The sequence below is a fragment of the Pseudomonas sp. S2_A10 genome (assembly GCF_054668465.1).
Genome location: NZ_CP162773.1, coordinates 4786140 through 5016825 on the forward strand (window position 1 = coordinate 4786140; position 230686 = coordinate 5016825).

Genomic DNA, 230686 nt, shown 5'->3' on the forward strand with positions numbered 1-230686 from the left:
TGTTGATGACGGGAATATTGTCGAGTTGCGGCGCGCTGTTCCAGATCTGTGCTGGCAGGCCGTGTTCGTTGATCAATGACGATTTCATGAGTGCGACGTCCTTGTGGTATCTCGCCCTCAGTCGTGAACAGCCAACGCTGATCGCGGCCCGTGAAGGCAAATGAATAGCAACGGTGCAGTGCTCCAACCCTTGGATTACTGCGAGGCAGAGTATTGCTCAAGACAGCCGATTCGTCGCGTCACAGATCAATCTGATCCGTATTTTTTTATTCCAGCTGTGCCAGATTGCGCAGAAAGTCACCGAATCCGCCCTTGGCCCGACTGTCGAGACGGGCGCTGGTGTGCACTTGCGGGCGATGACTCCAGGCGATATTCGCACCGCTGCGCTCCAGCGCACGCACCAGTTGCACGTCCTCGTCACAGGTCAGCGGTTTGAAACCGCCGGCCAGGCGATAAGCCTCGGCGCTGACACCGAGATTGGCGCCGTGAATGTGCCGATGGCCATCGCGGGCCTGATAATGGCGGTGATAGCGAATCTGCGCCGCTTCATCGATCGATTCGTGCCAGTGCTCGACGGTCACCGTGCCGCACACTGCGTCCGCCTCCAGTCCCAGTTGCGCCGCCAGCCAGTCATCGGCGACGCGGCTGTCGGCGTCGGTGCAGGCGATCCAGCGGGCACCGCGCTCGAGCAACAGGCGCGCACCGGCGGCTCGGGCTTCGCCGACGTTGCGTGCGTCGATCTGCAGGCTCAGCACCGGATAAGCGCTGACGATCTGCGCCGAGGCGTCGCTGCAACTGTCGAGCACCACCAGGATTTCCACCGGCTCGCCGGCCAGTTGCCCATGCTGGCTGGCCCGCAGGGCGGCGCGCAGGCATTCATCGAGCAGCGCTTCTTCGTTGTGTGCAGGAATCACGATACCGATCAACGCAAGCCCTCCAGTGCCGCCACCGAGCGTGGCTCGCGGCTCCACAGTTCGAGAATGAAATCCGCTTCCTGATGCAGCACCAGACGCGGCAAAGCCAATTGATCGTGGATCTGATCGTGGACCTGACGTGCATTCAACGGGCAGCCCTCGATCGGCGGGCGCCAGTGGCAGGCCAGCAATTGTCCGTCGGCCGTCAGTGACTCACTGATCCGGCGGATCATTTCTGTCAGATCTTTTTCGTCGAGGTAGTAGCCGATTTCGCTGAATACAATCAGGTCGAATTTTTCCTCCGGCCAGTCAGCCGGGAGGCGGCCCTGACGGACTTCGGCATGCTCGAACACGCTCAAGCGCGTACGCGCCAGCTTCACTGCCGCGCTCGCCGTGTCGCAGCACAACAGGCGGTCGCAGCGCGGAGCCAGTTCTGCACTCAGTTCGCCGTTGGCGCAACCCGGTTCGAACACCGACCTGTAGCGCGGACGCGGCAGGGCGGCGAGGGTGATCGCGCGTTTGCGCTGCTCGTACCAGCGCTGGCGGAACGCCCATGGATCGTCGTTGCCAGCGAACAGGCCGTCGAAATAGCGGTCATCGACGCTCACAGGAACACCACTTCAAAAGGTTGCAGCAAACGATCAAGCACATAGGGAGCGAGCACCGGCCCGAGCCCGACGTCGCGGTCGCCTTCCAGCTGGCTGGCGAACGCGTGGGCCGCGTGGCGTTTGCGCGCGATGTGCGTGGGTGACAGAAGAATCTTGCGCGCGCGTTCCCATGGCACCGAGGCGTCTTCCGGGGTTGCCCAGTGCCAGGTCCAGACCGGAAGTTCATGGCAGGTCGCACCGACGCGTCGCGCCGCCTCGACACTGGCGCGGCCGACGGCCTCATGATCGCTGTGGCCGTCCTGGCGCCAGGTAGTGAAAACCACGTCACTGGCATGCAGATACCCGGCGATGAATTCGCTCAACCCGGTTTCCTGAGCCGCCACTTGGGTGTCGGTAAACCCGCCGCGCAGCCATTTCAGGCTGTGCATCGGCAAGCCGAGGCGGCGCAGAGCTTCGGCGGATTCCTGCGGTCGCACCACGCTCAAGCGTTCGACCGTCCAGCGTTGCGAGCCGGGGTGACTGGCGCTGCCATCGGTAACCGAGATCAATTGCAACGGCCGTCCGGCTGCCGCCAGCAACTGCATGATGCCGCCGCAACCGAGCACTTCGTCATCCGGATGCGGCGCGATGATCACCGCCCGCGAACCCAGCGGTACCAGGTCAAGAACGTCGATGGCGGGCAGTTCGGCCAGACGCCGCGAACCCTGCCATTGCTGCAGTGAAGTGCCCTGGCCGACGATCGGGTTGTCCTTCATAACGCCCAGACCTCGCAGGATTGACCGGCAATCCGCTGGCCCAGCGCAGCAAGGTCGCGCTCGGCGTGACTCTGGCGCAGAAACACCGGCAAGTCGGCACTCAGTCGCGCAAAATGCCGATCCTGACAAAACGGCCCGGCACCCAGCGCCCGCCCGACTTCACGCATGACCTGTTCGGCAGACTGTTCGACCACCGCGCGGGCGCGACGGGCCAGCAGTTCAGCGTCAGCCTCAGGCTGCGCATCGATTTGCAACGCGCTGAAGCGCAACACGTCGGCCGCTGCTTGCAGTGCTGTGTCAGTCGCACCGAGATGGGCGAGGGCGTGCGGTTCATCGCGTTGCGCGCAATGCTGACGCAGCCCTTCGGCAATCCGCCGTGAAGCGCCGTACCAGCAAGCCGCGATACCGATCCCGCCCTGCCAGAACCCCGGCCGTTGCAGGTAATCACCGGGGTTGCCAATGGCCTGCGCTTCGGCGTTTTCAAACAGCACTTCGACGCTGCCGGTGGCCGCCATGCCCACCGCTTGCCAGCCTTGATCGGTGATGGTCACGCCAGGTTGATCGAGTGCGACTGCAACCAATTGCTGCTGATCATCAGCGTCCCACGCAGTGAGCAAGGCGTGGCTGAGCACCGCAGCGCCAGAGCACCAGGCCTTGCGCCCGTTCAGCATCACCATATGCCCGGACGGCGTGACTTTCACCCGTGCCTGCGGCGGTTCGGCGGCCCACATGCCCCACGTGCTGCCCGGGGTTGGCGTACCGCCCAATTGCTCGATGATCGCCAGAGCGTCGGTATGGCCTTCATAGAGTTTGCACAGCCCAAGATCGTGTCCGCCCACCTCCGATAGACGCTGGAAGCGCTCCAGCGTGTGACCGCTGCCGGGCAACGGCAAGCGGTCGAGGCCGGCCTCGACCATTGCTCGCAGGCAACGGCCGAGGGCATTGGTGTCGGCGTAATCTGGCGGACGGCGGGCCAGATAATGTTGAAAGTCCATATCAATCTTCTTCGTCACGTTGCAGTTCGAACAACAGCAACGAACGCCCGGTCACCGAATACTCGTGGCCGAATTCGAAGCGTTCCTGGCCGCGAATCGACGGCTGATTGGTATCGATCATGCACGTCCAGAAGCCACCATCCGGTACTTCCGGCAGGGTGAAGTTGACGATGTCATGGTGTGCGTTGACCACCAGCAGCAGCGTCGCGTCGGCGCCTTTGCGACGGATGCCGGTTTCCTGCGCGCGACCGTCGAGCAGCATGCCGAGGCAGCGATTGTGCGCATCGTGCCAGTGCTCGGTGGTCATCTCGGTAGCGTCCGGAGCCAGCCAGGTTACGTCCTTGACGCCGATGTCCTCGTTGTACTCGCCGACCAGGAAGCGTCCGCGACGCAGGATCGGATAAGTCAGGCGCAGCTTGATCAGGCGTTTCACGAACTTGAGCAGGGCCTTGCCGTCCTCGCTCAGGTCCCAGTTGACCCAGCCAATCTCGCTGTCCTGGCAATAGGCATTGTTGTTGCCGTCCTGGGTGCGGGCGAACTCGTCACCGGCGACGATCATCGGCGTACCTTGGGCCAGCAGCAGAGTGGCAAAGAAATTGCGCATCTGCCGGTGGCGCAGAGCGTTGATTTCCGGATCGTCGGTCGGGCCTTCGACGCCGTGGTTCCACGACAGGTTGTTGTTGCTGCCGTCCTGATTGTTTTCGTCGTTGGCTTCGTTGTGCTTGTCGTTGTACGAGACCAGATCGTTGAGAGTGAAACCGTCGTGGGCGGTGATGAAGTTCACCGACGAATACGGCCGGCGCCCGCGCTGGTTGAACATCTCGCCGGAAGCGGTCATGCGGCTGGCGAAATCGGCAAGCTGAGCGTCGTCACCTTTCCAGAACGCACGCACGGTGTCGCGGAACTTGTCGTTCCACTCAACCCAGCCCGGCGGAAAGTTGCCGACCTGATAACCGCCGGGACCGCAGTCCCACGGCTCAGCGATCATTTTCACCTGACGCAGCACCGGGTCCTGACGGCAGGCGACGAGGAAGCTGTGGCGCTCGTCAAAACCATCGTGATAACGGCCAAGAATGGTTGCCAGGTCGAAACGGAAACCGTCGACGTGCATCTCACTGGCCCAGTAGCGCAGGGAGTCAGTGACCATTTGCAGCACGCATGGGTGGCTCAGGTCCAGCGTATTACCGGTGCCGGAGTCGTTGATGTAGTAGCGCTTGTCATCGGGCATCAAGCGGTAATAGGAGGCGTTGTCGATACCGCGCATCGACAGAGTCGGACCTTGCTCGTTGCCTTCGGCGGTGTGGTTGTAGACCACGTCGAGAATGACTTCGAGATTGGCATCGTGCAGGTGCGCGACCATTTCCTTGAATTCGGCAATCTTGCCGCTGGCCAGATAACGCGGGTCCGGGGCGAAGAACGCGATGCTGTTATAGCCCCAATAGTTGGTCATGCCCTTTTGCAGCAGATGCTGATCGTTGACGAAGGCGTGAATCGGCAGCAGTTCGACAGACGAAACACCGAGCTTGCGAATGTGCTCAAGCACGTCGTCGACCATCAAGCCGCCAAAGGTGCCGCGCAGGTTTTCCGGCACCGAAGGATGACGCATGCTGATGCCGCGCACGTGGGTTTCGTAAATGATGGTCTTGTCCCACGGCACGCTGACACGATGGTCGTTGCCCCAGGTGTGGGCCGGGTCGATAACCTTGCACTTGGGCACGAACGGCGCACTGTCACGCTCGTCGAAACTCAGGTCAGCGTCGGGGTGGCCGATGGTGTAGCCAAACAGCGCTTCCGACCATTTCAGCTCGCCGACCAATTGTTTGGCGTAAGGGTCGATCAGCAGTTTGTTGTGGTTGAAACGATGACCATTGGCCGGGTCATAAGGACCATAAACGCGGTAGCCGTAGATCAAGCCAGGATGCGCATCCGGCAGGTAGCCGTGGTAGATCTCATCGGTGTATTCCGGCAGCTCGATGCGTTCGAGTTCGACTTCGCCGGCATCGTCGAAAATGCACAGCTCAACCTTAGTGGCGTTGGCGGAAAACAGAGCAAAGTTCACCCCCAGACCATCCCAGGTCGCACCGAGCGGGAAGGGCAGGCCTTCACGGATTCTCGACGGCTCGGCGTGCGCAGCGGGTTCGGCTTTCTTTGGACGGGTCATGATTGCTCCTGCAAAAAAACGGGACAGTTCAGGCAATGAGATTTCCTTGTGGGAGCGAGCCTGCTCGCGAAAGCGTCGGTACATTCGACGTTTTCACCAACTGACCTAGCGCTTTCGCGAGCAGGCTCGCTCCCACAGGGTGGTGTGTTTTGCCCCAAGAAGGGCTTTCTTCGGGGCGCAAGAACCCCTTGTGGCGAGCACGCTCGCCACACAGTCATTCAGTTCAAAAATGGATCGGGTCAGTTCGCCGGAGGCTTCTTCGCGGCTCGCGGCTTTTTCTCGGCAGCCTTTTCGCCCGGCGGGACTACTTTGGCCGTGGCCGCAGTCTTGGCTTTCGCCGCTGGTTTGGCTTTGGCGGCTGCCGGTGTCTTGCCGTCGGTGCTTTTCGCTGTTGCCGCTGTAGTCTTGCCAGCCACTTTGCTGCCAGCCGCTTTTGGTGGCTTCTTGGGTGCCAGCGCTTCGGCCTCGGCCAGCTTGCGCGCCATTTCCCAATGACGTTCTTCGTGGCCTTCAGGTTTCCCTTCCGACTCCCAGATCTGATAGGCGAATTCGCGAATGCGTTTATCGTCGGTGCTCATCGCAATGCTCCTGAACTGAACTCATGCTTGTGTTAAGTGTTGGATAAAGAGATTGACCGGGACATCCCCCAGCGCTTCGCTGACATTCAGCTCCCTGTTTTGTGTGACTACGCTGCTTGCAAAAAGTCCCTTCAGGTTTGCATCCGAAGCGGCAGACGGTAAAACCACCCGCGTATCGCCCCAGCGCAGCGCATCGACCTGCGGGATGGCACTGTTTTCCAGCAACGTTGCGCAACGCACCGGCACTACGACAATGGCCCGCACGCCTTCGTGTTCACGCGCGAATGCCAAGACGTTGTGCGCCTGACTGCCCAGTACTTCCAATGGCTGGTAATCGCCACGGCGGAACAGCTCGCCGTGTTCCTTGCGCAGGTTCAACACCTCACTGATCAGCGCCTGTTTGATGCGCCCGTCACGCCAGTCCTTAAGCAGCTCGGTACCCGGCACGGATGCCTGCAACGCTTGCTCGCGTGCGGCGTAATCCACCGGGCGGCGGTTGTCCGGGTCGACCAGACTGAAGTCCCAGTACTCGTTGCCTTGGTACAGATCCGGCACGCCCGGCACGGTCATGCGCAGCAAGGTTTGCGCCAGCCCGTTGAGCGCGCCGGCAGCGGCGATGCTGTTGACGGTCTTGCTCAGCGCGGCACGCAGCAACTCGCCTTCTTCACCGGTCAGCAGCTTCTCCGTGAAAGCCTGGGCCGCGTTTTCATAGACTTCATTCGGCGCGCTCCAGCTGCTTTGCAGCTTGGCTTCGCGCAGGGCTTTCTGTTGCCACTGCCAGATGCGCTTGGCGTAATCGGCGAAACCGGCCTTGTCGTCGTCCTGCAGGTCCAGCGGCCAACTGCCGAGCAATGCCTGATAGAGGATCAGTTCGTCGCCAGCGGAAGGCGCGTCATCTTCGATGCGCACGGGGCGGGCGAGGGCGCGCCACAGTTCGACCTGATCGGCGTACCAATGGCTGCGCTCGCTGAGTACGGCCAACCGGGCGCGGGTGTCTTCGCCGCGCTTATGGTCATGGGTGGCAGTCGCGAGCAGGTTGTCAGGAAACTCGGCCATGCGCTGTTGATTGACTTCGTGGAATTCGCTGACCGGCGCGCTGAATTGCTCGGTGTTGTAACCGACATCATTGCGCGACAGCAGCACCGCCGAGCGATACAGCGCAGTATCTTCCACAGCTTTGGCAGCTGCCGGCGAAGTCAGTTGCTGGAACCGCACGCAGGCATGCTTGAGGATCTTGCGCGAGCGCCCGCGCGGCTTGCGTCGCCATGGCGTGCCGCCGAGCCAGCTGGCAACCGAGTCGAGCACGGGCCAGTCAGCTTCGCTGAGGGTCTGCCGCGCACCGTCCATGGCGTGCTGGAAAATCGCCTCGTCCTGTTCCGAGCGGCCCAAGGCGCTGATGTAGGTGCGGTAAACCGGGAAGTGCACGATCAACGCATGCAGCACGCGGCGAATCGCGCCCAGGGTCAGGTCGCGGGTCATCAAGTCATCCCGCGCGACTTGATGCAGCGCCTGCGCGACACTTTCGAAGTCGCTGGCCAGCGAACCGTTGAGAATCTGCTGACGGGCCAGTTGCGCTTCTTCCATGAACGCTGCCGGGCGCTCGGTGCGGCGCTGCCAGAGTTCGCCGAGGACATGTTCGCCGTCCGGGTCGTGTTGCAGCAGCGACAGCTGATTCATGAACTCGTAACCGGTGGTGCCGTCGACGCTCCAGTCGCGGCGCAGGGTTTCGCCCTCGCCGAGGATCTTTTCGACGTAGATGGGCAGATGACGTCCCGGTGCCAAGTGATCCAGACGCCGACGCAATTTGCGGCAGTAGCCACGCGGGTCGGCAAGGCCGTCGATGTGGTCGATGCGCAGGCCGTCGACCAGACCTTCTTCAACCAATTGGAAGATCTTGCCGTGGGTTGCTTCGAACACTGCCGGGCGCTCCACGCGCAGACCGCCAAGCTCGTTGATGTCGAAGAAGCGCCGCCAGTTGATGTCGTCCGCCGCCGTGCGCCAACTGGCCAGGCGATAGCTTTGCCGTTCCAGCAGTTCGTGAAGCTTGTGAAAGCCTTCCTCGGTGGTGGAATCGTACTGTGCGAGGTTGCCTTCGATATTCGCCAGAACACGCGGATCGCTCGCCAGCTCGCGCAACTCTTGCTTGAGCGGCATCGCCAGCGAATGTGCGTCGGTCTGATAGCTGAGTGTGCTGAAGCGATCTGCCAGAGACTTCAGCGTGTCGTCGGACTTGAGCAGCTCGCCATAGTTGTTCGGGCAGATCGGGAAGTGGTGGTCGTAATGCTCGACGTAAAAAGTGCCGGCCTGCGCGTTGAACTTGAGCTTGAGTGTGCCTTCCTGCAACGCCACGCCGTAGTCACTGCCAAGAAACGGCAGCAGCAATTGGCCTTCCATCAACGGGTCCGGCGAGTGCCACTGAATGTCGAAGAATTCGCCATACGGACTCAGGCGTCCCCATTCCAGCAGGTCGAGCCACCACGGGTTGTCATTGCCGCCCACGGCCATGTGGTTGGAAACGATGTCGAGAATCAGCCCCATGTTGTGTTCACGCAGGGTGCTGACCAGTTGGCGCAATGCCGGCTCGCCGCCCAGTTCCGGATTGACTTGGGTCGGGTCGACCACGTCGTAGCCATGCATGGAACCGGCGCGCGCCGCCAGCAATGGCGAGGCGTAGATATGGCTGATGCCGAGTCGGGCAAAGTAGGGCACCAGTGGCACCGCTTGTTCGAGGGTAAAACCTTTATGAAATTGCAGGCGCAACGTGGCGCGCAGTGGCTGGATTTGCTGTTGATTCATTGGTCACGCTCAGAGGCTTGAAGGCGCGCGCAGGCCAGCAGTTCCAGGCGGCGGGCGGCATCGGGGCCGTCCAGCAACGCTTCGCTGGGACCGGGCAAACGTCGCGACCAGTTCGGATGTGAATCGGTGGTGCCAGGCAGATTCGGCTGTTCATCGATACCCAGGGCATCTTCCAGCGGCAGCAGCACCAGCGGCGCGCGGGTGTGGCCGAGGAAACGCACACTGGCATCGACCACTTGATCGGCTTCGTGGGACTCTTCGCGGAAGTTCTGTGGATCCTGACGCAGCGCATCGCGCAGGCCTTCGCGTTCACGCTCGCGATGCCGGCGCCAGTCGATTTCGCCGTTGGCATCGACCAGACCGAGGCGTGCATTCCAGTCGATATCGCGGCCATGCCACCAGCCATTGAGTGTCGGCAGGTCATGGGTGCTGGTGGTGGCCAAGGCATCATCCGGCCAGTCGAGAATCGGTTTGAAGCGGGTATTGTCCTGTTCGAACAACAGCACGCGCATGCCGAGAATCGAGCGCGCGGCGAGTTTTTCCCGCAGGCCTTCCGGCACGGTGCCGAGGTCTTCGCCGAGTACGATGGCTTGATGCCGATGCGACTCGAGGGCCAGCAGGCGCAGCATGTCGTCGAACGGGTAATACAGATAGGCGCCATCGGCCGGGGCGGCGCCGTTGGGAATCACCCACAGGCGTTGCAGGCCCATGACATGGTCGATGCGCAGGCCTCCGGCGTGGGCGAAGTTGGCGCGCAGCATCTCGATGAAGGCACGGAAACCGTTGCGGATCAGCCCTTCCGGCGAGAACGCGGAAATCCCCCAACCCTGGCCGCTGCGATTGAGAATGTCCGGCGGAGCGCCTACGGTCAGCGAGGCGAGCAATTCATCCTGAAAACTCCAGGCCTGACTGCCGGCACCGTCAGCACCGACGGCGAGGTCGGCGATCAGGCCAATGCCCATGCCGGCGCTGCGCGCGGCAGATTGCACGCGCTCGAGGCAACGATGGATCAGCCATTGGCAGAAGGCGAAATAACCGATGCGCTCGGCATATTCTTCGGCAAAAGCGCCCAGCGCCGCGCCGCGCGGGTCGTGCCAGTGCTCCGGCCATTCGCGCCAGTCGAGGCTTTCGCCACGGGCGGCGCGCATTTCCTGAATGGCTTCGAAGCGACAATGATTCTCCAGCGCTTCGCCACCGGCATGACGGAAACTGGCGAAGTCGGCGTGCAGCGGATGCTCGCCAGCGACGAAACCATCATATAAGGCTTGCAGCAGTTTCTGCTTGGCTTGGGCGGCGGCAGGCCAGTCGATCAGCTTGAGATTTTCCAACTGGTCGAACTGCGCGGCCAGGCCACTGGCATCGATTGCGTCACGCAATGCGCGCTCGCCGAGAATGCTGCCCGGCGCTGCGTACAGTGAATTGAGAAACAAGCGGCTGGACGGCGAATAAGGGCTGTAGCGGCCATTGTCTGAGCTGAACATCGCGTGCATCGGACTGATCGCCAGCGCATCGGCGCCGCGTTCACCCGCTACACGAACCAATTCCTCCAGCGCCTGGGTGTCGCCAAAACCACCGTCACCCGGACGGCGCAGCGAATACAGCTGGGCGCTCAGACCCCAGGCGCGCGGGATCGGACTATCGACCGCATCGCCAACGCTGAAACAACGCTCAGGCGCCACAGCGAGAGTGAAATACTGATCGCCGATGTGCACTTGCTGGTAACCGACCGGAATCAAGCCGGGCAACATGGCTTCGTTGTCCAGCTTGAGGTTCATCTGCGAGCCGTCTTCAAGATGAATCTCGCAGGGCGTCTCCGGTGTGAAGTAGCGACTCAGGTCGAGGGCAACGCCAACGTCGCAGGTCAGCAGGGGCGGCAGATGGCGGTCTTGCTGGACTTCTTGCAGTTGCAACAGGCTGGCATCGATTTCTTGCGCGGTGCTGGCGGGGTGGCCGAGTCCGATCAGGACATTGCGCAACACAGCGGGAGCGACTTTTTGCTGACGCCCGTTGGCGTCGATCCAGTCGACGGCAAGGCCGGCTCGACTGGCGAGTATTTCCAGTTGCGCATCGCTCATAGGCGCTCTCCATCCAGGGGGTGCAAAAGGGGTGCGGCCGTGAGGCTGACGAGCGCGGTGTACGCCGGCAGTTGGTTCGGGTCCGACAGTTCGATCGCGGCTGGCTGTTGAAACAGCCACTCGGTATCGGTCTGTGCAGGGTTGACCACTGGCGTGTCACTGAGGTTCAGGTCAATTCGCAGCTCACTGCCGTTGCCCAGCCGCCAGCGCGCGCTGACCGCTCCATAGCCGAGCATTTGCGCGCCCAGAGCCTGGGTCCCGGAGAGATGGGGAATGATGTACTGATGGCGCAACTTCAGCAGTTGCCGGTAGAGCTCATGGGTCTGCTGTTGCAATGGCGTGCCGCTGCCGGACAGTCGGGGCTGCGAAGCGTGGAAGGTGTCCTGGGCATTCGGATCGGGGATCTGCTCGCGCTTGTGCGGATCGGTGAAGGCACTGAATGCGGCGAACTCGTTGCGCCGACCTTCACGCACCAGTTCCGCCAGTTCACCGTGGTGGCTGGTGAAAAACAGGAACGGTTGCTCGGCGGCAAACTCGTCGCCCATGAACATCAGCGGAATCATCGGCGACAGCAGCAACAACACCGTCGCCGCCTGCACCGCACGCGGATCGGCAAGCTGATGCAGACGTTCGCCAAACGCGCGGTTGCCGATCTGGTCATGGTTCTGCAGGAACAACACGAAAGCGGTGGAGGGCAGATGTTCGCTCGGCTCGCCGCGAGGTTCGCCATGGCGAGTGATGTGGCCCTGGAATACGAAGCCCTGACTCAGGCAGCGCACCAGTTGCTCGGTGGGCTGCGCGGCATAGTCAGCGTAATAGGCGTCGGTTTCGCCTGTCAGCAGCACGTGCAACGCGTTATGACCGTCATCGTTCCATTGCGCGTCGTAATCGTTTTCCAGCAGGCTCGACTGGTTCAGCTCGTTTTCGACGGTCAGCCAGACGTGCCGGGTCGGGTCGATCTGCTGGCGAATGCGCCGGGCCAGATCGCTGAGGAAATCCGGGTCTTCAATCGCGTGCACCGCATCCAGACGCAGGCCGTCGAAACGGTATTCGAGCAGCCACATCAGTGCATTCTCAATGAAGAACTCGCGCACTTCCGGGCGGCGGAAATCGATCGCCGCGCCCCAAGGCGTGTGCTTGTCCTCGCGGAAAAAGCCCTTGGCGTAACGATGCAGATAGTTGCCGTCGGGGCCGAAGTGGTTGTAGACGACGTCGAGAATCACCGCCAGGCCATGGCCGTGGGCGCTGTCGATCAGGTGTTTGAGTTGTTCCGGTGTGCCGTAGGAGGCTTGAGGCGCGTAGGGCAGCACCCCGTCGTAGCCCCAGTTGCGATCACCGGGAAATTGCGCCAGCGGCATCAGTTCGATCGCGGTAATGCCCAGCGCCACCAAGCGCGCCAGATGCTGTTCGACTTCGGCAAATCCACCGAGCGCACCGACGTGCAACTCATAAATTACCGCTTCACTCCACGGCCGACCATTCCAGGTCGTGTGCCGCCATTGATAGGCATGGGGGTCGACCACCACGCTGTGGCGGTCAAGGTCACCATCCTGCGCTCTGGAGGCCGGGTCCGGCACCTCCAGTTCGCCATCGATGCAGTAACGGTAGCGACTGCCCGCCGGGCAATTGGCCTTGATTACAAACCAACCGTCGCCCTGGGGCAGCATGGGCAACGATTTTCCATCTTCCAGTTCCACACTGACGTAGAACGCGTCAGGCGCCCACAACGCAAATTGCGTGTGCTCGGCATCCAGCATGATCGCGCCGTGGGGCCAGGTTTCTTGGGTCCTTGACGGCATTTTCTGCAACTCCCTGGTTATTTGTGGCTGGCTTTACCCAACGCCTTGGCGACCAGTTGTTCGTAAAGTTCGGCGTACGGTTCAACCGCTTTGCTCCAGTTGAACGGTGCAGCCATGGCACGGCAGCGCATGGCGTTGAGCAGTTCCGGAAAGGCGAAAACCTTGAACGCGCGGCTCAGGGCTTCCTTGTAGCTATCAACGGTGGACTCATCGAAGAGGAAACCGGTGACGCCGTTTTCAATGGTGTCGGCCAGGCCGCCGGTGTTGCGCGCGACCGGCAGCGAGCCGAAACGCTGGGCGTACATCTGGCTCAGGCCGCAAGGCTCGTAGCGCGACGGCATCAAGAGGAAATCGCTGCCGGCGAACATGCGTCGGGCATCGGTTTCGTTGAAGCCGATCCGCACGCCGATCTGGCCTGGGAAACGCAGGGCCAGTTCACGCATGGCTTGCTCTTCTTCCGGCTCGCCGCGACCGATGATCGCGATCTGACCACCGTTCTGCACGATGAACTCGGACACCGCTTCGGTGAGGTCCAGACCTTTCTGATAGACCAGGCGCGATACCACGGCGAACAGCGGGCCGGTGGAGTCATTCAGGCCGAACAGCTCACGGACATGGGCGGCGTTGACCGCTTTGCCTTCCCAGTCGCCGATGGCGAACGGGGCAAACAGGTGCGGGTCGGTCGCCGAATCCCAGCTCTCGTCGATGCCGTTCGGGATACCGCTGAGCAGGCCTTGCTGGGTCTTGGCGGCAAGGAAACCGTCGAGGCCGCAGCCGAAGTCCGGGGTGGTGATTTCTTGCGCATACGTCGCGCTGACGGTGGTGATGTGGCTCGAATAGGCCATGCCGGCCTTGAGGAACGACATCTTGCCGTAGAACTCCATGCCTTCCTGTTGCAGGGCATGGGTGGGAATCCCCAGCTCCGGGCAGGAACCGAGGCTCGTCACGCCCTGGTAGGCAAGGTTGTGAATGGTGAACAGCGTTGGCGTGCGCTGCCCGCGCCAGTGCATGTAAGCGGGCGCGAGGCCAGCCGGCCAGTCATGGGCGTGCACCAGATCCGGGCGCCAGTGGATTTGCGCAAGGTTGGCGGCGATGTCGGCAGCAGCCAGGCCGAGACGGGCGAAGCGGATATGGTTGTCCGGCCAGTCGCGACCGTTGTTGGCGCCGTAAGGGCCACCCTCACGCTCGTAGAGTTCAGGGCAGATCAACACGTAGATCACCAGACCATCGGGCATGTCCATACGACCGATCTTGCAAGGTGGCAGCGCGGCGTGGCCACCCAGCTCGCCGATGATGTGAATCGGGTTTTCGCTGTGCACCACTTGCGGATACCCGGGAATCAACACCCGCACGTCATGCAGGTGGGCCATCGCCCGGGGCAGGGCGGCGGAGACATCACCGAGGCCACCGGTCTTGACCAGATCGGCGATCTCAGAGGTCACGAACAACACTTTTTTCTTGTTGGGATTCTGGCTTGCTACCGGAGCAAGCGTCTTTGTGCCGGGTACGTTGATCTGTCGGCTGCCGGGAACACTGATGGTGCTCGATTCTCCAAGCGACTGGTGAGCACGCTCTCCCTGAATATCCAATGCCGCACTGATCATATGTATCTCCCGTGTGTGATCTGATTCTTGTCTCGAACAAGCTGTTTCGTGGCCAAGTCCTGTGGCCGGGCGCAAAGGCGCCACGCATCGGTGAGCAAATGCTGACCCAACACGCGCAAGCAGAATGGGTGGTGAGGCCGTTGCAAGGATTACACCAGTCGCTTTCGCCCAGTTGTTCTGATGACCTGTGGCGTGAAGCAAAAGTTTCGACTTTTTTTCGTCGGTATGACCGAGTGGTTTGGCCACTGAAAAATCAGTCTAGGCCAGATCCTAGAGCGGGTTAGGGCAAATGGGTAAATTGTTCGACAATCGGTTGTGTCGGGATGTTAGCGAGGGTTCAGGAGGGAAAACGCTCCGACGAAGGGCATGTTTTTTGGACGGAGTGGGCCAAAACAGTGACTGGGTAGTCACGGTTTTGTGCTAGGGGATGGGCGAGTTGCACCGTTGTGGTGCGAGCGTATTGCAGAGTGGTATCTGAGATGACCTCTTCGCGAGCAGGCTCGCTCCCACATTGGACCGCGTACAACCTGTGGGAGCGAGCCTGCTCGCGAAGAGGGCGGTTGAAGCAACTCAACTTTAAAGTGATGGGCTCAGTTCAACAGACGCACCGGCTCCCCAGCTGCCCAACCCTGAATATCCTCGATCATCTGCCGGAAGAACTGTTCGTAATTCTGCCGGCTGACATAGCCCACATGCGGCGTGGCGAGGACATTGTCCAGCGTGCGAAACGGGTGCAGGGCCGGCAACGGCTCTTGCTCGAATACGTCCAGCGCTGCCCCGGCAATGCGCCGTTTCTGTAGCGCCTTGATCAATGCGGTTTCATCGACGATCGGCCCGCGTGCGGTGTTGACCAGCAATGCGGTCGGTTTCATCCAGTCCAGCGCCTGGGCATCAACCAGACCGCGACTGCGTTCGCTGAGCACCAGATGCACGGACAGCACGTCGGCCTGCTCGAACAGTTGCTGCTTGCTGACGTACGTCACGCCGGCCTGTTCAGCGCGTTCGGCGGTGAGGTTTTCGCTCCAGGCGATCACCCGCATGCCGAACACCTGACCGAATTGCGCGACGCGCTGGCCGATGCTGCCCAAACCCAGGATTCCCAGGGTCTTGCCATGCAGATCGCCGCCGAGGCCCTGCTGCCACTGGCCGGCCCGCAGGGCATTGGCTTCCTTCACCAGATCACGGGTGGCCGCCATGATCAGCGCCCAGGTGAGTTCCGGCGCGGCGTGTTTGTAGCTATCGGTGCCGCAGACCTTGATGCCCAGCGCTGCTGCGGCCGACATGTCCAGCGCGGCATTGCGCATGCCGCCGGTGGCCAGCAACTTCAGATTGGGCAAGCGCCCGAGCAAATCGGCGTCGAAGCGCGTGCGTTCGCGCATGACGCAGATCACCTCGTACTTGCCAAGGCGCTCGGCCAGTGTGGCGTTGTCGGCCGGGTAATCATGCACAAATGTCACTTCACCGATGCTCTCCAGCACGGACCAGTCGACCACGTCGCGGGCCACGTCTTGCCAGTCATCGATCACTGCAATCTGCACCGTCATCGGCTTGCCTCATCAAGGAGCGGAAGGAGTCTTGCCCAGCCAGCCGAGCAGCGCCTGATGGAATTTCTCCGGTTCTTCCATTTGCGGCGCATGACCCATGCCCGGGAATTCAATCAGCGTCGACTGCGGAATCAGCTTGGCGACCTGTTTGCCAAGCACCTCGTAATGACCGATTTTGGCTTTCACTTCCGGCGGCGCGAGGTCCTTGCCGATGGCGGTGGTGTCGGAGGTGCCGATCAGCAACAGGGTCGGCATCTTCAGGTCTTTGAACTCGTAGTACACCGGCTGCGTGAAGATCATGTCGTAGATCAGCGCCGAGTTCCACGCGACCTGGGTCTTGCCCGGACCTTTGCTCAGACCAGCGAGCATGTCGACCCAACGATCGAATTCCGGCTTCCAGCGGCCGTCGTAATAGGTGGTGCGCTCATAGTCGCGAATGCCCTTGGCCGTGACCTTCAATTCACGCTGATACCACTGATCGACTGTGCGATACGGAACGCCGAGGGCTTTCCAGTCTTCCAGACCGATCGGGTTGACCATTGCCAGTTGATCAACCTGCTCAGGGAACAGCAGCGCATAACGGGTGGCGAGCATGCCGCCGGTGGAGTGGCCGAGCACAGTGGCTTTCTGAATGCCCAAAGCCTTGAGCAATTGCTGGGTGTTGGTGGCCAGTTGCTGGAAGCTGTACTGATAATGCTCAGGTTTGCTGGATGTACAGAAACCGATCTGATCCGGCGCAATCACGCGGTAGCCGGCGTCGCTCAGGGCTTTGATCGAACTGTCCCAGGTCGCTGCGCAGAAATTCTTGCCGTGCATCAGCACCACGGTGCGGCCGTTGGCCTTGCCATTGGCGGCGACGTCCATGTAGCCCATTTGCAGCTTCTGGCCTTGGGATTCGAAGGCGAAATGTTTAAGCGTGTAGGGGTATTGGAAACCTTGCAACTCCGGGCCATAGGCAGGCCCTTCGGCGGGGGCGGTTTCAGTGGCCGCGTGCGCCATTAATGGCAGGGCAGCGCTGAGGACGAGGCCGGGCAGCCAGCGGGAAAGCGTGACGGACATAAGCACAAACTCCTTGAAAATTGGCCGACTCTGGAAGGTCGGGATTACGCCGACGTTAAACAAAGGCAATCACACTGAGGGTTGGTTCAACCTAGCCAGCCAAGTGTCAGCAAGGCCAGCACGCCATAGCGCGCGCCTTTGGCCAGCGTCACGATCAACAGAAAGCGCCCGAGCGGTTCGCGCATGACGCCTGCTATCAAGGTCAGCGGATCGCCGATCACCGGCAGCCAACTGAGCAGCAGCGACCAATGCCCATAGCGCTCATAGTGCTTGCGTGCCTTGGCCATATGCCCATGGCTGACCGGAAACCAGCGTCGATCCTGAAACCGCTCGATGCCACGGCCCAGCCACCAGTTGACCAGCGAGCCGAGTACGTTGCCCAGCGTCGCCACTGCGAGCAAACCCCACAGCCAGTAACGCTCGCTGACGATCAAACCGACCAGCAGCGCCTCTGATTGCAATGGCAACAATGTCGCCGCACCGAACGCAGCAAAGAACAGGCCGAAGTAAGCCGCACCCATCAACGGGCCGGGTAGTCCGCCACCACCACGTCGGCGCCGTCCTTCTTCAGACCGATCACTTGGTACGCATCGCTCATGCCGTCCATTTCCATACCCGGCGAGCCGATCGGCATGCCTGGCGCTGCCACACCCAGCAGATCGTCGCGCTTGCTCAACGCAAGCACCTGATCGGCCGGCACATGACCTTCAACGAATTTGCCATTGATGATCGCCGTGTGGCAGGACGCCAGACGCGGTGGTACGCCGTGCTGCTGTTTAAAGCTGCTCATGTCGCTTTCGACGTGATCTTCGACTTTGAAGCCATTGGCTTCGAGATGGCTGATCCACTTTTTGCAGCAGCCGCAATTGGCATCGCGGTGCACTTCGATCGGGATCAGTTCGGCGGCTTGCGCCAGGGAGGAGATGAACAGGGTGCTCAGGGCGATCAGACGCAGTTGGCTTCGCATGGGAATGGGCTCTCGACTCGGTGAAGGTCAGCAAGAGCGCATTTTGACCGGTTTTTCCATCCCGGCATCAACTGAGTGTTTCCAGTTGCTACAAAACACCCGGACCAGTGTAGGAGTGAGCCTGCTCGCGATTGCGGTTGACCAGCCGCAGATACAGTGACTGAAAAATCGCTTTCGCGAGCAGGCTCGCTCCCACAGGGGATTGGCTTAAAGGCCAAAATCCCCGTGGTCGCGGTTGGCTTAACTGACCTTGAACCGCCCCATGATCGCGCTCACGCGGCTGTTGGCTTCGAGCAATTGGCGGGTATTGAGCTCGCTGGCCTGGCCGCTCTGCACCAGTTCATCGACCATGTGGCGAATCTGCACCATGCTGCGGTTGATCTCTTCGGTCACTGCGCTTTGCTGTTCGGCGGCGGTGGCGATCTGCGTGCTGAGGCTGTTGATGTGGCTGACCGAACCGGCCATTTCGTCCAGCCCCGAGTTGACTCGGGCGGTGGCGTCAGCAGCGGACTGGCAACTGGCCTGGGTGTTTTCCATGGCGCTGACCGAGGAACTCACGCCTTGAGTCAGACGGGTCAACATTTCGTTGATTTCCGAGGTGCTGGCCTGAGTGCGGGCGGCGAGGGCGCGGACTTCATCCGCCACCACCGCAAAGCCGCGACCCTGTTCACCGGCCCGGGCCGCTTCAATCGCGGCGTTGAGGGCGAGCAGATTGGTCTGGCCGGCAATCGCGCCGATGACGCCGAGGATTTCGGTGATGCGCTGGGCGTCCTGCTGCATGTTTTCAACTTTGTGTGTAGCGCTGGCCACTTCGTCGATCAGCGCGACCACGCTGTTGGTCGCTTCACCCACCACGACGCGCGAGCGGTCTGCGTTCTCATTGGCACGCTGGGTGAATGCAGCGGTTTCAGCGGCGTTTTGCGCGACGCTTTCAGCAGTCGAGCTCATTTCGTTGATGGCGGTGACGGTCTGATCGGTTTCCGAAGCGTGACGCAGCAGAATCTGGCCGGTATGTGCCGAGGTGCGCTGCAGGTTGTCGAGGCTGGAAGCCATGGCGCCGGTGGCCTGGGTGACTTCGCCGATCATGTTCTGCAGATAGGCGATGAAGGTGTTGACCGAGTGACCGATGGCGCCCAGTTCGTCTTCGGCGCGAATGGTGATTCGGCGGGTCAGATCGGCGTCTCCGCTGGACAGCGAGTCAATGTTGGCCTTCAGCGCTTTCATGCGCAGCACCAGCTTACGAATCGCGTAAACCTGCAACAGCACCAGCAGGATCACCAGCGGAATCTGGATCAGGCTGAGGCTATGGAGCACGTCATCGCGCTGGGCAGTGAGCATCTTGGTCGGCAGGGCGGTGGCGAGGAACCACGGTGTGCCCTCGATAGGGCGCATGAAGAAGGTGGCATCTTCACCGTTGTTATCGAACTCGACGCGTTGCGCTGTATCGCGATTCTGCAGGCCGGTCTTGATCTGATTGACGAAGGTCGAGCTGGCCGCCAGTTCGCTGATGTTTTTCAGCACGATCGGGCCGCTGATGCGCGAGCTGTTGCTGATGATCTTGCCGTCCGCCTCGACGATGAGCATTTCGGCGTTGAGGTCCTTTTCCTTGCGCGCCACCAAATCGTTGAAGAAGCCCAGGGTCACGTCGATGGTCGAAACGCCCCAGGCGCTGCCGTTCTTGTAGATCGCCATGGCGCAGTTGGTGCGCGGCTCGGCGCTGGCGTCGTCCTTATAGGCAGCGGCCCACGCGCACTGGCCGCGCGGAGTGGCCATGCCGCCCTTGTGCCAGCTCTGGTCGTAATAGTTGGGCGCCGCATCGCTGTTCCAGAACGTGTTGACCTTGAGTTGGCCAGAGGCGTCACGGTGCCAGAAAGTGCTGAATTTGTTGCGCCCGGCTTCACGCTGGCCCGGTAACGGCCAGATGCCGCCGCCGAAGACTTTCAGCTCGCCATACTGATCCACCAGCCCTGGCAACACCGTGTCGATGGCGGCGCTGTCGAGCAGCGGGATGGTCTGGGTGATGCTGCGTTGCTGCGCCTGGACCTTGTTCAGTTCGCCCTGAATCTGCACGGCGACTTCGGCGATGCGGTTGAGCACGACCTTCTCTTCGGTATCGCGCAGGGTCGGTGCCACCAGTTGGCTGATGCCGACCACGGTCAGCACGGACAACAGCAGGATGAACAGAATCAGAAACAGCGTGTAGCGAGCCTGAATAGTGCGCAGTGCGGGCATGGAACTGATCCTTGAGCGGCTTTTTTGTTGGAGGGCAGAAATAAAACAGGGCGGGTATCACAGCGTATCGTCGTTGCGGGCGGAAGCTTTAGGTGCTTGCGCGCCGAAACCACGCTGGGCGATGACCGGTTGGTATCGGGATGGGTACAAACCCCCGGATCGCCACGTTTGTTACATCAAGATGACGGCTCTGAACCAATGTTTACGGGATGCAGGCTTGTGTCACGAATGTACGAGATTTGTAAAAAAGCGCACAAAAGACTTGGTGCGATCAGGCGCATCGGCCGATACTCGCGCCCATTCAATTGGTTGGAACAAGGACATTTCATGCTCATCGCACAAGGAATCCTCGCATGACGATCGGCTATACCGGCGCCTGGGAAAGCAAGGCAGGCGTAATGGTCCGTGATACCGGCGCGAAAAAGCAGGTTTCGCAGAGCGTCAAAGTGCAGCAGATGCTGACGCTGGTCGGCAACGATCCGAATGCGCTGAATGTGGCGGAGATGGATAAGCAGGGTTTGCGCAAGCAGATCAAGGGCTTCGACCCGGCCAACGTTTCCGTCAAGCAGTTGGGCAACCTCAGCGAATTCCTGCGCGGGCGCGGCCTGATTTCCGAGATCACCTCGATCACTTTGCTCAATGCCGGCGACAAATTCGACCGCTTCGGCGTGCAGAAAGACCCGGAGGCCAAGTTCAACGCGCTGGAATATTTCGCCACTCAGCTCGATGCCATCCAGACCAACAGTCTCAATGGCAATTACTACGGCAAGAGCCTGATCCCCGAATTCAAGAAAGCCATTTACGTCCTGCAGAATCTCAAGACCTATGGCGAAGGCAATGCGGCAGTTCCGTCCGACAAAGGCCTGAAGGCAAAGGCGTAACGTCTGCTGATAATGCCCGCTCATCCGTGAGCGGGCTCATGCTGTTTACACCGCAGGCGCGGCTCGCCCAGTGATGTGACGTTGTGCCTGGTCATGCAACTGCTGCATGTAAGGACAATGCAATGTCAGCCGGCGCGTGCGGTAGCCCCGATGAAACAACGCCAGCCATCCCCCCCGATTATCCTGTGCAGGCGCCAGGCCGGTGAAAGCAAAACCGATGGCATTCAGACTGTGCAGATCCACGGCAAACTGTCGTGACAGCTGTAGACGAATCGAAACCAGCCAATGCCCGGGCAGTGATCGCAACTGGTCGAGCAGTTCCGGATTGAGTTTTTCCAGCCACATTTCATGGCGGCTGCCGTGCTGCTGGACCTGAACCGAAGCTCCGCGCCAGCGTCCTGCATCAGCCCCGACGCCGAACACAGCGCTCAGACGCACCATCAAGGGGCGGCAACTGGCTGGCCATGCCTGTTCTGGCAATGGTCGTTGATAGCCATCGATAGCACGTACACCCAACACGATCGACTCGGGTTTTTTACAACCAAAGGGTGAGCGGACATAGTCCGGCAACAATCCAGTGTTGTGAAAACCCAGGCTGATAGCCATGCGTTGGGTGTAAGGGTGATGGGTGACCTGTTTGATCGAGACGCTACGACAACCCAACGCCTGCGCATGAGTCAGCAGTTGTCCGCCCAGCCGCGTGGCAATGTTCTTTCCACGGGTATCGGGATGTACGACGCTCAAGGCCAGTTCGGCATCGTGCGAGCTTTCGCTTTGCCGATACAAAGTGGCATGACCAAGAATCCGCTCACCCTCCACTGCAACCAGTGAATGCCAGCGTTTGTCGGCGTGGTTCTGATTGATCAGGCAGGGCATGTAAACGTCGGTTTGCACGTAATGATCACCGTAGACCTCGCGAAACAGCTGGCTGACGGCCTTGGCATCGGTGTCACGGTAATTGCGCAGAATCAACGACTCCATCACGCACCTCCCTCTCGTCCGGGCCATAGCAGCGCAAGTCGACTATCCGCAGGCTTTTCCCTGCGCGAGGATGGCGCGCCAAATCCTCGAACCGGCAACTCTGGATGCGCAGCTCCAATAACCGCTCAGCCCGCAGTTGCGCGATCGGCGGGTACAGTTCGATCAAGCGGGCCTCAAGTTTCTCGTCGATGAGCGCCGATCGTTCGATGACTGCGTATTTCAACGTCAACACATCTGCGCTTTTGGCTTGTTCGATCAGCAATTGCCAATCGTCGCTGCCAGTGATGCTCCGTACGCTTTCGCTGATTTCATCGGTCATCAGCGACAGAATGCCGACCCGCACCCGCTGGCTATTGCCGCTGCGTCCTCTCAGGGCGAATTTGCGTCGTGCAGTGCCCGGCGGTTCGCGCCAGCACGCAAGATCTCCGACGGGATAGCGGATCAGCGGCATCAAGCGGCGATGCAGATTGGTCAATACGAGCAGACCGGTTTGATTGCAGGCCTCGATCGTTGCGCCGCTGTGCTGATCGACAATCTCCAACAGGACGTGGCCGTCGGGTGTGCGATGTTCTCCTTCGACGCAGTCAGGATGACTGGCGCCAATAAATCCGCCGTCGACACTGGCATAGCCGATCGAGGCAATGCGCGCGTTGGGCAGCACTTGCTCAAGGAGCTGGCGTTGTGAGGCAAACAGGCTCTCCCCGCCGTAAAGCACGCTATCAACCAGGGGCAACGTAAGGCCGCGTTGTTTGAGCCAACTGGCGAAGGTCAGTAATTGCGCGGGCACGCCAGCCAGTACATTGATTCGATGTTGTTCGATGGCATCGGCCAACTTCGGCGGATCGACCTCACCGGTAAACGGAAACTCGCTGACAGCTGTTTGAACATGGGCGAGTGAGTCATGAATAAACACAAAACTGGCGTAGAGGTCGCCAGCGAAGAACAGATTGGCGACACGGTCCCCGGGGCTGAATTGCTCGCTCAGACTGCGGCCGAAATCTTCCACCGTGCGCTGCCATTCCGTGCGGGCATACACGGACAGCCTGCCACCGCCGGTTGATCCACCGGTCTTGAACACCAGGGCGTGCCCAATGGGGGCCGTCAGGACCGGCCATTGCGCGAGATCCGCGCTGTCTTTCCAGAAGTCTGCAGGATCAAGCAGTGGCAGTTCGCACGGTGAACTTATCGCCTCGGGGATGTTGGCGAGACTGTTCTTGTAGTAGGGCGAATGCTTTCGGGCGAAACCCGTTAATTCGCTAATCGAGTCGGTTGTTTTCACGGTGTGTTCTTCTTGATTCGAATGAGCCAGCTCACGGCAAGCGTCAGCGGCGGGAGTCAATGACCAGCGGCGTCTTGCCGCTGTATTTGTTTCGAGCGAAGTGTTCGGGCGAGCATTGCTCGATCTGCAGCACCAGCAATCCGCTGTCGATGATGGTCGTCAGGGTCAGGTAATCGGCGAGACGTGTTTCAACGGTGGCGGCTGTAAGTTCGCAATGCAGTTGCATGCGCTCGACGCCCTCGGCGCTGTGGTCCAGATGCAACTGAAACGGCACTTGCAGCCGTGACGCCAATTCGCTCAGGGAGATAAAGTCAGTGCCGATACGCAACAACTTGCCGTGGCGTTGCAACAGCTCGAAGCGTGGCGACGTCAGCCCGCAGGCGCAGACGCCCGGGAGCCAGCGTCCGCTGTCGCCAATCTCATAACGCTGCACGCGCTGACCACCCTCGCGGGCGAGCGAGGTCACCACCAGCCGGCCCACCTGATCGTCGATCACCGGCACATCCTCATCGAACGCGACAATCTCCAACTGCTGGATTTCGCTCATCAGATGGAAAACGCCATCCGCCGAATCCTCGCAGGCATGCCCAAGCGGACCGGCGTCGACGCTGCCGTAAATCGCCGAGCGAATGGTCGAGACGCCACAACTGCGCAGCAATTCACGGTTCTGATCGCTCAGGTGCTCGCCACCGAGAAAGACCTTTTCGACTCCGGCATAAGCACGCAGACGCTCCTGTTCATTGAGGAACAGACGATGCAGGGTGCCGGGCATACCGACCAGCACGTTGACCCGTTGGTCGATGATCAATTGGGCAATCTCCCGATAATCGTCATCAGCAGGGGCGGCCATGGGCAGGTGCGTCACCTCGAGCAATTCCAGCGCTTTGCTGAAACTGAGAAAACCGCCGTACAGCCCGCCACAGAAGAACAGGTTCATGACTCGGTCTTGTGCTGGATCCAGACCGGCAGCGAACAGGCCATCAGCGGTCGCGCGCATCTGCCGATCAAAGTCGCGATAGCTGTAGCCGGCCAGAGCAGGGGTGCCGCTGCTGCCTCCAGAGCGGAAATACAACTGCGCCTGATCGTTGATGGGTTGGGCGACGAAGGCTTCTTTGTCCATGATCGCTGCGCACGGCGTCGCCGCTGATGGTGCTGGATCGAGACTGGCCTGATTCGGCAGTTGCGTGGCTGCAAGACTCACCGATACCCGTCGACTCAAACGTTGCAGCGCATAGACGCCATCATGGGGTTCGCCCTCGTACCCGTCGTGAATGTTGCCGATCGGTGCGATCCGCGTGACTCCGGCAGCGATCAACGCATGGGTAAGCTCGACAATTTGCGGTTGTGCGCATACCAGCGCACAGCTTTGCAGGACGTTGCGCCACGGCAATAAGGTGGCGGGCAGCAGCGCCTGCGGCAGCGGGTGCAGCAATACGCTGCGAAACAGCGGTGAAGGTGCGAGTTGCCGATCATGGCTCCAGATCACCCGCCAGCCTGGGCCATTCCACACTTGCCCGGTGTGACCGGCAAAACTCTGACCGAGGCGGGCCATCTGCGTGTGCGTGGTAATTTGCGCAGCTTCCTGGCGTGTCGGCACCAGTGCCGGCCACTGTGCGGCGCGTCGTTGCAGGGCCTGCGCCAGGCGTTCACCGATATCGCGCAAGACTTGCGTGTCGTCGCTGTCCACCAACAGCCATTGCGGGCTGGAGCACGCCTGCTGATCCAGTCGGCAAACTTCGTCGGCGACGGCATCAAGCGCCTCTGGCGTAGCCGATGCAGGAGTGAGATAGACGAAGCTGATGCGATGCCCCCAGTCGATCCAGCGACAACCCGGCGCGAGCTGTTGCCGAATGGCTTGCAAGGCCGCTTCGCCACCCCACGCCGCAACGCCATTGGCAGATTTGCATAATTGGCCGATCTGCTCGGTGTTCGCTGGAACCACCGCCACGTGGCCGGCCAGTTGTCCGCTCGCATCGCAGTTCACCAACGCCCGCAACAGTCGCGCCGTCAGGCCTTGATCGCTGCGGCTGGGGCGCAACCAGTTGACGTTGCCGGCGAGCAGACTTTCCACCACCGCGCAAAAGGCCAGCAGCGGCGCGTTGGCCGGGGTGATGTGCACCACCAGCCCGAGCGGGCGCCAGGCTTCGAAGCGCGGCAGGCGATAATCGATACGGCGCAGGGAGTCGGCAGCGACGCCGAGTTCGCGCTGGCGTTTGATCGTCAAGGCTTCAGGTTGGCAGAAATCGATCAAGGCCTGCCGTTGTTCGCTGTCGAGGGGCAGGTTCGTGCGCGAGTCACGCAGCAGCTGGGCAAAAACAGTTATCGCCGTGATGACCGTGCTGCTGTCTAGCGACGTCGCCAAACGCTGGGGCAACTTGTGTTGCAGGTCTTGCAGCGCTTGGTCGAGGCTGTAAATGTCGTGCAGTTGTCCATTTATCAAATACATTTCAGTGACTTCCCAGTAATTCGGCGGCGGCCATCGCGCAGCTTCTGCCGGCCGTGGTGCCGGCGCGGCCGTGCAGTTCGAACCAGTCGCTGGTCAATCCACAGCCGCAACTTGCGCCCGGGTGCAGCGTGGCAAGGTCGCTCATCACCACGGCATGCGCCGGGCTGGATGAGATGTAAGGCGAGACGAAGCCGAGCAGGCCTTGTTGGCCATAGGGCAGCAGGGAAAAATCCGCCGGATCGCGAATCAGCACCCGCGAATACACCGGCACATGAAAGCGGTGACGGGCGCATTCGATGTAAGGCACCGCATGCTCGACAGCGCCGTAACCGTCGCGGCAGCGGGCGGGTTCGATGCCCAATTGCCGATGGATATGGGCATAAAACTGTTGTTTAGGAATTTCCTGCGCAGCCAGGGTTTTCCAGCCGCCGCCAAAAAAGGCCAGCGAACCGGCGGGCAATTGCACATCCTGCACAGCGGTAGCCTGCATGCGTTGCAGGGTCTGCCAGAGAAACGCCGGGAAGCCGAAAATCCGTACCGGCAAACCCTCTTCAGCGAATGACTGCAATGCGGCGATGACACCGAATACGTCGAACTGATGGCCGCTACCGGTGTTGCGCAAGGCGTAAACCACGCGATTGACCGGGGCAAACCGACAGAGAAACTGGTCGGTAAACGAAGTGCCGAGGGTAATGTGACCCTCGGGTTCGTAGCTCAGCAGCAGGTAATTGCACGGCGTATCCGGAGTGTCCCAAGCGTAATGGCGAAAGATCTGCGCAACCATGAACTGCGCCCGCGCCAGGCTGCGTTCGTCGTAACGCATCCGGCTTTTCTGCCCGCTGGTGCCCGACGAGGTCAGTTCCAGGGCGTTTGTCCCCGTGCTGCTGAGCAGCAAGTGTTGCTTGAAGAAACTGGCAAAGATCGGCGGCAGACGTGACCAGTCATCAAGACAGTCGAGGTCTTGCGGTGCCAGCCCATGGGCGTTGAGCCAATGGGCGTAACCCGGGGTGTGGCCGCAGTGAAAGCGGCTGATTTCAGTCATCGCCCGATCAAACAGACCGGGCGCGGCTGAATCCGCGCAATAGGGTTGCTTCAACGCGCACAGCGCGTCGGCATAGGGTAGGTGAGTCATCAGTGTTCCTTACTGAGGCGAGGCCACATCAGCTGTGGTGGTTTGCAGGAGCCGGTAAACCATGGGCAGGCACATCAGCCCGCCGAATGCGGCCCAGAGGGCGAAGTATTCAAGACGGTCGCCGCCACCGATGGCCGCAATCAGCGAACCGCCAAGGCCCATGACGGCGATCGAGATCATGCCGGTCAGCGCCGACACCAGACCTTTGCTGTCGTCGCTGGCAAACAGCGCCAGGCGATACACCGCCGCGTTGCTCATGCCCAGCCCGACGGCGTACAGCGACAGACTCGCCACCACCGGACCAAGCCCCGCGCCGAAAAATGCGCACGCGGCCAGAAACAGAAGGCCCAGACAGAACGGCCAGAGCGCCAGTTGAATCAATTGCGTCAGCGAATGAGTCTGCAGCAAGCGGTCGAGAATCAGATTGCCGGCAATCACCGCTGAGAAAACCGGAATCTGCCACAGGCCATATTCCAGCGGCGGCAGTTCCAGCACCCGCACCAGCAGCAACGGTGCCAGGCCTATCCATGTGATCAGGGGCAGACTCATCAGGCCCAGCGCCAGACTGGCGCAGAGGAAGCGCGGATTACCCAGCAGCGCGCCATAGCGCCGTGAAGTGCAACGCCAGGAGAAGGGCACACGGGGTGTTCGATGACCATCGCGGCGCTCGACGCCTACGGTTTCCGGCATCCACAGCAACAGACCGAGCCAGACCAGCGCTGCCGTGAATCCCAGCAGCAGAAAGATTTCCCGCCAGCTCAGCCATTCCAGCAACAGGATCCCCAGTAGCGGGCCGAGCAGCGGCGATAACAACGCAACATTGCCGAGCAACGCCATCAGCCTGACGGCGTCCGCTTCACAGAACACCTCCTGTAGCGCCGGATAGCTGACTGCGACGACAAACCCCAGACCCATGCCTTGCAACAGCCGCAACAGGTTGAACGCCCCAATACTGTCGGTGAAAAAAGCCGCCGCGCACGACAATCCGAACAGCGCGCTGCCCGATAACAACAGTGGTCGTCGGCCGTATTGATCGGACAAAGGGCCGAGCAACCATTGCAGGCACACGCCACCCAACAGATACAGGTTGAAGGCATGGGGAACATGCCGTACGTCCGCGTCGAGGTCGGTGGTGACATCCAGCATCGCTGGCATGATCACATCGCTGGCCATGTAAGTGAGCAGTTCGAAAGCGGTCAGCGCCAGACAGAAACCCGCAACCTGTCTGGGGCCGATATTGATAAGTGTTCTCTGCATGAACATCCCTGTTTTATGAGTGGTAGGAAGTTCGCAGAGCCTAGGCGCAGGCGCACAGCCGACCTAGCCGTTTGCTGCGTCAGCAGATTTCAAAAACTTACGGCATGTTTAAAGGATTGGCGCGGCGTGAAACCTGTTTACCTGGCTGCCATTGCGGCGCAAACAACGATGCCCGCGTCAGTGCGGGCATTGTTTGCGCTGGATCAGGGAGGGCGGGCATGTCTCAGGGTTGGGTGCCCATGCAGCCAAAAAACCTCAGGGGCGGTAACATGAGCACCCGTTTGCCCCGGCGCATCCCCCTCATCCGGGAAACGCTCGGCGCGCAACCGGCTACATTTCAATGTTTCAGGAAACCGCAATGACCCAGAAGCAACGCTTGATTTATTCGATTCTGATCGCTCTGTCGGTACTGGCGATCATGCTGGGCCTGTCCTGGCTGCAGAATGCCGGCATGATCACCGAGAAGACTTTCCAGTATGTGGCAATTGGCGTGGCGGTCGTGGTGGTCATCATCAACGGCGTGATGCGCCGCAAGGTCAAGCCCTGAAGGCGAGCCTCATTCGTGGTTGAGGACCGCTGCAGCCTGCGGGTGCAGGCTGTAACTCTTGTCGGCGTTGAAGGTGATCACGCCTTCGGCGCACAAGCGTTTAAGCACTTCTCGCACGCTGAGAAACGACAGCGGCACGTCCAGATCGAGCAACTGGCTATGCACGCCACGTACGCCAAGGCGACGATTGCTCTGTGCCGCCACGAGCAGCGCGTCGATGACTTTCAGGCGAATCAGGCTGGTGCGCAGGCCGAAGCTCTTCAGTAGCACGCGAATACGCTCATTGCCCGGACGCTCGCCGCGCTGGGTGAAATTGCCGGTGTGCGAACCCATGGAAACGCCCTGTGGCGTCTGGCTACCGTCCGTTGGTAGTTGCGAGTTGTACATGCGATTACTCCTTTTCAGAGCCAGATCGGGAAAGGTTTTGTTGCGCTCTCTAAACAAGACGTTTCAGCACGACAAATCATGAAAGAAAAGATGTAGAAATTTCGTCGCTAATTCGTCTCAGCCTTGTGATGACGGCATTGCCTCAATGGGCTACCCGCTAAATTTTTTCCCTCAGGTTCGTTTCTTCGACAGGCTCATTGCGCGTGGACGCAGGGGCAATCGACCTTTCGATCAGGAGCGAGCGTGATTATTTCCAGGCAACTTACCGGGCTGGCCCTCGCCAGCACCTTGTTCGGGCTGAGCCTGTCGGCCCATGCGCTGAGTCCATCGGCACAGACCAGCGCTGACATTCGCCGCACCAGTTTCGGCGTGCCGCACATTCGCGCCGACAACGAACGCGGTCTGGGTTTCGGCATCGGTTACGCCTACGCCCAGGACAATCTGTGCCTGCTGGCTAACGAGATCGTTACGGTCAATGGTCAGCGCTCCCAATATTTCGGCCCGGAGCAGTTGACTGTTGAACAACGGCAAAACCGCGTCAGTGATGTGTTCTTCACCTGGCTCAATACCCCTGAAGCGGTCGAAACCTTCTGGCAGGCGCAACCGACGCAGGTCCGCGACCTGGTCGAGGGATATGCCGCCGGTTACAACCGCTATCTGGCTGAACGCCGTCAGCAAGGGTTGCCGCAGCAATGCCAAGGCGAGTGGGTACGTGATATCAGTGCCGAGGATCTGGTCAAACTGACGCGGCGCCTGCTGGTTGAAGGCGGGGTGGGGCAGTTCGCCGAAGCCGTTGCTGGCGCGACACCGCCGCAAGCGACCGCGCAGGTGAAGCACGACACCGTGGCGTTCCAGTTGGCCGACGCGCGCCAGCAACGTTTCGCCCTGGATCGCGGCAGCAACGCCGTGGCGGTCGGCAGCGAGCGCTCGTTCAATGGCCGTGGCATGTTGCTGGCCAACCCGCATTTCCCATGGGTCGGGGGGATGCGCTTTTATCAGATGCACCTGACCATCCCCGGCAAGCTTGATGTGATGGGCGCCGCTTTGCCGGGATTGCCGATGATCAATATCGGTTTCAACCAGCATCTGGCCTGGACCCACACCGTCGATTCGTCGAAACACTTCACCTTGTATCGCCTGCAACTCGATCCAAAGGATCCGACTCGATATTTGCTCGATGGCAAGTCGCTGCCACTGAACAAACAGACGGTTACCGTGCAGGTCAAGCAGGCTGACGGACAGGTCGTAGCGGTTGCGCGCGACATCTACAGCTCGCAGTTCGGCCCGATCGTGCAATGGCCGGGCAAGCTCGACTGGGACAGGCAATATGCCTACAGCTTGCGCGATGCCAACCTCGACAACGACCGCGTGCTCGAACAGTGGTATGCGATGAACCAGGCCAGCAATCTCAAGGATCTGCAAGACGCGGTGCACAAGATCCAGGGCATTCCGTGGGTCAACACCCTGGCAGTGGATGACAAGGGCCAGACGCTGTACATGAACCTTTCGGTGGTACCGAACGTAAGCGCGGAAAAACTGGCCAAGTGCAGCGACCCACGCCTCGGTCTGCGCATGATCGTGCTGGACGGTTCCAACAGCGGCTGTGCCTGGGATGTCGATCCGCACGCGGCGCAGAAGGGCATCTTCGCTTCCAGCCAGTTGCCGCAATTGCTGCGCAGGGATTTCGTTCAGCACTCCAATGATTCGGCATGGCTGGCCAACCCGGCTCAACCGCTCACCGGCTATTCACCGCTGATCAGTCAGGAAGGACAACCGCTGGGCCTGCGCTCACGATTCGCGCTTGATCGTTTGGCTGAACTGAGCAAGAAAGGCCCGCTGGCAGTCAAGGATCTGCAGCACATGGTCATGGACGATCAGGTCTATCTGGCCGCGCAGGTCATGCCCGATCTGCGGAAGTTCTGCGGCGCCGATCTGGGCAGCGATGCAGCGACACTCAAGTCTGCGTGCGCCAGCCTCAAAGCCTGGGACGGCCGCGCCAATCTGGATTCCGGGCTCGGTCTGGTGCATTTTCAGAACATCATGCAGGCGCTGCTTGAATCAGCGGATATCTGGCGTGTTGCATTCAATCCGGCAGATGCGCAACACACTCCTCGCGGCCTGGCAGTCGAACAACCTGCCGTCGCCAAAGCACTGCGTGAAGCGATGCTCGCGTCGGTTGAGCGGGTCGCAAAAATGGGCCTGAAACCCGACACGCGCTGGGGTGATGTCCAGGTGGTCAGCAGCGGCGGGCAGCAAACGCCGATTCATGGCGGGCCGGGGACGCTGGGCATCTACAACGCGATGCAAAGCGTGCCCCGCGAAGACGGCAAACTTGAAGTGGTCAGCGGCACCAGCTATCTGCAAGTTGTGAGCTTCGATGAAAAAGGCCCGCACGCCCAAGGGCTGCTGGCGTTCTCGTTATCCAGTGATCCGATGTCGAAATACTCGCGGGATCAGACTGCTGCATTTTCGAAGAAACAGTGGAGTGTTCTGCCGTTCACCGAACAGCAGATCCAGGCGGATCCGCAATATCAGGTGCAGACGATCAAGCAGGATCAGGCAGGGAAGGTGGCAGCGCAGTAAAACAGTCACAGCTCGAAACAAACGAAGGCCGCCTCCCGCAAGGGACGCGGCCTTCAGCTTTTCGGCGGGCGTTGCGGCATCGAATTGATTACCGGGTTGCCTTCCTTGTTGCGCGTCAAATAGACCGGCAGTACTTTCGGCAGGCTGTTGGCGAGGTGGTTCATCTCTTTGATGTTGTAGACGCCGCCCACGCGGATCGCGCCGGTACTGGTGTCGGCCAGCATCAACGGCTTGTCGAGGTAACGGTTGATCAGCGGCAGGGCGTCGTGCAGCGCGAGGTTGTCGAGCACCAAACGGCCGCTGCGCCAGGCCAGCGAAGTATCGCCAGGGTAGGTCTGACTGATTTGCGGCGCGTAATCGCCATGCCGGTAGCGCGCCTGCATCGAGGGACTGAGGCGCAGACCGTCGCCAGGCAAGTCGCGATTGCTGCTGACCAGCACCGAACCTTCGATCAGATTGACCCGCACCTGATCTTCGTACATCCACACATTGAACCGCGTACCGGTCACGCGGATCTTGCCGTCGCCGGCGCGAACCACGAACGGATGAGACGCGTCATGGCTGACATTAAAAAACGCCTCGCCCTTGTTCAGGGTGACGCGACGTTCATGTTTGTAATTGCTGAAGCTCAGGTCGGTGTGCAGGTTGAGTTCGAGCTGGCTGCCGTCACTCAGGGTGATCTGACGCACACTGTCGGTGGCGGCGTAATGCTGATAACTGTTGGGCACCCAGCCCAGACTCCAGCCGCTGTAAGCCGCGATTGGCAAGGTGAGGGCGCAGGCGCCAGCAATGACCGCGAACTTGCGCCACGAACGCGAAGGCTTGCGCTGCGCGGCGAGTGCCTCGGGCTCGGTTCGAGGCAGATCTCCGGCGACTTCCCAGATTTCTTGCATGGCTTCGTATTCGAAGGCATGCAAAGGATGTGCAGCGTGCCAGGTCTCAAATGCGCGACGCTCCTCGTCCGTGCAGTCAGCGGCGTGCAGACGCATGCACCAGTGCGCGGCGGCATCGGTGATCGCATCGTATTCGGCTTCCGAGAGAGTGTCTTGGGTCATTGACTCGTCCTGATTTCGCTCATTCTAACCTCGCCGGCAGGCTGCCGAGAACATCCGTCATGGCATTTACCCATCAACGTGGAACTTATTTTTCCCTGTGGCGCCCAAAAAAACAGGAAGCAACTGCCTACTATCCATAAATGGAGTGAAAAAATGATCAAAAAGACATTCGCAGCCCTGATCGCCACTGCTGGTTTGCTCGGTGCCGGTGCCGCTCTGGCGGACAAGCCGGGCGCAGGCTGGATCACCATCGAAAAAGCCATCGAGGTCGCCAAGACCAAAGCCGGCTATGTCGAAGTCTATGAGATCGGCGCCGACAATGACGGCTACTGGGAAGGCGAAGGGCGCAAGGCTGACGGCATTGTCTACGAGTTCCGTATCGACGGCGCCTCGGGCAATGTACTGCGCGATCAGAAGGATTAACGCACCGTCTCACTCGTTGATTCTTGGCATGAGCAATGCGCTGGCGTTACGCCGGCGCATTTTTTTGTCTTCACGCCAGCGCTTGCGAGGATCCCGCCTGATCTGCAACCGGCGCCGATAGCGGTATGGGCGCGGGAAGCGGGTCGAGCTGGCGCCCCAGTTCGCTGATGAGCAGGGCGATCGAGTCGGCGTTGGCGAGCATCACGTCGACCCGCGCATCTGCTGAAACAGGACTGCGAAACGCTCGGCGCGCGTCTGCAAGGTTTGTGGTTTTGGTAAGGCTGAGGACTTTCAGGTAATCCGCGGCATGCGTCGGCATTTTGTCCAGATCGGTCCAGACGTGGTTATCGGATTTCACCGCAAAAAGGTGCGAGAGATTGCCGTAGCGCGACAATAACCTGCGATAACGTTCAAGCGAGTCCTTGGCCGCTTGCCCCTCTGCCGTCGTCGTGTCGATAAGGTCGAGATAAGGCCCCATGGCCTGGATCGTCACCAGATCTTCGCTGTCGCAAACCAGATGCGAGAGTTCATGGATAATCGTTACCGCGCGTGCGTGTGAATCAACATTGAATCGAGGAGGCAGATGGGCGGTGTATTTGTCCATTCTGGGATTGAAAAAAACCTCGGTGAGATGAATTATTTTTTGTTTGTCCTGTTTGAAAACGAAGGCAACGGTATTGGCGCTGCCAGGCCCATTCAGACCAGTAAAGAAGCGCTCGGTGTAGAGCAAATCATCTTTTGGGTTCGTCAGTTCCTGGCAGACAGGAATGATCACTTTCTCGAGTTTTGTGAGCAGCAAGGGCGTTACCTCTTGCACCTCGAAGAACTCCTTCAAAACCCTCTCCAGCCGTGTGCCCGCAGGGTGGCTGCGCTGTGTAACGTAGTTATGCAGGCAGTTGACTGCGTATTCTCTTGCACGGTTTACGGCTTGCTGTATCACGAACGCCCTGGCCGGATAGCGACGGTGGATCTGGGCCATGCCTCTGGCCTGGATATACATTTCTATTGAGCGGTTTTCCTCGACTTCATGTTGAGCAGGGTCACGACGTTTTGATCGGCAGCGATGAACCGGCTGGCTGGCGCTTGCAACAACCAGACGGGCATTTTTCTCTTCGAGTGCCGGCCCCTGACTGCCGTCTTTTTTGCGCAAATACCAGTGTTTTTTCGAGCTGGACTGCCGGATACACCTTGCCGGCAATGGCGGCGTATTTCTGCGTCGTTGACGAATCCCCATAGACCAGCTTATTGGCATCAAGCTTGAGGGATTCCAGCGCCGTACTGCTTTCAAAGGGCTGCAAATCAATCCGAGCGGGCGTGACGGGCGACACCTTTGCCCAGCCAGAGGCGACTTGCACCGTTGTGGCTGTACCCGCAGGTGCTTGCGCCTCTGCGGCGAATTCGGAGCCGGCCGTTTCTGCCTCGCTTTCCCATGACAGACGTCCCAGGCTGAAGAGGGTAATCGCCCCTGCGATGAAGCTTTTCAGGGCATTTGCCCAGTGGTGATCCTGAAGGCCTTCGGCGGACGCCTTGAAGTCCTGGTAGCTTCGCCACAGAAAAAAACCGGACGCGAGTTTGCCCGGTAGCAAATGTGGCACCAGGCGCACGCCGTGACTGAAGAGAAACTTCACCGCTTCCCAATCCGCTTGGCCATTGATCTGTGGCTGGCTGCGCAACAGTTGCGGCAGAAGGCTCAGAGTGTCCTGGTGAAACCGCTCGAGCACGTTGCCATTGATGGGCGCGCCATGAAGAGTGATTTCACTGTCTTTGCCGATCGTTGTTTTCAACAGACTCTTGAATATCGCCTGCTGAGCTTCAGGCAGACGCCGGATAATCAAATCCTGGAAGTGCCCGGGGGTATTCAGTGCTTCGATCAACTGCGCTTCGTTTTCGAATTCGCGAAACACATACCTGGAGTAAGGCGCATAGAGGACCCGGGGGCCTGTTTGCCCTGCGCCCGGACTGAAGACATACAAACCGAGTGTGTCGACGCAATCAGCGCCTGGGGTCTTGATCAGCGATAGGGGACAAGCGATGGCATGAGCGCCCTCGACCGCAGCGCGCGCTATCGCGTCCGGCATGTCGAGGACCTGGCAAATATAGTCATAGCCGGTATCCGAGAGCTGTTGCTGCAATTTCATCGAGTGGGCGTGTTGCATCAGTTGCCAGGGCAACTGGCGCAAGAATCGTTCTTTGCTGGTGCGAGCAGACGGGCTGTCGGCTGACAGCGCTTCGGTGACTTTCGCGGTGTAGGTGGTAGCAACATCAAGAGATTGCAGTAATTGCCGTACCGCGGCCTGGGCAAACTCTTTTGGTAAGGCTGTGGCCGTTGTCGAGGCGACTTTGAAACCGCTGCCCTGCACGACGTTGTAGTGATGCAAGGCAAATTCCAGCAAGTTGCAGGCAGGGCCGGCCAATATCAGATTGGGGGTGATCCGGATGTCCTGTGGCTTGAGCCCGTTGCCTGGAAAGCGGGCATCGAGCAGGGTTTTGAGGGTCTGCTCGATATGAGTGGCCAGCGCCGGGACCTCATCGAGGAAATCCTTGCCATCGATGAACGCATGCCGCAGTTCATCCAGCAGCGCGAGTTGCGTGCGTTGCTCCGTCGCCGAGGCCATTCGCAACCAGTCCGGGTAATCCAGATGACGCGAAAGGGTTCTTGCAAGATCGATCGCGCGTCGCAGGTTGGTATCGATGACAGCATTTTTCATTTCATCAAGGAAGCTCGCCAATGTCTTTGGCTCCTTGATGCAAACTCGCAGCAGTTCACATTCAGCGAGGAACTGTTCAATGGCAGATTGCATGCGGTCTCGGGAGACACTGCCATTAATCAATTGAAACTCGCCCAGTGTGTATTGCTGGTCCAGTCTGGGTTGCGCCTTTGGCAGATTTTCCAGCAGCGTGTGGCTCTGATTGTTGTCGTCCAGTCGTTGTTGCAATTGCTTTTGCGCATTGGCGATGTCGTCAAACAGCTCCAGGCCCAGGGCCGGTGTCCAGAGGATGGCGCGCCCGGAATGTTTCACGTCCATGCCGCCGCGCTCGGTCAGCAGCACACAGTGAGCGAGCGGCAGCGCAGCGTTGGGCTCGGTTCCGATGAGGGTCAGTGACCAGGCATCGGGGCGAAAACCATTGAGTGACTGGCGGTCCCTGCGTGTCGGGTGCCTGGAATCGAACACGGTGTCGACGATCTTTCGTTCCGCCTCCAGCCATGACCCGCTGAGGCTGCGCAGGTACGCCTCACCACGCAGGCCGTCTTCGAATGCCTGGGCCAGTTTCCACAGAATGCCTTCCAAAAAGACGCGCTGTTCTGCGCCGTGCGCGGTCGGCTGGTCTTTGAAGTGGCTGGTCAGATTATCCAGCGTCCGTCCCAGAAGTGTCGCCTGCTGCGCAGCCTTGTCTGCCTGCACGAGTGACGATGGCGGTGTACTGGTAAACAACGGCCGGGTACTCCAGCGCTGATTGACGTCGAGCTTGAGCAGCCGTTCATGAATCATTGAGCGGATATCCAACGCCTTGTCGAAGAGCGCATGGATGTCAGTGGTGCGCTCGCTCTGACGAAAACGCTGCAGAACGAATTCAACGTTCTGACGTTGCTTGGTGATGATGGCCTCGAACAGCGTGGTCATGATCTCACCGCCAATGTTTTCCCCGGATACCTGCGCGTTAGCGAAGCCAAGGTAACGATTGCGCTCTTGCAGATTCATCAGCCCGTAGAGTTCGTCTTCGTGTCCGGCAGCCCGCATTTTCGCGGTCAGTGTCTGTTTGAGATCCGCGTAGTCGGCGAGTACCTGCAGGCCCTGGCTGGGCGTATAGAGATAAGCCTTGTCGTGATTGATCATCAGCGAACCGGCCAGCTCGACACAGGCTGTTTCTTCGCTCAGGCACACGGTTTCGAACGTTGGCCGCCGTACCGCAACGGTTGGCTCACGTACCAGGCTGTGCAGGGCGTAGAACTCGCTGGCGGTGAGGATCTGCGTTTCGCGCTTGATCATCAGATCCGCGCGCGCCTGATCCTGCACCGTCTGGCTGAAGAAAGTACGTCTGGGCGAGCCTTCGAATGAGGCGCCGTTCCAAAACACCTCAAGCTGTCGAAACAACAGCATGGTCAGTTTTCCCGATGCCGACTTGATCGCATTGGTCCAGGCCGACTGATCGTCTTCGCGTACCGAACGGGCGGGATGGGTAAACTCTACGAGCTGACCGTGGGGCCAGCCCTGACGGTGAAAGTGCACCAACAGCGCCTCAGTCAGCGACAGCGAGTCGACCCACTGTTTCCCATCCGAAGAAGTCACCGAATAGAAACCGACCCGGGTAAGCGATTGTTGCACCGCGCCAAAATGCGCTTCGAGCAGTTCGTCGAGAATCTTTTCCAGCAGCGTTGCAAGGGATGGCAGGCGTTTAAGCTCGTCCAGCAGGTCACGGGCGCACCTCTCCAGAGAGTCGCCGATTGCCAATTGCTGGTCCTCGAACACATCACCTTCGATGGTTTCGCAAGTCAGAGTGATACCCCGTTTTTCCACCAGTTCCTTGCGCAATGAAACCGAGAGGAAAGCCAGCAGATCATCGTTTTCCCTGGCGTTGTCGAGGCGTTTCTGCAGGGCATCAGTCAGGGCTTGCCGGTCTGCGAATTTTTTCAGGCCATCGTAGGGCGTATAGAGGAACACGCCGTTGTCATCCGGCCCTGCGCTGAGTATGAAGCTGCCTGCCAGCGGCACGGCCAGTTGCTTGTCGGCGTTGAGCAGGATGCGTTCGGCCAGCATTGGCGGGGTTTGCTTGTTGCGCAGTGATTGCGTAGCGAGTTGCGCATGTGCAAGCCAGTCGAAGTCTTTGCTGTTGAGACCGTGTGCCGGACCGAGGTCAGCGTGCAGGCCGGGTGAATCGAATATCACTGGAAACAACAGCGGGGCAGTCGGGGTGGACATCATTGCAACTCTGAACAGGGCGCCATTGGGCTGGAACTCAACAGTAAATGCGCAGAGTGGAGCACTTGCGGTAGACAGTTACCGCACGTGCCGAGATCAAAATGTGCATCAGGGCGCGCCAACCGATGGCAATGAATCGAAGGGTTGACAGCTGGCAGCTCGGACAGGGTTAATCGGTGGGCAAAATCGACCGTACGCTGTTGTTCCCTCCAATAATCATTCTGGAGCTTCAGATGTCTGCGCCACACGATCATGGCTCGTCCACAGTGTCCCTCGAAGCACTGACGCAATTGCTTGAAACGATTTTTCTGCGCCACGGCACCTCCAGCGAAGTCGCACGGGTACTCGCCGTCAACTGCGCCAACGCCGAACGCGACGGCGCTCACAGTCATGGCGTGTTTCGCATCCCCGGTTATGTCTCGACGCTGAAAAGCGGCTGGGTCAATGGCCATGCCGTGCCACAGGTTGAAGATGTCGCGCCGGGGTTTGTCCGGGTTGACGCTGGCAACGGTTTTGCCCAGCCAGCGTTGGCAGCGGCCCGACCACTGCTGATCGAGAAGGCGCGTCATGCCGGCATCGCGGTGCTGGCGATTCGCAACTCGCATCATTTCGCCGCTTTGTGGCCGGATGTCGAGCCCTTCGCCGACGAAGGTCTGGTGGCGCTGAGCGTGGTCAACAGCATGACCTGCGTGGTGCCCCATGGCGCTGATCGGCCATTGTTCGGTACCAATCCGATTGCGTTCGCCGCGCCAAGGGCCAACGCCGCGCCGATTGTGTTCGATCTTGCCACCAGCGCCATCGCTCATGGCGATGTGCAAATCGCAGCGCGCAAGGGTGAAAAACTCCCGGCCGGCATGGGCGTCGACAGCCTCGGCCAGCCGACCCAGGACCCCAAGGCGATTCTGGAAGGTGGAGCGCTGTTGCCGTTTGGCGGGCACAAAGGCTCGGCGCTGTCGATGATGGTCGAGTTGCTGGCGGCGGCATTGACCGGCGGCAATTTTTCATTCGAGTTTGACTGGTCCAACCATCCCGGCGCGAAAACCCCGTGGACAGGTCAGCTGTTGATTGTGATCGACCCGAGCAAAGCGGCGGGGCAGAGCTTTGCCCAGCGCAGTGAGGAGCTGGTGCGGCAGATGCACGGGGTCGGGCTCAAGCGTTTGCCGGGGGATCGCCGGCATTTGCAGCGCAGTCGATCAATGGCGCAAGGGATTGCGCTGGATGAGCAAACGTTGGGGCAGTTGCGGGAGTTGGCGGGGGAGTGAGTCTTTTGTTGTTCTGACGATTGCAGTGACAAGGTCAAAAGCCCCTCACCCTAGCCCTCTCCCGGGGGGAGAGGGGACTGACCGCGTGGTTTGGGCGAGGTACGCCGACTTGGGATATCGAGGTGAATTCAGTAATGGAAAAGCAAAGCGGTGGGCATAAAAAAAGCGAACCGGAAGGCTCGCTTTTTTTGTAGCGCTGGAACTCAGCGACGGCCGAGCAGCAGGCCCACCACCAGGCCGAAACCGGCGGAGATCGCCACGGTTTGCCAAGGGTGACCACCGATGTAGTTTTCGGTGGCTTCGACGGCGGGTTTGGTGCGATCGCGCACGCTGGACACCGAATCCAGTGCCAGCTGCAGTTTCTGGGCGATTTGTGCACGCAGCGTTTCTGCTTCTTCGCCGACCAGTGAAGCGCTGCTCTTGAGCAGTTTGTCCGATTCTTCGATCAGAGCCTGAAGCTCGCTGAAAGCTTGATCCTTGATTTGCTCTTCGGCAGCTTGCGAGGCGGTTTTACGGGCCATTGGGTGACTCCTTGCAGGTGAATGGACAGTGACCAATGGAGTGTAGCGGCAGGCGAAAAGTTGCATGTCATTCGTGGAGAAGGGAAAAACCTGCACCGGAGATTTCCATCGAGCGTGTAAGATGTCGCCATTTTACGCAGCAGGATAAATCCCCATGAGTTTCAATCTGGCCGACAAATCCCTCGCAGAGCGCGCAGCGCTGGAAGATGAGAAATCCCGTCTGTTCGAACTCTGGCAGAACAATCTGGGCAAAGCCAAAGGCGAAGCCGCGCGCTTGTTTGGGGAGCGCTCCAAGCGCAAGGGCAAATGGGCCGAGTGGGTCCGCGCCGAGCTGGACGGCATGTCGCCGCCGGAATTCGCCAACATGGTGCGCAGCGAAGTCAATCGCCTGATGGCGGCGAACAAATAATCCGCTTCACGCCTGGCTGAACGTGGCGGCAATCGCCTCGCGAACCTTGACCAGCACCGGATCGATCTGCGTGCTGGTGCGCCAGCCCAGTTCCACCGGATAGCGCGGTAAAGCCAGAGGGCAGGGCAGCAACGCCAGCCCGCTCAGCGTCGCGATGCTTGCGGCGGCATGGGCCGGGATGGTCGCCACCGCCTGACTGCCCTTGAGCAGGAAGGGCAGCGCGGCGAAATGCGTGGTCGACGCGCAGACTCGCCGGCTCAAGCCCACTGCCGCCAATCCCTCATCGGTGATACCGATAAAGCCCCCCGACGACACCAGAATGTGCTCGCGTTCAACGAACTCCTGCAACGCGATCTGCTGTTGGCCTGGCGCGAGACTGGCCGGGTCGACCAGACACGCATAGCCGCCTTCCCCCAACACCTGACGACTGAGCAGGCGCTCGGAAAATCCGCCGGCAGTGATCGCCAGGTCGATGCTGCGTTCCATCAGCGCGCGGGCAACGATCTGGCTGTGGGTCTGGCGAAATATCAACCGCAGCTTCGGCGCATGGCGGGCGATTTCCTCGATCAAGCGGCGCCCGTAAGCAATTTCAAAATCATCTGACAGACCGATCGCCACCGAACGTCCTTCGTATTGATTGGCCGCCGGATCAAGCATTGCCAGACTTTGCCGGCATTTGTTGAGCGCATCGCTGATCACCGGTTTCAGCTGATTGGCTTGCAGGGTCGGCGCCAGTCCGCGCCCGGTGCGCACGAACAACTGATCGCCATACACCTCACGCAAGCGGCGCAATGCCGCGCTGACTGCCGATTGCGTTACGCCCAGGCGCAGGGCGGCGCGACTGGCACTGGATTCATCGTGCAGTGCTTCGAAGACTTTCAGCAGGTTGAGGTCAATGTCGGCGATATTCATTTGGCTCATATCATTCAGCAGTCGGCAGGGCTTTATTCATGATCGCGTGACGCCGGAGAATCGGCAACACCTGAACCTGAAGGAGTAAACACGATGGCCAAATCCATAGTGGCGGCGTTGCAGATCGGTGCATTGCCCGGCGGCAAAGGCGAAACCCTTGAACAGATCCTTGCTTGGGAAGACGCAATCCGCGAATCCGGCGCCGCGTTGGTGGTGATGCCGGAAGCCTTGCTCGGTGGCTACCCGAAAGGCGAGGGCTTCGGCACCCAATTGGGCTACCGACTGCCCGAGGGGCGTGAGGCGTTCGCGCGGTATTTTGCCAACGCCATCGATGTGCCCGGCGCCGAAACCGACGCGCTGGCCGGATTGTCAGCGCGTACCGGGGCCAATCTGGTGATCGGCGTGATCGAGCGCGCTGGCAGCACGTTGTATTGCACGGTGCTGTATTTCGACCCGCAGGCCGGGCTGCTCGGCAAACACCGCAAGCTGATGCCCACCGGCACCGAGCGACTGATCTGGGGCAAGGGTGATGGCTCGACGCTGCCGGTGTTCGACACCCAGGTCGGCAAGCTTGGCGCGGTGGTCTGCTGGGAAAACATGATGCCGCTGCTGCGCACGGCGATGTATGCCAAAGGCGTTGAGGTCTGGTGCGCGCCGACCGTGGACGAGCGCGAGATGTGGCAGGTCAGCATGTGCCACATCGCCCACGAAGGCCGCTGCTTTGTGGTCAGCGCCTGTCAGGTGCAGGCCTCGCCGAATGATTTGGGTGTGGAGATTGCCAATTGGCCGGGTGATCGGCCGTTGATCGCCGGTGGCAGCGTGATTGTCGGGCCGATGGGCGATGTGCTGGCGGGGCCGTTGCACGGGGAAGCGGGCTTGCTTACGGCGCAAATCGACACCGATGAACTGATCCGCGCGCGGTACGACTACGATGTGGTCGGCCACTACGCGCGGCCGGATGTCTTCGAGTTGACCGTTGATGAGCGTGCGAAGCCGGGGGTGCGGTTCCACTGCTGACCTTGAAACTTGCAGAGAACCTGTGGGAGCGAGCCTGCTCGCGAAGACGTAGGCAGCATGAGCGTCGTAGTCGCCTGAAACACTGCCTTCGCGAGCAGGCTCGCTCCCACAGGGGTTGTGTGTTGTTCTGCCGATTGAGACCGCTGACTACCAGGTCGCCGCACTCGCTTTAGGCAGGCTCAACTTGCCGCTGTCGGTAAAGCGCATCGTGCCGAACAACCCGCCCGCCAGTTTGCCGCGCAGCACGTAGGGCAGGTTATCGAGGCTTTGCGTCTGGCTCAGGCCCAACGTCTGGCGCAGCACCGAGAACGCCGAGACGCTGACCGGCACCGTGACAATGGCTTCAGAGAAACGCGGGATCGAGCCGCTCTGATCGCTCACACCCGAAGCCAGCGAATGACCATTGACCTCCAGATCCAGCGCGATGCCGTTGTAATCGATCGCCGTTTCATTGGGGTTCTGTACGCGCAGCTTGATCGCGAAGCGTACTTCCAGTTCCTGGCTGGGTAACGGTTCGAGGCCGACCACGTTGATGTTCACCGGATCGCGGTTGGGAAACAGCGCGCAGGCGCTGAGCGACAACAGCACAAGCGACAGGATGACGGCGTGGACGCGGCGCATAAAAATCTCTCGACAAAAAAAGGGCTGAACCGTCGCCGGTGCAGCCCTTTTTTTCGAGGCGTGACGTCAGCGGTTCAACTGTGCGACAGCCGCCGCTTGGCCGGGTTCACCTTTGGCGGCGACGTCGGGGTTTTCCATGACCTGCAGAATCGACGCTTCCGGGTCGAAATCATCTTCTTCCAGCTCGATGAATTCTTCCGGCAGGAAGATGTTCAGCACGATAGCGCACAACGCACCGACAGTGATTGGCGATTCGAAGATGTTGCGCAGCGCTTGCGGCAGTTCGCGCAGGATTTCCGGCACCGCCGCGATGCCCAGGCCCATGCCCAGCGAGATCGCCACGATCAGCATGTTGCGTCGATGCAGGCCGGCCTCGGCGAGGATCTTGATCCCGGCCACGGCGACGGTGCCGAACATCACCAGCTCAGCGCCGCCCAGCACCGGTTTCGGCATCAGTTGCAGCACCGCGCCGATCATCGGGAACAAACCGAGCAACACCAGCAGCCCGGCGATGAAAAACGCCACGTAGCGGCTGGCCACGCCGGTCAACTGGATCACGCCGTTGTTTTGCGCGAAGGTCACCATCGGCATGCTGTTGAACACTGCCGCCATGGCCGAGTTGAGACCATCGGCGAGCAGGCCGGATTTGATCCGGCGGATGTACAGCGGGCCTTTCACCGGTTGCCGGGAGATCATCGAGTTGGCGGTCAGGTCACCGGCCGCTTCCAGCGGCGACACGAGGAAAATCACCGCCACCGGCACGAACGCCACCCAATCGAAGTTGAAACCGTACTTGAACGGCACCGGCACGCTGACCAGCGGCACTTCGGGCATCGAAGCGAAATCCACCGTGCCCATCAGCCATGCCACCACGTAGCCGAGCGTCAGGCCGATGACGATCGCGCCCAGCCGCAGAAACGGCACGTCGACTCGGTTCAGCACAACGATGGTGCCGATCACCAGCGCCGCCAGAAACACATGGCTGGCCGCGCCAAGATCTGTTGCACCGAAGCCGCCAGCGATGTCGGTCATCGCCACTTTGATCAGCGACAGGCCCATCAGCGTGATGATCGTGCCGGTCACCACCGGCGTGATCAGCATGCGCAGTTTGCCGATGAACTGGCTGAGCACCACTTCAATGAACGCAGCGAAGAAGCACACGCCGAAGATCGTCGAGAGGATTTCGTCAGTGCCACCGCCGCGCGCCTTGACCATGAATCCGGCGCTGAGAATCACGCTGATAAAGGAAAAACTGGTGCCTTGCAGACACAGCAGACCCGACCCCACCGGGCCGAAGCGCTTGGCCTGGACAAAGGTGCCAAGGCCGGAGACGAACAGCGCCATGCTGATCAGGTAGGGGATTTCACTGTGCAGACCGAGGGCGCCGCCCATGATCAGGGTCGGGGTGATGATGCCGACGAAACTCGCCAGCACGTGCTGCAACGCGGCGAACACCGTGGCGGTCAGGTGCGGACGGTCGTTGAGGCCGTAGATCAGGTCGTTGTTGCGCGGGGTTTTGTCAGAGGCGGTCATGGTGATGTGCGCGCCGCAAGGCGGGGCCGGGTCAGAAAATGGGTGCGCAGAATGCCGGAAGAGGGCGGCGAGGGCAACGAGCAATAACTGCCTGAAAGGTCGGGTTTTACTGCCTATGTGGGAGCGAGCCTGCTCGCGAAAGCGGTGGCTCAGTCTGCATCTCGGTGACTGACGAGCCGCCTTCGCGAGCAGGCTCGCTCCCACAATGATCGTCCACGCCCGTTAATCAGCAATGGCCAATCGCCCGTGGCATACTCCCGCGCATGACTTTCGACTCTCCCCTCAGTGCCTGGCAATACGCGGTCGACCACAAGGGTTTCATCCAGGATGACGCCCAGGAACACGCAGTCTGGGCCTTGCAAAAATGCCATGAAGCCTTGCACGCCGGTGAGCCTTCGATCCGAGGCGTGTACCTGTGGGGGCCGGTCGGGCGCGGCAAGACCTGGCTGATGGATCAGTTCTATCAGACTCTGCGGGTGCCGGCGCGGCGTCAGCACTTTCATCACTTCATGGGCTGGGTACATCAGCGTTCGTTTCAACTCAGTGGCATCGCCGATCCGTTGCGCGCTTTGGCCAAAGAGCTGGCCGGCGAAGTGCGGGTGCTGTGTTTCGATGAACTGTTCGTCAATGACATCGGCGACGCGATCATTCTCGGCCGGCTGTTTCAGGTGATGTTCGAGGAAGGCGTAGTGGTGGTCTGCACGTCCAACCTGCCGCCTGATGACCTGTACGCGGACGGCTTCAATCGCGACCGTTTCACGCCGGCGATTGCGGCGATCAAGGCACACATGACAGTGGTGGCGGTGAATGGCGCCGAGGATCATCGCTTGCATCCCGGAGCGATTGAGCAGCGCTATTTTGTCAATGAAGCCGATTCACCGAGCGCACTGGGTGCCGTGTTCAAGTCGCTGGCTGCAGATGAGACTGTCAGCGATGAGCCAGTCGCCGTGGGCCATCGCACGCTCAACGTCGTGCAAGCCAGCGAATCGGTGCTGTGGTGCCGCTACAGCGGTCTGTGCGAACAACCTTTCGCCGCCATGGACTTCATTGCCCTGTGTGATCGCTACCGGGCTATTCTGTTGAGCGAAGTGCCGAACCTCAGCGCACAAAAACGCGAAGGGCGCATTGCGCGGGGCACCGAAGATGGCGCTGAACGCGTGGTCGCCGGTGACCGGGAATTGCCGCAGTTATCGGTGCATGACGACGGCGTTCGCCGCTTTATCGCGCTGGTCGACGAATGCTACGACCGCAAGGTGCCGCTGTACGTCGAGGCAAGCGTGCCGATGGACGCGCTATACACCGAGGGCTACCTGGAATTCCCGTTCCGCCGCACCCTCAGCCGTTTGCAGGAGATGCAATTGCAGCGCTTCGCTGAAGCCTGAAAGAAGAGGGCGCCGACATGAGTCAACCGCTGTCCCATCATTTGCTGACCATGGCCTATCAGAATGCCTGGGCCAATCACCGCCTGGCAAAGGCCTGGAGCCAGCTCGACACCACTGAACTGGCGGCGCCACGGGTGAGCTTCTTCCCCAGCATCCGCCTCACGCTCAATCACATCCTCACCTGCGACTGGTTCTACGTCGACGCGCTGGAGCGGGAATTGCGCGGTGACGAGCCACACCCTGATTGCTATGTTTTCTTCAATGCAGACGAGCCGTTTACCGAGGCTGCGGCGCTGCGTGCAGAACAGGCCCGCGTTGATCGCCGCCTGATCGCTTATTGCGAGCAACTGCGCGATGCCGACCTGTCGAGAATCGTCACCATCGCCCGTGACATGCCGCAACATGACAGCCGCCTGCGCATGCTCTCGCACCTGTTCGAGCACCAGCTCCATCATCGTGGCCAGGTGCACGCCATGCTCAGCGGCACGACGGTCAAGCCACCCCAACTGGATGAATTTTTCTGTGTCGGCGAAAGCGCATTGCGTGCCGAAGACTTCGCCGAACTGGGCTGGACCGAAGAGCTGATCTGGGGCCACTGACCACGAAAGATCGCAGCGTCGTTGCACTCGTCAACTCCTACACATATCGGACCGTAGGAGCTGACGAGTGCAACGAGGCTGCGATCTTTTGATCTTCAGCTTTTCAAGTTGCCCTCTCCGGCGCACCCAAGCTAAGGTCCCCCCCAGGCCTTTCAGCTAGCACCTTGCGCGCCGGGGCTTTTTGCTTATCGGGGATGGAAATGGATTCCGCAGAAATACTCGTACTTCAGGCCAGCTACAGCAACCCGGTGCACGCCGAAGCCATCGGCATCGTGCTCAACCACTACGCCGAAGATCCCATGGGCGGCGGTCATCCGATCGCGCCCGAACTGCTGCAACGCCTGCCCGAAGAGCTCGCCCGCCGCCCGCATGCCTTCAGCGTGCTGGCCTTCGTCGGCGGCGAACCGGCCGGGCTGGTCAACTGCTTTGAAGGCTTCTCTACTTTCGCCTGTAAACCGCTGGTCAACGTTCACGACGTCGCCGTGGTCGGCAAATTTCGCGGCCTGGGGCTCAGTCAGAAAATGCTGCAGAGGGTAGAAGAGATCGCCCGTCAGCGCGGCTGCTGCAAGATCACCCTGGAAGTGCTGGAAGGCAATGCGGTGGCGCAGGGTTCATATCGCAAATTCGGCTTTGCACCGGGGATGTTCAATCCAGATCACGGGCGGATGCTGTTCTGGATAAAGGATTTACAGGCCTGAAGGCTCCTCACCGCCAATCACCAACATAAAAAAAGGCGCCCCGATCAGGGCGCCTGAACTGTCATCTTCCGGGCCAGAGCGGAGCCACGGAAGGTCCATCGGTTGCTCGGTAAAGCTCAGTCGCGATAGGACTCGGTCACCTGCGCCGTCTGGTCAGCAGGGACGCGAATTTCTTTCGCACTGGCGTCGGCCTTCTGCTCGCTTTGCGCGTGCTGGACCGGGAAATTGTCGTAGTAATAACGCATGCGTTCGGCACCGCCTTCAGCGAAGGCGCTGGTGGAGCCGAGGGCGAGCAGGGTGGTGAGAATGAAGGTAGTGGTTTTCATGGTGCCTCCTACTGAACAAGTGGGAGTCGGTTCGTCCGTGAAGCAGACCGCGAAAGAAGTCTGCGTCGCGGCCATTAACAATGGGTTAACGCTGGTTCAGCGCAAATATTGCGGCGTATTACAGAAACACTGCGGCCGATGGGCACAAAAAAGGGCCTTCTCGGCCCTTTGTCGTTTTACTTCTGCGCGACTTCCGCCGGAGCAGGGTGTTTGGGCTTCATCAAACTGAAGTCAATCAACGCGCGCCTCGGCGCCTGGTACGGGTCGCCAATCAACAGCTTGCGCGGTACAAAGCTGTCGCTGACCAGGCTTTTGCTGCGATCCAGTTCATCGGAACTCAACCCGGCCAGATCCGCCCAGGTGTGAATGAGTTGCGAGCTGCTGTACGGGCGGCTGAGGTCGCCGGCGAAGTTCCAGTCGTGATTTTCCTTCCACTTCGGCGAGGCCCAGGCCATAAACGGGATGGTGTACATCGGCGCGGTCGGTTTGTTTTCGTTGCGCCCCAGCGTGCCGTGACCGGCGGAGTCGAAGACATCTTCACCGTGGTCGGAGAGGTACAGCAGGAAGCCATTCGGGTCGGTCTTGGCGTAGTCCTTGATCAGGCTTGAGACCACGAAGTCGTTGTACAGCACGGCGTTGTCATAGCTGTTGTAGGTCGGTACCTGATCGTCACGCACGCCAGCCGGAACGCCCTGGCGATCCTTGAACTTGTCGAACGTCGGCGGATATCGGTACTGGTAGCTCATGTGCGTGCCGAGCAGATGCACGACGATCAGCTTGCGCGGCGCCGCATCGGCCAGCGCCTTGTTGAACGGCTCGATGACGTCGCCATCGTACTGCGCCGAGTTCTGGTTGCGGTTGTTGTTCAGGTACACCTGCTCGTCGGCCTGTTCGGAGAAGGTCGTGAGCATGGTGTTGCGCTTGGTCATGGTCTGCTGGTTGGTGATCCAGAACGTCTTGTAACCGGCCTGTTTCATCACGCTGACCAGCGATGGCGTCGACAGGTACAGGTCGGGGTTCTGCTCGTCGGCGAAGGTCAGCACTTGCTGCAGCGCTTCGATGGTGTACGGGCGCGGGGTGATGACGTTGTCGAAGATCGCCAGTTGATCCTTGAGTTTGTCCAGTTCCGGCGTGGTGTTGCGCGGATAACCGTAGAGGCTCATGCGCTGGCGGTTGGTCGATTCACCGATGACCAGCACCAGCGTCGCCGGCTGACCGGCCGAGGCGTCCTTGAGGTTTTTCAGCGGCGCGATCTTGCTGGTGCTGTCGAGCATGCCTTGCATGTCCTCGAGCGTTTCCAGATAGCGGTGATACGCCACAGCCATCTGCCACGGCACGGCAGGCTCGATGCGGGTTTCGAATTTCTCGAAGCCTTCGGCGAAATTGCCCATGCGCATGGTTTGTTTGATCAGCGGGTAGCCGGCGACGGCGATCACGATTGCGGTGGCTGCAACCAGTGCGCGACCACGGGGCATGTACACCGGGCGCAGGCGCGTCCACAGAAAGTAGGCGAACGCGGTATGGGCGAGGAACGCCGGGATCATCCACCAGGCGAAATACTGCGTCATGTACTCGCCGGCTTCCGACATGTTCGACTCGAACATGATGAAGATGACGCTCTGCGAGAATTCCTGCTGATAAATGAAGAAGTAACCCAGGCTGGCCATCGAGCAAGCCCACAGCACCACACCGATGATTGCCGCAAGCAGACGCGTCTGTTTGGGGAACAGCAGCATCGGCGCCAGCCACAGCGCGCTCATCACGAATGCCTGACGAAATCCCGTGAAACCAGACGTGCCGGTCAGCTGGATCAGCAGTTGAGTGATGCCCGAGAAGTACCAGAAGAAGACGAACAACCAGATGAATCCGGCCCAGTCGAAACCGGTCGCAGTCGTTTTGCTGCGTTTGAACAATGCCATTCAGCGCTCCAGCTCAATCATCAGACCCACGCCGGAAACGCTTCCATGACACCGACGAACAGAGGCCGTACACGCAGGCACGGCCAGAATGGGGCGAAGTATCCCCAAGGGCTTGTGAAAGATTTGTTAAGCGCCGCTGTTGGTGTGTATCAAGCGGTCAGAGGTGCAACGTGTCGGGAACGACGAGGGCCGTTCCCGAAGCAGGCGGGGATCAGGCGTGGGGTGCGCGCTGCACAACCGGACGCGGTTGCGGCTGCGAGCCCTGGGTCAATGCGCGCAATTGCGCCAATTCGTGCTTCAACTGGTCGCGCTCGTCTTTCAACTGGCGCAATTCATCGCGACGGATCGTAACGTAGAGGGTTTGTGGCGGCATTGCTGTATGTACTGTGCCCATTGCTCACCTCGCAAATGGCGTGCATCAACTGTAAGTCACTCCTCGTTTTGAGGCGCTTGACTTACTATCGGCGCCAATTTTGATTTCTTTTGCCCTGGAAGGGAACTTTTTTATTTTTCATGGTCGGTGTGTCTTCGGCAGGATTCGGGGCGTTATCACTCTGGATCGGGCACAATGCCCGGAAACTTCATCGCAACGCTCTGGACTAACCTCCATCAGTCGCGTTGGGCTATAACCAATGACACACATTTATTTGTAGTAAGGAGCATCAGCACATGCAACTCGGGATTATTGGACTGGGCCGCATGGGCGGCAATATTGCGCGACGTCTGATGCTCAACGGGCACACCACCGTTGTTTACGACCGCAATACCGCTTTCATCGATAACCTGGTCGCCGAGGGCTCCACCGGCGTCGCCGACTTGCCAGCACTGGTTGCCGGCCTCGACAAGCCGCGTGCTGTCTGGGTCATGCTGCCGGCTGGCGCGCCGACCGAAGACACCATCAACACCCTGAGCGAACTGCTCGAACCCGGCGATACCATCATCGACGGCGGCAACACCAACTATAAGGACGACATTCGCCGGGCCAAAACGCTGAACGACAAGGGCCTGCACTATATCGACGTCGGCACCTCCGGCGGCGTCTGGGGCCTGGAACGCGGTTATTGCATGATGATCGGTGGCGATGCCGAAACCGTGCAGCGTCTCGATCCGCTGTTCGCCGCACTGGCGCCGGGCATGGGCGACATTCCGCGCACCAAGGACCGCAAGTCAGATGACCACCGCGCCGAGCATGGCTATATCCACGCCGGTCCCGCCGGCGCCGGGCACTTCGTGAAGATGATTCACAACGGCATCGAGTACGGCATGATGGCCGCGTTCGCCGAGGGCTTCGATATTCTCAAGACCAAATCCAGTGAACGTTTGCCGGAAGATCAGCGATTTGATCTGAACGTGGCCGATATCGCTGAAGTCTGGCGTCGTGGCAGCGTGGTGTCGTCGTGGTTGCTGGACCTGACTGCCGATGCGCTGGCCAGCGATCCGAAGCTCGACGGCTTCTCCGGCTCCGTGGCTGACAGCGGCGAAGGCCAATGGACCATCGAAGCGGCCATGGAGCAAGCGGTGCCGGTACCGGTGCTGTCCAACTCGCTGTTCTCCCGTTACCGCTCGCGCGGGCAGGGCACCTTTGGTGACAAGATCCTGTCGGCACAACGCTTCGGCTTCGGCGGCCACGTGGAGACCGCGAAAAAATGACCCGTACGATCCGCAGAAAATCCAAGGCAGAACCCGCACCACCGACCACGCTGTTCCTGTTCGGTGCCCACGGCGACCTGGTCAAGCGCCTGCTCATGCCGGCGCTGTACAACCTCAGTCGCGACGGTCTGCTCGACGAAAACCTGCGGATCGTCGGCGTTGATCACAACGCCATTACCGATGAAGCCTTTGCGCAGAAGCTCGAAGACTTCATCCGTACCGAAGTGGCGGCGAAGGTCGGCAAGGGCGATCAGATGCTTGATCCGGTCTTGTGGGCCAAGCTCGCCAAAGGCATCAGCTACGTCCAGGGCGATTTCCTGGACGACAGCACCTATTCAGCCCTGGCGGCGAAAATCGCCGACAGCGGCACCGGCAATGCGGTGTTCTACCTGGCCACCGCGCCACGTTTTTTCAGTGAAGTGGTGCGCCGCCTCGGCAGCGCCGGTTTGCTGGAAGAAACCCCCGAAGCGTTCAGAAGAGTGGTGATCGAGAAGCCGTTCGGCTCCGATCTGCACACCGCCGAAGCCTTGAACGCGTGCCTGCTCAAGGTCATGAGCGAGAAGCAGATCTACCGCATCGACCATTACCTGGGCAAGGAAACCGTGCAGAACATTCTGGTCAGCCGGTTCTCCAACAGCCTGTTCGAAGCGTTCTGGAACAATCATTACATCGACCACGTGCAGATCACCGCGGCGGAAACCGTCGGTGTGGAAACCCGTGGCAGCTTTTACGAACACACCGGCGCATTGCGTGACATGGTGCCCAATCACCTGTTCCAGCTGTTGGCCATGGTGGCCATGGAACCGCCGGCTGCTTTCGGCGCTGACGCGGTGCGTGGAGAGAAGGCCAAAGTGGTCGGGGCGATTCGTCCCTGGTCGACAGAGGAGGCCCGGGCCAACTCGGTGCGCGGCCAGTACAGCGCCGGCGAGCGCGATGGCCAGCCATTGAAGGGTTATCGCGAAGAAGCCAACGTGTCGCCCGACAGCACCACGGAAACCTACGTAGCGCTCAAGGTGATGATCGATAACTGGCGCTGGGTCGGCGTGCCGTTCTATCTGCGCACCGGCAAGCGCATGAGCGTGCGCGACACCGAGATCGTCATCTGCTTCAAACCGGCGCCTTATGCGCAGTTCCGCGACACCGAAGTCGACGAGTTGCAGCCAACTTACCTGCGTATCCAGATCCAGCCAAACGAAGGCATGTGGTTCGACCTGCTGGCCAAGCGCCCGGGGCCGGCGCTGAACATGGCCAATATCGAACTGGGTTTTGCGTATAAGGATTTCTTCGAGATGCAGCCTTCCACCGGCTACGAAACCTTGATCTACGACTGCCTGACCGGCGACCAGACGCTGTTCCAGCGTGCCGACAACATCGAGAACGGTTGGCGAGCCGTGCAGCCTTTCCTTGATGCCTGGCAGCAGGACGCCAGCGTCGAGACCTACGCGGCCGGCGAAGATGGCCCGCAAGCAGCGGAAGATCTCCTGACTCGCGATGGTCGCGTCTGGCACGGCCTGGGATGAGTGATTTGCCGAAACAACCCATACGTTTTCTGCTCAGCGACATGGACGGCACGCTGTTGCTGCCGGATCACACGCTGAACCAACGCACCATCGAAGCCGTGCGCTCGCTGCGCGAGGCCGGCGTGCTGTTCAGCCTCGCCAGCGGCCGTCCGCCGAAAGCCATGTTGCAGCAGATCGAGGCGCTAGGCGTTGATCTGCCGACAGCGGCGTTCAATGGCGGCACCATCGTCAAACCGGACGGCACTTTGTTGGCCGCGCATTATTTGCCGGCGACCACAGCGCTGATCGCACTGGCACTGTTTGCCGATCAACCGGAGGTGGAAATCTGGGTGTTCAGCGGCGGCGACTGGCTGCTCAAGGACCCGCACGGGCCGATGGTGCCGCGTGAACAGAGTGGCCTCGGCTATCCGCCGGTGGTGGTCGAGAGTTTTGAACCGTATCTGGAGCGCATCGACAAGATCGTCGCTACCAGCAGCAACACTGAGTTGCTGATTGAGCTGGAGGCGCAGCTCCTGCCCAAGGTCAACGGTATGGCGCAAGTGTCGCGCTCGCAGCCGGTGTATCTCGACGTTACGGCGCTTGAGGCCAACAAAGGCACGGCATTGACGACCATCGCCGAATACCTCGGCGTGCCGCTGGAGCAAACCGCTGTCATCGGCGACGGCGGCAACGACCCGGCGATGTTCAAATGCGCTGGCTTGTCGATTGCCATGGGCCAGGCGGAAGAGGCGGTGAAGCACCAGGCTGATGTCGTTACAGCGCCAAACACTGAAGACGGCGTGGTCCTGGTGATCGAGAAATACATCCTCCCGCACTGACCCAACACCAAAACCAATGTGGGAGCGAGCCTGCTCGCGAAGGCGGTGTGTCATTCAACAGATTCGTTGCCTGACACGACCTCTTCGCGAGCAGGCTCGCTCCCACAGGTTTTCGCGGCGGGTGCAAACCCCGGTAACCCAAAGGTTTATTCAGTGTTGCTTAGAGCCAATAGCTCACCGCATACCAGCCCAGCAGTCCCATCACCACGGTATACGGCACCGCCATCCACACCATGCGCCCGTACGACAACCGCACCAGCGGTGCAATCGCCGAGGTCAGCAGGAACAGAAACGCTGCCTGACCATTCGGTGTCGCCACACTCGGCAGGTTGGTGCCGGTGTTGATCGCAATCGCCAGCGTTTCGAAGTGCTCGCGAGTCATGTGCCCGGCCAGAAAAGCCTGTTTCACCTCAGTGATGTAAATGGTCGCAACGAATACGTTGTCGCTGATCGCCGAGAGCAAGCCGTTGGCGATGAACAACATGCCCGGCTGTTGATCCATCGGCAGCGCCAACACCCACTCGATCAGTGGGACGAACAGATGCTGATCGTGAATGACCGCCACCACGGCAAAAAACACCACCAGCAGCGCGGTAAACGGCATGGCGTCCTTGAACGCGCTGCCCAGGCGATGCTCGTCGGTGATCCCGGTAAACGCGGTGATCAATACGATCACCATCAATCCGATCAGGCCGACTTCAGCCAGGTGAAACGCCAGGCAACCAATCAGAATCAGTGCCGCCGCACCTTGCACCAGCAGCGCCGCCGTCTGACGAGGCGTGCGTTTGGCGTTGTCCTCGGCAGCGTAGTTGGCCAACACGGCGCGGACGTTGTCCGGCAGCAGCGTGCCGTATCCGAACCAGCGCAGCTTCTCCAGCAGCACGCAAGTAACCAGACCCGCCACCAGTACCGGCAGCGACACCGGGGCTACCTTGGTGAAGAACTCACCGAAATGCCAGCCCATCTCATGACCGATCAACAGGTTCTGCGGCTCACCGACCAAGGTGCAAACCCCACCGAGCGCTGTTCCCACTGCGCCATGCATCAACAGGCTGCGCAGGAATGCGCGGAATTGATTCAAGTCGTCATGGTGTCGCGACGGTAAATGCTGATCGTCAGCGAATTCGCTGTCCTTGCGTGGATCATTGCCCGACGCGACGCGGTGATACACCGAGTAGAAGCCGACAGCCGCACTGATGATCACCGCCGTCACGGTCAGCGCATCAAGAAATGCCGAAAGAAATGCCGACAAGAAGCAGAACATCAGCGCCAGAATTGCTTTCGAGCGCACGCCCAACAGCAGGCGCGAGAAGAGAAACAGCAGCAGATCTTTCATGAAGTAGATGCCAGCGACCATGAACATCAGCAGCAGGATCACCGGAAAGTTGTGTAGCAACTCATCGTAAAGCGCTTGCGGCGTGGTCATCTTCAACAGCAACGCTTCAATCAACAGCAGGCCGCCGGGCATCAACGGATAACACTTGAGGGCCATGGCCAGGGTGAAGATGAATTCGATCACCAGCAACCAGCCTGCGGCGACCGGGCCGATGGTGAACAGCACCACGGCGTTGAGAATGAGAAAACCGACGATGGTCGCCTTGTACCAGCGTGGCGATTGCCCGAGGAAGTTGTGCGCGAACGCCTGGGCGATTGAACCGGACATCGGCTGCTCCTTTTATTTAGAAGCGCGAAAGTTGCCGGATGTTTCAGGGAAGATCAAGTCGCCGATAACCTCGATCCTCATGTCGGCTGTTGAATGCTCTATGGATTCAGATAACGCGCAACCATTGCCCGGTAGTTGCCATCCAGCGAATAGCCACCTACCACAATCGCCCCGTCAGTATGTACGGTCAGTGAATTGGCGGTATCGAGACTTCGCCCCAGTCGCGTGCGCAACCAGCCATGGCCCTCACCGAACGCTGGATCAAGGCTGCCATCGAGTTGATAGCGCGCCACCATGAAGTCAGCTTCGACTCCGCCGATGGTCGCGCCCACGGCGACGATGCGGCCGTCGCTCATTTGCTGGGCGGCGTTCCATTGGCATCCGCTGGGGCCGATGTCCAACACCTGTGGCTGGCCATGATGACAGTGCAGGTCCGGTCGACCGTTGGCGTGCAGGACAAACGTCAAACAGCGGATTGGATCGCGGCTGCTGCCGAAGCAATAAAGCCTGTCGTCGGACTCAATAATCTGGCTGACCTGAGCGCTGTTGCCGTGAGCCTTGAAGGCCATGAAGCCATCGACGGCGAAGCGCTCGTCCAGGCTGCCATCGGGCCGATACACCGCCAGCAGGCCTTGCTGAGGAAAGTCGATGGAACCTGCGACGACGATGCGCCCATCCTCCTTCAACAACAGCGTGCTCAGCCAGGTATTGAGCAGCAGGTGGCGGACCACTACAAATCCGCGTCCGTTGAATGATTCGTCGAGAAATCCATCGGGTTGCAGGCGGATCAATATGCCGGCGTGGTCGGCAAGGCTGAAATGATGGTTGGCGATCAGCAGAATACGGCCGTCTTCCTGCACCACAAAGTCACAGGCTTCGACGCCCGGCACGCCCGGCGGCAACCAGTTGTCGCGGGTGCCCATGGACAGCTCGCCGGGCAGCCGCACCACCTGGAAACCGTCATCGCCGAAGAATCGGTCTGGCTGGCCGTTGGCATCGAACAGGGCGAGGGCGGGCAGGGTGCGTTGGGTGTCTTCATAATGCAGGCCGGCCAGCAGAATCTTGCCGTCGGCTAACACCTGAACCTTGCCGGCCTTGGCTTCGAAACCCTCGACGAAACTGCCGATCACGCTGCCCTGAAAGCCGAACGACAAATCCGCCGACCCATCGGCCAGCAGCCGCGCCAGGCCGAACCGACTTCCCTTGGCCGTACCGACCTTGGCGGCCACCAGAATCCGGCCCTGTGCATCAAGCTCGACATGTTGGGTCTGGCTGGACAAACTGCCGGCAAAGTACACCTGCGCAACACCGCCAATGGCGAATGTCGGGTCGAGCGAACCGGGGGCGGTCCATGCAGTAGGCAGCGCGTAAGGGCTCAGGGTGGACATGCACGCGTCTCCTTGTGCCTGAGCCGATACCCGGTAGTTGGGAGGCTGACTGCACGAGCGAAACATTCAATCCCTGAACCGCGAGAAGTACAACTGGACGAATAAACAGACGACGGTCGCACTGTGCCAGAACAGTGTCTTGTTGAACCAGTCGCAAGCGAGCCAAGTACTTTGGATGAAACTGCGCTGCAAGTACGTTGCTTATTTGACTACGCATACAACAAGGGCGGATGACTTTAACGTCATCCGCCCTTGTTCGGTTATCAATGTGGCATCGACCACGATTGCAACTTGTGGCCGTCTTCGCTCAGCTCGGCGCGGGCCTGCTGCAGCAGTTGTTCGAGTTGCGCCGGGTCAGAGTAGGCGCTGCTCGGGATCTGTTTGCGACCGATGTGGGAGTTGGTGCGGTCGACGACGGTCAGGCTCAGTTCGCCATTGCCGTCTTGTGGCGCCCAGGCCACGCATTGAAAAGGCTTGAACGCGTGGTTGGCAATCAAAAGAGCTTCGTTGATACGCAGCGGGGCAGTCATGGGGTCTTCTCTCTATTGGCGCCCAATCAAATGATGTGCCGTCGGTTGGGCTTACCGTGCGGCTGGTTACTTGTACTGATGCACGCAACCGGGGGGCGGGTCACAAGTGAAACAAAGAAATTTCAGATTCTTTACATAACGTAAGTTCGTTTCGTTAAACCTGCACATGTCCGAACACCGCGCTGAATTCACCCCTCACTCCAGCCCTCTCCCCGAGGAGAGGGAGCCGAGTTGTGGGCTTTTCAAACTGGAGTTCGGCTCGGTCTTTCAGATCGGCTGACCTCGCGTATACCTCACCCTAGCCCTCTCCCTCGGGAGAGGGCTAGGGTGAGGGGCCGCTCTTGGATTCACCGCAAATAGTCGATAGCTAACTAACAACCAACTTTCTTATAACTCTTTTAATACCCAGCCTATAAGCAATCGGTACAAGCCTCCGTCAAAATCTTGCTAGTGTTACAACCGGGTCTGCCAAATGACTGTTTTTACGATCATTTATCAAATTTGGCGCCAAGGAACAGTCATGAGCGAAGCGCCTGCATCGAGACGTTTACTGGTGGTCGATCCCTGCGACGACTGTTATCGCCTGTTGCCCGGATTGCGCGCTGTGGGTTGGGATGTCGACAGTTGTAATCTGGAAAACGCCGCATCCCGGGCCTGCGATGTCGGCCTGCTGCGTTTGCAGCCCTACCACCTGGAACGACCCGAAGCCGTCAAAGAGCTGATCAGCCGCAGCGGCACCGAGTGGATCGCCGTGCTCAATCAGGAAGTCCTGCGCTTGCAGAACGTCGGTGACTTCGTCTGTGAATGGTTTTTCGATTTCCACACCTTGCCCTTCGACGTTTCCCGCGTACAGGTCACCCTCGGCCGCGCCTTCGGCATGGCACGCCTGCGCGGGCAGGGTACGATTCATGTCGATCAGCCGGAGCACGAACTGCTCGGCGACAGCAAACCGATCCGCGAACTGCGCAAACTCCTTAGCAAACTGGCCCCGACCGAATCGCCCGTGCTGATTCGCGGCGAAAGCGGCACCGGCAAGGAACTCGTCGCGCGCACCTTGCACCGCCAATCCCAGCGCCACAACAAACCGTTTGTAGCTATCAACTGCGGGGCGATTCCCGAGCATTTGATTCAGTCCGAATTGTTTGGCCACGAAAAAGGCGCGTTCACCGGCGCACACCAGCGCAAGGTCGGACGCATCGAAGCGGCCAATGGCGGCACGTTGTTCCTCGACGAAATCGGCGACCTGCCGCTGGAATTGCAGGCCAACCTCCTGCGCTTTCTGCAGGAAAAGCATATTGAACGGGTAGGGGGCAGTCAGCCGATACCGGTGGATGTGCGCGTGCTGGCCGCAACCCACGTTGACCTGGAAGCAGCAATCGAGAAGAAGCGCTTTCGTGAAGACCTTTATTACAGGCTCAACGTCCTGCAAGTGGTCACAGCGCCGTTGCGTGAACGTCATGGCGATCTGTCGATGCTGGCCAACCACTTTTCGCACTTCTACAGCCATGAGACCGGGCGTCGGCCAAGAAGCTTCAGCGAAGACGCGCTGATTGCCATGGGCAAGCACGACTGGCCGGGCAATGTGCGCGAGCTGGCTAACCGGGTCAGGCGTGGGTTGGTGTTGGCGGAGGGCCGCCAGATCGAGGCGCGGGATTTAGGGTTGATCAGTCAGCATTCCATCGCCACACCGATGGGCACGCTGGAAGACTACAAGACCCGGGCGGAACGGCAGGCGTTGTGTGATGTGTTGAATCGGCACAGTGATAATTTGAGTGTGGCCGCGAAAGTTTTAGGGGTTTCGCGGCCTACGTTTTATCGGTTGTTGCATAAGCATCAGATTAGATAGTTGCAATCTATGAAGTTGAGCCCGAACAAATTTTGCAGCCTTCAGGAGGTTTACCTACAGAAAAATGACTATGCCTACCTTAAATAGTTGCGCTCAGAAGTCCCGATCATATTGATTTTAATCTTAAATTTTTCACATGAATAGGACTCCCATATTCTGACGCATTAAAAAACAGTAACAGGCTTCCTGGGGTCGAAGACTTCGCTACGTTAAATCGAACTACTCTTGATTGCCATAACTCAGATGCAGCGGTCAGTTCGCCGAAAACTAGCGTACCATTCTGATATAAGCTTAAAAGGACAGGGTTTGAGTTTCGGTAGTCGCAACTAAACTCAAGAACAGTGTCGGTATTTATCTCCTGATAGTTCTTAACAATAGTCACGCCGTTGTGGGTTGGATTCGAAGCATGGGGGATCGACTCAATATAATATTCGCAGTCAGAAAGCGATATCTTCGCTAAATCGTAGTACGAGGTTCTTGTCCAATGATTCCAGTCATAACCTTCAAACGTAGTCAAATCATCCAACCCAGCCTTGACCCCATAATTCCTCACCCGACATGCAACCGCCTCACCCTCAACCGCCCCAGAATGCAATCCCACCTCCAATATAACAGCCAACGTCGAATCCGCCTTACACCCGCGCAACCACTCCACCTCAGCCAAATAATCAAGCCCCCCTCCCTGATCATGCGCCGCCCCGACAAACTGCTCCTTGACGCGCTCTCCACCACTCGTGAACGTCTCCACATACCTTAACCAGATCGGTAATCCCGCCTGCTGAAATGGCCAAGCCTCACACAAAACCTTCGTGTCATCGTTGAGCATTCCAACTTCCAGCACCTCACCATCAAAACCCTCAAGTTTCGGCATCGGCATGCTCGATTGCAGCAACTCGCCAATCAACAACGTCACGCTCTGCACAGGCGTCGGCTGGCCATTGACGATCAAGTTGTATTTCAATTCCACACTGCGCTGCAGATTTGCCCCGGTGATAGAAGAATCGATATCGAATTGCACTTTCGACTGTCCCGCCACCGGCTTGTGCTGGGGAGGCACTGAGCCGGCGCCGGGTCTGCCGGCGATTTCCAGTTGCACTTCGTGATTGGCGCCAAACGTCGAAGTGTCAAACACCACGGTAAATCCGCTTTGATGCAGATTCGGGTTCAGCCTGTAATCGGGCGCCTGCACAACCGTTGGCGGTTTCAACTGACTGGCTTCGCCGGTGACCGCGATCACAATGTCATTGGAGGGGCGCGCAGGTGCGCCGGCGCGCAGCAACTGAAAGCCGACCTTGGCCGAACCGTTGATGATCGCTGTGATCTTGTCGTTCGGGATCGGGAAATCGTGATGGCCGGGCACGCTGTCAACGGTTTTTTCCAGCGGGCCGACGATCACGGGCTGTCCTCCAGACGTCGTGCCGGACCAGGTCAGGACGACCTTGTCACCAGCCTGGTAGTCGGGGCCTGTGAAGTAAACCCGGGCAGCGGCGTCGCTCGTGCCCAGTACCTTCAGGTCGATGGTGGTGACGTTCTGGCCGTTGACCCAGATCGTCGGCGCCGGCAAGCGATTGTTCAGATCCACCGAGACGTAAGTGATTTTCGCCCACCGCGCCTTCGGATCCGGCAGATTACCCACCCGGTCGACGACCTGATAGCTCACTTCGATATTGTTGCCGTTGCCCTGCGCCCTGATGACGTCCTCGGTGAAGGTAGCGAAGATCGGATGGTTGACCGGATCGTCGATCTGCTCTCTGGTGACCGGGTAGTACGTCACCACCTGATCACCCCAACGGCACCGAATGGTGTCGAAGATGGCGATGTTCTCATAGGGTACGATGTTCATGCGGATTCCCCGCCGGGCCAAATCCTCATTCACGCCATTGGACGGATCCGGACTAAGCGTATAGATCAGGCCGGAGTTGCCTTCTTCGCTGTCGCTATCGGTGCCACCTGGTTGTGTGAGTTGGACCCACACACGCCGTACCGGCTCGGAGCTGACCGGGTCCTGACCCAAGCGCTGTACGGTGTAAACGATCAGTGCTTCGCCATTGGTGACTTGACCCTTGGGGACTTTGAATTCGAGCCGCTTATTCAAGTTGCTTTCATCGACCGGAATTGTCCCAACTTCGACGCCATCAAAATACATTTTACAGTTGTCATACATCGCCATCCCTACCCACGGATCTACGATGATCAGCAAATCATTTTCGACGGTCTCGAGCGAAATGCCACCGTCGTAGCCCCCATCCTTCAAAACGGCCTGTTTCAAAACAAAGGGTGGATTCAGAGCGAGAATGCGGTTTTCATCCGGCGTCTGGTTCATGTCGATGCTCCGTTACGGCCTGTTGCAAGGTGCGAGGCGCTGGAGTCATGTAAGCGGATTCAGCGGTAGGGCGCACCTGTCAGATCTGACAGGTGCGGACGTATTTCCGATAAGTGGTCGCGAGTTGCACCAGCAGCGAAAAGCCGACAGATCAAAGGATCGCAGCCTTCGGCAGCGCCTACACGAACTGTAGGCGCTGCCGAAGGCTGCGATCTTTTGCTTTTAGAAGTAATACGGGAATTTCAGGCTGAACGAGAAGTCCGGCGCATCATCGGTCATGCCGATCGACAAGTTCGGCACGATCGTCAGGTTGTCGGTGGCCGCAATGGTCATGCCGACGTTGAAGTAACCGGCGTTGGCATCACTGGACACCACCGATTCCCAATCGCCGCCGTCCTGTTTCAGCTTGCTTTTGCGTTGCACCAGGTCGGAGACCGAGAACGACATACTCATCTTCTCGTTGAGCGCGAAGGCGATACCGGCGCCGATCTGGAAGCTGTCGCCAATCTTAACCTTGCCCGGGTTTTTCTGATTGACCGTAGAGCTGATGTCGTCGAACGACTCCTCGAGGTTGTGGGTGTAGGAGAGGCTGCCGAACAGCACCGCCGGGTCAAACGTCTTGACCAGCGAGATACCCGGCGTAATCGACCAGACGCCGTTGCCGGTGGGCAGGGTGTCGGGGACGAACAGGTTGGAGTTGGCGTCGGTCTGGCGCAGTTTGATGCCGAACGGGTCTTTGCCGGTCGGCGCCTTGACGCGCAAGGTGACCACGGCGTCCGGCGTGTTGACCGATTCGTCGAGGAACTTGTAGGCGATACCGAAGTTGACGTCGCCAATGGTTGGATCCTTGGTGACGGTTTCTTCTGTTGTTACGCCAGCCGCGCCCTCGTTGCCGCCGCCGGATTGATACGTCGACTCGCGATAGATCACCGGCACGTTCAGGTCGAACTGCCAGCGGTTATCGAAGTTGTAGCGGCCGGTGAGGTCCAGGGTCCAGGTGTCGGCCTTGATCCGGTCGAGGTTGATGTTGCCGAGGAAAATCGAATCCAGCGCAAGGAAACCGTTGAGGATCAACTGGCGGGTGTCGTAGCGCGAATAGGTCAGGCCGGTTTCCACGCTGAACTTGCCGCCGCCGAAGAAACCGCTGGCTTCGTCATACAGGTTGGAAACGCTCTGCGCCGGTTGTGAATCATCGGCCAGCGATTGGCCATAGGAAGCGCCACTGCCCCCGGCGGCGCCTCCCGATGCAGCGGCCGCACCGGTGCCTGTGGCGGCTCCGGCGGCGACGCGATTGCCTTTCATGTCGGACGGCGATTTCGCCAGTCGTTTTGGCGGTGGGGCCGCGGGTGTTTCTTCTACCTGGCGGACCCGTTGTTCAAGTACCGCCAGCGCTTGTTGTTGTTGTTCGTATCGTTGTCTCAGTTCCAGAAGTTCCCGTTTCAGGGCTTCTACATCGGCGTCGGGTGCTGCTTGCAGCATTGCCGCCGGGAGAAGGGTACTCAAACACACTGCGGCACGCAGTGATACTGATCGATACATGAATAAGCCGTCCCTTTAAGCCCAATGATCGAGACTCAGCGTAGTTCAATATCCGATATTGCGTAGGGCCCCGAGTTGGGTCAGGTTGCAATCCAGTGCACCGGCGCTTCTGCCGTTATTGTTCAGTACGACGTTGAGTTGCGTAAGGTTGTTGACCACGTTGGCGCTGCCCAGCAATCGGGTGTTCTGCAGCAGCCCGCCCTGGGCGACTTGTTGCAGTGCCGTGCCTTGATTGCCGCTGGCCTGAATGGCCATTTGCACGCCACCGCCATTGGCTGAAACCGCGACACTGCCGGCGCCGTTGCTGCCAGTAATGGTTTGTCCGGCGATAAGGGCCTGGCCTTGCGATGGCACCAGTGCCGGCGCCTGACTGGCTTCGCTGACGTTGATCGCGACGTTGTTGTTGGCGGTGTTGCCATCGCCGGCGGCGCGTACGCTTTGCGTCACACCCTGGCTGCTGTTGAGGCCGGCGCCACCGATTACGCTGCCGGTGCCTGCGGTGAGGGCGCCGCCGTTGCCCGACTCCTTGATGGTCGAGACGTAGAATTCCGGTTTGACGGTTGCGGCCTGGATCTGCATCGAGGTCGCGGCCCCGATCAAGTCGCCGCTGGCGTTGCGCCAGGTGCTGCTCATGACAATGCCGAAGCTGATGATCCGCCCCGGCATGACGTAACGACCGCGCAGCTCGGCGAGCTCCTGGTCCTTGATTTCGATGGGTTTGAATCCGGCATGGGCTAAACCTGACGCACTCGCTGCCAGGCAGGCGGCGGCCAGCCAGTATGAGCTTTTCATCTGCTGCTCCCGGGACATCCAGTCCCATTCTCTAACTCGGCGATTAAAAGAAGTCGCTCTGAATGAACCCGAAATCCATCAATTCCGCATCTTTGACCGGGTTGAAACTGTCCAGCGAGTTCTTCGCCGTCAGCGGCACCGGAGGGCTGCGCAAGGCGTTGGCCTTGTCGTAACCGGGGCCGACGATGGCAAAGACAATGCCGTTCCAACCTTTGACAAAGTCGTCGTGCTTGTAGCGCTTGTGGCCGAGAACCGGGTCACCGATGTAGACCCAATCCTTGTCCGAACGCTGCAGGACGACGAAATGCTTGTAACCACGAATGTCCATCAGAACCACCACCGGAATGGTCACCGCTTCGAGTTTCTCGGGCGGGATCCGGTAACCACGGGCACGCATGCCGATGCTTTCTACGTAGCGCTTCATGTCGAGCATGGAGAAACCCTGGGTTCGCACCAGGTCCTGGTCAGCGTTGACCAGCATGCCTTTGATGATGTGCTCCTCATCGACGTCGAGCCAATAGGCCTGGCGCAGGACCGTCGCCAGTGCAGCAGCGCCGCAGCTGAAGTCGGTTTTCTGTTCGACGATGTCGGCAAACTTGCGCTCACGAATGCTTTGCACATCCTTGTAGACCAGCACGCCACCCGGCAGGGCAGCGACGGGCATCTGGGCCGCCTGAGTCAGGCCGCACAGACAAAGCAGAGCGAGGAGGGCAGGAGTCCGCATGATCGAATACGCCTTGTGGAACCGAGGAAAAGCCCCGTTGCCGGGGCTTTCGTTTCGATCGCGATTACATGCAGGCTTTGCAACCTGCGGCGATGGACAGCGAGTTGCTTTGTTGGTTGCCCACACCCGCCGAGACGTTGGCTCCGCCGTTGCCGGAGAAGTTGTTCATCGAGTTGGTCATGTTGGCGTTGTTGACGACAGGGGTTTTCCAGCCATCTTTGGTCAACACTTGTTGGGTGGTGACGCCAGCGAGGCCAAAAGTACCCACGGCTTCGAACTTGGCTTTCTGATCATCGTTGCCACCATGGCCGCCGCCACGGTTACCCCAACCACCATGGTCGTTGTCGTCTTCGATGGTCGCAGTGCCTTTGGCTTTGAACACGCCAGCGGCTGCATAAGTACCGGTAAGGGTGTCGGTTTTGTAAGCCTGCACGCCTTTGTTTTCCACGACCAGGCCAGTCGAGGACTGGTTGGCAGAGGCGGCAGCCTGCGCTACACGACCACCGGAAACGGCGATGGCGAGGTTGTTTTTCTGTTGGTTGAAGTTGCCGGCGGTCACGTTGATGCCGATGTTGCCGGAACCGTTGTTACCAGTATTGGTGAGGTTGGCGTTGTTGAAGGTGGAAGAGTTTTTCACATAGTTGTTGTTGTTCACCTGAGTCGCGCTCGAGGCGGCAACAGCATTGCCGAAGATGAAGCTTTCGTCAGCGGTGGCCAGTGCAGCAGCGTTGTCCTGCTGGTTGCCGTCGCCGCCCGCCACGTTGGCACCCATGTTGCCGTTGGAGCCGTTGAGCGAGTCGCTGGCATTGGCGTTGTTCAGGGTGCCCTGGTTTTTCACCACGTTGCCGTCGCTGTTTTGTGCGTCGAGTACAGCGGCGCCGGCGCCTGCGGTGATCTGCAGCAGTTGTTCAAGATTCGGACCTTGTGGCTGGCCGTGACCATTGCCGTGCCCGTTACCATGACCGTCGTTGTCACCACGGCCGCCAGCCTGTGCTGCCATTGCCATCACTGCTGCGAGTGCGAAAACCAGTGGTTTGAGAGCCATTGTAGGTTTCATGGTTGTTTCTCCGTCGTGCTTATTAGTTGGTTAAGTGTTGGGACTTTTCTAATTGCACTGCTTTTTGTTTGGGTCAGTCTGCGACCCGGATGCTCAGGGTGTTAGCCATGCGGTTCCCCACCCCGGCACTCTGGTTCACCTGGATTACCCCGCGGCTGCCGGTGAAGGCCTGATCACTTGTCGTGACCTGGCGACTGCCGATTGAGGTACCAGTTGCTCCTGAGCTCGGTAAAAACGCCACGTTCTGTTGTGAAAGGGCGCTGTCGTCAACGCTCTGCGGGCCGGCACTGATGCTGACGCGCGTGACGTTGGCCATTTGGTTGTTGGCACCGGCGCCCTGGTTCACGCCGAGGATGCCGTTGCCATTGCTGAAAGAGTTGCCGCCGATGTTGGCGCTCGCGTCGATGGCGCGGCTGGCGGGCGTGTCGATGGTCTGCCTGACGCTGGTAGTGGCATGGGCTTCGGTGCCGATGGCAATCGCCTTGGTGTTGGCTTGTTGCATCTGGTCACCGGCAGCCTGGTTGACATTGAAGTTGCCGCGATACTGAGCGCCGGAATCCTGAATGTTTGCCTTGTTGACTGAAGCCGAATCGGCCATGGCGCTGGTGCAGCCGAGCAGGGCGAGAAGCAGCAGGGTGCGATTCATGTCATTGGCCTCCGGCCATACGAGTCAGAGGCGCCAGCCCGGTGCTCATCGCCCGGTTGACGGTATTGGAGATCGAGGCGCCAGAACCACCGCCGCTGCCAGTGCGCATACCGGGCAGGCCGTTCTGATTGGTCAGGGTGTTCATGCCGGGCAGGTTGGAGCTTGGCGTGGTCATGTTGCCGCGAATCGATGAGCCGCTGGCGACACTGGCGAAATCACCGTCAGTGAGTTCGGTACTGCTGAGGGTCTGGTTGATCCGCGCCGAAGGGTTGGCGTTGACCGTGGTCGGATAGGGGTCTTTGCCGCCATTGCGCCCAATCGCGATGGGTTGAACGTCGCGGTTAAGGACGATCACGCCGTTGCCTTCAGCCTGGGCGCTGACGCTGATCAAAGCGCTGGCGGCTGATCCGATCAGCAGGAGGCAGGTCAGGCCTTTATTGAATTTCCCCACGGCTGCAATTCCTTCTTCAGTGGGCTGGGTTATTCAGCGTTGTGAAGGAGAGAGCGAAAGCTGTGCCGGTTTTGAATTATCTTTTTATTTCAACGGCTTACATGCTTTGGGAAGTTCCCTGTTGCGGGCACTGTTTCAGCGCTGAGACACAGGGCGGATCGCTTGAGGGGCAATGGGCGCCGGAAAGCTCTGGAACAGGGGTTTGCGCCGAGGTGTTTCATCGGCGTAACAGATCACGTGACGCAAGGATGAATGACGCTTGGGCGGGGCTTTTGCGCGGTCGGGAGTGTTTCAAAAACGGACAGTTTTGCGTTAAAAGCCGCCGGGCGGCTTATCTGGACAGCAAACGCTCGACCGCCGCAAAGGCTTGTGTCTGGCGTTCGGCCCAATTGCCTTCGATGATTTGTATCGGCTGTTGATGCTGGATTAGCCAGGCGCGGGTGGCTTCGTAGAACGCCAAGCGATCCGCAAGATCCGGTTGGCAGCGCTGGCCGTCTTCGGTCCAGTCGATCTGTTGTGGGGACAACAGCAGGTGCAGGTCGTAATGGCGCGCCAGTAACTCGGTTTCCAGCCAGTCCGGGCAGGCGCCAAACAAAGTCTGGCTCCAGAGGATGTTGCTGAGCAGGTGGGTGTCGAGAATCAGCAGTGGGGGCTGTTTCGCGCGCGCCTGATCTTCCCATTGCAACTGGCCCCGGGCGATATCAGGGATATCCGAAAGGCAAGTGTCGCGTGGGTTGTCTTCGATGAACCGACGAACATATTCATCAACGCGCACGCCGCCGAAACGCTGCTCCAACCCTGCCGCCAGCCAACTCTTGCCGGTGGATTCCGGGCCGGTCAGAACGACGACTTTCATGCGCGCAACGCCGGATCGGCACGCCATTCCCGCCAGCCTTGCACCGCGAGCAAGGTAAACAGCGCGTAGAGCGCGGCGGTCAGGTACAGGCCTTTGTAGATGAACAAGCCGACAAAGATCACATCGAGGACGAACCACAGCGGCCAGCATTGCAGACGTTTTTGCGCCATCCACAGTTGCGCGACCAGACTGAAACCGGTGAGCGCGGCATCGAGCCACGGCTGTGCGGCGTCGGTCCAGTGCGCCATCGCCGCGCCCAGCAACACACTGCCGATCGCCCCAACGCCGAGGCCGAGCACCATTGAGCGTGGATCGAGGCGGGTAACCTGGCGACCGTCATGCATCGTCCCGGCGCGGGTCCACTGCCACCAGCCGTAGATCTGCAGCGCGGCGTAGATCACTTGCAGCAACATGTCCGAATACAGCTTCACCTCAAAGAAGACCCAGCTGTAGAGCAACACCATGACCAGCCCGATCGGCCAGCACCACGGATTCTGCTTGACCGTCAGCCACACGGCGATGACACCGAGGGCAGCGGCAAACAGTTCAAGCCCGGACATGAGTGATCCTTGGGGGAGTTGAGAAGGGGGCGGATTGTACTGCATTAGTCAGGTCAAAAGCCCCTCACCCTAACCCTCTCCCGGAGGGGAGAGGGGAACTGATCGCGTTGTTTGGTCGAGGTACGCCGACCTGGAATAACGCGTCGAACGCAGATCATGAAAAGCCCAGTGATCTGCGATCAAAAGCCCCTCACCCTAACCCTCTCCCGGAGGGAGAGGGAACTGATCGCGCTGTTTGGTCGAGGTACGCCGACCTGGAATAACGCGTCGAACGCAGAACATGAAACGCCCAGTGATCTGCGATCAAAAGCCCCTCACTCTGACCCTCTCCCGGAGGGAGAGGGAACTGACCGCGTTGTTTGGTCGAGGTACGCTGACCTGGAATAACGCGTCGAACGCAGAACATGAAACGCCCAGTGATCTGCGATCAAAAGCCCGACCCTAACCCTCTCCCGGAGGGGAGAGGGAACTGATCGCGTTGTTTGGTCGAGGTACGCCGACCTGGAATAACGCGTCGAACGCAGAACATGAAACGCCCAGTGATCTGCGATCAAAAGCCCGACCCTAACCCTCTCCCGGAGGGGAGAGGGAACTGATCGCGTTGTTTGGTCGAGGTACGCCGACCTGGAATAACGCGTCGAACGCAGATCATGAAAAGCGCAGTGATCTGCGATTAAAAGCCCGACCCTAACCCTCTCCCGGAGGGAGAGGGAACTGATCGCGTTGTTTGGTCGAGGTACGCCGACCTGGAATAACGCGTCGAACGCAGATCATGAAACGCCCAGTGATCTGCGACCAAAAGTCCCTCACCCTAACCCTCTCCCGGAGGGGAGAGGGAACTGAGCGCGTTGTTTGGTCGAGGTACGCCGACCTGGAATAACGCGTCGAACGCAGATCATGAAACGCCCAGTGATCTGCGATCAAAAGCCCCTCACTGTAGAGACCTCTCCCGGAGGGAGAGGGAACTGATCGCGTTGTTTGGTCGAGGTACGCCGACCTGGAATAACGCGTCGAACGCAGATCATGAAAAGCCCAGTGATCTGCGATCAAAAGCCCCTCACCCTAACCCTCTCCCGGAGGGGAGAGGGAACTGATCGCGTTGTTTGGTCGAGGTACGCCGACCTGGAATAACGCGTCGAACGCAGATCATGAAAAGCCCAGTGATCTGCGATCAAAAGCCCCTCACCCTAACCCTCTCCCGGAGGGGAGAGGGAACAGACCGCGTTGTTTTGGTCGAGGTACGCCGACCTTGAATAACGCGGCGAACGCAGATCATGAAAAGCGCAGTGATCTGCGATCAAAAGCCCTTCACCCTAACCCTCTCCCGGAGGGAGAGGGAACTGACCGCGTTGTTTGGTCGAGGTACGCCGACCTGGAATATCGCGTCGAACGCAGATCATGAAAAGCCCAGTGATCTGCGATCAAAAGCCCCTCACCCTAACCCTCTCCCGGAGGGGAGAGGGAACTGAGCGCGTTGTTTGGTCGAGGTACGCCGACCTGGAATATCGCGTCGAACGCAGATCATGAAAAGCGCAGTGATCTGCTCCCTCTCCTCGGGGAGAGGGCTGGGGTGAGGGGTGGGCTCACCTCGGTGACCGGTCAGACCCGGAACTGGCGCAGCAACCCGTTGAGCTGTTCGCTCAGTTGCCCAAGCCGCAGGCTGGCTGCACTGGACTGCTCAGCCGCCAACGCGGTGCTATGGGAAAGCCCGGCCGCCTGGGTGACGTTCTGGTTGATGTCCTCAACCACCTGCGCCTGTTGCAGCGTAGCGCTGGCAATCGACGCATTGAGACCGTTGAGATTACGTAACGCCTGGCCAATCGCATTAAGGCTCGCTCCGGCCAGTCCCGCCTGTTCAATGGTCAGTTGCGAGGCCTTGCTGCTGTCGCCGATCACCTTCACCGCAGCCTCCGAGTGATTCTGCAAACGCTCGATCATCGACTGAATCTCCGCCGTCGATTTCTGCGTACGCTGGGCCAGCAAGCGCACCTCATCGGCGACTACGGCGAACCCGCGACCCTGTTCACCCGCACGCGCCGCTTCAATCGCCGCGTTCAAGGCCAGCAGATTGGTCTGCTCGGCAATCGAACGAATCACTTCCAGTACGCTGCCAATCTGCGTGCTCTCCGCTGCCAGGGTGCGGATCACTTCCACCGCCTGATCGATCGTGCCCGAGAGCTTGTCGATCTGTTGCAGGCTGCCGTCAATATTGATCTGCCCCTGTTGCGCCTGCGCTTCGGCATCGCGCATTTCTGCGGCGGCGTGTTCGGCGTTTTTCGCCACGTCCTGCACGCCGTAGGTAACTTCATTGATCGCCGTGGCTACCAGTTCCATCTGCTGCGACTGCTGCTGGCTGCGCTGCTGCGCCTGCGAGGCATCGTTACCCAGCTCGCTGGAAGACTGGCCCAAAGCGCTGGCCGAGACCTGCAGATCACCAATCACTCGGCGCAGCTTGGCCGTGAAGGCATTGAAATGATGGGCCAGTTCGGTGACTTCATCCTTGCCATGGGTATCGAGGCTGCGGGTCAGGTCGCTTTCGCCACTGGCGATGTTGGCCATCGCATTCACGGTTTCCTGCAATGGACGGACGATGCTGCGTGCGATCAGAATCACCAGCAGCGCCATGATCAGCGCAATCGCCAGGCCGATGGCCGACGCCTTGATCATCTGCCCCTGGAATTCGGCTTGCACATCGTCGACGTACACGCCGGAGCCGATCACCCAGCCCCACGGCTCAAAAAGCTTTACATAAGAGGTCTTGGCAACGGGATCAGTCGCTCCCGGCTTCGGCCAGCGATAATTGACCATGCCCGCGCCTTTGGCCTTGGCGATGGCGACCATTTCGTTGAACACCGCAAAGCCGTCCGGGTCGCGGATCGCCGAAAGGTTCTGGCCTTCGAGTTTGGGGTTGGTCGGGTGCATGACCATCACGGGCGTGAGGTCGTTGATCCAGAAGTAGTCGCTCTGGTCGTAGCGCAGGCCACGGATCGCGGTCAGTGCCTGCTTTTGCGCGGCATCCCTGGTCAGGGTGCCAGCGGTCTCAAGACCTTGGTAATAGGTGAGCAGGCCACTGGCGGTCTGCACCACGTGCTGGGTTTTCTGCGCCTTGGCGTGGTAGAGGTCGTCATGGATCTGCTTGAGCATCAGCACGCCCAAGGTCAGCAACATGACCACCGCCACGATCAAGATGAGCCACAAGCGTCGGCTGATCGACACACTGCGCAAGCTGTTCATAACGCTGTCACTCCGGATTCTTGTTCTTGTAATAAACGATCGCCAGCATCCAGCCACCGCTGTGGGCTCGCGATTGCGCGACTTGAGCCGCCTAACGCGGGGAGCGCTATTAAGGCTTGTCTGTTAGGATTTCGGCCCCGCGCGCGAAAACCTGAATCCGGTTTTGATATTTCACGGAATTTTTACCGTTTCGTGTGGATCCTGTGCGCGCGCAATCGCTACAGCTTTTACCGGCTACGCTGGACGCAGTGAACGAAAAAATACTATCGGGGCATGCCCGCGTGCATCGCTCTTTGGGGGATTGATGGATCTTTGGACCGCCTTGCAGGCACTGATTCTAGGAGTTGTAGAAGGGCTGACGGAGTTTTTGCCCATTTCGAGTACCGGACACCAGATCATCGTCGCCGACTTGCTGAACTTCGGCGGCGAGCGGGCCATGGCGTTCAACATCATCATTCAGCTCGGCGCGATCCTCGCGGTGGTCTGGGAGTTTCGGCGCAAGATCCTCGACGTGGTGATCGGCCTGCCGACCCAGCCGAGCGCACGACGTTTCACCGCCAACCTGCTGATCGCCTTCCTGCCGGCCGTAGTGCTCGGCGTAATTTTTGCCGATCTGATCCACGAATACCTGTTCAACCCGATTACCGTCGCGGCGGCGCTGGTCATCGGCGGGATCATCATGTTGTGGGCCGAACAGCGCCAGCATGAAGTCCACGCCGAAACCGTCGACGAGATTCGCTGGACCGACGCGCTGAAAATCGGCTTCGCGCAATGCCTGGCGATGATTCCCGGCACCTCGCGTTCCGGCTCGACAATTATTGGCGGGTTGCTGTTCGGCCTGTCGCGCAAGACGGCCACCGAGTTCTCGTTCTTCCTCGCCATGCCAACCATGGTCGGTGCGGCGGTGTATTCCGGTTACAAATACCGCGACCTGTTCGTACCGGCGGATTTCCCGGTGTTCGCCATTGGTTTTGTCACGGCGTTCATCTTCGCCATGATCGCTGTGCGCGGCCTGCTCAAGTTCATCGGTAGCCACAGCTACGCAGCTTTTGCCTGGTACCGGATTGCGTTCGGCCTGTTCATTCTGGCCACCTGGCAGTTCGGCTGGGTGGACTGGTCGGCGGCCAAGGCATGAACGATTCCCGCACGCGCCGCCCTGAGGGGCGACCTTCAGGCGGGCGCGTTCAGCACTTGAAATTGAAGCTTGTGGTGCTGCTGATCGTCTGCGCGCTGCCGCTGTTCGGCTCGCTGTCGATGTGGCTCAGCGGCATCTCGCGGGTGCCGCTGGCGGCGTACGGGATTGTCAGTGTGCTGGCGTTCTTTCTGTACTGGGCCGACAAACGCAAAGCCCGCGCCGATGCCTGGCGCACGCCGGAAAACATCCTGCATGCGGTTGAACTGGCGGGTGGCTGGCCGGGCGCTTTGATCGCGCAGCAGGTGTTTCGGCACAAAACGCGCAAGGTATCGTTTCAGATTCTGTTCTGGGCGATCGTGTTGTTGCATCAGGTGTTCTGGATTGACCAGATTTTCCTCGGATCGAACCTGCTGTCGCTGATCTAACGTGCACCGAAAATCCCCTGTGGGAGGGAGCCTGCTCGCGAACGCAATCTCATCCTCGCTGACAAACCGCCTTCGCGAGCAGGCTCGCTCCCACAGGATTTGCGTGCTTACAAAAGCAGGCCGATTTGGGTTTTCTTAGGCAACTTGCTCACCACCAGTTGATGCGATCGCTGCAACAGTCCCCGCAATTCCTCGGCACCCAGCGGGTAGGGCGGGTGCATGATGATCCACTGCGCCCGCGCCAGATACGGCGCCGGATGAATCCCCGGGCGGTCGCAATGGCCGAGAAACAGATCCTTGTCGACCTTGAACGCCAGCGAATCTCCTCGCAGCCCCTGCAAGGCAAACATCTTGTTGCCGGCAATCGAGAACACCCGCACGCCGCCCCATTTGTAATCTTCCCGCGCGCCGGGCAGAGCCAGACAAAACTCGGCGACCTCGGCTTCGCTCATTCTTCCTTGTTTCATAGAAATCTGTCCCCGCATGCATTGAACGATTCGACCAAGTGATCGATCCATGCGCGCACCGCTGGCATTACCCCGCGCCTGTGCGGGTACACCGCTTGCAGCCAGCCGCCAGGCAATGACCATTGCGGCAGCACTTGCACCAGTGTGCCGTTACGCAATTCGGTTTCGCAGAACATCATCGGCAGCACGGTAAAGCCCTGACCGGCGAGCACGCAGGCCTTGCGCACCACGAAGTCATCAATGCCCAGCCGCGCTTCCATGCTCAGATCGACGCTCTTGCCTTGCTGATCGAGCAGACGCACATGAACCATGCGGTCGGCTTCCAGCGCGCCGAGTACCGGCAGGTTTTTCAGGTCCTGCGGATGAGTGATCGTCTTGCCTTGCATGAACGCCGGGCTGGCGATCACCACCGCCTGGGCCTGACGCAAGCGGCGGGTGACCAGCAAAGGATCTTCATCACCGTGATCGCGCACACGCAACGCTACATCGATGCCTTCGGTGACCAGATCGACCCGGCGGTTGAGCAGGACGACCTCCAACTGCACCTGAGGAAACTTGCCGAGGAAATCGCTGATCACCGTCGGCAGCATTTCATGGGCAAGACCGGTCGGGCACGATACCCGCAAGCGCCCGCGAGGCTCGCTAGACATGCTCGCCACGGCCTCGTCAGCCATTTCCGCTTCCAGCAGCATCGCCTGACAGTGGCGCAAATAGCGTTCGCCCACGGCAGTGAGGCTCAGTTGGCGAGTGGTGCGTTGCAGCAGACGTGCACCGAGGCGCTCTTCCAACTCGGCAATTCTTCTCGAAAGCCGTGACTTGGGAATACCAAGCAAGCGCCCGGCGGCGGCAAATCCGCCGGCTTCGACCACTTTGGCGAAATAGTAGAGATCGTTGAGGTCCTGCATGCGCGTTTCCAGTCGTTCTATCAATGGGACGAACTATCGCATTGTCGGCGACTAATCAGCTATTGGTTTGTTGCGTAGGATTGTCTCCATTCCGTCGCCGCCGGCGATTCTTTCAGGAGAACCCACATGAAACTGTTGCACATCGATTCGAGCATTCTCGGCGACAACTCGGCTTCCCGTCAGTTGAGCCGTCAAGTCGTCGACGCCTGGCAAGCCGCCGAGCCGAGCGCCGTGGTTACCTATCGCGACCTGGCCGCAGATGCGATCAGCCACTTCTCGTCGACCACGCTGGTTGCCGCCGGCACCACCGCCGAACTGCGCGACGCTGCGCAACAGCACGAAGCCGAGCTGAGCGCTTCGACCCTGGCCGAATTCATCGCCGCCGACGCCGTGGTGATTGCCGCGCCGATGTACAACTTCACCGTTCCGACCCAGCTCAAAGCGTGGATCGACCGCGTCGCCGTGGCCGGTCAGACGTTCCGCTACACCGAAGCCGGCCCTGAAGGCCTGTGCGGCGGCAAGAAAGTGGTAATCGTGTCGACCTCTGGCGGCATCCATGCCGGTCAGGCCAGCGGCATCGCTCACGAAGAGTATCTGAAGCTGGTACTGGGCTTCCTCGGCATCACCGATATCGAGATCGTCCGTGCTGAAGGTCTGGCCTATGGCGAAGAAGTGCGCAACAACGCCATGAGCGCTGCGCAGGCAAAGATCAGCGAGCAACTGTTCGCCGCCGCGTAAGGCTTGCGTAAAGAACAGCGTCTGTTCAGGCAATCCCCAAAAAACTCTGTATTCTGATTCCGCAAGGGCTGATTACGGAGTTTTTTGTTTCTGGCTGTTACATAATCTGGCCCGGGTTATGCAGTTTCAGCACATCCGACGATGTGGTCCGACAGGGTGGGGCATTCATGAGGCATCTTTGTGCAATGTTGCTGATTTGCCTGCTGGGCAGCCTGAATTCAGTGCAGGCCGCGCCGGGGCGGCACCCTGTCTGGAGCGTCGGTTATCACGAGATGACCTTTCTCGACCCGCTCGATCTGCAACCGATGCGCGCCATCGCTTTTTACCCGTCCAGTGACCGTGAGCATATGAGTTTGCTTGAGGGCTATTCGGTCGAGGCTGGAGAAGACACCAAAGTTGCCATCGGCCGCTTTCCCATGTTGATGCTCTCCCATGGTAATACCGGCACGCCGCTGGCCTTGCATGATCTGGCCACTTCGCTGGCGCGCAAGGGGTTTGTCGTGGTGGCGGTGATTCATCCCGGCGACAACTGGCGCGACCATAGCCGACTTGGCACTTTGAGCAATCTCTACGGGCGGCCAATCCAGATTTCCCAAGCGATCACCGCGACGCTCGGCGACAACATGCTGGCGCCGTTCGTCAATGCTGATCAGGTTGGTGTGATCGGTTATTCGGCTGGAGGCGAGACCGCGTTGATTCTTTCCGGGGCGCAACCGGATCTGGATCGTCTGCGCCGCTATTGCCAGGAACGTCCGGACGATCACGACGCCTGTAACACCCAGGGCGAGCTGATTGTCGATCGCGATGACCTGCAGCCAGTGGCCGATCCACGGGTTCACGCGTTATTGCTGATGGCACCGCTGAGCCTGAAGTTCGGCCGCCACACCCTTGCCGATGTGCACGTACCGGTGCTGCTCTACAGCGGCGACGGCGACAAACTGGTGGCCTTCGATAAAAACGCCGCCGCCCTGGCGCGCAAACTGCCCACCGCGCCGGACTTCAAATTGCTGGCCGGAGCAGGGCACTTCGTGTTCATGGCGCCGTGCACCGAAGAGCAGATCCTCTCCATGCCGGCGTTGTGTACCGATGCCGACGGGGTGGATCGCGAAGATATTCACCGCAACCTGATCTCCGAGGCCGGACGGTTTTTTGCCCAGGCACTGGGTAAATCGAGCAGGGCGGGGATGCAGACGGCGGATCAATAACTTCATCGCCGCCACCAATTCCTGTAGGAGCTGACGAGTGCAACGAGGCTGCGATCTCTTGATCTTCAAAGCAAAATCAAAAGATCGCAGCCTCGTTGCACTCGTCAGCTCCTACAAGGGGATCGGTGCTTCATGAGGTCGCGCGGCGCTTGAGCAACAAGGTCAGGCCCAGCCCGGTCACCGACAACAACGCCGCGCTGAAGAAAATCCACGAATAGCCCAGATTCAACGCCACCGCGCCCATCAACGGTCCCGCGATCGCCAGTGCCAGATCGAAGAACACTGCATAAGCCCCCAACCCTGAACCACGGCTGGAACTCGGCACCTGTTTGATCGCTTCAACGCCCAGCGCCGGGTATACCAGAGACAGCCCAAACCCCGCCAGCCCTGCGCCAATCAACGCATACGCAGTGGAGGGCGCCAGCCACAACAGCACCAGCCCGACAGTTTCAACCGACATGCAAACGATGGCCGAGGCAAACCCGCCAAACCGGGCGATGGCCGAGATGAACAACAGCCGCGACAGGATGAAACACACGCCAAACACGGTCAGGCAGTAAGCCGCGCCGGTCCAGCCTCGATTGAGGTAATAAAGGGTGATGAAAGTCGTCAGTGTGCCGTAGCCGATCGAGGCCAGCGTCAGGCTGGTGCCGTAAGGTGCAATCTTGCCGAACACGGCCCAGAACGAAAGGCGCTCGCCACGAATCACCGGCACCGAAGGTTTGTTGCGGATCAACCACAGCGCACCTGCCGCCAACGCCGACAGCGCGATGCCAAGGCTGACAAAGCCATATTCAGCGACCATCACCACGCCCAGTGGCGCACCAATGGCAATCGCGCCGTAAGAAGCGATGCCGTTCCAGCCGATGGATTTTGCCGTGTGCTCGACACCGACCTGGCCCATGCACCAACTGATGGTGCCGACACCGATCAGGCCTTGGGCAATGCCAAGCAGCAGGCGCCCGGCAATCAGAATCAACAGGCTGGTCAGCGGAAAACTTTGCAGCAAGGTCGACAGCAACGTCAGCGCGCCGCTGAGGACAATCCCCCACAAGCCATAAATGATCGCCCGCTTGGTGCCCAGGGTATCCGACATGCGCCCGGCCATCGGCCGGCTGAGCAGTGTGGCGAGGTATTGCGAGCCGATCACCAGGCCGGCAATGATCGCGCTGAAACCCAGTTGCTCATGGACGTAACCTGGCAATACCGCAATCGGTAACCCGATGCAGAGAAAGGCAATGAAGGTGTAGAAAACGATGGAGACGATCTGCAGGGTGATCGCCAGGGAGCTTTGCGGTGGCAGTGGCTGCGCAGACATGAGCACTCGTTCGCGGGCGGCGGTGGGAGAGTTGCCGACATCATGGCGCGGGGCTGGGATAAAAGAAAGCAGGCTAACTACTTTCCCTTGGGATTGATGGGGCTGCTGACGGCCCCTTCGCGAGCAGGCTCGCTCCCACATTTGAAATGCATTCCCCTGTGGGAGCGAGCCTGCTCGCGGATATCTGCGCACCCACAATTCCCAAACGCCGAATGCAAAAAGCCCCGTCACAGGGACAGGGCTTTTAACTTGTCGCTTGAAACTAAAAGCTGCTCTTAGAAAACGACGCCCTGGCTACGCAGGTAGTCGTCATAAGTGCCGCTGAAGTCGGTCACGCCGTTCGGGCTCAGCTCGATGATGCGCGTGGCCAGGGAGGATACAAACTCACGGTCGTGGCTGACGAAAATCAGCGTGCCCGGGTAGTTTTCCAGCGCCAGGTTCAGTGCTTCGATCGATTCCATGTCCAAGTGGTTGGTCGGTTCGTCCATGATCAGCACGTTGGGCTTTTGCAGGATCAGCTTGCCGAACAGCATGCGACCTTGCTCACCACCGGAGATGACCTTGACCGACTTGAGGATCTCGTCGTTGGAGAACAGCATCCGGCCCAAAGTACCGCGAATCATCTGCTCGCCCTGGGTCCACTGACCCATCCAGTCGAACAGGGTGACGTCGTCTTCGAAGTCGTGAGCGTGGTCCTGAGCGTAGTAGCCCAGTTCAGCGGCGTCAGTCCATTTCACGCTACCGGCATCCGGGGTCAGTTCGTTGACCAGGGTGCGCAGCAGGGTGGTCTTGCCGATACCGTTCGGGCCGATGATCGCAACGCGCTCGCCGGCTTCAACCTGGAAGCTGAAGTCCTTGAACAATGGCTTGCCATCGAAACCCTTGGCCATTTTCTCGACCATGACCGCCTGACGGTGCAGCTTCTTGTTCTGCTCGAAACGAATGAACGGGCTGACGCGGCTGGAAGGCTTGACCTCGGCCAGCTGGATCTTGTCGATCGCCTTGGCGCGGGAGGTGGCCTGCTTGGCTTTCGAGGCGTTGGCCGAGAAGCGGCTGACGAACGATTGCAGCTCGGAGATCTGCGCTTTCTTCTTGGCGTTGTCCGACAGCAGTTGCTCGCGGGACTGGGTCGCCACGGTCATGTATTCGTCGTAGTTGCCCGGGAACAGGCGCAGCTCGCCGTAATCCAGGTCAGCCATGTGCGTGCACACGCTGTTCAGGAAGTGACGGTCGTGGGAGATGATGATCATCAGGCTGTTACGCTGGGTGAGGATGTTTTCCAGCCAGCGAATGGTGTTGATGTCCAGGTGGTTGGTCGGTTCGTCGAGCAACAGCACTTCCGGATCGGAAAACAGTGCCTGCGCCAGCAACACGCGCAGTTTCCAGCCTGGCGAGACTTCGCTCATCGGGCCGAAATGCTGTTCCAGCGGAATGCCCAGACCCAGCAACAATTCGCCGGCACGGGATTCGGCGGTGTAGCCGTCCATCTCGGCGAACTCGGTTTCCAGCTCGGCGACGGCCATGCCGTCTTCTTCGGACATTTCAGCCAGCGAGTAGATGCGATCGCGCTCGGCCTTGACCTTCCACAGCTCTTCGTGACCCATGATCACGGTGTCGATCACGGTGAATTCTTCGTAGGCGAACTGATCCTGGCGCAGCTTACCCAGACGCACGTTCGGCTCAAGCATGACCTGACCGCCGGACGGATCGAGATCGCCGCCGAGGATTTTCATGAAGGTCGACTTGCCGCAACCGTTGGCACCGATCAGGCCGTAGCGATTGCCTGCGCCGAATTTGACCGAAACGTTTTCGAACAGCGGCTTGGCGCCAAACTGCATCGTGATGTTAGCTGTGGAGATCAATTACCTTACCTATCAATGGGTTAGAGCTGGTCTGTGGTGCCTGGTACAAACCTGAGTACCAATCTGGAGCTTTTCCAGCGCCCCCAGTCTGTGCTTGAGTTGAGCCAACGCGCATAAGCCGTCCGCAACTGGGGCCGTTGAAGGCAAGCTGCTGAGCGACGAGTACGGGGTTCTTGTTGGACATTGGCGCGCATTGTCGCATAACTCAGACGGCAGTTATATGGCAGGCAAACGGGCGTACGCATCGGCTCGTCCGAGCAGTCCCCGATATCCGCTGATCAAAATCTCGAAAACCCGAATGAACTCACTCGGCCATTTTCACTTCGGAAAGTGGAGCAGCAGCCATTTTCGTTCAAACGAGTGAGGACCAAGCCATGCGAGCAATGACCTATCACGGCGCCCATGACGTGCGCGTCGAAACCGTACCGGACCCGAAACTTGAAGCCGCCGACGACATCATCCTGCGCGTCACCGCTACCGCCATCTGCGGGTCGGACCTGCACCTGTACCGAGGCAAAATACCCACCGTCGAGCACGGCGATATATTCGGTCATGAGTTCATGGGCATCGTCGAAGAAACCGGCCCAGCCGTCACGGCGGTGCAGCGGGGCGACCGTGTGGTGATTCCGTTCGTGATCGCCTGTGGCGATTGCTTCTTCTGCCAGCAAGAGCTTTACGCCGCTTGCGAAACCACCAATGAAGGCCCTGGCGCAGCGCTGAACAAGAAAATGATTCCGCCGCCAGCAGCGCTGTTCGGCTACAGCCGTCTGTATGGCGGGATTCCCGGTGGCCAGGCGGAACTGGTGCGCGTGCCGAAAGCCAATACCGGCCCGTTCAAGGTGCCGGGCACGCTGTCGGACGAAAAAGTGCTGTTTCTCTCTGACATCCTGCCGACTGCCTGGCAAGCGGTGATCAACGCCGGGGTCAAACAGGGTTCGAGTCTGGCGATCTACGGCGCCGGGCCGGTCGGTTTGCTCACCGCAGCCTGCGCGAGAATGCTCGGTGCTGAGCTGATTTTCATGGTCGACCATCACCAGTACCGCCTCGATTATGCCCAGCGCACCTACGGCGTGATTCCGATCAACTTCGATGAAGACGATGACCCGGCCGACACTATTACCAGCCAGACTCCCGGCCATCGCGGCGTCGATGCCGTGATCGATGCCGTCGGCCTTGAAGCCAAGGGCAGCACCACCGAAACGGTCATGGCTACACTCAAGCTTGAAGGCAGCAGCGGCAAGGCTTTGCGCCAGTGCATCGCCGCCGTCCGCCGTGGCGGTGTGGTCAGCGTTCCGGGGGTGTATGCAGGATTTATCCATGGCTTCATGTTCGGCGACGCTTTTGACAAGGGCCTGACCTTCAAAATGGGCCAGACTCACGTGCAGCGTTTTCTGCCGGAGCTGCTTGGCTACATCGAAACCGGCAAGTTGCAGCCTGAAGCGATCATCACCCACAGGCTGTCTCTGGAGCAGGCGGCCGAGGGTTACAAGATCTTCAATAAGAAGCAGGAAGAATGCCGCAAGGTGATTCTGACCCCGGGTGGCAGCGATGTTCCGCTGGCGCAACTGGATGAAACCACGCCGTTCGTACCGGCCACCTGAAACCGAGGAATTTTCATGGCGCTACCGTCATCTTCGTTCGCCGCCCCCGTGCGCGCATGGTTCGTCAGCCTGACGCGTACGGGCTGGGGAGGGCGGATTTTCTGGCTCACCCTGGTCGGTGTAACCGTGTTGCTGTTGATCAGTGGCTACACCGGTTTGGTCAGTACGGGCCGCGACACCTTGCGCCTCGCCACACTTGGCGGACTGTCGGGTTTTGCCGCTACGGCAGTCGGTGCGTTATTGGCCCTGGCGCTGCGGGCGATTACTTCGCGAACCCAGGACACCATGCTCGGTTTCGCGGCGGGGATGATGCTGGCAGCCAGTTCCTTTTCACTGATCCTGCCGGGCATTGCGGCGGCGAAGGAGGCGGTGAGCAGTCCCATGCTCGCCGCTGCCGTCGTTGTGGCCGGCATGGCTTTAGGCGTGGCGTTGATGGTCGGTCTCGACCGCTTCGTCCCCCACGAACATGAAAAAAGCGGCCGGCGCGGGCCTGAAGCCAAGCGCTTCAATCGGGTCTGGCTGTTCGTGCTGGCGATCACTCTGCACAACCTGCCGGAAGGCATGGCGATCGGCGTCAGCTTCGCCACCGGCGACATGAAAATCGGCTTGCCGCTGACCACTGCGATCGCCATTCAGGACATTCCCGAAGGTCTGGCTGTGGCGTTGGCGCTACGGGTGACCGGCATTTCCGCAGGGCGTGCAGCGTTGATTGCCGCCGCTTCAGGATTGATGGAACCGTTGGGCGCGATCATCGGTTTGGGCATCACCAATAGTTTTGCGTTGGGTTTTCCGGTGGCGATGGGCCTGGCGGCGGGCGCGATGATCTTTGTGGTGTCGCATGAAGTGATTCCGGAAACTCACCGCAACGGCCACGAGACGCCTGCCACGCTCGGGCTGATGCTTGGGTTCGGCGTGATGATGTTTCTCGATACCGCTTTGGGTTAAAAAACCGACGTGCACCACTGAGCGTATCGTCTCGCACAAAAAGGGAATTTTTTTCAGCGCCAATCACTCTTTCGTTTATAGGCAATGCCAATAACGCAGGGGAATGAGTCATGTCGCTGATCGAAATCCCGACCAGGAAGTCTTCGGGTAAAACATCCACGCCGGCGGATACCGAGCGCCGGCTCTATGACCGATTGCTGGCGGAAGACTCCACGGTTGATCGTGCGGCACTGGACTTCCTGCGCCGGCAGCTGAGCAAGGCGGCTGCGCTGTCTGACGATTTGCCGGCCAGCGCCGAAGAGCTGCTGCAATGGTCGGAAACCCGCTGCGCCAGCGTGGCGGCCGAGTACGCCGATTACCTCGAACAACGTCAGCAGGGCGCGCCGCGCCGCTATTTCCGCAACAAATCCCACGCGTTGTATTTCATCTTGCATGTGGCACCGACCAAAGAGGTCGATGGCGCCTGGTTGGCCGGGCTGTTGCCGCAGTGGCAGGACCCGCGATTTGACGATTTGCTCGATACCTATCTGGAAGAGCTGGGCGAGGGCGTGCCACGGCAGAATCATGTGGTGATCTATCGCAAGCTGCTCGCCGAGCATGAATGCTCTGATCTGAGCGGTCTTGCCGACGAGTATTTTCTGCAAGGCGCGGTGCAGCTGGCACTGGGACGTTTCGGCGGGCAGTTTCTGCCAGAAGTCATCGGCTTCAACCTCGGCTATGAACAACTGCCTCTGCATCTGCTGATCAGTGCTTATGAATTGGCAGAGCTGGGTATCGATCCGCACTATTTCCGCCTGCACGTGACCATCGACAACGCCAGCACCGGCCATGCGCGCAAGGCTGTGCAATCAATGCTCGAGTTGTTGCCACTTGGCGATGAACGCGATGAGTTCTACCGGCGCATGGCTGTCGGTTATCGCCTCAATGATGTCGGCAAAGGCACAACCGCGGTGATCACAGAGTTCGATCTGGACCACGAAGTCATCGCCATGCTTGAGCGTAAAGCTGTCTTTGGCCGGCACATGCATTCCGACTACTGCCGCATCGAAAACCGCACCATCAATCAGTGGCTGGCCACGCCGGGACAGATGGGCGAGTTTCTTTCGGCGCTGGAGCGCAAAAGCTGGATCAAACGCGGTGAGGCGGTGGAAGAAAGTCGTTTCTGGCGTTTGATCGACGGCAGCGATGCGGCGATGTTCGGCGTGTTCAATGGCTATGAGAAACAGCTGTTGCGCGACTGGATCACTCAGGATTGCCCGGCCTCCCGGCCTCGGCCTTACGTACGCCGCGAAGCTGCCGTCGAAGAAACCTTTGACGATGACACCGATCTGCTCAACCTGGAAGCGGCACTGGCCGACAAGCCTGCCGCCGAACAGATGTCATTGTTGATGCCATGGCTGCAACCCCAGCGACACTGGCGTCCGGCCGGACTTTTCGCGACGCGTCGCTTCATGCAACTGCGCGCCCGCTTGCGTTGAAACAAGGAGGCTTCATGTCGGCACAAGAAACATCGGACAGAGCGCTGTTCGAGTTGGGCAAGCGCCTGCTCGACAGCGGTTATCACTTCATTACCCCAACGCCCTTGACCCACGAACGTTTTCTGCAGCGCTTTGCCACGCCGTTGGCGAAAGATCTGCGTGATGTGTTTGGCTGGTCGATGCCGTTTCCTTCTGAGCTGTTTCGCGCAGAAGAACTGGCCACGCTGGAGCAGGCCGGCGTAGTCGAACGCGATGGCGCGGTGCGGCGCAGTCGTGTGCGCTGGTCGACGCTGAATGACCGGTTATTCGCCCACTCGGCGTTTCCGACCACCGCGAGCGATGCGGTGTTCTTTGGCCCGGACACTTATCGTTTTGCTCAGGCCATAGAAGCGCAGTTGCAGCAGCGCTTTTCGCCGATCAGGCGCGCAGTAGACATCGGCTGCGGCAGCGGCGCCGGGGCGGTACTCATCGCCAAAGCAAGGCCGGATGCCCAAGTGCTGGCGGTGGATATCAATCCGCAGGCGTTGCGCATGAGTGCCGTCAACGCTGAGCTGGCCGGGGCCAACAACGTGTCGGTGTACCACAGCGATCTGCTCGCCAGTGTCGAAGGTCAGTTCGACTTGATCATCGCCAACCCGCCGTATATGAACGACCAGCAACAGCGCGCCTATCGCCACGGCGGCGGGGCGCTGGGCGAAGGCTTGTCGGTGCGTATCGTGCGTGAAGCGTTGCCACGTCTGGAAGTCGGCGGCACGTTACTTGTGTATACCGGCGTAGCGATTGTTGCCGGGCAGGACCCGTTCCGCGAGGCCGTGGCGCCTCTGCTCAAGGGCGAACGTTTTGGCTGGACTTATCGTGAACTCGATCCGGACGTGTTCAGCGAGGAACTGCTCAAGCCTGAATATGAGCGCGCAGAGCGCATCGCCGTGGTCGCACTGACGGTAACCCGCGAGCAGTGACCGATGGTTGGGCCACTGCTCGCGCGGTGGCCTTCAGCGATTTCTGATGCGCGAGATCGTCAGCAGACAAACTCCTACCAGCATCGCGGCCCCAGCCACCAAAAGCGGCGACGGGCGAATCGGCTGTCGCGAGATACGCTCGATGCGCCCGGCGAGGGAGGCGCGCACCGGCGCAAGGGGTTCCGCCAGATAAGGCGCTTCTTCGATCTCCAGGCGTAAGCCGTCCGGCATCACCAGCGTCAGCCCTTCAATCGTACCGGCAATTCTGCCCGGATAAACCGGCTCACCGGTCGGGTCGAGCTGGTCGTAGAAAAACATTTGCCCTTCAAGCCAGCCGACGGCGGTCTGCAATTCAGGCCCCAGGTAATACCTTCCATCGAGAAAAAAGCCAGAGAATTGCGGCGCGCGCTCGACGCTTTCAATGCGATAGCGCTGACCTGGTTTCATACCGGTTTGTGGGGCGATCATGGGGGTTCCTCCGTTATTGGTAAGCGATAGAGGAGCGCGTGCCAAGCGTGGTTCCATCCAAATGAGCAACGGGCGTTTGTATGGATTCAAGTGTGCTGGAGCTTTACACGCAAACGCGCAAGACAGTTTTTCACAGTTGAGGGTTCACTATCGGTTACGAACTGTGGCTAAAATGCCACCCTTTCACCGAGCGCCCGGAAACGGCGCGGGCCATGGACGCGCCCTGTGCATCAAGACCGCTGCATAAGACGCTGGGCCTCAGGTCGCCACGCGCGCAGTTTGTTCACTTTTGACGTGTGACCCTTTTCCGTGAAACTCATCATTGCCGCTGTTTATGTCATCTCCATTGCTTACGTTCACTTGCGTGGACGCGTGCGCCACAAGCTGGGGCGGCAACTGAGTGACCACTCGACGTTCCTCGCGCCGATCAACTGCTTCCTTTATCTGTTTTCGAAGATTCCCAACAAGCCGTACCTGAATCCGGCGGATTTCCCGGATCTGAGCCCGTTGCAGGCGCACTGGCAAGAGATTCGCGAGGAAGGCCAGAATCTGCTGCGTGCCGGCGAGATCAAGCGCTCGAATCAGTATGACGATGTCGGCTTCAACTCTTTCTTCAAGACTGGCTGGAAGCGCTTCTACCTCAAGTGGTACGGCGACAGCCATCCATCGGCGATGAAGCTGTGCCCGCGCACCACTGAATTGGTGCAGAGCATCGGCTCAATCAAGGCGGCGATGTTTGCCGAGCTGCCACCGGGCTCGAAGCTGGTGCGCCACCGCGATCCGTACGCCGGTTCCTATCGTTATCACCTGGGTCTGGATACGCCGAATGATCCCGGCTGCTACATCAACGTCGACGGTGAGAACTATCACTGGCGCGATGGCGAAGCGGTGATGTTCGACGAGACGTTTATTCATTACGCCGAAAACACCACGGATCAGAACCGGATCATTCTGTTCTGTGACATTGAGCGGCCGTTGAAGTACCGCTGGGCGGCGGCGTTCAACCGCTGGTTCAGCCGCACCGTGATGTCAGCGGCAGGCGCGCCGAATGATGCGGGGGACAAGACCGGTGGTATCAACCGCTTGTTTACCAAGATCTACAAGATCCGTTTGCGCGGCAAAGAGCTGAAGAAGCGCAACCGTACGCGGTATTACCTGGAGAAGTGGGCGATTTTTGCGGCGTTGTTGGCGATCTTTATTCTGATCTGAGACTTGCGGTGTCAGTACCGGCCTCTTCGCGAGCAGGCTCGCTCCCACATTTTGAAATGCGTTTCCCTGTGGGAGCGAGCCTGCTCGCGAAGGCAGCTTCACTTCCAACATACCTCTAGCTGGCCCAACGCTTACTCTCCAGACGCCTTCCGAGTCTTCTTCGCCGGCGCCGCCTTACTGGTTGATTTGGCCTTGGGCTTGGCCGGTGCCTTGCCACCGAGGCTGCGTTTGAGCAGCTCGGTCAAGTCGATAACATCGGCAGTCTTGCGTTCTTCCTCGCCAGTGGTGGTCTCGACGTCCTCGATCTTGCCTTCGTGGGCTTTTTTCTCGACCAGCGCCATGATCTTGTCTTCGAACTCGTCCTTGTAGTCCTCAGGCGACCACTCCGAGGTCATGTCTTCAACCAGACGTTTGGCCATGTCCAGCTCACCCTTGGCCAATTGCGGCTTGGTCACTTCACTGCCCAGCGCCAGTTCATCAAGACTGCGCACTTCCTGCGGCCAGCGCAGTTTCACCAGAACCAGCGCCGACTCCAGCGGCATCAACGCGGCCAGGTATTGACGGGTATGCAGGACAACGCGGGCGAGGGCGACCTTGTTGGTTTTGCTCAGGGTTTCGCGCAGCAACGCGTAGACCTTGCCGCCGCGCTTGTCTGGCGCCAGGTAATAGGGCGTATCGATGTTCTGCAGCGGAATCTGCTCGGCGTCGACGAAAGAGAAAATGTCGATGGTCTGTGTCGAGACGGGGTGCGCCGAGCGGATTTCTTCCTCGCTGAGCACCACGTAGCGGCCCTTTTCGTAGGCCACGCCTTTGACGATGTTTTCTTTGGTGACTTCCTTGCCGGTGACCTTGTTGATGCGTTTGTAGCCCACCGGGTCCATGCTGCGGCTGTCGAGCCAGTCGAAGTCCACGCCTTGGGACGACGTCGCTGAAACCAGCGCCACGGGGATGTGTACCAGTCCAAAACTGATTGCGCCTTTCCAGATTGCCCGAGCCATGACCAGTCCTCCGAGTGATGATCAGGTGACCCGTGGCGCGGCGAGAAAGTTTCCAGTGATTGCGCGGCTTCCAACGGTATGGTCAAGCCGTGTTACATGTTGTTTAAGGCGCGAGGGTTAACAAATGCGAACCCACGGCGTAGCGTGGGCTCCAAGGCTCTAGTCCACGCACATCGAGAGGTATTCCCATGAACCGGTTTCTGATTGGCATCGCCGTCCTCGCCTTAGGTGGTGGCCTGGTTCATGCCGATGTCGTGCTCGCACAAAGCCCCACCGGGAACAGCAACAATCCCTACAACAGCCCGATCCGCCGGGCCAATCCCAACAGCATGCAGGGCACCCAGCCCAGCGCTCCGCCGCTTCGCGGGCCGAACACCGTTCCCGTGCCACGTCAGCCGACCGTTGAAAATCGCGGCATCGGCAATGGTCAACCGATTCGTTCGGTGCCGAGCAATCCGCCAACCTTCATTCCCAACCCGCCCTCACGGGGCACCGGCAGCAACCGTTGAACGGCAGGACTGATGTTCTGTCAGCCTTTCACACGAACAAAAGGAATCGTGCATGTTGCGTAAAACCCTACTAGCCAGCTGCTGCGCCGCCGCGCTGATCAGTGTTCCGGCGTTCGCCGCCGCGCCCAAAGAGCTGAAAAGCGAGCAGGGCATTCTTGAAGTCACCACCATTGCCCAAGGCCTGGAACATCCCTGGGCACTGGCGTTTCTGCCTGATCAGAAGGGCATGCTGGTGACCGAACGTCCGGGTCATCTGCGCGTTGTGAGCAAGGACGGCAAACTGTCGGAGCCGATCAGTGGCGTGCCGCAAGTCTGGGCGAAAGGGCAGGGCGGTTTGCTTGATGTGGCGCTGTCGCCAGACTTCAAGCAGGACCGCATGGTCTATCTGTCGTATGCCGAAGGCGGTGGTGAGGGCGGCAAGGCTGGTACGGCGGTAGGGCGCGGACGGCTTTCCGATGACCTGAAGACGCTGAAGGACTTCAATGTGATCTTCCGTCAGGAACCGAAGCTGTCGGTGAGCAACCACTTCGGTTCACGGCTGGTGTTCGATCGCGACGGGTATCTGTTCATCACCCTCGGCGAAAACAACGATCGGCCGACTGCGCAGGACCTCGACAAGTTGCAAGGCAAAGTCGTACGCATCTTCCCGGATGGCAAGGTGCCGGACGATAACCCTTTTGTTGGCCAATCCGGTGTCAGGCCTGAAATCTGGTCCTACGGCCTGCGCAACCCGCAAGGCGCGGCGCTCAATCCGTGGACCGGCACGCTGTGGGAGAACGAGCACGGGCCACGTGGCGGCGACGAAGTGAACATCATCGAACGTGGCAAGAACTACGGCTGGCCGTTGGCGACCCATGGCATCAACTACTCGATGCAACCGATTCCTGAGGCGAAGGGCAAAACTGCTGAAGGCACCGTGGCGCCGCATCATGTCTGGGAAAAATCCCCCGGGGTTACCGGCATGGCCTTCTATGACGCGGATCGCTTCACGCCGTGGCAGCACAACGCGTTTATCGGCGCACTGGTGACCCAGGAGCTGATTCGCCTGCAGTTCGATGGCGACAAGGTGGTCCATGAGGAGCGTTTGCTGGGTGAATTGAATCAGCGCATCCGCGATGTGCGCCAAGGGCCGGATGGGTATCTGTATGTGCTGACGGATGAAGAGAATGGCTCGCTTTACAGGCTGGGGCTGAAATAATTGCGTGCGGTGAATGATCCGACGCCTTCGCGAGCAGGCTCGCTCCCACATTGAAATGCAGTCTCCCTGTGGGAGCGAGCCTGCTCGCGAAGAGGCCCGCGCATCTTGCGCAGACTTCGGGCAGTCCCGCATTTGGCCGAACCGCCGCCCCGTTGCCTTGTTATAGTTCGGGGCTTATTTCCCAGCCCGGTAAAGGATCACTGCCATGACTCAATACTCCGCCTTCAGCGTCGAACTGGCCGACAACATCGCCCATGTGCAGATCAATCGCCCGGAAAAGATCAACGCGATGAACGCGGCGTTCTGGAGCGAGATTGTCGAGATATTCCAATGGATCGACGATACCGACGAAGTCCGCGTGGTAGTCCTCAGCGGTAACGGCAAGCATTTTTCATCGGGCATCGACCTGATGATGCTTGCCGGTGTCGCCAATGAACTGGGCAAGGACGTGGGCCGCAATGCGCGCCTGCTGCGGCGCAAGATCCTCAATCTGCAAGCCTCGTTCAACGCCGTCGACAATTGCCGCAAACCGGTGCTTGCTGCCATTCAGGGCTATTGCCTGGGCGGGGCGATCGATCTGATCGCCGCCTGTGACATGCGCTATGCCGCCGAAGATGCGCAGTTCTCGATCAAGGAAATCGATATCGGCATGGCCGCCGATGTCGGCACGTTGCAACGGTTGCCGCGAATCATCGGAGACGGCATGCTGCGTGAACTGGCTTACACCGGTCGCACCTTTGGCGCCGAGGAAGCACGCAGCATGGGCCTGGTCAATCGCGTCTACGGCGATAAGGACACTCTGCTCGAAGGCGTGTTCGGCATCGCCCGTGACATCGCTGCGAAGTCGCCGATCGCCGTGACCGGTACCAAGGAAATGATCAGCTACATGCGCGACCATCGCATCGACGATGGTCTTGAATACGTTGCCACCTGGAACGCCGCCATGTTGCAATCCACCGATCTGCGCGTGGCCATGGCCGCCCACATGAGCAAACAGAAACCCGAATTTCTGGATTGAGTTAACCATGATCTCTCGCTGGACCACTGCAGTACTCGACACCGATCAACCCGGCGGCTGGGCCGTAGCGCGCAGCCCCGAAGGCTTCCTGTTCGATGACAACGGCGCACTGTTCCCGCGCGAGTGGCTCAAGCGCCAGGACCTTTCAGTCCTCGCTGAGCACGGGATTGGTCATCTCGACGGCGAACCGGTCTATCTGCTTGAGTTGCACAGCGTCAGCGATGTGCCCGGTTGCGGCTGGAAGGGGCTGCGAGCGTTCATGCTCGAAGGCGATCACACGCTGTACAAAGTGCTCGGTTATGCCGCTCAGATCGGCACTTGGGCACGAGAGCATCGCTTCTGCGGCAACTGCGGCCAGCCAATGACGCAAGTCCCGCGCGAACGAGCGATGTATTGCCAGCCGTGCGATCTGCGCAGTTATCCGCGCATTTCACCAAGCATGATCGTGCTGATCACCCGTGGCGACGAAATCCTTCTGGCGCGCTCGCCGCGTTTCGTCACCGGGGTTTACAGCACGCTGGCCGGCTTCGCCGAGCCGGGGGAATCGGCCGAGGATTGCCTGATTCGCGAAGTGCGTGAAGAAGTGCAGATCGAAGTGAAGAACATCCAGTACATCGGCAGCCAGTGCTGGCCGTTCCCGCATTCGATGATGCTCGGCTTCCATGCCGAATATGCCGGTGGCGAAATTGTCTGTCAGGAAGACGAGATCGAGGACGCCCAGTGGTTCAACGTGCATGACTTGCCGCCGTTGCCGGCGTCGCGTTCGATTGCCCGTTACCTGATCGACGTCTACGTCGCGCGGCGCTTAGGCCACGCTGAACCAGTGCTGCCAGGCTAGGCGCACAGTCAGGCCAAGCACTACGGTGATGAACACTGGACGAATGAATTTGGCGCCGCCGCTGATCGCGGTGCGCGCGCCAAAGAAAGCCCCTACCATCACCGACAGGCCCATGCACAGGCCAATGATCCAGTCGACCTGTCCGGAGAAGATGAACACCGACAGCGCCGCGATGTTGCTGACAAAGTTCATGCTGCGCGCCACGCCGCTGGCCTTGACCAGGTCGATCGGGTACAGCAGCAGACTACTCACGGTCCAGAACGCGCCCGTGCCGGGGCCGGCCACGCCATCGTAGAAGCCGAGGCTGAAGCCTTGGGTCGATTGCCATTTCTTTTTGATCGGCGCGTCGCTGTCCAGCGGCGCTTTCGGCGTGCCGCCAAACAGCAAATACAGGCCACAGGCGAAAACGATCACCGGCAGCATCTTGTTCAGCCACTCGGCCGGGAGGTAATGCGCAACCACCGCGCCAGTGAGCGCACCGACCAGTGTGCCGACAATGGCGTGGGTCCACTGACGTGGGTGGAACAGTTTGCGTTTGTAGAAGGTGAAGCTGGCGGTCGCCGAACCGAAGGTCGAGCTCAGCTTGTTGGTGCCCAGCACCAGATGCGGCGGCAGGCCCGCCGTCAGCAGCGCCGGCGTGGTCAACAGACCGCCACCGCCAGCGATGGCATCGATGAAACCGGCAAGGAAAGCAACAGCAGCCAGAATGGCCAGGGTGGTGAGGTCAACGCTGAGTTCGAAAGGCATGGAGTCGGCTTATTCGGCAAGGCGCAGAACGTGGGCTGCGGGGAGGGCGGTTATGTTACCTGTATCGAACTGTTGCGGCGAGCCAGAGCATGCCGTCGTCAATTACAGTCTGGAATACATTCCTGTGTAGGAGCTGCCGAAGGCTGCGATCTTCTCGGGCGCGGAGCGCCCCGGCTGCTGCGCGTGGGAACGATCAAATCAAGATCAAAAGATCGCAGCCTTCGGCAGCTCCTACACAGGGGTGGGTTGGCTTTAGAGACCGAGTTCGCTCAGCCCCGGATGATCATCCGGCCGGCGGCCCAGCGGCCAGTGGAATTTGCGCTCGCTTTCCTTGATCGGCATGTCATTGATGCAGGCATAGCGCTGGAACATCAGGCCGTTGTCATCGAACTCCCAGTTCTCGTTGCCGTACGAGCGGAACCAGTTGCCGGAATCGTCGTGCCATTCATAGGCATAACGCACCGCGATACGCGTATCGGAGTAGGCCCAGAGTTCTTTGATCAAGCGATAATCCAGTTCCTTCGCCCATTTGCGCGTCAGAAACGCCTTGGCCTCTTCGCGGTTGTTGGCAAACTCGGCGCGATTGCGCCATTTGGTGTCGAGGGTATAGGCGAGCGAAACCTTTTCCGGATCGCGGCTGTTCCAGCCATCCTCGGCCAGACGCACCTTCTCGATGGCTGACGCATGGTTGAACGGGGGCAATGGCGGACGTACCTGGGCTGCAGTCGACATGTTCAATCTCCTGATTCATTTAATGTTTGAACAACAAGTCCGGCTTGCTAAGAGTTACAGGCCCAATAACTTTCGCGCCATGCATTGCGCATTATCGGCGGCACTGTGATCACCCATCACAAGCGCTATGGTAATGGCGCCTTCAATCAGGATCAGCAACTGTCTGGCCAATAGTTGCGGATCCTCGGCACCATATTCGGTACATAGCTCGCACACGTAGTCGAGCAGCTTCTGTTTGTGTTCTTTGGCCACCAGCCGCACTGGATCCTGTGGATCACCGGTTTCGCCGCTGGTGTTGATGAAGGCGCAGCCGCGAAAGCCTTCCGAGTCGAACCAGCCCTTGAGCACGGTAAACAGGTTGAGCAGACGATCGGCCGGAGTCTTGGCCTGGTCGACAGCACTTGTGAACCAGTGCATCCAGCGAACATCGCGTCGCTGAAGGGCCGCGACAACGAGTGCGTCCTTGTCGGCAAAGTAACGGTAGATGCTTTTTCTGGAGACGCCGGCGGTCTTCACCAGAAGATCCATGCTGGTGGCAGCGATGCCACTTTTGTAGATCAACTTTTCGGTGACATCCAGAATGATGTCGCGTGTGTCATTGCTGATTGATTCGTTCATGTGGCGAACAGTAGAACGACTGTTCTCCTTGGTCAAGCGAATTTCTTCAGCGTGTGTGAAAACGCTTTCGCGAGCAGGCTCGCTCCCACAGGGGAATGCATTTTAACGGTGGGAGCGAGCCTGCTCGCGAAGGGGCCATTACTGACACTGACAAGACCCGGCGCAGACGATGGTGTAAGCTCTCAAACTCTTCGGAATCGAACCTTGCGAGCCTTATGCCGTTGCTTTTCAAACGTTCTCTGCTGCCCAAACTGCGCAGCTTCGCGCTGACCGCCGAGGCGGTGAGCATTCTGTCCAGTGCTGCCGAATTCCGACGCTGCCTGCTCGAGCAAATCGCCGCAGCGACCCAGCGCATCTACATCGTTGCGCTGTATCTGCAGCAGGACGAAGCCGGTCAGGAAATCCTCGATGCCCTGCACGCAGCCAAGCTCAAGCGTCCCGAGCTGGAAATCGCCGTGGTGGTTGACTGGTTACGTGCCCAGCGCGGCCTGATCGGCGCGGGCAAGCAGCCGGGCAACGCCGCCTGGTATCAGGACATGACCCGCACGCATCAGAGCGAAGTGCCGATCTACGGCGTGCCGGTGCAGACCCGCGAGCTGTTCGGCGTGCTGCACCTCAAAGGCTTCGTGATCGACGACAAGGTGGTCTACAGCGGCGCGAGCCTGAACAACGTCTACCTGCACAAACTCGACAAGTACCGCTTCGACCGCTACCACGTGCTGCACAGTCGCGAGCTCGCGGATTCGATGCATCATCTGGTCAAGCACGGACTGATCGAATCGAAAGCCGTGCATCGCCTCGACCTGCCGAACCTGCCGACTACCCGCAGCCTGCGCAACGACATCGGCGACCTGCGCAGCCGTCTCAAGTACGCGACTTACGACACCGGGGCCGGCAGCACAAGTAAAGAAGGGCTGTCGGTCACGCCACTGCTCGGCGTCGGCAAGAACAACCCGCTGAACCGGGCGATTCTGGAACTGATTGCCAGCGCGCAAAAGCAGCTGACCATCTGTACGCCATACTTCAACCTGCCCCTGGGCGTGATCCGTGAGATCAACCGCGCGCTGGCCCGTGGCGTGAAGATCGACATCGTGGTTGGCGACAAGACCGCCAACGATTTCTACATTCCGCCGAGCGAGCCGTTCAAGGTGATCGCCGCGCTGCCGTATCTATACGAAATCAGCCTGCGCCGCTTCGCCAAACGCCATCAGCACAGCATCGACAGCGGCCAGTTGAACCTGCACTTGTGGCGCGACGGTGACAACACCTATCACCTCAAGGGCATGTGGATCGATCAGCGCTACACCTTGCTGACTGGCAACAACCTCAATCCGCGCGCGTTTCGCCTCGACCTGGAAAACGCGCTGCTGATCGAAGACCCGAAAGGCGAGTGGCTGGAGCCACGGGCGAAAGAGCTGGAAAACATCTTCCGCCATACCACGCGGATCGATAACTTCCAGTCGCTTGAAACGCTGCCGGATTACCCGGCAGGGGTGGCGAAGTTTCTCAAGCGGGTGAGTCGGGTGAGGATTGAGCGGTTGCTCTACAGGATTCTCTAGCGCGTCCGGAATAGCTTTCGCGAGCAGGCTCGCTCCCACAGGGAAATGCATTCCAATTGTGGGAGCGAGCCTGCTCGCGAAGGGGCCAGACCAGAGGCTAAAAAATCAGTTCAGACCCAACTTCCCGCGCATCATCGAAAGATCCTCCGCCAGCGTATTCACCGGCCCGACCAGCGCTTTGCGGTCGTTGTCCTTCACTTTGTCGTAGGTCTCAAAGCCGCCATCCGCCGTTTTGTACTTGGCGAGGATCTTGTCGACCGTGGCGAAGTTCTTGTCGACCTTGGCAACAAACGCCTTGTCCTGCTGTTCGATCTGCGGACGGAACAGATCAACGATCTTCTTCGCCCCGTCGATGTTGCCCTGGAAGTCGTACAGGTCGGTGTGGCTGTAGCGGTCTTCCTCGCCGGAAATCTTCGTCGCCGCGACTTCTTCCAACAGCGCAGCAGCGCCGCCGACGACCTTCTCTGGCGGGAAGGTCAGACCGGCCACACGGGTTTGCAGGTCCTGCACGTCTTTGTTCAAACCGTCGGCCAATGCATCCAGACCCTTGGTGGTTTTTTCCGCGAACAACGAATATTCAATGCGGTGGAATCCGGTGAAGTCTTCAGCCTTTACGCCTTTTTCATGGTCGTCGACGCGAGAATCGATGGACGCATCGAGATCGCTGAACAGCTCGGCAATCGGCTCGATCGACTCGTAATACACCCGCGTCGGCGCGTAGAGCTTCTGCGCGGTGGCGAGATCGCCTTTCTTCACCGCGTCGGTGAACTGCTGGGTGTGGCTGGCCAGCTCATCGAGTTTCTCGGTGACGTAAATCTTGTAGTCCGACACCGGCCCCACCAGATCCAGCGGCGCGGTCGCGGCGAACGCCGCCAGCGGGGTGTTGAGCAAACCAAGGGTCAGCAATAACGCGAGTGGCGTCTTTTTCATGGGGCGGCTCCAGTGTCGGTTGGGTGTCATGCGGTTTTGTTTTGGGAGGTGGCAGCGAGTAACGAGCGACCGATGAAGTCGTCATCGCCGGTAGCGCCGGGCAGGGTGAAGAAGTAACCGCCGCCGACCGGTTTGAGGTATTCCTCGAGCGGTTCACCGTTGAGGCGGGTCTGCACGGTGATGAAGCCTTGTTCCAGGTCAGCCTGGTAACAGATGAACAGCAGGCCCATGTCGAGCTGGCCGTTCTTGTTGACGCCGTTGGAGTAGTTGAACGGCCGGCGCAGGATCAGATTGGCCTGGGTCGCGGCGGTGCGCGGGTTGGCCAGACGAATGTGCGCATCGAGCCTGGTCAGCTTGCCGGCCGGATCCTTGCTGTAATCCGGCACTTCGCTTTCAGTGTGGCCACCGATGGGCGCGCCGCTGCTCTTGACCCGGCCGAGAATGCTTTCCTGCTCCTGCAACGGCGTGCGATCCCAGCGCTCGACGAAGTTGCGGATGATGCGTACCGCTTGATAACTGCCATCGGCAGCCCAGGCCGGCTCGTCGCTGCCCGGTTGCACCCAGACAATCCGCTCCATGGCCTTGGCGTCGTTGGAATCGGGGTTGGCCGAACCGTCGCGAAAACCGAGAAAGTTGCGCGCCGACTGCGCCGGCACACCGGGTTTGGCCGGGGCTTGCGGCGGCACGCTGCCTTCCTGTTTCCAGCGCACCAGCAGCAGGTCGGGCAGGTTCTTGACGATGTCGCGCAGGGCGTGAATGTTGGTGTCGGCGGTGTTGGCGCAGAACTGCAGGCTCAGGTCGCCATGGCAGCAATCGGCGTCCAGCGCGTCGTTGGGAAAGCCGACCATGCGTTGCAGACGCTTGGGCTTTGCCGCCGTGAGACCGAAGCGCTCGTCGAACAGCGAATCGCCGACGGAAACGGTGATGGTCAGATTGTCCGGGGTGACCACCGGGCCGAGGATGCCGGAGTCCAGCGGCGGCAGTTTCGGGTCGATCTGCGCGACCGGGCCGCCCTTCATCAAAAACGCGATGCGTTCGTTGAGAGTGCGGAACAGCCGCTCAAGGTCTTCGCGATCACTGGCCAGCACATCGAACGCCACCACCATCCCGGAGGCCGGACGCGGGGTGACGATGCCGGCCTGGTGCACACCGTGGAAATCGTGGCGGTCTTCGGTCTTGTCGCTGCTCGGCGCTTCGGTGACTTGCGCAGGCTGCGCGGCCATGGCTGGGCAGCTCAGCGCCGATCCGGCAAGGGCGACACCGGCGGCGCCCATGCCCATCAGCACGCGGCGCCGTTGCAGGTTGAGAGGTTCTGAATCGTTCATCTGTCGTGGTCTTCTGCTTACAGGCCGGAAAGGCCGAGGGCGGGGTCGATGCCATCCAGTGCCGTGGCCAGAGCCTTGGCTTTGGCGGCGATCTGCTGGCGTTGCGCGGCGGTCACGGCGTCGTAACTGACGTAGCCATCGGCGGATTTGAAGGCGTTGAGCTGGCTGTCGAAATCACTCATGGCCTGGTCGACATTCGCTAACACGTCAGCGGCTGATTTGCTCAGCATCGGGCGCAACAGGTCGACGACCTTGCGCGCGGTTTGGGCGTTGGCGGCGAAACCGTTGAGATCGCTGTGGCTGTAGCGCTCCTCTTCGCCGCTGGCAGCGCGCACCTCGGCGAGGCTGTTGAGGTTGCGCACGACGATACTCACCAGTTGCTCCGGCGGCAGCGACTGCGCGAGCAACTGTTGCTTGAGGGTGGTGACGTCAGCGAGCAAGCGCTGGGCAGTCGGCGCAACGTCGTCGAGATTGCGCTGCTGGAACAGCGCGTATTCGAGGCGATGGAAACCGACGAACGCCGGATCCAGCTCGCGCTTTTCGAAATAATCGGCGCGGGCATTGATGTGGTTGTCCAGCTCGGCCAGACGCTGCGCCGCCGGCGCCAGACGCTGATAGGCAGCGCGCGCCGGCAGGTAAAGCGCTTGCGCCTGATCAAGATTGCCACTGGCGATCGCCTGATTCAGCGCCGTCACCGCTTTGATCAACGCGCTGCCCTGAACCGCCAGATACACGCGAAATTCCGACAGCGGCCCGACGAAAGCCACCATCGACGGCTTGGCCTTGGCGGCGGCATCGGAAGCGGCCGTCGGTGTGACGTGCAAAGTGCCGCGCGGGTTGCTGAGCAAGCCGCAAGTGATCGCATAGTCGCCCGGTTGCAGGTTGGCGTTGATCACCTGGCTCAGGCCCGGCGCGATGTTTTCCCGCTCTTCGACCACCAGCACGCCGTCGAGAATTTCCCACTCGACCGCCCGCTCGGAGCGGTTGACGATGCGGAAACTGGCGCGGCCGGCGGGCACCGTCAGGGCATTTGGCTCGCAACTGTGCGGATGGATGTTTACGACGATTTCATCGTGGTTGTGCTGACGCTTGGCGGCGGCCATGTTCGAGGCGTACCAGAACAGCCCGCCGGCGGCGACCATCAGCAGCACCGAGCCGGCCAGCGCCCAACGCAGGGCCGGAGGGGTTTGGGTAGTAGACATGAAGGGCCTTATTGGCTGGAAACGGAAGTCGTTGACGGCGCCTGGCGCGGCGCGGGCATGAAGAACATCACCAGCGCCAGCAGCAGATAAATCAGATACGCACCCAGGGTGCTGACGGTCGGCGCATCCTGATAGCCGAACATGCCGGCCAGCACCGAGCCCAGCGGGCCGTCCATCGGCAGCGTCGCGCTGAAGTCGAACAGCACCGTTTGCAGGTGATTCCACAGCCCGGCTTCATGCAGCGCCTGCACCGAGTTGGCGAGGATCCCGGCAGCGACCACGAGGATGAACAATCCGGTCCACTTGAAGAACGCCGAGAGATTGAGGCGCATGCTGCCGCTGTAGATCAGGAAACCGACGATCACCGCCAGGATCAGGCCGAGCAGGGCGCCAATCGGCGCGCCCGGGCCTTCGCTTTGCTGGAACACGGCGAGCAGGAAGAACACGGTCTCCAGGCCTTCGCGAGCGACGGCGAAGAAAACCATGGCGATCAATGCAATCACTTGATGCCTGGATTGCGTCAGCGCTTGATCCAGCGAGGCTTGCAGCGAGTGCTTGATCGACCGCGCGACCTTGCGCATCCAGAACACCATCGAACTGAGAATGCCCACGGCGACCAGACCGACCGCGCCCTCGAACAACTCCTGCTGCTTCTGTGGGAATTCAGCGCTCACCAGCTCCAGGCCACCGCCGATCAGCAGCGCAAGGGCAGCAGCGAGGAAAACGCCGATCCATACCGCTGGCATCCATTGGCCACGGCCGGTCTGCTGCAAATAACTGGCAATGATGCCGACGATAAGCGCGGCCTCGATGCCTTCGCGCAACATGATCAAAAAGGGAACGAGCATTGGCGAGCCACAGCGATTTAGATAGGAGGCTAAGTTGTAACATAATGACACTCATTCCCAAATGGCATTCATTGACATTTAGCTGAACCTTAGCTGAACAACTGTGATTCCTGTGGGAGCGAGCCTGCTCGCGAATGCGGTATGCCTGTGACATTTGTTTATCTGACACACCGCGTTCGCGAGCAGGCTCGCTCCCACATTGGCCCTGCGGTGAAATCAGCAGCTGGGTTAAGATGCCCACCACCGAAAAACAACAAGGTTCACCTCGCTCCATGGCAGAAAAAGACACCATTGCCATTCAACTGGTGCGCGAAGCGTTGCTGCAAAGCTGTGCCCCGGGCGCGGCGACGGATGAGGCGTTGACCAAGGTCGGCATCGATCCGGCTTTGTTAGCGGCCGATGAGGGCAGGGTGCCGGCCTCGCAATACGCCAGACTCTGGCGCCTGCTGGCGCGACGCGGTGATGACGAGTTCTTCGGGATGGACCCGCGCCCGCTCAAATCCGGCAGCCTGGCGTTTTTGTGTCGCAGCGCCATGGCGCAACCGACGCTGGCGGCGGCGCTGGATACCGGTCTGACGTTCCTGTCGTTGATGCTGGAAAAACTGCCGGCGCAACTGGTGCATCAGCAGAGCCTGGCGGAAATCGTCCTGCTCGAAGACGACGCCGAACCGCGCCGCGCCTTCACCTATTTCACTTACTGGATGATCGTGCACGGCGTCGCGTGCTGGCTGGCCGGGCGGCGGATTCCGATTCTGGCGATTGAACTGCGCTGCGCGGAACCGGACTTCATCGACGATTATCGGGTGATGTTTTCGGAAAACCTGCGGTTTGAGCGCCCACGTACGCGGATGATTTTTTCCGCCGATTGCCTCGATCTGCCGATCAAACGCAGTGCCGAAGAACTCAAGCGCTTTCTCGCCCAGGCGCCGGCCAACATTCTGGTCAAGTACCGCGACCCCGACAGCCTGGCCAGCCGGATCAAGCAGGATCTGCGGCAGCTCCCCGCCGAGCAATGGCCGGAAACCGAGGCGCTGGCCCAGCAATTTTGTATGTCCGCGTCGACATTACGCCGGCGTCTGGCCGAGGAAGGGCAGACTTATCAGGGGCTGAAAGACAGCGTGCGCAAAGAGCTGGCGATTACCTGGCTGGCGGAGCCTTCGATCAGTTTTGTCGAGATCGCAACACGGCTGGGCTTTGCTGATGCCAGTTCGTTCTACAAAGCGTTTCGCAAGTGGTCGGGGTCGAACCCGGGGCATTACCGGACGCTGATCCTCAATGAGGTGGTCTGACCCGACGCCTTCGCGAGCAGGCTCGCTCCCACATTTTTGAAATGCGTTCCCCTGTAGGAGCTGCCGAAGGCTGCGATCTTTTGATCTTGTACTTGATGGTAAAAATCAAGATCAAAAGATCGCAGCCTCGTTGCACTCGTCAGCTCCTACAGGGCATGCGGCCGCAACCTCTTGGCCAAACCAGTCAGCCACTTTGATAACTTTGACCATTGCCCCAAGCCCCGCGCGGCGCGACTATCCCTGTGTTGTTTACGGTTCCCAGCCTAATAAAAACACCGAGGGATTCTGGCAATGCGCGATTACTTGTCTGCCACCGAACAGTTCAACTATCAGCACACCGTCGATGCGTCGCTCAGCGGCACGCTGGCGGCACTCAACGCCTGCGTCGAATGTTGCGACCGCCATGCCTTGCCCGGGCGTATTGCGTTGTTCTGGGAAGGTCGCGACGGCTCGAGTGCGACTTACACCTTCACTGATCTGCAAGACAAAGCCGCGCGTTTCGCCAATTTCCTCCTCGCCCAGGGCGTGCAGAAGGGCGACAAGGTCGCCGGCCTGCTGCCGCGCAACGTCGAATTACTCATCACCGTGCTCGCCACCTGGCGCATCGGCGCGGTGTATCAGCCGCTATTCACCGCGTTCGGCCCCAAAGCCCTCGAACATCGCCTGAACAGTTCCGGGGCGAAAGTCGTGATCACCGATGCGGTCAATCGCCCCAAGCTCAGTGAAGTCAGCGCCTGCCCGACCGTCGTCACCGTTGGCGGTGAGAAAGGTCAGGGCATCGTTCGTGGTGATTTCAGTTTCTGGGCTGAGCTGGCCAACCATTCCAATGTTTGCGAACCGGTGTTACTGACCGGCGAAGACCCGCTCCTGCTGATGTTCACCTCGGGCACCACGGGGCCGGCGAAAGCGCTGTCAGTGCCGCTCAAAGCCATCGTCGCCTTCCAGAGTTACACCCGCGATGCGGTGGACCTGCGTCCCGAAGACGCGTTCTGGAACGTCGCCGATCCGGGCTGGGCCTATGGCATCTATTTCGGCGTCACCGGGCCGTTGGCGCTGGGGCACCCGATTACCTTCTATGATGGCCCGTTCACCCTCGAAAGCACCTGCCGGGTGATCAACAAATACGGCATTACCAATCTCACCGGCTCGCCCACTGCCTATCGTTTGCTGATTGCCGGTGGCGAGGAGTTCGCCAGATCGATCAAGGGCAAACTGCGCATCGTCAGCAGCGCCGGTGAGCCGCTGAACCCGGAAGTGATCCGCTGGTTCGCCGACAACCTCGACGTGGTCATCCACGACCATTACGGCCAGACCGAACTGGGCATGGTGCTGTGCAACCACCACGGCCTCGAGCACCCGGTGCATGTCGGCGCCGCCGGTTTCGCTTCGCCGGGCCATCGCATCGTCGTGCTCGATGAGCAATACAACGAACTCGGCGTCGGTCAGCCGGGCATTCTTGCCATCGACCGCCCGCAGTCGCCGATGTGCTGGTTCGGCGGCTACGAAGGCGCGCCGACCAAGGCCTTCGTCGGCAACTACTATCTAAGCGGCGACACCGTGGAGTGGAACCCGGACGGCAGCATCAGCTTCGTCGGCCGCAGTGATGATGTGATCACCACTTCGGGCTACCGCGTCGGCCCGTTCGACGTGGAAAGTGCCCTGATCGAACACCCGGCGGTGGTCGAGGCGGCGGTCGTCGGCAAACCTGACCCGGAACGCACCGAACTGGTCAAAGCCTTTGTCGTGCTGAGCGCGCAGTACCGCGCCGCGCCGGAGTTGGCCGAAGAACTGCGCCAACACGTGCGCAAGCGTCTGGCCGCGCATTCGTACCCGCGTGAAATCGAATTTGTCAGCGAATTGCCCAAAACCCCGAGTGGCAAATTGCAGCGCTTTATCTTGCGCAACCAGGAAATCGCCAAGGCTCAAGAGGCCGCGGCGCACAGAGTTTCAGCTTGAATCCAAGGGAACACCGTCATGCAGATCGAGAACAAGGTTTTTATCGTCACCGGCGGCGCGTCAGGCCTCGGTGCCGCGAGCGCGGAATTGCTGGTCAGTGCCGGCGCCAAAGTCATGCTGGTCGACATGAACGCTGAAGCCGTCGCCGCTCAGGCGCAGCGCCTGGGTGCGCAAAGCGTGGTTGCTGACATCAGCAATGAGGCGGCTGCCGAAGCGGCGGTGCAAGCGACGATCGCCGCGTTTGGCAGCGTAAATGGCCTGATCAACTGCGCCGGCATCGTTCGCGGCGAGAAAATTCTCGGCAAGAACGGCCCGCACGCACTCAGCAGCTTCGCGCAGGTGATCAACGTCAACCTGATAGGCAGTTTCAACATGCTGCGCCTCGCCGCTGCGGCGATTGCCGAAAGCGAAGCCAATGCTGACGGTGAGCGTGGAGTGATCATCAACACCGCCTCGGTCGCAGCGTTCGACGGCCAGATTGGCCAGGCCGCGTACTCGGCTTCGAAAGGTGCGATCGCCAGCCTGACCCTGCCGGCCGCCCGCGAACTGGCGCGCTTCGGCATCCGCGTGATGACCATCGCACCGGGCATTTTCGAAACGCCGATGATGGCCGGCATGACCCCGGAAGTGCGCGATTCGCTGGCCGCCGGCGTGCCATTCCCGCCGCGTCTGGGCAAGCCTGCCGAATACGCCGCGCTCGTGCGCCACATCATCGAAAACAGCATGCTCAACGGCGAGGTGATCCGTCTCGACGGCGCCTTGCGCATGGCCGCCAAGTAAGGAGGATTAGTCATGACTATGTCCAATGATCCGATTGTTATCGTCAGCGCTGTCCGCACACCGATGGGCGGTTTTCAGGGCGAGTTGAAAAGCCTCACCGCACCGCAACTCGGCGCGGCGGCGATCAAGGCTGCGGTCGAACGCGCCGGTGTCGCCAGCGACGCGGTTGATGAACTGCTGTTTGGGTGCGTACTGCCCGCCGGCCTCGGTCAGGCGCCGGCACGTCAGGCTGCGCTGGGCGCCGGGCTGGATAAATCGACGCGCTGCACCACGGTGAACAAGATGTGCGGCTCGGGCATGCAGACCACCATCATGGCTCACGACATGCTGCTTGCCGGCAGTGCCGACGTGGTGATCGCCGGCGGTATGGAAAGCATGTCCAACTCGCCGTACCTGCTCGATCGTGCCCGCGCCGGCTATCGCATGGGCCATGGCCGCGTGCTCGATTCGATGTTCCTCGACGGCCTCGAAGACGCCTACGACAAGGGCCGCCTGATGGGCACCTTCGCTGAGGATTGCGCCGAGGCCAACGGCTTCAGCCGCGAGGCGCAGGACGCTTTCGCCATTACCTCGACCACCCGCGCACAACAGGCGATCCAGGACGGCAGCTTCAAGGACGAAATCGTCCCGCTGACTGTGACTGTCGGCAAAGAGCAGGTGGTGATCAGCAATGATGAACAGCCGCCAAAAGCCAAACTCGACAAGGTTGCCTCGCTGAAACCGGCGTTCCGCGAGGGCGGCACGGTCACCGCAGCCAACTCCAGCTCGATTTCCGACGGCGCGGCGGCGCTCGTGCTGATGCGGCAGTCCCATGCGCAGCAACTGGGCCTCAAGCCGCTGGCGGTGATTCATGGGCATGCTGCGTTCGCTGATACCCCTGGGCTGTTTCCCACCGCACCGATTGGCGCGATCAAGAAACTGGTGAAGAAGACCGGTTGGGCGCTGGATCAGGTGGATCTGTTTGAAGTGAACGAAGCGTTTGCCGTGGTCGGCATGGCGGCGATGACGCACCTGGAGATTCCCCACGACAAGCTCAATGTGCATGGCGGCGCCTGCGCGCTGGGCCATCCGATCGGTGCCTCGGGAGCGAGGATTCTGGTGACGTTGCTCGCGGCACTGCGGCAGAAACAACTCAAGCGCGGCATTGCAGCGATCTGCATTGGCGGCGGCGAAGCCACGGCCATGGCTGTGGAATGCGTTTACTGAAGGCATCGCCGATCAACTGTGGGAGCGAGCCTGCTCGCGAAGACGTCGTTTCAGCCAGCACATGCGTGACTGACACACCGCTTTCGCGAGCAGGCTCGCTCCCACAGGGTTCAATGTCGTACTCAGATTTCAAGGACTCACCATGATCCCCAACGAAGACCAGACCCAGATCCGCGACATGGCCCGGCAGTTTGCCGTGGAGCGGCTCAAGCCGTTCGCCGCCGAGTGGGATCGCGAGCACCGTTTCCCCAAGGAAGCCATCGCCGAGATGGCTGAGCTGGGCTTCTTCGGCATGCTCGTGCCGGAGCAGTGGGGCGGCTGTGACACCGGCTACCTCGCGTACGCCATGGCTTTGGAAGAAATCGCCGCCGGCGACGGTGCCTGCTCGACGATCATGAGCGTGCACAACTCGGTCGGCTGCGTGCCGATTCTCAAGTTCGGCAATGACGATCAGCGCGAGCGCTTCCTCAAACCGCTGGCCAGCGGCGCGATGCTCGGCGCCTTCGCGCTGACCGAACCGCAGGCCGGTTCCGATGCCAGCAGCCTGAAAACCCGCGCGCGGCTGGACGGCGATCACTACGTGCTCAACGGCTGCAAACAGTTCATCACCTCCGGGCAGAACGCCGGCATCGTTATCGTGTTTGCCGTGACTGACCCGAGCGCCGGCAAGCGCGGGATCAGCGCGTTTATCGTGCCGACCGACTCGCCCGGCTACAAGGTCGCGCGGGTCGAAGACAAACTCGGCCAGCACGCGTCCGACACCTGCCAGATTCTTTTTGAAGATGTGAAAGTGCCGGTGGCCAATCGGCTGGGCGAGGAGGGCGAGGGCTACAAGATTGCCTTGGCCAACCTTGAAGGCGGCCGCGTCGGTATCGCCTCGCAAGCCGTCGGCATGGCCCGCGCCGCGTTCGAAGCCGCTCGTGATTACGCCCGCGAGCGTGACACCTTCGGCAAGCCGATCATCGAGCATCAGGCCGTGGCGTTCCGCCTGGCGGACATGGCCACGCAAATTGCCGTCGCCCGGCAAATGGTGCATTACGCCGCGGCCTTGCGTGACAGCGGCCAACCGGCGCTGGTCGAAGCGTCGATGGCCAAGCTGTTCGCCTCGGAAATGTCCGAGAAGGTCTGTTCCATGGCCTTGCAAACCCTCGGCGGTTACGGTTACCTCAACGACTTCCCGCTGGAACGCATCTACCGCGACGTGCGCGTCTGCCAGATCTACGAAGGCACCAGCGACATTCAGCGCATGGTCATTTCGCGCAATCTCTGACAAGGAATTTTATTCATGACTTACGAAACGATTCTGCTGGAAACCCGCGACCGCGTTGGCCTGATCACCCTCAACCGGCCGCAGGCGCTGAACGCGCTCAATGCGCAACTGGTCAGCGAAGTGAACCACGCCCTCGATACGCTGGAAGCCGATGCGCATATCGGCTGCATCGTCCTCACCGGTTCGAAAAAAGCTTTCGCTGCCGGCGCGGACATCAAGGAAATGGCTGAGCTGACCTATCCACAGATCTACATGGACGATCTGTTCAGCGATAGCGATCGCGTCGCCAACCGACGCAAGCCGATCATCGCCGCGGTCAATGGTTTCGCCCTCGGCGGCGGCTGTGAACTGGCGCTGATGTGCGACTTCATCCTGGCGGGCGACAACGCCAGATTCGGCCAGCCGGAAATCAACCTCGGCGTGCTGCCGGGCATGGGCGGCACTCAGCGCCTGACCCGCGCGGTGGGCAAAGCCAAAGCCATGGAAATGTGCCTGAGCGGGCGCATGATCGACGCGGTGGAAGCCGAGCGCTGCGGCATCGTCGCGCGGATCGTGCCGAGCGATGAGCTGCTTGATGAAGCGCTGAAAGTCGCAGCGGTGATCGCTGGCAAGTCACTGCCGATTGCGATGATGATCAAGGAGAGCGTCAACCGCGCGTTCGAGGTCAACCTGAGCGAAGGCGTGCGTTTCGAGCGGCGGGTGTTTCATGCCGCGTTTGCGACGCAGGATCAGAAGGAAGGGATGGCGGCGTTTATTGCCAAGCGTGAGGCTGCATTCCAAGGCAAATAGTGTGTGAGCTTCAAAAGCCCCTCACCCTAGCCCTCTCCCCAGGGAGAGGGGACTGACCGCGTGATATGGGCGAATTACGCCGACCTGAAAGGTTGCCGCTGAATCCGTAACCGACTCGGTCGGCTCCCTCTCCCTGGGGAGAGGGGACTGACCGCGTGATATGGGCGAATTACGCCGACCTGAAAGGTTGCCGCTGAATCCGTAACCGACCCGGTCGGCTCCCTCTCCCTGGGGAGAGGGGACTGACCGCGTGATATGGGCGAATTACGCCGACCTGAAAGGTTGCCGCTGAATCCGTAACCGACCCGGTCGGCTCCCTCTCCCTGGGGAGAGGGGACTGACCGCGTGATATGGGCGAATTACGCCGACCTGAAAGGTTGCCGCTGAATCCGTAACCGACTCGGTCGGCTCCCTCTCCCTGGGGAGAGGGCTGGGGTGAGGGGAAGGGCCAACGCCATTACAGCTGATAGTTCTTCAAATCCCGCGCAATCACCATCCGCTGTATCTCGCTCGACCCTTCATAGATCTGGGTAATCCGCGCGTCGCGGTAGTACTTCTCGACCGGGTAATCTTCCAGATAGCCATAGCCGCCATGAATCTGGATCGCCGACGAACAGACCTTCTCGGCCATTTCCGATGCGAACAGCTTGGCCTGCGAAGCCTCGGACAAGCATGGTTTGCCCGCCGTGCGCAGCCGCGCTGCATGGAGGATCAGCAACCGCGCGGCGTTGATCTGCATGTGCATGTCCGCGAGCAGATTGGCGATGCTCTGGTGCTCGATGATCGGCTTGTCGAATTGCACCCGGTCTTTCGAGTAGGCCAGCGCCGCTTCAAACGCTGCCCGGGCAATGCCCAATGCCTGCGCGGCGATGCCGATGCGTCCGCCCTCAAGGTTGGACAGGGCAATCGCCAGGCCCTTGCCACGCTCGCCGAGCAGATTGGCCTCGGGGATGCTGCAGTTGTTCAGCGTCACCGCGCAAGTGTCGGAAGCACGGATGCCCATCTTGTGTTCGGTGCGATCGACGATGAAACCCGGCGTGTCGGTCGGCACCAGAAACGCTGACAGGCCTTTCTTGCCCAAGTCCGGATCGGTTACCGCGAAGACGATCGCCAGTTTTGCCCGTTTGCCGTTGCTGACGAATTGCTTGGCACCGTTGATCACCCATTGGCCGTCGCGCAGTTCGGCGCGGGTGCGCAGGTTGTGCGCTTCGGAACCGGCCTGGGGTTCGGTCAGACAGAAGCAACCGATGGTCTGCCCACTGGCCAGGTCGGCCAGCCAGGTCTGTTTCTGTTCGTCGCTGCCGTAGTTGAGCACCGGGCCGCAGCCCACCGAGTTGTGAATGCTCATGAACGCGCCGGTCGCGCCGTCACCGGCAGAGATTTCCTCAACCGCCAGCGCATAAGCGACGTAATCGACGTAGGTGCCGCCCCATTCTTCCGGCACAACCATGCCGAGCAAGCCCAACTCGCCCATCTTCGCCACCAGGGCGTCGTCGATCCAGCCAGCCTTTTCCCAGGCCTGGGCGTGGGGCGCGATTTCGCCACGGGCAAAATCCCGGGCCATGTCGCGGATCATCACTTGTTCTTCAGTCAGTTCGAGATCGTGCATGACTCAGCTCCCGCTCTCATCAAAACCATGGAAGAAGCTCGCAACCTGCGCAGCGTCCAGCTCAGCGACGGTTGGCGGGTTCCAGCGCGGTGACTTGTCCTTGTCGATCAGCAGGGCGCGCACGCCTTCGATCAGGTCGCCTCGGGCAAACCACTGGCGGTCCAGATGCAGCTCCAGCGCAAAGCAATTCTCCAGACTCAGGTGCCTGCCGCGACGGAGCATTTCCAGGGTCACGGCCATGGCCAGCGGTGAGCGGGTTTCCAGCAGATCCGCCGTGGTGACCGCCCATTCATGGCTGTCAGCGACAGTGACGGCGCGCAATTGCTCGATCATGCTCGGCACGTCGGGCAGGGCAAAGAAATGGTCGATGGCCGGGCGCAACACTTGGAGGGGTGCATCGGGCAGAGTTTGCACGGCGTGCTTGGCCAGCAGGTTCTGCAGCGACTTGAGCGGCGTGTCCTGCCACTCCATCTGGTCGAGTTTCTCGTCGAGCAGCGCAAGTTTGCTGCTATCCAGATACCAGTCGGCGAGGCCGCAGTACAGCGCATCGGCGGCGCGAATCTGCACGCCGCTGACGCCCAGATAAATCCCCAGCTCACCGGGAATGCGCGGCAGGAAGTAACTACCGCCGACATCAGGGAAATAACCGATGGCCACTTCCGGCATCGCCAGACGGCTCTTTTCGGTGACCACACGCAGATCGGCGCCTTGCACCAGGCCCATGCCGCCGCCGAGGACAAAACCGTCCATCAGGGCCAGCACCGGTTTGCGGTAGTGATGAATGGTCAGGTCGAGGGCGTATTCCTCGACGAAGAAATCTTCGTGCAGCGTGTCGCCGCTCTTGTAGCTGTTGTACAGCGAACGAATATCGCCGCCGGCGCAGAAGGCCTTTTCACCAGCGCCGCGCAATACCACGGCGTGAACATTGGCGTCAGACGCCCAGGCATCGAGCTGCTGTTGCAGCAGACGCACCATGTCGAGGGTGATTGCATTGAGGCCCGCAGGGCGGTTGAGGGTCAGGTGGCCGATATGATTGCGCACCTCGGCCAGCACGTCGTTTTGCATGGCATCCATGGACGGGGTCCGCCGGGATGAAGCCTGAGCTGTCATCAGTAACTCCCTGCTTTTATTGTCTTTATTCGAAAAGCCCGCGCGCGGGCGTTAGCGGATCGTAACAGTGCAAATTTGTCGTGTACAACGGGGATATGTGCAGGGGGAATCTGCGTTTTTCTCTTAGCGCCGCTGTCCGTGTAGGAGCTGACGAGTGCAACGAGGCTGCGATCTTTTGATCTTGTTTTTTGAAATCAACAGATCGCAGCCTCGTTGCACTCGTCAGCTCCTACAAAGGGATCATCTGAAGGTTTCGCTGATGCTGCGGCGTTTGGCATGCAGTTCGCTGGCGTGAATCAGGCGTTCGAGGTCTTCGGGGGTTACGTCGATGAAGGCTTCCATGTCGGCCAGCGCCAGTTTCAGGTCTTCGGCGGTAATTGCCTGGCGGTCGATCGGGACCACTGGCGGAGCCGGGTCGGCAGCGCGTTTCGGATAGCGGATGCGGGTCAGGTTGTTATAGGCCAGCGCACTAATGAGCATGCACAGGGCGCCGAGCATTACCGGCTCCATGGCTTTCCAGTCCATGGCGATGGTCGCAGGGTCGGCTAGCACCAGCGTCAACGCCAAGGCGCCGGCCGGTGGGTGCAGGCAACGCAGCCAGCACATCAGAATCACCGCCATGCCGGCAGCAAGGCAGGCGCTGCCCAGCGTACGGCCAAGAACATGGGCGACCAGCAAGGCGACCACGCCAGCACACAGGTAGCCGCCAAGAATCGACCATGGCTGGGCGAGGGCGCCCGAGGACACCGCGAACAGCAGCACCGCCGAAGCGCCGAGCGGGCCGACCAGGTGAAACGCAACGTCATGGCCGAACACCTGCGCGCACATCCACACGCTGAACAGCGTGCCCAGGGCCATGCCGATCGCGGCACGGCTCCATTCAGTAGGGCGGGTGTTGATGGCAGCGGGCAACCAGCGAGCGAGCATGTAGAACTGATCCTTTACAAAATCCGGGGCAAAAAAAAGGACTTGTCCGGCATATCCGGAAAGCCCTAGAAGCGTTCCAACATTGGGGGAGGAACGCGCGTAGTTTGCCGATCAAAATCGATGCTGACAAATTCATATAAATGCAGTTTTAGTGCACTATTTTTGCATTGAAGCGGTGCGCCGAGCGCTGACGAAGCACAGATAACCGCCCAGCGCCGCCAAGCCGCTCAAGGCGTAGAACATGCTTGGCGCAGGCGTGTGCATCAATAGAAAACCGCACATTACCGGGCTGGCAGCCCCGCCAAGCGCTGACAGGTTCTGCGCGCCGTAGTAGCTGCCGCGCAGTGCCTCCGGGGCGAGGGTGTCAACGAACAGGAAGTCGGCGGGGTAGATGATCATCTCGCCCAGGGTGAAGATGAACATCGCCACGCACCAGCCGAGCAGGCTGTCCGCCAGACTGAAACCGATCAACCCGACGATGAACAGCGCGGTGCCGCCGGCAATCCAGTGACGCAGGTGTTCGCGACTGAGCCAGCGACCCACCTGGTACTGCAGCAGGATCACCGTGATTGCGTTGCAGGCGAGCAGGGCGGCCATGGTGTCGAGCGTTTGTTGCTGGGTGTGGGTGACCAGCAGGTATTGCGACAGGTACAGCGTAAAGCGCCCGTGCACCAATGTGCTGAGCAGGCAACCGAGGGTGAACAGCACCATGGTACGGTCGTTTTTCAGGATCATCAGCGTGTTGAGGAAACTTTGCGGCGCACTGCCGGATGTTATCGGACTGGCATCCCTGGTCGCGCCGAGCAGCAGAAAAATACTGCCAATGGCGATCGCACCGGCAACGATGAACGGCGCGGACGGCTGCACCCCGGCAATCACCACGCCAATCATCGGGCCGACGGCGTAGCCGATATTGGTAAGCGTGTAATTGAGGGAAAACGCCTTGACCCGCTGGCCCACTGGCAGCTGTTCACTGAGGATCGCCTTGGAGCCGATGAGGAACAGCGCCGACGCGGTTTCGCTGATGATCAGCACCAGGGTGACCACATACAGATTCTGCGCGAAGGTCAGCAGGATCAGGCCGATACCGCTGGAGAGCATGGCCACAATCAGCAACTGGCGCTTGTCCAGCTTGTCGATGATGTAGCCACCGTACAGCGACAGCAATGTTGCGCTGAACACGGCGATGCCGAGCAGCAAGCCGACATCCTGCGGATTGAGGCCAAGCTTGTTGCTGAGGAACAGCGTCAGCAGCGGGCTGATCAGGGCGCGGCTGATGACCACGGTCAGCGAGCTGAGCATCAACCGGCGAATGAACGGCGAATAGATGGCCAAGGGAGGGGGAATGTCCTTATTCGGATTGCCTAGGGCGAACGCCATCCTCTCTGGGCAGCCGCCACCGGTCAAGCTGATACACCAGCGTCTCTCGGAGCACATGATTTCCCTGTGGGAGCGAGCCTGCTCGCGAAGGCGGCGGATCAGTCACCTGCTATGTCGCTGACATACCGTATTCGCGAGCAGGCTCGCTCCCACAGGGTCTGTGTAGCTCACAATTTGCAATGACTCCCACAGGGCCAGTTCAAGCCACATCCGAAGCCGCGGGCCACTGCCGCAAGGTGATCGGCAACTTGCACGATTCACCGCGCCCCATCGGGAAATACTGAAAGCCATTGCGCGCCAGGCGCTCGGCGTCGTACAGGTTACGGCCGTCGAAGATTACCGGGCTATTGAGGCGCTGTTTGATCAGCTCGAAATCCGGGGCCTTGAACTGTTGCCATTCGGTGCAGATGATCAACGCATCGGCGCCGGCCAGTACCGATTCCGGCGTCCCCATCAGCATCAGTTTTGATTCGTTTGGATAGAGATTCTGGGTTTCCACCATGGCCTCCGGATCAAACGCACGCACACTGGCACCGGCAGCCCATAAGTCTTCGAGTAGAACCCGGCTCGGCGCGTCGCGCATGTCGTCGGTGTTGGGCTTGAACGCCAGGCCCCACAGGGCAAAGGTCTTGCCGCGCAAATCGCCCCGGTAGAAGGCGTTGATGCGCTCAAACAGCTTGTGCTTCTGGCGCTGGTTGATCGCCTCGACCGCTTGCAGCAGATCACTGGAGCAATGTGCCTGCTCGGCACTGTGAATCAACGCGCGCATGTCCTTGGGAAAACACGAACCGCCGTAGCCGCAACCCGGATAGATAAAGTGATAGCCAATCCGCGTATCGGCACCGATGCCCTGGCGCACTGCTTCGATATCTGCGCCCAGATGCTCGGCGAGTTCGGCGATCTGGTTGATGAAGCTGATCTTGGTCGCCAGCATGCAGTTGGCGGCGTATTTGGTCAGCTCGGCACTGCGCAAGTCCATGAACAGGATGCGGTCATGGTTGCGGTTGAACGGCGCGTACAGATCGCGCATCACATCGCGCACTTCAGCGCCTTCGCAACCAATGACGATGCGATCCGGTCGCCGGCAATCAGCAACCGCTGAACCTTCCTTGAGAAATTCCGGGTTGGAGACAATATCGAACTGCAGCAGGCGGCCAATCTTGATCAGGGCCTTTTCGATGTGGCTGCGCAAAGCGTCGCCCGTGCCCACCGGCACCGTGGACTTTTCCACCACGATCAATGGCTGCTCGCGATGCCGGGCAATCGCGTCGCCAACCGAGAGGACGTAGCGCAGATCCGCCGAACCATCCTCGCGTGACGGCGTGCCCACCGCGATGAACGCCACCCGCCCATGCAACACCGCAAACCGCTCATCGGTGGTGAATTGCAGGCGTTTCGAATCCAGGCCTTCACGCACCAGACTGGCCAGCCCCGGCTCGTAAATACTGACGTGCCCCTGGCCCAACTGCTCGATCTTCTGCGCGTCGACATCCATGCACACGACCTCGTGACCGACCTCGGCCAGCACCGCCGCCTGCACCAGACCGACATAACCACTGCCAAACACCGTGATCTTCATGCCGCACTCCTGCTCGCAGTTCCCTGCACTGAACATAAGAGCGCGATGTTTCAGTTCGCCTACTGCTGAAGAATCAGCAAACAGACCGTTCGGGGAATGCCCGATTGACTTTTACCGCCTCGAACGGCAGGTTGTGGGCCTTTCGCGGTAACCCTTGTCATCGAGTCATGCCGTTTTTTGCGTTTCATTTCATGCATTTATTGTTTTTGTTGAATCGTTTTTTATTTCAAGGCCGTTTCGTTTGAGTGATTTGTCGAGTACCCAACCTGCACCGTCCAACAACAATCCGCTGACCGTTTACCTGGCGCGACTGGCACCTTCCAGCCAGTTGACCATGCGTTATGTGCTGCAAGACGCCGCTGACCGCCTCGGTTTCGAGGACGTCGATATCGAAGAAATCCCCTGGCACGGCCTGCAACCGGAAGACGTGGTGGCGCTGGTCGCCGCTTTGCGTGCCGATGGTTATGCACCGAACACCTCGTCGCTGTACGTGAACGCCGTACGCGGGGTGATGAACGAAGCATGGCGCATGAGCCTGATCAGCCAGGATCACCTGCTGAAGATGCGTTCGGTCAAGGGCATAGCCGGCACGCGGCTGTCCCAGGGGCGCAACCTCAAGCGCACGCTGATTCATGAACTGATGGAGGTCTGCGCTGCCGACCCGCGCCCGCAGGGCCTGCGTGATGCGGCGGTGATTGCGCTGCTGTACGGCACCGGCATGCGCAAGTCGGAATCGGTGGATCTGGATCTGAGCCAGGTCGACTTTCACGAACGCAGCCTGACGGTGACCGGCAAGGGCAACAAACAGTTGATCAAGTACGCGCCGGCCTGGGCCTTTGCCAAGCTCGATGCCTGGCTGGAACTGCGTCGTTCACAGCTCAAGGAAGGCGAGAGCGACGATGCGTTTCTGTTCAACCGTATTCGCCGGGGCAGCCACATCACCCGCGAGCGCATCACCAAACACGCGATTTACTACATTGCCCGCCAGCGCGGTACGCAGGTCGGGGTGAAAATCATGCCCCATGACTTCCGTCGTTCATTCATCACCCGGGTGATCGAAGAGCACGACCTGTCGATCGCGCAGAAACTGGCGCATCACAGCAATATCCAGACGACTGCCAACTACGATGTGCGCGATGACAACGAGCGGCGGCGGGCGGTGGATCGCTTCGATTTGTAAACGGTGTCAGGTCTGCGGCGGGCAGCGCGAGCCGCTGGCACCCTGCGCGATGTGCGCAGCGAGGCGTTTGACGTTGTTCTGTTGCGCGGTTACCAGTTCGTCGATGCTCGGCCCTGAAGGCGTCTGCAACACCGAGCGACAGCTCAGCAGCGCCGCGTCCGCCGCACCCAATGGGCGCACTCGCCATTTCACGTCGATCAAGGCGTACTGACCGGGAATCGAATCGAAGCGCTGCACGTCGATTCGCACGGAAGCGCGCTGCTGGCCGACGCCGCCACTCAATTGATCGACCAGCGCACCGCGCAACTCATCGGCAAGGGTGGCGCTCCACCAATCGGTATCCAGGATGGCCACGCCGCTGTTGCCTTGGCGAATCACGATCTGCGCGCGATCGACCTGCGGCGGCACGCTGATGCTTTCGATGGCGATGTCGGCGCCGTTGCGGCTGGCACCCGGTTGCGCCGGGGTCAGCGTATGGAAGCTGATCGGGTCGCTACGGCACGCGGCCAGCAGCACGAGCGCAGCGAGCAGGGAGATCTTCAACGGTAAAACCATGGATGCAGCTCCTGTGCTCAATTGCGTGGCGGTCCTTTGAGGTCCAGCGGCGCGGCGTTGTCGGGGCGTCCGCGAATCAGCGACTCAGGGTGGCGACCGAGGTAATCCGACAGCTCTCGCAACGAGCGCGACATGCGCCCGAGTTCGTCGAGGGTTTCGGTCAACTGCTCACGTTGCGGTGAATCCTCGGCCAGGGTCGAATTGGCGGACTGCAAGGTCTTGCTGACGTCGGCGAGGGTGCTCTGTACACCCGGCAGAGTCCTGGCGTTGAACTGCTTCAGGCCCTTGCGCAGCTCGACCAGATTGCCGTCGAGGTTGCTGGCGATGCGTTCAACCGGCAATGCGTTGATCTTGTTGACCATCGCCTCGAGTTTTTCCTGCAATTGCTCGAGGCTGCCAGGGACGGTCGGAATGGTCACCGGCCGTGCCGTAGGGTCAAAAGCGACTTTCGGCGCTTTGGGGTAGAAATCCAGGGAGATATACAACTGACCGGTGAGCAGGTTGCCGTTGCGGGCCTGGGCGCGAAGGCCGTTTTCGATGAACGTGCCGATCAGGCGCGCGCCGGTGGCCTCATCGTTTTCGTCGCCATGGTAAGCCTTGAGCATTTTCGTGTGAGCGCGGCCCAGACGCTGCGGATAGATGACGATGCCGACATTCACCGGGAAGGTGCGCTTGACCTCGTCGAAGTCGAGATTGACTGCCACCACCCGGCCGATTTCAACTCCGAGGAACTCCACCGGCGCGTCAACCTTGAGCCCGCGCAAGGCTTGATCGAAGCGCAGCGCCAGATATTGTGCCTTGCCGTTTGGCGGGGCGAGGGCGGTGGCCTGGTCGGCGAACAGTTCGAAACCCTTGTCTTCACTGGCTGGCGAATCGTTGGGACTGTAATCCGGAGCGCGGAAAGCGATGCCGCCCACCAGCAGGGTCGACAGCGACTCGGTTTTCACCGCAAAGCCGTTGGCACCGACATTGATGTCGATGCCGCTGGCGTTCCAGAAACGGGTGTTTTCGGTGACGTAGGCGTCATTTGGCGAATGCACGAAGACTTCGATGTTGACCCCTTTGCCGTCCTGGTCCAAGGCATAGGACACCACTTGGCCAACCGGGATCTTGCGGTAATAGACGGGGGAGCCGATGTCCAGCGAGCCGAGGTCGGCGGTGTGCAGGGTGAAACGCTTGCCCGGTTCGCCATAGGTGATCGGCGGCGGGTTCTCCAGACCCTTGAAGTTTTTTGAGCGGGTATTGGCCTGGCCAATGTCGGCACCGATGTAGTCGCCCGACAGCAATGTGTCGATGCCCGATACCCCGCCGGCGCCGATGCGCGGACGTACCACCCAGAATTGCGAGTCCTCGCGGGTGAAGGCTTCGGCCTGCTTGGCGAGTTTGATCGTGGCGTTGACGTGTTTATGGTCGTTGGCCAGTTCAACATCGGAGACATGGCCGATGACTACGTTGCGGTACCTGACTTCGGTCTTGTTGGCGGTCAGGCCATCGCCGGTCTTGAAGGTGACGGTGATCGTCGGGCCTTCCTGGAGGATGTTGTGAATCACCAGCGAAATGCCCACCAGCACCGCCACGATCGGCACGATCCATACCAGTGAGATACCGAATCGGCGGGTTTTGATCGGCGCCTGACCGGGTGCTCGCGGCTCGTCGCTGGCTGACGACTTCATCCATGTCCTCCTCAATTAATCGGGCACTGAGCGTCAGGAACGCAAAAGCACTTCATCAATATAGAAGTGCTTGGCGATAGAGCAAATGTGTATAGCTGGCGTGGGACGCAATTGCGGTGCAAGGAGTTGCCGAAGGTTGCGACCTGATCGTTCCCATGCTCTGCGTGGGAATGCAGCCCGGGACGCTCTGCGTCCCAAGATCGCAGCCTTCGGCAGCTCCTACAGGGGCCAGAGTCGTGGCGGGCTCAGCCGAGCATTTCGCGCAGGCGATACCAGAACATGCCAAGCGCCAGCAGCGGCGAACGCAACGCCGGACCACCGGGGAAGGTCATGTGCGGCACGCCGCTGAACACGTCCATGCCCTGGCTATGCCCGGCGTGAATGGCTTCGCCCAGCAATTTCGCGCACCAATGGGTGACGTTGAGGCCATGGCCGGAATAGCCCTGCGCGTAAAACACGTTCGGGTGCTGTTTGAGCCGGCCAACCTGGGGGAAACGATTGGCGGTAATACCGATCTTCCCGCCCCATTGGTAGTCGATGCGCACGTCGGCCAGTTGCGGGAACACCTTGAGCATTTTCGGTCGCATGTAGGCGGCGATATCCGCCGGATCGCGCCCGGAGTAATGACAAGCACCGCCGAACAGCAGACGTCGATCCGCCGAGAGACGGTAATAATCGAGCCCGACTTTCTGATCGCACAGCGCCAGGTTCTGCGGGATCAACTGCGCGGCACGGCTTTCGTCCAGCGGCTCGGTGGCGATGATGTAACTGCCGGCGGGCAGCACTTTGCCGCTGAGTTTCGGCTCGAGGTCATCCAGATGCGCGTTGCAGCCAAGCACCAGGCTGCCGGCGCGTACTGAACCGGTGGCGCAGCGCACCTCGACGGTCGGGCCATGGAGGATTTCCAGGACCGGACTTTGCTCAAAGATACGCACGCCCAGCGACGCGGCGAGACGCGCTTCGCCCTGAACCAGATCAAGCGGATGCAAATGGCCCGAACCCATGTCGATCAATCCGCCGGCGTACACACCGGCGTCGACCACTTGCGCACGGATCTGCTCCGGCCCGACCAGCCTCGTTGCGTGGGCATAGTCGAGTTCGGCGAGGCTGTCCTGTTCCTGCTTGAACGCGGCGAATTGCGCGGCGGTGTTGGCCAGTTCGCAAAAGCCCCAGCGCAGATCACAGTCGATGGCGTTTTCAGTGATGCGCTGGCGCACCAGCGCCACCGAATCGATGCCGGCGCGCTGCAGATAATGCACGCCGTCCTGGCCAACGTAGCGCGCGAAACCCTCGACTTCATGGCCGATGCCGCGAATCAGCTGCCCGCCATTGCGGCCGCTGGCGCCCCAGCCGATCTGTCGCGCTTCGAGCAGCACCACCGACAGACCACGCTGCGCCAGTTCAATCGCCGTGTTGACGCCCGTAAAGCCGCCGCCGATCACGCAGACATCGGCAAGCACATCTCCGTCCAGCGCAGGGTAGGGCGTGGTCGTCCGTGCAGAAGCTGCGTAGTAGGAGCGGTCGTGTTGTGCGCTGTGCTGATTCATTTGTTCGACTTCACTTTGCTCCACGACCGGGTCATCAGACGCATGATCGCCTGGGGCGGGGTCGAGGAAATGTAGAGTTTGTCGAGCACCGACTGCGGCGGATAAACCTCAGGGTTGTTGACCAGTTCCTCATCCATGAACGGCTTGGCCGCCGGGTTCGGGTTGGCGTAGCCGACGGTGGCGCTGACCTTGGCGATCACCTGCGGATCAAGCAGGTAATTGATGAAGGCATGGGCCTCTTTGGCGTTGCTCGCGTCGGCCGGAATCGCCAGCAGATCAAACCACAGGTTGGCGCCTTCCTTGGGGATGGCGTAAGCGATATTCACACCGTTCTTGGCTTCCTTGGCGCGGTTGGCCGCCTGGAACACATCGCCGGAGTAACCGAACGCGACGCAGATGTCGCCATTGGCCAGGTCCGACACGTACTTGGAAGAATGGAAATAGGTGATGTACGGACGGATGCTCAGCAGCTTGGCTTCGGCCTTTTTGTAGTCTTCAGGGTTTTCACTGCGCGGATCCATGCCCATGTAGTTGAGGATGGCCGGGAAGACTTCGTCGGCGGAGTCCATCATCGACACACCGCACTGGCTGAGCTTCTTCAGATTCTCCGGTTCAAACAACACGGCCCAGGAATCGATGTGGTCGATGCCGAGCACTTGCTTGACCTTGTCGACGTTGTAGCCGATGCCGTTGGTGCCCCACAGATAGGGCACCGAGTGCTCATTGCCTGGATCGTTTTTCTCAAGCAATTCAAGCAGTTTCGGGTCAAGGTTCTTCCAGTTTGGTAACTGTGATCGATCGAGCTTCATGAACGCGCCGGCCTTTACCTGACGGGCGAGGAAGTGGTTGGACGGCACTACCACGTCGTAACCGGTGCGGCCGGCGAGGAGTTTGCCTTCAAGGGTTTCGTTGGAGTCGAAGACGTCGTAGATCACCTTGATCCCGGTCTTGCTCTGGAAGTCTGCAAGGGTGGTTTCGCCGATGTAGTCGGTCCAGTTGTAGACGCTGACCTGGGGCTCGGCGTGGGCTGCTGCACTGAACAGCACGCTCAGCGCGACCGGGAGTACGGATTTCAATAGACGCATATCGACACCTCTTCTTGTAATGATCGTTCCCACGCTGTGCGTGGGAATGCCGCAACGGACGCTCGGCGTTCGGCTTTGGATGGGACGCAGAGCGTCCCGGGATGCATTCCCACGCGGGAGCGTGGGAACGATCAAATTCTCAGGCGCTGCACAATCCCATGTGGGAGCGAGCCTGCTCGCGAAAGCGGTGTTTCAGTCGACATCTATGGTGAGTGTGCCGACGTCTTCGCGAGCAGGCTCGCTCCCACAGGGACGGCTGCGCCGTCAGACGCTGAGCAGCAGGAACTCTCGCTCCCAGGAGCTGATCACGCGCTTGAAGTTTTCATGCTCGGCGCGTTTGACCGCAACGTAACCGCGAACGAATTTGCTGCCCAGGTATTCGGCGACTTTCGGGCAGTCTTCCATCTGCGTCAGGGCTTCTTCGATGGTGATGGGCAGGCGCAGGTTGCGCCGTTCATAGGCCCGGCCTTCGACCGCCGCGCTCGGCTCGATCTTCTCGACCATGCCGATGTAGCCGCACAGCAGGCTCGCGGCAATCGCCAGATACGGATTGGCGTCGGCGCCGGGCAAGCGGTTTTCCACGCGCATCGATTCAGGCCCTGAAGTCGGCACTCGCAGGCCGACCGTGCGATTCTCTTCGCCCCATTCGACGTTGACCGGCGCCGAGGTGTCCGGCAGGAAGCGGCGGAACGAATTGACGTTCGGCGCGAACATCGGCAGCACTTTCGGGATGTATTTCTGCAAGCCACCGATGTGATGACGGAACAGCTCGCTCATCTTGCCCTCGGCATCGGCAAAGATCGGCTGACCCGTCGCGATCTCGACCACACTCTGGTGCAAGTGCATGGCGCTGCCGGGCTCGTCGCCGATCGGTTTGGCCATGAACGTCGCGGTGACGTTGTGCTTGAGCGCTGCTTCGCGCAGGGTGCGTTTGAACACGGTGATCTGGTCAGCCAGATCCAGCGCATCGCCGTGGCGGAAGTTGATTTCCATCTGCGCCGGGCCGTCTTCGTGGATCAGCGTGTCGAGGTCCAGACCTTGCAGTTCGCACCAGTCGTAGACGTCTTCGAACAGCGGATCGAATTCGTTGGCGGCATCGATCGAGAATGACTGGCGACCGCTTTCCGCACGACCCGAACGACCCAGCGGTGCCTTGAGCGGCAGGTCCGGATCTTCACAGCGCTGGGTCAGGTAGAACTCCATTTCCGGCGCGACAATCGGCTTCCAGCCCTTGTCGGTGTAGAGCTGCAAGACTTTCTTCAGCACGTTGCGCGGCGACAGTTCGATCGGGTTGCCGAACTTGTCGAAGGTGTCGTGGATGACGATGGCAGTCGGTTCGATTGCCCAAGGAATGACATACACGGCATCGGAAACCGGCTTGCAAACCATGTCGATGTCAGCCGGGTCGAGCAGGTCGTAGTAGATGTCGTCGTCGACAAAATCCCCGGTTACCGTTTGCAGCAGCACGCTCTCCGGCAGGCGCATACCGCGCTCATGCAGGAACTTGTTGGTCGGTGCAATCTTGCCGCGGGCGATGCCGGTCAGGTCGCTGACCACGCATTCGACTTCGGTAATCTTGTGATCTTTCAGCCAGGTGAACAGCTGATCGAAAGGGGCGTTCATAAAGACCTCGTTATTGGTTTTGTAGACGCCGGGGAGGGCGGGTTTCATCTTCCGCCCCTTCCCCTGTGGCGCGTTGGGGACTATCTTGGGCGCGGCTTGCGATTCCATCTATCCACTTTCAGCAGCACCAAAGCGCACCAAAAGAGTGCGCAGGGTCACCCCATGACAACGTGCAATCCGCTTCAGGTTCAAGCGTTCAATACCGCCGACGTGGCCGAGCAAATCCGCGCTACACCGGGCTGGGTCCAGCATTACCAGCAGATGTCGCCGGGGCATTTCGCCGGGCAGATTCGCTATCTGGATCTGCAGGGCGTCGAGGTTTATGAAGAACAGATGAACACCCGGGTCGAGCAAAACTTCAGTGCGCCATCCGGGGCTCTGGCGTTCTGTTTCGATCGCAGCGACAACGCGCTGTATCTGCTCAACGAAGAAAGCCGCAACATCTGGATCACCCCGGAGAACTACCGTGAAATCGCTGTGGTGTTCGGTCCGGATTTCGTCCGCGAGCACGGTTTGCAAGTGGCAAAGCTCGAAGGTCTGTTCATGGCGCCGCTGAACTGCGGACAGAACGCTTTGTTCAGCGGCTGGTTAAGCTCGATTCTCACGAAGTTGTCGCAAGCCTCTGATCCACTTGATAAAGATCGCCTGACTCGGCAACTGCTCGAGGACTGCCTGTTCATCCTCGACAACGCTCAAACCCGTCTTGATCGTGGAGGATTGCAGCAGCGTAACAACGAACGCCAAATCATGAAGCGAGTAGGGGAGTGGGCGGCTGATTCGCCGGAAGACACGGTCAATCTGCTCGAACTTTCTCACGTTGCCGGCGTACCGCTGCGCCAGTTGCAACAGGCTTTCAAGGCTTACACCGGGATGACCCCGAGCCACTGGTTGCGCCTGAGGCGGCTAAACAGTGCGCACCGTGAATTGCTCAAGCGTCGGCCGACGGAAACCACTGTTGCGGAAGTGGCGATGCGCTGGTCGTTCTGGCATCTGGGGCGGTTTTCCAGCAGTTACCGCGCGCTGTTCAAGGAGCTGCCGAGCGAGACGCTCAAGCGCTGAGCAGCAAAAAGGCTTTGTGTCCTTGCAGAAGTTAAATAGAATCAGTCTCATTTGAATCTACCTTCGCGCAGGGTCTCTTGAGATGATTGAAGCCACGTCACCGTCGGAGCAGAGCCTGCAGCAGTTGTATCGCGAGCACCGCGGCTGGCTGGAAACCTGGCTGCGCCGGCGCATGGGCAATGCGTGGGATGCGGCGGACCTCAGTCAAGACACCTTTGTCCGCGTCCTGTGCAACGCGCCGCCACTGGCTGAATTGCGCGAGCCGCGCGCGTATCTGCTCACCGTCGGCAAACGGCTACTGAGCAATTTCTACACGCGGCGCCATCTGGAAAAAGCCTACCTCGATGCCTTGGCGCAATTGCCGGAAGCGTGCGCACCGTCGCCGGAGCAGCGCTGGTTGCTGCTGGAAACCTTGCAGGCGCTGGATGAATTGCTCGATGGCTTGCCGCGCCCCGTGCGCCGGGCATTTCTTTGGAGTCAACTCGAGGGCCTTGGCTACCGCGAGATTGCCGAACGCTTGCAGGTTTCCGAGCGCACGGTGAAACGTTACATGGCCCAGGCGTACGAGCATTGTTTGCTGGTGGATCTCTGATGCGCGTTGCACCCAATGATGAAATGCGGGAAGTGGCGCGGGCAGCGGCGCACTGGCTGGCACTGCTCGAGTCCGGTTGTGCCAGCGAGGAAGATCACGCGCGATTACAGCATTGGCGCGCCAGCGACAGTCGCCACGAGAACGCGTGGCAGAAAATTCAACAACTGCGTCAACGCTTTGCAGGCTTGCCCCCGGCGCTTGCCCTGGCCACGCTGGATCGGCCGGATCCGGCGCGGCGCGCTGCTCTCAAGCGTGCCTTGGGCGTGGCGGCGCTGGTGCCGGCGGCGTGGTTGATCAGTCGGGAGCTGCCGCTGGAGGTCTGGCGCGCCGACCTGCACACCAGCACTGGCGAGCGGCGCAAAGTGCAGTTGGCCCAGGATTATTCATTGCAACTCAACACCGACAGCGCGGTTAATGTCGATCTGGCGGCACGTCAGTTGACGCTGATTCGTGGCGAGATGGCGCTCAACGTCGCGGGCGATTCAGCCTTTATCGTCAACGCGCCTTATGGGCGGATGATCGTCAATCACAGCGACATCTCGGTGCGCCTCAATTCCCGCGATTGCCAGGTCTGCGTGCTCCGTGGTTCGGTGCAATTGCAGCCGCTGCACGGCCCGGCGCTGGTATTGCAGCAGGGCCAGCAAGTCAGCCTGCAAGCTTCGGGCGCCGGGGCGGTGACGGCGTTCGATGCGTTGATGCCCGGGTGGCGCGACGGTGTGGTGATGGCGCAAAACCAGCCGCTGGGTGATTTCCTCCGCGAGCTGAGTCGCTACCGCTCGGGTGTTCTGCGCTGGGATCCGGCGCTGGAATCGCTGCGCGTCACTGGCAGCTTTCGCCTCGACGATACCGATCAAGTGCTGGCACTGCTGGCTGCCAGTTTGCCCGTCGATGTGCATGCGCGAACGCGATTTTGGGTGTCACTGGTACCGCGTGCGGAAAAAACTGGCTGAAGCCTGTCCCTTTTTTTCGCCTCGCTGGTCATTCCAGGCAAGTGAACAAAATCGAGAGCTTCTTCCAATGCCCGCAGTATTTCCAGGTCGTTTGCGTCCGTTGTTGCAGTTGAGCCTTTTGCTGAGCCTGAGTGCCAGCCCCGTGTTGATCCAATCGAGCTGGGCCGACGATGGCAGTCGCCGCAGTTATCAGGTGCCGGCCGGTAGTCTGAGTACAGCGCTGACGCGCTTCGCCGGTCTCGCCGGCGTCAATCTGTCGGTGGATCCGGCACTGGTCAGCGGCCGCAACAGCAATGGTTTGTCCGGTGAATATGGCGTGGAGGAGGGGTTCAGCCGGTTGTTGCTGGGTTCCGGTTTGCAGCTGCAACCGGTCGGCGATCAGGCTTATACGCTGGTGCCCGCAGCGCAAGGCAGCACCTTGCAACTTGCGCCGACATCGATTCTCGGCGCGGGCGGTTCAGCGGATGCCGACGTGTTTGCTGGCGGTCAGGTCGCGCGGCGTGGCTCGCAAGGGTTGTTGGGTTCCAGGGATTTCATGGAAACCCCGTTCAGCATGACCACCTACACCAGCGAAACGGTGAAAAACCAACAGGCGCGCACGCTCGGCGATCTGATCAGTACCGACCCTTCGGTACGCGCCACCAACCCTGCCGGTGGCCGCTATGAGCAATTCACCATCCGTGGTTTCAGCCTGTTCAACAGTGATGTTGCCTACAACGGCCTCTACGGTGTGTTGCCGACTTACACGATTGATATGGAAATGGCCGATCGCGTCGACATCCTCAAAGGCCCGAGCCAATTGATCAACGGGATTTCGCCACGGGGCAGTGTAGGAGGGGGGATCAACGTCGTGCCGAAACGCGCGACCGACAAGCCGATCACCTCGCTGACAGCCAATTACGCCTCGAACAATCAAGTCGGCGGCGCGGTGGATGTCGGACGGCGTTTTGGCGAAGACAATCAATTCGGGGTGCGCTTCAACGGGGTTAAACAGTCCGGTGATACAGAATGGGATCATCAGAGTGTCGATCGCGACATGGCAGTACTCGGTCTGGATTTCCGTGGTGAACGCTTGCGACTTTCCACCGATATCGGCCACACCGAACGCGACACTGACGCACCGCAGGAACGCGTGCAAGTCGCGACCAACGCCAAGGTGCCGAACGCCAATGATGTGCGCGACAACTATGCGCAACCCTGGAGCCGGGCGCGAACCAAAGACACTTTCGGCACGCTCAACGGCGAGTTCGATGTCAGCGATTCGGTCATGCTGTATGGCGGCGTCGGCGCACGCAAAAGCAATCACGACTTCTTGCGCCACGCGGTTTCAGTGACCAATGACGCCGGCGACTTCAGCGTCCAGCCGCGCGACTTCACTCGCGACGAAAACGTTCGCACGGCTACCGCTGGGGTGCGCAACTGGTTCCAGACCGGACCGGTCAGCCATGAAGTGAACCTGGCGGCCAACTACTTTTATATGGACTTCGAAAACGGCGGCGCCCGTTACGCGGCCGGGCGCAGCAATCTCTACGACCCGGTGGAAATAGCCAGACCCGGCACGCCGACCCGCAATGACGCCAAGGTCTACACCGAAAATCGCTTCAGCGGCGTGGCCTTGTCCGACACGCTCGGTTTCTTCGAGGATCGACTGCTGCTGACTTTGGGCGCGCGCTGGCAGCGGGTCAAAGTCGATGACTGGAGCGACGGCATCAAGGGCGATACGGCCTACGATGAAGAAAAGGTCTCGCCGTCGGGCGGGATTCTGTTCAAGGCGACGGACAAACTTTCGCTGTACGCCAACTACATGGAAGGTCTGAGCCAAGGCAAGATCGCGCCATCGACGTCGATCAACGAAGACGAAATCTTCCCGCCATTCATCAGCCGCCAGGTCGAAGTCGGCGCCAAGTACGACGCCGGCTCATACGCGCTGACGGCAGCGGTGTTCCGCATCAAACAACCTGCCTACGAAACCAATGCGACCACACGAGTCTTCGGCCCGAACGGCAAACGCGAAAACAACGGCGTAGAACTGAGCGTGTTTGGCGAACCGCTGAAGGGCTTCCGATTGCTCGGCGGGGTGATGTACATCGATAGCGAACTGACCGATACCACCAACGGTACATTCGACGGCAACCGCGCACCGGCAACACCGAAATACAACGTCAACCTTGGTGCAGAGTGGGACGTGCCGACTGTGCAGGGTTTGACATTGACCAGTCGTGGAATCTATTCGAGTTCGCAGTATCTGGATCAGGCGAATGATAAGGAAATCGACTCCTGGGAACGGTTCGACGTAGGCACACGCTATGCTTTCAAGTTGGACGAGAAGACGATCACCTTGCGCGCAAATGTCGAAAACGTGCTGGATAAACGCTATTGGAGCTCGGCGGGTGCATCGGATGATAGTGAGCCGGGGTTGACGCTTTCTACGCCGAGGACGTATCTGCTGTCGGCGGCGGTAGACTTCTAACGGAGCAGGGTAAGTGCGTCGATCGTCGTCGAAAATACGTTAACTACACTAAATGACCGTTTAGTTGAGCTAACAAAAAACCGTACCTGCAACGGAGAAGGCCATGATTCAGCGCAAGCCGAATGCTACAGATGTGATTGCTGCGCTGAATCTACAGCCCCATGTCGAGGGCTGTTATTACCGCAGAACCTATCAAGCCGATCACCGTGCCTGCCTCGAAACGCAGCAAGGCACGCGATATCTGCTGACCTCGATCTACTATCTGCTCACTGAGCAATCGCCGGCGGGCCAGTTTCATTTCAACCAATCCGACATCCTGCATTATTTTCAGTTGGGCGACGCCATCGAATACAACCTGATCCACGCCGACGGCTCACTGCAAACGCTGGTGATGGGCAGCGATGTTTTGGCTGGTCAGCAACTGCAATTGCACGTACCGGGTGGAATCTGGAAAGCCTCTCGATTGCTGGAAGGCTCGAATGGCTTTGGCTTGATCAGCGAAGCGGTTTCGCCTGGGTTTGATTTCGCGGACATGGAAGTCGGTAATCGCGCAAAACTCACGGCACAGTATCCGCAGCATGGAGCGCTGATTGAAATGCTTACGCGCGGTGAAGATTGAGAGTTGTAGATTGGGACAAATGCAGTTTGCAGGGAAAGCTGGTTTTGAAGCGACCGCGCAGATTCAAATCTCTCGGGCAACCACGCTAACCCTGTAACATCTTGTTACGTGTAATGTATATTATGTTAAATCGTGGATGCGAACGGCCTCAGGCTTTAGATATCACATCCACCACTCCCAACCTCTCAGTCTAAGCAACGCCATTCGTTTGCAGCTTCAACAACCAATGTCTCTCGGTAGTCCATCCGATAAAAACCTGAGCACCTTCGCTTGCTTGGCGAGCCTCGGTCAACGGTGCGCCAGAAGCCGCTACTCGCAATCCTCTAATCGCCGGCAGAAACCTTTCACGAAATGCACTAGGCTGAATCGCGAAATGAGCTTCGATACGTTCAATCGCGAAACGCATTTCTGCCTCATCGAGCATCGCTAGATAAAAGACCATTTGCCGCCAGGCATAAGCCGTATTTTTGATCACCACCAGGCTGGAGTGATAAAACCGCAACTTCATCTGCTGGCGTACGCATATCCATCTGAAGCATTCCTCGGCCATCGAAGCCAGGCGATACTGCAACAGCGCCTTCAACCCGAGCTCACCAAACAACAGCGCAAGGTTTTGCGTCGTCAGGATCTGTTGTTGCTCGATGATTTTACCGTTAGTCGCCGGTCGCCATGTCCCCAGGCCCGCATCAGCCCGCTGGGAGCACAATCTGGCCAATGCGTCCCTGGAACTAGCGTCAGGCCTGGAGAACCTTTTCCGCCTGGATTTCGGTTGATCAGGAAGCATCGCCAATTGGCTTGCATCAATGTCGTAGTAATTGGCGTATAGCGTGCCACCTGTCAAAGATGCCGCCTGCCTGGCAGATCTTATGTACTTGTTCGAGAAAGTGCCCATGAAAATGTCCGAGGCGACCTCTTCCACAAAAGGCAGATCCAGCTTGGCCATCGCACCAAGCGCAGCAAATTCCTGAATGAGTTTGTTGGGCAGGATCGCTTGAGGAAAAGCGCAAAGAGTCATTGCTGCGGATTGGATCAGGGACTGTTTCGCTGCCTCAGTGACCACCGCGTCCGTTTCTCGCTGGTCCTCAACAGCCGCCACCCACGGCAATTCATTCATCCTGACCTGACTTTCCAGATCCAACAGCAACAATGATCGGCGTTGTCGAAAGGCGCGATAGGTTGCTACAGAGAGCATCCGCAGCGACATATCGCGAAATCCTGCACTGCAGATCTCAGCCGTTATCGCTGGCAGCAGCCGCGCCACGGTATCCCCGGATGTAATCAATCCCTTATCGATCAGCTCGGCAATTGTGCCCGTTCGACACCGCTCGACGCGTCGACGAATATCAGTAGGAATGCCGATACCTGTTAACAGCGAATATGCGGTCGCTTCTTCGCAGGTAACGGGTTGCAGCAGAGATGAAAAGTCGGAAACTCCGTCCGAACCGGGATACCTGCTCAGACGTGCGGCAACCGCTTTAGCAAATAGATGGTGCCCGGGTGAGGACACGTGACTGCGTTGAGACTCTCTGTGCTTTTGATGAGATTCGGATTCGGGATGACCATGCTTGCGTACGAAATCGTCGACGATCCTGCGAATTCGTCCGACTTGCCGTCCCGTAAGCGACGCCGCATCGCTAGCGCAACTCCCCAGCAATGCAAACAACTCCCCTGCCCGATCCCTTGAGCTTTCAGCTTCACCTGAAGCGCTGGGGCAAGAAGCATCGAACTGCCGCTTCAGAATATTCGCCTGCTCAAACCAGCCCTCGGGGTACCGGCGACAAGGCCAATCATCCTGATACGTCAAAAGGAAAAGCGACACCGCCGCATCGTAGAGCGGCAAGCGAGTCTCGACGACATGTTTTTGCGCTGCCAGACGCGTCTGTGCTGGGCGGTTTGAAAGCACGGTTCTGACATCACCGACAGTAAAAACCTGCACTTGCCCTGCTGAAAGCGGCGAACCGTCAGAAGCCATCGGAAAGAATCGCAGCTCTTCAAAGAAAGGCGCTATCGCTTCAACCAGGTCCCATGCGTTCTCTGTACGTTGTTGGCCCAGCAACCAGGCCACCGTCAGCAGTGCAGCTTCTTCTGGCACCTCGATTCGATAATCCCCGCTCGCCAGCTTCGTTTGCAGTACCTCAATCCCCTCCTCCGTAAGGTGCCACGTGTTGAGATCGAGTCGCTCGAAGCCAGGACGGATACCAGGAATCGAAGCAGCCAAATGTCGCTCGTACTCGGTCAGTGCGCCACCGGCCATGTACTGCCCAGTGGCGAAACCTCCCGTGACGACTTCCAGCGTGACCCACTCAGGCACATCCGCGAATGGAGTTCGTGAGCCATACGACGCAGATCCCTGCAATATGTGCTCGATTACATTGCGCCAGCGCTCGATGCGCTTGCTCGTCTGTCCGTTATCGTCGAGGCCCGATGCAGCGAGTGCCCGAGAGAGTTGAAAGGTTGCATAGCCGGCACCTATGCCGGCATTCGCATTCGATTCCCTATCGTCCCTGAGCATGAGTCCTTCCGAGCCTGCGATGTTGTGGGTCCGGGGGCTGGATTCGAACCAGCGCCCACCCGGTTAAGAGCCGAGTGTTCTACCGCTGAACTACCCCGGAACAGAGCGCGGATTGTCCACCAGCGCTGAACGATTGTGAAGATCGAAAACATTGCCGCTTGTGAACCTGAACGTAATCAGGTGATCTCGGGAAGAGTCGTCAAGACCAGCGCAGTCCGATCGAGTCCTTTGCACCGGCGTCGCGAACCAATACGCCTGGAGCCCGACGCCTTTATTTCGGGTTGCGGGATTGTCAGCGAGTTTAGCGCTACTGTGCGTAATCGATTACTTCGCCGTTCCAATAGCAATTGTACGGGCTGGAGCGGCCGCGATTGGTATTGCACTCAGAATTCGTTTGAGTTCGATCCCCAGTGCCTCCCCTTCTGATTCTGCACTGATTTGCCAGGCTCCGACCCCATAGTCCGCATGATAAGTCGGACTGATAAGCGCCGTTACTTTGTCTGCCCTAGGTATCAGCAGCAATGAAACGTCAGGCTTGATGCCCTTCCACTGGAGACTGTCGTGATAAATGTGCGCTGACTCCATTGCATCCAGGACGCTGGCGCGGGCGCTGCGATACTTCGCGTCGAAAACCAAGAAGCGCTTCGTCGAAGGCGAGTCCAACGTCACGACGATGTCCAGATATCGCTCTCGCGATAAGCTTTGAAAACCGCGATGCGCAGGTTGATCACTCGCTGGGCATCGGACTTGGTAACATGCCTCAACGGTCACAAGCCGCTATTCCCCGCCACACGATTTCTTTTAAACCCACCGATCGATATTCACGACTCCAGACGAGTTCAGGAAACTGACGTTGCAGCTGTGAGACTACAGTTACAAAGCACCACCGCTCATAAACCTCCCATGTTGGGCTGACCCACAGCGTCTCATCAGGATCCTTTCCCAACCAACCTGAACGCAACGCGTACCAACCAAACCGATAAGCTCGCGCGTATGCAGACGGATGCGGAGTCCAACCGCTTGACCGTGTGCGCACTCACCGACGTGCGATCACTCTTCAAGGTTGTTAACGGCCGCTGAGATATCTGTTTGAGCGCGCGGTGAAACCGATCCCCATAGCGCCTCAGCCTCGCAAACCAAGTCGTTGGCTGGCGCTCAGGCCATAATCGCTCGAACCAGAAAATCACCTTGGCCGGACACCTACCTGAGCTCTCAGTCGGCAAAGTTCATATCACTGCACATGAGTTCGTCTTTAGCATGGCCGAGAGCAATCGTTGGCGCGCTCCCATGTGCCTCTCACCACACTCGATTCGCTCTTGGGGGCTTCACCCGCCTTAAACCCGGAGAGGCTGCGGACTGCTGAAGCTTTCGATGCCTCTCCGAGTAAAGGACGAAGAAAGATATGGAAATGCATGGCATCAAAAGCTACGGCGAGAGACTTCAGTTCGCATATACCCTTCGTGGGTTTCCAAAACTCTACGCGCTGTCACACCGAATCGGTGTGACGGACAGCGCTCTTAGTCGGTGGTTTCGTTCAGAGCCAATCAGTATGGAGAACTTCGCCAAGCTGTGCGTCGAGTTGAACGTCAATGCCGATTGGCTTCTGCTCGGCCGTGGACAGCATACGCTCGGCGCCATGCATGACGCGCCGCATCGCAAAGCGCTCGCGGACGTGATTGAAAGAATGGCCGACAACGACGTTCGTAACCTCGCCAAGTTTCTTGATGAAGTAACCACTCCAGCAACTTGAGCGCCACGCAATATTTTCAGGGCAATTCGTGAGCACTGCTCAACCGACTGAGCTTCACGAAGGGTCCGATATTGATAACTTCTAGATGCCCGAGCAATGACGCCTGGGTATGAGCTGGAGATCATCATGTGCACTAAGGAATCTGCAAAAGCTGATGTAGAAGTGAAGTTCGAGTCCCAGAAAACGTTCAGCCTCTTCGGTCGGAACATCTCAACTTGCCAAGCGGCCCTGGGGGCTGGTGCTCACGTGCAAGTCACCAACACAGAAGGCCTGAACTACCATCTGAATGTTTTCGCGAAATGCGAGTGCGACGGGCTTCTGAAGAGACTCAACGTGGCAATCGACAAGTCCATAGGTAACCCTCCCGAAGGGTTGCGTGACGTCCCTTTCACTATCGACCGCACTTCCCATCCCGACTGGCGCTCTCGTCAAGCCTATCTTCGCGATGGTGTGGGATTTACGAGCAGGATCATCACCTGCGCATGGCCTGCCCTTGCGCCGCCTAAGCTGGGCAGCGTGCTAACCGGTGGAACTACGACGACAATCGACGCCACAGCCATCGACTCGCAGTTGGTTTATGCCATGACCGATGCTACCCCGGAGCAGGTCAGCGCATACTCTCACCTGAACCTCTACGCACAGGGGGCTGCGCGCGCCGTCCTGAAAAACAAGGGCGTGGACATCACCAATACGGACTATCTGCAGACGAAGCAATGGTTCGATGCTGTGGTTTACCAACTGACCGATCTGGGCTTTACCGTAAAGGCAGCGAGTGGCGGCCAGGTCAGGCAGGATGTCTCTTCAGGTGACGTGGACATCGGTAGTTTGCTGACCACCATCGTTGGCACGTATCTGGGAGCGACGGAACTCGAGAGTTTCAAGCAGCTCGCGACGCTCTTGGCCAAGGATCCCAACGATTCGGGCACCCACGACTTCATGACCTTCTGGTGGAACAAGGCCAGCACTAAGGACGGCCGCACGACTGTCGCCTTTGGCCCCATCAAGAACGACCAGGGCATGGCTTCGGTGACAGTGGTTTACCTCGTGTTGGATGTGGAATTCACAGACTGGCACTCACTGTTTGTCAGCTACCACCATGAAGGTGTAATGATCCGCAGCGCTGCCATTACCCTGGATCTCGACATGGAGGTCTACAGCAACAATGAAAAAGCAATCTTCGACGCCATCTCCGGCGCAGTCGCCAATCACATCAAGACTCAGGAACTGAGTTTCGACTGATAGTCGATCGATGCGGGGCTCCAGCACATATTCGCAACGCTGGAGCCCCGTTTTTTTGTGCAATGGCACTTTCCGCGCTGCCTTTCTTAGTCGACCGTGATCTGCCCTGAGGGACTGGCGCTAAGGAACGCGTAGACGGCTCACCACCCGATTAATCTCCCCTACCACCCGCCCCGTCGCCTCCTCGATCGCTCCCTCATTCCGACACAAAAACCAACCCTGATCGGCAGCGGCCACCTCAAACGCCTCAGTACAAGCGACATGCTCCTCCAGACCGCGAAGCACAGTACTGCTCAAGCCACGCCGTCGCGCCCCCGCCCTCGCCCACGAAATCTCCGCCGCCGTGACCACGCCAACATGCAGGTCGGGCACCTGAACGTTGCGATCACGGTTTAATTGCAGGATTTCAGCAAACGGGACTATCCGGCGAAACGCGGCATCGGACGGGTACCAGCGATCGATCAGGATGATGCTGTCGGCAGGCTGTTTGGTCAGCACGTGCTGGGAAATCCAGCTGCGGCTATCAGCCAGGCGTTGGCAGACTTCCAATTCCAGATTCCGGTCGGGATGGCGGACGAGCCGGTTCACCAAGTGCATTGTCTCGCCCCTGAAAGGGTCGCTTTTTTTCTCGCACAGTCGGATCACTTTCTGGTTGTCTGCCCTCAGGACTTCAGTGATGGCCTCCAACAGCGAGGTTTTGCCGACGCCTTTGGGGCCATCAAGGGAAACAAACAGCGGACGAGTCATTGTTCACAGGCTTTAACGGGAAGTGGTGAACACTCTAACGGATTTTCAGGTTGAACCTCTTCTGCTCAGGCGGACTCCCAAACCTGAATTCAGGAGAAACCTATGACCCAGACAGCTCTAGTCGTGGGCGCCAGCGGCATTGTCGGCAGCGCCATCACCCAGTTACTTATCGACAACCAGTGGCAGGTCGCCGCGCTGTCGAGGCATCCATCTCAACTTCAAGGCGTGATCCCTGTCGCGGCGGACCTTCAGGACCCTGCTTCACTGGAACATGCGCTGAGGGATGTGAAACCCACGCATGTGTTCATTACCACGTGGTCGCGGCAAGCCACGGAAGCGGAGAACATTCGCGTCAATGCCGCCATGGTGCGCAACGTCCTCGCCGCCATTCGCCCAGCGAAAAGCGTCAAACACGTAGCACTGGTTACCGGCCTGAAACACTACCTCGGCCCGTTCGAAGCCTATGGTAAAGGCAGCCTGCCACAGACGCCGTTTCGCGAAGAACAGGGTCGTCTGGATGTCGAGAATTTCTATTACGCTCAGGAAGACGAACTCTTCGCCGCGGCTGAAAAGGATGGCTTCACGTGGAGCGTTCATCGCCCGCATACCGTCACTGGGGTGGCCGTGGGCAATGCGATGAACATGGCGACCACCCTCGCCGTCTATGCCTCGATTTGCAAACACACCAATCGCCCTTTTGTGTTTCCCGGTTCCAGGGTGCAGTGGGACAGTCTCACCGACATGACCGATGCGCGGCAGTTGGCGAAGCAACAACTGTGGGCGGCCACCACGCCGGCTGCGGCGAATCAGGCATTCAATATCACCAATGGCGATGTATTCCGGTGGAAATGGATGTGGGGCCGCATTGCCGAATACTTCGACCTGCCTGCTGCTGACTATCCCGCGTCACCCTCGCCTCTAGAGAAGCAGATGGCGGACGATCAAGCCGTATGGACGCAAATAGTCGCGGAGCACGGTTTGAAAGAGTCCGACATTGGACGTCTGATTTCCCCATGGCATACCGATGCCGACCTTGGCCGCCCCATCGAAGTGGTCACGGATATGTCGAAAAGCCGCCTGATGGGCTTCACTGCCTACCAGGCGAGCGATCAGGCATTTTTCGACGTGTTCGACAGGCTGCGGGAGATGCGCTTGATACCTTAGGCGGCTCCAGACAGATAAGGTGGGCACCTGGCGTGCCCCCTCATTCAACAGTAATTTCCACGCCCTCTCCCCCCCTCATCTGCGACTTTCATTCGCCCTGTGAAATCCTCCCGCCAGCCACCGGCAGAACGCAGCCAATCGTATAGCCCAACTCCAAAATAGCGCCTTCAACAGTTATCGCTCTGTATCCAAGTGTGTACGCAGGCAAACACGTTACACAACATTGATCTTCCCGCCCCCTCAGACACAAGCGAGATACACCAGCACGATGAACTGCGCTCACGGCCAGCGCAGTGCTCCTGTGACTGACAGCTGTCATTGGGAGCACCTGAACGGCTTCCACTTTCTTGACGACAAGTCGGAGGATTAAACCCATGCATACAAACGCGTTATCGGTCTTGAATCGGCTGCAACTTAATCTCGATCGTGCTGGAGACTGGATCGCGCCGTTAAGCCTGCGCGTGTTTCTGGCCTGGGAGTTTTTTGAAGCGGGATGGGAAAAGTGGAACGGTGAGAACTGGTTCCCGAGCATTCAAGGGGCCTTTCCTTTTCCTTTCAATCAGCTGCCGGCTACGTTCAATTGGCAGTTATCCATGTGGGCAGAGCTGCTCTGTTCCATTGCTTTGCTTTTAGGTCTGGGAACACGCCTCTCTGCACTGATCCTCATAGTGGTCACCGTCGTGGCAACTGCCGCAGTTCACTGGCCAGCAGAGTGGTCGACGTTGAGCGAACTGGCTATGGGCTACTCCATCAGCAACAAAGGCTACGGCAATTTCAAACTCCCTTTGATCTACCTCGTAGCCCTTCTGCCACTGGTGTTCACAGGCGCCGGCAAGCTGAGCCTGGATGCATTCATCGGTCGGTATCTCAAGCGTTTGAATGCACGCTGAGTGTTATCGCGTCACCGAGGTTATCGCTCTCAACCCCCGCTAGTTAATCAGGAGTTTCACCATGACCCATATTGATAAAGTGCTGTACACCGGCAAAGTCCATACCTCTTCGGGTGGACGCAATGGCACCGCCCTCAGTGACGATGGCCGACTGGATATAAAGCTGTCATCGCCTGGCACCTCTGGCGCCGGTACCAACCCAGAGCAGTTGTTCGCCGCTGGTTGGTCGGCCTGTTTTATCGGCGCGATGGGGCTTGCGGCGAGCAAGCTGAAAGTCACCCTCCCGGGTGACCTTGCCGTCGACGCCGAAGTGGATCTAGGCACAACCGATGGTGCGTATTTCCTCCAGGCTCGCCTCAACGTCTTCCTTCCCGGGCTGGATCGCAACGTCGCCCAAGACCTGATCGATACCGCACACCAGACATGCCCGTACTCCAAAGCGACGCGGAACAACATCAACGTGGTGATCAACCTCGTTTGAGCAGAACCGTGGCGGGTTTCAACCGCCCGATCCATGCCCGCCCGGCTGCCATAGGTGACCGTGGAGGTGGCGTGGATCGGGCGTTTCAGACGTCGAATCGGAGTATTTAGCTCATGCAAACGAACACTTCATCATCAACGCATTTAGATCCACAGCTTCCCCCTGCGGCGACCGTCGGGCTCGGGTTGCGCCGTGCGCTGCTCAACACGCTTCGTGACGCTCCAGTCGGTGATTTCGATTTTCTAGAGGTTGCTCCAGAGAACTGGATCGGCATCGGCGGCGCTCATGGTGAGGCTTTGCAGTTGCTGGCTGAACGCTATCCGCTGTCATGCCATGGCCTGTCACTGTCGCTGGGTGGCAGTGCACCGCTGGACGAATCTTTTCTTGAGCAAGTCCGCGGGTTTCTCGATCGCTTCAACGTGCCGTTCTATAGCGAACACCTGAGTTACTGCAGTGACGATGGCCATTTATACGACCTGCTACCGTTGCCATTCACTGAGGAGGCCGTTCATCACGTTGCTGCGCGCATCCGTCGTGCACAGGACATTCTCGGTCGTCGTCTTGCTGTAGAAAACGTCTCCTACTACGCCGCTGCTCATCAGGACATGGACGAACTCACTTTTACCAATGCAGTGCTCCGCGAGGCCGATTGCGACCTGTTGCTCGACGTTAACAATGTGTACGTCAACTCAGTGAATCACCGCTTCGATCCAGCGGTTTTCCTCGCCGGCCTGGAACCAGAACGCGTAGTCGCCATGCATGTGGCTGGCCATTACGACGAAGCTGATGACCTGATCATCGACACCCATGGCGCCTCGGTCAAACCAGTAGTCTGGTCATTGCTGGGACAGGCTTATGACCTTTTCGGCGTGAAGCCAACCCTGCTGGAGCGCGATTTCAACTTTCCGTCCTACGACGAACTGGTGGCTGAGCTGAACACCATCAGGCGCTTGCAACGCGACGCCAATGCTTTGGTGCGGGTGACCGTCGATGGCTGACTCCCCTTCAAGTTTGCACAGTCAGCAGCTCGCGCTGACCCGGTACCTGCGTGACCCGGACAGTTATGCGCCGCCTGCGCAGATGAATCCCGAGAGAGCGCAGGTCTATCTCAACTTGGTGGTGAACAATCTGTTGGGGTTGCTGGGCGGAACGTTTCCGGTGCTGGTTGCCGTGCTGGGTGATGCCGGTTGGCGTGCGCTGGTACGGCGTTTTTTGCGTGACTACCGCGCGCAAACGCCACGCTTCGGAGAAATTGCTCGTGAGTTTGTAGACTTCGTAGCGAGCCTGGAGGACTCGCCCGATCACGAACACCCCTGGTACCCGTTCTTGCCTGAATTGGCTCATTACGAGTGGGTGGAAATGGCGCTGCAACAGTTGGACGCTTCGCCGTTAAAGGCCAGTGATGCGGCGCATTTACTCGACCGTCCCCTCAGGCTTTCCCCGCTCGTCTGGCCGCTGGCTTACATTTGGGCCGTACATCGTCTCGCGCCAGGCCACTTGCCTTCTGAACCGCCAGAACAACCGACGTTGCTGCTGATCAGCCGTGTGCCGAGTGGCCAAGTGCAATTCTCCCAGGTCAGCCCTCTCGCGTTCCGTTTGTTGCAGCGGATCGAGCAGTTCCCTGACATGGATGGTCGAGCGCAGTTGCACGCTTTGGCTGCGGAGGCTGGTGCTTCAGACGTGACCGGCTTCGTCGCTGACGCACTGGTGCTGCTGCGCCAGCTGCATGCGCAAGCTGCCGTCGGCGTAGCCGCGACACCCGTTTTAAAGCTGTTGTCCTGACTGACGAGCAAAGGCTGAGGTCGGTTTTTGTATCTCTATGTACCCAAACGCGAAGTCTTGGGATTGGCTTACAAATGCTCCGCTCGCCGATACATCGCCGATACATGACTCCCGCTAAATAGGCCTACCCGAACTAGGACGCTCTGTCGAAGTGGACGACGCTTATGCCCTTCGCCTCGAACTTCCTTGAGGGTCTATCCGCCCTGTGGCATGAACCGCGGCTTGGCCGCGCAAAGCATCTGGAGAAGCACTATGTACCGTAAACCAATGTCGAACAAAACCAGTCTTGGCCTGGCCGCAATTGCTTTAGCCGGTGGCATGAGCCTGGCATCGTCTGCGGCTTTTGCTGTTGAGCCTTTGTCCCAAGGCTACCAACTGGCATCGGCCGATAAAACCGGCGAAGGCAAGTGTGGCGAAGGCAAATGCGGGGCCAGCGAAGCCAGCGACAAGTCCGCTACTGCCGAAGGCAAGTGCGGTGAAGGCAAATGTGGCGACGACTCTTTCGCTCGCACAGACACCGACCATGATGGCCTTGTTTCTCAAAAAGAACTGCTGACCGTGGCACCTCAGGGCGGTGAAGAATTCAAAGCGATGGACACCAACCACGATGGTTTTCTTTCGGAAGGTGAGGTCTACAAGTTCAGAACCAACCAGTACATTTCCAATGGCAAGAAAGTACCCACCGAGCTATTTACCCGCATGAGCAAAGCGCAAAACTGATTCCTCCCGCCGTAGCATTCGCCCTCCCCCGCGCCTGCAGCCAGGGAGGGCGATTTACCTTCTGCAAAGCCCCCAGTTGTATTGATTACATCGCGTTATAAGTGATGTTCTCCGCCCCTGATTTATCCCCTGAACGCAACACTCTAAAGTCCATCCCACTGCTCCCCTCTTCATATCGATGGGGCGCCTACTGGAGACTTATCCCATGCCTTTCATCAGCGTTCGTATCACTCGCGACGGCGTTACCAAAGAACAGAAATCCCAAGTCATCGCCGAGATCACCAAAACCATGCAAACAGTCCTCAACAAGGACCCGCACCTCACCCATATCGTTATTGAAGAGGTCGACACCGACAACTGGGGCTATGCCGGAATTACCACCACCGAGTACCGCCAACAACTGACGGAGTCGAAGAAATGACTTTCCCCGTCAGTATCGACTTTGTGTCGGATGTCGTGTGCCCCTGGTGCGCACTCGGCGCCATAGCGCTGGAACAAGCCATCGCCAATGTTGCCGGCGAGGTTGCCGTGGAGCTGACCTTCAAGCCGTTCGAACTGAACCCGGACATGCCGGCCGAGGGCGAGCACGCCATCAAGCACATGATGCGCAAATACGGGCGCAGCGCCGAAGAAGTCGCCTCGCGCAATGAAATGATCGTCGCGCGTGGCAAAGCCATCGGTTTTCAGTTCGACCTGGACAAGCGCAGCCATTTCTACAACACCTTCGATGCCCATCGCCTTCTGCTCTGGGCCGTGCAGGAAGGCCGCCAGGTCGCGCTGAAGAAAATCCTGATCGAGGCTTATTTCACCAATGGCGAGAACCCCAGCGACCACGAAACACTGGTGCGTCTAGCCGGTGAGGCGGGACTTTCTACCACCCGCGCCCGCGAGATTTTGGCCAGCGAGGCGTTCGCTCTCGAAGTCCGTGAACTTGAGAGCTTTTACCTTGAACGCGGGATCAACTCGGTCCCGGCCATGGTACTGAACGGTCGCCAGTTGGTGTCCGGATCGCTATCCGTCAAGGAGTACGAACAAATTCTCAGGCAAGTGGCACGAGAGTCCGCCCCGGCCTGACAAAGCGACTTAACTGCAATGCCAGTGATTAACCATTTGGCCGGGGCCTTGGTGAAGTGACCGCCCCACTTCCTTTCATCAACGTCAAGTGAACCGTCATGCCTCACGACTTGAATCAACTGGAAACTGCGCTGGCTGCTTACCCCCGAGTGGCGCTGCTGGAAGGCCCGACACCGATTCAGAAGCTGTCCCGCCTGAGCCGGGCAGCCGAGCTGCATGGCTGCAACCTGTACGTCAAACGCGATGACCTGATGGGCCTCGGCGGCGGTGGCAACAAACTGCGCAAACTTGAATTTTTGCTTGGCGAAGCATTGGCCGAAGGCGCGGATACACTGGTTACCTGGGGTGGTTTTCAATCCAATCACGCCCGGTTGACCGCCGCCGTCGCGGCCCGCCACGGCTTGGCCTGCGAGCTAATCCTGACCCCGTCGGCGGTGCGCAGCGATGACGATTTTTGTCATAACGGCAACGTATTGCTCGATGGATTGTTTGGCGCAAAGGTTCATCGACTGCCGCCGGGTCTGACGCCGGACAGCTACGCCGGCGAATTGCTCAGCGCGCTCAAAAGCCAAGGCAAAAAACCCTTCCTCATACCATTGGGCGGCTCCAGCCCCAGGGGCAGTCTGGGCTACGCCGCTTGTGCGGGAGAGATCCTCCGCCAGGCAGACGCGCTCGGCGTTCACTTCGAGCGGATCATCATCCCCAACGGCAGCGCCGGAACCCATTCAGGACTGCAAGCAGGTCTGGCACTGGCTCGATCATCAACCGAAGTTATCGGCTATTCGGTATTGGCAACTGAGGAGCAGGCCACGGCGGCGACCCTGAGCAAAACTCGGGAAACCTTGCAGCTCCTGGACCCGTCCGCAACCCTTGTGGAAAGCGCAATCACTGTGAATGGCAGTCAACGTGGCGACGCCTATGGCGCCCCCACCGAATCGATGCTTGAAGCGGTTCGGCTGCTGGCCTCCGTTGAGGGTTTGCTGACGGATCCGGTCTACGGTGGCAAGGCCTTCGCCGGGTTGCTCGCTGGCGTGCGCCGGGGTGACTACCCGCCAGGAAGCAATCTACTGTTTGTGATGACCGGTGGCTTGCCTGGCCTCTTTGCCTACCGCAGCGCCTTCAACTGACTTGAGCTTTTTCGTCGTCATAAATAACTGATGCCCGGGCGAGCCCACGGCATCGGTCACTCAACTTGCGTGGAGTACATCGTCATGTCGAACGCCTCTTATCCGCTGAACCGCACCGCTTATCTGCTGGTCGATCCGTACAACGATTTTCTCTCGGAAAACGGCAAGGTCTTCCCCTTGATCAAGCCGATTGCCGAACAGGTCGGGCTGCTCGACAACCTGCGAGCCCTCGATCGCGCCGTACGAGCGCAGAACATTCCAGTGGTCATCGTGCCGCACCACCGCTGGGAACACGGCGACTACGAAGGCTGGGACCATCCAACACCGACCCAGTGCAAAATCATGCACATGCACCACTTCGCACGCGGTGAATGGGGCGGCGAATGGCATCCCGATTTCGCGCCGAAGGACGGCGACATTGTCGTGCAGGAACATTGGGGCTCCAGCGGCTTTGCCAATACCGATCTTGACTTTCGTTTGAAGCAGAAAGGCATCACCCACGTCATCATCGTCGGCCTGCTCGCCAACACCTGCATCGAAGCGACCGCCCGCTACGCCTCGGAATTGGGCTACCACGTCACGCTGGTGCGCGATGCGACCGCCGCATTCCGTGCGGAAATGATGCACGCCGCCCACGAGTTGAACGGGCCGACTTTCGCTCATTCAATTGTCACCACCCAGGAACTGATTGAAGCGCTGGCAGTGCAGGAGTAGCGGCGATGAACACCGATTTCGCCAGTTTGCCGAGGTGGTGCGTCAAGGCCGCTTTTTGCAATTGGCGATCGGCCCCCGTCAAAAATGCACCTTGAGCAAGAGACTCAACGCGTTCTGGTCAGTAGGGAATCCGCTCGTGTCTTCAATCCCGTATTTATTCGACCAGTAATCCCATTCAAGTCCCGCATAAAAACGTTTTTGCTGTTGCCCCAGCGCCTTGCCCACGTCGTATTTGACTTGTGGGTTGAAGTGAAAGCTCCTGGCCACATAGTTGGAGGTGCCTTTGCTGCCGACGTCGTTGACGTACCACTCCAGATAGCCGTCGAAAAGAATGTCGGAGCGACCCACCGGGAGGGTCATGGACCAGGTCGGGTTGATCTGCCATTGACCTGAGGCCTTACCGGTGATGCCGTCGGGTTTGCGGTAGTAGGTATTCAGGGAAAAGCGATCGAAACCTGGAAGCACGAGGTCGACAGCGGGACCCAGCAGGTATTTGCGATTGCGGTTCTCACCGCGCTCGTAGGTGGCGGCGATGAGGACGTCCTTGACGATGCCATAGCTCAGGGAGCGGTCAGTGATTTTGCCCAGCGACAGCCGTGGGGAGAATTCACCGTAGTAGGAATGGCCGTCGGCACCCGAGAGTCCGCTGGACCATTTGTTGTCGACGAACATGAAGATATCGCCCCACGTCCAGCCGCTGGCGTGCTCGAAGCTCAGCGTTTGCTGAGTATCGTCGCCAGTGCCGTCGACTTTGAAATGCTGGCCGTAGAGGTAGCTCAAGCTGTTGTCGTTCCACAACAGAGGGCCAGCTTCGGCGCCGGCGCTGGCCAGAGCTAGCAGCGGCGCCAGACTGCGACGCAGCAGTGAAGGTGCAAGTAATGGAATACGCGATGCTTTCATGGGCTGCCCTTGTCAGGTGATTGGCGGATATCACCGGCAAGGCATGCCCGAGCTGCGGATCAAGCAGCTGCTCTGGCCCTCAAATTAACGAGGGGCGACCCTTGCCGGGTACGCGGCGTAATGCCGCCAGAGCAATGCCCTGCACCTCGGGTTCTGTTGAGAGCCCTCTGTGCTGACCGCTTCTACTCGATTCCGGACTAAGCAGGGGTTGTGCCAACTGAGCGAATACAATCCTCAACCCTCATTCAGCACAATCGATGCGTAAAACTGAATACTTTGCAGCTATCGGTTGCGCACCAGATTGAAGCGCGCCCACTTGAATTCGCACCGTTGCGAATCGCCTGCCCACCTCCTGCTGATTGCCTCGCCCGCCGGATCCCGTGAGGGCGGGCCTGCGACGGCTTGGCACACTTTTGGCTATCACTATTTTCGAGTAGAAGCGGTCAGTGCCAGCAATGGCACCGGGCATTGCTCTTGCGCCCTCCCATGTGGGCGTACGTCCGATTGGATGCTTGAACGCGGCGCCAGCGCCCCGGGCAAGAGAGAAGTGTCAGCCGTGTAACTACGCATATACGCCCTCTCTGCTTCCCTTGTTCTCTCCAATCGGTCCCTCGCTGGCGTGCCGATTGGCGCGCGGCGGTTTTCGAATCGTTGTGGAGAACACATCATGAAAATTCGCTTTGCCTTGGGTCAACCGCTTCGCTCGCTACTGGCCATGGCGCTTGCGCCCGCCGCCCTGATCGCGTCTCCACTGGCTTTGGCCAATGACAAGGTAGTGCTGCTTACTTCATGGTATGCCCAAGCCGAACAGGGTGGTTTCTACCAGGCCCTGGCGGATGGACTGTATGAAAAAGAAGGCCTGGACGTGACCATCCGCATGGGTGGGCCGCAGGTCAATGGCATGCAGCTGCTGCTCAACAAGCAGGCCGATTTCATCGTCAACTACGACTTGCAGATTCTCAAAAGTGTGGAGCAAGGCCTGCCGGTGGTGGCCGTGGCCGCGCCCTTTCAAGGTGACCCTCAGGGTCTGCTGACCCATGCCGATGTGAGCGGCCTGGATGCGTTGCAGAACAAGCAGGTGCTGGTTTCCACCTCCGGCCAGCAAACCTGGTGGCCGTGGCTCAAGGGCAAATATCAGCTCAAGGACAGCCAGGCCCGTCCCTACACCTTCAACCTGCAACCCTTCCTCGCGGACGCCAACACCACGCAGCAGGCCTATGCCAGCTCCGAGTTGTTCCAGGCGTTGAAGGCCGGGGAGAAAGCCAACTTCTTCCTGTTTGCCGACGCTGGTTACCCACCCTACGGCTCGACGCTGGCCACTCGCCAGGACGTGATCGATCAGCATCCTGAGCGAGTCCAGCGCTTTGTTCGCGCCTCGATGGAGGGCTGGAAGCGCTACCTCGACAACCCGAGCGCCAACCACCTGATCAAGGCCGATAACCCGAACATGAGCGATGAATTGCTCGCCTGGGGCTTGTCGACGCTCAAGCAATATCGCCTGGTCACCGGCGGTGATGCCGCCACCCAAGGCATCGGCGTGATGAGCGATGCGCGCTGGCAGGCCACGCGCAATTTCATGGTCGAAGCCGGCCTGCTCGGTGCCGATGCGCCTTGGCAGAAGGCCTACACCACGCGCTTCGTCGAGGACTTGAAGGTGTTGCCTGACGCCGAACAGTCCGCCAGCCGCTGAGCCTGATTGCAAGACTGCTGAACCCAGAGCCCGAGCCCAAGAGCCGGCTGAACGAATACCGTGAGGACACTTGTTATGTTGGTCACCAAACAACCTGTATTGCGCCGTTTCTGGTATGCCCTGCTGCCCATGACCTCGCTGGATGCCGGTCCGCAGCCTTTCACTTTACTCGGCGAGGCGCTGGTGCTGTGGAAGCGCCCCGACGGCACCCCGGTGGCCATGCGCGACCGTTGCTGCCACCGCACCGCCAAGCTCTCGAAAGGTTTTGTGAGCGAGGACGGTAACCTCGCCTGCGGCTATCACGGCTGGGAATATGATTGCACCGGCACCTGCGTGAAGATCCCGCAAAACCCCGCGGGCATGATTCCGCCGGGCGCCTCGGTCCAGGCCTTTCACTGCCAGGAAAAATACGGCTACGCCTGGGTCGCCCTCGATGATCCTCTGCAACCAATCCCTGAGTTTCCCGAGGATGGCGCCCCGGGCTACCGGCGCATCTTCCAGTTTTATGAAGAGTGGAAAACCAGCCCGCTGCGGGTCATGGAAAACTCCTTTGACAACTCGCATTTTTCCTTCGTCCACAAAGCCAATTTCGGCCTTTTCGACCAGCCCGCGCCGGCCGGCTACGAGTTTCGCGAAACCGACTATGGCTTCGAGGCGGAGACCCGTGTGCCGATCCGCAATCCTGAGGAGAGCTATCGCATCACCGGCACCCGCGAGCCGATCACCCAGCGCCACCTGATCAACCGCTATTACCTGCCCTTCTCCCGGCGCTTTGGCTGCATGTACCCGGACAGCGGCATCCACCACATCATCTACAACTGCGCGACACCCATGGAAGACGGGCGCCTGATGCTGGTCCAGTGGCTGTATCGCAATGACAGTGAACAGCAATGCTCGACCCAGGAACTGATCGACTGGGACGCAGCGATCACCGCCGAAGACCGCGACATCCTCGAAGCCACCGATTACGACGCCTGTGTCGATACTCGCCGGCGAGTGGAACTACACATGCCGTCGGACAAGCCTGGCCTGGTGATTCGCCGGCAATTGCTGGGCCTGCTCGAAGCTCACGGTGAAAGTGAAGTGTTCCTCAGCCATTGAAGTCAGCGCCCCGGTGTGCCGGGGCTTTACCGGACGCTCATGACCCAAGGGGAGAGCGCTATGTTGATGCAAACCATAACTGGGGCCAACGCCCTGCCACAGGCGTTGCCACGGGGCGACAGCGTCGGCGTGCAAACGCCACTGTTCGCCAATCAGGTGGAAAAAACCTACAGCAACGGCACCCAGGCCTTGAGCCGGGTGAAGCTGGCCATTCAGCGCGGCGAGTTCGTTTCATTGCTCGGCCCTTCGGGCTGCGGCAAGAGCACCCTGCTGAAAATGTTCGCCGGCCTCGAAAAGCCCTCCGCCGGCCACGTGCGCTGGTGGGGCAAGGACAGCCCGGCCAGCCCGACCCAAGGGCAAAGCCTGGCGATGGTGTTCCAGGAGGCGACCCTGATGCCTTGGGCCAAGGTCAGCGACAACGTGCGCCTGCCGCTGGATCTGGCCAATGTGCCCAAAGCCCAGAGCCAGCCAAAAGTCGACGCTGCCCTTTCTCTTGTCGGCTTGGACCGCTTCAGCCAGGTGTACCCGCGAGAACTGTCCGGCGGCATGCAAATGCGCGCGTCCATTGCCCGGGCCTTGGCCACCGAGCCCAATCTGCTGTTGATGGACGAGCCCTTCGGCGCCCTGGATGAGTTCACCCGCAACAAGCTCGACAGCGACCTGCGTCAGCTGTGGGCTAGCCGCGACCTGACCGTGGTGTTCGTCACCCACAGCATTTTCGAGGCCGTCTACCTGTCATCGCGGGTGGTGGTGATGGGTGCGCGCCCGGGCCGAGTAATCGCCGACATCGAAATCGACGGCCCGTTGGAACGAGACGAGGCCTACCGCACCTCCCCGGCCTTTATCGCGCAGTGCGCACGCCTGTCCCGGCTGCTGGCCGAGGCCAATGGCGATTCTTGCTGACTTTATTGAGAGCCCGCTCATGAACCCGTCCTTTACTCCCTGGTTACGTCATCCCGCGGTGTTGCGCATCGTCTCGCCGCTGCTGCTCGGCGCGGTATTGCTGGGTCTGTGGCAATTGGCATGTGTGGCCTGGAAGGTGCCGGTGTATCTGGTGCCCTCCCCGGTCGATATCGGCCGAACGCTGATCAGCGATGGCCCGATGCTGTTCGGTGCATTGTGGATGACCTTGAAGATCACTTTTTTCTCGTTTGCCCTGGCGGTGCTTATCGGCACCCTGGCGGCCTTTGTGTTTGTGCAGAGCCGCGTGCTGGAAGCCAGCCTGTTTCCCTACGCCATCCTGTTGCAGGTGACGCCGGTGGTGGCCGTGGCACCGCTGATCATCATCTGGTGCAGCAACACCACGCTGGCGTTGATTATTTGCGCGACCCTGGTGGCGATTTTCCCGATCATCGCCAACACCGTACTCGGCTTGCGCAGCGTCAACCCCGGCCTGCTCAATCTGTTCCGCCTGAACCGCGCCAGCCGCTGGCAGGTGCTGTTGCGCCTGCGCATTCCCAGCGCCCTGCCGTGTTTTTTTGCCGGGCTGCGCATTGCCAGCGGGCTGGCGTTGATCGGCGCGGTGGTGGCGGAGTTCGTTGCCGGCACCGGGGGCACCGGCGCAGGGCTGGCGTATCAGATTCTCCAGGCCGGCTTTCAACTGAATATTCCGAGGCTGTTCGCTGCCCTGCTGCTGATCGCCTTGACCGGTGTCGCGTTATTCAGCCTGATGGCCGTGCTGGCCCGGTTGAGCCTGCGCAACTGGCATGAAAGCGAACTCGGCTGACCCTTTGAATCCGCCGCAGGCGCGGCGTATGGAGCCTCACATGAAGATTCAAAATAGCTGGCTGGTACGTAACGCCAGCGCCATCCTCACCGGCTCGTCCGGTGCGGCGGCGCGCCACGCCGGGCCTGATATCCGTATCGTCGACGGCCGCATCAGCGCCATCGGCGCCCTGCAACCCCAGCCCGGCGAGCGAGTGCTGGATGCCACCGATTGCGTGGTCTACCCGGCGTGGGTCAATACCCACCATCACCTGTTTCAATCGCTGCTCAAAGGCATTCCCGCAGGTATTGACCAGAGTCTGGGAGCCTGGCTGGGTGCCGTGCCCTATCGCTATCGCGGCGCGTTTGACGAGCAAAGCTTTCGCCTCGCCGCGCGCATTGGCCTGGTCGAATTGGCACGATCCGGCTGCGCCACCGTCGCAGACCATCATTACCTGTACTTGCCGGGCATGGACTTTGACAGTGCCGAGGTGCTGTTCGAGGAAGCCGAACGGCTGGGGTTGCGGTTTGTTCTCTGCCGTGGCGGCGCCACGCAAGCACGACAAGCCGAAGGCAAGTCCGTGGCCGGGCCGGAGACCCTGGAGCAATACCTGGACGACGTCGAGCGTCTGGTGCGGCGCTACCACGACCCGGCCGCTGATGCCTGGCGGCGGGTGGTGATGGCGCCCACCAGCCCGCCCTACTCCATGCCTGCCGAACACCTGCGCGAAACCGCCCGGGTCGCCCGGCGACTGGGCATTCGCCTGCACAGCCATCTGAGCGAAACCGTCGAATATCAAAATGAGGTGCAGCAACGCCACGGCATGTCGCCAGTGGCGTTCTGTGCCGAACACGAGTGGCTCGGCCCGGACGTGTGGTTCGCGCATTTAGTGAAACTCGACGCCGAGGAAATACGCATGCTCGGGACCAGCGGTACGGGCATTGCCCATTGCCCGCAAAGCAATGGCCGCCTGGGCAGTGGCATTGCCGATGTGGTGGCCATGGAGGCTGCGGGAATGCCAGTGTCGATTGGCGTGGATGGCGCCGCCTCCAACGAGGCCTGCGACATGATCAGCGAGACCCACGCCGCCTGGCTGATGCAACGGGCCAGACTTGGCGAACGGGCCCGCCCGCGTTATGCCGGCGGTGACGAGGAAGGCGGTGCCAGCGCGGCCACGGTGGAAGACGTGGTGCGCTGGGGTACGTCTGGCGGGGCTCGGGTGCTGGGGCTGGACGCCGTGGGCAGCGTGCAAGTGGGCATGGCGGCCGACCTGGCGATCTACCGCCTGGACCAGCCGCGATACTTCGGCCTGCATGACCCGGCGATCGGGCCGGTGGTGGGCGGAGGACGCCCGACCTTGCGCGCCTTGCTGGTCGCTGGGCGGTTGACCGTACACGACGACCAGTTGCCTGACTTCGACCTGGCCGAACTCGGCGCCCAGGCCCGAGACGCGGTGCGGCGGTTGCAGCAGGCCGCAGGCGTACGCTCATGAGCTGATCTCCCCGGCACGCGCTGCCGTGCCAATACTCGCCCGCATCAAATGCCGGGACTGTCCTCAGATAGTTTTAGGGTCCCGGAGAAGAAAGCAGCGGACGGCGTATGACAAGGCGCTGCTACAACAATTGCTCGCGTAGAAAATCGATGAACGCCATCGTCCGCGCTGAACGTCGTCGCTCGCGGCTGAGTACGGCGCTGACAGGCAGCGCGCTGGTCTGATAGTTGTCGAGTACGGTACTCACCCTGCCCTGCTCGACGTCAGCTGTGAACAGCCATTGCGGTGAGAGGGAAATACCCAAGCCGCAGAGCACCATTTCGCGGATGGCCTCGCTGCTGTTGCTGGTGACATTACCCTGGATAACTACATCGAACGCCTGGCCGAGGTGCGTAAAGTGCCAACGGTCGTAATGCTCCAGCAACGTGAAGCCGATGCAGTTGTGATCGGACAGTTCGCTTGGCTCAAGTGGCACGCCGTGCAGAGCCAGGTAACCGGGCGCGGCATAGACACGCCGTGGGCTATTGCCCAGTGGCAGTGCCACCAATCCCTCGCTCTTCACTGCGCCAATGCGAATAGCCAGATCGATGTTTTCCTTGAGCAGGTCTTCATTGTGGTCACTCAGGCGCAGGTCAATCCGCACGTCAGGATGGCGTTGCAGGAAAATCCCTATGAGCGGTGCTATGCATAACCTTCCATAACTGACCGGCGCGGCGACTCGTAAAGGGCCGGCGATCTGCTCCTGGCCACTGGTAAAGCTCCGTGTAGCAGTTTCGACGTGGCCGAGAATTTTCTGGCAGTGGTCGTAGAAGCGTTGACCTTGGTCGGTCAGGGCCAAATTCCGAGTGCTGCGTGCGAACAATGGCCCACCCAGATACTGCTCCAGCGCGCGCACTTGCTTGCTCACTGCCGGCTGCCCCATGTTCAGTTCACGGGCGACCGCCGAGAAGGACCCGCGCTCCACGACGCGAACAAAGACATGCATGCTGTCGAACAGATCCATCGACGATTGGTTCTCTTTGCGGAATAAGTCATATGCACATTGGGTTTCTTATCGGAATGATTAAAGCGCGGCAATCTGTAAGCGTCCATCCCAACACAGGTTCGCGCCATGAAACATTCCATGCTTGCCGCCATCGCCGAGTCCGCTCAATCCCCGCTGGCCATCCGTCACATCGATCGCCCTGTTGCCGGTAAGGGGCAAGTCCTGGTCAAGGTTCACGCCGCAGGGGTCAATCCGCTCGATACCAAAATTGCCGCCGGCGCAGGGGCTCACGCCCGTCAAACGCTGCCGGCCGTGCTCGGCCTTGACCTCGCCGGTACGGTGGTTGAAGTGGGTGAAGCAGTCCAAGGATTCACCCAGGGCCAGGAAGTCTTCGGCATGCCCGGCGGGATCGGCGGTGCCCAAGGCACCATGGCCGAGTACATTGCCGTGGATGCCCGCCTGATCGCGGTCAAGCCACACACCCTCAGCATGCGTGAGGCGGCTGCATTGCCTTTGGTATTCATCACCGCGTGGGAAGGTCTGGTCGATCGCGCCAATGTCCGCTCCGGCCAGCGTGTCCTGATTCATGGCGGCGCGGGTGGGGTCGGCCAAGTGGCTGTGCAACTGGCCAAGGCTCGCGGTGCCGATGTCTACGCCACCGGTTCGGCGGGCAGTCTGGACTTCATACGCTCGCTGGGGGCGACGGCGATCGACTATCAGGCACAGAGCGTTGAGGATTATGTCGAGCACTACACCGCCGGCGAAGGGTTCGACATTGTCTACGACACCGTCGGCGGCAGCACGCTGGATGCATCATTCCAAGCCGTGAAAGCCTATACCGGGCACGTGCTGAGCTGCCTGGGCTGGGGCCAGCACACCCTGGCACCGTTGTCGTTCAAAAGTGCCACCTACTCGGGGGTTTTCACTCTGGCTCCGCTGCTCACCGGCAAAGGACGCGAACATCACGGCGCTATCCTGCGCGAGGCCGCTGCGCTGGCCAATGCGGGTCAACTGACAATCCGCGTGGATCAACAGCACTTTGCGCCGCACGACGTCAACGAGGCATTTCGCCAAGTCGCCGAAGGCCGCGGCAGGGGCAAGACGGTGATCGAGTTTGTGGGTGCATAGCTTCTTGTAATCTCTTCATAGCGCTAACGGCCAAAAGCGTCCGCCTTTGGCCGTTAGTTGCCACACAAGGGCAACCGCTTTCGGCCAAGAGCTGCCGGCCCCATGGTCTTCTCCAGCCCAAAACGCTGTCGCCAGTTGCTGCCGAACGTATGGCACACCTACTGGCATGGGCCGCACACCATATGGATGGCAACCCGACTCCTGTAGGCGGCTCTTTCTATGAGAGCTGGCCTCTCACCCATTTGTATTTACCTGGCCTGAACAAACCGCTGCTCAAGGTTTTCTTTTGCATTGCTCTTCGGGCGCACCATATCCCCAAGTGATGATGGCTTCGGCCTTATGTTCCCAAAGCGATTCATTACGCCCGACGTACTTGATGCCCATGCCACTGAGTTGCTGGTACATCAGCGATACGCTGTCGCCACGCTCGGCTATTAATGTTGGCGGATCAGTTTCGAAGAACCTGACAGTTACCTCGTTTGCAGGGTTGCCGTCGCATTCGTAAAAGACAGGCCCAGTGCCAGAGATCAGTCGGTACCGTGCTTGCAACTCAGCGATGCGGTTCTGGTATTCCATGCGCAGGCATGCACCGACGTCATCACTCTTCCAGCAATCGTCCCGCCCCTTGATCCACCCCCGCTGCTCTGCTTTGAGCATTGGAGGATGCTCGTTGCCGGCCTTAATACTCGCACTGGCATACACTGCCGAGAGTTTGCGATCGAGGCCAGATAATTCCTTGTCTTTACATATCAATGCTTCGATACCGCCAGGCTCCGCCTTTGAGCAATCGTAAGATGGACCAGGTGACGAATTGATAGCCGACGATGTTCCCGTGCGCGCCCCGGTCGACTGTATCGCACTGATTTGCTGATCAATGTAATTGCACCACTGCTCGGAGCTTCGCTCAGGGACATCTGACCCATCTTGAACCCCCAGCTTTATCTCGATCACTGACTTCCATTCGTCAGAACCTAAATCCGGTCCGTGCCCCTGCATATCAGCCGTATGCAGAATCTTATCGACCGATTGATACCACGTGTTTGAGCATTGAGATTGCGCCTTGGCAACGCCTGTGACGCCAATCAATAGCAAGACCAAATATTTGCGCATGTGCGGTTTCCCTGGATTTACGCAGTCGCCAACCACTCATCTTAGCCGGTCTCATCCGCTAGCGATCGGTGAGTCAATAGTGATTGCAGCACCTGATGAGCCACATCAATCGGCCATAAGTAGATGGAAGGAGATTGATTGTCTCAAGGCTCAGATATCCCTGACTCGAAGCGGAGCTTTCTGGCCGATGAGCTTCCCCTTATTCCATGGCTGAGGTCGATATTTAGCGATTGTGTACATGGTGGTGCCCTCCACGTGGGTGAAGGACCGGGGTGGATCAGTCGCACGGCACCGTTGTCGGATTCGGCCAGAAGCAGACACTTAAAAAGCTCAACGATCAGGTTCTCATGTCATGAAATCATCCGGCTGCCGTACCATCGGCACATCGACAATACGGAGGTTGATATGGGAAATGGTCAGGACAAACGAGTCGTTGTCATTGGTGCAGGCATCGTTGGCGCGTCATTGGCGTATCACTTGGCAGGTAAAGGCGCGAATGTCACTTTGGTAGAAGCTGAAGATATAGCTTCGGGAGTGACTGGCAGCTCATTCGCCTGGCTCAATGCCTCACACCCCGAACCCGACCCAATCGCGCAACTGCGCGGTTCTGCCATCAAGGAGTACCGCCGACTCGAAACGCAGCTGCCAGGTCTGGAGATAAGATGGACAGGCGCCTTGTCTTACAGTGCGATGGCGATTGAGACGCTGCCTGTCTCAGGTCACCAGGCTTCGGCAAACCTGGTGTCTCGATCGCGGATTCTCGACTTGGAACCAAATCTCAAGAACCCTCCCCAGTCTGCTCTGTATGCGGCTGAAGAAGGAGCGCTGGACGCAGTGGCAGCTACGCATGCGTTGATCGCCGGTGCGCAGGCATATGGGGCGAAGATTCTCACTCAGACGCGAGTGCTCGGTTTGGTAACCCAGAGTGCAACGGTGACTGGAGTCGAAACAACGATAGGCAGCCTCGATGCCGATATTGTCGTACTGGCAGCCGGGGCAGGCATCACGAAACTGACAGACATGCTTGGAGTGTCCCTGCCAATAGAGGCCTCCCCTGCCATTTTCATCCGTTACAAGTAACAACCCAACCTCGTACACACCCTCATATCCAGCCCTGAAATGGAAGTGCGGCAAAGTTCGGATGGTGCGTTGCTCGCGGCGGAAGATTATCTGAACGATGCCGTGGAAAATCAGCCGGCAGCGATAGCGCTTCGCACGGCCAAGACAATCCAGAACGAACTCCATGGTGTCGTTTCCATAGAACCGGAACGGGCTTGTGTCGGACTCAGGCCCATGTCTGCCGATGGCGTCCCCATCATCGGTTATCTCCCCAAACTAGGTGGAGTCTACGTTTGTGCAATGCACCCTGGAATTACTCTGGCGGCGATAGTGGGACGTCTGGCGAGCGAGGAGATCATCGATGACAAGGTGTCCAGTGCCCTTCGCCCATGCCGGCCTGATCGTTTTTTGCAAGCGGAGGGAAGCCTCTTGTGAGGCAGAAATCGGCCAAGAGCAGACGTTCGAACCCAAGGTGATGCGATGAAGGGAAAAACTAGAATGACTGCACCTCTGACCAGTAACGCAGCAACCCAGCCTGGGCCTATTACCGGGATCGGCGCGTCAGCCTGAACCGTGGCCATTGTCCAAGAAACCCGGGGCGTCATTTCGCCCAAAGCAGACCCTACGCGCGACGTATTTGCCTGATGGCCCAACGCCTGAGTAGAATGCGATTCATTATCAATCATGTATGTCCCGGGATGCCGATGCGTAGCGACGAAACACTAGGTACTGCAGATCCAGGGCTGCTCTATCGCACCCACTTCTCGTGGTTACAGGGCTGGCTGATTCGGCGCATCGGCTGTCGCGACAACGCCGCAGATCTGGCGCAGGACACCTTTGTGCGTGTGCTCAAACACCGTCACCAGTCCGGCGCCCTGCGCGAGCCACGTGCTTATTTGAGCAGCATTGCCCGAGGGTTGATGATTGATCAGTATCGTCGTCGCGAACTCGAACGTGCCTACCTGGAAAGCATCATCTTGCTGCCTCAACACGAGGTTCCATCGGAAGAAAGCCGGCTGATGATTCTCGATGCGCTCGAGCGCATAGACCGTCTGCTTGACTCGCTTAAACCAAGAGTACGCCAGGCGTTTTTATTTGCCCGACTCGACGGTCTGACCTGCGCACAAATCGCCGAAAAGCTCGGTGTTTCCCGCGCGACGGTGGAGCGCGATCTGGCCACGGCCCTGCAACATTGCTATCGCTTGCGTTATGTCGAGGCCTGAGCCCGAGGCGCTGGATCCGGCCATTGTCGAGCAGGCAATCCAATGGCTGGTGCGCCTTCGCTTCAATCAAGCCGATGAACAGACACAGCGCACGTTCGAGCGCTGGCTGCAGCAGCGCCCGGAGCATGGGTTGGCGTGGCAGCGTGTGGAAACGCTTGGTGATGAATTCGAAGGCGTGCCAGCTCAGCTGGCTCGACAAACCCTTAAGGGCGCCCAACATGGAATGCGCCGGCGGGAAAGCCTGAAGCTACTGGGCGTATTGGCGACGGTCGGCGCGGCAGCCTGGCTCGGCCGCGACTACACCCCCCTGCCCTCCATGCTTGCACAGCAGCGCAGCAGCACCGGCGAGCAACGACGTTTCCAACTCGATGATGGCAGCCTAATCCAGCTCAATAGCGACAGCGCCGTCGACAGCGATTTCGACGCCCAGCGGCGCCTGATCATCCTGCGCCGTGGTGAAATCATCGTGAATGTCGGTGCGGATCAATACTCCCCGCAAGCGCGACCGTTGTGGGTGCAATCACGCGACGGGATCATGCGAGCCCACAGCTCGCGCTTTCTGGTCCGCGAGCGTGACGACGGCACTCTGGTCGCGGCCCAGGAAGGATCAGTCACGGTGTTCCCCGGCGCCAGTCAAACGCCTGCGAGCCGCAACGTCCTGGCAGGAAACCAACTGCTGTTCACCTCAAGTGACGCCCGAACGTTCAGGGACAACGGCCTTGATCCATGGGGTTGGGGTGACGGTGTGATCAGTGCGAACCATATGCGCCTTGGTGACTTCATCGCAGAGTTGTCGCGTTATCGCCCAGGAGTCCTGCGCTGCGCCGAAGAGGTCGCTGATCGTCGCGTTTCCGGCACTTTCCAGCTCGCCGACAACGATCGGGTCCTGGCATTGATCGCGCAGTCACTGCGCCTGCACATTGATTACCGAACCCGTTACTGGGTCACCGTGAGCGCTGCGACCTGAGTCCACCTGAATATTTTTCTGCTACCTGAAAAATAATGAGGTGGTTTCTCATTCTCGTTCGACCTCTAAGGAAGGCCGGAATACAGGCCAGTCTGCCGATGTCCTTTCTTGGAGCGAGAAAATGAGTTCGTCCCCGGTTTCACAGCGCCATCCATTGAGTCGTGCCTTGCACGGTGCGATTTTGGGTTTGATCGTGAGCAGCTATGCATTGCCATCGCTGGCGCAAACCTCGGGCGCTGACCACAGCGATCAAGTCAAACAGTGGAATATCGCCCCCGGGCCACTGGCGCCAGCGCTTGACCGCTTTGCGCGCGAGGCTGGCATCAGCCTTTCCTTCGACGCCTCGAGTGTGGCGAACCGCACCACGGCTGGCGTGAATGGCTCGCTCGATACATCGGCAGCGCTGTCATCGTTGCTCCAGGGCAGCGAATTGCAGGTCGAACAGCAAGGCCCGAATGCTTACCTGCTGACCCCTCAAGCAAAAACCGCCGGCCCGCTGGAGCTCGACGCAACGGCCGTCGAGGACTACCGCCTCGCCCCGCTCATCATCAATGCCAAGGTTCGGGTCAGTGCCGACGACGACGCCAACTCGGTGGTGGCCAAGGAGCTCTGGGTTGGTGGCAAGGTCGCCACCAGCATTCTCAATACACCGGCATCGGTGTCGGTGGTGACCAACAAGGAAATGCAGCAACGCAGCGTCAGCACCACGGAAGAAGCGCTGCAATATACGCCGGGCGTGGTCAGTGACTTTTATGGTACGGATGATCGCAACGACTATTTCCAGATCCGCGGCTTCCAGGCCACCACCTACCGTGACGGCTTGACCCTCAGTTCGATGCGCGGCGTACGCGAAGATCCGTTCGCCTATGAGCGCATCGAGATTCTGCGTGGCGCCAACTCCACCCTGTTTGGCCCTGCGGACCCGGGCGGTTCGGTGAATTTCGTGACCAAACAGCCGCGCTTCGAGAAGTTTGGCCAGGGCTATGTGACCTACGGTTCGTTTGATCATGTCGAGACCGGCATCGATGTCGGCGATGCGCTGAACGACGAGAAAACCCTGGCCGGCCGTTTTACTGCCAAAGGCCAGAACAGCGACCGCGAGTACGATCATTCGCAGGACGACAACCAGTTGTTCATGGGTGGCCTGACATGGGCACCGACGGATTACACATCGGCCACGATGATTCTGGATTACCTTAAAACCGAAAGTTCGCCCAACAGCGGCGGCTATCCACTGGATCGGGAATACGACCGCAGCAAGTTTTATGGCGAGCCCAGCTACAACTTCCACGATGTCGAGCGCACCAGCCTCAACGGTAACGTCACCCATGATTTCGACAACGGTTTCGTACTGCGCAGCAATCTGCGTTACAGCAAGTTGACCGATGATTTTGGCTACGTGTACCTCAGCGACAGCGCCGCACGTATCGGTACCACCGTCGATCGCTACCTGTTCGGAACCGACACTGAAGCCGACCAGTTCAACGGCAATCTGATGCTGCAATACGATGCCCGCTTCGAGAACATCGACAGCAGCAGTCTGGTGGGCGTGGAGTACCTCGATTCGACCACCAAGGAAAGCTCGGTCTACGCCCTGACGACCCCCATCGACATTGCCAACCCGGTGTTTACTGGCGTTCCACGCTCAATCGCGCCGTATGCCGTCAACAAGCGAGACGCGACCACCAAGGCTGTGTTTCTTCAGCAGAACCTGTCGTTCTACGAGCGTTTCATCGTCACCGGAGGTGTGCGCAACGACTCGATGGACCTGACCAGCAAAGGCTTGCAATCCACCGAGAAAGACAACTTCTCCGAAACCTCCTACCGAGGTGCGTTGACCTATATCGTCAACGATGAAGTCTCCACCTATGTGAGCATGGTCGAATCCGTCTCGCCGCCGCAGGTCGGCGTGACACCGCAGACAGGCAGGCAGTACGAAGTCGGCGTGAAGTATGCGCCGATGGGGATGGATGCACTGTTCTCCGCCGCCGTGTACGACCTGACCCAGGAAAATGTCACCATCGCCGTGGTGCTGCCGAGCGGCATCATCGAGCAGCAGACGGTGGGCGAATCGAGGGCGCGTGGCCTCGACCTGGAGGCCAAAGCGCAGGTGACGCAGAACCTGAGCCTGATCGGTGGCTATTCCTACATGGAGTCCGAGGTACTGCGCGGTTCGTTGTATGACGGCAGTTCCCTGAAGGGCAACGAGTTCGCCACGGCACCCAAGCATTCCGCTTCGCTCTGGAGTTACTACGACGTACCCGCCACTGATGTCAGCGTGGGCCTGGGTGCGCGCTACGTCGGCGCTTATTACTTCGATGCAGCCAACTCCGGCAAAAGCGATGGCACTACCCTGTTCGACGCCGCCTTCAACTACAAGATCGCCAAGGGCACCGACCTGGCGGTGAACGTCAGCAACCTGCTGGATGAGCAGCACGTGGTCGGCTCCGGCACGGCGAACTTCTACAACCCGGGCCGCGAGATTACCGCCAAGCTGAGCTACAACTGGTAAGCAGGCGGGTCAGCGTTTTTCCCCACACAGAAAACGGTGCCCGCGTTACCGCGGGCACCTTCGACTTGGTTGTTAGCCGCCGACCTCACGCAAAATTCTCTCAAGCTCAGGACGGGTCCACCTCTCCCAAGGGAATACCTCCCGGTCATCGCCGCTGTGCCAATACTCGCCCGCATCAAATGCCTGATAGATCGAAAATGCCGGCTCGGGCATCTCTGCGTACAAGGACAGATCGACGATATCGCTGATGACAATATTCATCACCTCATCACAGTAGTGAAAATCGCGGCCGCCGGTGATAAACAGTCTTGCCACTGAGATCGCCAACTGATTGAGAAGATCGCGGCTGTCGATCTGCAGGTGCTCACACATAACATTTAATTCGGTGTTAGGGGCTTTCTCAATCATCCCCAGTACGTAATCAAGCTCGGCATCACTAAGACCTGTGGCCATATGATCAAAGTACTCGTGAGTTCGGTTTTGCGATGGATTCAGGACAAGCCTGTTAGAAAGCATTTTGGCAGATTTGCTGTTTAGCGACAGCTATGGTTCGAAAGCAGCTTCTGATTGGGTGGTCCCGTTTTCCCCCGGGGCTTATTCGGCAGAGGTCGACTTGGACTGTCATCAGATAAAGGTGACAAAGCGGGTATCGAGACCCGCGCTCACTGGCGCTAGCGAATTGAGATAGTACACAAACACAAGGGTGGCCGCTTTTGGGTATTTGGCGATCCGTGGCACGAAGATCGGTCAGAAGCGGCCAGTCAGTATCGATGAATTAAGTTAGATGATTCCAGTTTCAAATGAGCCGCGGGCAATACCCAGGTTGATCTACGCTTGAATGAAATCACGCGGAGAACCAAATCATGTCCCTCGCTCCCGGAAGTCTATTGGCCCTGGCTGTGGGTGTCTGCTTTTGCACATCCGTGCTCGGACAAGGGGCAGCAGACAGCGATTCTCCGCCGGCGATACTGCCATTGGCATCCGAGAGTGCGCCGAAACTCATTGCCTACCCGCCGCTTGCCGAGCCGCTCGCCCGTGGAGTGGTCATCATCCAGTTTCGAACAGAGCACGCCAGGATCATGCCGGTTTTTGGCAAGGTGGCTGCTGAGGTATCACCACGCTTAGGTCACCTTCACGTGACCGTCGATGACTGGAAAGGTACGTGGGCGCACACCAGTGAAGACCCGATTATCCTGGTCGGGCTAACGCCCGGTCCTCACAAGGTTCTCTTGGAAGTGGCCGACCCGACGCACCAGATCATCACCAGTACGACAGTGAGTTTTACAGTACCGGAGAAGACACCGATGGACGCTCCCCGTACTGACGATCATCACGCGGTAAAACCATGACCGCCGTGCTATCACCGTAACAGGCAACGATCGGCGTCTCTGCCTACGAATGACTGGCTCAATATCTCCAGAAAACCGGGGTCACGAGCACCAACACCGTCAGGATTTCCAACCGGCCTAGCAGCATGCCAACGGTGAGTAGCCATTTCGCCGCATCTGGCAGTGACGAGAAATTACCTGCCGGTCCAATAATGGTGCCCAGGCCGGGGCCGACGTTACACACCGCCGTAGCGGCACCGCTCAGGGCGGTAATCCAATCAAGCCCGATCAGCGCCAGGCCCAAAGCGATGGCGGCAATCGTAATGGTGAAAAAAAACGAGAAGGTCAGCAGGGAGCGGACGATTTCCTCATCGATGGGATGGCCGTTGTATTTTTTCTGAATCACGGCTCGAGGGTGGATCAACTGCTTCAAGCTGCTGACCAGAAGCGCGGCGGCCACCTGAAAACGGAAGATTTTCAGCCCGCCGGCCGTTGAGCCGGAACAGCCACCGACGAAGGTCAGATAGAAAAACAGCAACACAGCGAAGCTGCCCCACAAGGTGTAGTCGCCAACCGCAATTCCAGTGGTCGTGACAACCGAGGTCACATTGACCGCCACGATACGAAACGCATCCCACCATCCGTAGTCGCTGTGCAAATACAGCCAGGTACCTACAGCCAGTGACGTGACGAGCAAGAATCCAATAAACCCGCGTACCTGGTGATCCCTGATCAGCGCACGTCGATTGCCCCGACAGGTTGCGACGTACAAGGTGAATGGCAGGCTGCCCAGAATCATGATGACCACCGCCACCCAGTGAATTGCTGGCTGCTCCCAGTGCCCGAGGGAGGAATCCGACGTCGAGAACCCACCAGTAGAGATCAACGACATTGCGTGGTTGATCGCTTCGAATGGGGTCATTCCTGCGAGCCAGAGCGCCAAGGTGCCGATACCCGTCAGGCTTAGATAGAGCAAAAGGATGTACTTGGCTGCGACATGAGAACGTGGTGTCACTTTCTCCGACCAGTCCGAGGACTCTGTCTGGAAAAGACGCATGCCGCCGACTCGCAAGAGCGGAAGAATCGCGACAGCCATGCCGATAAAACCGATGCCGCCTAACCAGTGCAGCATGGAACGCCAGATCAACAAGCCGGGAGAGGCGCTATCCAGACCGGTGAGTACCGTCGAGCCAGTGGTTGTGATGCCCGACATCGTTTCAAAGAATGCATCGGTGTAGCTGATATCGCTGATGAAAACCATGGGTAACGCTGCGAAGGCGCACACAACAACCCAGCTCGCGGTAGTCAGCAAGTACATGTCCCTGGGCCGAAGATTGCCGGTCTCCGGACGCCCTCGCACGATCAACAGCAGACCACAGATGAAGGTAATCAGACTCGACCAGAGAAAGGCCGACAGATCGTCGCTGCGCTCATGGACCACCAGCGTGAACATGGGTATAGCCATGCTTACCGCCAGGGTGATCAGAAAAATACCCAAGATGAAGCCGATAAGCCGAATTGCTGCGAGGGACATCACGATAGCGTTCCAAATTAGCGCCGCGCAGTATCGGATGCCCTCAATAAAGACTGCGTAAATTCTCCGTAAAATTTTGACCTGCAATCAGTCAGGCTGCGGGAGTCGAAGGCCAAATGCCCGCGCCAATCAAGCCCTTCACTGCACCGGGCATTCGGTTTGTCCCGAGCGAACTCCCAAACCCGCACAAAAAAACCACCGATGCGTTGTCAGTTGATCCTTTTCAGCCTATCTTCAATAAAACCTATACAGGCAACCTGTATGCGTACAACCTTTTCGCCAGACATTGGCCCTCACGCAGCACCGCCACGAGTGACCCGAATGAGCCCACTATTAGCCAGCCATTACCGTGAAATCCTCGTTGGCGTCGGCGAAAACCCCGAGCGTGAGGGGCTTTTGGATACGCCCCAGCGCGCCGCCAAGGCGATGCAATACCTGTGCAATGGTTACGGGATGAGCCTGGAAGACGTCACCAACGGTGCGCTGTTCGAATCGCAGAGCGATGAGATGGTGATCGTCAGCGACATCGAGCTTTATTCGCTGTGTGAGCATCACATGCTGCCGTTTATTGGCAAGGCGCATGTGGCGTATATCCCCACTGGCCGGGTGTTGGGGCTGTCGAAGGTGGCGCGGGTGGTCGACATGTTCGCGCGGCGCCTGCAGATCCAGGAAAACCTCACTCGGCAGATTGCTCAGGCGATCCAGCAGATCACCGATGCTGCCGGTGTCGCGGTGGTTATTGAAGCCAGGCACATGTGCATGATGATGCGCGGTGTCGAGAAGCAGAATTCGATCATGACCTCCTCGGTCATGCTCGGTGCCTTTCGCGACAGCTCGACGACGCGGCAGGAATTTCTCCAGCTCATCGGCCGGCGCTAGGCCTATACACAGCCTGTTAACTGTACAAGCACAAGGAGTAGGAAGATGACCCGATTTCTGCTGCTGTTAGGACTGGCGCTCAGCATTGCAAGCTGCGGCAGTGTCGATGTTGCTCGTTATGCGGATCAGCAACCGGCATTGAGTCTGGAGCAGTTCTTCAGCCAGCCCGTCAAAGCCTGGGGGATGTTTCAGAAACGCAACGGCGAAGTGGTCAAGCGTTTCGAGGTTGATATCGCCAGCCGTCGTGAAGGTGAAAACCTGATCCTCGACGAGCGCTTCCGTTACAGCGACGGCACCCGTGAACGCCGAGTCTGGACCCTCACTCCCGGGGGCAATGGTCAGTGGAGCGGTCGCGCGCATGATGTGGTCGGAGTTGCTCAGGGCCAGATCGCAGGCAACACCTTCCACTGGCGTTATCGCCTGAACCTGCCAGTTGATGATTCGACCTACGAGATGAGCATGGACGACTGGATGTACCTGGTCGACGAAGACACGTTGATCAACCGCACCCGTATGTCCAAGTGGGGTTTCGAAGTCGGTCAGGTGACGGTGTTCTTCCGGCGCCAGAACGCTGGAGCGAACCCATGAGCAGTGGGTTGACCCTGGCCTCGTTCGGCGACGGTTATCGCGCCTTGGTGATCGGCGCCAGTGGCGCCCTCGGCACGGCGTTTTGCCAACATTTGAAGCAGGATCCACGCTGCGCCAGCGTCCGTACGCTGGGACGCAAAACTGTGCCGAAGCTCGACCTCGAGCAGCCCGAAACGATCGCCAGCGCCGCCGCCGAACTGGCAGGCGAAGCGCCCTTTCACCTGATCATTCACGCGGCCGGCCTCCTCCATCGTGACCGGATCAAGCCGGAAAAAAGCTACAGCGCAATCGAAGCCGAGTCGCTGCAGGCCGTGTTTCAAGTCAACACGCTGGGGCCTGCATTGCTGCTGCGCGACTTTCTGCCATTGCTTGCACCTCAAGGCGCGATGGCGATGCTTTCGGCAAAAGTCGGCAGCATCGGCGACAACCGTTTGGGCGGCTGGTACGCCTATCGCGCCTCCAAGGCTGCGCTGAACATGCTGATCAAGACCGCCGCCATCGAGCTTTCGCGCACGCGACCGCAGAGTCGCTTGCTCAGCCTGCACCCGGGCACGGTGGTCTCGCCGTTGTCGCAACCTTTTCGCGGAGCCGCAAGCGCCCGCCCGGCAGACATTGCCGCTGCGCAATTACTGAGTCTGATTGACACGCTGACGCCGGCCGATAGCGGCCATTTCTTCGCCTACGATGGAGAACGCCTGCCCTGGTAGGCAAGGAGTGAAGCATGAATCTGCAAACCCTCACCGAACGTGCGGCCAACAGTGAAGTTCGCGAACTGGAGCTGCTGTCACTCGAAGGTGGATTTTATCTGGCGAGAATTCGCGTAGATCAGGGCCAGTTCACCTTGCTCGATGACGCGGCCAAGCCAATGCACCTGCGTTCAATCACCCACCTTCGCGACTTGCTGCAAACCGTGCCGGCGTTTCCCTGCGTGCTGGTGCAGCAATGCGTGCACGACGAAATGTGCGGCCGGGATTCAGGGCCGGTCGAAGAGCTGCGCATTCCGTTTTCGCTGACCACGCCGTTATGACGCCGAAGCAAGGCGAGCGCTGAATGGCAGGCTGATAAAGCGCGCGTCGCCCACCGGCGACGCATTTATCGAACCCCTGCTCCGTCCACGGGTCTGCTTCACATCGATTCCCTGGAAGTAAATCCCATGTCCACTCAACACACACTTGTCCTGCTTGCCCGAGGCGGATACGCCGCGCGCGGCGTTCTGTATCTGATCATCGGCATCTTCGCGCTGCTGGCGGCGCACGACTCCACCAAACCGAAAGACAGTCACAAAAGCCTCGAAGCGTTGCTCAGCCAGCCCTTCGGCTACGTGCTGATCGGTGTTGTGGTCGCCGGCCTGCTGGCCTTCGCCGCCTGGCGTGCGCTGCAAGCGATCCGCGATGTCGACCACCACGGCAGCGAGTTCAAAGGCCTGGTCATTCGCGCAGGTTTGCTCGCCGGCGGTCTGGTCAACGCGGCGCTGGCCTTCTTTGCCTTGGGTCTGTTGGTGAGTGGCCTCAGGAGTTCCGGCGGTTCCGGCGATGGCAAGACCAAGGATCTGCTCGCGCAGCTGCTGTCATTCGAGCATTCGAACCTGTTGATCTACCTGATCGCGCTGATCCCGCTCGGTGTCGGTATCGCCCACATCATCAAAGGCTGGAAGGCCTCGTTCGAGAAGTACTTCGAAGCGGATGACGAAGTGATGCGTTACGTGCGCCCGGTGTCGCGCTTTGGCTTGATCGCCCGAGGCGTGGTGTTTATCGAGATTGCAGTGTTGATGGCGGTCAGCGGCTCGGTTTACCAAGCGACCAATCCACCCGGCATGAAGGAAGCACTGGATGCTTTGCAGAATCTGCCGGCAGGCGGCGTGCTGTTGATGCTGATGGCCTTGGGGCTGATCGCCTTCTCGGTATACAGCTTTTCCGAAGCCGCCTGGCGCAGAATCGAAATGGATGTGCCGTTGTAAGCGGCGATTCGAGGGGGCGTGTGCCCCCTCGACTTTTCGTCATCAAGTGAACAGATCAACGCCCAACTGAAACGCTACCCAGAGCGCCAGCCCGGTAGCGAAAAGCAGCGCGATGTTTTCAAACAGGTTGTTGCGATATTGCTTGTCCAGCAACGATTTCTGGTTGGACATGATCAGCAAGCCTAGGGAAATCACCGGCAAACCAATGATGTTCAATGCGCTGACACCAATGGTCAGGGTGACGAAATCCGGCATGCCCGGCATCGACCAGATCAGCGGCGTGACCAGGATGAACAGCATGAACCACTTGTGCATCGGGTCATGATGAAACTCTTTGCCGTACTTCTCGCGACGCTCAGGACGAACATGCTGGAAGGCATCGGTGATCAGCATCGGAAACGCCGTGGTCTTGCCTGAAATACTGGCAAACAGGGTCGCGAACACACCGATGAAGAACACGTACCAGCCGATCGGGCCGAAGAAGATTTCCAGCGCCTTGCCCAGATCGCCCAAGGTTTTCACCTCGATGCCGTTGGGCCGCAGGATTTCCGCACCGACGATCCAGATCGCCAGGTTGATGATGATCCCGACGAACACCGCAAACAGCAGATCGTTACGCTGAATGCGCTTGTGCTGCGGCCCGGTCCAGCCTTTCTGGCGCATGACATAGGGGTGCACGAAGTTGGCGATCGAGCCGGCGACCGCGCCGATTACCGAGACCGCCACCAGCAACGCGCCATGCACGCCTTCGTCCGGCGGAATGCTGAAGCCGATGGTGCCTTTGATGATGCCGCTGACATCCGGGCCGGACATCACCGCCAAAGCGATGAACGCCAGGGTCATGATCGCCAGCAGCAGCTTCATTACGCCTTCGATCATCGTGTAGATGTTGCGCCCGACCAGCATCCAGACCGCCAGCACCACCGCCACCGAGCACAGCAATGGCTGATCGATCTTGAACAGCATCGCCAGTGACTCCCCTGCCCCCTTGATCATGTAGGCGTTCATCAAGTGCCCCATCAACAGGGCATAAACCAGCATGAACCAGGCGAACACCGGGTTGAGCTGGGCGTAGCCCTGCAGAATGGTCATGCCTTGGTTATTGCACAGCTGGAACCGGGCAATGATGTTGACGATCAGGTACCTGAGCAACAGCGAGACCGCCAGCACCCACATCATGGCGTAGCCGTAGTTCGCACCGGCCACGGAGGATGTGATCAGGTCACCCGCACCGAGCCACGACAGCACGGCGATAATGCCGGGGCCGAGCAGTTTCAGCGTTCGCAGGAACAGGTTTTGCGGTTTCGCAGCGGCCTGATGATCGAGTGGAGCCATGCTCGTCATAGGGGTATCTCCGTTATTGTTTTTGTGAGAATTGATGCAGTGCGCACATTAGGTAGGATGTCGTACAACAACGCTAACAGGAGAGTATGTAAAAATGTTTCACAACTCGCTGATTACCGTACTGCTCGATCATTTCTGTTGATCAACATCCTCTAATACGCGTCTATAAAACTAGGCTAAGCGACGTTCCAGCTCCATGAAATAGACATTGAAGCCTTAGCCAATCACTCATAGGATGACTGATCACAACAACAATAAGGCCGGAAATGATGAAAAGAACCATCGCAATCGCTGCGCTCGCTTCAACCCTGAGCGTGACGGCCAATGCCGCCACCTATGCCTACATCTCAAGCCCCGGTGACGGTCTGATCTCGCAGTATCGCCTTGATCAGAGCAACGGCGCGCTTACCCTGGTCGAACAGATTCAGGCCGGTGATCAGGTCAATCCCATGGCGCTCACCCCGGATGGCAAGGTGCTGTTTGCAGCCTTGCGCGTCAAACCCTTTCAGGTGCTGGGTTACCGGATCGATCGCCAAAGCGGTCGCCTGACAAAATTCACCCAAGCGCCCCTGGCAGAGAGCATGGCCTACCTGTCGACCGATCGAAAAGGTCGCTACCTGCTCGCCGCGTCCTACGGCGCCGACACGCTCAGCGTTCAGAAGATCGGCGAGGATCAGCAACCTTCCGCCGATATCGTTCGCTACAAGACCGGCCTGCATGCCCATTCGATTCGCACCGAGCCGAGCAATCGCTTTGCCTACGCCGGCAACCTGGGCACCGACAAGGTGCTGCAATATCGCCTGGATGCCAAGACTGGCGAGCTCAGCCCGATCGGCAACGGCTCGGTCAGCGTCCCGGACAACACCGGCCCTCGGCACCTGGCGTTCTCGCCGAACGGCAAATTCCTTTACGTTGTCGGTGAAATGAGCGGCACCGTGACCGCGTTTTCAATCGACGACGCCAGCGGCGCGTTAACGCAAATCGCTGTGGCCAACGGCATTCCCGAACGTTTGCAACTGGCCCACGGCGAAGTCCGTGATGCGCGCAACAACGACCTCAAAGACGACCCGACCCCGCGCATCTGGGCTGCCGACCTGCGCATGTCGCCGGATGGAAAACTGCTGCTGATGAGTGAGCGCACCAGCAGCAGCGTTTCGGCATTTGCCGTGGATCCGGCATCAGGAGGACTCACGTTTCTCGACAACTACCCCGTGCAAGAACAACAACCGCGTAACATCGCCTTCTCCCCCGATGGCCACTGGCTGCTGGTGACGGGCGAGAAAAGCGCCAAGGTCGGTACGTACGCGGTGAGCAAGGATGGCGCGCTGAAGCGTGTCGGTGAAGCGGCATCCGGCAAAGGCGCATTGTGGATCGAGATACTGCAAACGCCTGACGCATGAATATCTGCGGAGCAGCAACTGCTCCGCCGTCCTGCAACTAATCCCCCGCCGCTTCGGTCATTAGGTTTGCCGAGGTTGATACATTTACGCAGACCTCACTTTCAAGAGACTGCCCCCCGTGATCAGCCATCTCGATCGCCGCAACAACCGCTCGCTGGACAGTCTGAATTTCTTTCTCGCCGATGTCCGCGACGGCCTCGGGCCGTACCTCGCCATCTACTTGCTCGCCGTGCACCACTGGGACCCGGCCAGTATCGGCGTGGTCATGACCCTTGCCGGTATCGCCGCACTGATCACGCAGACGCCCGCTGGTGCGCTGGTTGACAGCAGCCGGGCGAAACGGGCGCTGGTCATCATCGCCGCGCTGTTGGTGACGGTGAGTTGTCTGCTGCTGCCGTTCATTTCGTCATTCAGTCTGGTGGCGTTGACTCAAGCCTTGAGCGCGGCGGCAGCATCTATTTTTGCCCCGGCCATTTCCGCGATCACCCTGGGGATCACCGGCCCACGAGCATTCACCCGGCGTACAGGTCGCAACGAGACGTTCAACCATGCCGGCAACGCGTGCGCAGCGTTATTGGCCGGTTTGTTTGCCTATCTGTTTGGTCCGGTGGCGGTGTTTTATTTGATGGCGGTCATGGCGCTGGCCAGCGTGATTGCCGTGCTGTTCGTCTCGGCCGAGGCGATTGATCATGACGTCGCACGCGGGTTGCAGCCTGGCGATCAAAGCCATCAGCCGTCCGGGTTCAAGGTACTGCTGAGCAATCGCCCGTTACTGATGTTTGCCCTGTGCTGCGCGCTGTTTCACTTGGCCAACGCGGCGATGCTGCCGCTGGTGAGCCAGAAACTCGCCCAAGCCAACTTGCACATGGCCACGCCGCTGACCTCGGCGTGCATCGTCGCCGCGCAACTGGTGATGGTGCCGATGGCGCTGCTGGCCGGCGCGAAAGCCGATGTCTGGGGGCGCAAACCGTTATTGCTGGCGGGTTTTCTGATCCTGCCGCTGCGCGGGTTGCTCTACACCTTCTCGGATGATCCGTACTGGCTGGTCGCGGTGCAGTTGCTCGACGGCGTCGGCGCTGGTTTGTTCGGCGCGCTGTTCCCGGTGATGGTCAAGGATCTGACCCTCGGCTCCGGGCATTTCAATGTCAGCCTCGGCGCGCTGACCACAGCGTTTGGTCTGGGCGCGGCGCTGAGCAATGGGCTCGCCGGATTTGTCGTCGAGGCCGCCGGTTACAGCGCTGCATTCCTGACCCTTGCAGGAGTTGCAGCGGCTGCATTCCTGCTGCTGTTGATCGCTGTTCCGGAAACGCAGCAGCGGACTGAGCAATTCGAGTCCGCTGCAGTTATGGGCCAAACCTGAGCTAATCGCCACCGCAGCCATCGCCTAAAACGCTGTAAGTGGCGACATGCCGCTGACCGTGGCTGTCTTCATAGACGACCTCCACCGGAACAATTCCGCAGGCGGCGCTGGTGTCGGTGATGCTGATGGTTTTGGCGATATCCAGTGGCACGCCGGTTTGTGCAGGTTCGGTGGCGGCGAACACGTTGCCGGCGAGGATGGCCAGGGCCAAAGCAAAAAACGGTTTCATGGTGTGATCTCTCTATAAAGGATGGGGAATTCAAGCCTGACGTTCGGTCAGCAATTGGCGCGCGGAATCGGCCATCACTGGCAGCGCTCCGGCGAGCATCAGGACGTCTTTGAGCACCAGGCGTCCGGCACCGGACAGATAGGGAAAACCGTGCTGACCATCACCCAGCGCAGCGACCCAGGCTTCAGGTGTGGTGATCAGAAAGCTCAGGGTCACCAGCGGCGTGGCGAACGCCAAGGCACCGCCGAGCAAGCCGGTACGGCGGGAAAGCGGGTTGGACAGGACCAGCAGACCGATGACGATTTCCACCACGCCAAGCCCGGTGGAAAAACCGTAGGTGTTGTTCGCGGTCTGCCAGGCGCGCTTGTCGGCGTTCAGCTCGCCCTCATGGGTCAGGTGCGCCTTGTAGTCCTGCGGGTGTTCGTAGAAGAACGACATCACCGGGCTGTTGGCGACGAAGGGCGTGATGCTGTCGGCTTCGTACGGGACGAATTTCAACGCGCCGATCCACAGGAACACGATGGCGATGGCCACGCGCATCAGCGGGATACCGAGGCGATCGAGTTTGCCGAGCTGTTGTAGTCCGGCGTTGATTGAGGTGAACATGCGACGTCTCCAGATCAATGAAAGTGGAGTCAGTCTGCGGTGCTATCGAATCGCGCTTTTGTCGGTCATGCTCAACGTCTTGCTCAATCGTCTCAACTTTGCGGATTCCTTCGTAATGGGTGCCAATGAACTCGCTTGATAAGCTCATCAGCCTGGCCAACGTGCGCGGCAGTCTTGATCTGCGCTGCCAGTTTCAGGGCGACTGGGCGCGCGATCATCAACAGGAAGCCTTGGGCAAGGCGCCCTATCACATCGTGCTCAAGGGTGAATGCCGGGTTGAGCTGGCCAGCGGGCAACGCCTGGCGATGCGCGCCGGCGATATTCTGTTGTTGCCACGGGGCACGCCGCATGTGCTGCACAGCGGCGGTAAAGATGTAGCGCCAATGCTGCCAACGCTGATTCCCGGCGGGGTGTTGCCGATCTATCGGCTGGGCGGCGCGAGCGCCGATCTGGACATGCTCTGCGGTGGCTTTCATTACAACCGCGCGTCGATGCTGTTCGCCGCCCTCCCCGATTACCTGTTGATTGCCAACGATGGCTTACCGATTGATGCGCCGCTGACCGCCCTGATTGCGCTATTGCGCAGCGAAGCCGACAGCGAACAGCCGGGTGCACGCTTTCTCCTCGACTCACTGTCCCAAGCCTTGTTCACCTTGATTCTGCGGGCGCACCTGGCCCGTGCGGAGCAGGACAAAAGCACCCTGGCGCTGCTCGGCGACCAGCGCCTGGGCCGCACCTGTCAGGCGATACTGGCCGACCCAGCGCACGAATGGACCATCGAAGCCATGGCCGACACCGCGAACATGTCTCGTGCAACGTTCATGCGCACCTTCGCCCGGGTCGCTGGCGTGTCGCCGTGGGTGCTGCTGACCCAGCTGCGCATGGAGCTGGCGTTCAGCCTGCTCAGCCATTCGCATCTGGGCCTGAATGACATTGCCGTGCAGGTCGGCTATCAGTCGCAGGCTGCCTTCAGCAAGAAATTCAAGGAAATCTACGGCGAGGCCCCGGGCAAGGTCCGCCGCGCGATCTGAGCGGATGGATCGCTTTGTATCAGCGTGTAGCTTTCGCCGCCCCAGATACACACGCATGCGAAGTTCGGCCGTGCGCACACACAACTGACACATTTAGCGCGCTAAATACCACTGTCGCTTCCATTCCTACCTTAACCAATCGACAGGACATCACCATGAACAAAGTCTTCGCAGCCCTCGCCCTTACCGCCGCCATGTTCGGCGCCACCGCTGCGTTCGCCGCGCCGGTCAAACCTACCGTGGTGCTGGTGCACGGTGCCTTTGCCGATTCGAGCAGCTGGAACGGCGTGGTCAAGATTCTCGAGAAGGATGGCTATCCGGTGATCGCCGCTGCCAACCCGCTGCGCTCGGTCAAGGGTGATGCGCAATCGGTGGCGGATGTGCTGGCCAGCGTGAAAACTCCGGTGGTACTGGTCGGCCACTCCTACGGTGGCCCGGTGATCAGTGAAGCCGCTTACGGCAATGCCAATGTCAAAGCGCTGGTGTACGTCGCAGCTTTTGCACCGGAAAAGGGTGAAACCGCCGCTGAGCTGTCCGGGCGTTTCCCTGGCAGCACCCTTGGCCCGACCCTGTCGGCCCCGGTTGAGCTGGCCGATGGTGGCAAGGATTTGTACATCCAGCAGGACAAATTCCACGATCAGTTCGCTGCCGATGTGTCTCAGGCAGATGCGAAGTTGATGGCCGCCACGCAGCGCCCGGTGACCGTCGCCGCGCTCAACGAAGCCGCCACCGAGCCTGCATGGAAAACCGTGCCGTCGTACTTCGTCTACGGTGACCAGGACAAGAACATCCCGGCGCAAGCCTTGGCGTTCATGGCCGAGCGCGCGCACTCCAAGCAGACCGTCGTGGTCAAAGGCGCTTCGCACGTGGTGATGGTGTCCAACCCGAAAGCCGTTGCCAGCCTGATCGAAACGGCTGCGGCCGGGAAGTGATCCAGCGTTGAGTTGAACCTTGAAGCCTTAGCCGTGAACCCTGTTCACGGCTTTCAGCGCTGGGTGGTGTTGCAGCCGCTCGCTGAGAAAATCCACAAACGTGCGCACCTTCGCCGGTACGCGCGGATGTTTCAGATAGACCAGTTGCACAGGTAACGCCGGCGGCTCAAAGGCCTCCAGCACCAATTCCAGTTCACCGGCCGCGACCTGGCTGGCGACTTGATAGGACAGCACTCGGGTAATGCCCCAACCGGAGCTGGCGATGTTGATCGCCGCCTGATTCGCGGTGACCACCAGACGCGGCTCGAAGCGAAAACTCAACGGGCCATCGGCATGGGCGAATTGCCAATCGCTGAGCAAATGACTGGCGGACGACATGACGATATTGGCGCGGCTCAGCTCGTTCGGATGTTGCGGTCGGCCATAGCGGGCGAAGTAATCGGGGGTGCCGCAGATCACCTGACGGACCTCGCCGACCTTGATTGCATGCTGATTGTTCTCGTGCAGATGGCCGATGCGCACGGCGACATCGATACCCTCTTCCGCCATGTTCACCACGCGATCAACCAGCAAAGCCTTCAGATGCACCGAAGGAAACGCATCGACGTATTGCGCCAGCAACGGCGCGATGAACAACTCGCCAAACAACACCGACGCGGTCACGCTCAAGTGCCCGCACGGCACCCGATAACTGCCGGCAGCGGCCTCTTCGGCTTCGTCGACGTCGCACAGAATTCTTCGGCAATCGTCCAGATAACGATGCCCGGCTTCGGTCAGGTGCAGGCTGCGCGTGGTGCGCGACAACAGGCGCGTGCCGATGCGTTGTTCCAGCGCAGCAATGGCGCGGGTGACGCTGGGTGGCGAGGTGTTCAAACGCCGGGCCGCCGCCGCAAAGCCACCCTCCTCGGCCACGGCCAGGAACATGCGCATTTCCTGAAAACGATCCATAGCTGGGGACCTGTAAAAAACCTCGAAAACACAGTGAAATCATGTGGGAGCGAGCCTGCTCGCGAAAGCTTTCCGTCAGTCAACATCACCGTTGCATGACACACCGCTTTCGCGAGCAGGCTCGCTCCCACAGGGTTTGGTGTACACAGTTAAATTTGGGCAATGCTTCAACTCCCGCCAGTACGCCCGCACATTCGGATATTCCTCCAGCGAGACAGTGTCTTCCAATGCATGGATGGGACAGCTGACGCCAAACCCGTGGGAGCGAGCCTGCTCGCGAAGGCATTCTGTCAGTCAACATCACCGTTGAATGACCCACCGCTATCGCGGGCAAGCCCGCTCCCACAAGGTTTTTTGGCGTGTGCTGATATCAAGCGCTTTGCAGGCCCACCGCTGTGCGCTGCATGCCGACGAATTTCGGCAGCGCCTCGACTCGTTCCAGCCACGCCCGCACATTCGGATAATCCTCCAGCGAGACATTGCCTTCCGGTGCGTGGGCGACGTAAGTGTAGGCGGCCACATCGGCAACGGTTGCCTTGTCGCCGGCAAGGAATGCGCTGTTGGCCAACTCGTCTTCCATCACTTGCAATAAAGCGTGGGAACGCTTGATCGCATCAGCCGCGTCGTAACCGGCGCCGAACACCGTGATCAAGCGCGCCGTGGCCGGGCCGGAGCTGATCTGCCCGGCAGCCACCGATAACCAGCGCTGCACCTTGGCTTGTTCGACCGGATCGCTCGGCAGCCACTGGCCGTTGCCGTATTTGCTCGCCAGATAAACCAGAATGCCGTTGGAATCAGCGAGCACCGTACCGTTGTCGTCAATCACCGGCACTTGGCCGAAACGGTTGAGGGCGAGGAATTCAGGGGTTTTGTGTGCGCCCTTCATCAGGTCGACGAACACCAGTTCGGTCGGAACATTCAGCAGGGACAGCATCAACTCGACGCGATGCGAGTGGCCGGATAACGGATGGCGATACAGTTTGACGGCTGACTGAGACATGACGTGCTCCTGGATTTTTTGAGGTCGACCCGCTGATCGTGTCGATGGGCTCATCCTGCTCCCCTGCCGCAAATCGCGGAATCCTCAGCAAATACAATCGAGCATTTCAGCCAGTGAAATAATCATCCTCGTCCTTAGGCGCGCGTAGGGATCATTTCACCGCGTGAAACAGTGGATTGCAGTTTCTGGCCATTCCCTCGCAACCGGCCGAGGGCGAACATGAGCCCACTTGAGCTTCAGCCCCTGGCGGCTCACCGGCCCGTTTGCACCCGAGGAGAATCGAAATGGACACAGCGTCGAAACCGCAGCCCTCGCCCTGGCATGAAGGTGAGCTGACCCTGCAACGTGCCGTCGGCGCGGTGGAAATGATGGTCGGTGTCGGCCAGCGGCAATTGGCCCGCGACTGGATGCCGGACCAGCACCGCGAGTTCTATGCGCAACTGCCCTTTGTCGTACTCGGCGCTGTCGACAGCCAGGGCGATCCGTGGGCGACGCTGCGCACCGGTCAACCGGGCTTCATGGATTCGCCGTCGCCGCAGGTGCTGAAGATCAAACTCGACGCCCAGCCCAATGACCCGGCCAATCAAGGCCTGCAGCCCGGCGACGCGATCGGCATGCTCGGCATCGAGCTGCACACCCGTCGGCGCAATCGCATGAACGGCAATATCAGCCGCCGCGATGACAACATTCTTGAGATCGGCGTGACCCAGGCTTACGGCAACTGCCCGCGCTACATCAATCTGCGCCACTACGCGTTCGTCGATGAGACCACCGACAACGCGCTCGACTTGCCGGTCAGCGAACCCTTGGTGCGCGACATGATCACCGCCGCTGACTCGTTCTACGTGGCCACTTACGTGGTGCGCGACGGTGAGCGCCAAGTCGATGTGTCCCATCGCGGCGGCAAATCCGGTTTCGTGCACATGGACCAGGACGGCACCCTGACCATTCCGGATTTCTCCGGCAATCTGTTCTTCAACACCTTGGGCAACATCCTGCTCAACCCGCGCGCCGGGCTGACCTTTATCGATTTCGAAAGCGGCGATCTGTTGCAGATGACCGGCAGCGCAGAAGTGCTGCTCGACGATCCGCAAATCGCCGCGTTCCAGGGCGCCGAGCGCCTGTGGCACTTCAAGCCGCAGCGCATCGTTTACCGTCAGGCCGCGCTGCCACTGCGCTGGGCCGAGCAGCCGGAAGGCGATTCGCCCAATTCGCAAATGACCGGCAGCTGGGAGCAGACCCGCGAACGTCTGCAGGCCGAGGCGCTGCGCAACCAATGGCGTGCGCTGCACGTAACGCGTGTAGTCGATGAGAGTCCGCAGATCCGTTCGTTTTACCTGCAAGCCAACGACGGCTTCGGCCTGCCGCGCTTCGAACCGGGCCAGCACTTGCCGATCAAGGTCTTGCTCGACGGCCAGGATGCCGCGTCGATCCGCACCTACAGCGTGTCCAGCGCGCCGTCGGACGAGTTTCTGCGTATCAGCGTCAAACGCGATGGCTCGGTATCCTCGCATCTGCATGATCGCGTTCAGGCATTGGACTTGATCGAAGCCCGCGCGCCGCAAGGCGATTTCACCGTTGACGCCACCGAACGCCGGCCACTGGTGCTATTGGCCGCCGGGGTTGGGGTGACGCCGTTGCTGTCGATGCTGCGCGAGGTGGTCTATCAGGGCAAACGCATCAGCCGCATGCGCCCGACCTGGGTGGTGCAAAGCAGTCGCACCGTTGAGGATCTTGCCTTTCGCGAAGAAATCGATGCCTTGGCTGCACGCGCCGGTGACAAGGTCAAGGTGCTGCGCGTGGTCAGCCAGCCGCCGCTGGAAGCAACAGCGCAGGGTTACGATCATGCCGGGCGCATCGACATCGCCCTGCTGAAAAGCCTGCTGCCGCTGGATGACTACGATTTCTACCTGTGCGGCCCGGGCAGTTTTACCCAGGCGCTGTACGACGGCCTGCGCAAAATGCGCATCCCGGACGATCGCATCCACGCCGAAACCTTCGGCCCGTCGACGCTGATCCGCGATGTCGAAATCAGCACCCCGGCGCCGCCGCAAGTACCGGTCGCGGAAGAGCCGGTCAAGGTGCTGTTCGCCACGTCCGGCAAGGAAGCACGCTGGGAACCGGGCAGCGGCACCTTGCTCGAACTGGCCGAGGCGCGTGGCTTGAATCCGGAGTTCAGCTGTCGCGGCGGTTCGTGCGGCACCTGCAAAACCCGCCTTACCAGCGGCCAGGTGCATTACCTCACCCCGCCGGCCATGCGCCTGGCGGACGACGAAGTGCTGATCTGCTGCGCCGCCCCGGCGCAGGGCAGCGACACCCTGGTGCTGGATGTTTGAATGTTGAGGAGGTGTGCCATGAAGCCGTTTGCCGAAACCAGCGTCGTTTGGCCGCAAGAGAAAACCGGACTGTCCGCCAGCGAATGCGAACGCAGTTTTTTGCTGCCGCAACTGATGGGCTCGCTCGCCGGTGAAACCTGCGCGTTGACGGGCTCATTCAATCAACGTGAGCATCTGCCTTCGAGCCCGAACGGCTGGTTTTCCCGTGGGCTCAAGGCGTTGTTTGCTTAGGCTTTGCTCACCGCCGCCACTCTGCCCGCCGGCCCATGCTGGCGGCTGGTGATCAATCCGACGAAGGAAATCAGCAGCGCCAAGCCAATGGTCGAGGTCACTTCCAGGCGATGTTCAGGGGTGATCATCATCACCGCCAAAGCCGCGCAGATGAAGGCGATGACCAGCCAGGTGAGCCAGGGAAACAGCCACATGCGCAGGGTCATTTCGACCTTTTCCCGTTCCAGTCGGCGGCGCATGCGCAACTGCGAAATGGCGATCACCAGATACACCAGCAAGGCAATCGCGCCGGAGCTGGCGAGCAGGAACTGGAACAGCCCGGCCGGCATGAAATAGCTGAGCAAGGTCACGCCTGCGCCGATCACCGTGCTGGCGATCACCGCCGCGCGTGGCACGCCCGCCGCCGAAGTCACCTTCAATGCCGGCGGCGCATCGCCGCGTCGGCCCAGCGAATAGAGCATGCGCGAGGAAATGTAGATCGAGGAGTTCATGCAACTGGCCACCGCGATCAACACGACCACGTCGACGAGGAATTTGGCGTTAGGGATATTCATCAGTTCCAGTGCGCGCTGGTAGGAACCGACCGAGGCGAGCTGCGGGTCATTCCACGGCACCACGGAAATCACCACGAAGATCGACAGCAGATAGAAAATGCCGATGCGCCAGATCACCGAACGGGTGGCCTTGGCGATGTTCTGCGCCGGATTGTTCGATTCCGCAGCGGCAATGGTCACCGCTTCGGTGCCGATGAAACTGAACATGATGGTGATGAACGCGCCGACCACCGCCGACATGCCGTTGGGCGCAAAGCCGCCGTGCTCGGCCATCAGCGTGCTCAAACCACTGGCTTCGCGCTCGGGAATCCAGCCCATCAGCACCGCAAAGCCCAAGCCGATGAAACCGATGATCGCGATGACCTTGGCCATGGCGAACCAGAATTCGAACTCGCCGTATTTCGACACGCTGAACAGGTTGGTGATCACCAGCAGCACGATCGACAGCAAGGCGAACAACCACGCATCGACCTGGGGAAACCACTGATTGAGCACGTGCCCGGCGGCCAAGGCTTCGATGGGAATCACCAGCACCCAGAACCACCAGTAGAGCCAGCCAATGGTGAACCCGGCCCAGCGGCCAATGGCTTGATCGGCGTAGGTGGAAAACGAGCCGGTGTCGGGATGCGCCACGGCCATTTCACCGAGCATGCGCATCACCAGCACGACCAGTAGACCGGAGAACAGATAAGCGAGCAGCACCGCAGGTCCTGCGGCGGCGATGGCGTGGCCTGAGCCAACGAAAAGTCCTGCGCCGATGATGCCGGCAATGGAAAGCATGGTGACGTGACGCGGTTTGAAACCTTGCGCCAACTGACCGTTGGAGTCCTTGGGGTTCAGGCTAGTCATGGGTTCTTATTGTTCTCATGATCGACGTTTGGGCCACTGACTGAGCGTCAGGCGATCATCATTTCCGGTGTCGGCATCAGGCGAAAGCTGCGACGCAGACGCTTTGCCGACGAAATGATGCTTCACCTTACGTGGCCCGGCCGCCGCGCAACTAGCCTGAGTGCGGCATGCCGATGTCTGATTTCGACATGCCACTCTCAGGCCAGCATGGGGCGGCGGCAAACGCTGCGGCGATTTACAGCGTGTAGGAAATCCCCACCTGCACGGTTCGCGGCGCGCCCGGGTAGGCGTAAACGTTGCCGAAGGCGCCTTCTTCGTAGTCGCGATCGAAGATGTTTTTCACATCGAGATTGAGGCGCACCTTGTCGTTGATCTTGTAGAAGCTCAGCAGGTCGACCACGGTGTAACTGCCCATGGAAAACGCGGTGTTGGACGTCTGCCCGGCGCGCTCGTCGACGTATTTCAGGCCGGTGCCAAGGCCAAGACCTTTGAGCGTGCCGTCCTGGAACTCGTACATGTTGAGCAGGCTGAAGCTGTTCTTTGGGATGTTCAGCAGGCGCGTGCCGGAGCGCAGCGTGTTGTCCTTGGTCACCTCGGCGTCGACGTAAGCGTAACCGCCGACCACTCGCCACTCAGGGGTGAGGTTGCCGGTGACGTTGACGTCGAAACCACGGCTGCGCACTTCACCGGCGGCGACGCTGAAAGTCGAATCCACCGGGTCGGTGGTCAGCACGTTGCGTTTTTCGATCTGGTAGATCGCCGCGTCGACGCTCAACTGCTGATCCAGCGCTTCCCACTTCACGCCCATCTCGTACGACTTACCCTTCTCCGGAGCGAAGCCGCCGCCTTCGCGACTGGCGCCGGTGTTGGGCTTGAACGAGCGCGCGGTGTTGGCGTAGACCGCCAGGGTATCGGTCAAATCGTAGGTGACGCCGATACGCGGGGTGACGGCGTTGTCGCTGGCCTGCCAGCTCTTGCCGCCGGGCACGTAGGTTTCGTAATCGTGCTCGAAGCGCTCGAAACGTGCGCCGGCCAGCACTTTCAGTTTGTCGGTGAGGGCTACCTGATCCTGCACGAATGCCGCGTAGGTCTTGAGGTTTTCCTTGTCGTGAGTCGGTGTGCGGGTCAGCGCCGGGCGTGGCTGGCCGTAGACCGGATTGAAGATGTCGATCGGGTAGGCACTGACCGCGCCGCTGGAGCGCTGGATGATCGACTTGTAATCGTAATCTTCGTACTCGATGCCGGTGAGCAAGGTGTGCTGCAGACCGCCAGTATCAAAATGCCCGGTGAGGTTAAGCTGGGTGTCCTTGTCGGTCCATTCCAGCTTGCGGTAGTTGAAGTTGCGCCCCAGCGTGCGGCCGTCAGCGGCAATGCCGTTGGCCTCGATCGCATTACCCTTGAGCGAGCCGTCGAGCCACTGGAAACCGCCGCCCAGGGTCCAGTCGTCGTTGAGCATGTGCTCGAAACGCAGTTGCGCCATGTTGTTGTCGTTGTGCAGTTTGCCGACGTCTTTCTCGCCGAAGAAGGTATCGCGCGAGGCGGTGCCGATCTGCGCCGGGTAGCGCGTCACGCCACGATCGAGCGGCGCGTTGTTGCGCATGAAATCGCCTTCGAAAATCAGCTTGGTCGCGTCGGTGGCCTGCCAGGTCAGCACCGGCGTGATGCCGTAGCGCTCGGTCTCGACATGATCGCGGAAGGTGTCACCGCCCTCGCCCACCACATTCAAGCGATAGGCCAGACGCCCTTCTTCATCCAGCGGCCCGGAAGCGTCGAGGGTGCCGCGCTTCATGCCTTGGTCGTTCAATTGGCTGCCTAACGTAACGGTGCGCTCGGGCAACGGCTGTTTCGACACCACGTTGAAGGTACCGCCGGGATCGCCACGGCCATAGAGCATGGTCGCCGGGCCGCGCAGCACTTCCAGACGCTCGATGGTGTTGGCATCGGGCATGTTCGGGTAGCCACGGTTGATCGGGAAACCGTTGCGGTAGAACTCACCCGTGGTGAAGCCGCGCACGGTGAAGGTGGTCAGGCCCTGCCCGCCGAAATTGTTCGCCCGACCGACGCCGCCGGCGTAATCCAGCGCATCCTGCAAACGCGTCGCGCCGAGGTCTTCGACGGCGTCCTTGGTCACCACGCTGATCGACTGCGGGGTTTCATGAATCGAAGTGTCGGTGCGCGTGGCGCTGGCCGAACGCGTCGCGCGATAGCCTTGCACTGGGCCGTCTGCCCGTTCGTAATCCGCTGTGCCGACCACATCGGTGGCTTCCAGCTCAAGCGTTGAAGAAGTCGATTCGGCTGACTCAGCCCACGAGGAAGAAGACAACGCCTGCAGCACACAAATGGAAAGCAGAGTTCGACGCATGAGGTGAAAACCTTTACGAATAGGCCAGAACGAAGGGCAAAACCGCCAATGAAAACGTCGCGCATGGTATACGGTCGCATTAGTAATTGAAACGTATTCCTATTTGTCATGTTGATCAGGATTGGTGAGCGAGATTCATCACTCCATCCTGAAACCGCGCATTATCAGTGGCGCGTCAATGGCCTAGGCTCGTAGAGATCCGACGCCAACCGATGGCTGCGCCGCGCTACGTGGGCGCAGCCAGCCTGTCTGAAAGGAATTTGCAGATGAAGTTCGACACCCCGGCCGGCTCCAATCCGATCGACCAGCTGAACGTCATCGGCCAACCTGCCGACCGCATCGACGGCAAGCTGAAAACCACCGGCACCGCCCCCTACGCCTACGAGCAAAACGCAGCGGTGCCGGACGCCGCCTATGGCTATATCGTCGGCGCCGGGATCGGCAAGGGGCGTATTGCCTCGATCGATTCGACGCAAGCGCGGGAGGCGTCCGGGGTGATTGCCATCGTCACTTACGAAAACGCCGGGCCATTGGCCAAAGGCGAGTTTTACGTAGCCAGGGCCTTGGCCGGGCCGCAGGTCGATCACTATCACCAGGCCGTGGCGATTGTCGTCGCGGACACCTTCGAACAGGCGCGCGCGGCCGCCGGCTTGCTCGACATCCGCTACGTGGCCGAACCAGGTTCCTTCGATCTGGCGGCTGCGAAAGACTCCGCAACCCCACCGCCACCGGCCGGTTTCGGCCCGCCGCCGCAGACCAGCGTCGGTGACTTTGAAGGCGCCTTCAACGCTGCGCCCGTGCAAATCGATCAGCACTACAGCACGCCTGACCAGGCCCACGCGATGATGGAACCGCACGCAACCATTGCCCGCTGGAGCGGCACGCAGTTGACCTTGTGGACATCGATCCAACAGATCAACTGGGGCGTGCGCGATCTGGCGAAAACCCTCGGCATCGCCAAGGAAGATGTGCGCCTGATCTCGCCGTATATCGGCGGTGGTTTCGGCGGTAAGGGCACGATTCTTTGCGACGCAGTGTTGGCATCCCTGGCGGCTCGACATGCCGGGCGACCGGTGAAAGTCGCGCTGCCGCGGCCGCTGATGTTCAACAACCTGACCCATCGTCCGGCGACGCTTCAGCGCCTGCGCATCGGTGCCAACCGTGACGGCGTGATCACGGCGATCGGCCACGAGAGCTGGTCGGGCAATCTGCGCGGCGGACGCGCCGAAGCGGCCACCGCGTCAACCCGCTTGCTTTACGCCGGGGCCAATCGCATGACTCGTTTGAATCTCGCCGTGCTCGATCTCGCCGAGGGTTCGGCGATGCGCGCGCCGGGCGAGGCACCGGGGATGATGGCGCTGGAAATCGCCATGGATGAACTGGCGGAAAAGCTGCAGATGGATCCGCTGCAACTGCGCATCCTCAACGACTCGCAGGTCGATCCGGAGCAACCGGCGCGGCCGTTCTCCAAACGGCAGTTGGTGGAATGCCTGAACACTGGCGCCGAACGCTTTGGCTGGCGTCAGCGCAACCCTCAACCCGCTCAGCGCCGTGAGGATGGCTGGCTGATCGGCATCGGGCTGGCCTCGGCGATTCGCGGCGCACCGACCACCGCTTCGGCGGCGCGGGTGCGTCTCGATCGTCAAGGCGTCATCACCGTGGAAACCGACATGACCGACATCGGCACCGGCAGTTACACCATCATCGCCCAGACCGCTGCCGAAATGATGGGCGTGCCGCTGGACCGTGTCGTGGTGCACTTGGGCGATTCGCGGTTTCCGGAATCGTCGGGCTCCGGCGGCCAGTGGGGCGCGGCCTCCTCCACTGCCGGCGTGTATGCCGCGTGTGTGAAACTGCGTGAAGCCGCCGCTCGCGCCGTCGGGATTGACCCGCAGCAAGCCGAGTTTGTCGATGCACAGATTCGCGCAGGCTCGCAGCAGGTTGCCTTGGCTCAGGCCGCAGCCAATGGCGAGCTGACGGGCGAGGACCGCATGGAATACGGTGACCTTGCCCAGCGCTTCGCCCAGCAGACTTTCGGCGCGCATTTCGCCGAAGTCGCGGTCAATGCGGCGACCGGCGAAATTCGCCTGCGCCGGCAACTGGCCGTGTGCGCCGCCGGGCGCATCCTCAACCCGAAAACCGCGCGCAGCCAGATCATCGGCGGCATGACCATGGGCGCTGGTGCGGCATTGATGGAAGAGCTGGCGGTGGATCATCGAATCGGCTTTTTCGTCAATCACGATCTGGCCGGATACGAGGTGCCGGTGCACGCCGACATTCCCCATCAGGAAGTAATCTTTCTCGATGAAGTCGATCCGTATGCAACCCCGTTGAAAGCCAAAGGCGTTGGCGAGCTGGGTATCAGCGGCGCGGCGGCGGCCATCGCCAACGCGATCTATAACGCGTGTGGCGTACGGGTGCGCGATTATCCGATTACGCTGGATAAACTCATCGGCGAGTTGTCCTACCCGGTCTGAGACTCGATCGCGCAGGATATCGCCCATGTACCCCACCACCCCCGATGGCCGCTATTTTGTGGTCAAGCAACAGCTGTGGCGTTGCAGCAACCCATCGTTGCCAGCCGCCGAACGTGAGACGTTTGTAGCCGAACTCATGTCCGCGCGGCGTGCGGTCAAAGAGGCGAAGCGTGCGGAGGATGCACAGGCGTTGAAGTCGGCGAGAGCTCGCGTCAACGAGGCCAAAGTCGCGCTGGGTGAGCGCGGGCCGGTGTGGTGGGATGACGGCAGCCCGGATTACAACCGATTCAAAGTGAGCAATACACCGTATGCGCAGTGGTTTGCCCAACTGCCTGAAGAGGACAGCAGTTCTGCCTGAGTTTTGAATGATCTCCAATCTCACCAATCAACACAGATCTCCTGTGGGAGCGAGCCTGCTCGCGAATGCATTGGGTCAGTTAAAGAAGATGTTGGATGTGCCGCCGCCATCGCGAGCAGGCTTGCTCCCACAGGGATCTGCGGCGAGGCTCAGACTCGCAACAACTGCCGGGTCATCGCCATCGAGGTTTCCAGCGACTGTCCGGTGCGCTGCAGTTTGTTCAGCAGGCTCGCGCCGAGCCAGAGCTGATACAACGTCTCCGCCAACTTCCGCGCATCGCCCTCGGGCAGGCTTTTGTCATTTTGGCCTTGTTCGATGCATTCGGTGATGCGCGCGACGATGCGTTCGGCGCCGTCTCGCAAGGTCAGGCGCATTGATTCGGACAGGTCGGCGACTTCGGCGCTGAGTTTCACCACCAGGCATTCATCGCCGTGGCCTTCGAGGGTGCAGCGGTTCTGCCAGCCCTGCCAGTAATCCATCAAACGCTCGAACGCAGTCAGCCCAGGCAATGTCAGGCGGCGCTCCATGTCGGCGAGGTAGTCGACAAAGTAATCCTCCAGCAGCGCCTGGCCGTACGACTCCTTGGATTTGAAGTAGTGATAGAACGAGCCCTTGGGCACGCCAGCGGTCTGCAGGATCTCGTTGAGGCCGACGCTGGTGAAGCCCTTCTCGGCCATCATCCGGTGGCCGGTGTCGAGCAAGTGTTGGCGGGTGTCGTCAAAGGTCGGCTTCATGGTGCGCAAAATTCCAGACAATAGACCAGTCGTATACTTCTCAAGGCCGGGAGTTTGCCATAACCGACGGGCAAAAACATTTTCTGAAAAAATTACTAGACGACTGGTCTAATTGGAACCTATGCTGCGCCCCGAGACACAAATTCATGCGGTGCCGACGCTGAGCGAATTCCTCGCCCTGTGCCGATGCCTGACCAAACCAAGGGTGCTCTATGAAAATCTTGATGGTTCTGACTTCCCACGATCAACTCGGCAACACCGGCAAGAAAACCGGCTTCTGGCTGGAAGAGTTCGCCGCGCCCTACTACGCCTTCAAGGACGCCGGCGCCGACGTCACGCTGGTATCGCCTGCCGGCGGCCAGCCGCCGCTCGATCCGAAAAGCGATGAGCCAAGCGCGCAGACTGCCGAAACCGATCGCTTCCGCGCTGATCCGGCTGCACAACAGGCACTCGCCACCACTGGCCGTTTGGCTGACGTGAAGGCCGAAGATTTCGACGCCGTGTTCTACCCAGGCGGCCACGGCCCGCTGTGGGATCTGGCCGAAGACAAGGCCTCGATTGCACTGATCGAAGCCTTCGACCGCGCCAACAAACCTCACGGTTTTGTCTGCCACGCACCCGGCGTGTTGCGTCATGTGGTGCGCGCTGACGGCCAGCCGATCGTCAAAGATCGCGACGTCACCGGTTTCACCAACGCCGAAGAAGCTGCTGTTGGTCTGACTGACGTGGTGCCGTTCCTCATCGAAGACGAATTCCAGCGTCTGGGCGGGCGCTATTCGAAAGTCGGCGATTGGCAGGTGCATGTGGTGGCTGACGGTCAACTGGTCACCGGCCAGAACCCGGCCAGCTCCGCCGCCGTTGCCGAAAAGCTGTTGAAGATGCTCGGCTGAATCCCTCGCTCTACCCCGATCAACGCCGCGTGCGTACCGCCCGGCGTTGTTTTTTTGCCCAGTCACTAGTCGACTGGTCTAATCAGATTCAAGGCTTACTCCATGAATAACGCTTTCTTCACGCCTGCCAAATTGGGCGCACTCACCCTGAAAAACCGCATCGTCCTGCCACCTCTCACCCGCCAGCGCAGCACGCAACCGGGCAATGTCGCCAACGAATTGATGGCCGAGTATTACCAGCAGCGCGCCGGTGCCGGTTTGCTGGTCACCGAGGGCACCCAGATCGAACCGCGCGGCCAGGGTTATGCGTGGACGCCGGGCATTCACACGCCGGAGCAGATCGCCGGTTGGCGCAAAGTCACAGAGGCGGTGCACGCGGTGGATGGGGTGATCTTCGCCCAGCTCTGGCATGTCGGTCGGGTCTCGCACACGGCGTTGCAGCCCAATGGTGATGCGCCGGTGTCGGCCTCTGCGGTGGCGACGGACCGCGTCAGCGTGTTCATCGAAACCGCGCCTGGTGTCGGTGAACTGGTGCCGCCGTCCGCTCCGCGCGCGCTGAGCACCGATGAAGTGCAGGAACTGATTCAGCTGTACATCCAGGCCGCGCGCAACGCGATGGATGCAGGTTTCGACGGCATCGAACTGCATTGCGCCAACGGTTATCTGGTCAACCAGTTCATCTCCGCTCACAGCAACCTGCGCACCGATCAGTACGGCGGCTCGCTGGATAATCGCTTGCGCTTTTTGCGCGAAGTGGTGGCCGGTGTTGCCGAATGCATCGGCAAGGACAAGGTCGGTGTGCGTTTCGCACCGTTGTTCACTACAACTGATGAAGCGCGGACGTATCTTGGCCTGGTCGAGGAAGATCCGCACAGCACTTACATTGCCGCGATCAAGATTCTCCAAGACGTCGGCATCGCCTACCTGTCGATCGCCGAAGCCGACTGGGACAACGCGCCAGCGATGCCGCAGACCTTTCGCCGGGCCGTGCGCGACACGTTCAGCGGCGCGATCATTTATGCCGGTCGCTACACCGCCAAAACCGGCGCGCAATTGCTTGAGTCGGGGCTGGCCGATCTCGTTGCGTTTGGCCGACCGTTCATGGCCAACCCGGACCTGCCGGCGCGGATTGCCAATGACTGGCCGTTGAACCAATTGAATCCGGCGACGGTGTATGGCGGTGGTGCCGAGGGTTATATCGATTACCCGACCTACCCCGCATAAGGACACAACACAAATCCCTGTGGGAGCGAGCCTGCTCGCGAAGGCGGTGTGTCAGTCAGCATTTGTATTTGCTGACAGTACGCTTTCGCGAGCAGGCTCGCTCCCACAATAGGATGTCAGTGGCCGCTAAAACCTATACATAACAAACAATCTGTATAACTATTGGAGTTCGAATCGTTCACCGGACTTAGCTCCATGCCCCCTGCCCACCGCTTGCTCCTGATCCTCGGCGACCAGCTGTCTTTCGACCTGGCCTCCCTGCAGCCACTCGATCCCCAGCACGACCTGCTGCTGATGGTCGAGGTCATGGAGGAAGCGACCCACGTCGCCCATCATCCGCAAAAGATCGCTCTGATCTTCAGCGCCATGCGCCACTTTGCCGAGGCGTTACGCGATAAAGGCTTCCGCGTCCAGTACGTCAGCCTCGACGACCCGGACAACCGCGGCTCCATCCCCGGCGAATTGCAGCGCTGGCAAACCCTCACTGGTGCCGACGAAATCCACATCACCGAATGCGGCGACTGGCGCCTTGAGCAGTCAATCAAAGATTCGGGCTTGCCCGTGCACTGGCATTCAGACAGCCGCTTCCTCTGTTCTCGCGAAGAGTTCTCCAACTGGGCCAGCGGCAAGAAGCAGCTGCGCATGGAGTATTTCTACCGCGAGATGCGGCGCAAGAGTCGGCTGCTGCTCAATGGCGACGGCACGCCGGTCGGCGGTGCATGGAATTTCGATGCGGAGAATCGCAAGGCGCTGCCCAAACACGCCAAACCGCCCTACCCGGCACGTTTCGCCAATGACGCAATCACCCAAGAGGTGCTGGCGTTGGTCGGCGAGCGCTTTGCCACGCATTACGGCACGCTGGATGACTTCAACTACCCGGTGACCCACGCCGATGCCCTGGCCTTGTGGCAATACTTTCTCGACTATGCGCTGGCCGGCTTCGGTGATTACCAGGACGCCATGGCCAGCGACGAACCGTTCCTGTTTCACGCGCGGATCAGTGCCGCGCTGAACATCGGCCTACTCGATTTGCGCCAGCTGTGCAGCGATGTCGAGGCGGCCTACTGGTCAGGGAGCATCGGCCTCAACGCTGCCGAAGGCTTCATTCGGCAGCTGATCGGCTGGCGCGAATACGTGCGCGGTGTGTATTGGCTGAAGATGCCGGATTACGCCGAGGGCAACGTGTTCGGCAACTCGCGTCCGCTGCCGGAGTTCTACTGGACCGGGCAGACACAGATGAACTGCATGCGCCAGGCCATCGGCCAAAGCCTGCAACATGCCTACGCTCACCACATCCAGCGGCTGATGGTCACTGGCAACTTCGCCTTGCTCGCCGGGATTGCGCCGAAGGAAATCTGTGAATGGTATCTGGCGATCTACATGGACGCCTTCGACTGGGTCGAACTGCCCAACACCCTTGGCATGGTCATGCACGCCGACGGCGGTTACCTCGGCTCCAAGCCTTACTGCGCCAGCGGCCAGTACATCAATCGGATGTCGGACTACTGCGGCGACTGCGCCTACAAGGTCAAGGAAAGCAGCGCGGACGATGCCTGCCCGTTCAACGCGCTGTACTGGCATTTCCTCATGCGCCACGGCGATATCCTGCGTGGCAATCAGCGCATGTGCATGATGTACAAGAACCTCGACCGCATGCCGCTGGCCAAGCAGGATGCGCTGTGGCAACGCGGGCAGACGCTATTGGCCAAACTGGATAAGGGCGAAGCTTTCTAGCGCGCCTCAGGCCTGCCCGGCCATCCCGTTGCGCCCCGCTGCTTTCGCGCGGTACAGCGCCTGATCGGCGGTCTGGATCAACGCCGGCAGCGAATCCAGCAGCGCGCCCGTCCCTACCGCCATGCCGATACTCACCGTGATCCGAGCAAACGGACTGCCCGGGTGGGCGATGTTCGCTTGCTGCAAACGCTCGAGCATCAGTTGCGCCACCACCGTCGCACCGGCGCTGTCGGTGGCCGGCATGATCACCGCCATTTCCTCGCCACCGTAGCGCGCGACCAGATCCGAGGGGCGTCGCACGCAGCCTTCAAGAATCTTGCTGACCGCTTGCAGGCAGGCATCGCCGGCAACGTGGCCCAAGGCATCGTTGAACAATTTGAAGTGATCAATATCAATCATCAGCAAGGCCAGCGAGGTCCCGTCACGCTGCGCGCGCCGCGCTTCCACCGTCAGGGTTTCATCGAAGCAGCGGCGGTTGGCCAGGCCGGTCAGCGCGTCCTTCAGCGCCAGTAATTCCAGCTGGCGATTGGACGCGAGCAATTGCTGCTGGGCATCGCGCAAGGCTTCTTCGGCCTCGGTGCGGCGGCGGATATCAAGGATCAGGAACCAGCCGATCAACCCGGTCAGCCCCAGCAGCCCGATCACCACCACCGCCGACAGCGCCGCTTCGATGCGCCACGCCGCCAGCGCTTCGTCCTTGCCCAGAGCCACGGTGGTGATCAGCGGCAGCGTTTCGCTTTTGCGGAACGCGTACAGCCGCTCGACACCGTCGAGGCTGGAGGTGTAGGAGGCAGTGCCGACCGAGCGGTCAACGAGGTATTTGGCGTAGATCGGCGATTTGGAGAAGTTGCGGCCCATGTCCTGCTCGCGGAACGGGTAACGCACCAGCAGCGTGCCATCGGTGTACGACAGGCCTATCGCGCCGTCCTGGCCAACGTCGAGTTTGCCGAACACTCGCAAAAAGTTTTCCACCCCCAGCGTCACCGCTACCACGCCAGCGAACTGCCCGCCGTCGTCGTTGAAGCGCCGACTGATAGTCACCACCCATTCGTGATTGGCACGGCTCTGGATCGGCGGGCCAATGAACGGCTCGCGGCTCGGGCTGTCACGGTGATGAATGAAATAGGCGCGGTCGCTGCTGTTGGCGCCCTCTGGAATCGGCCGGTTGGAGGACATCAGCCAATGCCCGTTCCGGTCATAGATGATGATGCCGCTGAGCTGGGGCATCAGCGGCTGCTGGCGGTCGATCAGGCTCTGGATGCGCTGAATCTGCGCCGGGCCGTTGCCCTCGGTTTCCAGACGTTCGACCAGTCCGAGCAAGAGCAGCGAGCTTTGCCGGACAATGCCTTCGGTGTAGGTGTTGAGCGCCTGGGTCAGGTTCAGGCCATGCACGTCGACCTCGGCCAGCGCACGCTCGCGCGAAGACCAGACTTTCCAGATCGTCAGTGAAGTCAGGGAACAGCCAATCACCAGCAGCAGGAGCATTACAAGGCGAGTATCACGCTTCACGTCAGTACCTTAAGGAAGTCCGGGATCCATTCCAGCCATCATTCGAACGTCGGCACTCACGGCGGCCACGTGTTCCGGGGCGCAAGCATACAAGCAGTGTGCAGCGGCTGCAGCAACAGAGTGTGCAGCGCTAAGCGGCAGGTGCGGCGGGTTTGAGGATTTCCACGAGAAAATCGATGAACACGTTGATCCGGCTCGATCCACGGTGGTTGGGCAGGTACAGCGCGTTGATGCAACTGCTGGCACTGCCGGGATTGACCTCGTAGTGCTCAAGCAAGCGCGTCAGGCGCCCGGCGGCGACGTCGTCGCGCACCAGCCAGTCGGCCAGCAGCGCCACCCCGCCACCGCCAATCGCCGCTTCGCGCAGAATGTCGGCGTTGTTGCTTTGCAGGCGTCCCGCAACGTTGAGCTGAATCGGCTCTTCGTCGCCCTGAAAGGTCCAGTGATGATGGCTGCCGCCGTAATCGAAACGCAGGCATTGGTGCTCAAGCAGATCCCGCGGATGCTCAAGCACTGCGCTGCGCGCCAGATAATCCGGGCTGGCGACAATCCAACGCTGAAACTGCCCGACGCGTTTGCTGACGATGTCTTCACTGACCACCGTGGAACCGAGCCGCACTGAAACGTCGATCTGCTCGCTGAGCAAATCGCTGACCTGATCGCTCAACGACAGGCTGATCTCCAGCCCGGGATGGCGTTCAAGCAAGCGGCTCAGGTGCGGCGCGATCAGCCGGCGGCCAAACTCCACCGGCACGCTGATGCGCAAGCGGCCTTGTGCTTCACTGCCGCGATCGGCGACTACCGCATCGGCTTCGTCGATGGCATCGAGAATCGCCACGGCCTTCTCGAAATAGGTTTGACCGGCGACGGTCACGCTGGTGTTGCGCGTGGTGCGATTGAGCAGGCTGGCGCCCAACTCGTTTTCCAGCCCCGCCACTTGCCGTGTCACCGAAGACGTCGAAATCCCAAGCTTGCGCGCCGCCGAGGAATAGCCCCCGCAGCGCACGGTTTCAACAAACATCTTCAAGGCCAGCAACTTGTCCATAAGCGGGATCCGGGGGTGAGGGAACGCCGCTGATTGTGCATCAGTGCTCGCCACACGTCTTGTATCGTCGTGCTTGCCGGGCCTCATCGCGACCTCAGCCATCATTCTTTCGGCTCAGGAACAACGCCAGCGCCAGCGCCGGCAACACCGCTACGGCGACGGCCGAGAGATTCCAGCCGAAGTGTTCGTACAGCGGGCTGGCGACCAGTGAGCCGAGGGCGCCGCCGACGAAGATGCTCGTCATGTACACCGCATTCAGGCGGGCGCGGCTGTGCGGGTCGAGGGCGTAGACCTCGCGCTGGCCGAGGACCATGTTCAACTGCACGGCAAAATCCAGCAGCACCGCACAGACCACCAGCCACACATAACCACTGCCCGGTAACGCGGCGATCAACAGCGACAGCGGCGCCAGCAGCAACGCCACCAAAGTACCGCGACGACCGTGGCCGGCATCGGCCAGACGCCCGGCAATCGGCGCAGCAATCGCACCCACCGCGCCGACCAGGGCGAAGATCGCCACTTGCGCCTGGCTGAAACCGTGGTGACGCATCAGCTCAATCGGCGCGAGGGTCCAGAACAGGCTGAAACTGGCGAACAGCAAACCCTGATACAGCGAACGCTGGCGCAACACAGGAAAGCGTCGGGCCAAGGCAAACACCGAACCGATCAACGCGACATAGGTGGCTTTGTGCGTCGGCACCCGGCGCGGCAGTGCCACAGCGGTAATCAGCGCGATTACCGCCATCAGTGCCGCCGCGCTGTAAAACACCCCGCGCCAGCCGAACACTTCAACCAACAGGCTCGACAGCGGCCGCGACAGCAGAATCCCCAGCAGCAAGCCGCTCATGATATTGCCGACCACGCGGCCCCGGCTGGCTTCCGGCGCCAGATGCGCCGCCAGCGGCACGAGGATCTGCACTGCCACCGAAGTCAGGCCGATCAGCAAAGAGAGCAGCAGAAACAGCGACGGCGAATGAGTCAGGCCAGCGCACAGCAGCGTTACGCTGGCAGCGAGAGTGAAGCCGACCACCAGACGGCGGTTTTCCATCAGGTCGGCCAACGGCACCAGCAGCAACAGGCCCAAGGCGTAACCGAATTGGGTCAGCGACACGATCAGGCTGGCATTGGCGCTGGAGAGGCCGATCTGCGGCGCGATCAGTTCGACGATGGGTTGTGCGTAATACAGGTTGGCGACGACCGCGCCGCAGCAAAATGCCAGAAACGCGACCATCAGGCCGGAGAGTGAAGCAGGCTGTTCGGCGGGGGCCGCAACGGCAGGGTTGCCCGTAAGCATGGTGACACCTCGTTGAGTTCGGGAAAGTTGTGCCAAGGCTACGGTGAGCCGGCGGGGGCGAGAATCCGTGCCACTGGCAACGCACTGATGCGTGGCGCGCAACGTTGCTTGTGGCGCAACGCGCTGTTGCGCGGGCCGGTGATTCTCCGCTGCAAGGGTCTTCTCTACGCTTTGGCCCTGGCGCTGACGTCCGCATCGGCGCCCTTCCCGGCTGCTACAAGGAGCGTTTCCATGACCCGCACTGCACTCGTCCTGCCACTGCCCGCCGCGTTTTTCTGCCGACCATGAATAGCCATTTGCTCAAATCCAGAACCCTGTGGATCAGCGTCGCCGTGCTCGCGGTGCTCGGCCTGATCGTCGCCGTCGCGCTGATGTGGCGCCCGGCGATCGCGCCAATCAAACGCCCCACGTCATTCGATACTGCGCAATTGCAACGCGGTGCACGAGTGGTCGAGGCCGGCGACTGCGCGGTGTGCCACACCCGCCCCGGCGGCGAATACCTGGCCGGCGGGCTGCCGCTGGTGACGCCGTTCGGCACGCTGTACAGCACCAACATCACTCCAGATGCGCAGACCGGGATCGGCGAGTGGTCATTGCCGGCCTTCGAGCGGGCGATGCGCGAAGGCATTGCCCGCGACGGCCACTTTCTCTACCCGGCGTTTCCTTACGTGCACTACCGGCGCATGAGCTCCGAAGACATCGCCGACGCCTATGCCTACTTGATGAGCGGCCCCGCCGTACATGCGCCCGCCATGCAGAACCAGATGAATTTCCCGATGAACATCCGCCCGCTGGTGTCGTTCTGGAACCTGCTGTTTCTGCATGGCGAGCCACTGACGCCGCTGGCCGAACACAGCGCGGCATGGAATCGCGGACGCTATCTGGTCGACGGCCCAGGCCACTGCGCCGGCTGCCATTCGCCGCTGAACATGATCGGCGCGGAGAAATCCTCGGAGTATCTGCAGGGCGGCAGCGTCGATGGCTGGGAAGCGCCGGCCCTGGTCGGCCTCGGGCAGCGCGCCAATCCGTGGAGTCGCGAGCAATTGGTCGGCTACCTGCGCGCTGACGTGGTCGATGGTCACGGCACACCCGCCGGCCCGATGCGTCCGGTCAGCCTGAGTCTGGCGCGCTTGCCGGCCAGTGAGGCCGAGGCGATTGCCGACTACCTGCTGAGCCTGCAAAACCCGCACGCGGTGACCGAAATCACCGCGAAAAAGCAGCCGAGCAGTCCAGCGGATCACAGCAGCGGCGCCCTGCTCTTCAGCAGCGCCTGCGCCGGATGTCACGCGCCCGCCGCGCCGATGCGTGAAATCGACGGCCGCCCAGGCCTGCAAAGCACTTCGGCGCTGCAAGCGGCCAGCTCGCGCAACTTTCTCAAGACCGTGCTCGAAGGCGTGCCCGCCATTCCCGGCGCGCCCGGCCCGGTGATGCCGCCATTCGCCGCCAGCCTCGACAACGCCCAGCTCGGCGCACTTGCGGCGTATCTGCGCGAGCAAGCCAGCCCCGAACAGCCATGGGCCGACCTCTCTTCCACTATTGAAGCGTTACGTCAGGAGACGAAATGAGCCAGATCACTCTCACCGTCAATGGAGCCGCCCAAGCGCTGGAGCTGGAGCCGGACATGCCGCTGCTGTATGCGCTGCGCAATCACCTGAACCTCAACGGCGCCAAGTACGGCTGCGGCCTGGGCCAGTGCGGCGCGTGCACGGTGATCGTCGACGACCAGCCGGTGTTCGCCTGCCTGACACCGTGCGCAGGCCTTGAAGGGAAAAAATCCGCACCGTGGAAAGCCTCGGCAGCGCAGAGAAACCCGGCCCGTTACAGGCGGCGTTCATCGACAAGCAGGCGGCGCAATGCGGTTACTGCATTGCCGGCATGCTCATGCGCGCGCAGTCGTTGCTCGAACGTGATCCGCACCCGGACGAGCAAACCATTCGTGAGCACATGGCCGGCAATCTGTGCCGTTGCGGCACCCATTTGCGCATCATCGAGGCGATCAAACAGGTGGCCGGGCATAACGGGAGCCTGACATGAGTGAAGCAAATGGCTTGAACCCCAGCCGCCGGGCCTTCCTGCGCGGCGGCGCGCTGCTCATGGCCTTCACCCTGATGCCGGTAGCGCGGCGTGTCTTGGCCGACACCGAAGTCGACACCCTCGGCACCGTAGTGCTGGCCCCCGATCTGCCCGGCAGCCTGCGCACCAACCCTTACCTGGACGCGTGGATTCGCATCGGCGCCGACGGCATCACCGTGTACACCGGCAAAGTCGAACTGGGCACGGGAGTGAAAACCGCGTTGCTGCAAATCGCCGCCGAGCGTTTGCAGGTGCCGGCCAGCGCCGTCAATTTGCTCACCGCCGACACCGCACTGACGCCCAACGAAGGCTACACCGCCGGCAGCCACAGCATTTTCGACAGCGGCACCGCGCTGTACAACGCCACCGCGCAGGTGCGGGAAATGCTCGTCGACGCCGCCGCGCGCAGTTGGCAAGTCGATGCTGCGCAACTGAGCACTCGCGACGGCATCATCCAAGGCCCCAGCGGGCAACGCATGGCTTATGCCGAAGCAGTCAAGCATGTCGATGTGCACCAATACGCCAAGGCACAATCACCAGCGATGGCGGCGGCCGACTTCAAACTGATCGGGCACAACCTGCCGCGCCTGGACATCCCGGCCAAGGTCAGCGGCGGCGCGGCATTCGTGCAGGACATGCGCCTGCCGGGCATGCTGCACGCGCGTGTCATCCGCCCGCCGCGTCCCGGCTGCACGCTTCAGGCGTTCGATGCCGCGTCCATCGAGGCGTTGAACGGCGTGGTCAAAGTGATTCGCGACGGCAACTATCTGGCCGTGGTCGCCGGTGATGAGTGGCAAGCGATCAAGGCCATGCGCGCCGGCATGGAAAGTGCCAAGTGGAGCGGCGGCGAGGCGATTCCCGAAGCCGCCGGGATTCACGATTTGCTCAAGCAGCTGCCCTCCAAGCGCTACCCGATCAGCAACAACGGCAATCCCGGCGGCGCGACCGAAACGCGCTTCAAGGCGCGGGTGACCAAGCAGTACTTGATGCACGGTTCGATCGGCCCGTCCTGTGCGGTGGCCTGGTTCAACGACGGCGTGCTCACGGTGTGGACCCACACCCAAGGCGTCTATCCGCTGCGCGCCGGTATCGCCGAGATGCTGCGGCTGCCGCCGGAGCGTGTGCGCTGCATTCACACCGAAGGCTCGGGTTGCTATGGCCACAACGGCGCCGATGATGCCGCCGCCGATGCCGCGCTGATCGCGATGCGCCTGCCGGGCACGCCGGTGCGCGTGCAATGGATGCGCGAGCAGGAAAATCTCTGGGAGCCGTACAGTTCGGCGATGGTCACCGAAGTCGATGCCGGCCTCAGTCAGGGCCGTTTGCAGGACTGGAACTACGAGCTGTGGACCACGCCGCACAACGAACGCATCGTCAATGCCGGGCGCTTGCTGCCGGCACGCCTGTTGGCGAAACCCTTCGCCTCGGCGCCGTCGGTGCCGATCGCCCAACCCGAAGGTGATGGCGATCGCAACGCGGTGCCGCTGTACGAGCTGGGCGCGACGCGGATCAATATGAATTTCGTCACCACCATGCCGTTCCGCACTTCGGCCATGCGCTCGCTGGGTGCGCACATCAACATCTTCGCCATCGAGGCGGGTATCGATGAGTTGGCGATCAAGGCCGGGCTCGATCCGCTGGCGTTGCGCCTGGCGCATCTGCGCGACCCACGTGCCCAGGCTGTGATTAAGCGCGTGCGTGACGAAATCGGCTGGCCCCACAAGAGCAGCGAACCCGGCGCGGGAATCGGTTTTGCCTTCGCCCGCTACAAGAACATCATGGGTTACTGCGCCCTCGCGGTGAAACTGCGGGTGCATCCGCAGACCGGCGAGATACGTGTCGATCATGTGGTGACAGCGGTCGATGTTGGCCAGATTGTCAGCCCAGATGGCCTGCGCAATCAGGTCGAGGGCGGCATCGTCCAGTCGACAAGCTGGACGCTCTACGAAAAAGTCGCCTACGACGCCGGCGGCATTCGCAGCTATGACTGGAGCGGTTATCCGATTCTGCGTTTCACGCAATTGCCGAAAAAAGTCGATGTGCACCTGCTCGATCAACCGGGCGAACCTTTCCTCGGTGCTGCCGAAATTGTCCAAGGGCCAATGGCTGCTGCGCTCGGCAACGCGGTCAGCAATGCCACTGGCCGGCGCTGGCTGAATCTGCCGCTGACTCGCTCGAGCCAACCGGCCTGAACCACGCCCGCGCTCATCAGCGATGAGCGCGGGCGCCGTTGCGTTGCGCGCAAAACTGCGTAGCGCCGGCCACGGATTATCAGCCCCGCCACCCCCGGTTAAGTTACCTGCACAGCGCGCGGCACCTGACTGCCGCGCTGGAACCCTACTCATCGAAAATCCGGAGCTACCCATGACCCGTCGCCTGTTTCAACCCATCGCACTCGGCCCTTACACCCTTGCCCATCGCGTGGCGATGGCGCCCCTGACCCGCTCGCGCGCTGGCCAGCCGGGCGACGTGCCGACCGCAATGAACGCCGAGTACTACCGCCAACGCGCCAGTGCTGCGCTGATCATTACCGAGGCCACGCAGATTTCCCAACAGGGCCAGGGTTATGCGTGGACGCCGGGGATCTACAGCGATGCGCAAGTCCAGGCCTGGCGCGAAGTCAGCACCGCGGTGCACGAGGCCGACGGTCTGATCTTCATGCAGCTGTGGCACGTCGGCCGGGTTTCCCACCCGAGTTTCCAGCCTGACGCCGGTTTGCCAGTGGCGCCAAGCGCCCTGCCAGTGCCGGGCAAGACCTTTATCGTCGATGAACAAGGCAATGGCGTGTGGGGTGATGTGCCAGTGCCGCGCGCCCTCGAAACGGCGGAGATCGCCGACATCGTCGAAGACTATCGCCGCGCCGCGCGCAACGCGTTGGACGCTGGCATGGACGGCGTGGAGATCCATGCCGGCAACGGTTATCTGCTCGACCAGTTCCTCAACAGCAACAGCAACCAGCGTGATGACGCCTATGGCGGCAGTGTGGAAAACCGTGCGCGGTTTCTGCTCGAAGTGGTCGCCGCCGTCGCTGATGAAGTCGGTGCCGAGCGCGTTGGCGTGCGGCTGACGCCAATGGGCCGCTTCATGGGCATGGGCGATGACACGCCTGAAGCGACCTTCGGTTATCTGGTCGAGGCGCTCAACCAGTGGAATCTGGCCTACCTGCACCTGGTCGAGCCGGCCATGGTCGGCACGGTCAAGGACGAAAACTTCGACCCGCGCTGGGACGCGATCATCGCCCAGTTGCGCCAGACCTGGAACGGCGTGCTGATCCTCGCTGGCGGTTACGACGCCGAGTCCGCCGAACAGGCGCTGAACGCCGATCGCGCCGACATCATTGCCTTTGGCCGGCCATTTTTGGCCAACCCGGATCTGCCGCGTCGGCTGCACGACGGGCTTGAGCTGAACACACCGGATCCGAGCAGTTTCTTCGGCGGCGATCAGCGTGGTTATGTCGATTATCCGTTTCACGCTTGAGTTTCTGAGGCGAAGTGCTGGCGTTCGGCTTTGGTATCGCGCCGGATTCACCCCTCACCCCAGCCCTCTCCCCAGGGAGAGGGAGCTGATCTATGGAGCATTCAGAACCGGAGTTCGACCGATATCAGCGTCTGGCGTAAATCGCCCAAACAACTCGGTCAGTCCCCTCTGGGAGAGGGTTAGGGTCAGGGCGCCTCGATGACTGGCAACGACGCCGTCATTGAAGCGTGACACACCGCCAGGATTTCATCGGCCAGCGCCGAGTCATCCGGGCAGGCCCGCGACAGCATGATCGCGCCGACCGCGCGGGCCAGCAGGTCGATCATCCGGATTCTGCCCTCACCTTGCGGTGCATCCGCTGCCTTCGGGTATTTCTCGCCGAGCGTCTGCAACGTGCGCTCGATGCCTTCAGCGAACGCCGCTTTGACATCCCCGGACTGCCGCGCCGCATCGCCGCACAGCGCCGCCATGGTGCAACCGGTGGAACGGCCGTCGCGATGGTCGCGGGACACGTACACGTCGATGAAATCCTGCACGCTCATGCTTTCGGCGGCGGCCGTGGACTGCGCCAGGCTATTGGCCGAAGCTTCGGCCATCAGGTCGGCTTTGGAGCCGAAGTGTTTGTAGAAACCGCCGTGAGTAAAACCGGCGGCCGCCATCAGGTCAGCCACGCCGACCCCGTCATAACCGCGTTCGCGGAACATCACTGATGCCGTTTCGACAATGTGCTCGCGATTGGCCTGAGCCTGAGCTTTGGATACGCGCATGTTGAATCCTCCAGCGCTGAAAAATCATGGCTCGATGATACATAGATGTTAGCCATAATCAAAACCGTTGACAGTTTAGATTTGGATCATCATCCTAAAAGCCCGCAATCAGTCTTCACCTGAAAAAGAGCCAACACCATGACTACTCGCCCTACTGTTCTGATCACTGGCGCCTCCACCGGCATAGGCGCCGTCTACGCCGCACGTTTCGCCCAGCGCGGGCACGATCTGGTGCTGGTCGCCCGTGACCAGTCGCGCCTGGACAGCCTTGCCGCCGGTTTGCGCGCTGAGCACAACGTCCATGTCGAAGTGCTACAGGCCGACCTGACGCAACTGAGCGATCTGCAAACCGTCGAGGCGCGTCTGCGTGACGACGCGCGCATCGGTATCCTCGTCAACAATGCCGGCGCAGCGCAGTCCGGCACCTTCATCGAGCAGAGCACCGACAGCGTGGCGCAACTGGTCGCGCTTAACACCACCGCGTTGGTGCGGCTGGCTAGCGCCATCGCCCCGCGCTTGGCCAAGGCCGGCGACGGCGCGATCATCAACATCGGCTCGGTGGTGGGCCTGGCGCCGGAGTTCGGCATGTCGGTGTATGGCGCGACCAAGGCGTTCGTGCTGTTCCTCTCTCAAGGCCTGAGCCTGGAACTGTCGCCACAAGGCGTGTATGTGCAAGCGGTCCTGCCCGCCGCCACCCGCACGGAAATCTGGGACCGCGCCGGTATCGACATCAACACCCTCACCGACATCATGGAAGTCGGCGACATGGTCGATGCAGCGCTGGTCGGCTTCGACCGTCGCGAAGTCGTGACCATCCCGCCGCTGCACGAGGGCGAGCGCTGGGATGCCCTGCAAACCGCGCGGCAGGGCCTGTTGGGGCAGATCCGCCAGTCGGCTGTTGCGCAACGTTATCTGACTCAGGCCTGACCTCATTCAAACCCGCCGCTATGCCGGCGGGTTTCTACCGACAAGAGCATCCGCAATGAAGGCATTTTTCATCGAGCGCTACGGCAAGCAGAACGGCCGGATTGGCGACCTGCCCGAACCGCTGGTTGGCGCTCACGACGTGCTGATCCAAGTGCGCGCGAGTAGCGTCAACCCGCTGGATCTGAAGATTCGCAGCGGCGAATTCAAGATGATCCTGCCCTATCAAATGCCTTTGATATTGGGCAACGATGTCGCCGGTGTGGTGCTCAGCACCGGTGCGGCGGTCAAGCGTTTCAAGCCGGGCGATGAGGTTTATGCGCGTGCGCCTGATAACAGGATTGGCACGTTTGCCGAACGCATCGCTGTCGATGAAACAGCGGTCGCGTTAAAACCCGCCAATCTCGCCATGACCGAGGCGGCTTGCATGCCGCTGGTGGCGTTGACGGCGTGGCAGGCACTGGTCGAAGTCGCCAACGTGCAAAAAGGCCAGAAGGTACTGATTCACGCCGGCTCCGGTGGCGTTGGCACGGTTGCCATCCAACTGGCCAAACACCTCGGCGCTTTTGTTGCGACTACGACCAGCACGGCGAATGTTGCGTGGGTCAAAGCGCTGGGCGCCGATGTGGTGATTGATTACAAACAGCAGGATTTCGCCATTGAGCTGCGCGACTACGACGTGGTGCTCAACAGCCTCGGCGGCGATGTGCTGGAAAAATCGTTGAGGGTGTTGAAACCGGGCGGGCAACTGATTTCCCTGTCAGGGCCGCCGACTGCGCAGTTCGCTCAGGAGCAGGGTTTGTCGTGGCTGCTCGGGGTGCTGATGCGCCTGCTCAGCAGTGGTATTCGCCGTAAAGCACGCAAACACGGGGTGGGTTATTCGTTTCTGTTCATGCGTGCCGACGGCATCCAGTTGCAGAAAATCACTGCGTTGATTGAGGCCGGGGTGATCAAACCCGTGATCGATCGTACTTTTCCGTTCGATCAGATAGCTGACGCCTTGCACTACGTAGAAAAAGGCCGGGCAAAGGGCAAGGTTGCCATCGTGATCGATCCTGAAAGCCCCTCACCCTAACCCTCTCCCAGAGGGAGAGGGAACTGACCGAGCTGAATGCGCGAGTAACGCCGACCTGAAATACCGAGGCGAACACAGGTCTCAAAAAGCCCACAAATCGGCTCCCTCTCCCAGAGGGAGAGAGGACTTGACCGAGTTGAATGCGCGAGTTACACCGACCTGAGATACCGAGGCGAACACAGGTCTCAAAAAGCCCACAAATCAGCTCCCTCTCCCAGAGGGAGAGAGGACTGACCGAGCTGAATGCGCGAGTTACACCGACCTGAGATACCGAGGCGAACACAGGTCTCAAAAAGCCCACAAATCAGCTCCCTCTCCTCGGGGAGAGGGCTGGGCGGGCGGCGTTCCGATGAGGGGTGAATCCAGCGCGGTGTCCAAGCATGTGCATTGCAATACCACGCTCAATCCGCCTTTCCTGCTGAAACCTCGAGAAACCCCTCTCAACTTGCGTTTTGCTCAACCTGCACCACGCTTGATTCACAGAAGTGCACGGTTTCATGGCAAAACTGCGGTTAACTGAATGGTTAGTTACCGCTATAATCCCGCGCTTCATTCAAACGGGACTTTCAATGTGAACCACAGTCAACGCGTCTCAGGCGTTTCAACGTTCATCCTGGTCGGCCTTGGCGTGATCATCGCCCTGCTCGGTCTGGCGCTCGCGGCCGGCGGTGTGAAGCTGGTCAGCCTGGGCGGTTCCTGGTACTTCCTGGTCGGCGGTCTGGCGATGACCGTTTCCGGGGTGCTGATCGCACTGAAGAAAACTGCAGGCGCCTGGTTGTTCGCCGCGTTTCTCGTGGCCACCGCGATCTGGGCCGTGGCTGACGCCGGGCTGGTGTTCTGGCCGGTGTTCTCGCGGCTGTTCATGTTCAGCGCCATCGGTATGGTCGTCGCTCTGGTCTACCCGCTGCTGGCGCGCGCCAATGGCCGCGTGGCCGGTCGTGGTGCGTATGCCGTGGCCGCTGTGCTGGCGGTCGGTGTGGCCATTGCGGCGGGCAACATGTTCGTCGCCCACCCAACCGTTGCCGCCACTGGCACTGGCCCGGGCCTGACTCCGGTTGAACCGGCCAAGGCGCAGAAAGACTGGGCGCACTACGGCAACACCGAAGGTGGCAGCCGCTTCGCCGCGCTCGACCAGATCAACCGCAACAACGTCGACAAGTTGAAAGTCGCGTGGACCTACCACACCGGTGACGTCGCCGAGAGCGATGGCAACGGCGCCGAAGACCAGCTCACCCCGCTGCAGGTCGGCAACAAAGTCTTCATCTGCACCCCGCACAACAACCTGATCGCTCTCGACGCCGACACCGGTAAAGAGCTGTGGAAGAAAGCGATCAACGCGCAATCGAAAGTCTGGCAGCGCTGCCGTGGCATGGCTTATTTCGACGCCACCGCGACCATCGCTCAGCCGAGCAATTCTTCGATCATCGAAGCCAAACCCGAGCCGGCTGCCAACTGCCAGCGTCGTCTGCTGACCAATACCATCGATGCTCGCCTGATCGCGGTCGATGCTGACACTGGTGAGTTCTGCCAGGGTTTCGGCAACAACGGCCAGGTCGATCTGAAGGCCGGTCTGGGTGATGTTCCGGACAGCTACTATCAGTTGTCGTCCGCACCATTGATGGCTGGCACCACCGTGGTGGTTGGCGGTCGTGTTGCCGATAACGTGCAGAGCGACATGCCGGGCGGTGTGATTCGTGGTTTTGACGTGATCACCGGCGCCATGCGCTGGGCGTTCGACCCGGGCAACCCGCAGGATCGCAACGCGCCGGCCGACGGCAAAACCTACGTGCGCAGCACGCCGAACAGCTGGGCGCCGATGTCCTACGACGCGGCGACCAACACGGTGTTCCTGCCGATGGGCAGCTCGTCCACCGACATCTATGGTGTCGAGCGCAGCGAACTGGACCACAAGTACGGCGCCTCGATCCTCGCGCTGGACGCCAGCACCGGTGAAGAACGCTGGGTGTTCCAGACCGTGCACAACGATCTGTGGGACTTCGACCTGCCGATGCAGCCGAGCCTGATCGATTTCGACAAGGACGGTCAAAGCGTTCCGGCGCTGGTCATCGGCACCAAGGCCGGGCAGATCTATGTGCTCGACCGCGCCACCGGCAAGCCGCTGACCGAGGTCAAGGAAGTACCGGTGAAAGCCGCGAACATCCCTAACGAGCCGTACTCGCCGACTCAGCCGAAATCCGTGGGCATGCCGCAGATCGGCGCGCAGCACCTGACCGAATCGGACATGTGGGGCGCCACGCCGTACGACCAGTTGCTCTGCCGTATCGACTTCAAGAGCATGCGCTACGACGGTCTGTACACCGCGCCGGGTACCGACAAATCGCTGAGCTTCCCGGGTTCGCTGGGTGGCATGAACTGGGGCAGCATCTCCACTGACCCGGTGCACGGTTTCATCTTCGTCAACGACATGCGCCTGGGTCTGTGGATCCAGATGATCCCGTCGCAGAACAAAGGCCAGGCCGCTGGCGGTGGCGAAGCGCTGAACACCGGCATGGGCGCTGTTCCGCTCAAAGGCACGCCGTACGCGGTGAACAAGAACCGCTTCCTGTCGGTGGCCGGCATTCCGTGCCAGGCGCCGCCGTTCGGCACCTTGACCGCGATCGACATGAAGACCCAGAAAGTCGCGTGGCAGGTTCCGGTCGGCACCGTTGAAGACACCGGTCCCCTGGGCATCCGCATGCACCTGCCGATCAAGATCGGTCTGCCAACCCTTGGCGGCACCCTGTCGACCCAGGGCGGCCTGATCTTCATTGCCGGCACCCAGGACTTCTACCTGCGCGCCTTCAACAGCGGCAACGGCGAAGAAGTCTGGAAAGCCCGTCTGCCAGTCGGCAGCCAGGGCGGCCCGATGACGTACGTTTCGCCGAAAACCGGCAAGCAGTACATCGTCGTTACTGCTGGCGGCGCACGCCAGTCGACCGATCGTGGCGATTACGTGATGGCTTACGCCCTGCCGTAACTCGCTGCCGCACAACCAACCTCCTCCAAGCGCGCGGTGCCCCAAAGCACCGCGTCGCCGTTTTATTGCGTCAAGATTTCAGCAGGAAGGATTCACATGTCATCGGCTGTTCGCTTTTCTCGTACCAAGCTTTCCACTGGCCTGTTGCTGGGCCTGAGCTGCGCTACTGCCCTACCCGCGCTGGCCGCCAGCGATTCCGGTCTGCTGACCCGCAGCACCCTGACCGGTGACTGGGGCGGCTTGCGTCATCAACTCGATGAAGACGGCATCAAGTTCACTGGCGATTACAGCGGCGAAACCGCTTACAACGCCGACGGCGGCCTGCACCGTTCGGCGCGCTACTCGCAGAACATCAAGCTCGGCGTGCAGTTTGATCTGAGCAAACTCTACGGCGTCGACAACGCCGGCAAAGTACAACTGACCATCAACGACCGTCGCGGTAACAGCGCTTCGGAAGATCTGGTCGGCAACCGCCTGCCGATTCAGGAAAACTACGGCGGCCTGTACACGCGCCTGACTGAACTGAGTTACGAGCGCAGCCTGTTCACCCCGGCGCTGAATGTGAAGCTCGGTTACATGGCCATGGGTAACGACCTCGGCGGCCTCGACAGCGGCATTCTGTGCAACTTCATGAACGCCGGTTTCTGCGGTCACCCGCTGAACATGTCCGGCGGCAGCGGCTGGACCAACTACCCCAACGCGCGTCTGGGCGTGCGGGTCAAATACGACCTGTCGCCGTCCTGGCAACTGCGTGTGGCTGCGTTCAACGTCGACCCCGAGAGCAACGGCAATTCCAGCCGCGCCTGGCATCTGGGGCCGAAGCACACCACCGGCACCGTCGTGCCGATCGAGTTGGTGTACAAGCACGCCGGCGAGCTGCCGGGTGAGTACAAGCTCGGCTATTACTACGACAGCTCTGACGTCAAACGCATTGGCAGCGACGATGAAGTGTCCGGTCGTGGCGGACATTATTTGTTGATCGATCAGGCCGTATGGCGTTCGCCGACCTCCGAGGGCCGCAGCCTGCATGCGTTCGGTCAGTATTCGGCGGCCAGTGAAGCCGCCTCGCCGTTCAGCAAGTGGTACGGCACCGGCGTGGTTTTGTACAAACCGTTCGAAGGCCGCCCGCGAGACACCGTGGCCCTGGGCTATGGCCGCGCCGTGCCGAACCCGCGCAGCCGCGATTTGCAACAGGATGCCGCGCTGGCCAATGGTGCTGCGTTTCCGAACCTCGATAGCGCCGAGCAGTTGATCGAGTTGGGCTACGGCTACCAGGCCACCCCATGGCTGACGCTGCGCCCGAACCTGCAATACATCATCGAACCGGGCGCGTTTTCCGGGCAGGACATCGATAATGCGCTGGTGGTGGGTTTGCAGGTGAAGGCTGCGCTATAAGTCCCTGCAAAACAAAAAACCACTGTGGGAGCGAGCCTGCTCGCGAAAGCGCCGGGTCAGGCGACTGCGATGTTGAATGTGTCGCCGCCTTCGCGAGCAGGCTCGCTCCCACAGGGGATTTGTGTTGGATCAGGGAATTGTGATTCGCCGCGCGAAACTGTAGGAGTGAGCCTGCTCGCGATGGCATTGATTCAGACAACCGCTATCTTGAATGCTCAAACCAAGCCCTTCAGAGCACCGACCACCCACCCCACCTGTCGAAATTAATTCCAGCCCATCGGTGAATTATTTCGTGTCCGCATGTATCTGAGCCAGAAGAGCCGGCGCCATCATGGAGATGGCATCGCAGCGGTAATCTGGATCAGCGAGCGGGAACAGCGCAATGAAATCACGCAAGAACACCGTCAAACCGATCGGTTTGAAAGACATCACCATTGTCGACGATGCCAAGATGCGCAAGGCGATCACCGCCGCCGCACTGGGCAACGCCATGGAGTGGTTCGACTTTGGCGTCTACGGCTTTGTCGCCTATGTGCTCGGCAAGGTCTTCTTCCCCGGCGCCGATCCCGGCGTGCAAATGATCGCCGCGCTGGCGACCTTCTCCGTGCCCTTCCTCATCCGTCCGCTTGGCGGTTTGTTCTTCGGTGCGCTGGGCGACAAATACGGACGGCAGAAAGTCCTCGCCGCGACCATCGTCATCATGTCCCTGAGTACCTTCGCCATCGGCCTGATTCCGTCCTATGCCTCGATCGGCATCTGGGCGCCGATCCTGCTGTTGCTGGCGAAAATGGCCCAAGGCTTCTCGGTCGGTGGCGAATACACCGGCGCCTCGATCTTCGTCGCTGAATACGCGCCCGACCGCAAACGCGGCTTCCTCGGCAGTTGGCTGGACTTCGGCTCGATCGCCGGTTTCGTCTTCGGTGCCGGCGTGGTGGTGCTGATTTCAACCATCCTCGGTGAACAGCGCTTCGAAGAATGGGGCTGGCGGATTCCGTTCTTCCTCGCCCTGCCGCTGGGCATGATCGGCCTGTATCTGCGCCACGCCCTGGAAGAAACCCCGGCGTTCCAGCAGCACGTGGAAAAACTCGAACAAGGCGACCGCGAAGGCCTAGCCGGTGGCCCGAAAGTGTCGTTCAAGGAAGTCGCAACCAAACACTGGCGCAGCCTGATGACCTGCATCGGCGTGGTGGCGGCGACCAACGTCACCTATTACATGCTGCTCACCTACATGCCGAGTTACCTGACGCACAACCTTCACTACAGCGAAAACCACGGTGTACTGATCATCATCGCGATCATGGTCGGCATGCTCTTCGTGCAGCCGCTGATCGGTTTCATCAGCGACAAGATCGGCCGCAAGCCCTTCATTGTCGTCGGCAGCATTGGCCTGTTCATCTTCGCCATTCCGGCGTTCATGCTGATCAACAGCGGCAGCATCGCGCTGATCTTCTCCGGCCTGCTGATCCTCGCGGTGCTGCTCAATTTCTTTATCGGTGTGATGGCCTCGACCCTGCCGGCGATGTTCCCCACCCACATCCGCTACAGCGCGCTGGCCAGTGCCTTCAACGTTTCGGTGCTGATCGCCGGTCTGACCCCGACTGCCGTGGCCTGGCTGGTGGAAAGCACCAACGATCTGTACATGCCTGCGTATTACCTGATGGTCATCGCCGTGGTCGGTCTGGTCACTGGCGTGACCATGAAGGAAACCGCCAACAAGCCCCTGCGCGGCGCGGCCCCGGCGGCTTCCGACCTCGAAGAGGCCAAGGAGTTGTTGCAAGAACACCACGACAACATCGAGCAGAAAATCGAAGACATTGATGCCGAGATCGCCGAGTTGGAGGCCAAGCGCAAAGTGCTGGTCCAGCAGCATCCGCGCATCAATGAATGATCCGCTAGACGCAGAAAAAATCGGCGGGGCCATCACCCCGCCGATTACTCGAAGCGCGGCTTGGTGTTAAATAGGCGCCAGTCTTGACCTTGTCGCTTAAAGCCGTGCAACGAGAACCGCTATGAATACTCCTGCCCCAAACAACCACGCTCAACAGGTGACCCCATGATCGAAGTCACCGAAGTCTCCATTGCCCAACTGCGCGCCGCCCTTGAATCCGGCCAGACCACTGCCGTGGAGCTGGTGCAGGCCTATCTGGCGCGCATTGATGCCTACGATGGCACCGACACCCCGACGGCACTCAACGCCGTCGTCGTGCGCAACCCTGAAGCGCTGAACGAGGCCCGCGCCTCCGACGCCCGCCGCGCCAACGGTGAAACCCTTGGCCCGCTCGATGGCATCCCCTACACCGCCAAAGACAGTTATCTGGTCAAGGGCCTGACCGCCGCTTCCGGCAGTCCGGCATTTGCCGATCTGGTCGCCCATCGCGACGCCTTCACCATCGAACGCCTGCGCGCTGCCGGGGCGATCTGCCTGGGCAAGACCAACATGCCGCCGATGGCCAACGGCGGCATGCAACGCGGCGTCTATGGCCGCGCCGAAAGTCCGTACAACGCCGCTTACCTCACCGCCCCGTTCGCCTCCGGCTCGTCCAACGGTGCCGGCACCGCCACCGCTGCGAGTTTTGCTGCGTTCGGTCTGGCCGAGGAAACCTGGTCGAGCGGTCGCGGCCCTGCGTCGAACAACGGCCTGTGCGCCTATACCCCGTCGCGCGGGGTGATTTCGGTGCGCGGCAACTGGCCGTTGACCCCGACCATGGACGTCGTCGTGCCGTTCGCGCGGACCATGGCCGACCTGCTCGAAGTGCTCGACGTGGTCGTCGCCGAAGACCCGGACACCCGTGGCGACCTCTGGCGCCTGCAACCGTGGGTGCCGATCCCGCGCGTCAGCGAAGTACGCCCGGCTGCGTACAGTGAACTGGCCGCCGATGCCAAAGCCCTGGCCGGCAAACGCTTCGCCATCCCGCGCATGTACATCAACGCCGACCCCGACGCCGGCACCAGCGAAGCCCCCGGCATAGGCGGCCCGACCGGCCAGCGCATCAACACCCGCGCGTCCGTGATCGACTTGTGGCAGCAGGCACGTCAGGCCCTTGAGGCCGCTGGCGCCGAAGTCATCGAAACCGACTTCCCGCTGGTCTCCAACTGCGAAGGCGACCGCCCTGGCGCGCCAACCGTGTTTACCCGTGGGCTGGTGTCGAAAGAATTCCTCCACCATGAACTGTGGGATCTGACTGCCTGGGCGTTCGACGACTTCCTGCAGGCCAACGGTGACCCGAAGCTTAATCGTCTGGTAGATGTCGACGGGCCGAAGATCTTCCCGCACGACCCGGGCACCCTGCCCAACCGCGAAGGCGATCTGGCCGCCGGCATGGACGAATACGTGCGCATGGCCGAACGCGGCATCACGCCGTGGAATGAAATCCCTACCGTGCCCGATGGCTTGCGCGGTCTGGAGCAGACCCGACGCATCGACCTCGAAGACTGGATGGACCGCCTCGGTCTCGACGCCGTGCTGTTCCCCACCGTCGCCGACGTCGGCCCGGCGGACGCCGATGTCAATCCTGAGTCGGCCGACATCGCCTGGAGCAACGGCGTCTGGGTGGCCAACGGCAACCTCGCGATCCGCCACCTCGGCGTCCCGACCGTCACCGTGCCCATGGGTGTGATGGCCGACATCGGCATGCCCGTCGGCCTGACCTTCGCCGGTCGCGCGTACGACGACTCGAACCTGCTGCGCTTCGCCGCCGCCTTCGAATCCACCGGCAGCAAACGCCAGATCCCGCCGCGTACACCGCCGCTGGCTTAATGCACTGTGTCAGCTCCCACAAACCCTGTGGGAGCTGGCTTGCCAGCGATGGCGGCCTGACAGCCGCCACATTTCCACCTGACTGCCCCGCTCCCACAGGGTTTGGTGTGAGGGCTGCCAACTCAGCACACCGGCCCAATCCTTTCCAGGCCAATCCGCCGATCATCAGCGCCATCCTGATTACCACCGGCCCTGACCATGATCAACCGCGCGCCCTCCCGCCTCACCCTGCTTGCCATGCTCTGCGGTCTGACCGGCACCGCCCATGCCAGCGGCTTTTTCGACGACGCCAAAAGCGATGTTCTGCTGCGCAACTTCTACCTCAGCAACGACTACCGCTCGCCCACGCCCTCCGGAAAAAACTACAAACAGGAATGGGCACAGGGCTTTATCGGTAACTTCTCATCCGGTTTCACCGAGGGCACAGTCGGTTTCGGCATCGACGCCCACGCTTTCGCCGGCCTGAAACTCGACGGCGGCAAGGGCCACTCCGGCACCGGTCTGCTACCGGTCGACAGCGATGGTCGCAGCGAAAACAACTATTCCAGCGCCGGCGGTGCGTTCAAGCTGAAGGTCTCGCGAACCACCGTCGCCTTCGGCGAAATGACCGTGGAAACCCCAGTCTTCGACACCTCCGACAAACGTCTGCAACCGGAATACGCCACAGGCTTTTTGCTCAACAGCGCCGAGTTCGACAACGTCAATCTGGTCGCCGGGCATTTCACTGCATTCAAGAACCAGGACAGCTCCTCCGGCAAAGGCGATTTCTACGGCTACGGCGCCAACACCGAAGCAGGTGGCATCAGCTTCGTCGGTGCCGATCTGTTCGGCAGCAGCCCGGTCGGCGGCGCACTCTACGCCTCAGAACTGAGCGACACCTGGCATCAGTATTACGGCAACCTGCATTTTAAACAGTCCGGCGTGCTGCTCGACGCCAACCTCTACCACACCCGCGACACCGGCCGCGCAGTGGCCGGCGAGATCGATAACACCGCCCTCAGCCTCTCAGGCAAATACAGCTTCGGCCCGCACGCGGTGATGCTCGGTTGGCAGCGGATCAATGGCGACACGCCGTTCGATTTCGTCGGCGGCGACTCGATCTACCTCGCCAACTCGATCAAATACGCCGACTTCAACGGCGCCAACGAACGGTCCTGGCAAGCCCGCTACGACCTCGACCTCGGCGCCTTCGGCATCCCCGGCCTGAACTTCATGACCCGCTACGTCAGCGGCAGCCACATTGACGGCAGCCATGCGCCCAAGGGCGGCGCCTACAACCCGTTCGACGCCGACAGCGGCGACTATCAACCGCAACAAGGCAGCGGCGGCAAACACTGGGAACGCGATATCGACCTGAAGTATGTAGTGCAATCCGGCACCGCGAAGGATCTGTCGGTGCAACTATCCCACGTCACCCACCGCGCCAACGAAGCACAGGCCGGGGATGACATTGACCGGATTTACGTGGTCGTTCAGTACCCGCTGGGTTTTTGAGGTAACACGATCAACCCGCCCACAGGTTCCTGCGTCGGCCACAAACCATGAGTTTGCTCCTTGAGATCAAAATCAAATGATTTCAGCGTACCGCAGCGCCTACAGCAGCTAGCCAAGTGCCATCACCTCGTTTATTCTGCGCCCCCGCATAAAAAGCCAAGCCAGGAAGGCATTGATTGACCTTCCTGTTTGTAGTCAATCAACGCAAGCAGATTCAGGGATGTACATGTTTCAGCTATTCAAACTCGGAGCGGCCGTCGTGCTCGCCGCGACGCTCAGCGGCTGCATTACCGAAAGCGCTTCCTGGGTCAGCGAACCCTTGCAACCCAAGGCAAGCGAGCCAGTCAGTTATCTCGTTGGCTCAATCGGGCCGCAATCACTCAAGCAATCAGCCGCTGACAACCAGCGAATCTTTTTCCGCAAACGCGGTTCCGAATACGGTGCGGCCGGCGTCTGGAAAATGGCCGGCGCTTACTCCACGCCGCAGGATGTTCAGGACGGTGTCGGCGCAGCGAGCGTATTCGTGCTTCCCCTGAAGCCGGGCGATTACGAGTTCTATGATTTCCAGTTCTTTTCCGCACGTTATCAACCTGGGCTAGGCACTGTTTTCACCTCGAGAGAGGCGCGGGAGAAATTCAACCTGCCGATGCGCCTGGAACCCGGCAAGGCCTATTACATCGGCGAGTTCCGTTCGTTCTGCCTGACCGCCGGTTTCTGCGCGTTCCGCTGGAGTGATCAGAACGCCCGCGATGCGCTGATTGCGCTACGTCTGGCGCCAGGATTGCCAACGCTGCAACCGCTGAAACTCGACCTGAACAGTGCTCAGCCCTACATCTTCACCGGCCCCATTCCGGGTATTGCCGTGGACGCCAAACCATGAAAAAAATCATCGCCCTCACTGCCGCCGCTCTGTTGACCGGTTGCGCGGCGACCAACACCTTGCCCGAGCGCACGCTTACGGACGCTCAGGATTATCTGCAGCCGATTCACGTTATGGTCGATGATCCGGAAAACGGCTCCAGCCTGCGCAACCACCTGCGTCAGACCGGTGTGTTCCGCACCATCGAAACCGGCAGCGGTAAAGCTGACGAGTACAACGTGCAGGTCAAACTTGATGTGGAACGTCACCTACCGCCGTTTCCGGTGATTCTGCTGAGCACCGCGACGTTGTTCTTGCTGCCGCTGTCGAACGAATTCGACACGCAAACCGAATTCACCGTGTTCCAGGGTGACAAGCGACTGAAGCAATACACCTATCGCAACATCACTCAAAAATACACTTGGCTACTGGATCAGGGCGGCGAGATGCGCGAACAGAACCTCGGCCGCATCGCCCGCGCCTTCGCGCAGGATGTGCAGCAGGACCGGCTGATCCCGGCAGTCGCGCAATGAACCGCGCGATGATAAAAGTCGCCGGCCTGCTCTGTGCCTCACTGATGCTGGGCGGCTGCGCCAACACCTTGCAACCGCTCGATTACCATGCCGATCAGGCCTACGTGCCGGTCACGCTCGGCATGGGGCCGGCGTATACGCGCATCGACGAGCAGCATCAGCGCGAAACCGTCAGCGTCCTGAAAAAGACCGGCGCGTTCTCGATGCTCGACGGCGGTTACACTCGCAACGGCTACAGCCTGTTGATCACCGAACCCAGCGACGGCAAGGTCAACTGGCTGGCGCTGGTCAACGTTTTCACCCTGTTCACCTTCCCGATGCCCTACCACTACCAGGACAACCTGCGCGGCTCGGTCTTCAAGGATGGCCAACTGCTCAAAACCTACAACTACTCCCGCGAAGGCTGGAGCGTGATGACATGGTATGTGCCGATTCCCGGGGTCGAGAACAAACGGCAGATGCTCGACCAGTTGTTGGTGGAAATGGACCGGGACAAGGTGATTCCGTATCAGCCGTGAGGTTGGGTGATGGGGGCTGGTGCGGTGGACTGCGGCGCAACGCATTGCAATGTGTGAGCGAGCCTGCTCGCGAAGAGGCCATCAGGTACGGCGCAATTCTTTGATTTAAACGAAGCTGTTTAAAAGACACCTGCGGATACGGTCTCAAGGCTACAAATCCTTGCGCCATTGCCTACAGCCAAGCCAGAATCCGCCGGCTTGTGCGCCTTGGGGGCGGGTTCTATTGTGGTGCGGTCGCTGACGAATCAGCGATCGGGTTTAGCGACCCGGATCTTGAATAGGTGCATCAGCGTTCCATGCTTTGTCGCGGGTTCAATGTCTGCGACTACGCCATGGTGGCTGTATGTGGGAGACCTTCGGGTCTGCCGGGTGCCTATAACCGGTTCGCTAACCTGCGTACAGCCGCCACCTTACTGTTTAGCGACAGTGCCTGACGGCTCCACTTAATAGGAGCTTCACCATGATCAAACCCACACCCAACCCACCCGAAACCGATCCCACCTCCCCCTACGAATCCCTCGACTCCAAAAAACTCCACGAAGCCGCCGACCGCGCCCTCGACCACTACCTCTGCCCACCCGGCTCTACCCCGCCACCCTTCAGCCCCCGCGCCATGTATGCCGTCACCGCCGACACCAAAAACGAAGACCTGCTGGCCAACGCCTGCGAAACCCTCGCCTCGGCCAAAACCATCGCCCAGGAATTCGCCGGGCTGGTCAAGCCATCCCAGCGCCGGACGCTGATGGGGATTGCGCAACTGATCATGCTCGGGGAACTGGCGGTGAATCGGGTGCTGGATAATCTGGAATTGCCGGGGTAATGCGGGCCGGCTGAGTTATGCGATGCCCGTGCCGGCCTCTTCGCGAGCAGGCTCGCTCCCACATTGATCCTGGTCGGACGCAAACTTTGCGACCACTGAAGGAACCTGTGGTAGCGAGCCTGCAAGCGATCACAAAGGGGAAGGATTATTTAACCCGATGGATGTGCTCGGGCAGCAGATTCGGTTGCGGGTCTGAAAATGCAGCCTGCGGCAGTTCGAGTGATATACGCATGAGCTGCCGAAGGCTGTGATTCGTTCTTATAACGGCTAGGCTCATACTCGTTAGCGCACCATTAGTATGATAATTTGCGCAAAGTTCGCCATCCGCAAAGGGCCCGATCATGGCTACCGTACGCAAAACCATAACCGTGACTGACCAGCAAGACCATTGGATCAAAGCTCAAATAGAAGCGGGACATTACACCAACGACAGCGAATATATCCGCGATTTGATCCGTCGAGAGCAAGAGCGAAACGCTGAACTGGAAACCGTCCGCGCAGCCCTTCGAGAAGGAGAATCCAGTGGTGCCCCCCGGCCTTTCGATGCTGATGCTTTCAAAAAGAGAATGTTGAGGGCGCATGGCTGAATACCGACTTACCCCCGCCGCCGAAGCGGATCTTGAGGCTATCTGGACCTATACAGCTCAACAATGGGGGTTGGATCAGGCCAATCGCTACATCGACATCCTGACTGAGTCTTTCGAGCAGTTGGCTGATCGTCCCAAAACAGCACCCGCATGCGACGCTATCCGCCCCGGTTACCGACGCTGCAGCGTGGAGAGTCACATGATTTATTTTCGAATCACCGCCTATGGGATCGCGATAATCAGAATCTTGCATGACCGGATGGAGGCGCAGCGTAATCTCTAACCTCTCGTATCACCGAAAATCAAAAGATCGCAGCCTTCGTCAGCCCCTACAAATCGATGTAGGAGCTGCCGAAGGCTGCGATCTTTGCTTTTGGGAGACTGGCGGAAGACAGCCGGAGTCGAACCTGCCCGGGAACGGATGCCGTCCCCAACCGGGTTTGAAGCCCGGCCGCGCCACCGGGCGCGATTGTCTTCCTGAACTCAGGGTGCGCAAGCGTCAGCCAGCGCGTTGTCGGGGCGGATCTGGCGGGATTCGCCGAGCCGGCGGGTCAGGCCGAGTCGGTCGAAATATTCCAGATACTGAATACAGCGTTTGCGTCCCAAGCCTAGCGCATCGCGGAAGGTTGTCACTTGAATCGACGGATTTTCTTCGGCGAGTTTCAGCAGTAGCGCCGCCATTTGTCGCAGGACGATGTCGCTGATGAACAGGTCGCGCATCACCTGGTGCATCAGGCCCAGCCGTGCGAGTTTGCGCAGCAGCAGGCGGACACTGGCGTCGTCTTCGCCGAGCATTTTCGCGGCGTCGCGCACCCACGGCGGGTCGAAACCGGCCTGTTCGAACAACGGCTGTAATTGCTGCCAGAGGATTTCGTCGTCGGCATTCAGGCGCACCTGATGGTCGGGCAGGTGCAGCCAGGGGCCGCTGGCGAGGATCGAGCCGGCGTTGAGCAGTTCGTCGAGCAGGCTGATGAACGTCGAGCGTTCCAGTGCCAGCGCGCTGAAGCGGCGCAGGCGATCACGGTCCGGCCCCATCTGGTCGGGTTCCTGTTCGTGGAATCGCGCCAGTTGTTCGAGCAAAGTGAATTTCAACTGGCCCCAGCGCTGCACGTTGAACAGCAGCGGACCTTGGCGGGTGTCGATCAGGCGGATGTTTTCTGCCAGCGTCCACTGCGGGCGCGGGCGGTTGAACTGGCGTTCGAGGCGTTGCGGGTCGAGGCCGCCGGGGCTGTGGTTGAGCAGTGCCGGCAGGGCCTGTTCGAGGCTGACGCTAAGGGCAAGGGTTTGCAGTTGCGCAAGGCGTTCCGGGCTGCGGCGTTGGCGCGCCGGAGCGAATGGGTCGAGCACTGTGCCGCCGCCGAGGGTGCGCTGGGCACTGGAGTCGCGCAGGATCAATCGATCGCCCTTTACCGCGTGCACTGGTGCGTTGATCAGCAGTTGCGCGAACATGCGCTCGCCGGGGCTCAGGCGCGGGCCTTGCAGCAAGGCGACGCGGGCGATGACATCTTGGGTGCCGAGGTGCAGATGCACCGGGTGGAAGTGTTCAAAGGTGCGCTCGCCCGGCAACAGATGAAAGTCGATGTCGATGCGCTGGGTTGGGGCATGCAGCCAGTCCGCCAACAACCATTGGCCACGGTGGATCTGCGTCAGTTCCAGACGTTCGCCGCTGAGGTTCAGCGCCACGCGCTGACCGGCGAAGGCCTGCTCAGCGGCCTGGTTTTGCGCGTGCAAGCCCCGGATGCGTACCGATTTGCCGGCAGGCGCCAGAACCAGTTTGTCGCCCACTGCAACCGTGCCCGATAGCGCCGTGCCCGTGACCACAATCCCCGCACCCGCGACGCTGAAAGCCCGATCAATCGCCAGACGAAAGCCGCCTTCGCAACCGCGCGCCTGCACCTCGTTGTGTGACTGCAATAACGCCGCGCGCAACTCATCGACGCCCTGCCCGTTCAAGCTCGACACGGTAAAAATCGGCGCATCAGCAAATGGTCCGGGCGCGAGCAGGTCCAGGACCTGGCGCTGCACCTCTTCCACCCTGCCCGCTCCCGCCCGGTCGCATTTAGTGATCGCCACCAGCGCGCGGGGAATGCCGAGCAGTTCGACGATCGCCAGATGCTCTCGCGTCTGTGGCATCACGCCGTCGTCGGCCGCTACCACCAGCAACACCAGATCGATGCCCTGCGCACCAGCGAGCATGTTGTGGGTGAATTTTTCGTGGCCGGGCACGTCGATGAAGCCGGTCAGCCCGGAGCCCGCTGCGAGTTCGGCGTAGAGATAACCGAGATCGATGGTCATGCCGCGTTCGCGCTCCTGCGGGCGGCGGTCGCCGGTTTGCCCGGTCAGCGCCTGCAACAGCGAAGTCTTGCCGTGGTCGATGTGCCCCGCCGTGCCGACGATCACGGATCGACCTGCAATTGCGGCAACTGCGCCAGCCACGCTGGCTCATCGTCGAGCTGGCGTAGATCCAGCCACAGCGCATCGTCGCCGATTCGCCCGAGCACCGGGATCGGCAAACCGAGCAACGCTGCTTCGAGATTGAGCAGATAACGCCCGCGCCAGCGCTTGGACACTTGCGGGCGGCAACACAGCGCTGCACTCGGCAAGCGCGCCACCGGTTGGCTGCCGCTGCCGATCATGCCCAACGCCTCGACCGCGCTGACCTGCCAGACCTCGCCCAACACATCGGCGAGCAACGGTTGCAAACGCAGAGCCTGAGCATGAATCTCGGCCTGGGGCCGGGTCAGCAGGCGCAGGCTCGGCAGACGCTCGGCGAGGCGATCCGGATCGCGGTACAGACCGAGCACCGCTTCCAGCGCGGCCAAGGTCAATTTATCGACCCGCAGTGCGCGCTTCAGTGGATTCTTCTTGATCTTCGCGATCAGTTCTTTGCGCCCGACGATCAACCCGGCCTGCGGCCCGCCGAGCAATTTGTCGCCGCTGAAAGTGACGATGTCGGCGCCATCGAGCAGCGCCTGCCGCACGGTCGGTTCCGCCGGCAGCCCCCAGCGCGTCAGGTCGAGCAGACTGCCGCTGCCCAGATCTTCCAGCAACGGCAAGCCATGGGCGTGCGCCAACTCGGCCAGTTCCGCAGTCGCCACCCGCGCGGTGAAGCCTTCGATGCTGTAGTTGCTGGCATGCACGCGCATGATCAACCCGCTGCGCGGACCGATTGCCGCTTGGTAATCCCGGGCATGGGTGCGGTTGGTGGTGCCGACTTCGTGCAGGCGCACGCCGGCCCGGGCCATGATGTCGGGGATGCGGAAAGCGCCGCCGATTTCGATCAGCTCGCCACGGGAAATGATGCCTTCCTTGCGCGCGCCGAGGCTGTTGAGCGTGAGCAGCACGGCAGCGGCATTGTTGTTGACCACGGTGACGGCTTCGGCGCCGGTCAGTTCGCGGATCAGGCCTTCGATCAGGTCGTCACGATCACCGCGCTTGCCGCTCGCCAGATCGAACTCAAGATTGAGCGGATAGCGTGCGGCCGTTTGCACTGCTTCGATAGCTTCTTCGGGCAGCAAGGCGCGGCCGAGATTGGTGTGCAGCACCGTGCCGGTCAGGTTGAACACCCGGCGCACCTGACTGCGCTGCTGTTGCGCCAAGCGTTCACCGACGCGGCCGGCGAGCACTTCGGGGCCGATTTCCACGGCCGCCAATTGCCCGCTCAACACGCCGGGCCGCAGCTCATCGAGCAACTGACGCAGGCCAGTCAGCAACGAATCCCGGCCGTAACGCTCGGCCAACGGCGCGCACGCCGGATGACGCAACAACCCATCAATGGACGGCAACCGCAGGGCAACGCTGGAAGACATCAGCCACTCCTGATTTCACTGAAACAATCCCTTTTGGGAGCAAGCTTGCTCCCAAAAGGGTTTCAGAAGTGTAGACGCACTGCCGGAGCTAGCCTGCTCGCGAATGCGGTGTGTCAGTTGGTGTGGATGTGGCTGACCTGACGCCTTCGCGAGCAGGCTCGCTCCCACAGAGAAATCCGGGGCTGACCGGGCTTTGTGATTCGGCACATAGACTTGTGGGAGCTGGCTTGCCAGCGATTGCGGTGGGTCCGTCAAAGAAGGTGGTGGAGGTGCCGACCAATCGCTGGCAAGCCAGCTCCCACAGGGATTCGGGGTGGAATGAACATTGTTGGTCACCACAAAAACCTGTGGGAGCGAGCCTGCTCGCGAAAGCGGTGTGTCAGTCAATGTGGATGTGGCTGACCTGACGCCTTCGCGAGCAGGCTCGCTCCCACAGAGAAATCCGGGGCTGACCGGGCTTTGTGATTCGGCACATAGACTTGTGGGAGCTGGCTTGCCAGCGATTGCGGTGGGTCCGTCAAAGAAGGCGGTGGATGTGCCGATTGAATCGCTGGCAAGCCAGCTCCCACAGGGATTCGGGGTTGAATGAACATTGTTGGTCACCACAAAAAACTGTGGGAGCGAGCCTGCTCGCGAATGCGGTAAGTCAGTCAAAGATGATGTGTCTGAAACGACGCCTTCGCGAGCAGGCTCGCTCCCACAGGGAAATCCGGGGCTGACCGGGCTTTGTGATTCGGCACATAGACTTGTGGGAGCTGGCTTGCCAGCGATTGCGGTGGGTCCGTCAAAGAAGGTGGTGGATGTGCCGACCAATCGCTGGCAAGCCAGCTCCCACAGGGATTCGGGGTTGAATGAACATTGTTGGTCACCACAAAAAACTGTGGGAGCACACCCCCTTCCACAGTTTTGCTCTCGTCATTCGTCCCCCGGCGCCAGCAACAGATTGGGCGCCAGACGCTGATAGCCGTCCTGGGCCAGACGCATGTCCAGCAGCAAACTGCCGAGATCCGCCGACAACGCCTCGGCTTCGGCGTCGTTCTCCAGATAGAGCAATTTCAGGTAGCTGTCGCAGCTCGGGCAGACTTCGGCGCGCAGCGGTGCCTGCTCGGCGCTGTGCCGGTCGTCTTCCTGGCTCAGATATTCAAGGCCCTTGCTCTGCTCGCAATACACGCACTTGACCCGCACCACATGCCATTCGCAGGCGCACAGCGAACACACCAGATAGCGCAAACCGTTGTGCTTGCCGCGATGGCGAATCACCCCGGCCATGGCCGGCGAACCACAGGCCGGGCATTGGCTGAGGCTGTCGCCAGGCTTGAGTTGCAGATTTGGCACACTGAGCAGCCAGTGGCTCCATGCGGTTTGCAGCGCCGCGCCGAGAAACGGCACCAGCGCCGCCGGCACCAGCGAATACTGACCGCTGACCAGCGCCACCGCCCACGCGCGCAACTGGCCGGGGCTTGCGGCGCGCAGACTGTCCAGCGCGTCGATCACTGCAGGTTGACGCGCTGGCGCATCGTGCTGCAGCAAGGCGTCGAGCCACGGCTGCCAGGCATCTTCGCGCACCAGGGCATCTGCCGCGAATGGTGGCAGACCGTGCTGCTGACAGGCTTCGAAACGCTGCGCATCAAACGGCGCGGTGAGCGGCGGATCGTCGAAGACCTGCTGCTGCGCCCGGCACAACCCGGCCATCAGCCGCAGGTAATCCGCCAACCCATTGCCCTCGGCCAGACGCTCGAGGCGTTCAGCGCGCAGGGCAAACAGGTTACGTGGCGGTAGATACAGAAACGGCGGCGAACTGGCCGCCGCCTCGATTTCCCCAGGTTCAAGAATGCTTGGCAAAAGTCAGCCCTTTTTTGTCAGCGGTCGCTCGGGCACGTCCCGAGGCTGTTCGTCGCGGGTCACCTCGCGGTACCACAGTTCATGGTGTTTTCTCGCCCACGGCCGGCTGACCCAGCCATGCAACATGGCGTCGACCGAACCCTTGATCCACAAACCGGCGTAGATGTGCACGATGATGCTCAGCACCAGCACGAACCCGGCCAGCGCATGCAGCAGCATGGCCCAGCGGATGGTGGTAATGCCGAAATACGCGCTGAACCACGCGCGCCAGATCACCAGCCCGGTGAACAGCAACGCGAGCATGCACAGCAGTAAAGTCCAGAACAGCAACTTCTGCCCGGCGTTGTATTTGCCTACCGGCGGCACGCTTTCTTCGTCGTTGACCATCACCCGGTTGATCCGCCGCAGCCACTGGCGGTCATTGGCGATGAAGAAATTGGTGCGCCAGAAGCTGAACACCAGGCCGAGGAACAGCACAAACATGGCGATGCCCATGTACGGGTGCAGAATCCGCGTCCAGGTGCCGCCGCCGAACAGATTACTGAGCCAGAACAGCGACGGATGAAACAACGCCAGCCCGGACAACCCGGCCATGAAAAACAGGATCGCCACCAGCCAGTGATTGGTGCGCTGGTTGGCGCTGTAACGCAGGATCGTCTTGTTGCTCATGGCCGCTCCTCCCCGCGTGGATCGAAGGTGTGCACCGCCGGGTCGACCACGTGCACCGACGTATCGGGTGGCGTCGGGTGTTCATCCTCTTCGACACGATTCGGCCCGATGCGCACATAGTGGAAGAACCCGGCCAGCACCGCCGCACCCATCGCCAACAGGCCGAGGGGTTTGCTGATGCCTTTCCACAAGCCCACCAGCGGACTGATCGCCGGATGGTCCGGCAAACCTGCATAGATTTTTGGCGTGTCGGCGTGATGCAGCACGTACATAACATGGGTGCCGCCGACCCCGGCCGGATCGTACAAACCGGCGTTTTCAAAGCCACGGCTTTTCAGGTCGACGATGCGTTCGGCGGCATGTTCCTTCATATCTTCCTTGGTGCCGAAGACGATGGCGCCGGTCGGACAGGTTTTCACGCAGGCCGGCTCCAGCCCCACCGCCACCCGGTCGGAACACAGTGTGCATTTGTAGGCCTTGTGATCCTTCTGCGAAATGCGCGGAATGTTGAACGGGCAACCGGTGATGCAATAGCCGCAACCGATGCAGTGGTCCTGATCGAAATCGACGATGCCGTTGGCATGCTGAATGATCGCCCCGGGGCTTGGGCACGCGGCCAGGCAACCAGGTTCGGCGCAATGCATGCAGCCGTCCTTGCGGATCAGCCATTCGAGGTTGCCGGCATCGGTTTCGTGCTCGGTGAAGCGCATCAGCGTCCACGAATCCGCCGTCAGGTCCTGCGGATTGTCGTAGGTGCCGTGGTTGTGGCCGACCTCGTCGCGCAGCTCGTTCCATTCCGAGCAGGCGACCTGGCAGGCCTTGCAACCGATGCACTTGGTCGTGTCGATCAGCTTGGCAACGCCCTGCTGAGTCCTCACCGACGGCGGCACGGTGGTGGTGGCCGAGCGGGCAATGATGTCTTGGCTGGCCATTTACAGTTTCTCCACGTTGACCAGGAATGACTTGGATTCCGGGGTCTGAGTGTTGCCATCGCCGAGGAACGGCACCAGGGTGTTGGTCAGGTAACCGTGACGCGTCAGGCCAGTGAAACCCCAGTGCAGCGGGATGCCGATCTGATGCACGACCTGGCCGTTGACCTGCAGCGGCCGGATCCTTTTCGTCACCACCGCCACCGCTTCGATAAAGCCGCGCTTGCAGCTGACCCGCACCCGATCACCGGCAGCAATGCCCTTCTCGTTCGCCAGCACCTCGCCGATTTCAACGAACTGCTCAGGCTGGGCAATTGCGTTCAACTTGCAGTGCTTGCTCCAGAAGTGGAAATGCTCGGTAAGCCGGTAGCTGGTGCCGGCGTACGGGAAGTCCTTGGCTTCGCCGAGGGTTTCCCAGACCGAATCGAAGATCCGCGCCGCCGGGTTGCTGGTGGCCTTCTTGTTTTGCGGGTGCAGCGGGTTGATGCCGATCGGCGTTTCGAACGGCTCGTAGTGCTCAGGGAATGGGCCTTCGTTCATCTTGTCGACGGCGAAGAACCGGGCCACGCCTTCGGGGTTCATGATGAACGGATTCATCCCGGCTTCCGGCGGCACGTCGGCCTTGTAGTCCGGCACATCGGTGCCGGTCCAGGTCTTGCCGTTCCACCACACCAGCCGCTTTTTCGGGTCCCACGGTTTGCCCGCCGGGTCCGCCGAGGCGCGGTTGTAGAGAATCCGCCGATTGGCCGGCCACGCCCACGCCCAGCCCTGATGCTGGTGCATGCCGAACGGGTCGGCGTTATCGCGCCGGGCCATCTGGTTGCCGGCCTCGGTCCAGCTGCCGGCGAAAATCCAGCAACCGGACGCGGTGCTGCCGTCATCCTTGAGCAAACCGAAGCCGGCCAGTTGTGTACCCGCCTTGACCGTAACGCCGCTGGCATCGGTGAAATCGCTGACCGCGCTGCCGTTGATTTCCCGCGCCAGTTCTTCCGGCGAAGGCTCGTCGGGGATCTTGTACGGCCACGACAGTTTCAGCAGCGGATCAGGAAACTTGCCGCCTTCGGTCTGATAACGCTGGCGCAGGCGCAGGAACAGTTCGCTCATGATGCGAATGTCAGTCTGCGCTTCGCCGGGGCCGTCGGCGCCTTTCCAGTGCCATTGCAGCCAGCGGCTGCTGTTGACCAGCGAGCCGTCTTCCTCGGCAAAACAGGTGGTTGGCAGGCGAATGACTTCGGTCTGGATTTCGGCGGTTTTCACGTCGTTGTACGGCCCGACGTTCTGCCAGAACTCCGAGGTTTCCGTGGCGAGGGGGTCCATCACCACCAGCCACTTGAGCTTGGCCAATGCACCCATCACGCGGTTCTTGTCCGGTAACGCAGCGATCGGATTGAAGCCTTGGCAGAAGTAGCCGTTGACCTTGCCCTGGCTCATCAGGTCGAACATTTTCAGCACGTCGTAGTTGGGGATGTCGAGCTTCGGCAAATGGTCGAACAGCCAGTTGTTCTCGGCGGTGGCGTTGGCGCCGTACCAGGATTTCATTAGGCTGACGTGGAATTTGCTGTAGTTCTGCCAGTACGAAAGCTGCCCCGGTCTGAGCGGAACCTGCGTGCGTTTGAAGATGAACTGACCGTAGTCCTGCTCGCTGTCGCTGGGCAGCGTGAGGTAGCCGGGCAAGGCGTTGGACAGCAGGCCGAGATCGGTCAGACCCTGGATGTTCGAGTGCCCGCGCAGCGCATTGACGCCACCGCCGGGCATGCCGACGTTGCCCAGCAGCAATTGCACCATCGCCGCGCTGCGGATGATCTGCGCGCCGATCGAGTGCTGCGTCCAGCCGAGGGCATAGAGAATCGTCATGGTCTTGCCCGGCGTCGAGCAGGTGGCGATCTCGTCCCAGATTTTCTGCATGGCGTCGACCGGCATGCCGCAGATCTGGCTGGCCAGGTCGATGTTGTAGCGGCTGTAATGCTGCTTCATCAGTTGATAGACGCAGCGCGGGTCTTGCAGGGTCGGGTCGACGCGGACAAAACCGTCCTCGGCGAATTCGTAGCCCCAGCCGGACTTTTCGGTGTAGCTGCGTTTTTCCGCGTCGTAGCCGCTGAACAGGCCGTCTTCGAAGCCATAACCGGCTTTGACGATGAACGACACGTCGGTGTAATTGCGCACGTACTCGTGCTGGATCTTGTCCTCGGTCAGCAGGTAATTGATCAACCCGCCCATGAAGGCGATGTCGGTACCGGTACGGATCGGCGCGTAATAGTCGGCCACCGAAGCGGTCCGGGTAAAACGCGGATCGACCACGATCAGCCGCGCGGAGTTGTGCGCCTTGGCCTCGGTCACCCATTTGAAGCCGCAAGGATGCGCTTCTGCTGCGTTGCCACCCATCACCAGGATCAGATTCGCGTTGGCGATATCGGTCCAGGTGTTGGTCATGGCACCACGGCCGTATGTCGGGGCAAGACTTGCCACCGTCGGGCCGTGTCAGACACGCGCCTGGTTATCGAACCCCAGCAGACCGAGGCTGCGAATCACCTTCTGAGTGATGTAGCCGGCTTCGTTGGATGCCGCCGATGCCGCGAGAAAACCGGTGGTCAGCCAGCGATTCACCGTTTGCCCGTTGGCATTTTTCTCGATGAAGTTGGCGTCGCGGTCGGCCTTCATCAGGTCGGCGATGCGATCGAGGGCTTCGTCCCAGCCGATGCGCGTCCATTCATTGCTGCCGGGCTTGCGCACTTGCGGGTACTGCAAGCGGCCGGGGCTGTGAATGAAGTCGAGCAGGCCCGCGCCTTTCGGGCACAGCGTGCCGCGATTGACCGGGTGGTCGGCATCGCCTTCGATGTGAATGATGTTTTGCGCCACGTTCTTGCCGGCATCGCCCTGGCTGTACATGATCAAACCGCAACCGACCGAGCAATACGGGCAGGTGTTGCGGGTTTCACGGGTGTGGGCGAGCTTGAAGTGACGCACCTGCTCGGCGAAGGCCGCCGTCGGGGCCATGCCCAACGCGCCCAGGCTTGAGCCTGCAAGGCCGATACCGGCGACCTTGAAGAACTGACGACGGCTGAGATCCATCGTGCACTCCTGATCAGGTGGAACCCGGTACTTGTGCCGGGCTTTATCTGGACAATCACGGTTGCGACGCCTTGACGCCGACTTTTTCACTGTAGACAAAGACCTTGCCGATTGTGTGAAAACCGACCGTCGGGTGTGTGGCCCGGATTTCCAGCCAGTGCACACCCCCCTGTGGGAGCGAGCCTGCTCGCGAAAGCGCTGGGTCATCCAACTCGATGCTGCCTGACCCGACGTATTCGCGAGCAGGCTCGCTCCCACACAGATGGCGTTGCGCATAGAATGTCCGGCAGAACCAACTCCGCCTCGACGAGACCGCGTATGACTTTCGATTTTGATCAGCTGTTCGACCGCCACCACACTGGCAGTACCAAGTGGAGCCGCTACCCGGCCGATGTGTTGCCGATGTGGGTCGCTGATATGGATTTCGCCGCGCCGCCGGTCATCGTCGAAGCCTTGCAACAGCGCCTGCTGCACCCGCTGCTAGGTTACAGCGTGGCCCAGGACAACCTGCGTGCAGCCATCGTCGCCGACCTGTGGAACAAGTACGCATGGCAGGTCAAACCGCAGGAGCTGATTTTCCTGCCGGGCGTGGAATCGGGCTTCAACATGGCGCTCAAGGCCCTGGTCCAGGCGCAGCAGAATGTCGTCGTGCAAGTACCGAACTATCCGCCGCTGCGCCATGCGCCGGGGCACTGGGGCCTGAACAAGGTCGAACTGCAATTCGAAGCCCAGGCCGATGGCACTTACGCCACGCCGCTGGAATCTTTGCGTGAGTCGCTGAAAGGCGGCGGCGCCCTGCTGTTGAGCAACCCGCACAACCCGATCGGCAAGGTCTTCGCCCGCGAAGAATTGCAGGCAGTGGCGGACATCTGCGCAGCGCAGGACGCGTGGATCATCTCCGACGAAATTCATGCCGAACTGTGCTTCGACGGCCGCGTGCACATTCCCACCGCCTCGCTGAGTCCGGAAATTTCCAAGCGCACGATCACCCTGATGTCGGCGAGCAAGGCCTACAACATCGCCGGTCTGAAGACCTCGTTCATGATCATTCAGGACGCCGCGCTGCGCGAACGCGTCAACCACGCCCGCTGCGGCATGGTCGACAGCGTCAACCCGCTGGGCATGGAAGCCACCCGCGTCGCCTACAGCGAAGCCGGGCCTTGGCTCGCGGAATTGAAAATCTACCTGCAGGCCAACCGCGACTGGCTGGTGAACGCCGTACGCACGCGGCTGCCGGGCGTGACCATCAATGTGCCGCAGGGCACGTATCTGGCGTGGCTCGATTGCACCGCGCTGGACCTGCCGGATCCGCAGCGGTTCTTCCTCGAACAGGGCAAGGTCGGGCTGAGTGCCGGGCTCGATTTTGGTGACCGGCATCAGCAGTTCGTGCGCTTGAACTTCGGTTGCCCGAGGGCGTTGCTCGAAGAAGGGATTGCGCGGATGGAGCGGGCGCTGGCCAGCCGAAAACGCTGATCCTTGCCCGGTATTCCCCTGTATAAATGACCCCCTGTGGGAGCGAGCCTGCTCGCGAAAGCGCAGTGTCAGTCGACATATTTATCGTCTGACAGACCGCTTTCGCGAGCAGGCTCGCTCCCACATTGGTTTTGCATCGCCAACTAAATCCAGCGCAAATCCGATCGAACTCAAGGCAAACCCACCGGGTCAACCCGGAACACTGGACTTGAAATCAGGAGACCCTGCGATGACTGACTATCCAAAACCACCCTTCCCGAAACAAGCCCAACCGGTGCCCGGCTCGCAACGCAAGATGGAACCGTATCCAGACTGCGGCGAGCAAAGTTACGTCGGTTCCGGGCGCCTCGCCGGCAAGATTGCGTTGATCACCGGTGCCGACAGCGGCATCGGTCGCGCGGTGGCGATTGCCTTCGCCCGTGAAGGCGCCGACGTCGCCGTGGCTTACCTGAATGAACACGAAGACGCCAAGGAAACCGCACGCTGGGTCGAGCAGGCCGGGCGTCAGTGCATCCTGCTGCCGGGCGATATCGCCGAGAAAGCACAGTGCCAAGCATTGGTCGACAAGACCGTCGAGCGCTTTGGCCGCATCGACATTCTGGTCAACAACGCCGCGTTCCAGATGACCCACGAAAACTTCGAGGAAATCCCCGATGACGAATGGGTGATGACCTTCGACGTCAACATCACCGCCATGTTCAGGATCTGCCAGGCGGCGATCAAGCACATGCGCCCAGGCTCGTCGATCATCAACACCAGCTCGGTCAACTCGGACATGCCCAAACCGACCCTGCTGGCCTACGCCACCACCAAAGGCGCGATCGCCAACTTCACCGGTGGCCTGGCGCAGATGCTCGGGCCGAAGGAGATTCGCGTCAACAGCGTCGCCCCAGGCCCGATCTGGACACCGCTGATCGTCTCGACCATGCCCGACGAAGAAGTACAGAACTTCGGCGGCAGCACCCCGCTCGGCCGTCCGGGCCAACCGGTGGAAGTCGCACCGATTTACGTGCTGCTGGCCTCCGACGAAGCCAGCTATATCACCGGCCAGCGCTACGGCGTAACCGGCGGCAAACCGATGCTGTAACCGTGCAGCAGAAAAACTGAACCCGAGCGGCATGGCATCTCTCCATACCTTTAAGCGCCTACGGGCCAACTGGAACAGGAGGTTGTCATGTCCGCCCCCCTCGTCAGACTCTTCACCCAACCCAACTTCGCCTGGACCGATATCCGCCGCGAAGAGGAAACCCATCCCCGCCACTACCTCGCGCATCTGCTGCTGCTCGCGTTGATTCCCGCCGTGTGCCTGTTCATCGGCACCACTCAAGTCGGTTGGAGCCTCGCCGCGGGTGAGAACGTGCGCCTGAGCACGGCCAGCGCCCTGCAGTTGAGCGTGCTGCTGTACGTGACGATTGTCGCCGGTGTGGCGGTTATCGGCGGATTCATTCGCTGGATGTCGCGATCGTTCGATGCGCGGCCAACGCTGAATCAATGCATCGGGTTTGCCGCTTACACGGTGACGCCGTTTTTCCTCGCCGGGATCGCCGGGCTGTACCCGAGCCGCTGGCTGGCGATTCTGGTGCTCGGCGCGGCGTCAATCTATTCGACGTTTTTGCTGTTCGTCGGCCTGCCGACCTTCATGCATGAGCGCAAGGAGCAAGGCCTGCTGTATTCGGCGTGCGTGTGGGGCGTCGGCCTGCTGGTGCTGGTGACCATGCTGGTGTCGATGATCCTGCTGTGGTTCAACGTGCTCATCCCCGAGTACCTGCGCACGACCGTGAGCTGACCCGGTGCGCCTGTCCTTGAGAATTCACCGAAGTGAGCGGTCATGAGTTTCGGCATATGGGTCGCGGTGCTCGGCGCCGTGCTGCTGACGCTGGCCCTGACGTCGTCGTGGTTGCGCTGGATGCCGGTTACGACCTCGGCAGTGTGCCTGTTGCTGGGCATTGCCATCGGCCCCAGCGGCCTCGAACTTCTGAAACTGTCGCTGGAAGAATCATCATTGTGGATGGAGCACCTGACTGAAGTCGCGGTGCTCTTTTCCCTGTTCGTCTGCGGTCTGAAGCTGCGGTTGCCGTTGGCCCACAAGACCTGGCGTATCGCTTTTGGTCTGGCCGGGCCGGTAATGATTCTGACGATTATCGGCGTGTGCCTGCTGTTGCATTGGGGCCTGCAATTGCCGTGGGGGCCTTCCCTGCTGATCGGCGCGATTCTGGCCCCGACCGACCCGGTGCTCGCCGCACTGGTGCAGGTCAATGATGCGCAGGACGTCGACAGCGTGCGCTTCGGCCTCTCCGGTGAAGCCGGGCTCAATGATGGCGTGGCTTTCCCTTTCGTGATTCTCGGTCTGCTGTTGCTGCACGGTGACGGCAGCGCTGGCGAATGGCAGCACTGGGTGCTTCGCAGTCTGTTGTGGGCGGTGCCGGCGGGTTTGCTCACCGGTTACTGGATGGGGCGCGGCATTGGCCGCATCGCTCTGTTACTACGCATTCACAACGAGGACAGCACCCTCGGCCCGAACGATTACCTGACCCTCGCGCTGATCGCACTGTCCTACGTGGTGGCCGACGCCATTGGCGGCTACGGCTTTCTCGCGGTCTTCGCTGCTGGCCTGGGTCTGCGTCAGGAGGAAGTGAAATCCACGGGCATCACCCAAGCGCCTGCCGAGCATCTGGTGCAGCCGGTGGTCGGTCATCAGAACGTCGAACCACAGAACGCCGTGCATGGCGACACGGAGCAGTTGGAAGACAGCCAGGTCGCGGCGGGAATCATGATGGGCGACATGCTCGCATTCGGCAGTCTGGTCGAGCGGGCGATGGAAGTGTTTCTGGTGACCCTGCTCGGTGTCGTGCTGATTGCGCATTGGGACTGGCGGGCGTTGTGGATCGGCGCCGTGCTGTTCTGTCTGATTCGTCCACTGAGCGTGGCGCTGATGCCGTGGGGCAATCTGCTCAGCGGACCGCAGCGTTTGTTGATCGGCTGGTTTGGCATTCGTGGCATCGGCAGCCTTTTCTATCTGTTCTTCGCCCTGAACCATGGCCTCGATTCCGACGTGGCCAAGGTCTGTACCGACATCACGTTGTCGGTGGTGGCCCTGAGTATCCTGCTGCATGGCATCAGCACACAGCCGATGCTGGCGCGCTATGAAAGTCTGAAGCAACGAAAAAGCTGATTCTTCAACCGCTGCGCTTTGCCGAAAATCATCGAAGATTTTTCTACAAAAAAATGGATCGCCGGGCGCGACCCAAGGGTCACACCTTTAACCGCGCCAACCATCCAGCGCGACCCGGCAGGTTCGGTTCCCCTGCGGTGAACAGCCTATCAAACGGAACCCCGACACAAACAAGGTCACAGTCATGAACGAATGCTCGACTCCTGCGCAAATCAAGGCTTGCAGAGCACTGGCTCTGGAACGCAATCGTCAACTGTTCGAAGAAGCCCACGAACTGAACCGAGCGGCCAACGCGCTGCTGGAACAGACCCCGACCGACTTCGAACGCTTTGAGCAATACCGGGCACTGCGCAAGAAAGCCGATGCGAAATTTGAAGATGCGATTGATCATCTGTGTGTGCTGAATGAGGATTTTCCGCCGATTCCGGCAGCGGTGCAGAATGCTGTTACACCGCGGCGTGAGCTGGAAACTGCGTGATAAAAGTCAAAAGCCCCTCACCCTAGCCCTCTCCCCGAGGGAGAGGGGACTGACCGAGGTGTTCTCACGTGCTACACCGACCTGGCATACCGCGCCGAATGTAGATTTTGAAAAGCATGAAGATCTGCTCCCTTTCCCCCTCGCCCCCTTGGGGGAGAGGGCTGGGGTGAGGGGGTAAGATCTCACAGACACCACAAAATCCAGCACCTGTCCCCTGCCCCCGACCAATCCACCTCAAGGATTGGTCACCTGAATAAACACCGCATACACCCCCAACATCACCCAGAACGTCGCAAAAATCCAAGGCGTGCGCACTGAGAACAGCAGCGACTTGCGATAGCCCTTGTGGCTCGATTCCATTTCGCTGAACAGTGGAGACTCGTCATACGCCGCGCCCATCACCGGCTCGCTGTGCAGCAACTGGCTCTGTTTGAAGTGCCAGTGATCGATGATGTCGTACGCCGCACGAATCCCCGGCCAGGCATTCAGCGAACTGAGCACACCAAGCAGCGCCAGAAACGGCGGCACGACAAGGGTGAACATCTTGCCCCACTCGGGATTGAGGTTGGCCATGCACGAGGCGAAAGCGATCACCAGAAACGACTGCGCCGCCAGGTAGGCGTCAGTGCGGTTGGCGAGGATGCTGGTTTCGTACTGGATTTCCCGGCGATAGAAATCCAGCCGCTCCTTGGGTGAGCCAAACATCTTGGCGTCGTGCTCGGCCAAGGCTTCTTCAACAGCGCTTGGCTGGGTCAATATGCGAGACAAGAGACGTGCCCTCCAAAAGTGAACAAGACTTTTGGAAAGGCACGCGTCAGCACTAGTTCAGCCGGATCGACCAGCGCATCACTTCATCGACTGGGCGATGATCTGCACCAGATTCAACTGAGTGAACGGTTTCGGCAGACGCGGCAGATCGGCGGCGAAGCCTTCCAAACGTTCGGCGTATCCAGTGGCGAGAATGATCGGCAAATCCGGCTTGAGCATACGCAAGGCGTGAGCCAGTTGCGCGCCGCTCATTTTTGGCATGGCCATGTCGGTGATCACCAGATCGATGACTTCGCCCTGATCGAACAGCGCCAGCGCCTGGGCGCCGGAGGTCGCGCCGATGACGCGGTGGCCGAGGTCTTCGAGCAGCAGGCTGGTGCTGGTCAGCACCAGCGAATCGTCATCGACCACCAGCACGCTGAGCCTTGGGACCGCAATGGGCGCGGCGTTGCTGTACGCCGGGCGACTGGCCGTTTGCTCTAGCGCCACCGGAATCCACAGCTCGGCTGCCGTGCCGTGGCCCTTCTCGCTTTTGAGAGTAAAGCGCCCGCCCAACTGCTCGATGAAGCCGTGCACCATCGACAAACCGAGCCCGGTGCCTTTGCCCAGGCCTTTGGTGGTGAAGAACGGGTCGCGGGCGCAGGCCAGCGTGGCTTCGTCCATGCCTTCGCCGCTGTCGATCAGGCTCAGACAGACGTATCGACCTGCCGCCAATGTCGAATGGATTTGTTCCAGCACCACTTCCGCTTGTGCCTGAATGATCACCGTGCCGCCGTCGGGCATGGCATCGCGGGCATTGGTGGCCAGATTGAGGATCGCCAGTTCCAGCTGATTGCTATCGGCCAGCACTGGCTGCAGATCGTCGGGAAAGCGCGTTTCGATACGAATCCCCGGCCCGAGCGAACTGCGCAGCAGCCCGGTGATGCCTTGCACCAGTTGCGGGATATCCACCGATTCAGTCTTGAGTTCCTGACGCCGGGCGAAGGCCAGCATGCGCTGGGTCAGCGAGACACCGCGCAAGGCCCCTTGGGTGGCGTTCTCCAGCAGTCGAGCGATTTTCGGCGCGTCGCCGATGCGTTTCTGCACGATCTCGAGATTGCCGAGAATCACCGTCAGCAGGTTGTTGAAGTCATGGGCGATGCCGCCGCTGAGTTGGCCGATCGCCTGCATCTTCTGCGCCTGGAACAACGCCTCGCGGGTCTTTTCCAGGGCTTGCTGCGCCTCGTGCGCCTCGGTCACATCGCGGGTGATCTTGGCAAAGCCGAGCAGCGTGCCGGTGTCGCCGCGAATCGCATCGACGACCACGTGGGCAAGAAACCGCGTGCCGTCCTTGCGCATCCGCCAACTGCGGCTCTCGAACCGGCCTTCGCGGGTGGCAATCTCCAGCGAGCGCTGCGGCTCGCCGAGTTCGCGGTCTTCGGGGGTGTAGAAAATCGAAAAATGCTGGCCGATGATTTCTTCCGGCAAGTAACCCTTGATGCGCTGCGCGCCCTGGTTCCAGTTGCTGACGCAACCTTCGGGGCTGAGCATGTAGATCGCGTAGTCGGTAACGCCCTGCACCAGCAGGCGGAACTGCTGTTCGCTTTGCTTGAGGGTTTCCTCGGCCATCTTGCGGTCGGTGAGGTCGCGAGTGATCTTGGCGAAACCGAGCAGTTCGCCGTTGGGGTCGATGATCGGGTCGATCACCACGTGCGACCAGAAGTGCGTGCCGTCCTTGCGCACGCGCCAGCCCTCGCCTTCGAAGCGACCTTCACGGATCGCTGTGTCCAGCGCCCGTTGCGGCATGCCGTTGGCGCGGTCTTCCGGGGTATAGAAGCGCGAGAAATGCTCGCCGATGATTTCCGCTTCTTCGTAGCCCTTGAAGCGTTTGGCGCCGGAGTTCCAACTGGTGATGGTACCGTCGGGGTCGATCATGTAGATCGCATAGTCGACAACCGCGTCGATCAGCAGCCGGAAACGGCTGTCTTCGATCGCTGCGGTACTGTTGTTTTCACTCATCACACTCACCAGCCACTGTCATGGGCTGAAGTATGCGTGAATCCACTGATTTGGAAAGTGCCGGTTCGCTTTTGATCGCCCACCACTGCGGCAGCAGTTGCTGGATGCGGCTTTCGGCAAAGCGGTCATCAATGAGCATGACCGTGCCGCGATCCTCACGGGTGCGAATCACCCGCCCGGCGGCTTGTACGACTTTTTGCATCCCCGGGTACAGATAGGTGTAATCGTAGCCGGCGCCAAAAATGGCGGCCATGCGCCGCTTCATCTGCTCGTTGACCGGGTTGAGCTGCGCCAGCCCCAGCGTGGCGATGAACGCACCGATCAGCCGCGCGCCGGGCAAATCGATGCCCTCGCCAAACGCCCCGCCCAGCACCGCAAACCCGACGCCCTGGCTGTCGGCGCTGAACTGGTCGAGAAACGCCTGCCGCGCGCCCTCGGCCATGCCCCGCGATTGCAGCCACTGGGTGATGTGCGGATGGCGCTCGGCCAATAACGTCGCGACCTGTTGCAGGTAATCGAAACTGCTGAAGAACGCCAGATAGTTGCCCGGGCGCTCGCTGAACTGGCGCGCGATCAGCTCGACGATAGGCTCCAGCGAGGCCTGGCGATGGTTAAAACGCGTGGAGATCTGGCTGACGATGTGCACCTGCAACTGCTCGGCGCTGAACGGCGATTCGACGTCGATGCACACCGTGTCGGCGGGCGTGCCGAGCAGGTCGGCGTAGTAGTTGCGCGGGCTCAGCGTGGCCGAGAACAGCACGCTGCTGCGCGCCGCGGTCAGGCGCGGGCCGATGAACGCCGCCGGCACCACGTTGCGCAGACACAGTTGCGACAGCGGACGCTTGCGGTCGAGGTCGCGTTTGCTGATATCGAACAGGTAATGCTCGTCGTACAGCTCGGCGACCCGGGCGAATTGCAGCAGATCGAAATAGAAATTCTGCAAGCTGCTGTCGAGGCCTTGCGGATGCTCGTTGAGGTAATCACCAATGGCCGCGCAACACAGCGAGATGGCGTGCAGGAGCTTGTCCGGCGCCTTGTCGTACGCCTGATACGCCGCCAGTTGCGGCGCATGCAGCGCGTTCCATTCACGGTTGACCCGTTGCAGGGAATTCTTCAGCGCTGCCGGCGCGGTTTTGCGCACGCTGGCGAGGGTGAACTGGTCGAGGCTGGCGCTGTACATCTGCCGGCCGCGTTCGACCAGGTTGTGCGCTTCGTCGGCGAGCACCGCGACTTTCCATTGATTGAGCTGGGCCAGGCCGAACAGCAGCGCGCTGAAGTCGAAGTAATAGTTGTAGTCGGCAACCACCACATCCGCCCAACGGGCCATTTCCTGACTCAGGTAATACGGGCATACGCTGTGCTGCGCGGCAACTTCACGCATCGCCGCCTGATCCAGCAGATTGATATGGCTGGCAGATTCGCGGGCAGCCGGCAGGCGATCATAAAACCCCTGGGCCAACGGACAGGATTCACCGTGGCAGGCTTTGTCCGGATGTTCGCAGGCCTTGTCGCGAGCAACCATTTCCATCACCCGCAGCGGCAACTCAGGCGTCTGCTTGAACAACACCTGACTGGCATCCAGCGCCAGTTTGCGTCCGGGAGTCTTGGCGGTGAGAAAGAACACCTTGTCCAGTTGCTGCGGCGCCAGGGCCTTGAGCATCGGAAACAGCGTGCCAAGGGTTTTGCCAATCCCGGTCGGTGCCTGGGCCATCAGACAGCGGCCGGTGCTGACGGCTTTGAACACTGATTCGGCCAGATGCCGTTGGCCGGGACGAAAATCCGCATGCGGGAACGCCAGTTGCTGCGCGGCCAGATTGCGCGCTTCGCGATGGGCCATTTCCTGCTCGGCCCATTGCAGGAACAAGCCGCACTGCTGCGTGAAAAACGTCTGGAGTGACTCGGCGCTGTGGGATTCGACCAGGCAGGTTTCCTTTTCGCTGACGACGTCGAAATACACCAGCGCCAGATTGATCTGCTGCAATTGCAGTTTCTGGCACATCAACCAGCCGTAGATTTTCGCCTGCGCCCAGTGCAACTGGCGGTGATTGGCCGGTTGCCTGCTCAGGTCGCCGCGATAGGTTTTGACTTCTTCCAGGCAGTTTTGCGCCGGGTCGTAGCCATCCGCCCTGCCCTTGACCTTCAGCTCGCCGAATTCGCCTTGCAGAGCCACTTCGCTCTGGTACTGCTCACTGCGCCGCGACGCCACGGTGCGATGGCCGACGATGCCTTCGAGCGCCGTTGGTGACGGGGTGAAGCGCAGGTCGAGATCACCGGTCTTGGCGGTGAACTCGCACAGTGCACGCACGGCAACGCTGTAACTCAAGCGCTCTGCTCCGCCCATTGCACGTAACACACCGCCACCGGCATCTGGTGCTCGTGGCAGAACTCCAGCCAGCGCAGTTGATTGTCCTGCAAGCGGTCGCCGGGGCCTTTGACTTCGATCATCCGGTAGGTCTTGTGCTGCGGCCAGAACTGGATCAGATCCGGCATGCCGGCGCGGTTGGCCTTGATGTCGAGCAGCAGGCGATTGAACCAGTGTTTCAGGTGTTCGGCGGGCAGACAGGCCAGCGCCTGTTCCAGCAAGTCTTCGTTGAGCGCGCCCCAGAACACGAACGGCGACTGGATGCCCCACTTGTCGACGAAGCGCTGGCGAATCGTCTCGGCGTAGCGGCCATTATCGAGTTCGCCCAAACAGGCCTGGAACAGCTCGGCGCGGCGCTCGAGGAAGTCTTCACTGAGCAGATCCACCGGGCCGCGCTGGAACGGGTGGAAAAACGCACCCGGCAACGGCGCGAAGATCGCCGGCCAGCACAACAGCCCGAACAGTGAATTGATCAGGCTGTTCTCGACGTAATGCACCGGGCCGTCATCGGCGTGCAAGTGCGCTTGTACGTGAAATTCCACCGACCGCGCCGGATCGATGCGCGGCAAGTGCAAGTCGAGGCGCTCGACCTCTCTGGCCTTGGCACGTTTGAGCGGCGGGCCACCGAGTTTGCGCCGCAGACGCGGGACGATGCGCTGCAAGCCTTGCAGCTCGGCCGCACTTTGCGGTGCCTGTTCGGCCAGCGTGCCGAGTTCCAGCGCCAATGCATATTCGCCGCAGCGTTCGAGCACACGGATCATCCGCAGCCGTGCGCCCGGGTAGGCGCAGTCGCGGTAA

Annotated in this window: 197 protein-coding genes, 2 tRNA genes and 4 pseudogenes (2 of these 203 only partly in view); 101 read left to right on the forward strand and 102 right to left on the reverse strand. The window is 60.2% G+C overall.

Translation table 11 applies throughout. The annotated features are described in order from the left end of the window. The 17 genes and pseudogenes from AB4N41_RS21540 to AB4N41_RS21620 all read right to left on the reverse strand — a co-directional run. On the reverse strand, positions 1-88 hold the start of the coding sequence (locus AB4N41_RS21540) for a PIG-L deacetylase family protein (RefSeq protein ID WP_056785811.1). 671 nt of this gene lie to the left of the window's left edge; 88 of the gene's 759 nt are visible here — the first part of the coding sequence; the start codon lies at positions 86-88; its stop codon lies beyond the left edge, outside the window. A gap of 178 nt (positions 89-266) precedes the next feature. Further along, the gene (locus AB4N41_RS21545) at positions 267-926 is read right to left on the reverse strand and encodes a glycosyltransferase family 2 protein (RefSeq protein ID WP_095179947.1); all 660 of its coding nucleotides are present in this window, start codon (positions 924-926) and stop codon (positions 267-269) included. Beyond that, positions 923-1522: an SAM-dependent methyltransferase gene (locus tag AB4N41_RS21550; RefSeq protein ID WP_056785814.1), complete on the reverse strand. Its 600-nt coding sequence runs from the start codon at positions 1520-1522 to the stop codon at positions 923-925. Before AB4N41_RS21550 ends, AB4N41_RS21545 begins: the two co-directional genes overlap by 4 nt. Next, a complete protein-coding gene (locus AB4N41_RS21555) occupies positions 1519-2277 on the reverse strand; it encodes a PIG-L deacetylase family protein (RefSeq protein ID WP_252878128.1) in 759 nt (252 codons plus the stop codon). The genes AB4N41_RS21550 and AB4N41_RS21555 overlap by 4 nt, the downstream gene beginning before the upstream one ends. Beyond that, positions 2274-3272, reverse strand: coding sequence for an acyl-CoA dehydrogenase family protein (locus AB4N41_RS21560; protein ID WP_150635384.1), 999 nt, complete (start codon positions 3270-3272; stop codon positions 2274-2276). The genes AB4N41_RS21555 and AB4N41_RS21560 overlap by 4 nt, the downstream gene beginning before the upstream one ends. 1 nt (position 3273) lies before the next feature. After that, positions 3274-5433 carry a glycogen debranching protein GlgX gene (gene glgX / locus AB4N41_RS21565; RefSeq protein WP_041480983.1) on the reverse strand — a complete coding sequence of 720 codons (2160 nt, stop codon included), beginning with the start codon at positions 5431-5433 and terminating at the stop codon, positions 3274-3276. 239 nt (positions 5434-5672) lie between these two features. Then, complete coding sequence (locus AB4N41_RS21570; RefSeq protein WP_252878129.1) at positions 5673-6011, reverse strand: DUF2934 domain-containing protein; 339 nt, start codon at positions 6009-6011, stop codon at positions 5673-5675. A 21-nt stretch (positions 6012-6032) separates the two neighbouring features. After that, positions 6033-8807: a malto-oligosyltrehalose synthase gene (locus AB4N41_RS21575; protein ID WP_252878130.1), complete on the reverse strand. Its 2775-nt coding sequence runs from the start codon at positions 8805-8807 to the stop codon at positions 6033-6035. Next, a complete protein-coding gene (gene malQ / locus AB4N41_RS21580) occupies positions 8804-10882 on the reverse strand; it encodes a 4-alpha-glucanotransferase (protein WP_095179954.1) in 2079 nt (692 codons plus the stop codon). Before malQ ends, AB4N41_RS21575 begins: the two co-directional genes overlap by 4 nt. Then, entirely contained in the window at positions 10879-12681 is a 1803-nt protein-coding gene (gene treZ, locus AB4N41_RS21585) for a malto-oligosyltrehalose trehalohydrolase (protein ID WP_252878131.1), read from the reverse strand. Before treZ ends, malQ begins: the two co-directional genes overlap by 4 nt. A gap of 17 nt (positions 12682-12698) precedes the next feature. Then, the gene (gene glgA / locus AB4N41_RS21590; protein ID WP_016774645.1) at positions 12699-14285 is read right to left on the reverse strand and encodes a glycogen synthase GlgA; all 1587 of its coding nucleotides are present in this window, start codon (positions 14283-14285) and stop codon (positions 12699-12701) included. Positions 14286-14875: 590 nt separating this feature from the next. Beyond that, entirely contained in the window at positions 14876-15829 is a 954-nt protein-coding gene (locus tag AB4N41_RS21595; RefSeq protein ID WP_252878132.1) for a D-2-hydroxyacid dehydrogenase family protein, read from the reverse strand. Between the two features lie 12 nt (positions 15830-15841). Then, entirely contained in the window at positions 15842-16888 is a 1047-nt protein-coding gene (locus AB4N41_RS21600) for an alpha/beta fold hydrolase (RefSeq protein ID WP_110603361.1), read from the reverse strand. Between the two features lie 86 nt (positions 16889-16974). Further along, complete coding sequence (locus AB4N41_RS21605) at positions 16975-17409, reverse strand: YqaA family protein (RefSeq protein WP_056785840.1); 435 nt, start codon at positions 17407-17409, stop codon at positions 16975-16977. Next, the gene (locus AB4N41_RS21610; RefSeq protein WP_252878133.1) at positions 17409-17855 is read right to left on the reverse strand and encodes a DUF411 domain-containing protein; all 447 of its coding nucleotides are present in this window, start codon (positions 17853-17855) and stop codon (positions 17409-17411) included. The genes AB4N41_RS21605 and AB4N41_RS21610 overlap by 1 nt, the downstream gene beginning before the upstream one ends. A gap of 240 nt (positions 17856-18095) precedes the next feature. Continuing rightward, positions 18096-18623 (reverse strand): annotated as a pseudogene (locus tag AB4N41_RS21615) (methyl-accepting chemotaxis protein); the annotation flags it as partial. A gap of 381 nt (positions 18624-19004) precedes the next feature. After that, positions 19005-20087 (reverse strand): annotated as a pseudogene (locus AB4N41_RS21620) (cache domain-containing protein); the annotation flags it as partial. A gap of 353 nt (positions 20088-20440) precedes the next feature. On the opposite strand from AB4N41_RS21620, the gene AB4N41_RS21625 reads away from it, so the two are divergent. Further along, complete coding sequence (locus AB4N41_RS21625; protein ID WP_024012886.1) at positions 20441-20968, forward strand: hypothetical protein; 528 nt, start codon at positions 20441-20443, stop codon at positions 20966-20968. Positions 20969-21013: 45 nt separating this feature from the next. On the opposite strand, the gene AB4N41_RS21630 is transcribed toward AB4N41_RS21625, so the two are convergent. From AB4N41_RS21630 to AB4N41_RS21650, 5 genes are read right to left on the reverse strand one after another with little or no spacing between them, the layout of a single operon-like run. Continuing rightward, complete coding sequence (locus tag AB4N41_RS21630) at positions 21014-21949, reverse strand: GNAT family N-acetyltransferase (RefSeq protein ID WP_252878134.1); 936 nt, start codon at positions 21947-21949, stop codon at positions 21014-21016. Next, the gene (locus tag AB4N41_RS21635; RefSeq protein WP_252878135.1) at positions 21918-23228 is read right to left on the reverse strand and encodes a phenylacetate--CoA ligase family protein; all 1311 of its coding nucleotides are present in this window, start codon (positions 23226-23228) and stop codon (positions 21918-21920) included. Before AB4N41_RS21635 ends, AB4N41_RS21630 begins: the two co-directional genes overlap by 32 nt. A 43-nt stretch (positions 23229-23271) precedes the next feature. Beyond that, entirely contained in the window at positions 23272-25674 is a 2403-nt protein-coding gene (locus AB4N41_RS21640; RefSeq protein WP_460138007.1) for an aldehyde dehydrogenase family protein, read from the reverse strand. A gap of 1 nt (position 25675) precedes the next feature. Then, entirely contained in the window at positions 25676-26806 is a 1131-nt protein-coding gene (locus tag AB4N41_RS21645) for a LuxE/PaaK family acyltransferase (RefSeq protein WP_252878136.1), read from the reverse strand. 9 nt (positions 26807-26815) lie between these two features. After that, on the reverse strand, positions 26816-28063 hold the full coding sequence (locus AB4N41_RS21650; protein ID WP_252878137.1) for an MFS transporter: 1248 nt from the start codon (positions 28061-28063) through the stop codon (positions 26816-26818). 358 nt (positions 28064-28421) lie between these two features. Between AB4N41_RS21650 and AB4N41_RS21655 the strand changes: the two genes are divergently transcribed. Beyond that, positions 28422-28610: a hypothetical protein gene (locus AB4N41_RS21655; protein ID WP_041480969.1), complete on the forward strand. Its 189-nt coding sequence runs from the start codon at positions 28422-28424 to the stop codon at positions 28608-28610. A gap of 9 nt (positions 28611-28619) precedes the next feature. Here AB4N41_RS21655 and AB4N41_RS21660 read toward each other — a convergent pair whose 3' ends face one another. After that, entirely contained in the window at positions 28620-28997 is a 378-nt protein-coding gene (locus AB4N41_RS21660) for a fe2+ zn2+ uptake regulation protein (RefSeq protein ID WP_024012892.1), read from the reverse strand. A 243-nt stretch (positions 28998-29240) separates the two neighbouring features. On the opposite strand from AB4N41_RS21660, the gene pvdQ reads away from it, so the two are divergent. Further along, a complete protein-coding gene (pvdQ, locus tag AB4N41_RS21665; protein WP_252878138.1) occupies positions 29241-31580 on the forward strand; it encodes a bifunctional acylase PvdQ in 2340 nt (779 codons plus the stop codon). Between the two features lie 53 nt (positions 31581-31633). Here pvdQ and AB4N41_RS21670 read toward each other — a convergent pair whose 3' ends face one another. Beyond that, positions 31634-32635, reverse strand: a complete 1002-nt coding sequence (locus tag AB4N41_RS21670; RefSeq protein WP_252878139.1) for a FecR family protein — start codon at positions 32633-32635, stop codon at positions 31634-31636. A gap of 153 nt (positions 32636-32788) precedes the next feature. On the opposite strand from AB4N41_RS21670, the gene AB4N41_RS21675 reads away from it, so the two are divergent. Continuing rightward, positions 32789-33058, forward strand: coding sequence for a PepSY domain-containing protein (locus AB4N41_RS21675; RefSeq protein WP_252869499.1), 270 nt, complete (start codon positions 32789-32791; stop codon positions 33056-33058). Between the two features lie 70 nt (positions 33059-33128). Here AB4N41_RS21675 and AB4N41_RS21680 read toward each other — a convergent pair whose 3' ends face one another. Beyond that, a complete protein-coding gene (locus AB4N41_RS21680) occupies positions 33129-34208 on the reverse strand; it encodes a hypothetical protein (protein WP_460138423.1) in 1080 nt (359 codons plus the stop codon). Further along, the gene (locus AB4N41_RS21685) at positions 34099-37815 is read right to left on the reverse strand and encodes a dermonecrotic toxin domain-containing protein (RefSeq protein WP_460138010.1); all 3717 of its coding nucleotides are present in this window, start codon (positions 37813-37815) and stop codon (positions 34099-34101) included. Before AB4N41_RS21685 ends, AB4N41_RS21680 begins: the two co-directional genes overlap by 110 nt. Positions 37816-38210: 395 nt before the next feature. On the opposite strand from AB4N41_RS21685, the gene AB4N41_RS21690 reads away from it, so the two are divergent. After that, positions 38211-39239: an Ldh family oxidoreductase gene (locus tag AB4N41_RS21690; RefSeq protein WP_252869501.1), complete on the forward strand. Its 1029-nt coding sequence runs from the start codon at positions 38211-38213 to the stop codon at positions 39237-39239. A gap of 203 nt (positions 39240-39442) precedes the next feature. On the opposite strand, the gene AB4N41_RS21695 is transcribed toward AB4N41_RS21690, so the two are convergent. Then, positions 39443-39760 carry an ElaB/YgaM/YqjD family protein gene (locus AB4N41_RS21695; protein ID WP_016774661.1) on the reverse strand — a complete coding sequence of 106 codons (318 nt, stop codon included), beginning with the start codon at positions 39758-39760 and terminating at the stop codon, positions 39443-39445. Between the two features lie 154 nt (positions 39761-39914). On the opposite strand from AB4N41_RS21695, the gene AB4N41_RS21700 reads away from it, so the two are divergent. Continuing rightward, positions 39915-40169: a hypothetical protein gene (locus AB4N41_RS21700; protein WP_003224595.1), complete on the forward strand. Its 255-nt coding sequence runs from the start codon at positions 39915-39917 to the stop codon at positions 40167-40169. Positions 40170-40175: 6 nt separating this feature from the next. Here AB4N41_RS21700 and AB4N41_RS21705 read toward each other — a convergent pair whose 3' ends face one another. Next, on the reverse strand, positions 40176-41090 hold the full coding sequence (locus AB4N41_RS21705; protein ID WP_252869502.1) for a LysR family transcriptional regulator: 915 nt from the start codon (positions 41088-41090) through the stop codon (positions 40176-40178). Positions 41091-41174: 84 nt separating this feature from the next. Here AB4N41_RS21705 and AB4N41_RS21710 point away from each other — a divergent pair, with 84 nt between their 5' ends. Next, a complete protein-coding gene (locus AB4N41_RS21710) occupies positions 41175-42098 on the forward strand; it encodes a carbon-nitrogen hydrolase family protein (protein ID WP_252878141.1) in 924 nt (307 codons plus the stop codon). Between the two features lie 147 nt (positions 42099-42245). On the opposite strand, the gene AB4N41_RS21715 is transcribed toward AB4N41_RS21710, so the two are convergent. Together AB4N41_RS21715 and AB4N41_RS21720 are read right to left on the reverse strand one after the other, a co-directional pair. Further along, complete coding sequence (locus tag AB4N41_RS21715; RefSeq protein WP_056785875.1) at positions 42246-42719, reverse strand: LEA/WHy family protein; 474 nt, start codon at positions 42717-42719, stop codon at positions 42246-42248. Between the two features lie 66 nt (positions 42720-42785). Next, positions 42786-44252, reverse strand: a complete 1467-nt coding sequence (locus tag AB4N41_RS21720; RefSeq protein WP_252878142.1) for a nucleobase:cation symporter-2 family protein — start codon at positions 44250-44252, stop codon at positions 42786-42788. Positions 44253-44515: 263 nt separating this feature from the next. On the opposite strand from AB4N41_RS21720, the gene zapE reads away from it, so the two are divergent. The 3 genes from zapE to AB4N41_RS21735 all read left to right on the forward strand — a co-directional run bounded on the left by zapE (position 44516) and on the right by AB4N41_RS21735 (position 46931). Further along, positions 44516-45634: a cell division protein ZapE gene (gene zapE / locus AB4N41_RS21725; RefSeq protein ID WP_252878143.1), complete on the forward strand. Its 1119-nt coding sequence runs from the start codon at positions 44516-44518 to the stop codon at positions 45632-45634. A gap of 17 nt (positions 45635-45651) precedes the next feature. Further along, complete coding sequence (locus AB4N41_RS21730) at positions 45652-46233, forward strand: DinB family protein (protein WP_252878144.1); 582 nt, start codon at positions 45652-45654, stop codon at positions 46231-46233. 200 nt (positions 46234-46433) lie between these two features. After that, the gene (locus AB4N41_RS21735; protein ID WP_160769110.1) at positions 46434-46931 is read left to right on the forward strand and encodes a GNAT family N-acetyltransferase; all 498 of its coding nucleotides are present in this window, start codon (positions 46434-46436) and stop codon (positions 46929-46931) included. A 116-nt stretch (positions 46932-47047) separates the two neighbouring features. Here AB4N41_RS21735 and AB4N41_RS21740 read toward each other — a convergent pair whose 3' ends face one another. The 3 genes from AB4N41_RS21740 to AB4N41_RS21750 all read right to left on the reverse strand — a co-directional run bounded on the left by AB4N41_RS21740 (position 47048) and on the right by AB4N41_RS21750 (position 49570). Beyond that, positions 47048-47257, reverse strand: coding sequence for a hypothetical protein (locus AB4N41_RS21740; protein ID WP_041479703.1), 210 nt, complete (start codon positions 47255-47257; stop codon positions 47048-47050). A gap of 176 nt (positions 47258-47433) precedes the next feature. After that, complete coding sequence (locus AB4N41_RS21745; RefSeq protein ID WP_252878145.1) at positions 47434-49176, reverse strand: phosphoethanolamine transferase CptA; 1743 nt, start codon at positions 49174-49176, stop codon at positions 47434-47436. Positions 49177-49387: 211 nt separating this feature from the next. Then, positions 49388-49570, reverse strand: a complete 183-nt coding sequence (locus tag AB4N41_RS21750; RefSeq protein ID WP_016774671.1) for a DUF6026 family protein — start codon at positions 49568-49570, stop codon at positions 49388-49390. Positions 49571-49845: 275 nt separating this feature from the next. Here AB4N41_RS21750 and gnd point away from each other — a divergent pair, with 275 nt between their 5' ends. The 3 genes from gnd to AB4N41_RS21765 are packed head-to-tail and all read left to right on the forward strand — an operon-like array spanning position 49846 to position 53164. After that, positions 49846-50826: a phosphogluconate dehydrogenase (NAD(+)-dependent, decarboxylating) gene (gnd, locus tag AB4N41_RS21755; protein ID WP_095179978.1), complete on the forward strand. Its 981-nt coding sequence runs from the start codon at positions 49846-49848 to the stop codon at positions 50824-50826. Then, entirely contained in the window at positions 50823-52346 is a 1524-nt protein-coding gene (gene zwf, locus AB4N41_RS21760; protein ID WP_095179979.1) for a glucose-6-phosphate dehydrogenase, read from the forward strand. The genes gnd and zwf overlap by 4 nt, the downstream gene beginning before the upstream one ends. Further along, on the forward strand, positions 52343-53164 hold the full coding sequence (locus AB4N41_RS21765; protein WP_460138014.1) for an HAD family hydrolase: 822 nt from the start codon (positions 52343-52345) through the stop codon (positions 53162-53164). Before zwf ends, AB4N41_RS21765 begins: the two co-directional genes overlap by 4 nt. 160 nt (positions 53165-53324) lie before the next feature. Here AB4N41_RS21765 and nhaB read toward each other — a convergent pair whose 3' ends face one another. The 3 genes from nhaB to AB4N41_RS21780 form a co-directional block, all read right to left on the reverse strand. Then, positions 53325-54827, reverse strand: a complete 1503-nt coding sequence (gene nhaB / locus AB4N41_RS21770; RefSeq protein ID WP_252878147.1) for a sodium/proton antiporter NhaB — start codon at positions 54825-54827, stop codon at positions 53325-53327. 98 nt (positions 54828-54925) lie between these two features. Next, the gene (locus tag AB4N41_RS21775; protein ID WP_236168851.1) at positions 54926-56215 is read right to left on the reverse strand and encodes an NHL repeat-containing protein; all 1290 of its coding nucleotides are present in this window, start codon (positions 56213-56215) and stop codon (positions 54926-54928) included. A gap of 263 nt (positions 56216-56478) precedes the next feature. Then, positions 56479-56745 (reverse strand): hypothetical protein, encoded by a 267-nt coding sequence (locus AB4N41_RS21780; protein WP_016774677.1) that lies wholly within the window; start codon positions 56743-56745, stop codon positions 56479-56481. A 520-nt stretch (positions 56746-57265) separates the two neighbouring features. Between AB4N41_RS21780 and AB4N41_RS21785 the strand changes: the two genes are divergently transcribed. Then, positions 57266-58591, forward strand: coding sequence for a sigma-54 dependent transcriptional regulator (locus tag AB4N41_RS21785; RefSeq protein ID WP_041479695.1), 1326 nt, complete (start codon positions 57266-57268; stop codon positions 58589-58591). Between the two features lie 106 nt (positions 58592-58697). Here AB4N41_RS21785 and AB4N41_RS21790 read toward each other — a convergent pair whose 3' ends face one another. The 10 genes from AB4N41_RS21790 to AB4N41_RS21835 all read right to left on the reverse strand — a co-directional run bounded on the left by AB4N41_RS21790 (position 58698) and on the right by AB4N41_RS21835 (position 70773). Next, positions 58698-60914 (reverse strand): hypothetical protein, encoded by a 2217-nt coding sequence (locus AB4N41_RS21790; RefSeq protein WP_252876271.1) that lies wholly within the window; start codon positions 60912-60914, stop codon positions 58698-58700. Between the two features lie 222 nt (positions 60915-61136). After that, positions 61137-62453 (reverse strand): hypothetical protein, encoded by a 1317-nt coding sequence (locus AB4N41_RS21795; protein ID WP_041479694.1) that lies wholly within the window; start codon positions 62451-62453, stop codon positions 61137-61139. Positions 62454-62498: 45 nt separating this feature from the next. Next, positions 62499-63245, reverse strand: a complete 747-nt coding sequence (locus tag AB4N41_RS21800; protein WP_252876272.1) for a hypothetical protein — start codon at positions 63243-63245, stop codon at positions 62499-62501. Between the two features lie 43 nt (positions 63246-63288). Further along, positions 63289-63969 (reverse strand): C39 family peptidase, encoded by a 681-nt coding sequence (locus AB4N41_RS21805; protein WP_024012915.1) that lies wholly within the window; start codon positions 63967-63969, stop codon positions 63289-63291. 64 nt (positions 63970-64033) lie between these two features. Then, positions 64034-65026, reverse strand: a complete 993-nt coding sequence (locus AB4N41_RS21810) for a heme utilization protein (RefSeq protein WP_252869514.1) — start codon at positions 65024-65026, stop codon at positions 64034-64036. Positions 65027-65099: 73 nt separating this feature from the next. Continuing rightward, positions 65100-65672: a hypothetical protein gene (locus tag AB4N41_RS21815; RefSeq protein WP_041479691.1), complete on the reverse strand. Its 573-nt coding sequence runs from the start codon at positions 65670-65672 to the stop codon at positions 65100-65102. A 1-nt stretch (position 65673) separates the two neighbouring features. Then, positions 65674-66123: a hypothetical protein gene (locus AB4N41_RS21820; protein ID WP_150742105.1), complete on the reverse strand. Its 450-nt coding sequence runs from the start codon at positions 66121-66123 to the stop codon at positions 65674-65676. 331 nt (positions 66124-66454) lie between these two features. Continuing rightward, positions 66455-66979, reverse strand: a complete 525-nt coding sequence (locus tag AB4N41_RS21825; RefSeq protein ID WP_252876274.1) for an AAA family ATPase — start codon at positions 66977-66979, stop codon at positions 66455-66457. Beyond that, positions 66976-67539 carry a nicotinamide riboside transporter PnuC gene (gene pnuC / locus AB4N41_RS21830; protein WP_252876275.1) on the reverse strand — a complete coding sequence of 188 codons (564 nt, stop codon included), beginning with the start codon at positions 67537-67539 and terminating at the stop codon, positions 66976-66978. The genes AB4N41_RS21825 and pnuC overlap by 4 nt, the downstream gene beginning before the upstream one ends. A 1599-nt stretch (positions 67540-69138) precedes the next feature. After that, a complete protein-coding gene (locus AB4N41_RS21835; protein WP_095179989.1) occupies positions 69139-70773 on the reverse strand; it encodes a methyl-accepting chemotaxis protein in 1635 nt (544 codons plus the stop codon). Positions 70774-71077: 304 nt separating this feature from the next. On the opposite strand from AB4N41_RS21835, the gene AB4N41_RS21840 reads away from it, so the two are divergent. Both AB4N41_RS21840 and AB4N41_RS21845 read left to right on the forward strand, forming a co-directional pair. Continuing rightward, positions 71078-71908 carry an undecaprenyl-diphosphate phosphatase gene (locus AB4N41_RS21840; protein WP_016774688.1) on the forward strand — a complete coding sequence of 277 codons (831 nt, stop codon included), beginning with the start codon at positions 71078-71080 and terminating at the stop codon, positions 71906-71908. After that, a complete protein-coding gene (locus tag AB4N41_RS21845; RefSeq protein ID WP_071172405.1) occupies positions 71905-72333 on the forward strand; it encodes a DUF1294 domain-containing protein in 429 nt (142 codons plus the stop codon). The genes AB4N41_RS21840 and AB4N41_RS21845 overlap by 4 nt, the downstream gene beginning before the upstream one ends. Positions 72334-72440: 107 nt before the next feature. Here the strand turns inward: AB4N41_RS21845 and AB4N41_RS21850 are convergent, their stop codons facing one another. Then, positions 72441-72800, reverse strand: coding sequence for an MmcQ/YjbR family DNA-binding protein (locus tag AB4N41_RS21850; protein WP_133337837.1), 360 nt, complete (start codon positions 72798-72800; stop codon positions 72441-72443). After that, positions 72797-73705 (reverse strand): LysR substrate-binding domain-containing protein, encoded by a 909-nt coding sequence (locus AB4N41_RS21855; protein WP_056785936.1) that lies wholly within the window; start codon positions 73703-73705, stop codon positions 72797-72799. The genes AB4N41_RS21850 and AB4N41_RS21855 overlap by 4 nt, the downstream gene beginning before the upstream one ends. 126 nt (positions 73706-73831) lie before the next feature. On the opposite strand from AB4N41_RS21855, the gene AB4N41_RS21860 reads away from it, so the two are divergent. Then, on the forward strand, positions 73832-74443 hold the full coding sequence (locus AB4N41_RS21860; RefSeq protein WP_016774691.1) for an FMN-dependent NADH-azoreductase: 612 nt from the start codon (positions 73832-73834) through the stop codon (positions 74441-74443). A 167-nt stretch (positions 74444-74610) separates the two neighbouring features. Then, entirely contained in the window at positions 74611-75648 is a 1038-nt protein-coding gene (locus AB4N41_RS21865) for an alpha/beta hydrolase family protein (protein ID WP_252876277.1), read from the forward strand. Between the two features lie 130 nt (positions 75649-75778). On the opposite strand, the gene AB4N41_RS21870 is transcribed toward AB4N41_RS21865, so the two are convergent. Continuing rightward, a complete protein-coding gene (locus AB4N41_RS21870; protein WP_095179994.1) occupies positions 75779-76966 on the reverse strand; it encodes an MFS transporter in 1188 nt (395 codons plus the stop codon). Between the two features lie 275 nt (positions 76967-77241). Continuing rightward, the gene (locus tag AB4N41_RS21875) at positions 77242-78828 is read right to left on the reverse strand and encodes an ABC-F family ATPase (protein ID WP_016774693.1); all 1587 of its coding nucleotides are present in this window, start codon (positions 78826-78828) and stop codon (positions 77242-77244) included. A gap of 374 nt (positions 78829-79202) precedes the next feature. Here AB4N41_RS21875 and AB4N41_RS21880 point away from each other — a divergent pair, with 374 nt between their 5' ends. The 4 genes from AB4N41_RS21880 to AB4N41_RS21895 all read left to right on the forward strand — a co-directional run bounded on the left by AB4N41_RS21880 (position 79203) and on the right by AB4N41_RS21895 (position 83811). Further along, positions 79203-80429 carry a zinc-dependent alcohol dehydrogenase gene (locus AB4N41_RS21880; RefSeq protein WP_252876278.1) on the forward strand — a complete coding sequence of 409 codons (1227 nt, stop codon included), beginning with the start codon at positions 79203-79205 and terminating at the stop codon, positions 80427-80429. Between the two features lie 15 nt (positions 80430-80444). Next, on the forward strand, positions 80445-81374 hold the full coding sequence (locus AB4N41_RS21885) for a ZIP family metal transporter (protein WP_236168844.1): 930 nt from the start codon (positions 80445-80447) through the stop codon (positions 81372-81374). Between the two features lie 110 nt (positions 81375-81484). Continuing rightward, on the forward strand, positions 81485-82852 hold the full coding sequence (locus AB4N41_RS21890) for an iron-containing redox enzyme family protein (protein ID WP_252876279.1): 1368 nt from the start codon (positions 81485-81487) through the stop codon (positions 82850-82852). A 14-nt stretch (positions 82853-82866) separates the two neighbouring features. Continuing rightward, positions 82867-83811, forward strand: coding sequence for a methyltransferase (locus tag AB4N41_RS21895; RefSeq protein ID WP_252876280.1), 945 nt, complete (start codon positions 82867-82869; stop codon positions 83809-83811). A gap of 33 nt (positions 83812-83844) precedes the next feature. On the opposite strand, the gene AB4N41_RS21900 is transcribed toward AB4N41_RS21895, so the two are convergent. Beyond that, a complete protein-coding gene (locus AB4N41_RS21900) occupies positions 83845-84279 on the reverse strand; it encodes a short chain dehydrogenase (RefSeq protein ID WP_252876281.1) in 435 nt (144 codons plus the stop codon). A gap of 309 nt (positions 84280-84588) precedes the next feature. On the opposite strand from AB4N41_RS21900, the gene lpxO reads away from it, so the two are divergent. Beyond that, the gene (lpxO, locus tag AB4N41_RS21905; RefSeq protein ID WP_041480397.1) at positions 84589-85488 is read left to right on the forward strand and encodes a lipid A hydroxylase LpxO; all 900 of its coding nucleotides are present in this window, start codon (positions 84589-84591) and stop codon (positions 85486-85488) included. A 131-nt stretch (positions 85489-85619) separates the two neighbouring features. Here the strand turns inward: lpxO and ku are convergent, their stop codons facing one another. Further along, positions 85620-86486 carry a non-homologous end joining protein Ku gene (ku, locus tag AB4N41_RS21910; RefSeq protein WP_073474486.1) on the reverse strand — a complete coding sequence of 289 codons (867 nt, stop codon included), beginning with the start codon at positions 86484-86486 and terminating at the stop codon, positions 85620-85622. A gap of 188 nt (positions 86487-86674) precedes the next feature. Here ku and AB4N41_RS21915 point away from each other — a divergent pair, with 188 nt between their 5' ends. The 4 genes from AB4N41_RS21915 to nudC all read left to right on the forward strand — a co-directional run bounded on the left by AB4N41_RS21915 (position 86675) and on the right by nudC (position 90049). Next, positions 86675-86995 (forward strand): hypothetical protein, encoded by a 321-nt coding sequence (locus AB4N41_RS21915; protein ID WP_252876282.1) that lies wholly within the window; start codon positions 86675-86677, stop codon positions 86993-86995. Between the two features lie 52 nt (positions 86996-87047). Continuing rightward, positions 87048-88193 (forward strand): PQQ-dependent sugar dehydrogenase, encoded by a 1146-nt coding sequence (locus tag AB4N41_RS21920; protein ID WP_252876283.1) that lies wholly within the window; start codon positions 87048-87050, stop codon positions 88191-88193. 205 nt (positions 88194-88398) lie between these two features. Continuing rightward, positions 88399-89211: a crotonase/enoyl-CoA hydratase family protein gene (locus AB4N41_RS21925; protein WP_252876284.1), complete on the forward strand. Its 813-nt coding sequence runs from the start codon at positions 88399-88401 to the stop codon at positions 89209-89211. A gap of 7 nt (positions 89212-89218) precedes the next feature. Beyond that, positions 89219-90049 carry an NAD(+) diphosphatase gene (gene nudC, locus AB4N41_RS21930; protein ID WP_095180000.1) on the forward strand — a complete coding sequence of 277 codons (831 nt, stop codon included), beginning with the start codon at positions 89219-89221 and terminating at the stop codon, positions 90047-90049. On the opposite strand, the gene AB4N41_RS21935 is transcribed toward nudC, so the two are convergent. The 3 genes from AB4N41_RS21935 to AB4N41_RS21945 all read right to left on the reverse strand — a co-directional run bounded on the left by AB4N41_RS21935 (position 90017) and on the right by AB4N41_RS21945 (position 92146). Continuing rightward, on the reverse strand, positions 90017-90796 hold the full coding sequence (locus AB4N41_RS21935; RefSeq protein WP_016774706.1) for a TSUP family transporter: 780 nt from the start codon (positions 90794-90796) through the stop codon (positions 90017-90019). The two genes, nudC and AB4N41_RS21935, sit on opposite strands and share 33 nt — an antisense overlap. Positions 90797-91048: 252 nt before the next feature. Then, complete coding sequence (locus tag AB4N41_RS21940) at positions 91049-91528, reverse strand: nuclear transport factor 2 family protein (protein ID WP_016774707.1); 480 nt, start codon at positions 91526-91528, stop codon at positions 91049-91051. Positions 91529-91582: 54 nt separating this feature from the next. Next, on the reverse strand, positions 91583-92146 hold the full coding sequence (locus tag AB4N41_RS21945; RefSeq protein WP_252876285.1) for a TetR/AcrR family transcriptional regulator: 564 nt from the start codon (positions 92144-92146) through the stop codon (positions 91583-91585). A 215-nt stretch (positions 92147-92361) separates the two neighbouring features. Between AB4N41_RS21945 and pssA the strand changes: the two genes are divergently transcribed. Then, positions 92362-93705: a CDP-diacylglycerol--serine O-phosphatidyltransferase gene (gene pssA / locus AB4N41_RS21950; protein WP_056785963.1), complete on the forward strand. Its 1344-nt coding sequence runs from the start codon at positions 92362-92364 to the stop codon at positions 93703-93705. Positions 93706-93810: 105 nt separating this feature from the next. On the opposite strand, the gene efeO (AB4N41_RS21955) is transcribed toward pssA, so the two are convergent. From efeO (AB4N41_RS21955) to efeU, 4 genes are read right to left on the reverse strand one after another with little or no spacing between them, the layout of a single operon-like run. Continuing rightward, entirely contained in the window at positions 93811-94635 is an 825-nt protein-coding gene (gene efeO, locus AB4N41_RS21955; protein WP_150742120.1) for an iron uptake system protein EfeO, read from the reverse strand. A gap of 26 nt (positions 94636-94661) precedes the next feature. Further along, on the reverse strand, positions 94662-95960 hold the full coding sequence (gene efeB / locus AB4N41_RS21960; RefSeq protein ID WP_252876286.1) for an iron uptake transporter deferrochelatase/peroxidase subunit: 1299 nt from the start codon (positions 95958-95960) through the stop codon (positions 94662-94664). A gap of 17 nt (positions 95961-95977) precedes the next feature. Then, the gene (gene efeO / locus AB4N41_RS21965) at positions 95978-97162 is read right to left on the reverse strand and encodes an iron uptake system protein EfeO (RefSeq protein WP_252876287.1); all 1185 of its coding nucleotides are present in this window, start codon (positions 97160-97162) and stop codon (positions 95978-95980) included. An 8-nt stretch (positions 97163-97170) separates the two neighbouring features. Then, positions 97171-98010: an iron uptake transporter permease EfeU gene (efeU, locus tag AB4N41_RS21970; protein WP_252876288.1), complete on the reverse strand. Its 840-nt coding sequence runs from the start codon at positions 98008-98010 to the stop codon at positions 97171-97173. A 272-nt stretch (positions 98011-98282) separates the two neighbouring features. On the opposite strand from efeU, the gene AB4N41_RS21975 reads away from it, so the two are divergent. The 6 genes from AB4N41_RS21975 to AB4N41_RS22000 all read left to right on the forward strand — a co-directional run bounded on the left by AB4N41_RS21975 (position 98283) and on the right by AB4N41_RS22000 (position 105300). Beyond that, on the forward strand, positions 98283-99299 hold the full coding sequence (locus tag AB4N41_RS21975; protein ID WP_252876289.1) for an AraC family transcriptional regulator: 1017 nt from the start codon (positions 98283-98285) through the stop codon (positions 99297-99299). Between the two features lie 291 nt (positions 99300-99590). After that, positions 99591-101255, forward strand: coding sequence for an AMP-binding protein (locus tag AB4N41_RS21980; RefSeq protein WP_252876290.1), 1665 nt, complete (start codon positions 99591-99593; stop codon positions 101253-101255). Between the two features lie 18 nt (positions 101256-101273). Next, positions 101274-102035 carry an SDR family NAD(P)-dependent oxidoreductase gene (locus AB4N41_RS21985; RefSeq protein WP_095180010.1) on the forward strand — a complete coding sequence of 254 codons (762 nt, stop codon included), beginning with the start codon at positions 101274-101276 and terminating at the stop codon, positions 102033-102035. A gap of 12 nt (positions 102036-102047) precedes the next feature. Further along, complete coding sequence (locus AB4N41_RS21990; RefSeq protein WP_252876291.1) at positions 102048-103241, forward strand: acetyl-CoA C-acyltransferase; 1194 nt, start codon at positions 102048-102050, stop codon at positions 103239-103241. 142 nt (positions 103242-103383) lie between these two features. Continuing rightward, positions 103384-104511, forward strand: coding sequence for an acyl-CoA dehydrogenase (locus tag AB4N41_RS21995; RefSeq protein WP_236168829.1), 1128 nt, complete (start codon positions 103384-103386; stop codon positions 104509-104511). A gap of 15 nt (positions 104512-104526) precedes the next feature. Continuing rightward, the gene (locus AB4N41_RS22000) at positions 104527-105300 is read left to right on the forward strand and encodes an enoyl-CoA hydratase (protein WP_016774718.1); all 774 of its coding nucleotides are present in this window, start codon (positions 104527-104529) and stop codon (positions 105298-105300) included. Between the two features lie 457 nt (positions 105301-105757). Here the strand turns inward: AB4N41_RS22000 and AB4N41_RS22005 are convergent, their stop codons facing one another. The 5 genes from AB4N41_RS22005 to AB4N41_RS22025 form a co-directional block, all read right to left on the reverse strand. Continuing rightward, the gene (locus tag AB4N41_RS22005) at positions 105758-106909 is read right to left on the reverse strand and encodes an acyl-CoA dehydrogenase family protein (protein WP_041480377.1); all 1152 of its coding nucleotides are present in this window, start codon (positions 106907-106909) and stop codon (positions 105758-105760) included. A 3-nt stretch (positions 106910-106912) separates the two neighbouring features. Next, positions 106913-108019, reverse strand: coding sequence for an enoyl-CoA hydratase/isomerase family protein (locus AB4N41_RS22010; protein ID WP_252876292.1), 1107 nt, complete (start codon positions 108017-108019; stop codon positions 106913-106915). A gap of 240 nt (positions 108020-108259) precedes the next feature. Beyond that, positions 108260-108946, reverse strand: a complete 687-nt coding sequence (locus AB4N41_RS22015; RefSeq protein ID WP_252876293.1) for an HPP family protein — start codon at positions 108944-108946, stop codon at positions 108260-108262. Positions 108947-109102: 156 nt separating this feature from the next. Continuing rightward, positions 109103-110281, reverse strand: coding sequence for an MFS transporter (locus tag AB4N41_RS22020; RefSeq protein WP_252876294.1), 1179 nt, complete (start codon positions 110279-110281; stop codon positions 109103-109105). 244 nt (positions 110282-110525) lie between these two features. Continuing rightward, a complete protein-coding gene (locus AB4N41_RS22025) occupies positions 110526-111905 on the reverse strand; it encodes a UDP-glucose 6-dehydrogenase (protein WP_460138021.1) in 1380 nt (459 codons plus the stop codon). A gap of 241 nt (positions 111906-112146) precedes the next feature. On the opposite strand from AB4N41_RS22025, the gene AB4N41_RS22030 reads away from it, so the two are divergent. Next, positions 112147-113085 carry a site-specific integrase gene (locus AB4N41_RS22030; protein ID WP_305965242.1) on the forward strand — a complete coding sequence of 313 codons (939 nt, stop codon included), beginning with the start codon at positions 112147-112149 and terminating at the stop codon, positions 113083-113085. Between the two features lie 6 nt (positions 113086-113091). Here AB4N41_RS22030 and AB4N41_RS22035 read toward each other — a convergent pair whose 3' ends face one another. From AB4N41_RS22035 to AB4N41_RS22055, 5 genes are all read right to left on the reverse strand, one after another. After that, entirely contained in the window at positions 113092-113640 is a 549-nt protein-coding gene (locus AB4N41_RS22035) for a PqiC family protein (RefSeq protein ID WP_236168824.1), read from the reverse strand. Between the two features lie 17 nt (positions 113641-113657). Beyond that, positions 113658-115313 (reverse strand): PqiB family protein, encoded by a 1656-nt coding sequence (locus tag AB4N41_RS22040; protein ID WP_252876296.1) that lies wholly within the window; start codon positions 115311-115313, stop codon positions 113658-113660. Between the two features lie 245 nt (positions 115314-115558). Then, on the reverse strand, positions 115559-116860 hold the full coding sequence (locus tag AB4N41_RS22045) for an NAD(P)/FAD-dependent oxidoreductase (RefSeq protein WP_252876297.1): 1302 nt from the start codon (positions 116858-116860) through the stop codon (positions 115559-115561). Further along, a complete protein-coding gene (locus AB4N41_RS22050; RefSeq protein ID WP_150635322.1) occupies positions 116857-117945 on the reverse strand; it encodes a polyamine ABC transporter substrate-binding protein in 1089 nt (362 codons plus the stop codon). The genes AB4N41_RS22045 and AB4N41_RS22050 overlap by 4 nt, the downstream gene beginning before the upstream one ends. A gap of 264 nt (positions 117946-118209) precedes the next feature. Then, positions 118210-119568: a glutamine synthetase family protein gene (locus AB4N41_RS22055; RefSeq protein ID WP_252876298.1), complete on the reverse strand. Its 1359-nt coding sequence runs from the start codon at positions 119566-119568 to the stop codon at positions 118210-118212. A gap of 162 nt (positions 119569-119730) precedes the next feature. On the opposite strand from AB4N41_RS22055, the gene AB4N41_RS22060 reads away from it, so the two are divergent. The 5 genes from AB4N41_RS22060 to AB4N41_RS22080 all read left to right on the forward strand — a co-directional run bounded on the left by AB4N41_RS22060 (position 119731) and on the right by AB4N41_RS22080 (position 125258). Next, positions 119731-120627: a helix-turn-helix domain-containing protein gene (locus AB4N41_RS22060; protein ID WP_252876299.1), complete on the forward strand. Its 897-nt coding sequence runs from the start codon at positions 119731-119733 to the stop codon at positions 120625-120627. An 82-nt stretch (positions 120628-120709) separates the two neighbouring features. Beyond that, on the forward strand, positions 120710-121219 hold the full coding sequence (locus AB4N41_RS22065; protein WP_056786013.1) for a sigma-70 family RNA polymerase sigma factor: 510 nt from the start codon (positions 120710-120712) through the stop codon (positions 121217-121219). After that, positions 121219-122169 carry a FecR domain-containing protein gene (locus AB4N41_RS22070; protein WP_252876300.1) on the forward strand — a complete coding sequence of 317 codons (951 nt, stop codon included), beginning with the start codon at positions 121219-121221 and terminating at the stop codon, positions 122167-122169. The genes AB4N41_RS22065 and AB4N41_RS22070 overlap by 1 nt, the downstream gene beginning before the upstream one ends. A gap of 67 nt (positions 122170-122236) precedes the next feature. Then, complete coding sequence (locus AB4N41_RS22075) at positions 122237-124639, forward strand: TonB-dependent receptor (protein WP_252876301.1); 2403 nt, start codon at positions 122237-122239, stop codon at positions 124637-124639. Between the two features lie 103 nt (positions 124640-124742). Further along, positions 124743-125258: a cupin domain-containing protein gene (locus AB4N41_RS22080; RefSeq protein ID WP_460138022.1), complete on the forward strand. Its 516-nt coding sequence runs from the start codon at positions 124743-124745 to the stop codon at positions 125256-125258. Between the two features lie 190 nt (positions 125259-125448). Here AB4N41_RS22080 and AB4N41_RS22085 read toward each other — a convergent pair whose 3' ends face one another. From AB4N41_RS22085 to AB4N41_RS22100, 4 genes are all read right to left on the reverse strand, one after another. Further along, a complete protein-coding gene (locus AB4N41_RS22085; protein WP_252876302.1) occupies positions 125449-127770 on the reverse strand; it encodes a hypothetical protein in 2322 nt (773 codons plus the stop codon). 25 nt (positions 127771-127795) lie between these two features. Next, positions 127796-127870: transfer RNA gene (locus AB4N41_RS22090), tRNA-Lys, on the reverse strand. Between the two features lie 224 nt (positions 127871-128094). Beyond that, complete coding sequence (locus AB4N41_RS22095) at positions 128095-128439, reverse strand: hypothetical protein (protein ID WP_375123716.1); 345 nt, start codon at positions 128437-128439, stop codon at positions 128095-128097. Positions 128440-128699: 260 nt separating this feature from the next. After that, positions 128700-128957 (reverse strand): DUF2357 domain-containing protein, encoded by a 258-nt coding sequence (locus tag AB4N41_RS22100; RefSeq protein WP_353956547.1) that lies wholly within the window; start codon positions 128955-128957, stop codon positions 128700-128702. 221 nt (positions 128958-129178) lie between these two features. On the opposite strand from AB4N41_RS22100, the gene AB4N41_RS22105 reads away from it, so the two are divergent. Beyond that, a complete protein-coding gene (locus AB4N41_RS22105; RefSeq protein WP_252876304.1) occupies positions 129179-129520 on the forward strand; it encodes a helix-turn-helix domain-containing protein in 342 nt (113 codons plus the stop codon). A gap of 126 nt (positions 129521-129646) precedes the next feature. Further along, a complete protein-coding gene (locus AB4N41_RS22110; protein WP_252876305.1) occupies positions 129647-130759 on the forward strand; it encodes a hypothetical protein in 1113 nt (370 codons plus the stop codon). A gap of 120 nt (positions 130760-130879) precedes the next feature. Here the strand turns inward: AB4N41_RS22110 and AB4N41_RS22115 are convergent, their stop codons facing one another. Further along, complete coding sequence (locus tag AB4N41_RS22115) at positions 130880-131506, reverse strand: dTMP kinase (protein ID WP_460138024.1); 627 nt, start codon at positions 131504-131506, stop codon at positions 130880-130882. A gap of 102 nt (positions 131507-131608) precedes the next feature. On the opposite strand from AB4N41_RS22115, the gene AB4N41_RS22120 reads away from it, so the two are divergent. The 10 genes from AB4N41_RS22120 (at position 131609) to AB4N41_RS22165 (ending at position 139458) form a co-directional block, all read left to right on the forward strand. Beyond that, entirely contained in the window at positions 131609-132670 is a 1062-nt protein-coding gene (locus AB4N41_RS22120; protein WP_252876307.1) for an SDR family oxidoreductase, read from the forward strand. A gap of 374 nt (positions 132671-133044) precedes the next feature. Next, positions 133045-133560, forward strand: a complete 516-nt coding sequence (locus AB4N41_RS22125; protein WP_252876308.1) for an HvfX family Cu-binding RiPP maturation protein — start codon at positions 133045-133047, stop codon at positions 133558-133560. Between the two features lie 61 nt (positions 133561-133621). Next, positions 133622-134041, forward strand: a complete 420-nt coding sequence (locus AB4N41_RS22130; protein ID WP_252876309.1) for an organic hydroperoxide resistance protein — start codon at positions 133622-133624, stop codon at positions 134039-134041. Between the two features lie 113 nt (positions 134042-134154). After that, complete coding sequence (locus AB4N41_RS22135) at positions 134155-135039, forward strand: HvfB family MNIO-type RiPP peptide maturase (RefSeq protein ID WP_252876310.1); 885 nt, start codon at positions 134155-134157, stop codon at positions 135037-135039. Then, on the forward strand, positions 135032-135823 hold the full coding sequence (locus AB4N41_RS22140; RefSeq protein WP_252876311.1) for an HvfC family RiPP maturation protein: 792 nt from the start codon (positions 135032-135034) through the stop codon (positions 135821-135823). The genes AB4N41_RS22135 and AB4N41_RS22140 overlap by 8 nt, the downstream gene beginning before the upstream one ends. Positions 135824-136075: 252 nt before the next feature. Next, a complete protein-coding gene (locus AB4N41_RS22145) occupies positions 136076-136543 on the forward strand; it encodes an HvfA family oxazolone/thioamide-modified RiPP metallophore (protein WP_252876312.1) in 468 nt (155 codons plus the stop codon). Between the two features lie 205 nt (positions 136544-136748). After that, positions 136749-136964, forward strand: a complete 216-nt coding sequence (locus AB4N41_RS22150) for a tautomerase family protein (protein WP_016774741.1) — start codon at positions 136749-136751, stop codon at positions 136962-136964. Beyond that, positions 136961-137617 carry a DsbA family oxidoreductase gene (locus AB4N41_RS22155; RefSeq protein ID WP_252876313.1) on the forward strand — a complete coding sequence of 219 codons (657 nt, stop codon included), beginning with the start codon at positions 136961-136963 and terminating at the stop codon, positions 137615-137617. Before AB4N41_RS22150 ends, AB4N41_RS22155 begins: the two co-directional genes overlap by 4 nt. A gap of 98 nt (positions 137618-137715) precedes the next feature. Continuing rightward, on the forward strand, positions 137716-138744 hold the full coding sequence (locus AB4N41_RS22160; RefSeq protein WP_252876314.1) for a D-cysteine desulfhydrase family protein: 1029 nt from the start codon (positions 137716-137718) through the stop codon (positions 138742-138744). 84 nt (positions 138745-138828) lie between these two features. After that, on the forward strand, positions 138829-139458 hold the full coding sequence (locus tag AB4N41_RS22165; RefSeq protein ID WP_130902565.1) for a cysteine hydrolase family protein: 630 nt from the start codon (positions 138829-138831) through the stop codon (positions 139456-139458). 78 nt (positions 139459-139536) lie between these two features. Here AB4N41_RS22165 and AB4N41_RS22170 read toward each other — a convergent pair whose 3' ends face one another. Further along, positions 139537-140319 (reverse strand): outer membrane protein OmpK, encoded by a 783-nt coding sequence (locus AB4N41_RS22170; RefSeq protein WP_370695139.1) that lies wholly within the window; start codon positions 140317-140319, stop codon positions 139537-139539. 706 nt (positions 140320-141025) lie between these two features. On the opposite strand from AB4N41_RS22170, the gene AB4N41_RS22175 reads away from it, so the two are divergent. The 5 genes from AB4N41_RS22175 to AB4N41_RS22195 all read left to right on the forward strand — a co-directional run bounded on the left by AB4N41_RS22175 (position 141026) and on the right by AB4N41_RS22195 (position 146346). Continuing rightward, positions 141026-142048, forward strand: coding sequence for an ABC transporter substrate-binding protein (locus AB4N41_RS22175; RefSeq protein ID WP_252876316.1), 1023 nt, complete (start codon positions 141026-141028; stop codon positions 142046-142048). A gap of 75 nt (positions 142049-142123) precedes the next feature. Further along, positions 142124-143149 carry an aromatic ring-hydroxylating dioxygenase subunit alpha gene (locus tag AB4N41_RS22180; protein ID WP_252876317.1) on the forward strand — a complete coding sequence of 342 codons (1026 nt, stop codon included), beginning with the start codon at positions 142124-142126 and terminating at the stop codon, positions 143147-143149. Between the two features lie 60 nt (positions 143150-143209). After that, positions 143210-144052, forward strand: coding sequence for an ABC transporter ATP-binding protein (locus tag AB4N41_RS22185; protein WP_353956548.1), 843 nt, complete (start codon positions 143210-143212; stop codon positions 144050-144052). Between the two features lie 19 nt (positions 144053-144071). Beyond that, positions 144072-144875 carry an ABC transporter permease gene (locus AB4N41_RS22190; protein ID WP_252867622.1) on the forward strand — a complete coding sequence of 268 codons (804 nt, stop codon included), beginning with the start codon at positions 144072-144074 and terminating at the stop codon, positions 144873-144875. A 40-nt stretch (positions 144876-144915) separates the two neighbouring features. Next, positions 144916-146346: an amidohydrolase family protein gene (locus AB4N41_RS22195; RefSeq protein WP_252876319.1), complete on the forward strand. Its 1431-nt coding sequence runs from the start codon at positions 144916-144918 to the stop codon at positions 146344-146346. Between the two features lie 121 nt (positions 146347-146467). Here the strand turns inward: AB4N41_RS22195 and AB4N41_RS22200 are convergent, their stop codons facing one another. Further along, a complete protein-coding gene (locus tag AB4N41_RS22200; RefSeq protein ID WP_252876320.1) occupies positions 146468-147349 on the reverse strand; it encodes a LysR family transcriptional regulator in 882 nt (293 codons plus the stop codon). 108 nt (positions 147350-147457) lie between these two features. Here AB4N41_RS22200 and AB4N41_RS22205 point away from each other — a divergent pair, with 108 nt between their 5' ends. Further along, positions 147458-148459 (forward strand): zinc-dependent alcohol dehydrogenase family protein, encoded by a 1002-nt coding sequence (locus AB4N41_RS22205; protein WP_252876321.1) that lies wholly within the window; start codon positions 147458-147460, stop codon positions 148457-148459. Between the two features lie 273 nt (positions 148460-148732). Here the strand turns inward: AB4N41_RS22205 and AB4N41_RS22210 are convergent, their stop codons facing one another. Next, positions 148733-149569, reverse strand: a complete 837-nt coding sequence (locus AB4N41_RS22210; RefSeq protein ID WP_252876322.1) for an MliC family protein — start codon at positions 149567-149569, stop codon at positions 148733-148735. 405 nt (positions 149570-149974) lie between these two features. Between AB4N41_RS22210 and AB4N41_RS22215 the strand changes: the two are divergent. The 4 genes and pseudogenes from AB4N41_RS22215 to AB4N41_RS22230 all read left to right on the forward strand — a co-directional run bounded on the left by AB4N41_RS22215 (position 149975) and on the right by AB4N41_RS22230 (position 155330). After that, positions 149975-151063 (forward strand): annotated as a pseudogene (locus AB4N41_RS22215) (NAD(P)/FAD-dependent oxidoreductase). 269 nt (positions 151064-151332) lie between these two features. Then, on the forward strand, positions 151333-151851 hold the full coding sequence (locus AB4N41_RS22220) for a sigma-70 family RNA polymerase sigma factor (RefSeq protein ID WP_056786863.1): 519 nt from the start codon (positions 151333-151335) through the stop codon (positions 151849-151851). After that, positions 151838-152818 carry a FecR domain-containing protein gene (locus AB4N41_RS22225; protein ID WP_252876324.1) on the forward strand — a complete coding sequence of 327 codons (981 nt, stop codon included), beginning with the start codon at positions 151838-151840 and terminating at the stop codon, positions 152816-152818. Before AB4N41_RS22220 ends, AB4N41_RS22225 begins: the two co-directional genes overlap by 14 nt. Positions 152819-152939: 121 nt before the next feature. Then, entirely contained in the window at positions 152940-155330 is a 2391-nt protein-coding gene (locus AB4N41_RS22230; protein WP_252876325.1) for a TonB-dependent siderophore receptor, read from the forward strand. Between the two features lie 72 nt (positions 155331-155402). Here the strand turns inward: AB4N41_RS22230 and AB4N41_RS22235 are convergent, their stop codons facing one another. Beyond that, positions 155403-155783 carry a hypothetical protein gene (locus AB4N41_RS22235; RefSeq protein ID WP_122507382.1) on the reverse strand — a complete coding sequence of 127 codons (381 nt, stop codon included), beginning with the start codon at positions 155781-155783 and terminating at the stop codon, positions 155403-155405. A 410-nt stretch (positions 155784-156193) separates the two neighbouring features. Between AB4N41_RS22235 and AB4N41_RS22240 the strand changes: the two genes are divergently transcribed. After that, entirely contained in the window at positions 156194-156679 is a 486-nt protein-coding gene (locus AB4N41_RS22240; RefSeq protein WP_252876326.1) for a DUF6130 family protein, read from the forward strand. Between the two features lie 58 nt (positions 156680-156737). On the opposite strand, the gene AB4N41_RS22245 is transcribed toward AB4N41_RS22240, so the two are convergent. Next, positions 156738-158192: a TrkH family potassium uptake protein gene (locus AB4N41_RS22245; RefSeq protein ID WP_252876327.1), complete on the reverse strand. Its 1455-nt coding sequence runs from the start codon at positions 158190-158192 to the stop codon at positions 156738-156740. 321 nt (positions 158193-158513) lie between these two features. On the opposite strand from AB4N41_RS22245, the gene folE reads away from it, so the two are divergent. The 5 genes from folE to AB4N41_RS22270 all read left to right on the forward strand — a co-directional run bounded on the left by folE (position 158514) and on the right by AB4N41_RS22270 (position 161616). Beyond that, positions 158514-159071: a GTP cyclohydrolase I FolE gene (gene folE, locus AB4N41_RS22250; protein ID WP_041480339.1), complete on the forward strand. Its 558-nt coding sequence runs from the start codon at positions 158514-158516 to the stop codon at positions 159069-159071. 45 nt (positions 159072-159116) lie between these two features. Continuing rightward, positions 159117-159659 carry a DUF3833 domain-containing protein gene (locus AB4N41_RS22255; protein ID WP_122746185.1) on the forward strand — a complete coding sequence of 181 codons (543 nt, stop codon included), beginning with the start codon at positions 159117-159119 and terminating at the stop codon, positions 159657-159659. After that, on the forward strand, positions 159656-160366 hold the full coding sequence (locus AB4N41_RS22260) for an SDR family oxidoreductase (RefSeq protein WP_125927069.1): 711 nt from the start codon (positions 159656-159658) through the stop codon (positions 160364-160366). The genes AB4N41_RS22255 and AB4N41_RS22260 overlap by 4 nt, the downstream gene beginning before the upstream one ends. Positions 160367-160380: 14 nt before the next feature. Continuing rightward, the gene (locus tag AB4N41_RS22265; protein ID WP_016774774.1) at positions 160381-160686 is read left to right on the forward strand and encodes a DUF6482 family protein; all 306 of its coding nucleotides are present in this window, start codon (positions 160381-160383) and stop codon (positions 160684-160686) included. Between the two features lie 126 nt (positions 160687-160812). Continuing rightward, positions 160813-161616, forward strand: a complete 804-nt coding sequence (locus AB4N41_RS22270) for a DUF1206 domain-containing protein (RefSeq protein ID WP_056786090.1) — start codon at positions 160813-160815, stop codon at positions 161614-161616. Positions 161617-161658: 42 nt separating this feature from the next. Here AB4N41_RS22270 and AB4N41_RS22275 read toward each other — a convergent pair whose 3' ends face one another. Continuing rightward, positions 161659-162951, reverse strand: coding sequence for an Nramp family divalent metal transporter (locus tag AB4N41_RS22275; RefSeq protein ID WP_370695140.1), 1293 nt, complete (start codon positions 162949-162951; stop codon positions 161659-161661). A 278-nt stretch (positions 162952-163229) separates the two neighbouring features. On the opposite strand from AB4N41_RS22275, the gene AB4N41_RS22280 reads away from it, so the two are divergent. Continuing rightward, positions 163230-164360, forward strand: coding sequence for a lactonase family protein (locus AB4N41_RS22280; protein WP_435405959.1), 1131 nt, complete (start codon positions 163230-163232; stop codon positions 164358-164360). Positions 164361-164478: 118 nt separating this feature from the next. Beyond that, positions 164479-165720: an MFS transporter gene (locus AB4N41_RS22285; protein ID WP_252876329.1), complete on the forward strand. Its 1242-nt coding sequence runs from the start codon at positions 164479-164481 to the stop codon at positions 165718-165720. A 1-nt stretch (position 165721) separates the two neighbouring features. Here the strand turns inward: AB4N41_RS22285 and AB4N41_RS22290 are convergent, their stop codons facing one another. Beyond that, a complete protein-coding gene (locus tag AB4N41_RS22290; RefSeq protein ID WP_252876330.1) occupies positions 165722-165949 on the reverse strand; it encodes a DUF2790 domain-containing protein in 228 nt (75 codons plus the stop codon). Between the two features lie 30 nt (positions 165950-165979). After that, the gene (gene rclC / locus AB4N41_RS22295; protein WP_252876331.1) at positions 165980-166555 is read right to left on the reverse strand and encodes a reactive chlorine resistance membrane protein RclC; all 576 of its coding nucleotides are present in this window, start codon (positions 166553-166555) and stop codon (positions 165980-165982) included. A 125-nt stretch (positions 166556-166680) separates the two neighbouring features. On the opposite strand from rclC, the gene AB4N41_RS22300 reads away from it, so the two are divergent. Next, the gene (locus AB4N41_RS22300; protein ID WP_460138025.1) at positions 166681-167586 is read left to right on the forward strand and encodes an AraC family transcriptional regulator; all 906 of its coding nucleotides are present in this window, start codon (positions 166681-166683) and stop codon (positions 167584-167586) included. A gap of 155 nt (positions 167587-167741) precedes the next feature. Then, the gene (locus tag AB4N41_RS22305; RefSeq protein WP_252878217.1) at positions 167742-168518 is read left to right on the forward strand and encodes an alpha/beta fold hydrolase; all 777 of its coding nucleotides are present in this window, start codon (positions 167742-167744) and stop codon (positions 168516-168518) included. Positions 168519-168545: 27 nt separating this feature from the next. Here AB4N41_RS22305 and AB4N41_RS22310 read toward each other — a convergent pair whose 3' ends face one another. Continuing rightward, a complete protein-coding gene (locus AB4N41_RS22310; RefSeq protein ID WP_041480329.1) occupies positions 168546-169466 on the reverse strand; it encodes a LysR family transcriptional regulator in 921 nt (306 codons plus the stop codon). Positions 169467-169836: 370 nt separating this feature from the next. Further along, entirely contained in the window at positions 169837-170466 is a 630-nt protein-coding gene (locus AB4N41_RS22315; RefSeq protein WP_252878219.1) for a glutathione S-transferase family protein, read from the reverse strand. A 284-nt stretch (positions 170467-170750) separates the two neighbouring features. Between AB4N41_RS22315 and AB4N41_RS22320 the strand changes: the two genes are divergently transcribed. Together AB4N41_RS22320 and AB4N41_RS22325 are read left to right on the forward strand one after the other, a co-directional pair. Continuing rightward, positions 170751-172802, forward strand: coding sequence for a 2Fe-2S iron-sulfur cluster-binding protein (locus tag AB4N41_RS22320; RefSeq protein ID WP_460138027.1), 2052 nt, complete (start codon positions 170751-170753; stop codon positions 172800-172802). Positions 172803-172820: 18 nt separating this feature from the next. Further along, the gene (locus tag AB4N41_RS22325; protein ID WP_041480326.1) at positions 172821-173033 is read left to right on the forward strand and encodes a hypothetical protein; all 213 of its coding nucleotides are present in this window, start codon (positions 172821-172823) and stop codon (positions 173031-173033) included. Here the strand turns inward: AB4N41_RS22325 and gabP are convergent. Both gabP and AB4N41_RS22335 read right to left on the reverse strand, forming a co-directional pair. Further along, positions 173030-174436, reverse strand: a complete 1407-nt coding sequence (gabP, locus tag AB4N41_RS22330; protein WP_460095367.1) for a GABA permease — start codon at positions 174434-174436, stop codon at positions 173030-173032. The genes AB4N41_RS22325 and gabP overlap by 4 nt on opposite strands. Before the next feature lie 235 nt (positions 174437-174671). Further along, positions 174672-176798, reverse strand: a complete 2127-nt coding sequence (locus AB4N41_RS22335; RefSeq protein ID WP_460138028.1) for a TonB-dependent siderophore receptor — start codon at positions 176796-176798, stop codon at positions 174672-174674. Between the two features lie 266 nt (positions 176799-177064). Here AB4N41_RS22335 and paoC point away from each other — a divergent pair, with 266 nt between their 5' ends. Together paoC and AB4N41_RS22345 are read left to right on the forward strand one after the other, a co-directional pair. Further along, complete coding sequence (paoC, locus tag AB4N41_RS22340; RefSeq protein ID WP_460138029.1) at positions 177065-179275, forward strand: aldehyde oxidoreductase molybdenum-binding subunit PaoC; 2211 nt, start codon at positions 177065-177067, stop codon at positions 179273-179275. 25 nt (positions 179276-179300) lie between these two features. Then, positions 179301-179633 carry a hypothetical protein gene (locus AB4N41_RS22345; protein WP_310216079.1) on the forward strand — a complete coding sequence of 111 codons (333 nt, stop codon included), beginning with the start codon at positions 179301-179303 and terminating at the stop codon, positions 179631-179633. A gap of 149 nt (positions 179634-179782) precedes the next feature. Here the strand turns inward: AB4N41_RS22345 and AB4N41_RS22350 are convergent, their stop codons facing one another. Beyond that, positions 179783-180367 carry a TetR/AcrR family transcriptional regulator gene (locus tag AB4N41_RS22350; RefSeq protein ID WP_460138030.1) on the reverse strand — a complete coding sequence of 195 codons (585 nt, stop codon included), beginning with the start codon at positions 180365-180367 and terminating at the stop codon, positions 179783-179785. 212 nt (positions 180368-180579) lie between these two features. On the opposite strand from AB4N41_RS22350, the gene AB4N41_RS22355 reads away from it, so the two are divergent. The 3 genes from AB4N41_RS22355 to AB4N41_RS22365 all read left to right on the forward strand — a co-directional run bounded on the left by AB4N41_RS22355 (position 180580) and on the right by AB4N41_RS22365 (position 184215). Next, complete coding sequence (locus AB4N41_RS22355; RefSeq protein WP_460138031.1) at positions 180580-181257, forward strand: type 1 glutamine amidotransferase domain-containing protein; 678 nt, start codon at positions 180580-180582, stop codon at positions 181255-181257. 102 nt (positions 181258-181359) lie between these two features. Next, entirely contained in the window at positions 181360-182481 is a 1122-nt protein-coding gene (locus AB4N41_RS22360) for an alkene reductase (RefSeq protein WP_252876338.1), read from the forward strand. Positions 182482-182676: 195 nt separating this feature from the next. Beyond that, positions 182677-184215: a cryptochrome/photolyase family protein gene (locus tag AB4N41_RS22365; RefSeq protein ID WP_252876339.1), complete on the forward strand. Its 1539-nt coding sequence runs from the start codon at positions 182677-182679 to the stop codon at positions 184213-184215. A gap of 6 nt (positions 184216-184221) precedes the next feature. Here the strand turns inward: AB4N41_RS22365 and AB4N41_RS22370 are convergent, their stop codons facing one another. The 3 genes from AB4N41_RS22370 to AB4N41_RS22380 all read right to left on the reverse strand — a co-directional run bounded on the left by AB4N41_RS22370 (position 184222) and on the right by AB4N41_RS22380 (position 188063). Then, a complete protein-coding gene (locus AB4N41_RS22370; protein WP_252876340.1) occupies positions 184222-185724 on the reverse strand; it encodes a sensor domain-containing diguanylate cyclase in 1503 nt (500 codons plus the stop codon). Positions 185725-185854: 130 nt separating this feature from the next. Then, positions 185855-186769, reverse strand: a complete 915-nt coding sequence (locus AB4N41_RS22375) for a LysR family transcriptional regulator (protein ID WP_460138033.1) — start codon at positions 186767-186769, stop codon at positions 185855-185857. A 94-nt stretch (positions 186770-186863) separates the two neighbouring features. Next, on the reverse strand, positions 186864-188063 hold the full coding sequence (locus AB4N41_RS22380; protein ID WP_460138034.1) for an MFS transporter: 1200 nt from the start codon (positions 188061-188063) through the stop codon (positions 186864-186866). Between the two features lie 296 nt (positions 188064-188359). Here AB4N41_RS22380 and AB4N41_RS22385 point away from each other — a divergent pair, with 296 nt between their 5' ends. The 4 genes and pseudogenes from AB4N41_RS22385 (at position 188360) to AB4N41_RS22400 (ending at position 193613) form a co-directional block, all read left to right on the forward strand. Continuing rightward, positions 188360-189628 carry a c-type cytochrome gene (locus AB4N41_RS22385; RefSeq protein WP_460138035.1) on the forward strand — a complete coding sequence of 423 codons (1269 nt, stop codon included), beginning with the start codon at positions 188360-188362 and terminating at the stop codon, positions 189626-189628. Next, positions 189625-190097, forward strand: a pseudogene (locus tag AB4N41_RS22390) ((2Fe-2S)-binding protein). The gene AB4N41_RS22385 and the pseudogene AB4N41_RS22390 overlap by 4 nt, the downstream one beginning before the upstream one ends. Further along, complete coding sequence (locus AB4N41_RS22395; protein ID WP_252876343.1) at positions 190094-192328, forward strand: xanthine dehydrogenase family protein molybdopterin-binding subunit; 2235 nt, start codon at positions 190094-190096, stop codon at positions 192326-192328. The pseudogene AB4N41_RS22390 and the gene AB4N41_RS22395 overlap by 4 nt, the downstream one beginning before the upstream one ends. A gap of 172 nt (positions 192329-192500) precedes the next feature. Continuing rightward, positions 192501-193613, forward strand: coding sequence for an alkene reductase (locus tag AB4N41_RS22400; protein ID WP_252876344.1), 1113 nt, complete (start codon positions 192501-192503; stop codon positions 193611-193613). A 185-nt stretch (positions 193614-193798) separates the two neighbouring features. Here the strand turns inward: AB4N41_RS22400 and AB4N41_RS22405 are convergent, their stop codons facing one another. Continuing rightward, positions 193799-194380, reverse strand: a complete 582-nt coding sequence (locus tag AB4N41_RS22405) for a TetR/AcrR family transcriptional regulator (RefSeq protein ID WP_252876345.1) — start codon at positions 194378-194380, stop codon at positions 193799-193801. Positions 194381-194518: 138 nt separating this feature from the next. Between AB4N41_RS22405 and AB4N41_RS22410 the strand changes: the two genes are divergently transcribed. The 13 genes from AB4N41_RS22410 (at position 194519) to AB4N41_RS22470 (ending at position 209602) form a co-directional block, all read left to right on the forward strand. Further along, the gene (locus AB4N41_RS22410; protein ID WP_252876346.1) at positions 194519-195307 is read left to right on the forward strand and encodes an SDR family NAD(P)-dependent oxidoreductase; all 789 of its coding nucleotides are present in this window, start codon (positions 194519-194521) and stop codon (positions 195305-195307) included. A gap of 55 nt (positions 195308-195362) precedes the next feature. Continuing rightward, the gene (locus AB4N41_RS22415) at positions 195363-196379 is read left to right on the forward strand and encodes an NADP-dependent oxidoreductase (RefSeq protein WP_252876347.1); all 1017 of its coding nucleotides are present in this window, start codon (positions 195363-195365) and stop codon (positions 196377-196379) included. A 571-nt stretch (positions 196380-196950) separates the two neighbouring features. Then, complete coding sequence (locus AB4N41_RS22420) at positions 196951-199356, forward strand: glucose/quinate/shikimate family membrane-bound PQQ-dependent dehydrogenase (RefSeq protein WP_252876348.1); 2406 nt, start codon at positions 196951-196953, stop codon at positions 199354-199356. 96 nt (positions 199357-199452) lie between these two features. Then, a complete protein-coding gene (locus tag AB4N41_RS22425) occupies positions 199453-200751 on the forward strand; it encodes a carbohydrate porin (protein ID WP_460138036.1) in 1299 nt (432 codons plus the stop codon). 382 nt (positions 200752-201133) lie between these two features. Then, positions 201134-202639 (forward strand): glycine betaine/L-proline transporter ProP, encoded by a 1506-nt coding sequence (gene proP / locus AB4N41_RS22430; RefSeq protein WP_041480305.1) that lies wholly within the window; start codon positions 201134-201136, stop codon positions 202637-202639. A 165-nt stretch (positions 202640-202804) separates the two neighbouring features. Further along, entirely contained in the window at positions 202805-204508 is a 1704-nt protein-coding gene (locus AB4N41_RS22435) for an amidase (RefSeq protein ID WP_252876350.1), read from the forward strand. A gap of 198 nt (positions 204509-204706) precedes the next feature. After that, the gene (locus tag AB4N41_RS22440) at positions 204707-206002 is read left to right on the forward strand and encodes an OprD family porin (protein ID WP_252876351.1); all 1296 of its coding nucleotides are present in this window, start codon (positions 204707-204709) and stop codon (positions 206000-206002) included. 226 nt (positions 206003-206228) lie between these two features. Next, positions 206229-206882 (forward strand): hypothetical protein, encoded by a 654-nt coding sequence (locus AB4N41_RS22445; RefSeq protein WP_150635200.1) that lies wholly within the window; start codon positions 206229-206231, stop codon positions 206880-206882. Continuing rightward, positions 206879-207394: a hypothetical protein gene (locus tag AB4N41_RS22450; RefSeq protein ID WP_252867657.1), complete on the forward strand. Its 516-nt coding sequence runs from the start codon at positions 206879-206881 to the stop codon at positions 207392-207394. Before AB4N41_RS22445 ends, AB4N41_RS22450 begins: the two co-directional genes overlap by 4 nt. 8 nt (positions 207395-207402) lie before the next feature. Beyond that, complete coding sequence (locus AB4N41_RS22455) at positions 207403-207912, forward strand: hypothetical protein (protein WP_016774812.1); 510 nt, start codon at positions 207403-207405, stop codon at positions 207910-207912. Positions 207913-208372: 460 nt separating this feature from the next. Then, entirely contained in the window at positions 208373-208732 is a 360-nt protein-coding gene (locus AB4N41_RS22460) for a DUF6124 family protein (protein ID WP_150635198.1), read from the forward strand. 341 nt (positions 208733-209073) lie between these two features. After that, positions 209074-209319, forward strand: coding sequence for a type II toxin-antitoxin system ParD family antitoxin (locus AB4N41_RS22465; protein ID WP_016770738.1), 246 nt, complete (start codon positions 209074-209076; stop codon positions 209317-209319). Continuing rightward, on the forward strand, positions 209312-209602 hold the full coding sequence (locus AB4N41_RS22470; RefSeq protein WP_041480302.1) for a type II toxin-antitoxin system RelE/ParE family toxin: 291 nt from the start codon (positions 209312-209314) through the stop codon (positions 209600-209602). The genes AB4N41_RS22465 and AB4N41_RS22470 overlap by 8 nt, the downstream gene beginning before the upstream one ends. Before the next feature lie 99 nt (positions 209603-209701). Here AB4N41_RS22470 and AB4N41_RS22475 read toward each other — a convergent pair. The 7 genes from AB4N41_RS22475 to fdnG form a co-directional block, all read right to left on the reverse strand. Then, positions 209702-209797 (reverse strand) — tRNA-Sec (locus AB4N41_RS22475). Positions 209798-209802: 5 nt separating this feature from the next. Further along, a complete protein-coding gene (gene selB / locus AB4N41_RS22480; protein WP_460138419.1) occupies positions 209803-211719 on the reverse strand; it encodes a selenocysteine-specific translation elongation factor in 1917 nt (638 codons plus the stop codon). After that, complete coding sequence (gene selA / locus AB4N41_RS22485) at positions 211716-213128, reverse strand: L-seryl-tRNA(Sec) selenium transferase (RefSeq protein WP_252876352.1); 1413 nt, start codon at positions 213126-213128, stop codon at positions 211716-211718. Before selA ends, selB begins: the two co-directional genes overlap by 4 nt. 915 nt (positions 213129-214043) lie before the next feature. Further along, positions 214044-214970 carry a formate dehydrogenase accessory protein FdhE gene (gene fdhE / locus AB4N41_RS22490; RefSeq protein ID WP_252876353.1) on the reverse strand — a complete coding sequence of 309 codons (927 nt, stop codon included), beginning with the start codon at positions 214968-214970 and terminating at the stop codon, positions 214044-214046. A gap of 3 nt (positions 214971-214973) precedes the next feature. After that, positions 214974-215639 (reverse strand): formate dehydrogenase subunit gamma, encoded by a 666-nt coding sequence (locus AB4N41_RS22495; RefSeq protein ID WP_041480299.1) that lies wholly within the window; start codon positions 215637-215639, stop codon positions 214974-214976. Beyond that, positions 215636-216571, reverse strand: a complete 936-nt coding sequence (gene fdxH / locus AB4N41_RS22500; RefSeq protein WP_016774818.1) for a formate dehydrogenase subunit beta — start codon at positions 216569-216571, stop codon at positions 215636-215638. Before fdxH ends, AB4N41_RS22495 begins: the two co-directional genes overlap by 4 nt. Beyond that, the gene (gene fdnG / locus AB4N41_RS22505) at positions 216572-219637 is read right to left on the reverse strand and encodes a formate dehydrogenase-N subunit alpha (RefSeq protein ID WP_252876354.1); all 3066 of its coding nucleotides are present in this window, start codon (positions 219635-219637) and stop codon (positions 216572-216574) included. 318 nt (positions 219638-219955) lie between these two features. On the opposite strand from fdnG, the gene AB4N41_RS22510 reads away from it, so the two are divergent. From AB4N41_RS22510 to AB4N41_RS22530, 5 genes are all read left to right on the forward strand, one after another. Continuing rightward, positions 219956-221110: a MalY/PatB family protein gene (locus AB4N41_RS22510; protein WP_252876356.1), complete on the forward strand. Its 1155-nt coding sequence runs from the start codon at positions 219956-219958 to the stop codon at positions 221108-221110. A 229-nt stretch (positions 221111-221339) separates the two neighbouring features. Then, positions 221340-222197, forward strand: a complete 858-nt coding sequence (locus tag AB4N41_RS22515; RefSeq protein ID WP_016774822.1) for a glucose 1-dehydrogenase — start codon at positions 221340-221342, stop codon at positions 222195-222197. 87 nt (positions 222198-222284) lie between these two features. Then, positions 222285-222896 (forward strand): Yip1 family protein, encoded by a 612-nt coding sequence (locus AB4N41_RS22520; RefSeq protein WP_056786193.1) that lies wholly within the window; start codon positions 222285-222287, stop codon positions 222894-222896. A 42-nt stretch (positions 222897-222938) separates the two neighbouring features. Next, entirely contained in the window at positions 222939-224282 is a 1344-nt protein-coding gene (locus tag AB4N41_RS22525; protein ID WP_252876357.1) for a cation:proton antiporter, read from the forward strand. Positions 224283-224466: 184 nt separating this feature from the next. Continuing rightward, positions 224467-224760, forward strand: coding sequence for a hypothetical protein (locus tag AB4N41_RS22530; RefSeq protein ID WP_039761510.1), 294 nt, complete (start codon positions 224467-224469; stop codon positions 224758-224760). Between the two features lie 234 nt (positions 224761-224994). Here the strand turns inward: AB4N41_RS22530 and AB4N41_RS22535 are convergent, their stop codons facing one another. The 4 genes from AB4N41_RS22535 to AB4N41_RS22550 all read right to left on the reverse strand — a co-directional run. After that, on the reverse strand, positions 224995-225528 hold the full coding sequence (locus AB4N41_RS22535) for a hypothetical protein (protein ID WP_016774826.1): 534 nt from the start codon (positions 225526-225528) through the stop codon (positions 224995-224997). A gap of 78 nt (positions 225529-225606) precedes the next feature. Then, positions 225607-227526 carry a hybrid sensor histidine kinase/response regulator gene (locus tag AB4N41_RS22540; RefSeq protein WP_252876358.1) on the reverse strand — a complete coding sequence of 640 codons (1920 nt, stop codon included), beginning with the start codon at positions 227524-227526 and terminating at the stop codon, positions 225607-225609. Beyond that, positions 227519-229849, reverse strand: a complete 2331-nt coding sequence (locus tag AB4N41_RS22545) for an ATP-dependent DNA helicase (protein ID WP_252876359.1) — start codon at positions 229847-229849, stop codon at positions 227519-227521. The genes AB4N41_RS22540 and AB4N41_RS22545 overlap by 8 nt, the downstream gene beginning before the upstream one ends. Further along, a protein-coding gene (locus AB4N41_RS22550) for a VRR-NUC domain-containing protein (protein WP_056786204.1) crosses the window boundary here: on the reverse strand, positions 229846-230686 show its 3' portion. 812 nt of this gene lie beyond the right edge of the window; 841 of the gene's 1653 nt are visible here — the last part of the coding sequence; the start codon falls outside the window, past its right edge — the gene reads right to left on this strand; the stop codon is at positions 229846-229848. The genes AB4N41_RS22545 and AB4N41_RS22550 overlap by 4 nt, the downstream gene beginning before the upstream one ends.

Coding starts and splice junctions, on each gene's coding strand:
- AB4N41_RS21555 (WP_252878128.1), bottom strand. CDS start 2,277: ATGAAGGACAACCCGATCGTCGGCCAGGGCACTTCACTGCAGCAATGG.
- AB4N41_RS21560 (WP_150635384.1), bottom strand. CDS start 3,272: ATGGACTTTCAACATTATCTGGCCCGCCGTCCGCCAGATTACGCCGAC.
- glgX (WP_041480983.1), bottom strand. CDS start 5,433: ATGACCCGTCCAAAGAAAGCCGAACCCGCTGCGCACGCCGAGCCGTCG.
- AB4N41_RS21570 (WP_252878129.1), bottom strand. CDS start 6,011: ATGAGCACCGACGATAAACGCATTCGCGAATTCGCCTATCAGATCTGG.
- AB4N41_RS21575 (WP_252878130.1), bottom strand. CDS start 8,807: ATGAATCAACAGCAAATCCAGCCACTGCGCGCCACGTTGCGCCTGCAA.
- malQ (WP_095179954.1), bottom strand. CDS start 10,882: ATGAGCGATGCGCAACTGGAAATACTCGCCAGTCGAGCCGGCCTTGCC.
- treZ (WP_252878131.1), bottom strand. CDS start 12,681: ATGCCGTCAAGGACCCAAGAAACCTGGCCCCACGGCGCGATCATGCTG.
- glgA (WP_016774645.1), bottom strand. CDS start 14,285: ATGATCAGTGCGGCATTGGATATTCAGGGAGAGCGTGCTCACCAGTCG.
- AB4N41_RS21595 (WP_252878132.1), bottom strand. CDS start 15,829: ATGACGGTGCAGATTGCAGTGATCGATGACTGGCAAGACGTGGCCCGC.
- AB4N41_RS21600 (WP_110603361.1), bottom strand. CDS start 16,888: ATGTCCGTCACGCTTTCCCGCTGGCTGCCCGGCCTCGTCCTCAGCGCT.
- AB4N41_RS21605 (WP_056785840.1), bottom strand. CDS start 17,409: ATGGGTGCGGCTTACTTCGGCCTGTTCTTTGCTGCGTTCGGTGCGGCG.
- AB4N41_RS21610 (WP_252878133.1), bottom strand. CDS start 17,855: ATGCGAAGCCAACTGCGTCTGATCGCCCTGAGCACCCTGTTCATCTCC.
- AB4N41_RS21625 (WP_024012886.1), top strand. CDS start 20,441: ATGACGATCGGCTATACCGGCGCCTGGGAAAGCAAGGCAGGCGTAATG.
- AB4N41_RS21630 (WP_252878134.1), bottom strand. CDS start 21,949: ATGGAGTCGTTGATTCTGCGCAATTACCGTGACACCGATGCCAAGGCC.
- AB4N41_RS21640 (WP_460138007.1), bottom strand. CDS start 25,674: ATGTATTTGATAAATGGACAACTGCACGACATTTACAGCCTCGACCAA.
- AB4N41_RS21645 (WP_252878136.1), bottom strand. CDS start 26,806: ATGACTCACCTACCCTATGCCGACGCGCTGTGCGCGTTGAAGCAACCC.
- AB4N41_RS21650 (WP_252878137.1), bottom strand. CDS start 28,063: ATGCAGAGAACACTTATCAATATCGGCCCCAGACAGGTTGCGGGTTTC.
- AB4N41_RS21655 (WP_041480969.1), top strand. CDS start 28,422: ATGACCCAGAAGCAACGCTTGATTTATTCGATTCTGATCGCTCTGTCG.
- AB4N41_RS21660 (WP_024012892.1), bottom strand. CDS start 28,997: ATGTACAACTCGCAACTACCAACGGACGGTAGCCAGACGCCACAGGGC.
- AB4N41_RS21670 (WP_252878139.1), bottom strand. CDS start 32,635: ATGACCCAAGACACTCTCTCGGAAGCCGAATACGATGCGATCACCGAT.
- AB4N41_RS21675 (WP_252869499.1), top strand. CDS start 32,789: ATGATCAAAAAGACATTCGCAGCCCTGATCGCCACTGCTGGTTTGCTC.
- AB4N41_RS21685 (WP_460138010.1), bottom strand. CDS start 37,815: ATGCTGGCCGAACGCATCCTGCTCAACGCCGACAAGCAACTGGCCGTG.
- AB4N41_RS21690 (WP_252869501.1), top strand. CDS start 38,211: ATGTCTGCGCCACACGATCATGGCTCGTCCACAGTGTCCCTCGAAGCA.
- AB4N41_RS21695 (WP_016774661.1), bottom strand. CDS start 39,760: ATGGCCCGTAAAACCGCCTCGCAAGCTGCCGAAGAGCAAATCAAGGAT.
- AB4N41_RS21700 (WP_003224595.1), top strand. CDS start 39,915: ATGAGTTTCAATCTGGCCGACAAATCCCTCGCAGAGCGCGCAGCGCTG.
- AB4N41_RS21705 (WP_252869502.1), bottom strand. CDS start 41,090: ATGAGCCAAATGAATATCGCCGACATTGACCTCAACCTGCTGAAAGTC.
- AB4N41_RS21710 (WP_252878141.1), top strand. CDS start 41,175: ATGGCCAAATCCATAGTGGCGGCGTTGCAGATCGGTGCATTGCCCGGC.
- AB4N41_RS21715 (WP_056785875.1), bottom strand. CDS start 42,719: ATGCGCCGCGTCCACGCCGTCATCCTGTCGCTTGTGCTGTTGTCGCTC.
- AB4N41_RS21720 (WP_252878142.1), bottom strand. CDS start 44,252: ATGACCGCCTCTGACAAAACCCCGCGCAACAACGACCTGATCTACGGC.
- zapE (WP_252878143.1), top strand. CDS start 44,516: ATGACTTTCGACTCTCCCCTCAGTGCCTGGCAATACGCGGTCGACCAC.
- AB4N41_RS21730 (WP_252878144.1), top strand. CDS start 45,652: ATGAGTCAACCGCTGTCCCATCATTTGCTGACCATGGCCTATCAGAAT.
- AB4N41_RS21735 (WP_160769110.1), top strand. CDS start 46,434: ATGGATTCCGCAGAAATACTCGTACTTCAGGCCAGCTACAGCAACCCG.
- AB4N41_RS21740 (WP_041479703.1), bottom strand. CDS start 47,257: ATGAAAACCACTACCTTCATTCTCACCACCCTGCTCGCCCTCGGCTCC.
- AB4N41_RS21745 (WP_252878145.1), bottom strand. CDS start 49,176: ATGGCATTGTTCAAACGCAGCAAAACGACTGCGACCGGTTTCGACTGG.
- AB4N41_RS21750 (WP_016774671.1), bottom strand. CDS start 49,570: ATGGGCACAGTACATACAGCAATGCCGCCACAAACCCTCTACGTTACG.
- gnd (WP_095179978.1), top strand. CDS start 49,846: ATGCAACTCGGGATTATTGGACTGGGCCGCATGGGCGGCAATATTGCG.
- zwf (WP_095179979.1), top strand. CDS start 50,823: ATGACCCGTACGATCCGCAGAAAATCCAAGGCAGAACCCGCACCACCG.
- AB4N41_RS21765 (WP_460138014.1), top strand. CDS start 52,343: ATGAGTGATTTGCCGAAACAACCCATACGTTTTCTGCTCAGCGACATG.
- nhaB (WP_252878147.1), bottom strand. CDS start 54,827: ATGTCCGGTTCAATCGCCCAGGCGTTCGCGCACAACTTCCTCGGGCAA.
- AB4N41_RS21775 (WP_236168851.1), bottom strand. CDS start 56,215: ATGTCCACCCTGAGCCCTTACGCGCTGCCTACTGCATGGACCGCCCCC.
- AB4N41_RS21780 (WP_016774677.1), bottom strand. CDS start 56,745: ATGACTGCCCCGCTGCGTATCAACGAAGCTCTTTTGATTGCCAACCAC.
- AB4N41_RS21785 (WP_041479695.1), top strand. CDS start 57,266: ATGAGCGAAGCGCCTGCATCGAGACGTTTACTGGTGGTCGATCCCTGC.
- AB4N41_RS21790 (WP_252876271.1), bottom strand. CDS start 60,914: ATGAACCAGACGCCGGATGAAAACCGCATTCTCGCTCTGAATCCACCC.
- AB4N41_RS21795 (WP_041479694.1), bottom strand. CDS start 62,453: ATGTATCGATCAGTATCACTGCGTGCCGCAGTGTGTTTGAGTACCCTT.
- AB4N41_RS21800 (WP_252876272.1), bottom strand. CDS start 63,245: ATGAAAAGCTCATACTGGCTGGCCGCCGCCTGCCTGGCAGCGAGTGCG.
- AB4N41_RS21805 (WP_024012915.1), bottom strand. CDS start 63,969: ATGCGGACTCCTGCCCTCCTCGCTCTGCTTTGTCTGTGCGGCCTGACT.
- AB4N41_RS21810 (WP_252869514.1), bottom strand. CDS start 65,026: ATGAAACCTACAATGGCTCTCAAACCACTGGTTTTCGCACTCGCAGCA.
- AB4N41_RS21815 (WP_041479691.1), bottom strand. CDS start 65,672: ATGAATCGCACCCTGCTGCTTCTCGCCCTGCTCGGCTGCACCAGCGCC.
- AB4N41_RS21825 (WP_252876274.1), bottom strand. CDS start 66,979: ATGAAAGTCGTCGTTCTGACCGGCCCGGAATCCACCGGCAAGAGTTGG.
- pnuC (WP_252876275.1), bottom strand. CDS start 67,539: ATGTCCGGGCTTGAACTGTTTGCCGCTGCCCTCGGTGTCATCGCCGTG.
- AB4N41_RS21835 (WP_095179989.1), bottom strand. CDS start 70,773: ATGAACAGCTTGCGCAGTGTGTCGATCAGCCGACGCTTGTGGCTCATC.
- AB4N41_RS21840 (WP_016774688.1), top strand. CDS start 71,078: ATGGATCTTTGGACCGCCTTGCAGGCACTGATTCTAGGAGTTGTAGAA.
- AB4N41_RS21845 (WP_071172405.1), top strand. CDS start 71,905: ATGAACGATTCCCGCACGCGCCGCCCTGAGGGGCGACCTTCAGGCGGG.
- AB4N41_RS21850 (WP_133337837.1), bottom strand. CDS start 72,800: ATGAAACAAGGAAGAATGAGCGAAGCCGAGGTCGCCGAGTTTTGTCTG.
- AB4N41_RS21855 (WP_056785936.1), bottom strand. CDS start 73,705: ATGCAGGACCTCAACGATCTCTACTATTTCGCCAAAGTGGTCGAAGCC.
- AB4N41_RS21860 (WP_016774691.1), top strand. CDS start 73,832: ATGAAACTGTTGCACATCGATTCGAGCATTCTCGGCGACAACTCGGCT.
- AB4N41_RS21865 (WP_252876277.1), top strand. CDS start 74,611: ATGAGGCATCTTTGTGCAATGTTGCTGATTTGCCTGCTGGGCAGCCTG.
- AB4N41_RS21870 (WP_095179994.1), bottom strand. CDS start 76,966: ATGTCTGCGCAGCCACTGCCACCGCAAAGCTCCCTGGCGATCACCCTG.
- AB4N41_RS21880 (WP_252876278.1), top strand. CDS start 79,203: ATGCGAGCAATGACCTATCACGGCGCCCATGACGTGCGCGTCGAAACC.
- AB4N41_RS21885 (WP_236168844.1), top strand. CDS start 80,445: ATGGCGCTACCGTCATCTTCGTTCGCCGCCCCCGTGCGCGCATGGTTC.
- AB4N41_RS21890 (WP_252876279.1), top strand. CDS start 81,485: ATGTCGCTGATCGAAATCCCGACCAGGAAGTCTTCGGGTAAAACATCC.
- AB4N41_RS21895 (WP_252876280.1), top strand. CDS start 82,867: ATGTCGGCACAAGAAACATCGGACAGAGCGCTGTTCGAGTTGGGCAAG.
- AB4N41_RS21900 (WP_252876281.1), bottom strand. CDS start 84,279: ATGATCGCCCCACAAACCGGTATGAAACCAGGTCAGCGCTATCGCATT.
- ku (WP_073474486.1), bottom strand. CDS start 86,486: ATGGCTCGGGCAATCTGGAAAGGCGCAATCAGTTTTGGACTGGTACAC.
- AB4N41_RS21915 (WP_252876282.1), top strand. CDS start 86,675: ATGAACCGGTTTCTGATTGGCATCGCCGTCCTCGCCTTAGGTGGTGGC.
- AB4N41_RS21920 (WP_252876283.1), top strand. CDS start 87,048: ATGTTGCGTAAAACCCTACTAGCCAGCTGCTGCGCCGCCGCGCTGATC.
- AB4N41_RS21925 (WP_252876284.1), top strand. CDS start 88,399: ATGACTCAATACTCCGCCTTCAGCGTCGAACTGGCCGACAACATCGCC.
- nudC (WP_095180000.1), top strand. CDS start 89,219: ATGATCTCTCGCTGGACCACTGCAGTACTCGACACCGATCAACCCGGC.
- AB4N41_RS21935 (WP_016774706.1), bottom strand. CDS start 90,796: ATGCCTTTCGAACTCAGCGTTGACCTCACCACCCTGGCCATTCTGGCT.
- AB4N41_RS21940 (WP_016774707.1), bottom strand. CDS start 91,528: ATGTCGACTGCAGCCCAGGTACGTCCGCCATTGCCCCCGTTCAACCAT.
- AB4N41_RS21945 (WP_252876285.1), bottom strand. CDS start 92,146: ATGAACGAATCAATCAGCAATGACACACGCGACATCATTCTGGATGTC.
- pssA (WP_056785963.1), top strand. CDS start 92,362: ATGCCGTTGCTTTTCAAACGTTCTCTGCTGCCCAAACTGCGCAGCTTC.
- efeO (WP_150742120.1), bottom strand. CDS start 94,635: ATGAAAAAGACGCCACTCGCGTTATTGCTGACCCTTGGTTTGCTCAAC.
- efeB (WP_252876286.1), bottom strand. CDS start 95,960: ATGAACGATTCAGAACCTCTCAACCTGCAACGGCGCCGCGTGCTGATG.
- efeO (WP_252876287.1), bottom strand. CDS start 97,162: ATGTCTACTACCCAAACCCCTCCGGCCCTGCGTTGGGCGCTGGCCGGC.
- efeU (WP_252876288.1), bottom strand. CDS start 98,010: ATGCTCGTTCCCTTTTTGATCATGTTGCGCGAAGGCATCGAGGCCGCG.
- AB4N41_RS21975 (WP_252876289.1), top strand. CDS start 98,283: ATGGCAGAAAAAGACACCATTGCCATTCAACTGGTGCGCGAAGCGTTG.
- AB4N41_RS21980 (WP_252876290.1), top strand. CDS start 99,591: ATGCGCGATTACTTGTCTGCCACCGAACAGTTCAACTATCAGCACACC.
- AB4N41_RS21985 (WP_095180010.1), top strand. CDS start 101,274: ATGCAGATCGAGAACAAGGTTTTTATCGTCACCGGCGGCGCGTCAGGC.
- AB4N41_RS21990 (WP_252876291.1), top strand. CDS start 102,048: ATGACTATGTCCAATGATCCGATTGTTATCGTCAGCGCTGTCCGCACA.
- AB4N41_RS21995 (WP_236168829.1), top strand. CDS start 103,384: ATGATCCCCAACGAAGACCAGACCCAGATCCGCGACATGGCCCGGCAG.
- AB4N41_RS22000 (WP_016774718.1), top strand. CDS start 104,527: ATGACTTACGAAACGATTCTGCTGGAAACCCGCGACCGCGTTGGCCTG.
- AB4N41_RS22005 (WP_041480377.1), bottom strand. CDS start 106,909: ATGCACGATCTCGAACTGACTGAAGAACAAGTGATGATCCGCGACATG.
- AB4N41_RS22010 (WP_252876292.1), bottom strand. CDS start 108,019: ATGACAGCTCAGGCTTCATCCCGGCGGACCCCGTCCATGGATGCCATG.
- AB4N41_RS22015 (WP_252876293.1), bottom strand. CDS start 108,946: ATGCTCGCTCGCTGGTTGCCCGCTGCCATCAACACCCGCCCTACTGAA.
- AB4N41_RS22025 (WP_460138021.1), bottom strand. CDS start 111,905: ATGAAGATCACGGTGTTTGGCAGTGGTTATGTCGGTCTGGTGCAGGCG.
- AB4N41_RS22035 (WP_236168824.1), bottom strand. CDS start 113,640: ATGGTTTTACCGTTGAAGATCTCCCTGCTCGCTGCGCTCGTGCTGCTG.
- AB4N41_RS22040 (WP_252876296.1), bottom strand. CDS start 115,313: ATGAAGTCGTCAGCCAGCGACGAGCCGCGAGCACCCGGTCAGGCGCCG.
- AB4N41_RS22045 (WP_252876297.1), bottom strand. CDS start 116,860: ATGAATCAGCACAGCGCACAACACGACCGCTCCTACTACGCAGCTTCT.
- AB4N41_RS22050 (WP_150635322.1), bottom strand. CDS start 117,945: ATGCGTCTATTGAAATCCGTACTCCCGGTCGCGCTGAGCGTGCTGTTC.
- AB4N41_RS22055 (WP_252876298.1), bottom strand. CDS start 119,568: ATGAACGCCCCTTTCGATCAGCTGTTCACCTGGCTGAAAGATCACAAG.
- AB4N41_RS22060 (WP_252876299.1), top strand. CDS start 119,731: ATGACAACGTGCAATCCGCTTCAGGTTCAAGCGTTCAATACCGCCGAC.
- AB4N41_RS22065 (WP_056786013.1), top strand. CDS start 120,710: ATGATTGAAGCCACGTCACCGTCGGAGCAGAGCCTGCAGCAGTTGTAT.
- AB4N41_RS22070 (WP_252876300.1), top strand. CDS start 121,219: ATGCGCGTTGCACCCAATGATGAAATGCGGGAAGTGGCGCGGGCAGCG.
- AB4N41_RS22075 (WP_252876301.1), top strand. CDS start 122,237: ATGCCCGCAGTATTTCCAGGTCGTTTGCGTCCGTTGTTGCAGTTGAGC.
- AB4N41_RS22080 (WP_460138022.1), top strand. CDS start 124,743: ATGATTCAGCGCAAGCCGAATGCTACAGATGTGATTGCTGCGCTGAAT.
- AB4N41_RS22085 (WP_252876302.1), bottom strand. CDS start 127,770: ATGCTCAGGGACGATAGGGAATCGAATGCGAATGCCGGCATAGGTGCC.
- AB4N41_RS22105 (WP_252876304.1), top strand. CDS start 129,179: ATGCATGGCATCAAAAGCTACGGCGAGAGACTTCAGTTCGCATATACC.
- AB4N41_RS22110 (WP_252876305.1), top strand. CDS start 129,647: ATGTGCACTAAGGAATCTGCAAAAGCTGATGTAGAAGTGAAGTTCGAG.
- AB4N41_RS22115 (WP_460138024.1), bottom strand. CDS start 131,506: ATGACTCGTCCGCTGTTTGTTTCCCTTGATGGCCCCAAAGGCGTCGGC.
- AB4N41_RS22120 (WP_252876307.1), top strand. CDS start 131,609: ATGACCCAGACAGCTCTAGTCGTGGGCGCCAGCGGCATTGTCGGCAGC.
- AB4N41_RS22125 (WP_252876308.1), top strand. CDS start 133,045: ATGCATACAAACGCGTTATCGGTCTTGAATCGGCTGCAACTTAATCTC.
- AB4N41_RS22130 (WP_252876309.1), top strand. CDS start 133,622: ATGACCCATATTGATAAAGTGCTGTACACCGGCAAAGTCCATACCTCT.
- AB4N41_RS22135 (WP_252876310.1), top strand. CDS start 134,155: ATGCAAACGAACACTTCATCATCAACGCATTTAGATCCACAGCTTCCC.
- AB4N41_RS22140 (WP_252876311.1), top strand. CDS start 135,032: ATGGCTGACTCCCCTTCAAGTTTGCACAGTCAGCAGCTCGCGCTGACC.
- AB4N41_RS22145 (WP_252876312.1), top strand. CDS start 136,076: ATGTACCGTAAACCAATGTCGAACAAAACCAGTCTTGGCCTGGCCGCA.
- AB4N41_RS22150 (WP_016774741.1), top strand. CDS start 136,749: ATGCCTTTCATCAGCGTTCGTATCACTCGCGACGGCGTTACCAAAGAA.
- AB4N41_RS22155 (WP_252876313.1), top strand. CDS start 136,961: ATGACTTTCCCCGTCAGTATCGACTTTGTGTCGGATGTCGTGTGCCCC.
- AB4N41_RS22160 (WP_252876314.1), top strand. CDS start 137,716: ATGCCTCACGACTTGAATCAACTGGAAACTGCGCTGGCTGCTTACCCC.
- AB4N41_RS22165 (WP_130902565.1), top strand. CDS start 138,829: ATGTCGAACGCCTCTTATCCGCTGAACCGCACCGCTTATCTGCTGGTC.
- AB4N41_RS22175 (WP_252876316.1), top strand. CDS start 141,026: ATGAAAATTCGCTTTGCCTTGGGTCAACCGCTTCGCTCGCTACTGGCC.
- AB4N41_RS22180 (WP_252876317.1), top strand. CDS start 142,124: ATGTTGGTCACCAAACAACCTGTATTGCGCCGTTTCTGGTATGCCCTG.
- AB4N41_RS22185 (WP_353956548.1), top strand. CDS start 143,210: ATGTTGATGCAAACCATAACTGGGGCCAACGCCCTGCCACAGGCGTTG.
- AB4N41_RS22190 (WP_252867622.1), top strand. CDS start 144,072: ATGAACCCGTCCTTTACTCCCTGGTTACGTCATCCCGCGGTGTTGCGC.
- AB4N41_RS22195 (WP_252876319.1), top strand. CDS start 144,916: ATGAAGATTCAAAATAGCTGGCTGGTACGTAACGCCAGCGCCATCCTC.
- AB4N41_RS22200 (WP_252876320.1), bottom strand. CDS start 147,349: ATGGATCTGTTCGACAGCATGCATGTCTTTGTTCGCGTCGTGGAGCGC.
- AB4N41_RS22205 (WP_252876321.1), top strand. CDS start 147,458: ATGAAACATTCCATGCTTGCCGCCATCGCCGAGTCCGCTCAATCCCCG.
- AB4N41_RS22210 (WP_252876322.1), bottom strand. CDS start 149,569: ATGCGCAAATATTTGGTCTTGCTATTGATTGGCGTCACAGGCGTTGCC.
- AB4N41_RS22220 (WP_056786863.1), top strand. CDS start 151,333: ATGCGTAGCGACGAAACACTAGGTACTGCAGATCCAGGGCTGCTCTAT.
- AB4N41_RS22225 (WP_252876324.1), top strand. CDS start 151,838: ATGTCGAGGCCTGAGCCCGAGGCGCTGGATCCGGCCATTGTCGAGCAG.
- AB4N41_RS22230 (WP_252876325.1), top strand. CDS start 152,940: ATGAGTTCGTCCCCGGTTTCACAGCGCCATCCATTGAGTCGTGCCTTG.
- AB4N41_RS22235 (WP_122507382.1), bottom strand. CDS start 155,783: ATGGCCACAGGTCTTAGTGATGCCGAGCTTGATTACGTACTGGGGATG.
- AB4N41_RS22240 (WP_252876326.1), top strand. CDS start 156,194: ATGTCCCTCGCTCCCGGAAGTCTATTGGCCCTGGCTGTGGGTGTCTGC.
- AB4N41_RS22245 (WP_252876327.1), bottom strand. CDS start 158,192: ATGTCCCTCGCAGCAATTCGGCTTATCGGCTTCATCTTGGGTATTTTT.
- folE (WP_041480339.1), top strand. CDS start 158,514: ATGAGCCCACTATTAGCCAGCCATTACCGTGAAATCCTCGTTGGCGTC.
- AB4N41_RS22255 (WP_122746185.1), top strand. CDS start 159,117: ATGACCCGATTTCTGCTGCTGTTAGGACTGGCGCTCAGCATTGCAAGC.
- AB4N41_RS22260 (WP_125927069.1), top strand. CDS start 159,656: ATGAGCAGTGGGTTGACCCTGGCCTCGTTCGGCGACGGTTATCGCGCC.
- AB4N41_RS22265 (WP_016774774.1), top strand. CDS start 160,381: ATGAATCTGCAAACCCTCACCGAACGTGCGGCCAACAGTGAAGTTCGC.
- AB4N41_RS22270 (WP_056786090.1), top strand. CDS start 160,813: ATGTCCACTCAACACACACTTGTCCTGCTTGCCCGAGGCGGATACGCC.
- AB4N41_RS22275 (WP_370695140.1), bottom strand. CDS start 162,951: ATGGCTCCACTCGATCATCAGGCCGCTGCGAAACCGCAAAACCTGTTC.
- AB4N41_RS22280 (WP_435405959.1), top strand. CDS start 163,230: ATGAAAAGAACCATCGCAATCGCTGCGCTCGCTTCAACCCTGAGCGTG.
- AB4N41_RS22290 (WP_252876330.1), bottom strand. CDS start 165,949: ATGAAACCGTTTTTTGCTTTGGCCCTGGCCATCCTCGCCGGCAACGTG.
- rclC (WP_252876331.1), bottom strand. CDS start 166,555: ATGTTCACCTCAATCAACGCCGGACTACAACAGCTCGGCAAACTCGAT.
- AB4N41_RS22300 (WP_460138025.1), top strand. CDS start 166,681: ATGAACTCGCTTGATAAGCTCATCAGCCTGGCCAACGTGCGCGGCAGT.
- AB4N41_RS22305 (WP_252878217.1), top strand. CDS start 167,742: ATGAACAAAGTCTTCGCAGCCCTCGCCCTTACCGCCGCCATGTTCGGC.
- AB4N41_RS22310 (WP_041480329.1), bottom strand. CDS start 169,466: ATGGATCGTTTTCAGGAAATGCGCATGTTCCTGGCCGTGGCCGAGGAG.
- AB4N41_RS22315 (WP_252878219.1), bottom strand. CDS start 170,466: ATGTCTCAGTCAGCCGTCAAACTGTATCGCCATCCGTTATCCGGCCAC.
- AB4N41_RS22320 (WP_460138027.1), top strand. CDS start 170,751: ATGGACACAGCGTCGAAACCGCAGCCCTCGCCCTGGCATGAAGGTGAG.
- AB4N41_RS22325 (WP_041480326.1), top strand. CDS start 172,821: ATGAAGCCGTTTGCCGAAACCAGCGTCGTTTGGCCGCAAGAGAAAACC.
- gabP (WP_460095367.1), bottom strand. CDS start 174,436: ATGACTAGCCTGAACCCCAAGGACTCCAACGGTCAGTTGGCGCAAGGT.
- AB4N41_RS22335 (WP_460138028.1), bottom strand. CDS start 176,798: ATGCGTCGAACTCTGCTTTCCATTTGTGTGCTGCAGGCGTTGTCTTCT.
- paoC (WP_460138029.1), top strand. CDS start 177,065: ATGAAGTTCGACACCCCGGCCGGCTCCAATCCGATCGACCAGCTGAAC.
- AB4N41_RS22345 (WP_310216079.1), top strand. CDS start 179,301: ATGTACCCCACCACCCCCGATGGCCGCTATTTTGTGGTCAAGCAACAG.
- AB4N41_RS22350 (WP_460138030.1), bottom strand. CDS start 180,367: ATGAAGCCGACCTTTGACGACACCCGCCAACACTTGCTCGACACCGGC.
- AB4N41_RS22355 (WP_460138031.1), top strand. CDS start 180,580: ATGAAAATCTTGATGGTTCTGACTTCCCACGATCAACTCGGCAACACC.
- AB4N41_RS22360 (WP_252876338.1), top strand. CDS start 181,360: ATGAATAACGCTTTCTTCACGCCTGCCAAATTGGGCGCACTCACCCTG.
- AB4N41_RS22365 (WP_252876339.1), top strand. CDS start 182,677: ATGCCCCCTGCCCACCGCTTGCTCCTGATCCTCGGCGACCAGCTGTCT.
- AB4N41_RS22375 (WP_460138033.1), bottom strand. CDS start 186,769: ATGGACAAGTTGCTGGCCTTGAAGATGTTTGTTGAAACCGTGCGCTGC.
- AB4N41_RS22380 (WP_460138034.1), bottom strand. CDS start 188,063: ATGCTTACGGGCAACCCTGCCGTTGCGGCCCCCGCCGAACAGCCTGCT.
- AB4N41_RS22395 (WP_252876343.1), top strand. CDS start 190,094: ATGAGTGAAGCAAATGGCTTGAACCCCAGCCGCCGGGCCTTCCTGCGC.
- AB4N41_RS22400 (WP_252876344.1), top strand. CDS start 192,501: ATGACCCGTCGCCTGTTTCAACCCATCGCACTCGGCCCTTACACCCTT.
- AB4N41_RS22405 (WP_252876345.1), bottom strand. CDS start 194,380: ATGCGCGTATCCAAAGCTCAGGCTCAGGCCAATCGCGAGCACATTGTC.
- AB4N41_RS22410 (WP_252876346.1), top strand. CDS start 194,519: ATGACTACTCGCCCTACTGTTCTGATCACTGGCGCCTCCACCGGCATA.
- AB4N41_RS22415 (WP_252876347.1), top strand. CDS start 195,363: ATGAAGGCATTTTTCATCGAGCGCTACGGCAAGCAGAACGGCCGGATT.
- AB4N41_RS22425 (WP_460138036.1), top strand. CDS start 199,453: ATGTCATCGGCTGTTCGCTTTTCTCGTACCAAGCTTTCCACTGGCCTG.
- proP (WP_041480305.1), top strand. CDS start 201,134: ATGAAATCACGCAAGAACACCGTCAAACCGATCGGTTTGAAAGACATC.
- AB4N41_RS22435 (WP_252876350.1), top strand. CDS start 202,805: ATGATCGAAGTCACCGAAGTCTCCATTGCCCAACTGCGCGCCGCCCTT.
- AB4N41_RS22440 (WP_252876351.1), top strand. CDS start 204,707: ATGATCAACCGCGCGCCCTCCCGCCTCACCCTGCTTGCCATGCTCTGC.
- AB4N41_RS22445 (WP_150635200.1), top strand. CDS start 206,229: ATGTTTCAGCTATTCAAACTCGGAGCGGCCGTCGTGCTCGCCGCGACG.
- AB4N41_RS22450 (WP_252867657.1), top strand. CDS start 206,879: ATGAAAAAAATCATCGCCCTCACTGCCGCCGCTCTGTTGACCGGTTGC.
- AB4N41_RS22455 (WP_016774812.1), top strand. CDS start 207,403: ATGATAAAAGTCGCCGGCCTGCTCTGTGCCTCACTGATGCTGGGCGGC.
- AB4N41_RS22460 (WP_150635198.1), top strand. CDS start 208,373: ATGATCAAACCCACACCCAACCCACCCGAAACCGATCCCACCTCCCCC.
- AB4N41_RS22465 (WP_016770738.1), top strand. CDS start 209,074: ATGGCTACCGTACGCAAAACCATAACCGTGACTGACCAGCAAGACCAT.
- AB4N41_RS22470 (WP_041480302.1), top strand. CDS start 209,312: ATGGCTGAATACCGACTTACCCCCGCCGCCGAAGCGGATCTTGAGGCT.
- selA (WP_252876352.1), bottom strand. CDS start 213,128: ATGTCTTCCAGCGTTGCCCTGCGGTTGCCGTCCATTGATGGGTTGTTG.
- AB4N41_RS22495 (WP_041480299.1), bottom strand. CDS start 215,639: ATGAGCAACAAGACGATCCTGCGTTACAGCGCCAACCAGCGCACCAAT.
- fdxH (WP_016774818.1), bottom strand. CDS start 216,571: ATGGCCAGCCAAGACATCATTGCCCGCTCGGCCACCACCACCGTGCCG.
- AB4N41_RS22510 (WP_252876356.1), top strand. CDS start 219,956: ATGACTTTCGATTTTGATCAGCTGTTCGACCGCCACCACACTGGCAGT.
- AB4N41_RS22515 (WP_016774822.1), top strand. CDS start 221,340: ATGACTGACTATCCAAAACCACCCTTCCCGAAACAAGCCCAACCGGTG.
- AB4N41_RS22520 (WP_056786193.1), top strand. CDS start 222,285: ATGTCCGCCCCCCTCGTCAGACTCTTCACCCAACCCAACTTCGCCTGG.
- AB4N41_RS22525 (WP_252876357.1), top strand. CDS start 222,939: ATGAGTTTCGGCATATGGGTCGCGGTGCTCGGCGCCGTGCTGCTGACG.
- AB4N41_RS22530 (WP_039761510.1), top strand. CDS start 224,467: ATGAACGAATGCTCGACTCCTGCGCAAATCAAGGCTTGCAGAGCACTG.
- AB4N41_RS22540 (WP_252876358.1), bottom strand. CDS start 227,526: ATGAGTGAAAACAACAGTACCGCAGCGATCGAAGACAGCCGTTTCCGG.